The organism is Cellvibrio sp. GW822-FHT04B05 (assembly GCF_058800985.1).
In genome coordinates this window covers 230,686-461,371 of record NZ_JBXAMU010000001.1, presented here as the reverse complement: position 1 = coordinate 461,371, position 230,686 = coordinate 230,686, and the positions used below count along the sequence as shown (strand labels likewise).

General features: G+C 46.2%; 172 protein-coding genes, 1 tRNA gene, 1 other RNA gene and 1 pseudogene (2 of these 175 running past the window's edge). 67 read left to right on the top strand and 108 right to left on the bottom strand.

The window, feature by feature from the left end:
* Positions 1 to 1,775, top strand: partial view of an urea carboxylase gene (gene uca, locus AC1RJL_RS01815; RefSeq protein WP_492911036.1) — the final stretch only. It extends 1,831 nt beyond the left edge of the window; only the last 1,775 of its 3,606 coding nucleotides appear in the window; the start codon falls outside the window, past its left edge; its stop codon occupies positions 1,773 to 1,775.
* A 276-nt stretch (positions 1,776 to 2,051) separates the two neighbouring features.
* Positions 2,052 to 4,010 carry an acyltransferase family protein gene (locus tag AC1RJL_RS01810; protein WP_492911035.1) on the top strand — a complete coding sequence of 653 codons (1,959 nt, stop codon included), beginning with the start codon at positions 2,052 to 2,054 and terminating at the stop codon, positions 4,008 to 4,010.
* A gap of 111 nt (positions 4,011 to 4,121) precedes the next feature.
* Here AC1RJL_RS01810 and AC1RJL_RS01805 read toward each other — a convergent pair whose 3' ends face one another.
* Positions 4,122 to 6,668: a DUF1631 domain-containing protein gene (locus AC1RJL_RS01805; protein WP_492911034.1), complete on the bottom strand. Its 2,547-nt coding sequence runs from the start codon at positions 6,666 to 6,668 to the stop codon at positions 4,122 to 4,124.
* A gap of 217 nt (positions 6,669 to 6,885) precedes the next feature.
* On the opposite strand from AC1RJL_RS01805, the gene nadC reads away from it, so the two are divergent.
* Positions 6,886 to 7,740: a carboxylating nicotinate-nucleotide diphosphorylase gene (gene nadC, locus AC1RJL_RS01800; protein ID WP_492911033.1), complete on the top strand. Its 855-nt coding sequence runs from the start codon at positions 6,886 to 6,888 to the stop codon at positions 7,738 to 7,740.
* A 64-nt stretch (positions 7,741 to 7,804) separates the two neighbouring features.
* Here nadC and AC1RJL_RS01795 read toward each other — a convergent pair whose 3' ends face one another.
* The 3 genes from AC1RJL_RS01795 to AC1RJL_RS01785 form a co-directional block, all read right to left on the bottom strand.
* Positions 7,805 to 8,344 (bottom strand): pilin, encoded by a 540-nt coding sequence (locus AC1RJL_RS01795; protein ID WP_492911032.1) that lies wholly within the window; start codon positions 8,342 to 8,344, stop codon positions 7,805 to 7,807.
* Between the two features lie 150 nt (positions 8,345 to 8,494).
* On the bottom strand, positions 8,495 to 9,229 hold the full coding sequence (gene tfpZ / locus AC1RJL_RS01790) for a TfpX/TfpZ family type IV pilin accessory protein (protein ID WP_492911031.1): 735 nt from the start codon (positions 9,227 to 9,229) through the stop codon (positions 8,495 to 8,497).
* Positions 9,230 to 9,300: 71 nt separating this feature from the next.
* Complete coding sequence (locus AC1RJL_RS01785) at positions 9,301 to 9,837, bottom strand: pilin (protein WP_492911030.1); 537 nt, start codon at positions 9,835 to 9,837, stop codon at positions 9,301 to 9,303.
* 319 nt (positions 9,838 to 10,156) lie between these two features.
* Between AC1RJL_RS01785 and pilB the strand changes: the two genes are divergently transcribed.
* From pilB to yacG, 5 genes are read left to right on the top strand one after another with little or no spacing between them, the layout of a single operon-like run.
* The gene (gene pilB / locus AC1RJL_RS01780; RefSeq protein ID WP_492911029.1) at positions 10,157 to 11,884 is read left to right on the top strand and encodes a type IV-A pilus assembly ATPase PilB; all 1,728 of its coding nucleotides are present in this window, start codon (positions 10,157 to 10,159) and stop codon (positions 11,882 to 11,884) included.
* A gap of 4 nt (positions 11,885 to 11,888) precedes the next feature.
* Positions 11,889 to 13,169: a type II secretion system F family protein gene (locus tag AC1RJL_RS01775; RefSeq protein ID WP_492911028.1), complete on the top strand. Its 1,281-nt coding sequence runs from the start codon at positions 11,889 to 11,891 to the stop codon at positions 13,167 to 13,169.
* A 2-nt stretch (positions 13,170 to 13,171) separates the two neighbouring features.
* Positions 13,172 to 14,068 (top strand): prepilin peptidase, encoded by an 897-nt coding sequence (locus AC1RJL_RS01770; RefSeq protein ID WP_492911027.1) that lies wholly within the window; start codon positions 13,172 to 13,174, stop codon positions 14,066 to 14,068.
* Between the two features lie 3 nt (positions 14,069 to 14,071).
* A complete protein-coding gene (gene coaE / locus AC1RJL_RS01765; protein WP_492911026.1) occupies positions 14,072 to 14,695 on the top strand; it encodes a dephospho-CoA kinase in 624 nt (207 codons plus the stop codon).
* A gap of 10 nt (positions 14,696 to 14,705) precedes the next feature.
* Positions 14,706 to 14,918, top strand: a complete 213-nt coding sequence (yacG, locus tag AC1RJL_RS01760) for a DNA gyrase inhibitor YacG (protein WP_492911025.1) — start codon at positions 14,706 to 14,708, stop codon at positions 14,916 to 14,918.
* A gap of 22 nt (positions 14,919 to 14,940) precedes the next feature.
* On the opposite strand, the gene AC1RJL_RS01755 is transcribed toward yacG, so the two are convergent.
* The 21 genes from AC1RJL_RS01755 to rnpB form a co-directional block, all read right to left on the bottom strand.
* A complete protein-coding gene (locus AC1RJL_RS01755) occupies positions 14,941 to 15,894 on the bottom strand; it encodes a Nudix family hydrolase (RefSeq protein WP_492911024.1) in 954 nt (317 codons plus the stop codon).
* Between the two features lie 17 nt (positions 15,895 to 15,911).
* Positions 15,912 to 17,132, bottom strand: a complete 1,221-nt coding sequence (argJ, locus tag AC1RJL_RS01750; protein ID WP_492911023.1) for a bifunctional glutamate N-acetyltransferase/amino-acid acetyltransferase ArgJ — start codon at positions 17,130 to 17,132, stop codon at positions 15,912 to 15,914.
* A 71-nt stretch (positions 17,133 to 17,203) separates the two neighbouring features.
* A complete protein-coding gene (gene secA, locus AC1RJL_RS01745) occupies positions 17,204 to 19,942 on the bottom strand; it encodes a preprotein translocase subunit SecA (RefSeq protein ID WP_492911022.1) in 2,739 nt (912 codons plus the stop codon).
* A gap of 154 nt (positions 19,943 to 20,096) precedes the next feature.
* The gene (locus AC1RJL_RS01740; RefSeq protein WP_492911021.1) at positions 20,097 to 21,026 is read right to left on the bottom strand and encodes a M23 family metallopeptidase; all 930 of its coding nucleotides are present in this window, start codon (positions 21,024 to 21,026) and stop codon (positions 20,097 to 20,099) included.
* Positions 21,027 to 21,361: 335 nt separating this feature from the next.
* On the bottom strand, positions 21,362 to 22,273 hold the full coding sequence (lpxC, locus tag AC1RJL_RS01735) for a UDP-3-O-acyl-N-acetylglucosamine deacetylase (protein WP_492911020.1): 912 nt from the start codon (positions 22,271 to 22,273) through the stop codon (positions 21,362 to 21,364).
* Positions 22,274 to 22,484: 211 nt separating this feature from the next.
* Positions 22,485 to 23,666: a cell division protein FtsZ gene (gene ftsZ, locus AC1RJL_RS01730; protein WP_492911019.1), complete on the bottom strand. Its 1,182-nt coding sequence runs from the start codon at positions 23,664 to 23,666 to the stop codon at positions 22,485 to 22,487.
* 50 nt (positions 23,667 to 23,716) lie between these two features.
* Positions 23,717 to 24,955 carry a cell division protein FtsA gene (gene ftsA / locus AC1RJL_RS01725; RefSeq protein ID WP_492911018.1) on the bottom strand — a complete coding sequence of 413 codons (1,239 nt, stop codon included), beginning with the start codon at positions 24,953 to 24,955 and terminating at the stop codon, positions 23,717 to 23,719.
* Positions 24,956 to 25,014: 59 nt separating this feature from the next.
* Positions 25,015 to 26,124: a cell division protein FtsQ/DivIB gene (locus AC1RJL_RS01720; protein ID WP_492911017.1), complete on the bottom strand. Its 1,110-nt coding sequence runs from the start codon at positions 26,122 to 26,124 to the stop codon at positions 25,015 to 25,017.
* A 19-nt stretch (positions 26,125 to 26,143) separates the two neighbouring features.
* On the bottom strand, positions 26,144 to 27,115 hold the full coding sequence (locus AC1RJL_RS01715) for a D-alanine--D-alanine ligase (protein ID WP_492911758.1): 972 nt from the start codon (positions 27,113 to 27,115) through the stop codon (positions 26,144 to 26,146).
* Positions 27,116 to 27,129: 14 nt separating this feature from the next.
* On the bottom strand, positions 27,130 to 28,518 hold the full coding sequence (gene murC, locus AC1RJL_RS01710) for a UDP-N-acetylmuramate--L-alanine ligase (protein ID WP_492911757.1): 1,389 nt from the start codon (positions 28,516 to 28,518) through the stop codon (positions 27,130 to 27,132).
* Between the two features lie 67 nt (positions 28,519 to 28,585).
* Positions 28,586 to 29,692, bottom strand: a complete 1,107-nt coding sequence (murG, locus tag AC1RJL_RS01705) for an undecaprenyldiphospho-muramoylpentapeptide beta-N-acetylglucosaminyltransferase (RefSeq protein ID WP_492911016.1) — start codon at positions 29,690 to 29,692, stop codon at positions 28,586 to 28,588.
* A complete protein-coding gene (gene ftsW, locus AC1RJL_RS01700) occupies positions 29,689 to 30,888 on the bottom strand; it encodes a putative lipid II flippase FtsW (protein WP_492911015.1) in 1,200 nt (399 codons plus the stop codon). The genes murG and ftsW overlap by 4 nt, the downstream gene beginning before the upstream one ends.
* A complete protein-coding gene (gene murD / locus AC1RJL_RS01695; protein WP_492911756.1) occupies positions 30,885 to 32,225 on the bottom strand; it encodes a UDP-N-acetylmuramoyl-L-alanine--D-glutamate ligase in 1,341 nt (446 codons plus the stop codon). The genes ftsW and murD overlap by 4 nt, the downstream gene beginning before the upstream one ends.
* A 60-nt stretch (positions 32,226 to 32,285) precedes the next feature.
* Entirely contained in the window at positions 32,286 to 33,368 is a 1,083-nt protein-coding gene (gene mraY / locus AC1RJL_RS01690; RefSeq protein ID WP_492911014.1) for a phospho-N-acetylmuramoyl-pentapeptide-transferase, read from the bottom strand.
* Positions 33,368 to 34,774, bottom strand: a complete 1,407-nt coding sequence (locus tag AC1RJL_RS01685; protein WP_492911012.1) for a UDP-N-acetylmuramoyl-tripeptide--D-alanyl-D-alanine ligase — start codon at positions 34,772 to 34,774, stop codon at positions 33,368 to 33,370. Before AC1RJL_RS01685 ends, mraY begins: the two co-directional genes overlap by 1 nt.
* Entirely contained in the window at positions 34,771 to 36,348 is a 1,578-nt protein-coding gene (locus tag AC1RJL_RS01680; protein WP_492911011.1) for a UDP-N-acetylmuramoyl-L-alanyl-D-glutamate--2,6-diaminopimelate ligase, read from the bottom strand. Before AC1RJL_RS01680 ends, AC1RJL_RS01685 begins: the two co-directional genes overlap by 4 nt.
* Positions 36,348 to 38,186, bottom strand: a complete 1,839-nt coding sequence (locus tag AC1RJL_RS01675; protein WP_492911010.1) for a peptidoglycan D,D-transpeptidase FtsI family protein — start codon at positions 38,184 to 38,186, stop codon at positions 36,348 to 36,350. Before AC1RJL_RS01675 ends, AC1RJL_RS01680 begins: the two co-directional genes overlap by 1 nt.
* Positions 38,183 to 38,539 (bottom strand): cell division protein FtsL, encoded by a 357-nt coding sequence (gene ftsL / locus AC1RJL_RS01670; RefSeq protein WP_492911009.1) that lies wholly within the window; start codon positions 38,537 to 38,539, stop codon positions 38,183 to 38,185. Before ftsL ends, AC1RJL_RS01675 begins: the two co-directional genes overlap by 4 nt.
* Before the next feature lie 82 nt (positions 38,540 to 38,621).
* Positions 38,622 to 39,551, bottom strand: a complete 930-nt coding sequence (rsmH, locus tag AC1RJL_RS01665) for a 16S rRNA (cytosine(1402)-N(4))-methyltransferase RsmH (protein ID WP_492911008.1) — start codon at positions 39,549 to 39,551, stop codon at positions 38,622 to 38,624.
* Positions 39,552 to 39,559: 8 nt separating this feature from the next.
* A complete protein-coding gene (mraZ, locus tag AC1RJL_RS01660; protein ID WP_492911007.1) occupies positions 39,560 to 40,006 on the bottom strand; it encodes a division/cell wall cluster transcriptional repressor MraZ in 447 nt (148 codons plus the stop codon).
* A gap of 340 nt (positions 40,007 to 40,346) precedes the next feature.
* Positions 40,347 to 40,729, bottom strand: an RNA gene (rnpB, locus tag AC1RJL_RS01655) — RNase P RNA component class A.
* 243 nt (positions 40,730 to 40,972) lie between these two features.
* Here rnpB and AC1RJL_RS01650 point away from each other — a divergent pair.
* Both AC1RJL_RS01650 and AC1RJL_RS01645 read left to right on the top strand, forming a co-directional pair.
* Positions 40,973 to 43,330, top strand: a complete 2,358-nt coding sequence (locus tag AC1RJL_RS01650; RefSeq protein WP_492911006.1) for a TonB-dependent receptor — start codon at positions 40,973 to 40,975, stop codon at positions 43,328 to 43,330.
* Between the two features lie 83 nt (positions 43,331 to 43,413).
* Positions 43,414 to 43,563: pseudogene (locus AC1RJL_RS01645) on the top strand (integrase core domain-containing protein); the annotation flags it as partial.
* 73 nt (positions 43,564 to 43,636) lie between these two features.
* Here AC1RJL_RS01645 and acs read toward each other — a convergent pair.
* The 3 genes from acs to panC all read right to left on the bottom strand — a co-directional run bounded on the left by acs (position 43,637) and on the right by panC (position 47,122).
* Complete coding sequence (gene acs / locus AC1RJL_RS01640) at positions 43,637 to 45,574, bottom strand: acetate--CoA ligase (RefSeq protein WP_492911005.1); 1,938 nt, start codon at positions 45,572 to 45,574, stop codon at positions 43,637 to 43,639.
* 278 nt (positions 45,575 to 45,852) lie between these two features.
* Entirely contained in the window at positions 45,853 to 46,233 is a 381-nt protein-coding gene (gene panD / locus AC1RJL_RS01635) for an aspartate 1-decarboxylase (protein ID WP_492911004.1), read from the bottom strand.
* Between the two features lie 37 nt (positions 46,234 to 46,270).
* The gene (gene panC, locus AC1RJL_RS01630) at positions 46,271 to 47,122 is read right to left on the bottom strand and encodes a pantoate--beta-alanine ligase (protein ID WP_492911003.1); all 852 of its coding nucleotides are present in this window, start codon (positions 47,120 to 47,122) and stop codon (positions 46,271 to 46,273) included.
* 185 nt (positions 47,123 to 47,307) lie between these two features.
* Between panC and AC1RJL_RS01625 the strand changes: the two genes are divergently transcribed.
* Together AC1RJL_RS01625 and AC1RJL_RS01620 are read left to right on the top strand one after the other, a co-directional pair.
* The gene (locus tag AC1RJL_RS01625; RefSeq protein ID WP_492911002.1) at positions 47,308 to 47,562 is read left to right on the top strand and encodes a type II toxin-antitoxin system Phd/YefM family antitoxin; all 255 of its coding nucleotides are present in this window, start codon (positions 47,308 to 47,310) and stop codon (positions 47,560 to 47,562) included.
* Positions 47,555 to 47,821, top strand: coding sequence for a Txe/YoeB family addiction module toxin (locus tag AC1RJL_RS01620; protein WP_492911001.1), 267 nt, complete (start codon positions 47,555 to 47,557; stop codon positions 47,819 to 47,821). The genes AC1RJL_RS01625 and AC1RJL_RS01620 overlap by 8 nt, the downstream gene beginning before the upstream one ends.
* Before the next feature lie 4 nt (positions 47,822 to 47,825).
* On the opposite strand, the gene AC1RJL_RS01615 is transcribed toward AC1RJL_RS01620, so the two are convergent.
* From AC1RJL_RS01615 to AC1RJL_RS01540, 16 genes are all read right to left on the bottom strand, one after another.
* Positions 47,826 to 48,332, bottom strand: coding sequence for an MOSC domain-containing protein (locus AC1RJL_RS01615; protein ID WP_492911000.1), 507 nt, complete (start codon positions 48,330 to 48,332; stop codon positions 47,826 to 47,828).
* 15 nt (positions 48,333 to 48,347) lie between these two features.
* Positions 48,348 to 48,524 (bottom strand): PIN domain-containing protein, encoded by a 177-nt coding sequence (locus AC1RJL_RS01610; RefSeq protein ID WP_492910999.1) that lies wholly within the window; start codon positions 48,522 to 48,524, stop codon positions 48,348 to 48,350.
* Complete coding sequence (locus AC1RJL_RS01605) at positions 48,518 to 48,745, bottom strand: PIN domain-containing protein (RefSeq protein WP_492910998.1); 228 nt, start codon at positions 48,743 to 48,745, stop codon at positions 48,518 to 48,520. Before AC1RJL_RS01605 ends, AC1RJL_RS01610 begins: the two co-directional genes overlap by 7 nt.
* Positions 48,723 to 48,932 (bottom strand): AbrB/MazE/SpoVT family DNA-binding domain-containing protein, encoded by a 210-nt coding sequence (locus AC1RJL_RS01600; RefSeq protein WP_492910997.1) that lies wholly within the window; start codon positions 48,930 to 48,932, stop codon positions 48,723 to 48,725. The genes AC1RJL_RS01605 and AC1RJL_RS01600 overlap by 23 nt, the downstream gene beginning before the upstream one ends.
* A gap of 117 nt (positions 48,933 to 49,049) precedes the next feature.
* Positions 49,050 to 49,604, bottom strand: a complete 555-nt coding sequence (locus AC1RJL_RS01595; protein ID WP_492910996.1) for an FtsZ/tubulin family protein — start codon at positions 49,602 to 49,604, stop codon at positions 49,050 to 49,052.
* A 43-nt stretch (positions 49,605 to 49,647) separates the two neighbouring features.
* On the bottom strand, positions 49,648 to 50,553 hold the full coding sequence (locus tag AC1RJL_RS01590) for a hypothetical protein (protein ID WP_492910995.1): 906 nt from the start codon (positions 50,551 to 50,553) through the stop codon (positions 49,648 to 49,650).
* Between the two features lie 48 nt (positions 50,554 to 50,601).
* Positions 50,602 to 52,008: a replicative DNA helicase gene (gene dnaB / locus AC1RJL_RS01585; RefSeq protein ID WP_492910994.1), complete on the bottom strand. Its 1,407-nt coding sequence runs from the start codon at positions 52,006 to 52,008 to the stop codon at positions 50,602 to 50,604.
* A 196-nt stretch (positions 52,009 to 52,204) separates the two neighbouring features.
* Positions 52,205 to 52,651, bottom strand: coding sequence for a 50S ribosomal protein L9 (gene rplI / locus AC1RJL_RS01580; RefSeq protein ID WP_492910993.1), 447 nt, complete (start codon positions 52,649 to 52,651; stop codon positions 52,205 to 52,207).
* Between the two features lie 11 nt (positions 52,652 to 52,662).
* The gene (rpsR, locus tag AC1RJL_RS01575) at positions 52,663 to 52,890 is read right to left on the bottom strand and encodes a 30S ribosomal protein S18 (protein ID WP_007643439.1); all 228 of its coding nucleotides are present in this window, start codon (positions 52,888 to 52,890) and stop codon (positions 52,663 to 52,665) included.
* Between the two features lie 2 nt (positions 52,891 to 52,892).
* Entirely contained in the window at positions 52,893 to 53,330 is a 438-nt protein-coding gene (rpsF, locus tag AC1RJL_RS01570) for a 30S ribosomal protein S6 (RefSeq protein ID WP_492910992.1), read from the bottom strand.
* A gap of 282 nt (positions 53,331 to 53,612) precedes the next feature.
* Entirely contained in the window at positions 53,613 to 55,130 is a 1,518-nt protein-coding gene (locus AC1RJL_RS01565; RefSeq protein WP_492910991.1) for an ATP-binding response regulator, read from the bottom strand.
* A gap of 98 nt (positions 55,131 to 55,228) precedes the next feature.
* Entirely contained in the window at positions 55,229 to 57,016 is a 1,788-nt protein-coding gene (locus AC1RJL_RS01560; protein ID WP_492910990.1) for an ATP-binding protein, read from the bottom strand.
* 16 nt (positions 57,017 to 57,032) lie between these two features.
* Positions 57,033 to 58,073 carry an ATP-binding SpoIIE family protein phosphatase gene (locus AC1RJL_RS01555; protein WP_492910989.1) on the bottom strand — a complete coding sequence of 347 codons (1,041 nt, stop codon included), beginning with the start codon at positions 58,071 to 58,073 and terminating at the stop codon, positions 57,033 to 57,035.
* Entirely contained in the window at positions 58,070 to 58,507 is a 438-nt protein-coding gene (locus tag AC1RJL_RS01550) for an anti-sigma regulatory factor (protein ID WP_492910988.1), read from the bottom strand. The genes AC1RJL_RS01555 and AC1RJL_RS01550 overlap by 4 nt, the downstream gene beginning before the upstream one ends.
* A 36-nt stretch (positions 58,508 to 58,543) precedes the next feature.
* Complete coding sequence (locus AC1RJL_RS01545) at positions 58,544 to 58,900, bottom strand: STAS domain-containing protein (RefSeq protein ID WP_492910987.1); 357 nt, start codon at positions 58,898 to 58,900, stop codon at positions 58,544 to 58,546.
* Positions 58,901 to 58,905: 5 nt separating this feature from the next.
* On the bottom strand, positions 58,906 to 59,769 hold the full coding sequence (locus AC1RJL_RS01540) for an STAS domain-containing protein (RefSeq protein ID WP_492910986.1): 864 nt from the start codon (positions 59,767 to 59,769) through the stop codon (positions 58,906 to 58,908).
* 221 nt (positions 59,770 to 59,990) lie between these two features.
* Between AC1RJL_RS01540 and AC1RJL_RS01535 the strand changes: the two genes are divergently transcribed.
* The 5 genes from AC1RJL_RS01535 (at position 59,991) to AC1RJL_RS01515 (ending at position 69,036) form a co-directional block, all read left to right on the top strand.
* Entirely contained in the window at positions 59,991 to 60,218 is a 228-nt protein-coding gene (locus AC1RJL_RS01535) for a hypothetical protein (protein ID WP_492910985.1), read from the top strand.
* Between the two features lie 214 nt (positions 60,219 to 60,432).
* A complete protein-coding gene (locus AC1RJL_RS01530) occupies positions 60,433 to 63,708 on the top strand; it encodes a galactose-binding domain-containing protein (protein ID WP_492910984.1) in 3,276 nt (1,091 codons plus the stop codon).
* Positions 63,709 to 64,040: 332 nt separating this feature from the next.
* Positions 64,041 to 67,634 (top strand): discoidin domain-containing protein, encoded by a 3,594-nt coding sequence (locus tag AC1RJL_RS01525; protein WP_492910983.1) that lies wholly within the window; start codon positions 64,041 to 64,043, stop codon positions 67,632 to 67,634.
* A gap of 146 nt (positions 67,635 to 67,780) precedes the next feature.
* The gene (locus AC1RJL_RS01520) at positions 67,781 to 68,431 is read left to right on the top strand and encodes a PEP-CTERM sorting domain-containing protein (protein WP_492910982.1); all 651 of its coding nucleotides are present in this window, start codon (positions 67,781 to 67,783) and stop codon (positions 68,429 to 68,431) included.
* 446 nt (positions 68,432 to 68,877) lie between these two features.
* Complete coding sequence (locus AC1RJL_RS01515; protein WP_492910981.1) at positions 68,878 to 69,036, top strand: hypothetical protein; 159 nt, start codon at positions 68,878 to 68,880, stop codon at positions 69,034 to 69,036.
* A 138-nt stretch (positions 69,037 to 69,174) separates the two neighbouring features.
* Here AC1RJL_RS01515 and azu read toward each other — a convergent pair whose 3' ends face one another.
* Positions 69,175 to 69,627, bottom strand: coding sequence for an azurin (azu, locus tag AC1RJL_RS01510; RefSeq protein WP_492910980.1), 453 nt, complete (start codon positions 69,625 to 69,627; stop codon positions 69,175 to 69,177).
* Positions 69,628 to 69,863: 236 nt separating this feature from the next.
* Here azu and AC1RJL_RS01505 point away from each other — a divergent pair, with 236 nt between their 5' ends.
* Genes AC1RJL_RS01505 through AC1RJL_RS01495 form a run of 3 tightly spaced genes read left to right on the top strand, consistent with a single transcriptional unit; the run spans position 69,864 to position 75,941 of the window.
* Positions 69,864 to 74,858 carry a tetratricopeptide repeat protein gene (locus AC1RJL_RS01505; RefSeq protein WP_492910979.1) on the top strand — a complete coding sequence of 1,665 codons (4,995 nt, stop codon included), beginning with the start codon at positions 69,864 to 69,866 and terminating at the stop codon, positions 74,856 to 74,858.
* A gap of 14 nt (positions 74,859 to 74,872) precedes the next feature.
* Positions 74,873 to 75,358, top strand: coding sequence for an arsinothricin resistance N-acetyltransferase ArsN1 family B (locus AC1RJL_RS01500; RefSeq protein WP_492910978.1), 486 nt, complete (start codon positions 74,873 to 74,875; stop codon positions 75,356 to 75,358).
* Positions 75,359 to 75,404: 46 nt separating this feature from the next.
* Positions 75,405 to 75,941 (top strand): META domain-containing protein, encoded by a 537-nt coding sequence (locus tag AC1RJL_RS01495; protein ID WP_492910977.1) that lies wholly within the window; start codon positions 75,405 to 75,407, stop codon positions 75,939 to 75,941.
* Between the two features lie 92 nt (positions 75,942 to 76,033).
* On the opposite strand, the gene AC1RJL_RS01490 is transcribed toward AC1RJL_RS01495, so the two are convergent.
* From AC1RJL_RS01490 to rnr, 5 genes are all read right to left on the bottom strand, one after another.
* Positions 76,034 to 77,176 carry a helix-turn-helix domain-containing protein gene (locus tag AC1RJL_RS01490; RefSeq protein WP_492910976.1) on the bottom strand — a complete coding sequence of 381 codons (1,143 nt, stop codon included), beginning with the start codon at positions 77,174 to 77,176 and terminating at the stop codon, positions 76,034 to 76,036.
* A 92-nt stretch (positions 77,177 to 77,268) separates the two neighbouring features.
* The gene (locus AC1RJL_RS01485) at positions 77,269 to 77,448 is read right to left on the bottom strand and encodes a DUF3012 domain-containing protein (protein WP_492910975.1); all 180 of its coding nucleotides are present in this window, start codon (positions 77,446 to 77,448) and stop codon (positions 77,269 to 77,271) included.
* Positions 77,449 to 77,630: 182 nt separating this feature from the next.
* A complete protein-coding gene (locus AC1RJL_RS01480) occupies positions 77,631 to 79,265 on the bottom strand; it encodes a chitinase (RefSeq protein ID WP_492910974.1) in 1,635 nt (544 codons plus the stop codon).
* Between the two features lie 424 nt (positions 79,266 to 79,689).
* A complete protein-coding gene (rlmB, locus tag AC1RJL_RS01475; protein WP_492910973.1) occupies positions 79,690 to 80,448 on the bottom strand; it encodes a 23S rRNA (guanosine(2251)-2'-O)-methyltransferase RlmB in 759 nt (252 codons plus the stop codon).
* 152 nt (positions 80,449 to 80,600) lie between these two features.
* Positions 80,601 to 83,582 (bottom strand): ribonuclease R, encoded by a 2,982-nt coding sequence (gene rnr / locus AC1RJL_RS01470; protein ID WP_492910972.1) that lies wholly within the window; start codon positions 83,580 to 83,582, stop codon positions 80,601 to 80,603.
* A gap of 161 nt (positions 83,583 to 83,743) precedes the next feature.
* Here rnr and AC1RJL_RS01465 point away from each other — a divergent pair.
* Positions 83,744 to 83,830 (top strand) — tRNA-Leu (locus AC1RJL_RS01465).
* Positions 83,831 to 84,406: 576 nt separating this feature from the next.
* On the opposite strand, the gene AC1RJL_RS01460 is transcribed toward AC1RJL_RS01465, so the two are convergent.
* The 6 genes from AC1RJL_RS01460 to AC1RJL_RS01435 all read right to left on the bottom strand — a co-directional run bounded on the left by AC1RJL_RS01460 (position 84,407) and on the right by AC1RJL_RS01435 (position 92,327).
* On the bottom strand, positions 84,407 to 85,153 hold the full coding sequence (locus AC1RJL_RS01460; RefSeq protein WP_492910971.1) for a hypothetical protein: 747 nt from the start codon (positions 85,151 to 85,153) through the stop codon (positions 84,407 to 84,409).
* A 369-nt stretch (positions 85,154 to 85,522) separates the two neighbouring features.
* Entirely contained in the window at positions 85,523 to 86,200 is a 678-nt protein-coding gene (locus tag AC1RJL_RS01455) for a hypothetical protein (protein WP_492910970.1), read from the bottom strand.
* Positions 86,201 to 86,408: 208 nt separating this feature from the next.
* Positions 86,409 to 86,888: a hypothetical protein gene (locus tag AC1RJL_RS01450; protein ID WP_492910969.1), complete on the bottom strand. Its 480-nt coding sequence runs from the start codon at positions 86,886 to 86,888 to the stop codon at positions 86,409 to 86,411.
* Positions 86,889 to 87,030: 142 nt separating this feature from the next.
* Positions 87,031 to 90,300, bottom strand: a complete 3,270-nt coding sequence (locus AC1RJL_RS01445) for a P-loop NTPase (RefSeq protein ID WP_492910968.1) — start codon at positions 90,298 to 90,300, stop codon at positions 87,031 to 87,033.
* Positions 90,293 to 91,066: a DUF6602 domain-containing protein gene (locus AC1RJL_RS01440; RefSeq protein WP_492910967.1), complete on the bottom strand. Its 774-nt coding sequence runs from the start codon at positions 91,064 to 91,066 to the stop codon at positions 90,293 to 90,295. Before AC1RJL_RS01440 ends, AC1RJL_RS01445 begins: the two co-directional genes overlap by 8 nt.
* 184 nt (positions 91,067 to 91,250) lie before the next feature.
* Complete coding sequence (locus AC1RJL_RS01435) at positions 91,251 to 92,327, bottom strand: DUF4236 domain-containing protein (RefSeq protein ID WP_492910966.1); 1,077 nt, start codon at positions 92,325 to 92,327, stop codon at positions 91,251 to 91,253.
* A gap of 339 nt (positions 92,328 to 92,666) precedes the next feature.
* Between AC1RJL_RS01435 and AC1RJL_RS01430 the strand changes: the two genes are divergently transcribed.
* Positions 92,667 to 92,987, top strand: a complete 321-nt coding sequence (locus AC1RJL_RS01430; protein ID WP_492910965.1) for a hypothetical protein — start codon at positions 92,667 to 92,669, stop codon at positions 92,985 to 92,987.
* 365 nt (positions 92,988 to 93,352) lie between these two features.
* Here the strand turns inward: AC1RJL_RS01430 and AC1RJL_RS01425 are convergent, their stop codons facing one another.
* From AC1RJL_RS01425 to AC1RJL_RS01325, 21 genes are all read right to left on the bottom strand, one after another.
* On the bottom strand, positions 93,353 to 94,084 hold the full coding sequence (locus tag AC1RJL_RS01425; protein WP_492910964.1) for a hypothetical protein: 732 nt from the start codon (positions 94,082 to 94,084) through the stop codon (positions 93,353 to 93,355).
* A gap of 310 nt (positions 94,085 to 94,394) precedes the next feature.
* Positions 94,395 to 95,162 carry a glycosyltransferase family A protein gene (locus tag AC1RJL_RS01420; RefSeq protein WP_492910963.1) on the bottom strand — a complete coding sequence of 256 codons (768 nt, stop codon included), beginning with the start codon at positions 95,160 to 95,162 and terminating at the stop codon, positions 94,395 to 94,397.
* Between the two features lie 36 nt (positions 95,163 to 95,198).
* Positions 95,199 to 96,134, bottom strand: a complete 936-nt coding sequence (locus AC1RJL_RS01415; protein ID WP_492910962.1) for a putative sugar O-methyltransferase — start codon at positions 96,132 to 96,134, stop codon at positions 95,199 to 95,201.
* 121 nt (positions 96,135 to 96,255) lie between these two features.
* On the bottom strand, positions 96,256 to 97,995 hold the full coding sequence (locus AC1RJL_RS01410; protein ID WP_492910961.1) for a glycosyltransferase family A protein: 1,740 nt from the start codon (positions 97,993 to 97,995) through the stop codon (positions 96,256 to 96,258).
* A 689-nt stretch (positions 97,996 to 98,684) separates the two neighbouring features.
* Entirely contained in the window at positions 98,685 to 100,406 is a 1,722-nt protein-coding gene (locus AC1RJL_RS01405; RefSeq protein WP_492910960.1) for a glycosyltransferase, read from the bottom strand.
* Between the two features lie 31 nt (positions 100,407 to 100,437).
* The gene (locus tag AC1RJL_RS01400; RefSeq protein WP_492910959.1) at positions 100,438 to 101,637 is read right to left on the bottom strand and encodes an ABC transporter permease; all 1,200 of its coding nucleotides are present in this window, start codon (positions 101,635 to 101,637) and stop codon (positions 100,438 to 100,440) included.
* 132 nt (positions 101,638 to 101,769) lie between these two features.
* Positions 101,770 to 102,678: an ABC transporter ATP-binding protein gene (locus AC1RJL_RS01395; RefSeq protein ID WP_492910958.1), complete on the bottom strand. Its 909-nt coding sequence runs from the start codon at positions 102,676 to 102,678 to the stop codon at positions 101,770 to 101,772.
* On the bottom strand, positions 102,675 to 103,130 hold the full coding sequence (locus AC1RJL_RS01390; protein ID WP_492910957.1) for a hypothetical protein: 456 nt from the start codon (positions 103,128 to 103,130) through the stop codon (positions 102,675 to 102,677). The genes AC1RJL_RS01395 and AC1RJL_RS01390 overlap by 4 nt, the downstream gene beginning before the upstream one ends.
* The gene (locus AC1RJL_RS01385) at positions 103,117 to 104,019 is read right to left on the bottom strand and encodes a hypothetical protein (protein WP_492910956.1); all 903 of its coding nucleotides are present in this window, start codon (positions 104,017 to 104,019) and stop codon (positions 103,117 to 103,119) included. The genes AC1RJL_RS01390 and AC1RJL_RS01385 overlap by 14 nt, the downstream gene beginning before the upstream one ends.
* A 12-nt stretch (positions 104,020 to 104,031) precedes the next feature.
* A complete protein-coding gene (locus AC1RJL_RS01380) occupies positions 104,032 to 105,189 on the bottom strand; it encodes a DUF6365 family protein (RefSeq protein ID WP_492910955.1) in 1,158 nt (385 codons plus the stop codon).
* A 104-nt stretch (positions 105,190 to 105,293) separates the two neighbouring features.
* A complete protein-coding gene (locus AC1RJL_RS01375) occupies positions 105,294 to 106,496 on the bottom strand; it encodes a DUF6365 family protein (RefSeq protein ID WP_492910954.1) in 1,203 nt (400 codons plus the stop codon).
* Complete coding sequence (locus AC1RJL_RS01370; protein ID WP_492910953.1) at positions 106,474 to 107,397, bottom strand: radical SAM protein; 924 nt, start codon at positions 107,395 to 107,397, stop codon at positions 106,474 to 106,476. The genes AC1RJL_RS01375 and AC1RJL_RS01370 overlap by 23 nt, the downstream gene beginning before the upstream one ends.
* 31 nt (positions 107,398 to 107,428) lie before the next feature.
* Entirely contained in the window at positions 107,429 to 108,481 is a 1,053-nt protein-coding gene (locus AC1RJL_RS01365; protein WP_492910951.1) for a radical SAM/SPASM domain-containing protein, read from the bottom strand.
* 20 nt (positions 108,482 to 108,501) lie between these two features.
* Positions 108,502 to 108,831: a hypothetical protein gene (locus tag AC1RJL_RS01360; RefSeq protein ID WP_492910950.1), complete on the bottom strand. Its 330-nt coding sequence runs from the start codon at positions 108,829 to 108,831 to the stop codon at positions 108,502 to 108,504.
* Between the two features lie 102 nt (positions 108,832 to 108,933).
* Entirely contained in the window at positions 108,934 to 109,887 is a 954-nt protein-coding gene (locus AC1RJL_RS01355) for a sugar phosphate nucleotidyltransferase (RefSeq protein ID WP_492910949.1), read from the bottom strand.
* The gene (locus AC1RJL_RS01350; RefSeq protein WP_492910948.1) at positions 109,884 to 110,771 is read right to left on the bottom strand and encodes a hypothetical protein; all 888 of its coding nucleotides are present in this window, start codon (positions 110,769 to 110,771) and stop codon (positions 109,884 to 109,886) included. The genes AC1RJL_RS01355 and AC1RJL_RS01350 overlap by 4 nt, the downstream gene beginning before the upstream one ends.
* A gap of 24 nt (positions 110,772 to 110,795) precedes the next feature.
* Positions 110,796 to 111,992: an ABC transporter permease gene (locus AC1RJL_RS01345; RefSeq protein ID WP_492910947.1), complete on the bottom strand. Its 1,197-nt coding sequence runs from the start codon at positions 111,990 to 111,992 to the stop codon at positions 110,796 to 110,798.
* 2 nt (positions 111,993 to 111,994) lie between these two features.
* Positions 111,995 to 113,158: an ABC transporter permease gene (locus tag AC1RJL_RS01340; protein WP_492910946.1), complete on the bottom strand. Its 1,164-nt coding sequence runs from the start codon at positions 113,156 to 113,158 to the stop codon at positions 111,995 to 111,997.
* 23 nt (positions 113,159 to 113,181) lie between these two features.
* Positions 113,182 to 113,880 carry an ABC transporter ATP-binding protein gene (locus AC1RJL_RS01335; RefSeq protein ID WP_492910945.1) on the bottom strand — a complete coding sequence of 233 codons (699 nt, stop codon included), beginning with the start codon at positions 113,878 to 113,880 and terminating at the stop codon, positions 113,182 to 113,184.
* Positions 113,881 to 113,882: 2 nt separating this feature from the next.
* A complete protein-coding gene (locus tag AC1RJL_RS01330) occupies positions 113,883 to 114,944 on the bottom strand; it encodes an efflux RND transporter periplasmic adaptor subunit (RefSeq protein WP_492910944.1) in 1,062 nt (353 codons plus the stop codon).
* A 124-nt stretch (positions 114,945 to 115,068) separates the two neighbouring features.
* The gene (locus tag AC1RJL_RS01325) at positions 115,069 to 115,848 is read right to left on the bottom strand and encodes an S-methyl-5'-thioinosine phosphorylase (RefSeq protein ID WP_492910943.1); all 780 of its coding nucleotides are present in this window, start codon (positions 115,846 to 115,848) and stop codon (positions 115,069 to 115,071) included.
* A gap of 1,401 nt (positions 115,849 to 117,249) precedes the next feature.
* Here AC1RJL_RS01325 and AC1RJL_RS01320 point away from each other — a divergent pair.
* A complete protein-coding gene (locus tag AC1RJL_RS01320) occupies positions 117,250 to 117,471 on the top strand; it encodes a hypothetical protein (RefSeq protein WP_492910942.1) in 222 nt (73 codons plus the stop codon).
* Positions 117,472 to 118,261: 790 nt separating this feature from the next.
* On the opposite strand, the gene AC1RJL_RS01315 is transcribed toward AC1RJL_RS01320, so the two are convergent.
* A complete protein-coding gene (locus AC1RJL_RS01315; RefSeq protein WP_492910941.1) occupies positions 118,262 to 118,660 on the bottom strand; it encodes a hypothetical protein in 399 nt (132 codons plus the stop codon).
* A gap of 335 nt (positions 118,661 to 118,995) precedes the next feature.
* Positions 118,996 to 120,048 carry a hypothetical protein gene (locus AC1RJL_RS01310; RefSeq protein WP_492910940.1) on the bottom strand — a complete coding sequence of 351 codons (1,053 nt, stop codon included), beginning with the start codon at positions 120,046 to 120,048 and terminating at the stop codon, positions 118,996 to 118,998.
* A gap of 439 nt (positions 120,049 to 120,487) precedes the next feature.
* Between AC1RJL_RS01310 and AC1RJL_RS01305 the strand changes: the two genes are divergently transcribed.
* From AC1RJL_RS01305 to AC1RJL_RS01240, 14 genes are all read left to right on the top strand, one after another.
* Complete coding sequence (locus tag AC1RJL_RS01305; RefSeq protein WP_492910939.1) at positions 120,488 to 120,751, top strand: hypothetical protein; 264 nt, start codon at positions 120,488 to 120,490, stop codon at positions 120,749 to 120,751.
* 445 nt (positions 120,752 to 121,196) lie between these two features.
* Positions 121,197 to 121,628 (top strand): DUF2000 domain-containing protein, encoded by a 432-nt coding sequence (locus tag AC1RJL_RS01300; RefSeq protein WP_492910938.1) that lies wholly within the window; start codon positions 121,197 to 121,199, stop codon positions 121,626 to 121,628.
* 47 nt (positions 121,629 to 121,675) lie between these two features.
* Positions 121,676 to 122,476 (top strand): iron-containing redox enzyme family protein, encoded by an 801-nt coding sequence (locus AC1RJL_RS01295; protein ID WP_492910937.1) that lies wholly within the window; start codon positions 121,676 to 121,678, stop codon positions 122,474 to 122,476.
* Between the two features lie 20 nt (positions 122,477 to 122,496).
* Complete coding sequence (locus tag AC1RJL_RS01290) at positions 122,497 to 123,726, top strand: ATP-grasp domain-containing protein (protein ID WP_492910936.1); 1,230 nt, start codon at positions 122,497 to 122,499, stop codon at positions 123,724 to 123,726.
* A 5-nt stretch (positions 123,727 to 123,731) separates the two neighbouring features.
* On the top strand, positions 123,732 to 125,003 hold the full coding sequence (locus AC1RJL_RS01285) for an MFS transporter (protein WP_492910935.1): 1,272 nt from the start codon (positions 123,732 to 123,734) through the stop codon (positions 125,001 to 125,003).
* A 59-nt stretch (positions 125,004 to 125,062) separates the two neighbouring features.
* Positions 125,063 to 125,260 (top strand): hypothetical protein, encoded by a 198-nt coding sequence (locus AC1RJL_RS01280; protein ID WP_492910934.1) that lies wholly within the window; start codon positions 125,063 to 125,065, stop codon positions 125,258 to 125,260.
* A gap of 76 nt (positions 125,261 to 125,336) precedes the next feature.
* A complete protein-coding gene (locus tag AC1RJL_RS01275; RefSeq protein WP_492910933.1) occupies positions 125,337 to 126,119 on the top strand; it encodes a 2OG-Fe(II)-dependent halogenase WelO5 family protein in 783 nt (260 codons plus the stop codon).
* Between the two features lie 41 nt (positions 126,120 to 126,160).
* Complete coding sequence (locus tag AC1RJL_RS01270; protein WP_492910932.1) at positions 126,161 to 127,765, top strand: ABC transporter substrate-binding protein; 1,605 nt, start codon at positions 126,161 to 126,163, stop codon at positions 127,763 to 127,765.
* A 9-nt stretch (positions 127,766 to 127,774) separates the two neighbouring features.
* A complete protein-coding gene (locus AC1RJL_RS01265; protein ID WP_492910931.1) occupies positions 127,775 to 128,815 on the top strand; it encodes an ABC transporter permease in 1,041 nt (346 codons plus the stop codon).
* Complete coding sequence (locus AC1RJL_RS01260) at positions 128,809 to 129,681, top strand: ABC transporter permease (RefSeq protein ID WP_492910930.1); 873 nt, start codon at positions 128,809 to 128,811, stop codon at positions 129,679 to 129,681. The genes AC1RJL_RS01265 and AC1RJL_RS01260 overlap by 7 nt, the downstream gene beginning before the upstream one ends.
* Before the next feature lie 8 nt (positions 129,682 to 129,689).
* Positions 129,690 to 130,640, top strand: a complete 951-nt coding sequence (locus tag AC1RJL_RS01255) for an ABC transporter ATP-binding protein (RefSeq protein ID WP_492910929.1) — start codon at positions 129,690 to 129,692, stop codon at positions 130,638 to 130,640.
* Positions 130,628 to 131,458 (top strand): ABC transporter ATP-binding protein, encoded by an 831-nt coding sequence (locus AC1RJL_RS01250; protein WP_492910928.1) that lies wholly within the window; start codon positions 130,628 to 130,630, stop codon positions 131,456 to 131,458. Before AC1RJL_RS01255 ends, AC1RJL_RS01250 begins: the two co-directional genes overlap by 13 nt.
* A 101-nt stretch (positions 131,459 to 131,559) precedes the next feature.
* Positions 131,560 to 131,835 carry a 2Fe-2S iron-sulfur cluster binding domain-containing protein gene (locus AC1RJL_RS01245; RefSeq protein ID WP_492910927.1) on the top strand — a complete coding sequence of 92 codons (276 nt, stop codon included), beginning with the start codon at positions 131,560 to 131,562 and terminating at the stop codon, positions 131,833 to 131,835.
* A gap of 8 nt (positions 131,836 to 131,843) precedes the next feature.
* A complete protein-coding gene (locus AC1RJL_RS01240; RefSeq protein ID WP_492910926.1) occupies positions 131,844 to 132,446 on the top strand; it encodes a nitroreductase family protein in 603 nt (200 codons plus the stop codon).
* A 44-nt stretch (positions 132,447 to 132,490) separates the two neighbouring features.
* On the opposite strand, the gene AC1RJL_RS01235 is transcribed toward AC1RJL_RS01240, so the two are convergent.
* The 3 genes from AC1RJL_RS01235 to AC1RJL_RS01225 all read right to left on the bottom strand — a co-directional run bounded on the left by AC1RJL_RS01235 (position 132,491) and on the right by AC1RJL_RS01225 (position 136,613).
* Entirely contained in the window at positions 132,491 to 133,978 is a 1,488-nt protein-coding gene (locus tag AC1RJL_RS01235; RefSeq protein WP_492910925.1) for a DHA2 family efflux MFS transporter permease subunit, read from the bottom strand.
* A 298-nt stretch (positions 133,979 to 134,276) separates the two neighbouring features.
* Positions 134,277 to 135,404 carry an HlyD family secretion protein gene (locus tag AC1RJL_RS01230; protein ID WP_492910924.1) on the bottom strand — a complete coding sequence of 376 codons (1,128 nt, stop codon included), beginning with the start codon at positions 135,402 to 135,404 and terminating at the stop codon, positions 134,277 to 134,279.
* Positions 135,405 to 135,416: 12 nt separating this feature from the next.
* Entirely contained in the window at positions 135,417 to 136,613 is a 1,197-nt protein-coding gene (locus tag AC1RJL_RS01225) for an ATP-grasp domain-containing protein (protein WP_492910923.1), read from the bottom strand.
* Positions 136,614 to 136,916: 303 nt separating this feature from the next.
* Here AC1RJL_RS01225 and AC1RJL_RS01220 point away from each other — a divergent pair, with 303 nt between their 5' ends.
* The 12 genes from AC1RJL_RS01220 to AC1RJL_RS01165 all read left to right on the top strand — a co-directional run bounded on the left by AC1RJL_RS01220 (position 136,917) and on the right by AC1RJL_RS01165 (position 162,451).
* Positions 136,917 to 137,789: a LysR family transcriptional regulator gene (locus tag AC1RJL_RS01220; RefSeq protein ID WP_492910922.1), complete on the top strand. Its 873-nt coding sequence runs from the start codon at positions 136,917 to 136,919 to the stop codon at positions 137,787 to 137,789.
* Between the two features lie 66 nt (positions 137,790 to 137,855).
* A complete protein-coding gene (locus AC1RJL_RS01215; protein ID WP_492910921.1) occupies positions 137,856 to 138,458 on the top strand; it encodes a LysE family translocator in 603 nt (200 codons plus the stop codon).
* A gap of 487 nt (positions 138,459 to 138,945) precedes the next feature.
* On the top strand, positions 138,946 to 139,875 hold the full coding sequence (locus AC1RJL_RS01210; protein ID WP_492910920.1) for an ACP S-malonyltransferase: 930 nt from the start codon (positions 138,946 to 138,948) through the stop codon (positions 139,873 to 139,875).
* Positions 139,868 to 140,662 carry an outer membrane lipoprotein-sorting protein gene (locus AC1RJL_RS01205; RefSeq protein WP_492910919.1) on the top strand — a complete coding sequence of 265 codons (795 nt, stop codon included), beginning with the start codon at positions 139,868 to 139,870 and terminating at the stop codon, positions 140,660 to 140,662. Before AC1RJL_RS01210 ends, AC1RJL_RS01205 begins: the two co-directional genes overlap by 8 nt.
* Before the next feature lie 176 nt (positions 140,663 to 140,838).
* Entirely contained in the window at positions 140,839 to 142,017 is a 1,179-nt protein-coding gene (locus tag AC1RJL_RS01200) for a hypothetical protein (protein WP_492910918.1), read from the top strand.
* Between the two features lie 53 nt (positions 142,018 to 142,070).
* Positions 142,071 to 144,458 (top strand): efflux RND transporter permease subunit, encoded by a 2,388-nt coding sequence (locus AC1RJL_RS01195; protein WP_492910917.1) that lies wholly within the window; start codon positions 142,071 to 142,073, stop codon positions 144,456 to 144,458.
* A 48-nt stretch (positions 144,459 to 144,506) separates the two neighbouring features.
* Entirely contained in the window at positions 144,507 to 152,465 is a 7,959-nt protein-coding gene (locus tag AC1RJL_RS01190) for a beta-ketoacyl synthase N-terminal-like domain-containing protein (RefSeq protein ID WP_492910916.1), read from the top strand.
* A gap of 52 nt (positions 152,466 to 152,517) precedes the next feature.
* Positions 152,518 to 158,694 carry an amino acid adenylation domain-containing protein gene (locus tag AC1RJL_RS01185; RefSeq protein WP_492910915.1) on the top strand — a complete coding sequence of 2,059 codons (6,177 nt, stop codon included), beginning with the start codon at positions 152,518 to 152,520 and terminating at the stop codon, positions 158,692 to 158,694.
* Positions 158,691 to 159,848: an MFS transporter gene (locus tag AC1RJL_RS01180; RefSeq protein WP_492910914.1), complete on the top strand. Its 1,158-nt coding sequence runs from the start codon at positions 158,691 to 158,693 to the stop codon at positions 159,846 to 159,848. Before AC1RJL_RS01185 ends, AC1RJL_RS01180 begins: the two co-directional genes overlap by 4 nt.
* A 9-nt stretch (positions 159,849 to 159,857) precedes the next feature.
* Positions 159,858 to 160,526 carry a 4'-phosphopantetheinyl transferase family protein gene (locus AC1RJL_RS01175; protein WP_492910913.1) on the top strand — a complete coding sequence of 223 codons (669 nt, stop codon included), beginning with the start codon at positions 159,858 to 159,860 and terminating at the stop codon, positions 160,524 to 160,526.
* Positions 160,527 to 160,559: 33 nt separating this feature from the next.
* Positions 160,560 to 161,723 (top strand): nitroreductase family protein, encoded by a 1,164-nt coding sequence (locus tag AC1RJL_RS01170; RefSeq protein WP_492910912.1) that lies wholly within the window; start codon positions 160,560 to 160,562, stop codon positions 161,721 to 161,723.
* 62 nt (positions 161,724 to 161,785) lie between these two features.
* The gene (locus AC1RJL_RS01165; protein WP_492910911.1) at positions 161,786 to 162,451 is read left to right on the top strand and encodes a MaoC family dehydratase; all 666 of its coding nucleotides are present in this window, start codon (positions 161,786 to 161,788) and stop codon (positions 162,449 to 162,451) included.
* A 200-nt stretch (positions 162,452 to 162,651) separates the two neighbouring features.
* Here the strand turns inward: AC1RJL_RS01165 and AC1RJL_RS01160 are convergent, their stop codons facing one another.
* The 8 genes from AC1RJL_RS01160 to AC1RJL_RS01125 all read right to left on the bottom strand — a co-directional run bounded on the left by AC1RJL_RS01160 (position 162,652) and on the right by AC1RJL_RS01125 (position 169,060).
* A complete protein-coding gene (locus tag AC1RJL_RS01160) occupies positions 162,652 to 162,903 on the bottom strand; it encodes a hypothetical protein (RefSeq protein ID WP_492910910.1) in 252 nt (83 codons plus the stop codon).
* A 71-nt stretch (positions 162,904 to 162,974) separates the two neighbouring features.
* Entirely contained in the window at positions 162,975 to 163,565 is a 591-nt protein-coding gene (locus tag AC1RJL_RS01155) for a hypothetical protein (protein WP_492910908.1), read from the bottom strand.
* 63 nt (positions 163,566 to 163,628) lie between these two features.
* A complete protein-coding gene (locus AC1RJL_RS01150; RefSeq protein WP_492910907.1) occupies positions 163,629 to 164,489 on the bottom strand; it encodes a hypothetical protein in 861 nt (286 codons plus the stop codon).
* Between the two features lie 39 nt (positions 164,490 to 164,528).
* Positions 164,529 to 165,629, bottom strand: a complete 1,101-nt coding sequence (locus AC1RJL_RS01145; RefSeq protein ID WP_492910906.1) for a hypothetical protein — start codon at positions 165,627 to 165,629, stop codon at positions 164,529 to 164,531.
* Between the two features lie 269 nt (positions 165,630 to 165,898).
* Entirely contained in the window at positions 165,899 to 166,534 is a 636-nt protein-coding gene (locus AC1RJL_RS01140; protein WP_492910905.1) for a hypothetical protein, read from the bottom strand.
* A gap of 137 nt (positions 166,535 to 166,671) precedes the next feature.
* Complete coding sequence (locus AC1RJL_RS01135; RefSeq protein ID WP_492910904.1) at positions 166,672 to 167,622, bottom strand: nucleotidyl transferase AbiEii/AbiGii toxin family protein; 951 nt, start codon at positions 167,620 to 167,622, stop codon at positions 166,672 to 166,674.
* Complete coding sequence (locus AC1RJL_RS01130; protein ID WP_492910903.1) at positions 167,612 to 168,205, bottom strand: hypothetical protein; 594 nt, start codon at positions 168,203 to 168,205, stop codon at positions 167,612 to 167,614. The genes AC1RJL_RS01135 and AC1RJL_RS01130 overlap by 11 nt, the downstream gene beginning before the upstream one ends.
* A gap of 513 nt (positions 168,206 to 168,718) precedes the next feature.
* On the bottom strand, positions 168,719 to 169,060 hold the full coding sequence (locus tag AC1RJL_RS01125) for a toprim domain-containing protein (protein ID WP_492910902.1): 342 nt from the start codon (positions 169,058 to 169,060) through the stop codon (positions 168,719 to 168,721).
* A gap of 864 nt (positions 169,061 to 169,924) precedes the next feature.
* Here AC1RJL_RS01125 and AC1RJL_RS01120 point away from each other — a divergent pair.
* On the top strand, positions 169,925 to 172,909 hold the full coding sequence (locus AC1RJL_RS01120) for a hypothetical protein (RefSeq protein ID WP_492910901.1): 2,985 nt from the start codon (positions 169,925 to 169,927) through the stop codon (positions 172,907 to 172,909).
* 301 nt (positions 172,910 to 173,210) lie between these two features.
* On the opposite strand, the gene curA is transcribed toward AC1RJL_RS01120, so the two are convergent.
* Entirely contained in the window at positions 173,211 to 174,245 is a 1,035-nt protein-coding gene (curA, locus tag AC1RJL_RS01115) for an NADPH-dependent curcumin/dihydrocurcumin reductase (protein WP_492910900.1), read from the bottom strand.
* Between the two features lie 86 nt (positions 174,246 to 174,331).
* Positions 174,332 to 175,543, bottom strand: coding sequence for an MFS transporter (locus AC1RJL_RS01110; RefSeq protein ID WP_492910899.1), 1,212 nt, complete (start codon positions 175,541 to 175,543; stop codon positions 174,332 to 174,334).
* A 110-nt stretch (positions 175,544 to 175,653) separates the two neighbouring features.
* Here AC1RJL_RS01110 and AC1RJL_RS01105 point away from each other — a divergent pair, with 110 nt between their 5' ends.
* Complete coding sequence (locus AC1RJL_RS01105; RefSeq protein ID WP_492910898.1) at positions 175,654 to 176,586, top strand: AraC family transcriptional regulator; 933 nt, start codon at positions 175,654 to 175,656, stop codon at positions 176,584 to 176,586.
* 54 nt (positions 176,587 to 176,640) lie between these two features.
* Positions 176,641 to 177,879: a molybdopterin molybdotransferase MoeA gene (gene moeA / locus AC1RJL_RS01100; RefSeq protein ID WP_492910897.1), complete on the top strand. Its 1,239-nt coding sequence runs from the start codon at positions 176,641 to 176,643 to the stop codon at positions 177,877 to 177,879.
* A gap of 101 nt (positions 177,880 to 177,980) precedes the next feature.
* On the opposite strand, the gene AC1RJL_RS01095 is transcribed toward moeA, so the two are convergent.
* From AC1RJL_RS01095 to AC1RJL_RS01070, 6 genes are all read right to left on the bottom strand, one after another.
* Positions 177,981 to 178,340, bottom strand: a complete 360-nt coding sequence (locus AC1RJL_RS01095) for an ElaB/YgaM/YqjD family protein (RefSeq protein ID WP_492910896.1) — start codon at positions 178,338 to 178,340, stop codon at positions 177,981 to 177,983.
* A gap of 180 nt (positions 178,341 to 178,520) precedes the next feature.
* Entirely contained in the window at positions 178,521 to 180,272 is a 1,752-nt protein-coding gene (locus AC1RJL_RS01090; RefSeq protein WP_492910895.1) for a catalase, read from the bottom strand.
* Positions 180,273 to 181,101: 829 nt separating this feature from the next.
* A complete protein-coding gene (locus tag AC1RJL_RS01085) occupies positions 181,102 to 189,918 on the bottom strand; it encodes a glycoside hydrolase family 94 protein (RefSeq protein WP_492910894.1) in 8,817 nt (2,938 codons plus the stop codon).
* Between the two features lie 66 nt (positions 189,919 to 189,984).
* The gene (locus tag AC1RJL_RS01080) at positions 189,985 to 190,752 is read right to left on the bottom strand and encodes a Crp/Fnr family transcriptional regulator (protein ID WP_492910893.1); all 768 of its coding nucleotides are present in this window, start codon (positions 190,750 to 190,752) and stop codon (positions 189,985 to 189,987) included.
* On the bottom strand, positions 190,724 to 191,575 hold the full coding sequence (locus AC1RJL_RS01075; RefSeq protein ID WP_492910892.1) for a response regulator: 852 nt from the start codon (positions 191,573 to 191,575) through the stop codon (positions 190,724 to 190,726). Before AC1RJL_RS01075 ends, AC1RJL_RS01080 begins: the two co-directional genes overlap by 29 nt.
* Positions 191,576 to 191,718: 143 nt before the next feature.
* Positions 191,719 to 192,441, bottom strand: a complete 723-nt coding sequence (locus tag AC1RJL_RS01070; protein WP_492910891.1) for an alpha/beta fold hydrolase — start codon at positions 192,439 to 192,441, stop codon at positions 191,719 to 191,721.
* Between the two features lie 274 nt (positions 192,442 to 192,715).
* Here AC1RJL_RS01070 and AC1RJL_RS01065 point away from each other — a divergent pair, with 274 nt between their 5' ends.
* The 10 genes from AC1RJL_RS01065 (at position 192,716) to AC1RJL_RS01020 (ending at position 209,606) form a co-directional block, all read left to right on the top strand.
* The gene (locus AC1RJL_RS01065) at positions 192,716 to 193,606 is read left to right on the top strand and encodes a hypothetical protein (protein ID WP_492910890.1); all 891 of its coding nucleotides are present in this window, start codon (positions 192,716 to 192,718) and stop codon (positions 193,604 to 193,606) included.
* Positions 193,607 to 193,934: 328 nt separating this feature from the next.
* Positions 193,935 to 195,092 (top strand): MdtA/MuxA family multidrug efflux RND transporter periplasmic adaptor subunit, encoded by a 1,158-nt coding sequence (locus AC1RJL_RS01060; RefSeq protein WP_492910889.1) that lies wholly within the window; start codon positions 193,935 to 193,937, stop codon positions 195,090 to 195,092.
* 158 nt (positions 195,093 to 195,250) lie between these two features.
* On the top strand, positions 195,251 to 198,328 hold the full coding sequence (locus tag AC1RJL_RS01055) for a multidrug efflux RND transporter permease subunit (protein WP_492910888.1): 3,078 nt from the start codon (positions 195,251 to 195,253) through the stop codon (positions 198,326 to 198,328).
* A 181-nt stretch (positions 198,329 to 198,509) separates the two neighbouring features.
* A complete protein-coding gene (locus tag AC1RJL_RS01050; protein WP_492910887.1) occupies positions 198,510 to 201,602 on the top strand; it encodes an efflux RND transporter permease subunit in 3,093 nt (1,030 codons plus the stop codon).
* 195 nt (positions 201,603 to 201,797) lie between these two features.
* Entirely contained in the window at positions 201,798 to 202,253 is a 456-nt protein-coding gene (locus AC1RJL_RS01045) for a mobile mystery protein A (protein WP_492910886.1), read from the top strand.
* A gap of 71 nt (positions 202,254 to 202,324) precedes the next feature.
* Complete coding sequence (locus AC1RJL_RS01040; protein WP_492910885.1) at positions 202,325 to 202,927, top strand: mobile mystery protein B; 603 nt, start codon at positions 202,325 to 202,327, stop codon at positions 202,925 to 202,927.
* A 193-nt stretch (positions 202,928 to 203,120) separates the two neighbouring features.
* Entirely contained in the window at positions 203,121 to 204,986 is a 1,866-nt protein-coding gene (locus AC1RJL_RS01035; protein ID WP_492910884.1) for a glycoside hydrolase family 2 protein, read from the top strand.
* A 326-nt stretch (positions 204,987 to 205,312) separates the two neighbouring features.
* Positions 205,313 to 208,120, top strand: a complete 2,808-nt coding sequence (locus tag AC1RJL_RS01030) for an EAL domain-containing protein (RefSeq protein WP_492910883.1) — start codon at positions 205,313 to 205,315, stop codon at positions 208,118 to 208,120.
* A 105-nt stretch (positions 208,121 to 208,225) separates the two neighbouring features.
* Positions 208,226 to 208,936 (top strand): FadR/GntR family transcriptional regulator, encoded by a 711-nt coding sequence (locus AC1RJL_RS01025; protein WP_492910882.1) that lies wholly within the window; start codon positions 208,226 to 208,228, stop codon positions 208,934 to 208,936.
* 67 nt (positions 208,937 to 209,003) lie between these two features.
* Positions 209,004 to 209,606 carry a TetR/AcrR family transcriptional regulator gene (locus AC1RJL_RS01020; RefSeq protein WP_492910881.1) on the top strand — a complete coding sequence of 201 codons (603 nt, stop codon included), beginning with the start codon at positions 209,004 to 209,006 and terminating at the stop codon, positions 209,604 to 209,606.
* 199 nt (positions 209,607 to 209,805) lie between these two features.
* Here AC1RJL_RS01020 and AC1RJL_RS01015 read toward each other — a convergent pair whose 3' ends face one another.
* Positions 209,806 to 210,174 (bottom strand): hypothetical protein, encoded by a 369-nt coding sequence (locus AC1RJL_RS01015; protein WP_492910880.1) that lies wholly within the window; start codon positions 210,172 to 210,174, stop codon positions 209,806 to 209,808.
* 2 nt (positions 210,175 to 210,176) lie between these two features.
* Positions 210,177 to 211,118, bottom strand: a complete 942-nt coding sequence (locus AC1RJL_RS01010) for an SDR family oxidoreductase (protein WP_492910879.1) — start codon at positions 211,116 to 211,118, stop codon at positions 210,177 to 210,179.
* Between the two features lie 521 nt (positions 211,119 to 211,639).
* Here AC1RJL_RS01010 and AC1RJL_RS01005 point away from each other — a divergent pair.
* Together AC1RJL_RS01005 and AC1RJL_RS01000 are read left to right on the top strand one after the other, a co-directional pair.
* A complete protein-coding gene (locus tag AC1RJL_RS01005; RefSeq protein ID WP_492910878.1) occupies positions 211,640 to 212,623 on the top strand; it encodes a DUF1852 domain-containing protein in 984 nt (327 codons plus the stop codon).
* Positions 212,624 to 212,669: 46 nt separating this feature from the next.
* On the top strand, positions 212,670 to 213,698 hold the full coding sequence (locus AC1RJL_RS01000) for a methionine synthase (protein ID WP_492910877.1): 1,029 nt from the start codon (positions 212,670 to 212,672) through the stop codon (positions 213,696 to 213,698).
* A 129-nt stretch (positions 213,699 to 213,827) separates the two neighbouring features.
* Here AC1RJL_RS01000 and AC1RJL_RS00995 read toward each other — a convergent pair whose 3' ends face one another.
* The 4 genes from AC1RJL_RS00995 to AC1RJL_RS00980 all read right to left on the bottom strand — a co-directional run bounded on the left by AC1RJL_RS00995 (position 213,828) and on the right by AC1RJL_RS00980 (position 221,618).
* The gene (locus AC1RJL_RS00995; protein WP_492910876.1) at positions 213,828 to 216,020 is read right to left on the bottom strand and encodes a glucuronyl esterase domain-containing protein; all 2,193 of its coding nucleotides are present in this window, start codon (positions 216,018 to 216,020) and stop codon (positions 213,828 to 213,830) included.
* A 370-nt stretch (positions 216,021 to 216,390) separates the two neighbouring features.
* Positions 216,391 to 217,551 (bottom strand): helix-turn-helix domain-containing protein, encoded by a 1,161-nt coding sequence (locus AC1RJL_RS00990; RefSeq protein ID WP_492910875.1) that lies wholly within the window; start codon positions 217,549 to 217,551, stop codon positions 216,391 to 216,393.
* A gap of 293 nt (positions 217,552 to 217,844) precedes the next feature.
* Positions 217,845 to 219,779, bottom strand: coding sequence for a family 43 glycosylhydrolase (locus AC1RJL_RS00985; protein WP_492910874.1), 1,935 nt, complete (start codon positions 219,777 to 219,779; stop codon positions 217,845 to 217,847).
* 474 nt (positions 219,780 to 220,253) lie between these two features.
* Positions 220,254 to 221,618 carry a family 43 glycosylhydrolase gene (locus AC1RJL_RS00980; protein ID WP_492910873.1) on the bottom strand — a complete coding sequence of 455 codons (1,365 nt, stop codon included), beginning with the start codon at positions 221,616 to 221,618 and terminating at the stop codon, positions 220,254 to 220,256.
* Positions 221,619 to 221,876: 258 nt separating this feature from the next.
* Between AC1RJL_RS00980 and AC1RJL_RS00975 the strand changes: the two genes are divergently transcribed.
* Positions 221,877 to 222,068, top strand: coding sequence for a Thivi_2564 family membrane protein (locus AC1RJL_RS00975; protein ID WP_492910872.1), 192 nt, complete (start codon positions 221,877 to 221,879; stop codon positions 222,066 to 222,068).
* Positions 222,069 to 222,322: 254 nt separating this feature from the next.
* Here AC1RJL_RS00975 and AC1RJL_RS00970 read toward each other — a convergent pair whose 3' ends face one another.
* Positions 222,323 to 223,402: an aldose epimerase family protein gene (locus AC1RJL_RS00970; RefSeq protein WP_492910871.1), complete on the bottom strand. Its 1,080-nt coding sequence runs from the start codon at positions 223,400 to 223,402 to the stop codon at positions 222,323 to 222,325.
* A 46-nt stretch (positions 223,403 to 223,448) separates the two neighbouring features.
* Entirely contained in the window at positions 223,449 to 224,483 is a 1,035-nt protein-coding gene (locus AC1RJL_RS00965) for a glycoside hydrolase family 43 protein (protein ID WP_492910870.1), read from the bottom strand.
* A 131-nt stretch (positions 224,484 to 224,614) separates the two neighbouring features.
* Between AC1RJL_RS00965 and AC1RJL_RS00960 the strand changes: the two genes are divergently transcribed.
* A complete protein-coding gene (locus tag AC1RJL_RS00960; RefSeq protein WP_492910869.1) occupies positions 224,615 to 225,670 on the top strand; it encodes an arabinan endo-1,5-alpha-L-arabinosidase in 1,056 nt (351 codons plus the stop codon).
* Positions 225,671 to 225,871: 201 nt separating this feature from the next.
* Positions 225,872 to 226,117, top strand: a complete 246-nt coding sequence (locus AC1RJL_RS00955; protein WP_492910868.1) for a hypothetical protein — start codon at positions 225,872 to 225,874, stop codon at positions 226,115 to 226,117.
* Between the two features lie 5 nt (positions 226,118 to 226,122).
* Here AC1RJL_RS00955 and AC1RJL_RS00950 read toward each other — a convergent pair whose 3' ends face one another.
* On the bottom strand, positions 226,123 to 228,519 hold the full coding sequence (locus AC1RJL_RS00950) for a beta-L-arabinofuranosidase domain-containing protein (RefSeq protein ID WP_492910867.1): 2,397 nt from the start codon (positions 228,517 to 228,519) through the stop codon (positions 226,123 to 226,125).
* 107 nt (positions 228,520 to 228,626) lie between these two features.
* Positions 228,627 to 230,686: the 3' portion of a TonB-dependent receptor gene (locus AC1RJL_RS00945; RefSeq protein WP_492910866.1), read on the bottom strand. The gene runs 727 nt beyond the window's last position; 2,060 of the gene's 2,787 nt are visible here — the last part of the coding sequence; the start codon falls outside the window, past its right edge — the gene reads right to left on this strand; it ends in the stop codon at positions 228,627 to 228,629.

Genomic DNA, 230,686 nt, shown 5'->3' with positions numbered 1-230,686 from the left:
GTAATGCCGATATTGCGGCTGTAGAACTCACTGATGAATTGAAACCACAAATTAGTAACCAGTGGGAATTGAAGGTTATTTACGGCCCTCACGGTGCACCGGATTTTTTTACAGCAAACGATATCAACACCTTTTTTAACACTGATTGGGAAGTGCATTACAACTCCAGTCGTACCGGTGTACGTTTGATCGGCCCCAAGCCAGAATGGGCGCGCACCTCCGGTGGTGAAGCGGGAATGCATCCGTCAAATATTCACGATAATGCCTATGCATTCGGCACCGTTGATTTTACCGGCGATATGCCTGTTATTCTGGGGCCGGACGGCCCTTCACTGGGCGGATTCGTTTGCCCTGCAACTGTTATCAGTGCCGATTTATGGAAGCTCGGCCAAGTGCGCGCAGGCGATAAAATCCGTTTCTTACCCATCACCATCAGCGATGCTGTTGCGATTGAGCGCGCACAAAACCAATCACTGAAGTCGCTGGAAAAAACCTATCATAGTTACAACATTAGCGAATTAACGTCACCTATTGTGAAAACACTCTCTTCTACCGAATTTGGTGAAAATATTGTTTATCGCGCAGCAGGCGATCACTTTTTACTGGTTGAATACGGCGCACTCGCATTGGATATTAAATTGCGCTTTCGCGCCCATGCGCTTATGCAATGGTTGCAACAAAACACCTTGCCCGGCCTGTATGAATTGACGCCGGGAATTCGCTCGCTACAGGTTCACTACAATAGCCAGCAATTATCGCTCAATGATTTACTGATACATCTTGAATGCGGCGAGCGCGAATTAATTCTGCAGCTTGCGCAGCTGAGCGTGCCATCGCGCACAGTGCATATTCCACTAAGCTGGGATGACGAAGCCTGCCAGTTGGCAATTCAAAAATACGTGCAATCGGTGCGCGCTAATGCCCCTTGGTGCCCAAGCAATCTGGAATTTATTCGTCGCATCAATGGCTTGGATTCAATTGCCGATGTTAAAAATATACTTTTCAGTGCTTCTTATTTGGTAATGGGTTTGGGGGATGTGTATTTGGGAGCGCCTGTTGCAACCCCGATAGATCCACGTCATCGCCTGGTGACCACCAAATATAATCCGGCGCGCACCTGGACAGCCGAAAATTCCGTCGGTATCGGCGGTTCTTATTTATGCGTTTACGGCATGGAAGGGCCCGGCGGTTATCAGTTTGTCGGACGCACATTGCAGATGTGGAATCGCTATCGCCAAACCAAGGAATTTAAACAGCCGTGGCTATTAAACTTCTTTGACCAAATCCGTTTTTACGAAGTAAGTGCCATAGAATTGCAAAAAATCCGCCGCGATTTCCCGCAGGGACGCTATCCAATTAAAATTGAAGAAAGCCATTTTAGCCTGAGCGAGTATCAGGAATTTATTGCTGCCAATCAGGACTCAATCACCACATTCACCGCACAACGTGAACAGGCTTTTGAAGAAGAACTGGCTCGCTGGCATGCGAACGGGCAATTTAATTACGAACAGGAAGAAATAGCCGAGGAAAATGATGAGACCGAATTACCTGCTGATGCTATCCGCGTAGACAGCTCGGTGTCAGGCAGCGTTTGGCAAACCCAGGTTAACATCGGCCAGACAGTGAATGCCGGCGATGTGTTACTAATATTAGAGTCGATGAAAATGGAGATCAACATTTATGCATCTTGCGAGGGCACGGTTACTCATATCCTTAAACCTAATGGCGCACGTGTTCAAGCCGGACAAACATTGATGCTGATTGCCGAAAGTTAATTTTCAGAAACATATTGATCAAGCAAGGAAGCTTGCATGCACTTTCAGGTAACTAACCACAATAAAACCAGGTTTTAACTAAATTGTAATAATGTCCTCACCCCCTGTTACTAATCGCCGGTTGCTTTCAAAAGTGCGACCGCTGCTCAGGCACAGTTATTGCACATTTGTGGGTTGATACGTCAGAATTTTTTTATTAAAAAGGGCATTCTCGTAATCGGTAATGCCCTTTTTTGAAGCTGTCGTAAAATAAACTCATTTGGCAGGGAGGTAATTGTGACCTTTAGGCAAGATATTAATGGTTTACGGGCTATTGCAGTAATTGCCGTAGTCCTCTATCACTTTGGAATTACCGGTTTCGACGGCGGCTTTTCTGGAGTTGATATCTTTTTTGTCATCTCCGGCTATCTGATGACAGGCATCATATTTTCAAAAGTTGAAAAAAATCGTTTTAACCTTGTAGATTTTTACCTTGCCCGGGCCGCTCGCATTATCCCCGCGCTTGCGGTTCTCTGCATTGCCTTATTAATTTTTGCCTGGTTTTTCCTACCTCCATATGAAATGCAACGGTTCGGTAAGCATATCTTTGGGGCGTCCAGTTTTTCCTCCAATATCATTTTCACCAGGGACAGCGGCTACTTCGATGGGGCCGCCGATGAGAAATGGTTATTACATACCTGGTCGCTCTCGGTAGAGTGGCAGTTCTACATTCTTTACCCTCTGTTAGTGATGGGGCTGAGAAAGCACTTTTCATTCGATGCCAGCCGCTGGACATTGGTGTTTATTGCCGGGTGCTCTTATTTACTCTCGATATTTTTTCCTGCTGCGCTTAGCGACGCAGGATTCTATCTGTTGCCAACCAGAGCGTGGGAGATGATGGCAGGAGGACTAATCTATGCATTTAGCCTCCAGGCAACGCAAAGATCAAAAGTCACTATTGAATGGTTTGGCATGTTGTTGATTGCGGGTTCCATTTTATTTCTCAACTCCAGTTACACATGGCCTGGCAGTTTGGCCGGTCTACCGGTATTGGGGACAGCGCTAATTATTATCGCTGCAAATGAAAAATCGCTGCTTACCCACAATCCTATTTCCCAATACATCGGCACCATATCCTATTCGCTCTATTTGTGGCATTGGCCGGTGGTCGTCGCACTCAATCTCTTCGATTTCAAAGAAAGCCCCTGGGGAATTGGTTTGGGAATAGTTACATCATTTTTGCTGGCTGCGCTCTCTTATTATTTAATCGAAAAACCATGGCGCAATGCATTCCCGACACAACTGCCAAAAATTCTGCCAGTGATGGGTTATACAAGCATTGCAGGATTTATTTCAATAATTGGCTTGACTATTTTTTTCCTTAAAGGTGTTCCATCCCGGGTGGATGATGTAATTGCAATTGCAGATAATGAACAAAACAATCGCAATCCACGCGCAGAATGTGTTGTCATACCGAGTAAAGACCCTACATCACCAATGTGTGTATTTGGCGAGGGAAAAGAAAAAATTGGTTTAATCGTATTGGGGGATAGCCATTCAAATGCAACGATAAATGCAGTCGTGGCAGCAACACCAAAAGAAATGGGCGGGGTGCTTTTTTTAGGTGCTGATGGCTGTGCTGCAATGATGAACTTATCAACACCACATTTTTACAATTGCGGCGAATATAACAGGAAAACGCTTGATTTTTTACAATCATCCAATATGCGCGGAACGCCTATAGTGGTTATAAACCATATCACCCAGGAGTTACTAACCCCGATTAATAACCCGACAAAAAGGGCTGTTTATTTAAATAATATTCCCAATACATCAAGTGAATTTTCAGAGCACTTTAAGAAGGAATACCAAGCGCAATTATGCAAGCTAAGCGAAAATCACCCGGTATACGTAATGCAATCCATTCCCGGCATGAAAGTGAACGTACCGCAAGCAATAGTCCGATCAATGATGTATAAAGCACAAAAAATCGATGTCAGTATTAGCGTCAGCGAATATTACAAAAATGAACAATCAGTCCGCAGTTTTATGCGAAGTGCGATAGATGCATGCAAAGCGCACGAACTGGATCCCCTGGAATATCTTTGCAATGAAACAAGCTGTATTGGATCAATCAATTCCCGACCGCTTTACTACGATGACGATCATCTCAGCGAGTATGGCAACAGATTACTTATCCCTATGTTTAGCAATATATGGTCATCACGCTCATCAGCAGCGCTGGGAAAAAATTAACTGTTTATAGCCAGTTCACCTGGTGATATTATTTTTTGCATAGCATTATAACTTGGGCAATAAAAAACCCGGCACTTGGCCGGGTTAAGCATCAGAGGAGAAACAAACCACTTAATTAGTTACACGCTGCTCACGTAAGGTACCAATCACCGCTTCCAATGCACGATCAAACAACATTCCATCATCCAGAATAGTCAGGCGCTTGGTTTGCAATGCAATCGCCAAACTTTCACGGCTTTCTTCTGCGACCTTCATACCGGAGCGATTTACAAAAATATATTTTCCTACCGAGCGGATAATCGCCGCTAAACGACAGCGATATTTTTCACCGGCATCGCCTTGCATTTCAAACCAGGTACCTTGGGTAATATTATTCACTAACGCCAAATGCTGTGGATCAGCCTTCAAGCTTTCGCTAATAGGCTCTTCGATAATAATTTGATCTGCGTCCGCAGCCTCTATTACATCTACTGTTTCTTCAATGACTACAGCTGATGCCACCGCCACGCCTACAGGTTCGGTTGCTACCGTATTAGCTGGTGACGTCTCAGTAGTTTGCGCTATAGGTACAGCTGAAACATCGATCGCAGGCGTCAGGTTTTCAACGGCTATTTCAGCCAGTGGTGCACCCTCTTGCACTTTGGCTTGTGCCGCAGCCATTGCAGATTGCTGAGCGCGCGCTTGAGCCTCTGCCATTGCCGCTTTCATACTGGCATTTTTAGCCGCTAATGCCGTAGCCTTGGCTTCAAGGTCAGCAGCAGATACAGAGGAAACGTCTGCTTGCGGTTTTGTTTCACCACGCAAGCGCGCCAAATGCACTGTTTCCAATTGTTTAAATAAATTAGTCATTTCAAATGGGCTGAATGAAATGCTTTCCAAACCTGTACGCAGCTTTTGCAGCAATTCGGGCACTAATTTTAATAAACGCTGGCGATTATCCTTATCCATCACCGCCGTAACACTCCACACCAACTGTTGGGCAGTTATAGAACAATTACGCCATTCATCGCTCTCTATACCTTGTTTGAGCGAAGTAATAAACATCACATTTGCCCAAGCTTCACGCAGTAATTTGGTGACCGCCAGAGGCAATTCTTTACCCACACAGATACGATTTAATTCAGCATCTACTTGCGCGCGCGCGCGTTCGGATTTTGCTTTACCATCTTCCGCATCAATGGTGCGCTGCTCAAGGATTTGTGCACGACGCTTTTCTTTATCGAGGAAGGAACGGAAATCCACCAATAATCTTTCAAAGATGCTCATGTCCGTATCGAATTCAGTCAAAATCGAACGCACAGTTTCTTCCATTTTATTAAAGAGACTGTCTTTACGCTGATTCTCTTCACTGGACTCCTGCCAGCCCAAGCAGGCCATTGCCATTTCATTTAACAAACGACGCGCAGGATGCCCACCCTTGCTGAAAAAAGTTTTATCGGCAATCGCCACTTTAACCATGGGGATTTGCAAACGTCCGATCAAAGCTTTCATCGGTGCAGCGAGGTTGCGATCATCCAGAATGAACTCAAACATCATACTCACCAGATTGATAACATCATCATCAACCTGATTAATTGCTGCTGCGGTTTGGGTTTCGTTGTGTAGTAACTCACTTAACAAGCTACGCAAATTAGTGGGCGCGCCGCTGGTAATAGGAGCGCCGACGGTATTTTGTTGTTGCGCCAATGACAGAATTTTTATCAAATCCTGCGTAGTGATTTCCTCTCCCGGCAATTGCGCTCTCGGTGCACTACGATTTGCTCCCAGCAGATCGCGCAATTGATGCAAGACCTGATTGGTTTGGTCATCGTAACTTTGCACCAGACCGCCAGTTTCGACACCGGCTTTCTGCGCACCCACCCCGTATTGGGCACCGATACCTTGACCGTATTGATCGACCGTCGAGCTAGTGGCTGAAGGCCTTTTCACGCGTACGTCCTGCTTCAATGACGGCAGGATGTTGGCATCAATCAGGGTTTGATTAAGTACATCAAAAAGCTTGCCCAACTTGGTCATTACGATATTGTCGAACAACTTGAACAAAACCAACTTGGCTTTTACATCAACATTTAATGCCTTGGTCGCATCTGTAAAAGCATTGCAGATAACATCCACACCTAGCGGATTATTCTTCTGATAAACCTTGGTGGGCACCAAATGATCAATACGGAGAGTGAGGTGCTGGATCGGCTCGGCAAAAAGCTCATTGGCTTTATTTACCATGCCATCAACCGCAACCATTTCTTCTAACTCATCATTTTTGACGAGCGACAGATCATCCAAAGAAACCGATTTTTCTCCAGATTGTTTTTCATCACGATAGGCGCTTGGATCAAGCAATTGAGCGAAACTGATATCAATACTGCGGAAAAATGAGGTCTCCATGGCACGGCGACGGATACGCACTTCGCGCATGGAATCAAAAAAGATGTTTTGGTCGTGATTATTATTGGCTTTGTCCGCCAACTCAAACATGGCATCATCAACTTTATCGAACAATTCACGCAGGAAGAGCTGCAACTGTTGCCGCGCTTTGTCGCGCAGGGTGTGCATAGCAGCGGGCAAACGTGCCAAGGCTATTTGCGAATTGGCAACAGAATTGCGCTCTACATTCAATTGAACGACCTTTTTGGGGTCCGATTTCATATGCTCGGTCATGGTTGATTACCATTAGTAAAAACTTGCGTAATTGAAGTATAACCAAGGGAAAGGTGCCTTAAGTAGACAAATGATAGGATCGAGAGACATATCACAAAAGGCTATAACCAATGCGGCACCTTAGGGTTTTTTAAGTATGTTTTGGAATTAGACGAAGACTATCACGCCAAAATAATCCATTTTCACTCTCATAGTGTTTAATTATTCGACAGCTGACATGAATATTTTATATAGCAAGAACCTACCCACCCTCGCTAAAGATATAACTGAAATCGTATCGATAGCACTCGCCGAAGATATAGGTGCCGGGGACATCACCGCGCAGCTTATTCCTGACGCACAGATTGCTGAAGCCGATATCATCACCCGCGAAAACTGTATTTTCTGCGGCAAAGCCTGGGTCGAAGAGGTATTCCGCCAGTTCGATCCACAAGTACACATCATATGGCATATAGAGGATGGGCAGGAAGCTATAGCTAACAGCCTGCTCTTCACCCTGCAAGGCAGCGCACGCAGCTTGCTTAGCGGCGAGCGGGCTGCATTAAACTTTGTACAGACCTTGTCTGGCACCGCCACCATCAGCCACCACTACGCATCTTTGGTGGCGCACACAAATGTGAAGTTGCTCGACACACGTAAAACCATCCCCGGTCTGCGCACCGCACAAAAATACGCCGTCGCTTGTGGCGGCTGCCATAATCATCGTATCGGCTTATATGACGCATTCCTGATCAAAGAGAACCACATAGCCGCCAGCGGCGGAATTGCCAATGCAGTTGCAGCAGCGCGAGCCATCGCACCGGGAAAACCGGTTGAAGTAGAAGTGGAAAACTTTATTGAATTGAATCAGGCACTGGAAGCTGGAGCAGATATCGTCATGCTGGATAATTTCAATATTGAAGATATGAAGAAAGCAGTAGCGATTAATGCAGGGCGAGCGAAATTGGAAGCATCGGGAAATATTAACGAGCAAACGTTAATCCCGACGGCGGAAACCGGGGTGGATTTTATTTCTATTGGTGGATTGACGAAGCATTGTCGGGCGGTGGATTTGTCGATGCGGCTACAATAAATTACAGCTTAGGGAATAAACTTTGGCACCACCTGACGCATGAAAATAATCAATAAGTTAAGCTTCAATATCGGCAGTTAGCAGGCAGAAACTTGAATGCAGCCACATGCGCAGCTGTAGTTAAACAACCCCAAACAACAGATCCATTAGCACTCAATCCTGCTGTTGGAATACCTGCCGCACTTATTGTGCCGGCCCCCGGCACTAAACGAATAGGGTTTCCAGCCCCTAATGCAATACCAACTTGATTACGGTAGGTGATACTAATGGTAGCCTCACCTACTGTAACAGCACTCACATCAGCAATGCCATCAATAGCAAGGCTTTGGACGTTCTCAGTTCCATTAACTGGAAATTCATAAGCAAATGACCCAGGATCTGCAGGACCATTCCCGGCGTAGGAAGGAATTGCACCATTACTCCGACTTGCATAGGTTTCTACAACAGCAGTTTTGGCAGCCGATGCCAAACTCAAACCTTCAGAGACCTTACTTCTAATAATGTAATCCTGATAGGCAGGTAAAGCGACCGCACTCAAAATACCAATGATCGCGACCACCATCATTAGCTCAATTAATGTAAAACCTTTCACCTGCTTTTTCATAACTCACCTCTCATTCCCGTTGTAATGAAAGAGCACGACTTATACCAATATAAAAAAAACCAATAAAAACAAATACAAAGAGATAAAGATAAATAAAAAGCTTAAATAAATTTGACAGTAAATATACCCTTGTGACAAAAATTGTTAACACTACTCCCATGGAATCAAATCGACAATTGCAACAATATCTCCCTCCTCACGATTAATTAATACAGTCACTGGTTTTACCTTGCTCATCATCGGTAAAAAGGCATTAGCTTGTGGATACTTTTTTAAAGTTTGTGCAACAAGATCAACAGAATTGTACTTATTCAGGTCTGAAATTGGTCTAGATTTTCCCACCAATGTTTGCATCTCAGCATTTAACTCCACATATAAATCTGGTCGCTGTGGAATATCAATACCTGCAATCAACGCTTCAAATGTCAAATTATTATTTTCCTCTATTCCTGCCGGAGCACGCGCGGCTACCCATTGGGGACCAAACCAGTTCTTGCTTTGAAATTGAAGACTGGCTTTTTCGTAATAAGGATTATCCAATTCATACGACTGCACCAAATCAAACCTATCTACAGAAAATACCAACCATACAGGGCGCCCATTTTCTACTGTCCATAAACCATAAATCAAAGCGGAAAACTGGATCAAACCAATTACAGCCAAATCTATTTTTAAATGCTTTTTCAGTGGATTAGCAACAATTAAAGTCAATACCGGCCCCAAAATCATATCGCACACCAGTAAAATCAAAAAAACTTTGGTAACACCAGTAGCCCTATCTAATGGAGCCGGATACCAATAGTGAAAAACCAGCACCAAACTTAATAATGCAATTACTACGCAAATAAGCAGATGAATAACAAAAGCATGAATACGAAATGTCATTACATTCACCTCAAACTTCTTTCAAAAAAAAACCGCCCGAAGGCGGTTTTTATAACTAGCTAATGAGCCTATTAGAAACGGCAGTTAGCAGGCAAATATTTGAATGCAACCGCAGTCGCGCCAGTTGTCCTGCAACCCCATACAATTGGGGAGCCACTGAGAATTGCAGCAGCAGGAACACCGGCAGTAACAACACCACTACCAGGCTCGAGAAGAATAGGGTTAGCAGCACCCAACGCAGCCGCAACCTGGCCGGCATATGTAATTGAAATTGTTGCTTCAGAGGCAGCAGGAGTAGCGACGTTGGCTATAGCGCTAATAGCAATTCCGCCAACGTTTTCGGTTGCAGCAGGCAATGAGTAACCATAAGAGCCAGCTGCTGGGTCACCCAGAGCAGGCTGGGCAGCAATAGCACCAGTACTACGACTTGAAACAGTATCAACTACAGCTGTTTTTGCCGCAGCTGCCAAAGTTAAACCCTCAGATACTTTTGTACGAATAATATAGTCTTGGTAAGCAGGCAACGCTACTGCAGCCAAAATACCAATGATCGCGACAACGATCATCAATTCGATCAGGGTAAAACCTTGTTGAATAGTTTTTTTCATAATATGACTCCGAAAGATAGGATAGGATCAAACAAACACGAATAGAGTTCAGCAAGCCCCATGCCAAATCGAGACATGGGTGAAAACATGCCCTATCTAACGATTAACCACATACAAAATGCGCTCAACAGAGAAACATCAACGAAAACAGCTTACGCAAACAGACACATAGTGACACTTTTCGTCAATTTTCAATTTTCTAATTCAAAGCAATCCGATGAGCTCAAGCAAGTCCCAAACCAGCTGCTAAAGTTGATGTAATATGCGCACCGAACAGGTAATTTCGTTTAACTAATTTAATACTACTGAATATAAACAAATGAATAATCCAACCCCGGTATCACTTAGTGGTCTCGCACGCAGACTGGTTGCAGATAATATCCTTGATGCAGATTTGGCAACCAAATCAATAACACAAGCGAAAAAAGATAAAATCCCCTTTGTACAACACCTTGTCGCTAATGGTATTTTGGATGCGCGCACTCTTGCCCGGATAGCTTCGGAAGAGTTCGGATCGCCCGTATTTGATCTAGCCGCACTGAATACAGATAGTATTCCCCAAAAGCTGGTTGACGATAAACTCATTCGCAAGCATCACACCCTACCTATTGCCAAACGCGGCAATCGATTATTCCTTGCAGTTACTGACCCCACCGATTTACACGCCCTTGATGAGATTAAATTCAACACGGGTATCAATACAGAAGCCGTTTTAGTTGAGGCAGACAAACTCAAAGCAGCAATCGATAAATATTTAAATGCACAGGAAGAGTCGCTTGGGGATGCTCTTGGTGGCCTGGACGACGACCTGGACGATTTGGACGTTCAATCGGTTGCCGATGCGGCGACTAATGAAGACGCGGGGGCAGAAGCAGATGAAGCACCCATCGTCAAATACATCAATAAAGTATTGCTAGATGCAATCAAGGGAGGTGCATCCGATATTCACTTTGAGCCCTATGAAAAAAGTTATCGAATTAGATTTCGCACTGATGGAGTACTGCATGAAGTTTCTCGCCCGCCGGTAAATCTGGCATTTCGTATGGCGGCACGCTTGAAAGTAATGTCGCAAATGGATATATCTGAACGGCGCCTGCCACAAGATGGCCGGATTAAACTCAAGGTATCCAAAACACGCGCTATTGATTTTCGTGTTAATACCCTGCCGACTTTATTTGGTGAAAAAATTGTGCTGCGTATTCTCGATCCCAGCTCTGCGAAGCTTGGTATTGATGCATTAGGCTATGAGGATACTCAAAAACAGCTTTATATGGATGCCCTCGCACAATCGCAGGGAATGATACTGGTTACTGGTCCGACCGGCAGCGGTAAAACAGTATCACTATATACCGGCCTAAATATTCTCAACACATCCGAAGTCAATATTTCCACAGCGGAAGACCCGGTGGAGATTAATCTTGAAGGTATTAATCAGGTACAGATGAATACCCGCGTAGGCCTCACCTTTGCTGAAGCGTTACGTTCATTCTTACGGCAGGACCCGGATATCATCATGGTGGGTGAGATTCGCGACCTGGAAACAGCTGAGATCGCGATCAAAGCATCGCAAACTGGTCACTTAGTACTATCAACGCTCCATACCAACTCTGCACCAGAGACATTAACTCGCCTGCTTAACATGGGCGTTCCTGCATTTAACGTTGCAACCAGCGTAAGCCTCATTATTGCCCAGCGGCTTGCGCGCCGCTTATGCCCAGCCTGCAAAAAGCCAGCAACAGATATTCCAGCAGACATTCTCACCCAAGAGGGATTTGACGAAATAGGCATACCGCGCGCAGAATTCCAACTCTTCCACCCTGTTGGTTGTGAAAAATGCAATGGTGGTTATAAAGGACGCTTAGGTGTATATGAAGTAGTTCGCATCACCCCACTGATTGCCAACCTTATAATGGAAGGCGGCAATTCCCTCCAGATTGCACGCGCAGCAAAAGAAGCAGGCTTCAATAATCTACGGGTATCCGCATTGCGCAAAGTAGCAATAGGACTAACAAGCCTCGAAGAGGCCAACCGAGTCACCAAGGATTAATCCTATGGCATTAACATCAACAGCAAAGTCAGCTAATGTAGCTGCCAAATCAAAAACTGCGGTAAAGCCTAAGCAGATTACGACAATCAACACTTATGTATACAAGGGTGTTGATAAAAAGGGTAATAAGATTCAAGGAGAAGTTAATGGAGGTAGCCCAACTATCGTAAAAACTTTGCTGGCAAAGCAAGGAATTAGTGTCAAGTCAGTATCGAAAAAAGGTAAACCTTTATTTGGGTCAAGCGGCAAAGCAATCAAACCAGCAGATATTGCTGTTTTTTCTCGCCAAATGGCAACAATGATGAAAGCTGGTGTGCCTTTGGTTCAAGCATTTGACATTGTGGCAGATGGCCTAGAGAACCCCAACTTACGCAAGCTTGTCCTTAGTATTCGTGACAGTGTGGCTGCTGGCGGTGGTTTCGCTAATTCACTTCGAGAGCATCCAAAATATTTTGATGACCTCTTTTGCAATTTAGTCGATGCAGGTGAACAGTCTGGCGCACTTGAAACAATGCTTGACCGCATCGCCACGTATAAAGAAAAAACTGAAGCGTTAAAAGCAAAGATCAAGAAAGCAATGACCTATCCAATTGCCGTTATTGTAGTTGCGGTTGTAGTAACAGGTATTTTACTTGTCAAAGTAGTGCCTCAATTCGCTGAGACTTTCAGTAGCTTTGGTGCGGAGCTTCCTGCATTTACCTTGTTTGTACTACATCTATCAGAACTCGCTCAGCAGTATTGGTTCATGATTTTGATAGGGACTGTAGGAGCAGCGTTTTTATTCAAACAAGCAGTAAAGAAATCACCAGCACTCGCTTATAGAGTAGATAAGTACGTATTAAAAATACCAATTGTTGGGCAGATACTTTATCTATCTATCATGGCGCGCTTTGCTCGCACTCTTTCAACAACGTTTGCAGCAGGCGTTCCATTAATCGATGCCCTGACTTCAGTTGCAGGAGCAGCAGGGAACAGAGTTTATAGCGAAGCAATAATTAAAGTAAGAGATGACGTTTCAACAGGCCTGCAACTAAATACCGCACTGAAAACAAAAGCTATATTTCCTACACTATTAATTCAAATGTCAGCAATCGGCGAAGAATCAGGTGCACTTGATGCAATGCTTGATAAGGTTGCTACCTATTATGAAGAGGCCGTAGACAATATGGTTGACAGCCTCACCTCTCTCCTGGAGCCTATGATCATGTCAGTCCTAGGAGTATTAGTTGGGGGGCTGATGATTGCAATGTATTTACCGATCTTTCAAATTGGTCAGGCTGTATAACAGTGACATTTTTTTCAGCTTTGCAAGCCTATCCCTTTTTAGGATTGGCTTGCACATTATTTCTGGGTTTGCTCGTCGGCAGTTTTTTAAACGTTGTAATTTATCGCCTTCCCAAAATGATGGAGCGCGACTGGCAAGAGCAATGCCGTGACTTTTTAACGAACGATGGAAGCGTAGCAACACTACCCTCTAACGATTCAAAACAGGAACCATTTAACTTAATGGTTCCTGCCTCCCGCTGTCCTCATTGCGGCCACAAAATAAAACCTTGGGAAAACATTCCGGTTGTTAGTTATTTATTCCTCAGGGGTAAATGCTCTAGCTGTAAATCTGCAATATCCATTCGCTACCCCGCTGTCGAGCTGGTAACCGGTCTGCTGTCGGTTGCAGTTATTTATTATGTGGGAATCAACTGGAATGGTTTAGCGGCGCTGATTTTTACCTGGTCACTGATTGCGTTGACCATGATTGATTTTGATACCTATTTATTACCCGACGATATTACCTTGCCGCTTTTATGGTTGGGGTTGATAGTTAATAGCTTTGGCAGTTTTACCGATTTACCCAGTGCACTTTGGGGTGCAATAGCAGGCTATCTAGCGCTCTGGTCGGTCTATAAAATATTTAAGCTGCTAACCGGAAAAGAGGGCATGGGTTACGGCGATTTTAAATTGCTTGCTGCACTTGGAGCCTGGATGGGCTGGCAAATGTTGCCGCAAATCATTTTATTGTCTTCGCTCGTCGGTGCCGTGATAGGCATTTCACTGATTGTTATTCGCGGTCGCGATAAAAATATCCCTATCCCCTTTGGACCTTATCTTGCGATTGCGGGTTGGATTGCTTTTGTCTGGGGAGATGTGATCAATCAAAGCTATTTAAAGCTTTTCATTGGTAGTTAGTTCATGAATACACCCAAGCTAATCGTAGGGCTTACCGGTGGTATTGGCAGTGGCAAATCTGTGGTTTGCAATCGTTTTGCCCAACGGGGAATATTGATTGTCGACGCAGACATTGTTGCAAGAGAAGTCGTGGAACCCGGTTCAGTTGCGCTGCAACAAATTCAGAACCATTTTGGTGATGATATAGTTCAGTCAGATGGACATTTAAATCGTAGCAAATTGCGTGATGTTATCTTCACGATTCCCGAAGAAAAAGAATGGCTGGAATCTCTTTTACATCCGATAATAAATACTGAAATCCGCAGCAAGTTATCGAACGCAAACAGTGATTACGCAATTTTGGTTTCCCCACTTTTACTTGAAACAAAACAATTTGAGCTTGTAGATCGCATTCTGGTTGTAGATACCAGTGAGCAGTTGCAAATTGAACGCGCCAGTCATCGTGACAACAACAACGAGGCTCAAATTAAAGCTATTATCCAAACCCAGCTTTCGCGACAGGAGCGTTGCGCGCGTGCCAACGATATCATTCAAAATCATGGCGATATCAGTGAGTTGGATGCCCAAGTTGAAAAACTGCATCAACTTTACCTTGAGCTGGCCCAATCCATAGCACAAACAAAATAGTAATCCCGTTATGCAAAATCCTACATCAGGTTCTGATTCAAATATCCTTAAACTTGCCTGCCCGACATGTAAGAAAACAGTACTGTGGACCGACGAGTTTCCGCATCGACCTTTTTGTAGTGATCGTTGCAGGCTAATTGATTTAGGGGAGTGGGCAAGCGAAAGCCACCGCATTGCAGGTGACAATTTAGATATCAATTCGGAAGATGATGAAAATCGCTAAACTATTTTGAAAACAGATGTGATTACCACCAGGCACTGATACCAGCAACACCTTGAGCACCATTAGTTTGAGCTATTTGAATCTGCTCCTCACCCACTCCGCCCAATGCATAAACCGGTACATTTGCTAACTCAACCAGTTTGGAAAACGAGTCCCATCCAAGTGACACAGCATGAGGGTGGGAAGCAGTAGCTAATACCGGCGAAAGAAGCAGATAGTCAGCACCAATTTTCTGCGCATGAACAATCTCTTCAGCATTATGACAAGAGACCCCAAGCAAAACGCTGTAATCAACCGGCCGCTCATTTATCTTGGCGGCATTAGCACTGTTTAAATGCAGTCCAACTTTTAAGTTCGGGTAAGCTTCGTTGATTTGATTAAAGCTGGATGGGGAACAATTGATAACCATAGTTACCGATAATTCATTAACAGCAGCGGCAGCTATATCGAGAAGTGGCTGATGCAAATTCAAATCAAAATTTTCAACACGCAGCTGCACCAAGCGAATACCGGTGTTTAATGCACTGGCTAACCGTGCAGAAAAATCGGAATCGCTATGGAATTGACCAGTGATCAAATAGGTAGAAGGCAAATTGATTGCGGCAATAATAGGGCGATTAGCGGCAGGAAATTCGAAATTGTTGAGATTTTTTGCTTCAACCCATTGCACAGGCTGACCTTCATTACCGCAAGGCTCACCAGTGAACCGGGTAATCTTATGAACATCAAGCAATACTGATTTATCGGGATAATGATGACGAATCTGGATCAACGGCTGACTGGAGCGCACCTCAATCGCAAGCTCTTCGCGCAACTCACGAACCAATGCTTGTTGAACAGTTTCACCAGCATCAACTTTGCCGCCAGGAAACTCCCACAAACCACCTTGGTGCGCACTAAGCGAACGCTTGGCAATAAAAATTTTTCCGTCGCTATCCACAATGACACCGACGGCAACATGCACTAATTTAGTCACAATAAATAATAGAAAACTTAGGAACGATAATCGGCATTGATACGAACATATTCATACGACAAGTCTGTCGTCCATACAGTCTCAGCAAAATCTCCACGACCGAGATTAATATTAATCGCAATCTCGGCTTGGCTCATTGCTGCCTGCCCCTGCTCTTCTGTATAGGTTGTTGCACGACCGCCATGCTCAACAATTAACGTATCATTTAAATGCACACGAACTTTGGTAGCATCCAACTCAGGTACACCGGCATAACCAATTGCCGCAACGATTCTTCCCCAGTTCGGATCAGAGGCAAAAAGTGCAGTTTTGATTAACGGTGAATGGGCAACAGCGTAGGCAACATCAAGACACTCATCGCGATTAGCGCCACCACTGACAGCGACAGTGACGAATTTGGTTGCGCCCTCGCCATCGCTCACAATACTTTTGGCAAGATGCACATGCGCTGCAAAAATAACGTCGCGCAACTTTTCATAAAGTTCGCCGCTAGCAGTGCTAACTTCCGGCAAATCGACCTGACCTGTCGCTATCAAAATGCAGGAATCATTTGTCGATGTATCACCATCAATGGTGATGCGATTGAACGATTTATCCGCTGCTTCACGCGATAGACCTTGCAGTATCTGTTGGGAAATTTTTGCATCGGTAGCGATGTAGCCCAACATGGTTGCCATATTGGGTTTAATCATTCCGGCACCTTTAGAGATACCGTTAACCGTAATTGTCTTTCCCTGATGCTCAAATTGTTGGCTAAAACCTTTAGCACGAGTATCGGTGGTCATAATGCCAGCACCGGCATCATCCCAACCGTTTTCGCTCGCTTTTGCCAAGGCTTCCGGGACAACAGCAATAATCTTTTGCACAGGCAAAGGCTCACCGATAACACCGGTAGAAAATGGCAATACCTGCTCCGGCTTAACACCTTTTAACGCTGCAATTGCGGCACAAGTGGCTTTTGCATCCAATAATCCCTGATCGCCAGTACACGCGTTGGCATTGCCAGAATTAATCAGCAAGAAGCGAATAGGTGCTGCCACAAGATGCTCCTTACATACCGTTACCGGTGCAGCACAAAACGCATTCCTGGTGAACACACCGGCGACACTGCTACCCTCAGCAAGCTCAAAAAGAACTACATCGCGGCGGCCCACTTTTTTAATGCCGGCACTCACTGCAGTTAATTTCACACCCTTCACAGGGTGCATATGTGGAAAAGGGTAATCACCAACAGCCATAATTTGAATCTCAATATTTTCTTAAACCAAATTCATCATGCGCACAAAGCGGTACGCAATGAACGCTGGATTTATTCCAATGCACCATGACAACTTTTATATTTTTTGCCTGAGCCACAAGGACAAGGATCATTACGCCCTACCTTACGCCCCTCGCGTACAATAGGTGATTGAGCGCGCGGTGCCGCTTGAGGCTGCTGGTCCGGTTGTCCCAGCGCGGAAAGTTCATCGTGACGCAACTGCATTTTTTGACGCGCAAGCTCTTCACGACGCTGGTTTTCCATTTCCTCCATCTGTTCACGTGTAATTGGCTCAACGCGTGCAATAAGATGAATCGTCTCGCGTTTTACTGTGAGCAATAAACTTTGGAATAATTCGAAAGCTTCGCGCTTGTATTCCTGTTTCGGATTTTTCTGTGCGTATGAGCGCAGATTAATGCCCTGACGCAAATGATCCATAGTTGCAAGATGGTCTTTCCATGCGTTATCCAATACTTGCAACATAACTTGCTTTTCGATCTCAAGCATGATGTCGCCAACGCGCTCGCATTTGACATCATAAGCACCTTGAATTTCGGCCAGGATTTTTTCACGCAACGTTTCTTCGTGCAGACGAGTATCTTCTTGTAACCACTTCACAAGCGGCAAGCGCAAACCGAAATCTATTTCAATTTGTTTTTCCAAACCGGGTACATCCCACTGGTCTTCAATCGAATTAGGCGGGATGAATCCATTAATCAGGTCCTCGACAACTTCTACCCGAACAGCAGTGATGGTCTCTCTAATCGAGTCAGCATCAAGCAACTCATTGCGCTGATGATAAATAATCTGCCGCTGATCGTTGGAAACGTCATCAAACTCAAGCAATTGTTTACGAATATCGAAGTTACGCCCTTCAACTTTGCGCTGGGCTTTTTCGATAGCGTTATTCACCATGCGGTGCTCAATAGCTTCGCCTTTTTCCATCCCCAACGCCTGCATAAAATTACGCACACGTTCAGATGCAAAAATACGCATCAAATTATCTTCCAACGATAAATAGAAACGAGTTAAACCTGGGTCACCCTGGCGACCGGCACGACCACGTAGCTGGTTATCGATGCGGCGTGATTCATGGCGTTCAGTACCAATAATATGTAACCCACCTGCTGCTAAAACAGCTTCATGGCGAAGCTTCCACTCTTCTTTTACTGCGGCAATTTGTTCCGGTGTTGGATTATCAAGTTTTGCAACATCAGATTCCCAACGCCCACCCAATACGATGTCCGTACCGCGACCAGCCATATTGGTCGCGATGGTAACTGCAGCTGGGCGACCAGCCTGAGCGATAATTTCTGCTTCCTGTGCATGGAATTTAGCGTTGAGAACCTGGTGTTTAATACCTGCATTTGTCAGGCGACGCGACATTTCTTCCGAGGTTTCAATAGATGCAGTACCCACCAGGATAGGAGCATTTTTTGCCTGAAATAATTTAACATCCTCAACAATTGCCAGATATTTTTCTTCAAGCGATAAAAATACTTTATCGTTCATATCCAAGCGCTGGACTGTTTTATTCGTGGGGATTACCACTACATCCAAACCATAAATTTCACGGAATTCGTAGGCTTCAGTATCCGCAGTACCCGTCATACCGGCCAATGTTGGATACAAACGGAAATAGTTTTGAAAGGTAGTTGATGCAAGAGTCTGGCTCTCACTTTGAATAGAAACACCTTCTTTTGCTTCAATCGCCTGATGCAAGCCCTCAGACAAACGACGCCCTGGCATAGTACGGCCAGTGTGTTCATCAATTAATACGACCTGACCTTCCTGGACAATGTATTCAACATTGAGATGGAAAAGTGCATGGGCGCGCAATGCAGAATTAACATGATGCAGTAAAGAGAGATTATTCGCGGCATAAAGATTTTGGTCTGCCTGCAATAAACCAGCCTGTATTAACAAGTCTTCGACTTTTTGATGACCGTCTTCAGTTAATTCAACCTGACGTGATTTTTCATCGACAGTAAAATGCCCTGGCTCGGAAATTACACGGCGATCGCCATCTTCACCGTTATCAATTTGACGCTTTAGTTTCAGCACTAATTGATTAACACGCTTGTACATATCTGCGCTATTTTCCGCAGCGCCGGAAATAATAAGCGGGGTACGTGCTTCGTCGATGAGAATCGAATCCACTTCATCGATTACAGCAAAATTTAAATCGCGCTGAACTTTATCGCGCTTACTCAGCGCCATGTTATCGCGCAAATAATCAAAACCATATTCGTTGTTAGTACCGTAAGTTACGTCGGCAGCATAGGCAGCACGCTTCACGGCTTGCGGCTGCATTGATTGGATTACGCCAACATTCATTCCCAAAAATTCATACAGCGGCATCATCCAATTCGCATCGCGACTTGCAAGATAATCATTCACAGTAACAACGTGGACTCCCTTACCTGCCAATGCGTGAAGATAGCTTGGCAATGTAGATACGAGGGTTTTACCTTCGCCGGTGCGCATTTCCGCAATACGACCTTCGTGCAATGTCATACCACCAATCATTTGTACATCAAAATGACGCATGCCAAGTACACGACTGCCCGCTTCACGCACAGTCGCAAATGCTTCCGGTAATAATTGGTCGAGTGTTTCACCTTTTTGATAACGCTCACGAAACTCTGCTGTTTTTGCTTTGAGTTGCTCATCACTGAGCTTTTTAATCTCCGGCTCAAGTGCATTAATCCGTTGCACCACTTTATTCATACGCTTTAATTCGCGCTCATTTTTTGAACCAAAAACTGCCTTGATTAACTTACCGATCATTTTTTAATACCGTAAAATCCAATAGACTGAACAAATTTTGCGCAGCAAAATAAAGGCGAATAACCTGAATATGCCCAAGGGCAAGGCTGGCAAGTAAATAGGAAGGTGCCGACTAAAGCAAGTGTGAAATCTGCTGTCAGCTTAAGATGTGGACTTAGCGGTTGGTGCGGCGAATATAACTGGCAGGATCAACTACGCGGCCGTTTTTATATACTTCAAAGTGGACATGGGGTGCTGTTGATCGTCCTGTCGATCCCGACAAGGCAATCACTTGCCCCTTTTTTACAACGTCACCAGCTTTAACCAGGTTAGACGTATTGTGCGCATATCGGGTAACCAATCCATCGCCATGCTTGATCTCAACCATATTGCCATATTCAGGATGGCGGCCGGACCAATTAACAATGCCAGCAGCAACAGTGCTGACTTTACTTCCCTGGCGTGCGGTGAAATCAATACCTGAGTGAAATTCAGTTTTACCGCTAAAAGGATCCTTACGATAGCCATATTGGGACGATACCCAAGCATTCGTGACAGGAGCGCCGGAAACCAAGGTTTCCAGTTGCAAACTACGATTAGCGAGCAGCGCATCTATGGTATTAAGTTGTTGTTCGCGGCTATCGACTTGATGGGATAGTTGATCAACTGCGGCAAAGAAATCAGGGGTGGCGTATACAGTGTCCGGGCTTGCTTTGGAAGGGCCGCCGAGTGCGGGAACCTGACTGAAATCGAATTCGCCCTGCTCTAGGTTGGCTGCGGAAGTGAGCTTCTCACCAAGGGCATCAAGTCGCATCAAGCGGGCTTGCAGCTCGCCCATCTTACTGGTCAGCGCGGCAATTTGCGCCTCCGAAGCTTCACGCTCTTGCTCAATTTCAGACTCACGGGCAGAGAGAATATCCATCCAGGCTTTAGAGTCGGTATTAAAAAAACCATCGCGGCTATCCGATACCAGCCAACTATAACCCCAAGCGCCAACAAAAGTGGGAATTCCCAACAGACACACAGACAGGATCGCACGAGTCCACCCACCCAGGGTAAAACTACGGGCCTGCGCATGATCTTTGTTGACGATAATAATCTTCATTCAGAAATCTACTTTTTTATTGGTTAAAAAAAACCGTTCACTTCGGATTTACCCGATGGGATTTTCGATAAAAATTTCGACTTTCAGATCGCGACTTAACATCCTGTTACGACGCATGTAGACATCCATTGAAACGCTTCCTGGTTATTGAAACACTGTTTAAAAGCGTTACAAAACAATTAGTTATACATATTTCACAAGGGAAATTTGGCAGCGCGGAGACTCCTTGCATAACACCCAAACGAGTGCACGCCCGAAATATCGCACAGATAAGAAGGTTTTAACAAGTAGAAATTTAGGCAGCGTTCACAAAACGAACACTGCGCCAAATAAGATCAGGCTGCAGCTATTGGCTCAATATAAGCAATCGGTAATTGCTGATTTTCCTCAAAAGTGACAATTTCCCATGCATCAGGTTGATCCAGTAACTGACGCAATACACGGTTATTGAGCGAGTGGCCTGACTTATGCGCCCGATATTCACAGATCAAACTGTTACCGAGCATGTACAAATCACCGATGGCATCAAGCACTTTGTGTTTCACAAATTCATCTTCAAAACGCAGGCCATCTTCGTTAAGAATGCGGTATTGATCTACAACAATGGCATTGTCCATACTGCCGCCACGGGCCAAACCTTTGGAGCGCAAGTACTCAATCTCATGCATGAATCCAAAGGTGCGGGCGCGACTGATGTCTTTAACAAACGTTGAGCTGGAAAAATCCAATTCGGTTTGCGGACGACGATCCTTAAAAACCGGATGATCAAACTCGATCGAAAACGACACTTTAAAGCCATCAAAAGGGAGAAAACTGGCAAATTTGTCGCCATCCCTTAGGGTTACTTCTTTTTTAATGCGGACGAATTTTTTAGGCGCATTCTGTTCCTGGACACCGGCAGATTGAATCAAAAACACAAAGGGTCCGGCGCTGCCATCCATGATCGGAATTTCGGGCGCATTTAATTCGACAATCGCATTATCAATACCTAATCCGGCCATCGCCGACATCAGATGCTCAACAGTAGAGACCCGGACATCGTCTTTGATCAGGCAGGTAGAAAGCGTCGTTTCGCCTACATTTTTGGCGGTTGCTTTAATCTCGACTGGCGGACTCAGATCCACCCGACGAAACACTATACCGCTATCTACAGGGGCGGGCAAAAGGGTCAGGTGAATCTGATCGCCAGTATGCAGCCCCACCCCGGAAGTGCGTATTGCGTTCTTAAGCGTTCGCTGTTTGATCATTTAATACCCCTTACTATTCCAACCGCCTGGTTGTGTCCAGCAATCTACAAACAAAAATCTATAGGTCACAGTTGCTTATCACACATACCGCATATCTCCGCGGCCTGATTTTCATGGGCATGTTACCAATCGGGAAGAACACCAACCAGTTGAAACTGGCAATCTCCCCTATAGCCAGGAACTGTTAACAAAACCGATATAACGGAATCCATTAATCAGCCTGACGACGCAGGAATGCGGGAATATCGAGATATTCCAATTCCTTATCCCCCAAAGGCGCAGCAAGCGCCGCAGCATTGGAAGAATGCGAGTTAGCACGCAAATGTGCAGGGCGATCAAGCGCTGCATAATCTACCGGCGGTGCTGCACGACGGGTATTGTCGATAACTTTGGTTGGTGCCGGCTTGGACTCTTTTACCGGAGCAGCCGCTTTTGCCGCAACGCCCAAACCAGTAGCAACTACAGTTACGCGCAATTCGTTGGTCAATTCCGGATCGATTACCGTACCCACCACTACAGTCGCGTCACCTGAAGCAAACTCTTCGATAATGCTGCCCACTTCGGAGTATTCACCCAAGGACAAATCAATACCGGCAGTGATGTTAACCAGGATACCGCGTGCGCCTTGAAGGTTTACATCTTCCAACAAAGGACTGCGGATAGCCGCTTCAGCAGCTTCACGTGCACGGTTCTCACCGGTGGCACGACCAGTTCCCATCATTGCCATACCCATTTCTGACATGACAGTTCTTACGTCAGCAAAGTCCACGTTGATCATACCCGGGCGAATAATCAGGTCTGCGATACCCTGCACTGCACCGAGCAAGACATTGTTTGCTGCCTTGAAGGCATCAAGCAGGCTGGTTGATTTTCCCAAAACCGACAATAACTTTTCGTTAGGAATGGTAATCAGCGAGTCGACACGCTCACCCAATTCCTTGATGCCGGCATCAGCAATTACCATGCGCTTTTTACCTTCGAAAGGAAAAGGCTTGGTCACTACCGCAACAGTCAGGATGCCAAGATCGCGCGCGACTTCAGCAACTACCGGTGCTGCACCCGTACCGGTACCCCCGCCCATACCTGCTGCAATGAATACCATATCGGCGCCGCGCAATACCTCTGCGATACGCTCGCGATCTTCCATCGCCGCCTGACGACCGATTTCCGGATTAGCACCGGCACCCAGACCTTTGGTCATGGAGTTGCCGAGCTGCAACACGGTGCGCGCATCAATATCTTTCAATGCTTGCGAATCGGTATTGGCGCAAATAAATTCTACGCCCTCAATTTTACTCGCGATCATGTGCTTGACTGCGTTACCACCACCACCGCCTACACCGATCACTTTAATTACTGCGTTCTGATGAATGCTATCAACTAATTCAAACATGGCCACACCCCTTTTGTTTCCCTTGACTCAATCTGTGAAATTTAAATTGGTTAAAAATTGCTTTGGAATATTTTTTTGATCTTGCTAAAAATTGAACCTTGCGACTCTTTGGTAGTAGTCGATGCACGGCTACTACCTTGTTGTTGCTTCATGGCGTATATCAATAAACCTACACCAGTCGAATAAATCGGGTTATTCACTATGTCAGACAGACCGCGAATATTCTGTGGGGCACCGAGCCTTACCGGCATATGGAAAATCTCCTCCGCCAACTCGATAACGCCTTCCATTTTGGAAGTACCACCTGTCAGTACGATGCCTGCCGCAATTAAATCTTCATAACCACTGCGACGAAGCTCCGCTTGAATCAAGGTAAATAATTCGTCGTAACGTGGTTCGACAACTTCTGCCAGTGCCTGGCGAGATAAATCACGCGGTTGGCGATCGCCAACACTCGGCACTTTAATGGTTTCATCCGGGCTGGTTAATTTCGCCAACGCACAGGCGTATTTGATTTTAATTTCTTCCGCGTTTGGTGTCGGAGTACGCAACGCCATGGCGATATCATTGGTCACTTGGTCGCCCGCAATCGGAATAACACCGGTATGGCGAATTGCACCGTCTTTAAAAATCGCGATATCGGTTGTACCACCGCCGATGTCAACGACACATACACCCAGCTCTTTCTCGTCATCGGTTAATACTGAATAACTTGAGGCCAGCTGCTCCAGAATGATGTCTTCCACTTCCAGACCACAGCGGCGAATACATTTTTCAATGTTTTGCGCGGCATTGACTGCGCAAGTAACCAAGTGCACTTTGGCTTCCAGACGTACACCTGACATTCCCAACGGCTCTTTTACGCCGTCCTGGTCATCAATCAAAAATTCTTGCGGTAAAATGTGCAGGATTTTCTGATCCGCCGGAATCGCCACCGCTTGTGCAGCATCGATTACCCGCTCCAAATCCTGAGAAAAAACTTCGCGATCACGAATCGCTACAATGCCGTGGGAGTTCAAACTGCGAATATGGCTTCCCGCAATACCGGCATAGACAGAATGAATCTGGCAACCGGCCATTAATTCCGCCTCTTCTATCGCGCGTTGAATCGATAACACGGTCGATTCGATATTTACCACCACGCCTTTTTTCAAACCATTGGAGCGATGCGAACCAATCCCGACAATTTCCAATTGGCCTTCCGGGGTAATAGCACCAACGATAGCCACAACCTTGGATGTGCCTATATCCAGGCCTACAATCATTTTGTTGTCGCTAGCGTTTGCCATTCAATAAACCTCGTTTGCCAGTTGTGAGCCAATCATGCAGTAACTGGCGAAATTCCAAATCAATTTAACTGTGGAGCTGTTCGTGTAGCAGGAACCGGAACACTCGTTTGCGCTTGGCTTTTAATGTATTTTTTTGCCATTTCCGAGTCAGTTACCCAACGCACTGCCACTCCGTTGGTATACCTCACATCAATCGCTCTTACATCCATCCAAACATTGCTTAGGTGCGTATCGTATACAGTAACAAATCTACGTATTTTTTCCATCACTTGATCACGTCCAAGTGCAATTTCTACGTGATTTTTTATCGTTAATCGCCATGATTTTTTGTTATCGCACTTTAACGCGATAACTTCCAACCCACGCGAGCGCAAAATCTGGGATAAATCCTGATATTGCTGCAAAATTTCCGGCGCATCGGCTTCACTTCCTTGCAGCCAGGGCAAGCCGGAAAGTTTGCCCGCCTCTTCAACACGAACAATTTCTCCGCGTTGATTTAAAAAACCATCGCCCCATCGGGCAATCGGTTTTTGCTCGGTAATCTTGACCACTAACGTATCAGGCCAACGACGATTTAACGTTACTTTTTCTACCCAGGGATCACCGAGCAACGCATTTTTAAGTCGCATCAGATCCAACTGTAAAAAATCACCATCAATTTCATTGCCGATCAGTTCGGTAGCGCGCTGTTTGGTAATTAAATTGAACTCACCTTCCACCACAACGCTTTTAATTGGTCGCTCGAATACCTTGGCAACCGGACCGCTTACCCAATAAATACCATACACCAACCCAATCACAAAAATGCATGTGCCCAACTTGCGATTAATCCAGGAAAAATTCCATGATTGCCAAAAAAACTTTCCCGTTTGCACAGATTGTTTTCGCTCGCCACCATTCTTGCGTCCTTGAGGTGATACTTTTGCATAGCCTCGCTCGCGTTTTGCAGCTACATCTTGCCGGGCAACAGGCAAACCCGGTGCAACATAACGCGATGATGGGTTTTCCAATAACACATCGCGAATGACACGAGTTTCAGCTGCAGTCTCTTTGCGACTATCGCGCTCCGCCTCAACAGCGCGCGCGCGTCGCGCTGCTTTTGCAGCCTCGACATTTGCACGCTCAGTGCCAATCCTCGGCTCGATGCGCTCGCCCTTCGTATCACGCATGTTGAGTACACATCATGATTTACACTTTTACCGCGAGGCTTGCATGTAAAATCGTAAGCACTAATTCAGCAAACGAAAGCCCTACTGCTTCTGCAGCCATAGGCACCAGGCTATGGCTGGTCATCCCCGGAGCCGTATTTACCTCCAACAGATAAAAATTTTGCTGTGTATCCGCCATTACATCCACACGTCCCCAACCGCGACAGCCAACGGCATTGAATGCGTTAAGGGCAAGCGTTTTTAATTCCTGTTCTTTTTCGGGTGATAAGCCACAAGGACAAATGTAGCGAGTATCGTCAGCAAGGTATTTCGCATTGAAATCGTAAAAACTGTGGTTTGTTTCCAACTTGATTGGAGGTAATGCCTCACCATCAACAATCGCGATGGTATATTCACCGCCCACAATCAACCGCTCTACCAAAATACTGCCTTGATATTGCGCCGCAGTTTGAAATGCAGCCTCCAACGCAGCAGCGTTATTCACGCGCGACATGCCGATACTTGAACCTTCATTCGCCGGTTTTACCATTGCTTCGCCACCGAGCGATTCCAAAACCTTGGCGAAATCAGATCCTTGACCAAGCACGGCAAACTCCGGAGTGGGCAAACCTTGTTGGCCATTAATATCCACACCGCGCCATAATTGTTTGGTGCGCAATTTATCCATTGCCAATGCAGATGATGCGACATCGCTTCCGGTGTAAGGGATATTCAAAAATTCAAGCAATGCCTGCATGCGTCCATCTTCGCCGCCGGGGCCGTGCAAAATAAGAAATGCACGATCAATATTTGCTGCTTGTATATCCGCAATGATGTTGTCGCCTACATCAATGGCGACATGATCGACACCTGCTTCTATCAATGCCTCAATAACAGCGGCGCCACTTTGCAGGGAAATTTCACGCTCAGCCGATAGACCGCCGTAGAGCACGCCCACGCGGCCCAATTGTTTTTTCAATGTTTCACTGATCGGCAGTGTTACTGCTTGCATCACTTTATTAACCTCTAACGCAATTGTCGTTTTGCTAATTCGGGGGAGAGCACACCCACATTACCGGCGCCCTGGGTAATCACTATGTCACCCGCACGCACTATGTCTTTCACGATTGCCGGAACACCATCGACGGTTTCAACAAAAATAGGTTCAATCACACCGCGCGCACGAATACTCCGGCAGAGATGACGACTGTCTGCACCGGGAATGGAATCTTCACCTGCGCTGTAAACTTCCAACATGATTAATGCATCGGCGGTTGAGAGTACTTCAACAAAATCTTCATACAGATCACGCGTACGGGTGAATCTGTGTGGCTGATAAATCATGACCAAACGACGATCCGGCCAACCATCGCGTATCGCTTTAATAACAGCAGCCACTTCGCGCGGGTGATGACCGTAATCATCAACCAACATAGCTTCGCCTTCGCCAACCGGAAAATTACCGTATACCTGGAAGCGACGGCCAACACCCTGGAAATTTTCCAGACCGGATTGGATCGCGTCATCACTGATGCCTTCATCCGTTGCAACAGCAATTACCGCAGTTGCATTCAACACATTGTGAATACCGGGAATATTGATGCAGATATGCAATGGTTTATCGTGACCCGGACGAATTACATCAAACTCGGAATGCATTTTGTCTTGTTTGATATTGATCGCCCTGAAATCGCAATGCTCAGAAAATCCATAAGTCAAAATCGGGCGCGCCACCTCCGGAATGATGTCGCGAATCACCGGATCCTCACCGCAGAGCACAGCCAATCCATAGAACGGCAAGTTGTGCAAAAATTCGATAAACGTCTTTTTCAGTTTGGAAAAGTCGCCACCGTAAGTTTCCATATGGTCAGCATCGATATTGGTCACAATTGCAACCATCGGTTGTAAATGTAAAAACGATGCATCGCTTTCATCAGCTTCAGCGACTAAATAGCGACTTGCACCTAATTGTGCGTTAGTGCCGGTACTGTTTACCAAGCCGCCAATAATAAAGGTTGGATCTTGTTTTGCTGCCGCAAGAATAGAAGCGAGTAGACTGGTAGTCGTGGTTTTTCCGTGGGTACCCGCAACCGCAATGCCGTGGCGGTAGCGCATCAATTCGCCCAGCATTTCAGCGCGGCGAACAATGGGAATACGCAATTTGCGTGCACCGATTATTTCCGGATTGCTTGCATGCACCGCACTGGAGTTCACTACCACATCGGCAGCGCGCACATTTTCGGCAGAGTGTCCAATAAAAACAGTTGCGCCTTTTGATACTAACCGCTCAGTCACACTGGATTCTTTGATATCCGAACCGGAAATTTCGTAACCCTGATTCAGCAATACTTCAGCGATACCACTCATACCAGCACCGCCAATTCCAATAAAATGGATACGACGAATACGGCGCATCTCCGGAACACAATGACCTATGGCACTATCACTTATGACCCTATCACCTATGAATTGTTGCGTAGAATTATCCACGGGCTACCTCCTCACAAATATCAGCCACTTGTGCAGCAGCATAAGGCTTGGCCAACTGCTGTGCTTTTTCCGCCATCGACATTAAATTCTCACGGTCAGCTAATTTGGTTAACAACAAAGCAGCTAATTTTGCTGCCGTTAAATCTTTTTGTACCAGCGCGATACCTGCGCCAACGTCGGTTAAATTTTTTGCATTAAATGTCTGGTGATCATCAATCGCACTCGGAAGCGGAATTAATACCGACGCTACACCTGCCATCATCAATTCTGAAACAGTCAATGCACCTGCGCGGCAAATCACGACATCAGCCCAGGCATAAGCTGCGGCCATATCATCAATAAATTCCGTCACTTTGGCATTCACTTGATGCTGCACATATAAAGCAGTAGTTGCCTCAGCGTGACCTTTTCCGGTTTGATGCCAAATTGCAGGGCGTGAATCGACAGGCAATTCTGCCAAGGCTTGCGGAACCAACTCATTGATTGCCTTTGCGCCCAAACTGCCGCCGATAATCAAAAGCTGCAACGGCAATTTTTGTTGCGCGCGCGTTCCATAACGAACCGGCACTGCATTAAGGTTTTTAATTTGCTCGCGCACCGGATTGCCAACAACAAGTTCATCACTGACATCACCAAAAGCGCGGGGAAATGCAGTCAACACCTTAGTGCCAATCTTTGCCAATAAACGATTCGTCGTACCGGCCACTGCATTTTGCTCATGAATCACTAACGGCTTACCTGATAATTTTGCAGCTAATCCGCCGGGACCAGAGGCGAAACCGCCAAAGCCTAAAACCACATCCGGTTTAACCTGACGAATAATGCTCAAGGCTTGTAGCAATGCGTAAACAATTAAAAAGGGCGCTTTTACTAATCCCAAAATGCCCCGACCACGAACACCTTCAACTTTAATAAGATGTAATTGAATATTTGCTGACGGCACCAGGCGATTTTCAATACCACGCGCAGTACCTAACCAATTAATAGTTGCACCGCGCGCGCGTAACTCATCGGCAACAGCAAGCGCAGGAAACACATGCCCACCCGTACCACCGGCCATAATTAATACAGATAATGTTTTGGTAGCGGAAGCACTCATGCTGTCGCCTCCACTAAACTTCTGCGTTGTGGCTTGGCGATCTCTGGTATCGCAGGCGTGAAGCCCGCCAGCTCCCATTGCACTCGCATTACAAATGCCATAAGTACGCAGCACATCAACAAACTACTACCGCCGTAGCTAATGAAAGGCAAGGTCAAACCTTTGGTGGGCAGCAATCCGGAAGATACGCCCATATTGATAAAGACCTGGAATGAAAACAAAATGGCGATACCAAAGGTCGCCAACGCGGCAAACATTTTTCCTGCTGCGAGATTTTGTTTGGCAACATTAAAAATACGCAGAATCAAAGCCGCGAATAAACCTAACAATACAATTGCACCAATCAAGCCGAACTCTTCGGCAATGATTGCAAAAATAAAATCCGTATGGGCTTCCGGCAAAAAGAAGAGTTTTTGCAGACTGTTGCCCAATCCTAACCCAAACCATTCACCACGCCCGAAACCAATTAATGATTGGGTCAACTGATAACCGGTATTGAATTGATCGGCCCAGGGATCAAGGAAGGTAATCAATCGCTGCATACGATAAGGGGAGAGAATAGCTACCGATGCCAATCCACCGATACCGATAATAATCAATAACAAGAAGTGCAACATGCGCACACCAGCAATAAACATCATTGCAAACACAGTGGCGCTAAGCACAACCGAACTACCAAAGTCCGGCTCCAGCAATAACAAGCCGACGAATACACCCACAACCATCAATGGCTTAAGGAAACCCTGCCAACCAAAATGCAACTCCTGATAACGACGCGCAAAGAAACTGGCAAAAAATACCACCGCACAAAACTTCGCAATCTCTGAAACCTGAATCGAGATAACACCCAAACTAAACCAGCGCTGACTACCGTTTACTTTTTTACCGATTCCCGGGATCAAGACAATTACCAGCAGGAAAAAAGTAATTAACAATAAATGTCCGGAATATTTCTGCCACACGCTCATAGGTACACAAACCACAAACATTGCCAGGACAATACCGAGCAGCATGTAAACCGCGTGACGCTTGGCAAAAAACCAGGCGTCGTCATAAGTCAATGCAGCAAAAGAAACCGATGCTGAAGCCACCATAACCAAACCAACCGACATCAATGCCAGCCACAGACACAAGAGTGTCCAATCTACACGCAGGCTTAGTGGTAATTGATGTACGGGGGTGGCTGAGTTAATCATGATGCGATCAACTCCTGCACAGCCGAACAGAATTTTTCGCCGCGGTCTTCGTAATTTTTAAACATATCGAAGCTGGCGCAAGCAGGAGATAGCAACACTGCATCCCCATGGCTGGCAACAGCAAACGATTTATTCACGGCATCCTGCATACTGTCAGCATGAATAATGGTGGTTACATCGCCAAGCGCAGAGGTAATAACCAGTGCATCGCGACCAATTAATACAACTGTGCTATTGATTGCGCCCAATGCAGGCGTTAATTCGGTGAAGTCCTGACCTTTCCCTTCACCACCTAAAATGACAATTAATTTCTGTGGATCACGAGCCAAACCCTGGATGGCAGCAAGCGTCGCGCCTATATTGGTACCTTTGGAATCATTATAAAATTCCACGCCGTTTTTCTCGGCCACAAATTCACAGCGATGTCGCAAGCCAGCAAAACGTTTCAAAGTGGTCAACATAGCATCCATAGGGATACCTGCTGCATCACCTAATGCCAGTGCAGCAAGTGCATTATCCACATTGTGGCGCCCACGAATTTTCAATTCTTTTGTCGCCATTAATGGCGTGAGATTTTTTGCGAGATATTCACCGTTGTCATGCTCAATCAAACCAAAGCTGCCGAAGTCCGCATTGCCTCCAAAATAAACAGGTTTAACACCGGCAGCCAAAGGTGGGTGAGTGAGAATATCCTTGCGATTAACAACAATATGCTCCGCACCAAAATAAACCCGTAACTTGGCGAGAATATAAGCGCGCATATTTTCGTAGCGATCTAAATGGTCGGCACTGATATTTAAAATGGTCGCCACTTTTGCATTTAGCTTGGTGACAGTCTCTAACTGAAAGCTGGAAAGCTCCATAACGTAGAGTTCGACAGAATCATTTAATAACTCCAGCGCTGGTGTTCCAAGATTGCCGCCAACAGCAACCTTAATTCCAGCAGTCTTGGCCATTTCACCAACCAATGTGGTGACGGTGCTTTTTGCGTTAGAACCGGTAATTGCCACAATCGGTGCTTTGGCATAACGCACCAATAATTCGATATCGCCGACAACCGGAATTCCAGCAGCACTGGCCTGCTTAATAGCGGGTGTCGCGATAGCAATACCCGGACTGACAATAATTTCATCGCATGCAAGCAGTGTGTTCGCATCCAACTCACCGCAAACAATAGTGACGCCGGAGAATTCGTGCTGAATTTTTTCAAGGTTGGGAGGATTACTGCGGGTATCCAACAGGATAAAAGCGTGTCCTTGTGCCGCCAAAAATCGTGCGACCGACAAACCGGTAATTCCGGTGCCGATAATCGCCTTGACTTTACTGGTGGCTATCATTTGGGACACAGTGTTTTCTCTCTACAATAAATTTTTAACAATACAGATGGACAATTTTTATTAGCGAAGCTTTAAGGTAGCCAGGCCAATCAATACCAATACCAACGTGATAATCCAAAAGCGCACAATCACGCGCGGCTCCGGCCATCCTTTTAATTCAAAGTGATGATGGATGGGCGCCATGCGAAAAATACGGCGGCCGGTTAACTTGAACGAAGCGACCTGCAAAATTACCGATACAGTTTCCAGCACAAAAATGCCGCCCATAATAAACAGGACGATTTCATGGCGAATAATGACCGCAATCAAACCCAAGGCTGCACCGAGCGCCAAAGCGCCGACATCACCCATAAATACTTGCGCGGGATAAGTGTTGAACCACAGGAAGCCCAAACCGGCACCGACCAGCGCGCAACAAAAAATGGCCAACTCACCAGCGCCGGGAATATAAGCAATATTTAAATATTGGGAAAATTGCGAATGCCCGGAGAGATATGCAATTAACGCTAATGCACCGGCAACCATCACACTCGGCATGATGGCAAGGCCATCCAAACCATCAGTCAGGTTCACCGCGTTACTGGTTCCCACAATTACAAAGTAGGTGAAGACGATGTAGAACAAACCTAAATCGAGCGCGACACTTTTAAAGAAAGGAATAAATAATTGTGTTTCAGCAGGGCTCTGCGCGGTGTAATACAAAAAAATCGCCGCACCAAAGCCGGCGATGGATTGCCAAAAATACTTCCAGCGCGCAGGCAAACCGCGAGAATCTTTTTTCGCCACTTTACGATAATCATCAACCCAGCCTACCGCACCAAAAATGGCAGTGACAATTAACACTACCCACACATAACGATTGGATAAATCAGCCCACAATAAAGTGCTCGCGAATATTGCTGATAAAATTAACGCACCACCCATAGTCGGTGTGCCGGATTTACTTAAATGGCTTTGCGGGCCATCGTTGCGCACCGCTTGGCCGATGCGCAATTCAGTCAATCGACGAATAAACCAGGGACCGAGTAATAAAGAAATACCCAGCGCAGTAAGCACACCAAAAATTGCACGCACGGTTATATATTGAAACACTGCAAAGCTGCGCAGATATTCTTGTAAGTATTCTGATAGCCAGTACAGCATTAGTGTAAATCTCCCACCGAATCACAGAGCTGGCGCACGACTAAATCCATAGCGGCACTACGCGAGCCTTTTATTAATAGAGTGGCATCCTTATTGGCAATATTTTTCAAATGGGCAACCAGACTGGCTTGATCGGTAAAATGCAACGCGCCGACACCAAATGCGCGAGAAGCATTTTCACTGAGTTTTCCAACGGTAAATAAATGTGCGATTTTTTTTGCGCGGGCATATTCACCCAATTCCGTATGCAGTTGTGGAGCTTCTGGACCCAGCTCCCCTAAATCACCCAACACCAAAATTCCTTGCTTCTTTTGTGCAAGCACATCAATCGCTGCGCGCACTGAACCGGGATTGGCGTTGTAGCTATCATCAATGATCTGCGCATTATTGATGCCGATATGGCGACTCATGCGTCCGGCGACCGGAGAAAATCCGGCCAGCCCTTGTTTGATTTGTTGCAAGTTTGCACCCACCGCAGATGCGCAAGCTGCTGCCATCAATGCATTACGCACATTGTGTTCACCTTGGGCATTGACACTAATTTGTGTGGCAGCACCCTGCAAACTAATAGTGAATTCGATGCTGTTAGCGCTTGGCTCAATAGCTTGCGCAAAACAATCAGCATCGTTATTTTGAAATGAAACACGGATAACACGACGCTTACTCAAATTGGCCAACCAATCCGGTGCAAAACGATCATCGATATTGACAACCGCAGTTCCCGTTGTAGGTAACGATGCATAAATTTCACCTTTAGCGCGCGCTACACCTTGCAATGAACCGAAACCTTGAATATGCGCAGCCATGACATTGTTAACCATCGCAATTTGTGGCTTGGCGAGCGAGCAGAGATATTCAATTTCACCTGGGCCACTGGCGCCCATTTCGATTACGGCAAATTCGTGATGCGCCTCCAATTGCAATAAAGTGAGGGGAACACCGATGTGATTATTGAAATTGCCTTTGGTTGCATGGACAGAACCGCACTCGGCAAGAATTCCAGCGAGTAATGTTTTTACTGTCGTTTTACCACTGCTGCCGGTGATGGCAATAATCGGGCGCAAAAACAAACTGCGGTTAAGGGCTGCAATTTGGCCGAGCGCTAACAGTGAATCGCTCACGATCAATTGCGGCAATTTAATATCAGGAAAAAAACGTTCTACCACTAGCGCGCAAGGTTTTTTGGCAACAACATCCTGGATAAAATCGTGCGCATCAAACCGCTCGCCGCGCAAGGCAACAAATAATTCGCCTTCTACGAGGGTGCGTGAATCGGTATTCACGCGCGTAAATTCCACGTCACCCTGCTGGGCATCACTTTGCTTAAGCTGTGCAGTAACTGCACGCAAGGGTTTATTCGTGGCAATAAATTCTTCAACCCACTTTAATGTAAGAGGCTTGATCATGAGGGAGCCTCTGATGATTGGTTGTCAGTATCGTGTTTTGCGATGCGGCGTTGCAGCGATAACCGCGCATGCTTGCTATCGCTAAACGGTAATGTTTGGTTGGCAAAAATTTGGTAGTCCTCGTGACCTTTGCCAGCGATCAACACTATGTCGCCCGCTTTGGCTTGCTGCACGGCAAAATCAATTGCCTGCGCGCGGTCTGCAATTACCAGACAACCGCTTGGATGATTCATACCGCGCACAATTTCGGCGGCGATGCTGGCAGGATCCTCCGAGCGCGGATTGTCATTGGTGACGATAATGTAATCGCTCAAACGCTCGGCAATTTTTCCCATTTGTGGACGCTTGGTTTTATCGCGATCACCGCCGCAACCAAATACTGTCCATACACGGCCCGCTTTATGTTGGTGGATTGCATTCAGGGTATTTCTCAAAGCATCAGGCGTGTGGGCATAATCCACGATCACCTGGATTTCCTGTGCCACCTGATCAACAGTGACCAATTGCATGCGCCCGGGGGCAGGCTCAAGCTGGCTGATAAATGGCAGCATTTGTTGCAGGGTAAATCCTTGTTCACCTACCGCTGCAATTACCGCCAGCAAATTGCCAAGATTAAATTGTCCCAGTAGCGGTGAATCTATATCGGCCTCACCCCAAGGGGTGAACAAATGCGCGCGCGCACCTTGTGCATGCAACTCAATATTGGTTGCATGCACATCTGCGGTTTTTTCAGTGGAGTAGCTGATGATTTTTACATTAGCCGGTGCTTTTTGCGCGAGACCACTCGCCCAATCATCGTCGAGATTAATAATGGCAGTGCGCAATCCAGGCATCTGTAACAGTTGCGCTTTGGCATTGCCGTAACTGTGCAAATCGCCGTGATAATCCAAGTGATCTTGCGTGAGGTTAGTAAAAATCGCGCTGGAAAATTGCAATCCCGCCACACGCTTTTGCTGCAAGCTGTGCGACGACACTTCAATTGCAGCAGAGGCAGCACCACCATCAACCATCTCACGCAAAATACGCTGCAAGGTAATTGGATCAGGCGTTGTTAAACCGGTTGAGGTTAATAAATTGATTTGCTGTGCGAGCGGAGCAAGGGAAGATGAATCCAGCAGACCATAACCGATAGTACCGACTACCGCCGATTTTTGTTGTAACTGCGCCAGCAATTGCGCAGTCAATAAACTGCAGGTCGTTTTGCCATTGGTACCGGTGATACCGATGAGTTGGATTTTTTTACTTGGCTCACCAAAAAAATGCCCGGCAATTTCACTGACACGCGACGGTAAATCTTCAACAGCAATGACAGGTACTGCGCCTAGCCAATCCAGACCCTGCCAATTTTTATCTGCCTCAACCAAAATTGCAGCAGCACCCAATTCAATCGCCTTGGCAATAAAATTGCGCCCATCCACTTTTATACCGGCCAGCGCGATAAATGCATCGCCGGTTTTTAAATGACGGGTATCAAGGCACAAATTGCGCACGACGATGTTTGCCGCTTTATCTAAATCCAAATCCGGAAGCAGATCAGCGAGGGCAACATTGTGAGTTTGGTAGTGAGAAGTCATCAGGTTTCTGACCTCTCGTTTGCTGCGGTATTTTTGGGTGCCGGATTTTTAGGTACGGCCTTAATCGCAGGTTCAGCAATCAGGGCTTTATCGTCTTTACTACGGATGTTGTCCGGCGGAACTTGCAGCATACGTAACGCATCTTCCGCCACTTTTGAAAATGCCGGCGCAGCAACAATACCGCCGTTGCCCATAATGCCACCGCCTTTGGGTTCATCAATTACTACCATGGCAACAATGCGCGGATTATCGGTTGGCGCCATGCCAATAAAAGAACTCATTTGCAAACTGGTATATCGACCGTTTACCGCTTTAAACGCGGTACCGGTTTTACCGGCAACTGAATAGGAAATCGCGCGCGCTTTACTACCCGTTCCCTCTGCAGAAACCACACGTTTCAACATTTCTTTCACCTGGTCCGCGTATTTTTCTGCAACAACACGCTGCCCCTCTGGCGATCCGTCGACACGCAACAATGAGATAGGACGCTTGATACCGCCAGTAGCGATGACACCATAAGCCTGCACAGTTTGCAGCACGGTGCTATTCAATGCATAACCGTAAGAGACGTTCGCGCGTTCAATTTTTTGCGCTGGCTTGAACACTGGCAAGCGCCCCGCAGACTCACCAGGAAAGCCGGTGCCGATTGGTTGACCAACCCCCAAACGCTCGTACATATCACGCACGGTATTAGTGTCCAACGCAAAACTGATTTTGGTCATGGCGACATTACTGGATTTGGCAATTGCCATCGCCAAATCCATCGCGCCGTAATTGCGGTGATCCGGAATCCTTTTATTACCCACCATGATGTAACCGGGGTTGGTATCAATAATATCTTCCGGTTTAAATTTGCCGCTTTCTAACGCCGCGAGAATCACCCAAGGTTTTACGGTGGAGCCTGGCTCGTATAGATCGGTAATCGCACGGTTGCGCAAACCGGCACCGCGTGCGCGGCTGCGATCATTCGGGTTGTAGGTGGGCAAATTGGAAATCGCCAGCACTTCGCCGGTGAGCACATCCAGAATCACTATCGAACCGGCAACAGCGCCAGCATCCTCCACTGCTTTTTTTAATTCGCGATGTGCAAGGTATTGCAAACGCAGGTCGATACTAAGGGTAAGGTTTTGACCGGGGCGCGCCGCTTTTACCAGGCGCAACTCTTTCACAGTGCGACCGCGCAAATCCTTCAAAACTTCTTTTGCACCATTCTCACCGGTAAGCCATGCATCATAAGCCAGCTCCATGCCTTCCTGACCGCGATCATCCACATCTGTCATGCCCACCAAATGCGCGGCAACTTCCGCCGCCGGATAATAGCGGTGATATTCAATCTGTTCATAAACACCAGGAATATCTAACACCAAAACCGCTTGCGCGGCTTCGGGAGACAATTGACGCTGCAAATACATAAATTCTTTTGTTCCATATCGAGCCAGGCGCGCTTCCAATTCCGCTTTGTTAATCTTCAGCGCCTGCGCCAATTCTCCCCAGCGATGCGGCGCTTGCAACAACACTTTAGGATTCGCCCAGAGTGTTGATACCGGCGTGCTGACCGCTAATGGATCGCCGTTGCGATCGGTAATTACACCGCGATAGGCGGGAATAACTTCAGTGCGCAAGGTGCGCGATTCGCCTTGATCTTGCAGGAACTCGTAACCCTTATCGGCATTGGGAAGCACCTGCAGGCTGGCAACATGGCCGATCAGCACTATCACCAAGAACGCCAGCAACATACCGACACCATAAAAACGCCAGCGAGCTACTTTCAATGGCTTGCGCGGAGGTTGGACAGGAGGACGCGCGGTACGCGGCTCAAAGGCGGATTGACGGCTCATTGGCCACCTGCCGCTGGCTCGAAAGAAGCCTGACCTTCAATGATATGGTTACCGGAGATCATCACTATCTCTTCCGGTGTGGGCGCCATCATATTAAGTTCGGAGACGGCCGCATTTTCTACGCGACCATAGGCAGCCCAGGTACTTTGCTCAAGCAGGTATTGCCCCCACTGCACTTGCAGTTGGGATGCCTCACGGCGCAGGGTTTCAAGGCTGTTTACATCGCGACGTACGATTTGGGTTGTCGCCACCACCCCCATTGCCGACGCAATGGTCGCCACCCACAACACCGCCACAACCAGCATCACGGCTGGCGAGATCGGCTTTTGTTGTGATGGGTGACTTCTGTTCATGGAATCCCTGGAGCTTATTAATTTATCGAATTGATCTGGTAACGGGTCGATTCAGGTACAGCTGGTGACGCAAAACCGGGATTTACAATTTTTCCGCCACACGCATAACAGCGCTGCGCGAGCGCACATTGGCATTTACCTCTTCATCACTCGCCTTGATCGCCTTGCCGAGCGAGCGCATGCGTTTGTTTAATTGGTCATCGCGGATCGGCAAACCTTTAGGGACGGGATCACCCAACTCTTGCCGGCGAATAAAACGCTTTACCGCGCGATCTTCCAGCGAGTGGAAGCTAATCACTACCAGTCGCCCACCGGGAGCAAGTACGGTCAACGCTTGCTCCAACACCGAATCAAGGTCGGTCAGTTCGTTGTTGACCTGGATACGAATCGCTTGAAACGCGCGGGTCGCTGGATGCTTGCCCTTTTCCCACGCCGGATTCGCCTCTTTAATCACTTCAGCCAAATGTTTGGTGCGCGTAAATGGCGTTTTCTGGCGCTCAGCGATGATGGCGCGTGCCATACGCTTGGCGAAACGTTCCTCGCCGTACTCTCTAAACACCCGGATGATGTCGTCTTCGCCTGCGGTATTGACCCAATCCGCTGCACTTTGGCCGCGCGTCTGGTCCATACGCATATCGAGCGGACCATCCTGCATAAAACTGAAGCCGCGCTCGGCCTCATCCAACTGCGGCGACGAAACCCCCAGATCCAGCAATACTCCAGCAACCTTACCGGTCATATCGCGCTCCTCAACCAACTGTGCCAGCTCTGCAAAAGAGCCATGTGCGATAGCAAAGCGCGAGTCGTTGGCAAAGTGGGCATTGGCTGTAGCGATTGCCGCCAGATCTTTATCGATCCCAAGTAAACGGCCAGCTGCCGACAACTGTTGCATAACCAAAGCGCTATGACCGCCGCGCCCGAAGGTGCCATCCACATAGAAGCCAGAGGCATCTGTAACTAGTGCTGCTACCGCCTCGTTTAAGAGCACGGTTATATGTTGCGATTCAGACACGCCAGCACCTAGAAAGAGAGGTTTTGCAGATCGGCGGACATCTCGCCATCAACCGGTAGATCCATCAGGGCATTCCAGTTGTCTTCATTCCACAGCTCTAATTTATTGCCCAGACCAACCAATATGAGTTTTTTATCAAGGTGCGCGAATTCGCGCAGGGTGGGGGGTACGAGAACACGGCCGTTCGCATCCATTTCAAGATTCACCGCCTGACCAATAAAGCGGCGTTGAATTCGGCGAACCTGCTCGTTACCGGCGGGAAGTGCTTGGACTTTGGCAAGAACCGGCTGCCACTCTGCTTCGGAATAGACCAGCAAGCAGCGTTCATACATATGAGCAGTCACCCATAGACGCGCAGCACCATTGGCAGCCAGCGAATCGCGGATGCGCGCTGGTATCGCCATGCGACCCTTTGGGTCCATGCTGATGGAATGACTACCTGTTAGATCGGACACTTTTCACCACTTGCCGGGTTTACTTTCCACAAAAAACCACAAATACCCACATTTCCCCACGACGCTCACTATAAATCGGGGCGATGCAAAGTCAAGCAAGCAATTGCCAAAAGGCGTATAAAATCACGGGAAAAACTGCGAAACATCGGCAAACAGGAAGGGAAAATACACAGCAGCAAAACCACAAAAACCAACTTAAACAATAAAAACAAAGGAATAAAGGCCAAACCTAATGTAAAACATTAAGTTTGAAATTATTTTGCAGTGAGAATCGAGAATTTATAGAAGGATTAGGTCTATACAGACCAAAACACGCATAACAAATCATAAACTGCAGAAAAATCGGAGTCAGCCTGTAAGCCGGGTTCTGTCGTGGACAGTCATTCATCTGGGACTAACGTCACCGTTAGCCTCAAGCAACCTACCCGAATCCGATGCGGGCCGCACCAATGGATTCCTATTTGGTCTTGCTCCGAGTGGGGTTTACCATGCCGCAACCTGTTGCCAGTTGCGCGGTGCGCTCTTACCGCACCCTTTCACCCTTACCGGCATTCTTGCGAATGCTTAGGCGGTCTGCTCTCTGTTGCACTTTCCGTAGGCTCGCGCCCCCCAGGCGTTACCTGGCACTCTGCCCTATGGAGCCCGGACTTTCCTCCCCGATGCACCGAATAACACTCATGAGAATTGTCCAGTTAACACCGGAGCGACTGTCGGGCCGACTCCGAGGCGGCACATTAACCGCCAACCCGTCCCAACGCAAGCTCAACTTTTATACAAGCGCGGACTTTTTTGTCAACTTCGTCACCAAAAGTGGCACCCTTATTTCCGTTTTGGAGCAAATGTCGGCATTAACTGGTATTTTTGCCACTTTAAGCTATTAATTAACAATCATTTATTGCACTAATTTCGCTCAGACTGTTTATTTACACTCCCAATATACACAATAAAAGTTCAGGAGATGCCCTCGTGAAAGTTCACAAACACAACCTTCTGGCCATGGCTATCGCACTGCATCTGGCAATACCGGCAATTGCCCAGGAAGCAGTCAATGAAGGCCCGGTTCTCGATGAAATTCTGGTGACAGCGCAAAAACGCTCGCAAAACCTGCGCGATGTCCCACTCTCGGTAAATGCATTGTCGGGTGAAAAAATTGAAAGCTCGGGTATCACCAATATTGAAACCATGGCGGATTACATCCCCAGCTTCAATATGACCCAGACCGGCATTGGTACCAACATTGCAATCCGCGGGATTAGCTCCGGTGTGAACCAGGGCTTTGAGCAATCCGCCGCGCAATTTATTGATGGCATCCACTACGGCCGCGCCCAATTGTCGCGTGCACCTTTCCTCGATATCGAACGCGTTGAAGTATTGCGTGGCCCGCAAAGTATTTTGTTCGGCAAAAACTCCACTGCCGGTGCAATCAGCATCACTACCGCCAAACCTGGCGATAAATTGGAAGCAAAACTGAGCGCACTTTATGAACCCGATTTTGGTGAGCAAGATGTGCGCCTGGTGCTTTCCGGGCCAATCACCGACACCTTCGGCGGCCGCCTTGCGATATTGGAAAGCAGCAATGACGGCTACATGGAAAACACTACACTTAACCGCGATGAATCAGGTGATAAAAACCGTGTTATACGTGCGACCTTTCAATGGCAGCCCAGCGATTTGTGGGACATTATCCTGAAGGCAGAAGATGGTACATTTGATAGTAACGGTCGCAATATCGAAGTCGTGAAACCAATCGGCGGCTCTTACGCAAATGCATTGTCATTTTTCACCCAAGGCGCGTATCAATTAGATACAACCCATGATTGGAAGCGCCAATCCAATGGTGACTACAGTTACAACGATACGCAAAACATAACACTGAGTGTTGAACGCGAATTTAACGAGCACACATTCACGTCGATCACCGGCTACAACGCCTACACCTATGAAGAATTGTGTGATTGTGATTTCACCGGTGCGTCCGGTTTTAACATTCTTTCCAACGAAGATTACAGTCAGGTCAGCCAGGAATTTCGTATCACGTCAGATGAAGACAAACCGATCAGCTATATCGGCGGCCTTTTCTTCCAAAGCAGTTCGCTGACATTCCATGATTCAGTACGCGTACCAACAGATAGCTTTATCGCTACCGCGTTTTCCTCGCGCCTTGGCGCAGCTGCCGCAAACTTGCTACGCGGTGCATCAACACAACGCGACTTTGAACAAGATACGGATCTGGCTGCAATATTTGCGCAAGCAACCTGGAACTTTGCCGATTCAGCACGCGTTATTGTCGGAGCGCGTTACACCCAGGAAACCAAAGATGCAAGCCGCCGTCAGTATCATGTCAGTAACACCGGTATTGAGCTTCCACAAGGTACGACAGCCGACCCTTACAACCTGATTTGGAGCCAATTCAAAATCGATCCGCACAACGTAAAAGGGGATCGTGATGAATCAGGCTTTACACCGCTTGTGACATTTCAATACGATCTGAACGAAACAGACATGCTCTACGCCAGCTACACCACCGGATTTAAATCTGGTGGCTTCGATGTGCGCGCAAACGCAGCCCCTAATGATCTCGATGGTATATATCCGGCGATCGAAGGTACCTGGGAATTTGGAGAAGAGCGGGTAAAAAATTACGAGCTTGGCGGTAAATTTGTGTTCGGCAATGGCGCAGCAGAATTGAACATCGCCGCCTTCCGCTCCGAGTTTGAAGATATGCAGACTAGTCAGTTTGACGGCAGCCTCAGCTTTAACGTGACTAATGCTGGTGAAGCCGTTATTCAAGGCCTGGAAATCGATGGCCGGTGGGCGGTTACCGATAATATTCTGGTTCGCGGTGGTGCGGCCTATCTTGATTTTGAATACACCGACTTCCCCAATTCGCAATGCTATTTTGGCCAACCCGATTCAGAGCGCAATCCGGATAATCCAACCGTGTGCGATGCAACCGGTAAACGTCGCGAATTTACGCCGGAATATCAGGGTAACGTCGGTATCGACTACACCTTGAATTTCAGCAATGGGCTTAAGTTAGTGAACACCCTTGATGCGATCTACAGTGCAAGCTATCTGACCACCCCATCACTCGATCCTAAATTTGAGCAACCGTCCTACACCAAGATCAACGCACGTATCGCCCTGAGCGGTTCGGATGACAGGTGGGAACTCGCCTTGATCGGTAGAAATCTGACCGATGAATCTGTTGTCACCTATGCCAACGGTTTACCAGTAGCTACAACCGTTTCAAGTGGTAGCGGTTATTACGCGTTTTACGAACGACCACGAAGCGTTGCGGTTCAGGGCACGATTCGTTTCTAAATCTTCGTACCACCCAATAAAAAGGCGCTCAGACAAGCGCCTTTATTTTCAGACATTATCCCGTCCTGAAACAGGTTTACGCCAATGGCATTTTGAAGCAGGAATTTTTACTGTATAAATGCAAGAGCTTCGAGGATTTGAAGGGGCTCGTTGAGCAATCAGTAGATATCTACAATCGTTTAAGGCCGCGCCTTAGCCTCGGTATGAGAACACCGGCAGAGGCGCATGAAAAGCCAGCTCTTTGGGGGAGCTGGCTTAAACAAAAACCGTCAACTTATTTTAGGACAGGACACTTCAGCAATCACATTATTTATTCGGGCGATTGTCGATCAACTCATTCACCACTGCCGGATCAGCAAGCGTTGAGGTGTCGCCGAGTGAATCCAATTCATTGGCAGCAATCTTACGCAAAATACGACGCATGATTTTTCCCGAGCGGGTTTTTGGCAAGCCGGGTGCCCATTGGATGATATCCGGGCGCGCGATTGCCCCAATTTCTTTTACCACTAATGCCAGCAATTCTTTTTTCAATTCATCGCTTGGTTGCTCACCGGTCATCAAGGTCACATAAGCGTAAATGCCCTGCCCTTTGATATCGTGCGGATAACCAACTACCGCCGCTTCGGCAACTTTGTCGTGCAATACCAACGCACTTTCCACTTCAGCAGTGCCCATGCGGTGGCCGGATACGTTCAATACGTCATCCACACGACCGGTGATCCAGTAATAACCATCGGCGTCGCGGCGCGCGCCGTCACCAGTGAAGTAGTAACCAGGATAGGTGCTGTAATAGGTGTCGATGCAGCGCTGGTGATCGCCGTAAACGGTACGGATCTGGCTTGGCCAAGCTGCTTTAATGCAGAGGTTACCCTCGCCTGCACCAAGCACTTCTTTGCCTTCAGGATCGAGCAATACAGGTTGTACGCCAAAGAACGGCACGGTCGCCGAACCGGGCTTGAGATCGATTGCACCCGGCAATGGCGTGAGCATGTGAGCGCCGGTTTCGGTTTGCCACCAGGTATCCATAATCGGACAGCGGCTGTCGCCGATAACACGGTAGTACCATTCCCAGGCTTCGGGGTTGATCGGCTCACCTACACTACCGAGGATCTTCAAACTGGCGCGTGAGGTTTTGGTGACAAAGCCGTCGCCAGCCCCCATTAAGGCACGGATGGCCGTTGGGGCGGTGTAAAAACTGTTAACACCGTGCTTGTCGATCACTTGCCAGCAGCGGGAAGCATCCGGATAAGTAGGTACACCCTCAAACATCAGCGTAGTCGCCCCATTGGTTAGCGGGCCGTAAACGATATAGCTGTGGCCGGTCACCCAGCCCACGTCGGCAGTGCACCAGTAAATATCGCCTTCCTGATAGTCGAACACGTACTTGTGGGTCATTGCCGCCTGGAGCAGATAACCGCCAGTAGTGTGTAATACACCCTTGGGTTTACCAGTGGAACCGGAGGTGTAGAGAATAAACAGCGGGTCTTCGGAATCCATCACTTCCGGTTCGCACTCACTGGCTTGGCGCTCAACCAGATCTTCATACCAGAAATCGCGTTTTTCATTCCAGGCGATATCGCCACCGGTGCGTTTCACCACGATGCAAGTGTGCACACCCGGACATTGGGCAAGCGCAATATCGGCATTCTTTTTCAATGGAACACGCTTACCGCCGCGCAGGCCTTCATCCGAGGTAATCACCACCTGGCATTCAGCATCCTGAATACGGTCTTTCAATGCTTCAGGAGAGAAGCCACCAAACACAATTGAGTGGATTGCGCCAATACGGGTACAGGCCAGCATCGCATAAGCAGCTTCAGGAATCATCGGCATATAGATGCATACGCGGTCGCCCTTTTTCACGCCGCGTTCACGCAAGGCGTTGGCGAGACGGCATACCTGATCGTGCAATTCCTGATAAGTAATAAATTGGTCTTCGGAAGGATCATCACCTTCCCAGATAATGGCGGTTTGGTTAGCGCGGGCTGGCAAGTGACGGTCGATACAGTTAACGCTAACGTTCAATTTGCCGTCAATAAACCAGGACACTTCCCCTTTACGCAAATCACTCTTGGTCACTTGCGACCACGGCTGCTGCCAGGTCAGAAAGGTTTTTGCCTGCTCCGCCCAGAAGGTATCGGGCGAGTTGATCGATTGGTCGTACATTTCCTTATAGCGCGCCAGATTGATCGCCGCCTTGGATTTAAAGCTTTCAGGAACCGGATACAGGTGTACTTCTGACATGGTTTTATCTCACTGCCGTTACTTGTTATTAAACCGAGAGGGTGCGACGGATGAAATGAATGACGCGCAGCATCCGCGCTTTTGATTAGGCGAAGCTTAACAGGATTAACGCGCAAATCTCAATGACAACGTTGTCCAAAACGGCGCAAAAATGTAAATCCTGCACCGGCATGATGCGTTATCAATATAGGAGATTTATTCGCGACCATAAAAAAGGGCCGCAAAGCGACCCTTTTTAAAAACCTGATATCCAGCCATAACGCTGCAAATTGCAGGCCCTAGGCAACCTGCATTGGAATCGTGTTAGTAGTGCGATTCACGGTGTTGTCTTCATTCAAATACACCAGCTTCGGCTTATGATTGATCAATTCTGCTTCAGTGAAATGGCCGTAAGTCGCGATAATTACACGATCACCCACCGCAACCTTACGTGCAGCCGCCCCATTCATGGAGAAGGTGCCTGAACCGGGTTCGGCGAGAATAATATAGGTGTGAAAACGTTCGCCGTTGTTCACGTTGTAAATATCAATTTGCTCGAATTCGCGCATACCGGCGAGGGCAACCAAATTCGCATCGATTGCACAGGAACCGTCGTACCACAGCTCTGCCTGGGTGACTTTGGCCATGTGCAGCTTGGCTTTGAGCATATGTGAAAGCATGGAATCCTCCGGGGAATCACTTGTGTAATGCGGGAAATCAGTCCAGCACTACAGAAACGTTGTCAATTAGTCGCGCACCCTGGGTATACATGGCGCCGAGTATAGTGATCTCCCGATCATCGTGTGCCGCCATTTCCAGCGTGCGGCTATTGCAAATACTGATGTAGTCCACTCGAAACCCGGTCGCGTCTATCTGCACCCGCGCCTCGTCCACCAGCACAGTAAAATCGCGGCGACCCTGCTCTATTGCCTGTTTGATTCCGTTCAAACTGCGGTTGAGTACGGCTACTTTCGGGCGCTCGTTGGCGGTAATAAAACCATTGCGCGAACTCATCGCCAAGCCATCGGCTTCGCGGAAGATCTCGCCGGCGGTAATTTTAACCGGAATGCACAAGTCTTCCACCATCCGGCGAATGACTGCCAACTGTTGGAAATCCTTGATCCCGAATACGGCTTCATCCGGCTGCACAATATTAAACAACTTGGTGACTACCGTTGTCACGCCCTCAAAATGGCCGGGGCGGCTGGCACCGCAGAGCACATCGGTCATGGTTGGCACGATAACGCGGGTTTGCTCGGCCATACCGTTAGGGTAGATCTCTTTTTCATCGGGGCAGAACAGGTAATTGCAACCCACCGCTTCCAGCTTGGCCGAATCTGCCGCCAGGGTGCGTGGATACTTATCCCAATCTTCGTTCAAACCAAACTGCAGCGGATTGACGAAAATACTGGTTACCACCACATCGCAATTGCGCTGGGCAATTTTCACCAATTCGATATGGGCGCTGTGCAGGTTGCCCATGGTCGGCACAAAACCGATCCGCTTACACGCTTTGCGCTCGGCAGCCAAGGCTTCGCGAAGGGATTGGATATGGTGAAAAACCTGCATATTCATGCCTCAAACTGCCTCGAACATAGGCTTGGATTCGGGCGCGCGATGATACACGGTCAGGATTGAGAAGTACATTTTACGCACAAAAAACAACCAGGCATCAAAACAATATGTACAGCTTATTGCACAATTAAACACCACCACTTAAACTTGTACAACAAACCAGACAACGGGCAAGCACCATGAATGTCACCACTTTTAGCGAAGCCAGAAACAACCTGAAAAGTGTGCTGGATAAAGTCACCAATGATGCCGACTGCACTATCATCACCCGCCGCGACGCGAGCGATGCGGTAGTTATGTCACTTGATTATTACAACAGCCTGATGGAAACCGTATACCTGTTGCGTTCCCCTGAAAACGCGGTGCATTTGGCCAAATCAATCGAGCAATATCGCATAGGAAAGGCTGCGATTAGGGATTTAACCGATGACTAGACTGCTCGCATGGACGGACGCGGCATGGAGTGATTATCTTTACTGGCAGGGACAGGATCGCAAAACGCTGAAACGCATCAACCAACTGATCAAAGAAACCCAGCGCAATCCATTTGAAGGGATTGGTAAACCCGAAACGCTGAAAGAAAGCCTGTCAGGTTTTTGGTCGCGCCGGATTGATGATGCCAATCGCTTGGTTTACGCCGTGGATGATGACTATTTAACAGTGATTGCCTGCCGCTATCATTACAAAATCTAAAGTACTAGAAGTCCTGAAGTGCGAGCCGGATTACCCCATCCCCCACCCGCATCATCCCACCTTGAATCACCTTGGCACACAAGCCGCCATAACCAAACATGGCAGCAGTACCACCTGCGCCGAGGACTTCGTCCATACGTGAACAGGGATGACAGAGTGCGCTGGTTTCGAGGATAACTTCACCAATCTGCAACCGCTGGTAGCGCAGCAAATTCATATTCATGCCGGAAATCACCAGATTGCGGCGCAGCAGGCGGGGATCAATTGATGCATGCCCGGTATGCTGGCAAATCTGTTGGATATATTCTCGGCTGATCAGCGTAACTTGCCGCGCGGAACCCGGCGTTTTTTTCATGCGATGGTCGCCCACCAAGCCCAAATCCACGATTGCTTCAGCTTGGTCAACCACCACAACCTCACCGCGCCTTTCACTGCGCAAACCAATCCACTCCAGCTTGCCGGGAGCGATATTCGCGCAGAGTTTATCGAGTAGGCGGGCTTGGCTGTTCATAGACTTGGCGGTTAATCAAGGTTTGGCGAGATAATCTACACCCGCAAGGGATTTGAAATGGGCATCACAAGTAAGCAAGCGTGCGCCAACACGTTGGGCGCTCGCATAGACAATAGCATCGACCGTTGCCAGCTTGTACTGCCTATGCATTTCAGCCGCGAGCAGGGCTGTTTCGGTATCGAGATTCAGCACTTGGCATTTTGGGTATAGGCAATAACGATATCGGCTATATCCTCATCACACTCGCGCAACAACCATTTACTCAACTCAAGCTGGACTATGGTTGGCACCCAACAATCCTCTTGAGCCGGAAATAACCCAGTCAATGCCTGGCGCAAGTCACCTCCAATTACCACTCGATCCAAACCGGGGTATCCACGACCACCCGCATCAATAGCGATCCTCGCGGTCACGGTAATTTTCTGCTGTTACACCCTTGGCAATACCCGCCAACTCGGATAACTGGGGTACCGGCATAATTAACACCCCCTTACCTTTGGGGATAAACACAAACTCCTGACCACTCTGCCAATGTTGCTCTTCGCGCACACTTTGGGGAATGGATATCTGGTATTTGCTGGATAACGTTGCGGTTGCCACTTCTTACTCCTGAATGATCGATAAACCGCCTGCAGCTAAGATGCAAGCAGTTCTGCGCAGTATTGATCTTGCTGGAAATGCTCAGGCACGAGCTTATCAAAGCAGGTGTAAATGGTACTAGCCATTGCACACAACCAATCTGTCTCTGACTTCATTCACCATTGTTTCACCAGCCGCAATAAAATAATCCAGCAAAGATTGGGACTGATTTATTGTAGGTAAGCTAATGGCGTGATCATGAATAACCAGCTCATTAACACATACTCGCAGTTTTTCAAGGGCATTAAATGCGACCCGATGCCGAGCTGCTTCAAAAGCAAACGGTTTGTAGACAACACAGATTATTTTAATTCCCATACCGCGAGCAAGTTGGGCAAGCTCAACACCCAAAGTGGTTCCTATGTAACCACCGAGCCCAATTGCTAACACCAGTATTGAAGAATTTTTTAGATGTTTCTGCACATCTTGCAAAAGAGTATTTTTATATGGGACATTCAAAACATCACCATTATAATCTTGCGCTGAGATTTCTATCTTGTTAGCAAAACTGTAATCATTAAGGAGATGCGGAACTCGATCTATCACTAAAGAATTACATGAAATTTTAGATTGGATTTGATTTGCCAGATAGCTACCGGCTCCGCCTACCCCGAGAACAAGAATTTTGGTCATTTTCACCACCTTCTATAAGTTATAGTTCTGCTAAGGCTAACTTTTATAACCCCTCACTCAAGGTTTGGTATCGTTGCACTTTCCATTTAATCGAGCCAGGCAACAATGACAAAGATCTCTCCGCAAATTTATAAAGCTCTTTAGGCTCCAGAAATACAATATGATCCGTAGCACGTCCTAAATACTTTCCTTTTGACTGAAACAAGAAAACTTTCTCATCTTTCTCGGAATAATCTTTACTATTTAATTCGACATTTCCTGTTTTAACTTGAACCCTTGCCCACTGATTATTAGATGAATGCACCAAAAGAAACTCATAATCCATAGTGTCTTTTTTTCTAGTATTCGGTAGAACATACCATCCTTGACTTTGCAAATACATAAAAACTAAATCCTCTGTTTCTTCATCATCCAGCAATTCGAAAATATCTGCCCCTTGCGATAAATCAGCGTCATATTCTTTGTGCCCTACAAGCTCATTCCAAAGATACTTGGAATACTCCATAACCGATGCACCCTGAATTTCCTGAATTGTGCGTCGTGCACGAAAACTCGCAATAACCTTACCTGGGACATTTCTAATTTGGACGTTATTCAGGCAAACACCAAATACATTTGCAACATCTATATCTTTTCTAATTGCCTCTTCTGCAATCCAATATTTCCACCCAGAAATAACTTTACCTAAGTAATACTCTCCTTTTGTATCTCTTGTCCAAACAAGGCTATCTGGTAATACCCATCTTTCAATATATTTACAAACATTAAGCTCGCGCTCACTGAATCCTTTCTTAGCTTCTTGTAAATAATCCTCCCACGTATCCGGTTGCAAATTAGAATCCAGCCTCCAACCAACACCAAGAACATTATTTTTTAAACAATATTCAAATGTATCTTCTTTTGAGGCAAAGCCTCCTGTTGGTCTTATATGTATACGAAACAAATACATGACTCATCCTTTTCTCATTGACTTATTTTTATAATCTCAATTAACACATCAATACTGATCCTGCTGAAAATATTCAGGCGCAAGATTATCAAAGCGGGTGTATTTGCCGACAAACGCAGCGCGGCAGGTGCCGATTTCGCCGTTACGTTGCTTGCCGATAATCAACTCAGCCATGCCTTTGTCGGGGCTGTCTTCGTTGTAGTATTCATCGCGGTAGATGAAGAGGATTACGTCGGCGTCCTGTTCGATGGCGCCCGATTCACGCAGGTCCGAGTTCATGGGGCGCTTGTTGGGGCGCTGTTCTACACCGCGGTTTAACTGCGAGAGCGCGATCATCGGGCATTCAAACTCTTTGGCGATGCCTTTGAGCGAGCGCGAGATTTCGGAGATTTCTTGCGTACGACCTTCACCGCCGCCCGCCACTGTCATCAACTGCAGGTAGTCGACCATGATCATGCCGGGGTTGCCGTGCTCGCGCGCAATGCGACGGATACGGGCGCGCATTTCCTGCGGGTTGAGGCCGCCGGTATCGTCGATAAATAACAGTTTGTCTTTCATTTTGGCAACGGCAGATGACAACTTCGGCCAATCTTCTTCGGTGAGTTTACCGTTACGCATCTTGCCTTGGTCGATGCGGCCGATGGAAGACATCATCCGCATTATCAGCGCTGCCGAAGGCATTTCCATACTGAATACCAGCACCGGTTTGGGCTGGTTAAAGAGTGCACCTTCTACAAAGTTAAGTGCCAGCGCGGTTTTACCCATCGATGGACGCGCGGCGAGAACAATCAGTTCGCCAGGTTGCCAGCCAGAGGTACGTTGATCCAGATCGGTAATACCCGAAGGTACACCGGTGATATCGCTGCCGGAGCGAAATAATTCATCGATGCGCTGTACCGTTGCCTTGAGGAGTTCATTCACCCCTACCAAACCACCTTCTTTGGGACGATCTTCGGCGATTTCGGCCACGCGTTTTTCGGCAAGCTGCAACAGGTCATCTGAATCCAGACCAGCGGGATTCATACTCGATTTACTGATTTCCTGTGCGGCGGCGATCAGCTGGCGCAGGGTTGAGCGCTCGCGCACAATTTTGGCATAAGCGGCGATATTGGCCGCACTGGGAGTATTGTTGGCCATTTCGACCAGATACCCCAAGCCGCCGACACGCTCCAGCTCATCGTGCTTGTGCAGCTCTTCCGACAGGGTGATCACATCCAGCGGCTGACCAGCCTCTTGCAGAGCGATCATCATGCGGAATATGAGCTTGTGATCCTCGCGGAAAAAGTCTCCCTCAGAGACAACTTCAAGTACTGCATCGAGGCGGTTATTATCAAGCATCAAACCGCCGAGCACAGACTGTTCGGCTTCTACCGAATGCGGCAAGGCGGATTGGGAGGTCAACTCGCTCGCGAGGCGATCCTCAAAACTGGACGATTGAAAGCTTGATTCAGGCATAGTTTGTTAAAACACTGACGTTGTTATTTGATTCGGGTACAAAAAAAAATCGGGCACTACTTCAACCCTGTTAGTCAACCAAAGGGGTTGTCGATAGTGCCCGATTTCATATGGCTTGTCAGTAACTAAACCCCTCTAACCCCACCATAACCCTCCTCTTAAAAAGGGAGGCTGCGAGGGGGTTAAAGGTTAAACATTACTCAGCAATAACAGCCAATTTAACAGCCTGGATCACTTCAGCGTGCAACTGAACATCAATCTCGTATTGACCGATTTCACGCAGCACACCTTGCGGCAAGCGAACTTCTGACTTGGCAACAGTGACGCCGGCGGCAGTAATTGCATCAGCGATATCGCGAGTACCGATAGAACCGAACAGACGGCCTTCGTCACCAGCGTTGGCAGCAATAGTCACTTCCAGCGCAGCCAATTTTTCGGCACGTGCGGTAGCGTCAGCGATTTTGCCAGCAGCAGCAGCTTCCAACTCAGCGCGACGCGCTTCGAAGTCAGCAATGTTTTTCGCAGTAGCGGCAACAGCCTTACCTTGTGGCAACAGGTAGTTACGGCCGTAACCAGACTTAACGGTAACCTTGTCACCGATAGCGCCTAATTTACCTACTTTATCGAGCAGAATAACGTCCATCTCTATACCCCTTACTCGTGGCTGTCAGTGTATGGAATCAAAGCCAGGTAACGAGCACGCTTGATAGCAGTAGCCAACTGACGTTGGTATTTAGCTTTGGTGCCAGTGATACGGCTTGGAACGATCTTGCCAGTTTCGGTGATGTAAGCTTTCAGCGTTTCAACATCTTTATAATCGATGCGCTTGGTGCCTTCAGCGGTAAAACGGCAGAATTTGCGACGACGGAAAAAACGGGCCATGGTTATACCTCCTGCTCTTCTTCGAATTCATCTGCATCAGCACCATCTTCATCAGATAGGTCTTCTGCGTCATCACGACGTTCAGCGCGCGGTGGGCGAGCCTTGCGTTCACGGCCTTCTTTCTCAGCCTTCAGGATGAATGATTCTTCGGTAATAGCAGCATCTTCACGCAGAACCATGCTACGCAAAATGGCATCGTTGTAACGGAAGTTAGTAGTTAATTCTTCCAACACAGCGTCAGAGCATTCTACGTTCAACAGAACATAGTGAGCTTTGTGTACTTTGTTGATTGAGTAGGCCAATTGACGACGGCCCCAGTCTTCGAAACGGTGAACTTGACCACCGTCGTTTTTGATAGAAGAGGTGTAACGCTCTACCATTGCAGGTACTTGTTCGCTTTGGTCCGGATGAACCAGGAACACGATTTCGTAATGACGCATGTAAGCTCCTTACGGGTTAAAGTCTCCTGCTGGCTGCAGTGAGACAAGGAGTAGCCGGTTTTCTGATCTGCACAGAATGCAAATTCATTCCCCCCGGCCGGTTTGGGGTGCGGAATTGTACGGATTTGCAGCAGGCGATGCAAGGTGAAATATGGCCGCAGACAGGAATAGAACGCGGAGGAAGTTTGATATCCCAAATTTGATGCGATACAAGATTTGGAAGGCCATGGGCAGGATATGCAAACAGGCGGAGATGGTCTTTTAACTTGTGTTTTTTGCTGCCTATAGATGCAACCCGAGCTTGCGCAGCTTCTCAAAATCGACCGGTTTGGCGAAATGGTCATCAAACCCGGAGGCAAAAGCGTTTTTGCGATCCTGCTCCTGACCGTAGCCAGTCAAGGCGATCAACGTGAATTTTTTGCCGTCGGGCGAGGCGCGTAATTGTGCGGCAACCTCGTAACCACTGAGATCCGGCAACCCGATATCGAGGAAAATAATATCCGGCCGGAACCTGACAGCAACATCAAGCGCCTGCTGGCCGGTATAGGCAGCTTGCACCGTATGGCCGGTCATGGCCAGCAATTGGGCGAGGGTATCGGCAGCATCAGCATTGTCATCCACAATCAGGATTTTTTTAGCGCTTGGTGAAACCGTCGGTTGTTCCGCTATTTTGCCTTTGGCCTCGATCTGGTTTTGCGTCATTACGGGCAACATAATCTCGAAGGTGCTTCCACGCCCCGCCCCCTCGCTAATGGCGGTAACGGTACCACCATGGAGATTCACCAGATTTTTTACCAGCGACAAACCTATGCCTAAACCATCCTGCACCTGGCTGCTTAGATGTCCATGCTGGGAAAACAAATTAAAAATCGCGTTAATCGATCCAGCTTCAATACCTATGCCGTTATCGGTAATACGGATACGGACGCCCTGCTTTTGCAAATCGACATACAAACCGATTTTACCGCGCGGCTCGGTGAACTTGGCGGCGTTGAGCAACAGGTTCGCTACTATCTGTGACAGGCGGACCTGATCGCCGCGCACCAGGATGACCTCACCCGGAAAAACAACCTCCAGACTGTGCCCCTTGTTGTCGATGGCTTGGGTAGAGGTTTCCACTGCATTATCGATTGCCGTGCGCAAGTTAACCGCTTCGTGCCGCAGGGAGATTTTGCCTTGTGAAATACGCGCAACATCCAGCAAGTCATCCACCAAACGGACAAGATGATCAGTGTGGCGCTGAATCGTATTGCGCGCATTTTCCTGCGCGATTGAAGCATTCGGATCGAGCCTGCGCAGCAGCTCCACCGAAGTGCGAATCGGCCCGAGCGGGTTGCGCAATTCGTGGGCGAGCGTGGCGAGGAACTCATCTTTGCGGCGATCCATTTCGCGCAATTCGCGCTCGACGCGACCGAGGCGCAACAGCGCTTTCACATTGGCAATCAACTCATCCGGCTCAATAGGCTCGACCAGGTAATTGTCCGCACCGCCATCCAGCGCGCGGACTTTGTCGGCCGGATCGATAAAAGAAGCGGAGGTTTGCAGGATCAGAATCGCTTTGGTGGACGGATTTTCTTTCAGCCGACGGCAAACTTCGAGCCCGTTGATATCCGGCAGTTTTACGTCCAGCAGGATAAGATCCGGCATCTCGGCATGGGCACGCGCAATAGCATCTTCACCATTGGAGGCTTCAATTACCCGCAACCCGGCATGGGTGAGGATACGCGATTTCGCATATCGAGCGCCGTCGCTATCATCGACGTTCAATACAACCGCATCTTTAAACAACCGCAATGGCATATCTTGTTCCTCGGAGTATTTCCTTTATGACTGCTGTAATCGCGTCCCGCACTGGTGGTTATTCTTTTCAGGGACCATTGCGCGCAGTCAAACCAGACCTAACCAGCGGATTGCTGGTATTCATTTCCGGATAAAGGTTGCCCAATCAGAGTTCGCAACGTAGCGAGCAACTGCTGTTTGAACAGGGGTTTTACGTAGTAAGCATCTGCACCGAGCGACAGGCCTTTGCGCTTGTCCTCTACTTCGGTGACGATAATGACCGGTACATCACTACGCGCAGGATCATTTTTCAGCTCAGCCAGCCACAGCCAACTGTCTTCACCATGCAACAGAATATCAAGGATGATGGCGGCGGGCCGCTGTATCGACCAGCGCTCAATCGCTTCACGCAAATTGCGTGCAGGTACCGGGCGGAACTCGGTATTGAGCAGGAATTTTTCGTACTGCACCTGAATGGCGAGGTTGTCCTCTACAATCAGGATCGGGATACGTTTATCGTCGTTTTTAATCTGCACTGGTATAGATTCATTGGTGGCCACTTCCGGTGCAGCCATGGTCATTGGCAAGGTCACTGAAAAAGTCGAGCCCACACCGGGAATACTGGTTACCGCTACCTCACCGTGCAGCAGCCGCGCCAGATTCCGGCAGAGCGGCAAGCCCAATCCTGTACCTTTTACCTTGCGCTGCTGCGGGCTTTCTACCTGGCTGAACTCCTCAAAAATTAATTGCAGATCATCTGCGCGAATGCCAATACCCGTATCCGCCACCGTAAAGGTCACCTGATTTTTTTCCGGGATCAGCACTACACTAACAGTGATTTCCCCTTCCTCGGTAAATTTGAGTGCGTTGGAAATAAAATTGCGCAGGATTTGCGATACCTTGGCTTCATCAGTAAACATGGTCACCGGTGTTTCCGGCGGGACAAAAGTCAACGTGAGCGATTCTGTTAATAACAACGGGCGCAACATCCCACGCAAAGCGCCAAAGAGACTGCCGACATCAAATTGCGATGGCCGTATATCGACTTTCCCCGCTTCAATTTTGGCAATATCCAATAAATCGTTTACCAATTCGTTCAGGCCATTAGCGGCTTGCAGGATGTAAGTCACCTGCTTTTCCTGTTCGACGCTGAGTTCACCGTCCACCCGTTCCAGCAACAATTTGGATAAAGCGCGAATGGAGCTGAGCGGCGTGCGGAATTCATGGCTCATATTGGAGAGAAAGCGCGACTTCATTTGATCCGCGCGGCGTAAATGTCCAGCCTTTTCGTCCAATTCGGCATAGAGGGCAACCATGCCGCGATTGGTATCTTCCAGCTCGCGGGTGAGCAAGGTCAGATCATCCTGCCGCGCTTTTAATTCCGCGAGCGCAGAGAGCAATTCCTGATTTTGCTGGATCACTTCCGTCACAGTGATATCTGCCGGCATTGCGGTGAGTTTGGCAAATACACTGGTACTGGATTTCGCGGTAATCACTGGCGCCAGGCGTGGAAAAATTTTCTTGATAATGATACGGGTTCCGGCGGGGCCGGTTTTGATATCAAAGCGATCTGCCAGACGACGCGCACCAATAATCCCCATGCCCATTCCCGTAGGGGACTTGTAGTCGCCGGCGAGGATTTGGTCGAGATTGGCAATACCCGGACCTTTATCTTCAATAGTCACCGTCAGGATCTGTGGCGCGGTATCCCCCTCAACACTGAAATAAATTTTGCCGGTGCCTGCATAGTTATACACATTGCGTGCAAGCTCGGACACCGAGGTCGCAATGCGCACCTGATCCTGCACACCAAAACCACACAGTTGGGCAATTTGTTTGGCGCGCTGGCGCACTGCCACCACGTCGGTCTCGGTATTAACAAGTGCAGTAAGGATGCGAATGCTCATGCCCAGCTCCGTCTATTCATTGTTCACGTACGACGACAACAGTCGCATCATCCCGGCCACGGGTAAAATCGCGGTAGATAACCGCAGCGATTAAAGCCGCATGGCAGTGCACCAAGCCGGGATACAGATTCAGATCCCAGCGGGTATTGATACCGTCCGAGTGCGCGATTAACAGGGCATCGCGCTCCCACTTTTCGGAAAACTCCTGCAATTTGCGCAAGTTGCTGCCGACAATGCCATTGTGCGATACAAGATGGCGACTGCCCTCGCGATAAAGAATACACATCGCAATATTGCCCACACCGGCAAATGTAAGCGTACCCGGCTCACTGTTGATTTGCCCAATGGCGAGTGCTGCACCGCGCGAGCCCTGCAGGGCATGGTGCGCGCGCTGCAAAATGACCGATGGGTTATTGATAACAGGAGGGCCATTGTCATCCCCTCCCTGAGCAACAAGGTCATCCACCAGTGCGACAGCTGCATCGGCTGCTTTGGCAGCCTCAGGTCCATGGCCGAGGCCATCCGCCACAATTAACGTCAGTTTTTTCTCATGTGCCGCCACGGCCCAATTATCACCGCTTACCTCTTCGCCTTTAAGCGGGACGCAAATTGCACCAACTTGCCAGAACATGAGTGTGGGCTTTTGGTCGGCTGCCCAGAGCACCATCCAGAGTGCAGTACCTTTGTCCGGTTCTGAATAGATATCAAAATCCTGACTTAACCGACGCAAGGTTCCCAAGCCGATGCCATAAGTGCCCGTAGTAGAATTGCCGTCCGCAGTATGCCAATCGAGATTATCGATGCCCGGTCCCTTATCAAGCGCCAGCACTTCTATACCGACATGCTGGTTTTGGTACAGGGCGCGCAACAGGATTTGGCCATCCCCCGCGTGCTTCAGAATATTGGTTGCAGCCTCGGTAATCACCAACGCCAATTGTCCGGTGCGGGTTTCATCAAATTTCAATTCCCGCGCTAATATCGCGCCGGCACGCCGTACCACTGCCACACTACTAATGTCTTGCAGGTCGAACACCAACTGGGTTCCATAACTACTCAAAATTTTTTCCACTTGATAATGGTGACAGTAGTGCCTTCGCCTGGCGCAGTGTCAATTTCAAATTCGTCAGCGAGGCGCTTTGCGCCACTCAACCCCAATCCCAAACCGCCACCGCTGGTGTAGCCATCGGTCATTGCCAATGCAAGATCGTCAATACCGGGCCCCTCATCGACAAAACTTAATTCAATACCTTTGCGATCACCGTCATTGCGGCGCACCACATGTGCTTCGCCACCACCACCGTAGCGCAAGGTATTGCGCGCAAGCTCGCTCGCCGCGGTCACCATTTTGGTTTGCTCAATCAGGCTGAAACCCAGCGCGATCAAATCATCGCGCACCTGTTTACGCAGGCGAACTACATCTTCATCAGTGTGCAATGGCAGTACGACGGGTTCTACTGAATGATTCCGCGCCGAAAAAAAATCATTTCCCATGTGATTTACCCGCAGAATTGGTCAATGGCGGTTCCATTAGTAGTTGCGCTGTTCCAGCATTTTGATGCCGAGCTCAACATTGAGCGCAGTGCTCACCCCTTCCAGGGTCAAACCCAATTCCACGAGCGTAATGGCAACAGCAGGCTGCATGCCAACCAATACGGTTTTTGCATCAAGAATTTTTGCCATAGCTGCAGTATCGCTAATCATACGGCCGATAAAAGAGTCGACAATATCAAGCGCCGAAATATCGATAAGCACACCGTTCGCGCGCTCCTTCACAATCCGGTTTGTTAAATCGTCTTGCAGTGTCATCGCCAAACGGTCGTGCATATCGACTTGGATGGTCACCAGCAGCAGCCGACCCATCCGCAAAATAGGAATCCGCTCCATAGGTTTTAGCGCTCTCTGACAGTGTGGTTAATGCTTGAGCCGGTGCGCTGCAATGCAATAACAAAGGCATCTGCCAAAGTCGCTTTGGTGATAACATCTTCCAGGTTCACGCCGAGGTGCACGATGGTTTGTGCGATTTGCGGGCGTATGCCGCTGATAATGCAATCGGCCCCCATCAGGCGGGCGGCGGCGATGGTTTTTAACAAATGCTGTGCGACCAACGTGTCTACTGTTGGTACACCGGTGATATCAATAATTGCGATCAATGCACCTGTCTCTACGATTTTTTGCAGCAGGCTTTCCATTACCACTTGTGTGCGCGCGCTGTCCAAGGTACCAATCAACGGCAGTGCCAACACGTTTTGCCAGAGTTGCACTACCGGCGTTGAAAGCTCCATCAATTCCTGTTGTTGACGCAAAATCACTTGCTCGCGCGCCTTCTGGTACACCTCGATAATGTAGAGGCCGAGATCATCAAATAAGGTGCTGGTAGTCGCAATCTCTTCACCCGCTTGTTGCGGAGAATCGGCGAGTGCAATACGCAGGTATTCAAAAATCGGTTTCTTTAACGTAAAAATAAAGTTGGCAGTTTCAATCGGAGTAAAACCCTGACGCACGCGCGATTGGGAAATCTCTGCCAGCAATTGCCGAACATCTGCCCAACCCGCCTCGTCGATGTTAGTAGAATCTGTGCTTTCCAATGTCGTTGCCAATAATGGCAAAAACTGCTCTGCCTGAGCGCGGAGATCCGCAGATCCGGATTTGTCGCGACGCAAGCGAGATACAAGTCCCGCGAGCCAGATATCTAATAATTGCTCTTGATATTTGGACACAACGGTCGCCAGGTGCGTGGTCTTGGTATTACTCATACTCTTCCTCAAATGTAAGTAGTTAACCTAAAAGCATCACAACCCCTTAGCCAGTAACGAGCCAATGTTATAAATGCCACATTAAACAGGCATTTTTGTATGCCTCGCGTACATATGACTAGCACAGTCATTTTTCGAAAGTGATCTATTTGCAAAAACTCGCTCAATCAGCATGTAAGCTTTGCAAAATTGTTAAATTTACAATTTTGGCGTCAGTGCGAATGAAAAAATCCATTCTTCCGTTACCTCAAATGGAATCTCTCCGCCGCCGGGGGGTATACACCAAAGTCAAAAAGGTGATGATTAACGAACCCGCCTCACTGAAGCGTCTTGGTGGCTTATTGAAGCGTTTGATAAAAAAACACGCGTGCCTGAACTGTATTAATCATGTGCCAGCGCAAAGACCTTACCACGAAGTGGAACATCCTGCTGTCGAATTGCCAAAGTAACCAATCCTTTTTTACTACTTCCCGGATGGCTGCCAACCGTCCCACTTTGCATTTTCACTAAGTGGGGCTTCTCAGTTTTCTACAAACTGCAAAAAACAGGAGGAACACTCACTACCCTGGGTGAAATAGTAACCAGCATGCAGTGGACTGACGCTGCATCCCCTAGCTTCAGCTAAAGATAAAAACGCTAACAATAACGAAATGAGAGGCAATAATGAAAAAACTCGCCAGTATTGGCCTGCTTCCCCTCGGGTTGCTTTCGGCCGGATTACTCACCCTTGGACAAGCAGCACAAGCGCAAACCTGCGGTTGGAACCAAGTTTGGAAGGATGACTTTAACGGCACCAACCTTGACCGCAACAACTGGTCGCAAGAGGTGAACGGCGATGGTGGCGGTAATGGCGAACTCCAGTACTACACTGACCGGCCGCAAAATATGTGGGTCAGCGGTGGCCTGCTTAATATCAAAGCCATCCGTGAAAACTACGAGGGCAAAAGCTGGACTTCCGCCCGCCTGCGCACCAAAAACGCCCAGGATTGGACTTACGGCAAGATCGAAGCACGGATCAAATTACCCAAGGCTTCCGGTACCTGGCCAGCGTTTTGGATGATGTCTACCGAATCCCAACGCGACAGCCACGGCTGGCCAAATGACGGTGAGATCGACATCATGGAAGCCGCCGGCACCCATGAAGATATCAGCGGCACCCTGCACTACGGCGCCTATTGGCCCTACAACGGCAACACCGGCTGGCCAAATCCTGACAACCTGATCGTGCCTGAAGCCGGTCGTACCAAAACCGATTTCCACACCTATGCCGTGGAATGGTACGCAGACCGTATGGTCTGGTCGATTGACGGCGTGCCTAAAATCACCAGTTCGCGCAGCAAACTCGATGGGGTTAACCCCGTCCGTTCCAATTGGGACTCTTTCTATAACCGCCCCTTCCACGTCATCCTCAACCTGGCGATTGGCGGCTGGTTCCCCGGCTTCCCCGATGGCAGTGAAGGTCCCGAGCAGCTGATGCAAGTCGATTATGTCGCCGTCTACAAAAACGACGACAGTTGGTCGGTTGAAGGCGATACCTATGCGTATCGCGGCGAAACCTACAAAAAATACCGTATCGACGGCCCCGCTACCGCCAGTTATACATGGTCTGTTCCTGCGGGCGTGAGCATTGTGTCCGGCCAGGGTACCCGTGAGATTGTCGCCTCCATCGGCAACACTGCCCGCTCCGGCAATTTCAGCGCAACCTTCAATAGCGGCTGCAGCCTGAAAACCGTCACCAAACCGGTCACTATTGAGCAGGGCCGTATCCAAACACTCGCCGCCTATGAAAGCGGGTTAGGGCTTACTCACCTGCAAAACGGTATAGCACTTGGTACAGGTTCCATTGTTAACAACCCGGCACCGGGCGCCGTCAACACCTCCAGCAAAGTACTGCATTATGTACGCGATGCCAGCCAGCAGTGGGATAACCTCAAACTTACCGGCTTTGGCAAGCTTAACGCGGGCGAATTACGCTCCGGTCGCGCCAAGATTTTTGCCGATATCTACTACCCTGCATCCGCAGCCAACCTGCTCGGTAAAGAAATCGGTGGCGGCCTGGAAAACAATGCGGTAGTCAGTGTCACCCCAAGCTGGGATGGCAACACCGGCCGCCTGGCGCGCTTTAATGGCACCATCGGCAAAGCCGGTGAATGGCATACGGTTGAACTGGGTTATACCGGCACGCCGGATTCCAATATCGCTGCAAGCCAAGCCGACAATCTGGTCTTGATGGTCGAGGCCGGTTTTAACCGCCCCGCCAATTTCTATCTGGATAACATCCGCATTGTCTGGCCGGACAATGGCTACAACATCAAACAGACCATTGCCAACTTTGATGGCACCAGCAATGGCGCGATCAAAACTGCCCCCTACACCAGCGGTGTACGCACGATTGTCGCCAACCCTGCACCTAATGCGGTGAACTCATCGCCGAATGTGCTGCGTTATGTACGCGATGCCGGTGCGACTTACGACACCCTCGCCTTCAACGGCATCACCGGTATTCCCGATGCCATGGACGCACAGCACGGTATGGTGCGTGTAGCGGTGGATGTCTACACCACGGCGCCAGTGGGCACGATTATCTCCATGAACCTGGAAAACGAGCTGCAAGTCGCCGCTGTTACGCCAACTGATTGGCAAGTCGGCCGCCACAGTTTCTACCAAACCGAAACCACCAAAACCGGCCAATGGGAAACCCTGGAGTTCAACTACAACTTCCGCGCGGCCTTGGGCGATTGGGCAAATAACAAAGCCTCTGCACCTTTTACCGGTGTCGACCAATTGATATTCCTGATCACTCCCGGCGTAGCCACTACCGGCACCTTCTACTTTGATAACTTCCGCGTGATGGCTTACAACAAGGATGCACCGGCAACCTCGGGCAACTCGTCTTCTGCCACCAGCAGCAGTTCAGTAGCACTACCGCCATCCAGTGTAGCGAGCAGCAGTAGAAGTTCGATGGCACCGTCTAGCGTTGCACCATCAAGTGTGGCGCCCTCAAGCACACCACTGAGCAGCTCAAGAAGCTCAGTCGCTCCAAGCAGCGTACCATCCAGCATTGCCAGTTCAAGCTCTGCCGGTTGCACCAACTGCCCACCGGTATTGGTATCGCAAGGTCGTCCGGTCACCGCCAGCAGCCAGCTGACACCAGCGTCTAATGCGGTAGATGGTGATGGCGGTACCCGTTGGGAATCGGCGCATGCCGTTGATCCGAGCTGGATCATAGTTGACCTGGGCAGCTCACGTGCACTGTCACAAGTAGTGATCGATTGGGAAGCAGCAAACGCGGCTAACTACCAGATTCAAGGCAGCACCAACGGCACCAGCTGGACCACCCTCAAAACCGTTACCGGCGGCACCTTCGGCACCCGTACCGATACCCATGCGGTCAGCGGTAGCTATCGCTATGTGCGCATTTATGCCACCGCGCGCAGCACCGGCAACCAATGGGGTTATTCAATCTGGGAATTGAAAGTCTACGCCCAGGGCACTCCTGCCAGCAGTTCGGCAGCCAGCTCCAGCCTTGCTCCGGCTGCATCACTCAACATTGTGTCGGCGACTGCCAGTACCGCACTGACACCAGCAGCCAATGCCATTGATAAAAACAGCGGCACCCGCTGGGAATCTGCCCATGCGCTTGACCCAAGCTGGTTAGTGCTGGATCTCGGTAGCAGCAAAACGCTGGGCAGCATTGCGATTGATTGGGAAGCGGCTAACGCGGCGAACTACATAGTGCAGGGCTCCAATTCACCTAACTTCGCGGACAACGCCAACTGGACCAACCTTGCCAGCAGAACCGGCGGCACTTTTGGCAACCGCACCGACACACTCACTCTCGCGGGCAACTACCGCTATGTGCGCATCTATGCCACGGCACGCAGCACCACTAACCAGTGGGGCTATTCCATCTGGGAAGTGCGGGTGCTGGGCTGGTAAGAACGACCGATGACCGAGGGGTCAAACAGGCTCCCTCACTCCCCTCCCGCTCACCCGGCGGGAGGGGAGGTTTTCACCCGGTATCGGGTATTTCCAATAATCGATGCCAGGGTGATTTTTTAACCTTTTATTTTTTACCGGTTGTCCCTCCAACCGCTAATAAAAACCGATGGAAAAACAATAAGGCCAGGCAGTTTTAACCATAACCAAAGCGCCCGTAAGATCCGCCTTCGGTGCATCACCGAAAGCAACTGTGAGCAATAAATCTAACAACGCAGTGCAATTGTTTATCAACTACTTATCGAATAAAAAATAATTCCCTTGGAGGAACTATGAACATCAGACCACTAACAGCCGTAATGCTTGGTGTTGGGTTTGGCCTCGGGCTGGGTGCAAATATTGCCCAAGCCCAAACGGCTTACAACGACCCCTGGTGGGCCAGCCCCAACAACAACACCAACTTTGTCGACCACTTCAACGGCCCCAACATCAACCGCACTAAATGGTTGGTTGAAAAAGATATCTTTGTAAATGGCGAAGATATCGATTATCAGGATGTGGAATACCCTACGGCTGACTGGACCATCCGCACCGGGCAAGATGACGCCGGCGCACTCGACGGCAAAGTGCTCAACCTTAAAGCCCGCTACATGGATGGCCAGATCCAGGATTATTACGGCGGTGTCGCCGGCCAGGGCAAACCCCTGTTTATTCGCGCCGGCCGGATCGAATCGCAAATCGCCGATGCATCTACCTTTGTGTACGGTAAATTCGAAGCCCGTATCAAAATGCCGCCTGCGCGCAATGGCGAATTCCCGGCATGGTGGCTATTAGGTAACTTCCCGGATGTGGGCTGGACTGCCTGCCAGGAACTGGACATTATCGAGTTCACCGGCGCTAACGCCAGCAAAGCCCCGCAAACCCACTGGTCAGCACCCTACCCAGCCTATGGCGGCAACCCCGCTGGGACGACTTACGCACAACTGGGCGTTAACCCCAGCAACCAATACGTGACTTACGGCGTGATCAAAACCCCGGAATACGTGGAGTATTATGTCAACGGTGTTAAAACCTATACCTGGACCAAAGCCGAGCGCGGCGACCAACCCTGGCCGTACCTCACACCGATGCGCATGATCCTCAACCACGCCATCACCCATGTGGAGTGGCCGGATGTGGGCAACTACAACAAATTCAGCACCAACGCCAACGTCGCCAACAAAACCGGCTACACCCGCGTCACCAACGGTGTCACTGAATACGAATATCTCGATACCGCGAGCATGAACACCAATATCGGCCGCGCCGGTACTGATTTCCTCGTTGACTACGTCGCCCACTGGCCGCTGCCAACCACCGACAGTTGGCACAAGTACATCGATGAGAGCAAATACAGCTTCTTCCGCCCGACCAACAACACCAAGGGTTTCTATTCGTTGAAAGGCTGGCTGGCACCGACCTCGGTAACTGCCGACGCTTATTTGCAGGAAGGCGATAACGCCTACCGCGATAACAGCGCCAAGAATGCTGCCGATGGTTATGTAGGCTCCAAGTGGGCAACCCCGCGCGACGACAATATGCACTCGGTGACTATCGATTACGGTGTGGATAAACCGATCAAGTACTTCTGGATCGAGTGGGCCTGGAACCTGCCCAAGTCGTACGACATCTACGGCAAAACCTCATCCGGCAACTGGGAATACATCCTCACTTCAGATCAACAAGCCGTGGGCTGGGCGACCCATACCTTTGATGTGAACAAGACTTACCGTTACGTCAAACTTGTGACCAAGGGTCGTATCGACAAAGCCGAGCCTATCTGGCTGCTGGAATTCAAAGCCTTTGAAGATGTCGCCAATGTCTATCCGAAACCCGCCGGTACCACGCAGGTTGACCGCAGCATCAATGTGCTGGGCAACGGCACCTTCAGCGACGGCCTGGCAGGTTGGCAAGGTGAAAACTATGACGGCTCAGGCGCTGCCTACGCAGTGATCAACGGTGAAGCGCGCATCACCGCCGCCAATCAGGGCACAGGCGCCGGCTCTTACCAGTTGCACACCCAGGGCTTTGGCCTGAAACGCAATTACCGCTATCAGGTGTCCTTCCGCGCCCGTGCGGCATCGCCGCGCAATATTCAGGTGCGCCTGTCAGAAGACCAGTTGAACCCATCAGCGGCCGGTACCTATTTGTCACAAACGGTTGCCTTGGGAACTACCATGGCGAATTACAGCTTCAATCTGGATTTCACCGGTGGTGATAACGCTGGTCGTCTCGCCTTCCTGTTCGGCGCCATGGGCAATGCCACTACCTTTATCGATGATGTCGTGATCCGCGAAATCGCCTATATCGGCTCCGGCGATCCCCTGGTTCCCGCCATCAGCGCAACCAATTTCACCGGCGCCAGCAGCGGCTGGGAAACTGAATGGTGGGGTGCAGCTTCCCGCGCGGTAGACGGTTCTACCGGCAACAAAGCCAGCGGTATTCCCGGCGTAGCGGATAATCAGGATCTGTGGGTAAGTGTCAATATCGACCCCAACTATGAAGTGAAAGAGGTGCTGGTCGCCGGTGATAAATCCGCACCGCGCAGCCTCGCCCAGTTCAAAGTGGAATACGGCACCGCCAACAACACCATGATCAACTGGACCAACAGCAATAGCGACGGTGTCTACGAAAGCTTCAGCAATTTCAGCGCCTTCCCGCCAGCTAACGAGCGCAACTTCCGCTTCTGGTTCCGCCCACCGGCTGGCCAGGTTGTAGAAGTTGCCGATGTGCAATTGATGGCGGTAGACCTGAAACCGCACCGCATCTACACCATCAACCTGGATGGCGTGGGCAGCATCAGCCCGGCGGGTACACTTCGTTACAGCAAAAACAATACGGAGTCGGCTACCTATACCTTCACGCCACCGGCAGGTCGACAAGTTGCCAATGTAATTGTGGACGGTGTTTCGTTGGGCGCGCTGAACAGCTACACCTTCAACGCGATTTCCGCGAGCCACACGATTGCAGTGTCCTTCACCGGTTCTGGCAGCCAACCTTCATCAGCAGCCAGCTCCAGTGCACCATCGTCTACACCATCCAGTGTCAGCAGCTCCAGCGCACCGGCATCGGGACTGGTATCACAGGGTCGTCCGGTTACTGCCAGTACCAGCCTCCAACCTGCCACTAATGCTGTTGACGGCGTTGCCGGTACCCGTTGGGAATCCACCCACGGTGTAAGCCCAAGCTGGATCACAGTAGATCTGGGTAGCAACCGCAACCTCACTCAAGTGGTGATCGATTGGGAGGCAGCCAACGCTGCCAACTATGAAGTGCAAGGTTCCACCAACGGTACCAGCTGGACGACATTAAAAACCGTTACCGGCGCTACCTTTGGTAACCGCACCGACACCCACGCCGTGAGTGGCAGCTATCGCTATGTGCGTGTTTACGCTACCGCGCGCAGTGCAGGCAACACCTGGGGCTATTCACTGTTTGAGTTGAAAGTCTACGCACAAGGTGCTGTTGCAAGCAGCAGTGCATCCAGCACAGCTACTGCGGGTCCACTTACGCCCGTGAGTGCTACCGCAAGCACAGCATTAACCGCAGCATCCAATGCAATTGATAAAAACGCCGGTACTCGTTGGGAATCAGCGCATGCGGTTGACCCAAGCTGGCTGACGCTGGATCTGGGCAGCGCCAAAACGCTCACCGGTATTGCCATCGATTGGGAGGCAGCAAACGCAGCGACTTACACAGTGCAAGGCTCAAATGACAACGCCAACTGGACCAATATCGCCAGCAGGACCGGCGGCACTTTTGGCAACCGCACTGACACACTCACCCTCAGCGGCAACTATCGCTATGTCCGTATTCATGCAACCGCACGTAGCGCCGGCAACCAATGGGGTTATTCAATCTGGGAGGTGAGACTGACCGGATTCTAATAAAAACCACATTCTTAAAAAATAGTTTCGATTTACCCGGCACTACCAATAACCACCCGCGATTGTTTGCGGGTGGTTTTTTTGAAATTACTACTATGCAAGACAAAAAAGCATTAACAAAAAATTAACTAATGGACGACATAATCATGCACAAGACCAAATCACTCTTACTATCCAAGTCTCTTTTACTAGCATTGTTATTCTCTCTCGGCCTCGGCAATGCAATCAGCACGCAAGCGGCGGTTATCACATTTGACGATTTACTGGCGACAGACATAGGTTCCATCAGCGAAGGCTACAACGGTTTTAATTGGGGAGATTCCTTCCTGACCAATGTTGCCTACGCCCACAAAGATGCAATACCCAGTACTGGTTTTGAAACCGGTGTGGTTTCCGGTAATTACGCCGCATTTAATTTCCTCGCCACCACCAGCGCCATCAACACAACCGGCGGCGAAAAGTTTGATTTCAACGGCGCCTATTTAACAGCAGCCTGGCACGATGGTTTGAATATCGAAGTCACCGGCTTTTTAGATAACCTCGCCCTCTTCACCAAAATTGTTGTGGTCACCACCCACCAAGCGCAATGGTTCGATTTCAATTTCGCCGGCATCAACTCACTCAGCCTGCGCGCCTGGGGCGGAGTATCAATCGATCCATACAATGGCGGTGAGTTTTTCGTCCTCGACAACTTCACCTTCAACGAACCCACCTCAGTACCCGAGTCATCCTCACTCGCGTTGTTACTGCTTGGTGCAGCCGGAATATTGTTAGGCCGCAACACTAAAAAAGCCTGATTCCCCAGTAGTAATAGCGTCCCTGCTTTGCCGCTACCACGCGATTGGTAGCGGCGTTTTTGTTTTTGGAGTAGATTCACGCGCTCCTGGCGTAGGTTGGGGCAAGCTGCACAGGCTGAAGAACAAACCCCAACATGATCATCCCGCAGCAATATCCAACGTTAAAAAACATGCACTACCAGCCAAAGCGTGGGAACGGGAAAAGCGAGAGACAACAGAGAGAAAAAATGATCTACCAAGGTAGCTGCCATTGCGGCGCAATAAAATTTGAAGTTGTAGCACCCGATGATGTCGAATCTGACTCAACCATGGCGTAATTCCATTAAACCCATTGGCGCAATTATGGCGCAATTTAATTTTCTGATTGGTGGGGTTACAGAAAGGAAGGAGAACCAAGCAACCCATATCGAGCATGCGATAAGGGCTACCAGGCAAGATCAGGATCTATGTCCAAGAATCCGCGCAGGCAAAAACAACACGGCGCGCAAGAAAGCGAATACCGCATCAAAGGCGATGCCGATAAGGCGGAAGGGAAGGGAAATCAACCAAACAATTGGCCAGAGAACCAATACGAGCAATGCCAGCGGCCAACAGATAACCCATAGCAATAACCAGCAGATAAACGTCAGCATGCAAACCCCTCTTGTGTGTAAGCCGTTTTTATCTTGGACACAGTTTGAAATAAATTGGATTCAATCATCGCCCGACTATTTTACCCGGGCGATGATTGAGCAAGGCGGGACTTATTGCAGACTCAAAGTACCTTGCATGATGGCAACGTGACCTGGGAATGAGCAGAAGAAGGTGTAGGCTTCGCCCGCTTTCAGTTTGCTCACCGGGAAGGTTACCGATGCAGTTTCACCGCCGCCGATAATGTTGGTGAAGGCGATTACACGGGCATCGTCCGGCTTGAGGTATTCATTAGCTGCACCGGCCGTCATACCGTCGCTTGCTACTGCTTTGGAATCGGCAGTAGTACTCAGCACCCAGTTATGGCCCATAACGGTTTTCGGCAGCTTGCCGGTGTGGTGCAGGTTGAGGGTGAACTCTTTACAGCTTTTATTGACGGTAATCGCCTTTTGGTCAAACTGCATAGCGTCATTACTATTCAGGTCAAAGGTACATTCATCCGCTTGCGCAAACTGGGCGCCCGCCATCAATAATCCCGATAACACCAGAGCATATTTCTTCATCATTAAATCCCCGTAACCATTGCGGTCGTTAAATATAATAAAAAGCGCTACTTTACCTAAAAGCGTCCAATCCATTCATCGTTATTAATGATTAGATTGGTTAATTATTGCAGACGAATCTTTACCGAGCCTGAAAACGCTGCTTGTTGTTTATGTGATTTGTCGTTTATCTTAGCTTTACCTATAACGATCCAGGCGACATAAACGCCCCTCGACCACGAATAGCGAGTAAGCATTATATGGATATCCGCTCCAGCGACGACGAAGTCTACTCTACTCAATACGACCAGTTATTTGATCTCTATCTAAAAGATCGCTTTCGCGATGCCTGGGAACAAGGTTGCAGCTGGTTTGGCGAACACCAATGGCCTACGCCACGCCTGCAATTATTGGCTGCACGCATGCTCGGCCAACTGGGCAACCTGCGCAAAGCGGATGCCGCTATTTTTCGGCTCTGGCGCCGCCACCCACAACTGCCCGACCTCGCCCACTATGCCGTCGCCATCACCCATCGTCGCCAAGGGCCATTAGTAGCGTTGCGTATGCTGCCCGCGGCCGAGGCGAAAGCGAATCCCAATGCAAAAGACCTCGCCTATTTGTGCGGTGAAAAAGCTGAAATACTCATCCGCTTCCGCGATTTTTCCGCCGCCGAAGAATGCCTGCAAGCGATAGGGGCGCAAGGTGAAAATTGGCATTTGCTGGCGCAGGCCGAATTGAAATACGCGCAAGATGATTACGTTACGGCCATGGAGCTCACCAATATAATACTGGAGCGCGATAACCAATACCGCTCGGCGCTGCAATTCAAAGCGAACCTCCTGCAACTGCAAAATGACCTGACCGGTGCAATTCATTTGCTCACCGATTTCTGGCAACAATCGCAATCGTTTTGGGTCGGCAGACAATTATGCAATCTCTACATTGAAGACCAGCAATATGCACTCGCCCACGATTGCATTGCGCGATTGGAAAAACTGCCCGCAATCAACTGCAAAGAAGTGCAACAGACGCTGCGCACGATGCGTGCAGATGTGCTCTGCGCCGAACAGCGCTACGAAGAAGCACTTGAATACCTTGAGCAAAAAAACTTTTATAACAAATCAGTAATTGAATCGATCAAGCGCGCGTCCGACACCTCAAAGCGCAAAGTACTGAATGTGCCTTTTGTGCGGCAACATCACATGACCTGCGGCCCGGCGAGTTTAACCGCTGTATCAATTTACTGGGGTGTGCCAGTTACTCAGGAGCAGGTTGTTGAAGCGATTTGCTACGGCGGAACCCAATCGGTTGATGAACGCAAATGGGCACAAAACAATAATTGGTTTGTACAGGAATTCGAATTATCGTTTGCCGCGTTAAAACAATTAATCGATGCTGATATTCCTGTGCTACTCGCCACCGTTGAACCCGGCAGTGCGCATTTGCAAATTATTGTCGGCTACGATGAAGCAATGGGCACTTATTTATTGCGCGATCCATATTATCGCCGTCTGCAAGAAATGTTGATCGACGGTTGCCATAAACATTACGCCTCCAGCGGCCCACGCTGCATGGTAGTCGCTCCTATAGCACAGGCAGAAAAGATCAACGCAATGAACTTGCCCTGCCGCGAATTGTACGATCAGTTATATCAACTTAATCTCGCCCTGGATAACAACCAGCGCGATAACGCACTCACTGCACTTGCGCAAGCGCGCGCACTTGATCCCGATCATCGCATTACCCAGAGCTGTGAACGCCACCTTGCGTTTTACGATAGTGACGAACCGCGCATTTTGGCGGCAACAGAAAAATTGCTGGCGCAGTTTCCGCAAGATGTTAATTTCCAATTGAGCAAAGCAAGCTCACTGTCTTCCTTTGGCTCTGCCAAACAAACACGGGATTATCTGGAAACAATTGCAACCGGGGACAACATCCACTTTTTAATCAAGAGTCGCCTCGCCGACAATTTGCGTTGGGATCAGCGCGAGCAACCGCGCGTGGAAAAATTATTTCGCCACCTGCTCGGCCACAACCCGCTGCATACCGATTCTTTATATGCCTATGCCGGTGTACTTTGGGACAAAGGAAATTTTGTTGAAGGATACCAACTGTACCGCTTTGTCACCTGCCTTGATGATAAAAATGAACGCTATGCCGAAAGCTTTTTCAAAGCAGCGCGCTACCACAAACAAACAGAAGTAGGATTAGGTTTTTTACGGGATCGCTTTGCACGCTTCGGTAAAAAATCCTCCGGTCCGGCCATTTCGCTGTTTAACGCATTGGATGGATTGGATCGCGCCCATGAGGGCTTACTTATCCTTGATCAAGCCATGGCACTGCGCCCTGACGACGCTTGGCTAATGTTGTTTGCTGCGCGTAAATTCCTTTATTTGCAGCAGGAAAATAAAGCATCACAATTATTGGAAACGGCGCGGCCATTTGTGAATCCGGTACGCTATCACGAATTGGCGGCGGAATTTTTTGAATACAACCTTGATAGCAAGCAGGCGATTAACTGCCTCGAGCAAGTATTGCAATTGGAACCACTCAACTACAACGCCAATCACGCCATGATGCGTTTGTATGTAGAGGCCGGTCAACGTGAAAAAGCCGAACATTTTATTGCGCAACGATTAATGCAATTTCCCGACAATGCCATGTTGTTACGCTTACACATCAATTGGCTGGAAGATACTGAACACCAGGCGATTGCCGCCGCATTCCAAAACTTTATCCGTTATCACCCGGCCGACTCCTGGGGCTATCGCGGATTATCCAATGCACTACTTAAATTGGAACGCAGCGATGAAGCACTCGCCGCTGCATTGGAAGCCGTTGCCATCGAAAACAATAACAGCGGAAACCACGCACAACTCGGCGATATTTATCTCTCAACCCGGCAGCGCAGCCTTGCGCGCGCCAGCTTTCGCAAAGCACTTGAGATTGGTTGTGACTACACCTATGCCTATGAGCGCTTGATGCAATGTGGCTTAAGCCATGAAGCGCAACAACAGGATCTGCAATTTATTTACGAACAACTGATGGCGCAAGTCAGTTACGGCGATGGCATTCTGGAATACCAAAAAATTGCCTGGCAATTATTATCGGCGGCGGATATCTCGCGCTTTCTGCAACATGCTGTCGACGCACGTCCGGACTTATGGCAGTCATGGGTCGCACTTGCCCTCGCCTATCGTAACCAGGGACAAAATGAACAGGCGTTGGAATTGCTCACCACCGCAGCACAACGTTTTCCATTGCTGCCGCGTATTGCATTGGAGATCGCCGAAACCCAACGTGTGTTAAATCGTTTAAGCGATGCAGAATCCAGTTACAAACATGTGCTTGAACTTTCACCCGGCTGGACCACTGCGGCCAATAATTTATGCGAATTGCTTGAGCGCCAACATCGCTTTGATGAAGCGATTGATTTGCAAAACAATATGATTGCACGCAATCCACTGGCGCCGACGCCCTACGGTTTTCTCGCCGATTTATTATTGCGCAGCGGGCGCAAACTTGAAGCGATTGACGCACTGGAAAAAGGCCTTGCGCGTGACCCTCACTATCACTGGGCCTGGACCACACTCAATGAATTGTTAACGGGGATGGACAAGCACGACCAAGTATTGGAAAAAATTAGTACCGTTAGAAAACAGTTTCCCGATGCAGCCTCGCTTGCGTTGGTACACGCTGAAATACTGAAAGATGATCTGCGTGCGCTTGATGTATTGGCCAATTTTTTATTGCGCCAGCCACACAATATCGACGTCTGCGTAGCTTATGTCCACCGTCAGGCAGACCGGCATCATTTCGACCACGCACTGCAATACACCAGCGAAAACTATTGGAACGGCAATCGCCCCAATGCCATCCTCGGTGCAGAAGCCTGGGTGCTTGCACAACAGGGTAATTTGCCCGAAGCCATTAAACGCATGGAACAGCTTGCTGCGATCAACGAAAACCATTATGACGCATGGCGATTATTGGCCCGCTGGTACGTCGAGATTAAAGACAAAACCAATGCACTGCGTGCGATAGATCATTGCCAACGGCTTTACCCCAATGATGCATCGGTGCTGTGTTATGTCGCAGAAAAATTGCAAGCGATTGACGGTGATAAACAACGGATCGGCGATTTGCTGCGCCGCGCATTTGAATTAAATACCCTCAGCCAATATAACGGCCTGACCTTTATCGATTACGCAATTGAACAGGGTGATTACGAGCAAGCGGAACAAGCGTTAATACTGTTGCACAAACATAATCAGGATGTGTATACGCGCTATCGCGAATTACAAATTGCCGTTGCCGCACAGCGATTGGATGACAGCCTGCAAATTTATCAAGCAATACTGCAAGACAGTGCGACCAATGAGTGGTTTGTACTTAACGGCTGGAAAATTTTAGAGGACGCAAAGCAGGCTGAAAAGACAGCAGCATTAATTCGTCAATTGCGTTCATCAGAAGTGCCTATTGCCAGCGAAGCCGGTCGCTGTCTTGCACTTTACGAATTTGAACAAACAAAACCGGCAAAGTTTGAACAGCAATTACTGCAACGCACAATCAACGATAATTTTGACTATCGCTACCTTGAAGGTTATTTACAAGGTTTGGTGAATACCAAGCGTGATCTACCCTGGAACATTTGCGAGAAATTCAAAATAGAATTTGTTGCAGATGTTGAAAACTGGGGCTTGATTGGTTATCACAAAGTGGCACTGGGCCGCTGGGATGAAGCCGTGCGCTGGTTTGCCCGCGGCTACATTTATCCAAACAACCAACCACGCACCGATGCCAAAGGCTGGATGTTGTATTTTTACAGTTTGGCGTTACGCGAAACCGGCCGTTGGGATGAATCGGCCAATATCACCGCTGATGCATTCCAAAGAGTACCGGATCACTATCGCGCTGACATTGTTATCTGGTATTCACTGGATCAATTGTTAGAAAATAAACCGGCACCGCTCGCTGAATTGTATTATGTCGATCCGGCAGATCTCGCAGGAATGAGCCGTTATCCGCTCGCGGTGGTCAATACCCTCGCCGCGTTGGATGGCCGCTCGTTTGCGGAAGCGCACATTGAAATAGCGCCACAATTGCGCGAATGCAAAACACAGTGGCAACATTTAAACTATTCCGCTGCTTGCCGCCAAACCAAAAAACGCGCGCGCCGGTTTATTGCCAATACCATCCAGCAAACACCGCTGCAAAAATTGCTGTGGCTGTGGAAAATAGCTAATCGATTTTAATTAAGGGAGTAAACATGATTATTCGTCCCTGTAGCGCGAGCGATATTGCCGCTGTCTGTGCGATCTACAATCACTACATTGAACACACAGTAATCACTTTTGAAGAAATACCGGTCACCAGCGCACAAATGCAAGAGCGGATTGATATCTACACAAAACTCTACCCCTGGTTAGTATGCGAAGACGCCGGTGAGGTTGTTGGCTACGCCTATGCCAGCAAATGGAAAGAGCGCAGCGCCTATAAACACACCGCTGAAGTCACGGTGTATTTGAAGCATGATGCGACACAAAAAGGCTATGGCAGCGCACTCTATGCCGAATTAATTGAACAACTTAAAGCAAAGGGTTGTCACATATTGCTCGGATGCCTTGCAATTCCCAATGAGCCCAGCGCAAAACTGCATGAACGCTTTGGCTTTACACAAATTGCTCACTTTACTGAAGTGGGACGTAAATTTGATCGCTGGATTGACGTAGGTTATTGGCAAAAAGTGCTTTAGCCAAGCCGATATTTCACTGGCCATCCCATCCCCTAAAGGAGTCCTAATGATGAACATTAAAATTCTCAGCCTGTTATCGACAATGGTGTTAGTCACTACCGCTTGCAGCCCAAAAGAAGATGCAAACAGTGCGACGCAAAGTTCTACAGTAACACCTGCATCAGCAGCCGCTGCGCTTGCAGAAGATGCGAAAACGACAACGGATACACAAGCGACAACCGAAGAGTCCCACACCGTGGAGCTAGTAAATTCTTACTGGAAATTAATTGAATTAAACAATGCGCAAACCACTGTGAGTGATAACCAGCGTGAACCGCATATTGTTCTTAACGCAGACAATCGCGTGTCGGGTTCTGATGGCTGCAACCGCCTGATGGGAAGCTACACGCTGGATGGAAACAAACTGACACTAGGCCAATTAGCCGGCACCAAAATGGCGTGCATGGATGGAATGGAGCAATCAGCGGCGTTTAATGAAGCGCTGACAAAAGTAGCGACCTACAGCCTGCAAGGTGATCAGCTCGACCTGCAAGATAATTCCGGTCAGGTAATCGCTCGCTTCAAATCCGTTGCCCTGCCCTGATCACAAACCTGTTTCTCCATAACAGCAACCAATAAAAAACCCGCTTGCTTTATGATCGAGCGGGTTTTATTTTTTAAAATTACTATGCACGATTAACTTGATTGACTGGCATCACCTTGCTGACGGAATTCGGTCGGCGTTACGCCAACCATGCGCTTGAAAAAACGGTGGAAAGCTGAGGGACTATTAAATCCTGACTTGTAAATAATTTCCAAGATCGTTTCATCTTTTAATTCAGGCGATGCCAATAATCGCTTGGCTTCTTCCACGCGATAGCGATTAATGAATTCGAAAAAATTCGATTGGTAATGCATTTTCAAAATCGCGGAAATATCCCGCGGCTTCAGGCCAATCTGTTCAGCAAAGCGTTCGAGATTGATATTACTCTCCAGGAACAATTTATCTTCATGGATCGCTTTTTCAATAATCGCCACCTTGTGATCCATTTTGGTTGGCTGTACCGGCTTGGCAACCGGCACCACATGCACACTGAGCAGTTGGCGCGTGTTGATCAAACCGAATACAAACAAACCGTTAACCAGGATCACGGTAAGGTAATTGTCGATAATGCCGAGCGTATCACTCACCGATGCACTCACCATGCCTTCGAGAATATAGGCGAGCAGTGACCACAGCCAATGCAGGCAAAAACCGGCGAGCACCACATCGGCCAGTTTTAATTCCGAAGTAGAAATATCGGCGTACAGATGTTTCAAATTATCGCGCAATTTATATTCGGCGATCACGCAGGCGATGATGTAACCGAGCGGCGAGAGTTTTACCAGCGCCCACACAAATGCGACGACTGCATTTTCTGCGCCCGATAATACTGTAACGGGTTGCCACTCCTGGCTATCGATATCAAACACCACCAATAAGACGACAGCGATGCAGCTTGGCAACAAGTGAACGAGATTTCGCCAGCGCAACAGTTCGACCGATTGCGAGAGCGAACGCATGTAAAAATAGAGCACCGGCCCCTGCAATAACAAACAGGCCGATAAAATCGTGATCACAAACGGCGAGTGATTAATGGGTATATCTGTTAAATCACCGTTCCAGACAATCAAAGTCGTGGTCAGTACGAGTGCAATCAGCAGAAAAAATGCAGACAAAATCCGGCGTGGCTGTACCTGTTTGGCGGGTAATAAATTTAACAATACCGCCAGCACACAGCATTCCACTGCTGTGAGAACCAAAACCATATCGTGGATATTTAGAAAGTTGGTTTTCATTAGGCCTTTCTCATGTAAGCGCGGCTAACCCTCGTGGCAGGGGTAGTCTAACCGGCTGTGGATTCTAATTATAAATGCAAACCGGTGACGGCTTATTTAAACACACAGTGTTTGGCGTAGTCCTTGGCCTCATTCAAGGTGAGATCGCCCTTGGGTTTCTCGTCGATCAATTTACACCACTCCGGGCTGCCCACTTTCGGGGCGCATGCGGATACTACGTGAACCAGGGTGACAACCAGCAATAACTTAACCATTCTTAAAATAGTAGGCATAAAAAATCCGATTATTAATGTTATGGACGTGCCGCTTGCCATGCGGACATAGTGAATCCGTCAGGTGAATTCACAGGGACAAGGATAGCAGAGGCTATCACCAATAAAAAACGCCCGCGGGACGAACGCAGGCGTTTTCAGACTTGCGGTACACAGGCGCAAGGCCTGCGTACTTTAGGCGGTTATGGCAGAGTTTTAAGATAGTTACCGACCGGTACGGAAAAGATGCGGCCATCTTTCACATCCCAGTTGATCGACCAGGTCATCACTCCGCGGAAATCGGCATAGGCAGCCAGCGGCGTGTTGTTCGCGCAGTTGGTGCGTTTTGCCAGACATTCAACCGCACGGTTGATATCCGCAGTAGTCGCCTGACCTGAACTGGCAGCGCGTGGGCCGGATGGCAGCCCCAACGCAACCTGGTCAGGACGCAAACCTTTGAATTGACCGGCAGTACCATTCGCCAAGGGGAAACCTTCGATCAACATACGTACAGACGCCACCATCATATCCACAGTGCCCGCTTGGTACGCCTGAGGTGAATAAGGTGTCGCCAAGCCGCCGTTGTTGTACAACTGCACATGCAACAAATCCAGCTCGTTGCGCAGTTGGTCGATCATCGGCAAGTAAGCGCCCCAGATGCCGGTATAAGCCACATAACCACCTTGAACATAAGGATGCTCGGGTGCCATAGAGAGATAGAGATCAGGAAACATAGCATTCAGCTGTTTGATCGCCGAAACCATGTTGCCGATCACCGGTGCACCATGCATTACACCAGCACCGCTTTCCAGATCGATGTCCACACCATCAAAACCGTATTCGTTGATAATCGCAGCAGTGCTGTTAACGAAGTTGGCCAGGTTGGTGGAATTATTTAGCGTCACAGTGCCTTTTTCACCGCCGTACGACAGCACGATGTTTTTACCCTGTGCACGTTTGGCTGCAACATCAGCAATGAACTGCGCTTTGTTCAGTGCGGGATCAAGACGGAATTCCACGCTGCCATTGCCTGCATCATCAACGAAAGCGATAACAATTACATCCCAGGAAGCATCGACATCCGCCAAACGGATTACACCGCTGCCATTATCAAAATTATGCCAGTAACCCACCAACGCATGTTTTGGCAGGGTAGCTGCATCGCCTGGAACGCGGGCACCGACAGTAGGGCTTGACGAGCGACTGCTGCTCGACAGGATCGATGAGCGACTTGATGAGCTGGAAGTGATAGCAACACTGCTTGGTGCGGTGTTTGAAGTGCTACTTGATACGGCGCCACAAGAGCGAACCAACTCCCACGCCATTTGCCAATGCGCTCCACTGCCCGGTGCATATGCCCATGCTGCAGTAGAACCGCACCAGCCGGCGACAGCACAGCGATACTCACTGCCCGCGCTTTGTGCTAACTGTCCGGCAGTGTAATTGGTGCCCGCCGCATATTGTGGCGATGCACAATTGCCGCCAGAAACCACTGAGCTAGCAGTTGCAATCGAACTGGATGAGCGAGAGCTGGGCGCGATACTGGATGAAGGTTGGGTAGAGCTTCTCGATGAAGAAGCAACAGCACCATCACAAGCGCCAACTAATGACCACTCTTGCCATTGGCCAGAATTATTGACCGGATTGTGGCCCTGCGACCACCAATTGGCTTTATAGGCATTTCCCGCTTCTTTCACTTGGGTGCCACTGCCATAAGCAGCGCTACTATTCCACGCGGGTAAGTTTGAACAATCGACGGCAAGCGCACTGGTTGATATGCCGCTCACACATAACGCGGCAAGTGCTAACACATAATTTTTTTTCATCATATTTTTCATAGTCCCCTCACTCTCTTTGTATTTTTTAGGCAAAAGAATCCTGCAAAGAAATAGGAAAATTTCTTTGGATTTTTTGGCGTCTTTTGAGATTTTTTCGGGTGTCCCGTGGAGCAGTACTTACTTATTTAATCAGTCAAATAAATTGCCGTACTTTGGGAAACACACCAGTCCCGGTAACTCATTGCGAGTTCCTTCTGGTAACTATTCATCAGATTCATCCAACCTGATTTATTGCTGACTTATTATTTACACTAAAATAATTAATGACAACGTTGCCATATATATCACCCGATTCAGAGTCTGGCAATCAGGTTTGTGACCAAAAGATAACACTTATGTGAAATTTTCTTTTCATTAGAAGAAAATTTCACATAACAACAAAAAAAGAATGGGAGATAGAAGATTGGGTAATAACGGCGGAATTTTATGATCTCGGGACACCGCTTTTACGGCGTTGGCGCACCGCCTCAAACAAACAAATACCCGTTGCTACCGACACATTTAAACTGCTTACCGTGCCCGCCATGGGAATATTCATCAGATGGTCGCAGGTGTCTTGCGTCAGGCGACGCAGGCCGTCACCTTCGGCACCCATCAAAATACCAATTGGGCCGGTGAGGTTGGAATCGTAGACCGAATGCTCTGCCTCGCCCGCCGCACCAAACAACCAAATGCCTTTTTCTTGCAGATTCTTCAAAGTGCGCGCCAGATTAGTCACCGGAATAAATGGCAGCACTTCAGCGGCACCACAGGCAACTTTGCGCGCGACGGGTGTTAAACCCGCCGATTTATCTTTAGGTGCAACTACCGCATGTACACCGGCCGCTTCCGCTGAACGCATACAAGCACCAAGATTATGCGGATCGGTAACGCCATCGAGGATCAATAAAAATGCCGGCTCGTTAAGGTTTTCAACCAAATTAAACAACCAGGTTTCATCGTAAGTTTCGCCGGGCGTGCACACTGCAATAACGCCTTGATGATTCTCATCGCCAACCAGATCATCCAGTTTATTGCGGCTCACCACTTGGCAGTGAATGCCGTTGCCCTGCGCCGCGTTGACAATTTTTTGCAAGCGCTGGTCATTGCGTCCCTGCACCATGTAAATTTCAATTACACGTTGCGGCGCGCTTTTTAATAATGCCTGCACTGCATGCAAGCCAAAAATATGTTCACGTTTCAAAACACTTACCTTAACGATCGAGTGATCCCACTCATTTTATTTAACGCTCGGATATACGCGTCTCACGCTCGCGCAAAATCCGGTCTTTCACCACATAAATCTCACGATTTAAATTTTCATCGAGCACAAAATTTTCGCTCTGCAGCCAACGATCACTTCTTTGCCTTATCCTTAGCCACCGGTCTTTTAGTAACTGGCGCCGCAGACTTAGCGACAGCCGCTCCTTTTGTAGCCTTCGGCGCACGCGATTGAACTGTTGCTGACGTTGCATTGATTGCAGCTTTCGCATTTTTACGGCCATGATCAACCTCACTTTTGGGTTTAACATTTGCAGCCTTGGCTGCCGTTACTTTTGTGGGTAAAGGCGCTTTCGTCGCTGCCGCTTTTTTCGCAGGCATTTTACTTACTGATTTTTTCCTTACAGGCTCTTTATGTGCAGTCACTTTGTTTGCAGATGCTTTAACCACAGGCGTTTTCTTCGCTAATGACGCCTTATCTGCCGGAGCAGAAGATGCATCTGCTATATTTTTCACTACAACTTTTTTAGCGGTTTCTGTTTTTGCTATCACTGTTCCTGCTGTCGATTTTTTCCCGTTCGCTTTCGTTTTAGCTGCAGCTACTTTTTTAGTGGATACCTTTTTAGTAGATGATTTTGTAGTGGAAGGTGTTTTGGTAACCGATTTTTTAGCTACCGGTTTTTCACTCGTTGTGCTATTCACCACATTCCCTGATGGGAATAATTTTTTACCGCTACTTGTTGCGCCACCTGAAGGTTTAGCCACAGCTGTTGCAACCACTTTTTCACTAGCGGTTTGTTCACCAAAGTTTTTTTTGCCGACCGGTTTTGCACCGCGCTTGGCAACCTTGGGTTTAACTGCTGATGTAGGGCGACGAATTGCGTTTGCAGATTCGAGTTCAAAATCAATCTTGCGGTTATCCAAATCCACGCGTACTACGCGCACAACCAATTCATCACCCAAGCCAAACACTTTGCGCGTACGCTCACCTACCAAGCGCTGTTGCGCAGGTTCAAAGCGATAATAGTCATGCGGCAGTGAAGTAATGTGAATTAAACCTTCGATATACAACTCATTGAGCTCGACAAACAAACCAAAACTGGTTACTGCACTCACATGTCCATCGTAAACCGCGCCCACTTGATCGCGCAGGTATTCACATTTCAACCAACTCACTACATCGCGCGTTGCTTCATCAGCACGGCGCTCGGTACGCGAACACTGTTCACCAAATACCACCATATCGCTCGCGGTATAGGGATAAATAAATTTTTTCGGAATTGCTTTGGCAGTTCCAATACGACGCACATGCGTGCTGGGTTCAGTGCTGCGTACGATTGAACGAATTGCGCGATGTACCAGCAAATCAGGATAGCGTCGAATCGGCGAAGTAAAATGTGTATAAGCTTCATAACCCAGCCCAAAGTGACCGTGATTTTCTACTTGATACATCGCCTGGCGCAGACTGCGCAACATAACCGTCTGAATCAAATGTCCATCGCTGCGCCCCTGGATCATTTGCAACAATTGTTGGTAATCGCCCGGCGTTGGCTTATCGCCGCCCGCCAAGCCTAAACCCAACTCCGATAAATATGCGCGCAAATTCGCGAGCTTGGTTTCCGTTGGACCTTCATGCACGCGGAACAGTCCGAGCAAATTGTGCTTTTCAATAAATTTGGCAGCGCAAACGTTCGCACAGAGCATGCACTCTTCAATCAGTTTATGCGCATCATTGCGCTTAATCGGAACAATGCGTTCAATTTTGCGCTCTTCATTGAATTGGATACGCGTTTCAACAGTTTCAAAATCAATTGCACCGCGTTCATCGCGCGCAACGCGCAAGCATTGATAAAGCTTGTGCAACAAATCCAATTGCGGCAAAACTGATTTATATTCTTCCCGCAGCGATTTGCCAAGATCGCTATCACCCGTCAGGATTTCACCGACTTTGGTGTATGTCAGGCGCGCGTGCGAATGCATTACACCTTCGTAAAATTGATAACCGGTAATGCGGCCGGAATCGCTAATATTCATTTCACACACCATGCACAAACGATCAACATGGGGATTCAACGAGCACAAGCCGTTTGAAATTGCCTCGGGCAACATGGGCACAACATAATCGGGGAAATATACCGAGTTTCCGCGCGCGCGCGCTTCAATATCCAGCGCACTTTCCACCGGCACATAATGCGATACATCGGCAATCGCCACGTACAAACGCCAGCCACCTTTGCGACGCTCACACAACACCGCGTCATCAAAATCACGCGCATCTTCACCATCAATAGTAACAAACGGTAAATGACGAACATCAACGCGATGTAATTTATCTTTTTCCAGCACCTCATGGGATAACAATGCCGCCTCAGCAAGCGCATTGCTCGGCCATTCACTCGGAATACCGTGCGCCTGGATCGCCAGTTCGATCTCCATACCCGGCGCCATATGGTCACCCAACACCTGGATAACGCGGCCGGTCGGCAAACGGTTTTTATCCGGCTGCTGGGTGATTTCTGCAACCACGATTTGCCCGTGTTTCGCGCCGCCATAGGCGCCAAAGGGAATCATAATGTCATGGGTGATGCGCGGGTTTTCCGGTCGCACAAACTGCACGCCTTCTTCATTAAAAAAACGCCCGGCCAATTGCGTGGTATTGCGGATCAGTACATCGACAATCGCCCCCTCCTCTTTACCGCGATACTGCTCCCCCGAGAGCCGCACAATCACTTCATCACCATCAAATACTTTGCGCATCTGGCGATTGTGCAGATAGATGTCCTCACCACCGTCGGCGCGAATCACAAATCCGTAGCCATCGCGATGCCCCTGCACACGGCCGCGCACCACATCGATCTTATCGAGGCGAACATAGGCGTCACGGCGGTTACTGATCAACTGGCCATCGCGCGCCATGGCAATCAACCGGCGGCGCAGTGCTTCAATCTGGTCTTCACCCGTGAGCTTCAACATCACACACATTTGCTCATGGGTAACTGGTTGATCGGCGCTATCGAGAAGGTCGAGGATATACTCGCGGCTGGGAATGGGGTTTTCGTATTTTTCGGCTTCGCGCGCGGCGAAAGCATCGCGGGACGGGGCTTTACGTTTAGTCAATTGGGCATCCTGTGGTCAATATTGGCGGTTTTTGAAGGTTCCTGGCGGTCATGAAAGGATTATAGGGCAGCAATCATGACAAACCTACAAATAAAACCGAAAACCCTGTTGACAGCCCTATAGCCGCTATTTATAGTGCGCGGCCTCAGCTTGCTGAGCATGCCCAGGTGGTGAAATTGGTAGACACGCCAGCTTCAGGTGTTGGTGGCCTTACGGCCGTGAAGGTTCAAGTCCTTTCCTGGGCACCAAATAACAAAGCCCCGTTACGCAAGTTGACGGACTACCCATAAAATGTCCGAAAATGACACTTTATGCTAACAATTTGAAGCTGACATTTTATGCTTCAAATTGTTGGTTAGGTCAGCTACGTTATTGAATTTTATGGTTTTCATAAAATAAAATCCGTCAAACCCTCGTACTACCTCCCTCAAAATATCCAATTCAATTGACTAATTCACGGTATTTTGGTTTTCAATTTTTCTCAAAAAATGCAAATTCATCATTTTTATCAGTAGATAAGTAACAGAAATTCGTTTTCGCCCCATCACTCACCCTTATAGAAAATGCACTTCACAACTAAAACAACAAAAGCGACATCACAGACCTGTACTTTCATGCCCTGAACTTAGTAATGGTCACTACGATAGCTCAGCCAAGGCAATAAATAATTTAATATCTCGACTCCACTATCACTTTCGCCAAAAGCGGACATTCAAAGCCACCCATTGCAGCTGAAATGAAGAAATGTTGGAATAAAAGGGCGAAGGGATTTAATCTCAAACAATTTAATCATTTAAAATTGCTCCACTCCCCTTATGTAGGCATTACCTGACCCATACAGCCTCACCTTCTTCTCTATCACGATTGAAGTATTCATAACCGTCGACACTCACCGCCACACCAAGAGAGTCATTTGAATGAATTTCATGGTAATCAAAGCCAGGGAGAAAAAATCCCTCCCTAATTCTTACGGGATTAACATTCACTATAATTGAATCCTTTTCTTCCCATTCTATCCATGTTTTGTCTTCCGCTTGGTGCCATATTTTTATAGGATAGCTATATCGAGAATCTTCAAAAGTATTAAAATAGTGAACATATAAAGATTTTTTACTTGAAAAGACATCTACTATTACCTCCCTGTTTTGATGAGTTTCGATCTTCGCAATATTTTTTCCTAGACTTTCGTATGCCAACTTTAAAACTGGATCAAATAAAATTCTTTCTTGTATAGAAGAAATAATATGATATGACAGATTAATAATTGATTTGTGAAAATCTTCATCATCTTTTCCACTTGAATTAACAGAAATGCATATCGCAACAGCTATATCTCTTGGTGTCGGTGAGTATTTGTTAGATCTGACATATTCATTGATAATTCCTCTAAACGCTGAGCAATCCAACAAATCTAGTGGCGTTTGATATTTACTTATGACAAACCAACTATTAGCTTCTTTCAAGATTTCAACAATATGATACTCAAGGAAATATCGGGATGCTTTCTTTGCAATATATCCACGATACGGATAGACAACTCGATCAAAAAAAATCTTCACTACTTCTATCATGCGATTTCCTTAACAGATTATTAAATAGTGCCAACTATATATTGGTTTTATTTTCCCAGAATTTTTTGAGTAAATCAGAGTTTTTATTGATTTCTATAAGTTACAAGAATATTTTCTGGAGACATGTACTCCCAGTGCCTGGTTTGGGCATAAATGAGCCATTATACTTTTCAAGTCGGAAATCGGCCATTTGCAGACATTGCGCAAAATATAAAATCCTAAGTCTTAAAATCTAACTATACGGGTGTATGCGATTGGTGGGTCAATCGGATGCATGGCGCTGAGAACAGTTGAAAAATACTTGGCACTACATTTAGCGTAGCAAAATCCGTGACATGTATTTTGTCAACTACTTCGACTTGCTAGCTATTATGGATGAAAGGAAGTTCCCGGCTTATATTTCTTTGTTTGCTTAGGCTTATTATAATCAAGCCATACTTTTAAGTCGTAAACGGAATTAAAATCAATCATCTTCATCGTTTTGCTATTTGGATCCCGAGAAATAAGTTCAATACTATCAACGCCCCCATCCTCTAAACTCAACAACCATGCAGTATAGGCTTCAAATACCTTGTAAGTGACACCAACATTTCCACTAAGAAAGTCGTTAATCAACCTGTCAGCTTTTTTGCGTTCTGTGTAATTTGGTACTTTTTGTCGAAGCGCTGTAGATTGAGTAAACACTGAGGTGTTACATACCTCATAATAGTATTTATTAAACTCAACCGTTCGCTCATGATGGCGAGTAGAAGACCAACCAATATAATGGCATTTAAGGCTTTGTTGTAATCTACGATTATCCTCATCAAGGTTCATACATAGGTTAAGCCTTCTCTTCTTTTTACTTTCGGACTTTATGTCTTCTTCTTCATACTTAAATTCAGTCAAAACAAACTTTGTATTGTTTGTGAAGATATAATCACCACCCAAAAGACTATCCTGTCCATCAGAGGAACATCTTGTTAGTCTTTCTCCTCTTACTTCTGCAACTTCTTTGAAATGATCAAAAAAACCATCAATTATTGATTGCTCGTGTTTTTTATCCAACCTGAAGCTCCATAATTCCTATTTAATGATATATAGCTAACGCCGCGTACAACGGTAGTTTGTAAGTTGTGGGTTTGTGGGAAAGGTCACAAGCAATCCTAGTTAAATTAGGATGCTGCGCATCAGATCCTACACATTTCGGCCAATAGCGGACATTAATCCGATCAAACCACTATCTTTACCACAGAGGCTTGTCAGAAAATGCCACCTAGCTTGGGAAAGACAACGAGCCATCGTTGTTAACTTGCATCGCCCCAATTGTTATATGTTCTGATACTTCGTTTGCATGCAGCGCCAGCTGTCCCCAAGTACCATTTTGAGTTTTAAAATCAGCATCCCACTCAGCACTCGATTTTTCAAATACTATTATTCCCCTTTTAGCTGAAGTCAAATCTAATAATTTTCTGCCTGCTAAAAATTGAAATGTAGCAGCCTTAATTGAAGTCCAATTTAATGTTTCTTTAATTTCAAGCAACACAATCTCTTCATTTTCCAGAATGAGATAACCATCCATTCTTGCAGATGCACATTTAAATATTGCTTTAATTCCAAAATCGCTTGCATTAGCGTATAGAGAAGAAAAGGCACGAGACTCGAACCCTTTTCCTGAAGGAGCTAAAGTTAATTCTTTAGCTCTGGGTTGAGTTTTTGGGGTATTTGCATTGCCCATAAAGCATTTATTAATCATACGATTTTCTCGACGCCAATTCGGCAAGAGTTTCAGTAAAGGCTTTTAGAGTGCTTTTGCTCAAAACAACCATTCCCTTTATCGACCAAGGTGGATATTAGTGAAATGTTTCCTGCCCACAAGCCTTTAGATATTTAATGTTTTATCCTAGCAAGATACGTGCAGAGTCAACACGAGAAAATTGTACAATAGGGCCGTAGAGAGAAAAACCGACGTAAACATGATTGGCTGCTACATCTTCTGTTTTATTTAACCTAATATCTTGTTTTAACTCAGGTATCGAAACATAAGACGTTCCGTATGATTTGTTAATCGTACATTGAAACCTCTTAGCATTCCCCTCATTTCCCATATAAAAACATCTCACTTCATGCGGCTTTAACCCACCTAGAGGCAATCGTCTGAGGTGCGAAAAAAGTGCATTTGCACTGTCAAAATAGCCCAAGTGATATTGAGCCACTGCCATATAAAAGCTCAACAAAGGATCATCTCTAAATCTATCATCAGAAATACATTTGGAAATGCGTTGCTTGAGATGACCCCAATCAAGTGATCCATTCAAACTTTGTAATCTCCATCGAACCATTAGATCAATATATACGAGACTAATTTGTACAGACGGCTGTTCGCCTTTAGCCTCGATAAGATCTTCAAATTCTGAAATTTCCATTTTCACTTGATTATAATCTGTCCCTTTATTAGTTTTTTGGGCGTGAAGCAAAATGCTTCTTAGAAAAAATTCAATTCCTATTTGTGAGCGATTAGAATTGAACATTTTAATTGCCTGGCCTTTCAAATCAACTTCATCAATATGAATATCAACTAACTTTTGCTGAAGTGCATTCAACAAAATTATACTTTTTTCACACTTAGCATTTTTTCTAAAGATTGGCCCTAAAGACTGCAAATGCTTTTCAATTTCATGCATAGCCATTGTATATGATGCCATTGATATGTCGGCATTCCCATTTTCCTTTTTATTAAAAACAGCCATTTCATACAAAATATTGGCTCTAACATGCCCCGCGTGCGGGTCGAGATAGTTTGAACTAGCGGCTTGATTGAGGTGATCCATTACTAAATCGAATCCGGTTGACACATCCTGCTTATTCTCTTTAACAAGCCCAACCACCGCTGCAGCCATGGTAGTATGAATATGATCTTCTGGTGATTCCCGATCAGAATCAGCTGATGGATGATGAGATTTAAGGAGCGCCTTTTGAAGTTGAATGTAACTCTCCTCAAAATGTCCCTTGCTCTTATGCCAAATTCCAAAATGATGCTCCAACAACCGGTCATCACTACCCACAGCTCTAATCGCAGCAGTAAATAGTTCCACACCTTGTTGATAGGAATAATGTTTTTCTACATCGCGGCGCTTTCTTACGAGAATCTCGATTATAAAATTTCGGTAAATTTCTGACCCGTTGGCGCAAGCATCGATAAGTCGCCGTAGAATTTTAAATTCACCCGCCAAACCCACGCCACCATTTACCAACTTTAGCAAAACTTTTGTAACAACTTCGTTCCGAGTTTTGAATAGTACTGTTTCTGCATCTTCATCTGACACATTGTATAACAATCCCCATAATGGCCTATCTGGCTCTGACATTCTTATAAAATTTTCATAAGATGTACCAATTGCTCGAACAAGAATTTCAATTGGTAAGCCGACTTGGAACTTGCTAGCCACAGCCACATATTCATATGCTAACTTTGCTTCTGCTGAGTATTCCAGAACAGATTGCGCAATAGATGAAACAAATTCCTGAGCAGACCCAAGCCTGTGATATTCGTCTCTGATTGATTCAGATAGCGCATTTTGGGTAGAAGGTAATAGGTACCATAAACTACACAAGATATCATCAGCTGATTGTTTGAGTACATTTTCATGTATTTTTCTTGCTTCCTCTAGACTTCCAAATGCTTCAATCTTTACAAGCATTTCAAATAAACCATTTAACTCATCCGCAATCAGGCGGTTAGGAATTTCAAATTTTTTACCAATAAATGATGGAAGAGTACCAAAATTGTTAGTTGGGTTAAAAAAATCAGTATTTCTGTATGAAAAAAATAAAAATAAGTTTGCTTTGCAATTATCAAAGCAATTTACAAATTCGTTAGGATCAATATGAAGAGACCATGGATCATCAACAAAAATGGCAAAATTTGAATCTTGGTTATCAAGGTGAACGTGATTTAACTCATCGGAAATAGCTCTAACGGTCTTATAGTTGGTTGAATTTCCATATCTCTTTAACCAAAAGGTTTGTACTCCCATCTTAGATAGATCAGTAGAGAGCCTTTTCATCACAATTGTCTTTCCTACTCCCGAATCACCGTGCAGGATGAATGTATGCTTGCCAGATATTTGCCTATCTCGTGAGTTCAAATTGGCTAAAACATCAATCTCGATTTCAGAGGATATTTTTCGAGGAAAATCAATATTGCACTGGAATGGTGCCCACTGAATAGCATTTGGCTGAAACAGCAAATCTACAATGGCTCGCTTATTTAGTTGAAAGTCTGCATCACTGATCGCAGTGTTTGGCACTGGAGAGAGAATATTTTTATATTTTTCCAAAGAATTTATACTAGATTTTTCATCCGAAAATCTTAAGCGATACTGACCTGGGTTTATTCTTGATAGCTCCCTACAAAATTCTCTTATATCGCCATCAATAACATACACATTTAAAAAATTAGATAACTGATTAGCAATAATGGGATCTTCAAGTATTGGGTCATCTTTTAAAAACATCAATGAGTCTGGATGTGTAGTACCCATATTTTGAAAAATACTTAGCAATTCCCTCACTAGGTGTGTATCAGTTTCTGTACCTAGAAATAAAAGAGGGGATCCTCTCAAATGATCAGTACAGCTTTTTAATATTCTCATCCAGTTATGTTTTCTAGACATCAAATCAGAGGCGGAAATTGCTAAGCGATAACCTGCTCGCTCATCTTGATAATTCCCTAACAACTTATAGATCGGCAGGGTCTTTCCATATAAATTAATGCTTGGATGATCCACTATTGTCACAGTTCTTGATGTAGGCCTTGAGTCATATAAATCTTTTATTGCTGACTCCAACAACATATCGTATGTAAGTGATATTCCCAATTTCCAGTCAACTTTAGTCAACGCGTGTAAATCGGGGTTAGATTCAAGCCTTTTCAGTTCATCTATGAATCGCACCTCAACTGAACGCGCTGTTGGTTGGTCTTGTCTTCGCAAGGAATCCAGCCGAATAGAAAATGACTCAATATCATCCACATCAGAAATTTTCAATTCAGTGCAACAATGATTAATTAGCAGGCTCAATGAATTTTTATTCAGGATAGCCGTATTACCAAAAACAATACCTGGCCTATCAATTAATTTATCAATAGCTTCTTCGATACTAATCATTTGTTGCCACCCCTATGGTGAGCTTGGTTATTTTTGAGTCGATTATACATTGCATGTCCGCCTCTAAGATTCTAGTTAATTCACTTGGATTCGAATACCCATAACTCAACCTTAGTGAGTCAAATAGATCGTTTAATCCGGCAGCAAGGCTTAGCTCACCTAAGTTGAAACAACGAAGTTCTACGCACTTCGCTCTGACATCAACAGTGATAAAGCAAATATAATTAGTAAAGCAAATTATGCACTTTGGAAGAGAAGATGCGGCTTGCTCGGACTGCTCCACAACCGATCTTATGGATGATTCACAATGTTTTTGGAATTGGTCAAAGCTTAATGTACAGCTAGCAAAAATACATCCACTCCACATCGATCCTCCATTTCTGATTACAGATTTTATTTTAGTTATTGAATCTATCGCGGCAACAATGGTTTGACTTGAAAATGTCGATTTAACCTCTATAACAGCTAGTGCACTTTCACATCCAACAATATGCAGACCGCCCTCATTAAATAAGGGCGGATGCCGCCCCCAATCACTAATTAATATATCTATTTCTGTAGATAATTCCGCACCTCTTATAAAACCGGTGCCGATAACAGCTTGCGTGGGCAAATAACGTGATAAAAAGTCTCGAATTATTATCTCTTTATGCCGGCCATCACTAGGCCAATGTTTATCTCCTATAAGATCCCTTACTCTATTCGCCTTTGACGTTAGCTCTCTCGCCCAGCTTATTAAATATGATGTTTCATTGGGATAAATCATAAATAGTTCCATTGCTTATTGTTAAAATTCACTAATCCTGGCGGTTCCCAATAATGTAGTGCCTCCCATTAAGATCGAGCCTTAAGTCTTCATTCGTGACCAGCAGACTACCGAGCGTATAACTAAGTTTATCTTCAATTGAATGTCCGCTTTGGGCACAAACCGGCTATTAATTAATATATGTTCAATTTATAGATTTAGCTAACAAAGCAATCACAATAGAAAACCTTTCGCCAAAGCCACATTTAGAAACCTGCAAAGTTTCATTTAACCCTGTCGAACTTGATAAACTGATTTGTTCATAACGACAGATAGGAATTTGCCTATTATCTTTAAATCTTTTATCAGGCCCACCAGACTTATTTACATATCGCCAAGTTCTATCAACAACTTCAGAATCCCTTGGCACACCATCTTCCTCAATAAATCTGGTGGAATTAACTGCAATTTGTAGAGAACTATAATCAACCGCACCAACGCCGTTTACGTCATAAACAAGAACTCGATCTGGAAAGAAATAAAGTGTCTGACGCCCAACACCAATAGCGATAGTTTCCACATTCGTTTTTACGAACGGGGGTTCAGCTTTTGTTATCGATGTGGGTTTACGTTGAAGGAGATTGCTTGCACCAGCATGATATTTTTTATCGTAGACTTTGCCTGATGCTTCGATATGCCATGCTTTAGCACAACCGGCTAATTGACTGGCAGCTTCATGAAATTGAGTGTATGTTTTTTCAAGTTCCGTGTCGAACTCGTAGAGGAGAACAGTGGTTTTAGCTAGCGTATCGCGAGTGTGAGCGGCATATATTGCAGCCAAGCAGGCCAAGGCCAATAAGGTTAGCCCCCAAGATGGCCAGTTTGACGAAGCAGCCAGCCAAAACAACCATACGGATACGACCGACACCCAAGGCCATAACCGCATTTTCTTACACTTGGAATTCAGCTCTTCCAGAAGCTCACGCGACGATGAGTCAACAATCCGAGAAACGTCTGCCGATTCAATCTCCTCCAAAGGAGCGTGAGTCCCGTCCGGGATTGGCAAATCTGATTGAGGTACGGGTGATAGTTTGAGTTTAGCTGGAGCAGCAGGAGATAGAGCTGCCCTGTAGGATAAGACTCCGCTTCCCATACGAATCCAGTTTCCGCGAGGCCCAACGCCGAATCGCAAACCGGTAATTCCCGTGGAAACACTTACCCCAGACTTGGACAGATTAAACCGCAGAGGCCCAACTTTAACGCTCTTTCTTAGAAAACCCATTATTTATCCTTGTAATTCCCTTGGGGCCACAGCCAGGAATGCCCCCACTTACATGCCAGATCTAATAGCTGATATTAGCTGTTTTGTGAACTGGCGCAAATATCATGGTATTACAACAATGATGGAACCCCTCCTATGGATGCGTTGCGCGACAGAGCCAATGCGTAGCCTTTAGGCTCGATTGAATGGCCTGGCCCTACGATCCCACATATGCCGAATCGCTTATGAATATGCCAGGCGAGTAAAGGAGGGCCGCTCAACAACCTCTTGCTGATTGCTCTTCCATGAGCGATATTAATACCTGCGGTATCACTTACAGTTGCACCAATGGATATAGCCATGATTACCGACTCAACGAACACATCTCTCAGCGCCCCCACCCAACAAGTTGGTCTGTTGCCAACCGAAAACACTAATGGCATTCGTATTGCTGAATGGCTATTACCAGTTCAAGAGCTAGAGGCAGTAAGCAGTAAATTTTTTGGCCGTAACCTACATGCCAATATCCAACGCATCAAAAACAAACATCGCCCCCTGGGGTTGAAGCTTCGCAACAAGCTCGCCGTAATCATCGTTGACAATGAATCGCATGAAGAGCTGCTGTCTTTAAAGGCTATGTATATAGAGCTAGCTGAGCAAATAAAACAAAATATCAATTAAAAATTTATTGCCAATTAAAATATTACATCTCAAAAATTTCGCGAAAAACCAAAAAAACCACATAAAACGACAAAAAAATATAGGAAAAACTGTGCGGTAGTATTATAGGCCCCAGTCAAACGCGACATTTTTGTTAAATTTGAAGCCAAATTTACGCGTCGACAAACCGAAAAGCGATGCATTCTTTACCCAGAAGATCTACGATACAATTCTGTGAATAGTTAACCTAGGCGCTACGCATTGATAGAAAAGCAGGTTGCAAGTACGGAGAAAAGATTTCAAAACCACTCTGGTATACATACTGTTCTGAAATCATCAATATCGAATTAAGGTAATTTTAATCTCACACGCATCTATAAAACCTATTAGAGCATATTTATGGCATTTTTGGCCCATTGGTAGTCAGGTGCAATAGTGGTCGCCGCATTTATGTCCGCTTTGGCTTGAGCTTGGTTGCCCAGCTTTGCATGCGTTACGCCCCGCCACACCAATGCGTCAACATAACCCCAAGTACGCTTAAGATTATTGGCTTGGTAGGCGATTACGGCACGGTCAAAAAAAACCAGCGCTCTGGTTTTCCCGCCACCCCATTCTTCAGGGGTATAAAACCTGTTAATCCCTGTAAGGAGCATTACCATAGGATTGTTAGCTCCAGTGGCCAAGGCGCGAGCTTCGGTGAAGCCAGCTTCTAGACCGTATTCCATTGTTTTTTCTCGCTCCATGGTGGTTAGCATACCGTATGTACTTGCCAGCAGTGCCCAAGCTTCAGCGTTATCCGGGGCAGTCCTAGTTTCTGCTTTCAGGTCATTTTTTAGTTCGTCCAGCAGAGACTTTGCTTTGTCCATCAGGTCACCGCTCATAATCAAACTGATCAACCGGTATTGAGCGACAAATTGATTATTGCCCTGAGTGGTTTCTGCCAGAGAGGTGAGCTTGGCGATATCTGCGGTTTGATAAGCGTTTTCGATATTGCTTAGATGCTCATCTGCACCCGCACAAGTCCATGCTGTAGCTGCCAACAGTAGGCTAGCGACAAATTGTCTAAAGCACTTGTCAAACATATGTTTATCCTTGCCGATTGCGGCTGTATTGAGCATGAAAGTGTGTGAGCTGAGGAAGCCAGAAAGTATTTAGGTTTGTCACTAGTTTAATTGTCATTTGAGTAGACTGGAGGAATCTGTCACCACCAAAGTATAAAAAATAATGCAGTGCAAAAACTTGAAGATTTTTAATACATGTTGAGGTGATTGTTTCAGCCTCGCACTACTTGCCTTCACAAGTTGCCTCAAAGTTTCGCAGAAGATAATTATCACAAAATCTGATAGCGACGAATTTTAAATTTACTTATGATTGGATATGAAGTTTTGTCTAAACTAATCAGAATTATCAAATACATGAGGATAGATATCATAAAAAAATCCTTAAGAGTTTTTGATATGAAAGATCACTAGTGAAAGCTTCGGCATCCAGCATATTTGAGCCAGCATCAATGGACTCCTCGGCTAGAGCTCGAGATAAGATTTGGGTTCCTCGACCGGATAAAACACTTGCGTACATAAATAGCTCCTCAAAATGATGTTCTCCCCAGGTATTTCTACCTGTGTAGTTGTACACGTACAGCTGAGGATGCACCACAGGACACAATGCATCAAGATCAACCAATTGTCTAATAAAAGCCCTGTCCTCTTCGACATCTTGTGAGCTATACAAAATTTGATGGTCCAATGCATAACTTTTTTTACATAAAACGGTCGCTTCCCATGGTCTTGGTAACGAAACATACGCCCTACCATTAATTTGGTCATACAAAAGAAGATAAAGCAGTACAGATGCGTTTTTACCCGACTCCCTTAAATATTGCATTTGCAGCGAAAGCCGGTTCTTATGATACCAATCGTCATCGTCCCAAATGCAGAAATATTCGCCGTTCGCTTGTCGAATTGCAATATTTCGTAAATCACCCAAGGTTAATTGATCATCTTTGTGCTTATACTGGTAACCAATTATGTTTGGAGCCATCATTCCTTGCATAAAAAGGTTAGTAGCAATATCGTCACGGTCATAAACAACTAATATTTCTTTATTTATATATGTCTGAGCTTTAAAACACTCGATAGATTTTTTCAAAACATCAACCCGATTTTTAGTGACGCATATGCAGGTAATTTTTGCCATTCCTTTTCCTCAAGCGACGTATTTTTTTAGCAAAAATCAGTCAACAAACCTATATAAATAATAATAAGTGGGCGAGACCCCAAATTGTTGGACGTGTGGATCCACATATTTAGGCTGTCGGGAAATTAGCTGATAATTATTTTCGGCAAGAAGATTATCGTAAGGGAGATTTGTTCCATCTAACTCGAATGAAATAAGTTGTTTTCCTTCATTTCTACCAGCATTGGGGACGATCATAAGATATTGAACCTTCTGCTCCCTCAGAAGACGGATCCACCACTTAATAGAATCTGTGCGACATTCCGAAAAGCTGTGAATATTTACCGCCAAATCAATTTTCTCATTCTTTATTCGGTGCTCCACTTCGTCTAACAGAATCACCTCTGTTTTATTCGCAACCTGACGAAAGTTAAGATAATACTCTGACAAGAAGGTCGACTCGGCAATGGCATCCACACAGAAGTATTTTCCAATATGTGGCATCGCTTCTGCTACACGATATGCCAATCTTCCATAACCAGCCCCAATATCAAGGATATTGAAATTCGTTCGCTTACTTATACTCAAATGTTCATCAAGAAAATAAATTTCAAGTATCGAATCTAACAAATCCCGACTGACTGTTAACCCGTCACCAATAATATAACGATAAGCGCCGAAGGCTCCATCTTCCGTCAATTTTTTTAATAAGCAGAGATAATCCCGACTAAGCACATACTGCGTAGTTATTTGATAGTTATCTATATGGTTATTGTCTCTCACCTGCCAGATATATGCATTATCGCCGCGAAAATACGGCCACTCCATCTGAGATTTGGTATACACCTCTGTCCATGTGGAATGAGAAACCAGCGCATTATCGAAACTAGAATATTTTTCCCTCAATTCTAGAATTCGAGGATGATCCATCCGCAATATTTTATCAGCCCCGTGAGGAAGATGACCCGCGACATGTGAAGGTGGTGGTAGCATCTGGATTATCGCTCTTAGTCTCAATATATTATTCTTGCTTCAAAATACAAAAATCAACACTACAACAAGCGCATAGTCAATGCCTGCTCAGCAGCATTATGATTTATTTAAAATCGTGCGTTTAAGACAAAATATTCCGGTTAATATTTTCACATATGTAAGCACGATATAACGCACAATTCTTCATATCAATATCTGATCCGCTGAGGAGCGCCAAATCGCCCTCCCCCCTAACAGGGTCATAGATATAAAGCGGCTCATTTATAAATTTTATCTTGCCATCCGAAAGCTCAATAGCCCGAGAATTTATTATCGCTTCATAACCTGATTGTAACCAGGTCTTATCGTCCCTATCTAGATAATAATCAATTTCGACTTGCTTCAATAAACCTCTTTTGGCGGTGCGCAGCTGCATCCACGTTTGCGCGTGAAAAAGATTCCAAGGATCGCTGAAATCATTTAACAAGCGATAATTTTGAGGGCTTTTTAAATAGTTTTTCCCTTCAGGCGTCGCTAGTCCGATATCACCTAGTTGTTCTAGAGTTGTTTTAAATGAACCTATCGTTTTCAGTGTGGAACCATCTGAGTACGCTTCGTCAAGGACACCAAAAGTATCCAGGCTATCATTCAAATAGTCACACGCATCTATATCTATTATTATTGAATGATCATTGATAACAATATTGTGTATGACATTGAAATAATTACGAGCCGAAAATTTCCTTACCCGATTCTTAATTATCACAATATCAAAACCAGATTTCTTTAAAAAAAGCAGCATTTTTTCCAATGCATTATCATCCGAGCCATCATCGATTAAAACAAACCCAATATTCCTATTTTTGGCGCACAATATAAGTTTATCAACACAACGCTGTAACCGATCTCCTACATTTCTAAACAAAATGCTTACAACGTATTGATTAGACAGTCTAGAGCCATGAAGAATATGAAGGTCATCATAATGATCAATTTTCGGATGCTCTATTCTGACCACATCTAATATCTCGGCTTTAAGGCTTAAAAGCTCGAATTCGTCACTCAGGACTCCATTGCTCGTTTCATATTGAGTAACCACGCCACAATGAGCCATCAAGTTACCAGCGACATTTGAAGACAAGTTATACTCAAGCGAGAGAAATTCACCATTTGAAGGAATTAAGCTTGTGGAGCTGAATGGGTCATTTATCGGATCCTCCTCAAAAATTTCCCCATATCGACTAGAAAGAAAGGCTGTGGACAGTTGTTCAACTACCGAGAATGTGTCATATACACAAACCTCCCGAGGTGAAATTAATTCCTTAACTGAGTTAACAATTTTGTCGCTTCTTGCAAGAGGGAACTGGAACACAATATTAATTGTGTCGATATTTTTATATTTTTCTAATTGTTTTTTCACTTTCTCAATCAGTTTAAAATAAGAGAACGGCTTGTAATGCCATGAAAAAAAAATCAGTAAGTCATTTTTCTTTTCCGCGTTACTTACAGCCGGAGCGGTCAAACTTATAATAGTATGTGGCTTCGTGATTTTATACGCTTCCCGATATAACCTAACTTGTTGGGCATTAAAGAAAAATATTAAGTCCGCGTACTTTAAAAGAGTAATTGTAGCTTTTGTGAGATTTAATATGAAGAAAACCTTAATAGAATCTGAATGACATGCACGAGCATCCATCTCTCTAGAAAAACCAAAAGACTCAACAAAATATATTTCAATCTTGCGAGTCTCACTGACAAAAAAACAGTTCAACAATGAAGCTATTTGCTCTTTATAGAAGGAATGATATAACGCCCCCAAGGTGGATTTAAACCTACCATCATCACTTATTATTTCAAAATTCAATTTATGTATATCTCGCATAATCGGTTTCTAAAGGATCCACATTATCAATCCAAAACTGTACAACTTTGAACTTAGCAACTAAATGAACAATTATAGCGAATCGGATGTAGGTATCCGATTTAGCTCGTCATAGATGCCCGCGGCTCAATAGTTCAAGCCCGAACACTTCCAGCAAGAATATCAAAACCATTGTTGGTTTGTACAAGTTGGGGCATAGAAAATTTTTATCTAAGATACTCAGATGAAAGGCTCCTTCGATATATTATCGACCTCCAATTGGGAGACGCAGCTCATTTCAAACCACACATTCTTTAGCTGTACATACTGGAAATTTCCAATTATTGGTATGGTAGCCCTAATTATTTTACTTAAAAAAAATTTTAGGATAAATTTTTAGTAATTTACTTTAATTTTTTTATAGTTTCTCATAGATTAAAGCTTCGTTTAATTAAACTAAAAATTGGATGGCCGCGTTAACCACTTGCTAAAAACATGCTTACTTTCACTACAATTGCAACAAACCCAACATGGGTTTTAACCTTGTTTGTAAAACTGGGTCCACTAATATGTTTATAAATTTGATCGCGCCTAATTGTCCATTTATTGAGAGGAATCTTACAAATACAAATTTTCGATAACTGGTCCTCTGACCTTAAAGAGAACTTAAAAATAGATAAACTGCGATCACTTCAATCCTCAACAGCATATCAATCCAAAATTTTACGGTCCACATTATCAAATCGAAATGCCCGGTATACATCTAACAATACGTCGTGGACATCCTCACCTCTTTTTTCCATGAAGTCATGGTTCGGCCCCGTAATATCATAAATATACAAAGGCTTATTAATGAATTTGACATTGGCACCTCCTGCGAGTTCGATCGCACGTGAGTTGATTGATGTGTCATGATCGGTTCTAAGCCATGCCCCAGTACTGCGGCTTTTAAAATAAGCTAAATCCACTCGCTTCAATAAGCTTCGTTTTGCGGAACGTAAATGAAGCCAGGGTTGACAGCGAAATTGATTGAAGGGCTCCGTCGTTTCGTTAAGCAACTGATAACTTTGAAATATTTTTTTAAATAACGCCTTAGATGCCCCATCGACTTGCTCACCAGCATCATCGGCGACGGTGGTAAACGAACCAAATGTTTTCAACACACCACTACCACTATATGCCGCATCCAACTCACCGAAAACATCAACCGCTTCGTTTAATTGATCATCGCCATCCAAATCGACGATAATAGATTCATCGTTGATCACCAGACGATTTATAACTAAATAATAATTGTGCGCAGCATACCGACGCTCAGTATTTTGAACTACACACACTGAAACACCATTAGCTTGTAACAATGCAGCTGCTATATTCACCACTCCGTCCGATGAGCAATCATCGACCAATACAACACCAATATCATAATTTTCACGAGTATTTAAAATGCTGTTGACGCAACGTATCAACTTTTCGCCCACATTGCGAAACAAAACACTCAACACATAACGGTTGTGTAATGGCGCCCCGTGGGTGATATTGATGAGTTCACTATTCACATCATAGTTTGATGAAGAGATGTAACATAATTCATTTTTTTCGAAATAAGCTTTTGGTACATAATCACAATAAAAGCGGGAACGTGAGTCACACCCAAAAGAAGCCGCAATCTTTGGCCACATTTTTGCTGAAATATCATAATCTATTGAGCGAATCTCAAAGCGCATTGCGGGATTACTAAGAATGTTGAATGGATCCTCAAAATCACCTTGATCCACGACTTCAACATATTGAGCTCTCAATAATTGGTTTTCAGTTTGAGAAAAGCTTTGTACATCTAGTATGCGCACTGAAAGCTTAGTATTTTTTTCCAAATGTTCGACTAGCTTACGGCTTTTGAGCAATGGAAACTGGCACACTATTACCACAGCGTCCAGCATCAAATCTTGATAATATCGAGATACAATCTCAGATAACCTTTTGCTTAGTTTAGGATATTCATAAGGCCTGTAATGCCAACCTAGCAAAATGGTCAAGCCTTGCCGCTCCGCACTCGACCTCGAAATTTTAACTGGATTGTTGGCCGATAATTGTAAAATCACGCTGGGCTTGGTGTATTGAAACAAAAGATCATAGAATCGACTTTGGTCTGGGCTCAAAAAAATAATTAAATCCGCATATTTCAAATAGGGAGCGCTGCTTTTAGTTAGATTAATCACAAAAAAAACTTTAACCGATGTTTCATTGAGAATAATATTTTCAAAATCTTCAGAAAAGCCAAAAGCATCCAGTGCATAGATATTTGTGGTCGGATTTATGTCACGTACAACGTATTCCTGCTGAATAGCCCGAATGATATCAGACTGATATAAATCCCAAATCAAGTTGCCCATTAGCGATTCAAAGCGCCCAAAATCCTTAATATATTTCACTGCATCTACACCTTTCTGTTATTGAGGAAAATTACCGCCATTTCCATTTAAATTTGATCACTATTAGCATTAAGATAAGTATTAAAGACAAAACACCCAAGTTATATGCAACATCATTAATCGATGGATAATTCATCATGGATTGTCTCAACAAATCACCGATATATGTCATAGGGTTTGCATAAGAAAAATATCGTACAACATCGGGTGCATTATCCAGAGGTACCATTAATCCAGACGTAAACATCAATAAGAGATTAGATATTTGGGTCAACACATTTGCAGTTTGCACTGATTGAGAAATGGAAACCAGAAGCACGCCGAAAACGGTCATAAACAAATTACCTAAGATAATGGAAGTGAAGAAGGCCGGAACATTATGGATTCCGTCCACTCCTAGTAAAAGCATCCCCGATGCGACAAACAAAAGGCTTAACACAATTCCAATTAAAATCCGCCAAACAATATATGTGAAAATCAGAGTTTCCATTCGCAGGTTGGCAATCGCTAATTGGACAAACACACCATCCGCACGATCAGAAGCCAAGGGCAAAGCTGAACTAAATAATCCCAACCACAATATAGAAAGTGCAAGAAAGTTAGGCAGATAGAACGCGATTTGAGATGGATTATGCGCTTCCGGGTCTTTGACATTTTCATGAGTGTTAGCGGACTCTATGAAGGAAAAGTTGCTTGCGGAGTAATGTTCAAAACGATACTTAGGTTTAACACCTGCTACAAGCAAATTAAATTGAGATATCAGCTCTCGGGCTAGTAACTCAGCAACGCTTCCCACTACTGGATTCATTGATGCGAATTTATATTGAACTAGATCAACACCATTATTTTCAGTGACGACTAATAACATATTAACTTTGCCTGATTCAAGGTTCTTTTGACTTTGCCCTAAATCCTGGCTGAATGAAACAGAAGCATGACGCGAAAATTCTGCACTTGACATAAGTTGCGTCACAAACGTTTTTGTACTGGAAACATCAGCTAGTGCAACAAATTCGATGAAAAACGCCTTTCCCGTTTGGCGATCATTATCAATAGTTGCTTCCCTTCCGGGGTTTTCTTGAACAGAAGCAGGGGTTTGCTTGGCAGGCAACAGAGAATATGAGGTAGTTACCCCCATAATCAAAGGCAGGAAGATGGTTAGTAACACAGCCACCTTATCGCGAAAGAAAATTTTAGCCTGGCAAAAAAGCAAGTAAGAAATTAATCCCATCAAATAAACCTACAGCAAATATATAACGTCCATTGACAAAACAGGGTAGGAGCTCTCAAATTCATACTTAACCCTGTCCACCTAAATCTGTCTATTGAGAATAACTTCATTTAAGGTGATGTTCGTCACCGATTAACCGGTGATGCGTACTACGACATCTTGCAAATTTGATGATCGTATCCCAACATCATAAATGGCAGAAGAAATTCGCGAATCTTGATAAATCGCACTTACTACTGAGTCAGCATGATCTGTCGTTAAATACAGTGCTCCATCAGAGAACCAATGAAAATACTCCAAGTGCTCAATTGCCTGTAGAACAGCATCAACACTTGATAAATCAAGAGAAAATCTGACAGTTTTACTCTTTAAGTATTTTTTACGTAGCTCTTCAGGGCTTGTAAATTCAATTATTCCACCGTCATGCAAAATTAAAATTTTTGTACAAATAGACTCAATTTCTGCAAGGTAATGAGTGATAATTAGAGTAGTTCGATTAGGAGCCCGTATTTGCCTCAGATAATCAACAAATCGATCTCGAGTGGAAACGTCCAGCCCGACTGTCGGCTCGTCATAAAAAGTAAACTCAGTGTCCTTTAAAACAGCTAAAGCGATATTCAATTTCTGTAGCTGCCCACCAGATAACATCCGAATCTCTTTGCCCTCTATATCGGACAAATCAACGCATCGATAAATATTTTCCTTGGCCAGTGGTCTGTTTACTATTTTTGCATATAGCATCAGCACTTCTTTTACTTTCAATTGCTTAAAGTGCGAGGACCTTTGAAGTTGTATAGCTATGTGCCTTCTAAATGCATCGCTAGTCAGTTTTTCACCGTTTAAATAATAACGCGAAGTTCCAGCTTGCGGCTCAAGTAGACCTTGCAAAATACTAAACAAAGTCGTTTTTCCCGAGCCGTTTCTGCCTACCACAGCGATAATCTCTCCCATACCTATACGCAAGGAAATTTCGCGTAGCACACGACATTGATCATATGCGAAGGAAATGTTCGCGCATTCAATAAATGTATTCTGATTCATATAGGTTTTTCTTCATGTCTGAGTTCATAGCACCACTCATACAGATCTTCCACGAGGGCGCTGACTAACTTACCGTAAACTCGACGAAACTCCAGCTTAGTAACGATAGACTCATTCAAAGATTCCGCTTCCGCAAGCAAGACATCTACGAAATACTGAACGCGCAAGACATAAATCGTAATTTCATGCGCTATCTTCTTCAATTCAGACCAGGCTGATTCGGTCTCAGAATCTAAGTACTCATCAATTTCCTCTCGCAGGCACTTAATCATGTAAATAAATTCTTTGGTGGAAACGCCCACTGTTTTGTTGAACATCGTAGATGTGGTCTTAGCAGTCTCCTTATCCAAAAGTCCAATTTGGTAGTGCCGAATAAGCTCATGTATCAATCCATTGATGCGATGAAAAATATCACCACGCCGCTCCAATAATTTAGTCCTATATGCGTTCATGTAGATTCCCCTGTGATCTGTAATAATCAATTTTTCTTCTTCGGTTAATTGGTAAAGGCTTAGCGCATTCGGTAATGCGGCTCATAGTCAGCGATTCATTCATAGTTGCCCTTTCGAGATCACCATCTATCAAACTGATATAAATATCTCCATAAAAATATGACTCGCCCATATTAGATTCTGCTTTGTTACCAACGCGCTTCGACACATTTAAAGCTCCACTGCTTTCGTAATGGAAAACTAAAACCGGAATGTTTTTGAACATCGAGATACTCGTAAACTGTATGTTCAAATCAAACATGTGAAATCTTGAAACCTCACCAATAACACCATTAAATCGGAGTTCAATGGCTTTCGATTTGTCAATCGAAACTCTAATTGAATCGCCAATTCGAGCAAGCTTCCTCTGATGTTTTAGGATCTGACTGTGCAACTCTTCCAACCCTATCAAATCGTAACATTGTAGCTGAAGCAAGTTGACGATAGGTGTTGCGGGAAACCCCAAAAATGGCACATTCTCTGCCATATGCGCCTCTATATGAGCATGCCTTTCTCTCAGCAATTCGAAATCTTCTGAGGGCATTAATTTGTAGTGACTAATTATTTGTCCAACAGGGAATTTGATTGAGCGCAGAAGATCACTCTGCATGGTCGCGCCCTCATAAAATCTCGCATGGTCATAAGTAGCTTCAAGATACAAACGGTCCTCAGAGGAAAAACCTAGACATCTGCGAGTCAAATTAGAATTTAAGACCTGATACTTTTTAATCTTCCCCAGCCCTGTCAAGAAAGTGTTTTTCATTGAAATTACAAAGTCACATTCATCTTTCAACTTGGGATCTAAATGCCAAGACTTAGAAAGGACTTGAGTTAACTGTTCGATGGGCATATAGCAAGACTCCTAAAGTAACGCGAGCAATTTATCAGTAAGGCGTTCCATCTTCGATACTTCACGAAAATAATTAGCTCTACGTTCACGAAAGTCTTTTACGGTATTAGCATCGCTAAGAACGTTTTTGATAATACCAACACTTTTGTTCGGCTCAAAAATCGGCGCCTGAAAAATAAGATTAATGTAATCATTATCGTTAACAATGTTTTCTAGAAATCGATTCCAACCCCAAGGAAACATTCGGAATGCACCTACGCTCTTCACGTCTCGGGCCATATTGCTATACCACTCTGGAAGCTTAGAGAAGACAGGCTCCAGTTTTTTAAAATTAATTGGTTTTGGATTACAAAGCAAAATACAAGGTGTCCCATAACTTATCGCAGAGGACATGGTGATGGACGTGACATTCGTTGTAATCATTCCATCAGCATTTTTTATAAAATTTTGATAAGCATCGGAATCAAGAGAACTATAATGTTTGTAAGTAACATTTGGAGAAAATTCGGATCGTTCCCATCTTTTTGGGCCGACATGAATTATCTCGACCGGAAGGCCGGTAGAAACTATGTATTGATAGATTATTTCCGGCATCCAGTTACGTAGTGCGATTACTTGTTCGGTTAAGCGTGGAGAGTACTCGTTGTATTCCCAGTAGGAATTGGCAATAAAAATACGCATCACTTCAGCCCGAACCTTATTTTCATTACTAGAATCTGGAAAGCTGGAGTCACGAATTTGAGGGAACAATGGACAATGCAAAATATTTAAGAAATCAGGCTGATACTGATTTAGGGGCACAGGACGTATCAACAGGTCGCAGTTTGCTGGATTATTTTTTTCAACGTAAGAAGGCTGGATGTCAAGCCAATCCCAAATCGGAACTTGGTCGCTACGAGAATATTGGTCCATCCCAGCTATTTTTACTTTGTAATATTTCAGTTGATCAATGTCAATTCCACTCCAATTAGAAGAGTAATTCATAGTCGAAAGATCGGCGCACACAAAAAGATCCGGTGCAGTATCTAACACGAAATGATTGAACGAAAGTAAGTTTACAAGCCTGTCAGATTTCTCATCAAGGCGCAAAACACTGCTGCATATTTCAGAAAAATAGGAAGCGCATAACCCGCTCACCACAGCATGCAACTGTATTCGGTCGTCTTTCATACGAAAACATGATGAAACTATAGACGCTTCGCCGCTCGATAACGTACCCAAGCAAACAATAATAATTTTTATTTTTTTCACATTATTACCATCTTTGATCTTGGTTAGCTGAATAAAAATTGTGCATCATAATGGCTATCAAGTGCTTGTACTCGATCAATAAATGCTGCGACCTTTTGGCGATGCCGATCTGTATTCGAAATCGATTGTATAACAATTGAATCAAGCTCATGCATTGCAAAAAGTTGTACGTCCTCTATTAGTTCGTAATATTCATTTTCGTTAAGATGCGAAAGAAAACTATACCAACCAACAGGAAATAATTTGAATGGATAAAAATCTTGTTTGGGAAATACCTTATCAACAACCTCCTTCTTTCTACTTACGTCGAATACTCGTTCATTTTTGCATAAGTAACGATTGCTGATATTAATCACTGGAACTCCGCTCAAAACAATCTTCGCTAGCGAAGTAGAAATGCCGTTAAAACCAACAACGCAGTCAACATCCCTAATGAGGTTTTCAAATTCAGCGTTTGGTATTGACCCAATATATATGTAGTTCTGTGGCGCAACTTTACCTTGAATAACGTCATAACCAAGACAAAGAAATTCAGCCTGATCACTCATTCGCATCATGAAATCTCGCAACCCTGTTGTTAGCCACTGATTGAGGCAGCCACTAGAATCGGGGTGGCCGCCTGCAAATTGCCAACTCGCTCCAATTACCAAGATTCGCTTCTTGTGCCTTTTGGATTTGCAACGTTTAATAACTCGCGGGTACGAAATCAACCCATAACGAAATATATTTGGGGAACTCGCAATTACTGGACAGCAAACGGGAACCGGTTGAATCAGTAAAGAATACCGTTCAAGACTGAGTTGGCTCATATGCTGGGCCAGATAACCGTAAGCATCCACTTTTCTGGTCGAATTATTGTAGTCGTATATATCGAAAGCGCAGACCTTGCCTGAGTAAATATCTAGATCAGATTCTGTCAAACCGTAATGACGATGGCAAAAACGATAATTCAAAAAATCAGCCAGGATTATTATATCTGGAGTAATATCACGCTCTATGGCTTGAAATAGCAAAAGGTTTATGGTCCGCGAATTCACAATTAGATTAAAATACCGATATGAAGTTTCCTTTAGCATATTGGTATGAAGCTTCGGGATGAGAAAAATGGATTCCATTTCTCTTTCAAAGCGCTTTGCAAACTCCAGTGCAATTTGCAGCTCCCCATGTGCCCAAAAACTCGTGACGATAAAAATCGCCTTCCGTTTATACTTCGACTGCAATAACATTCTGCAACTTCTCAAATTCAGACCATCCGCGATACTGGATATACTCTTTGTAAACGCCGCCACAAATATTACTATGTTCGCAAGTCCGACAAACCTCTCCATGCACTCTTGCAGTTTTATCCATGAAGGTTCCATAATCCTGGATTACGATATCACGGTATAGCATTTTGAATTTTTCTTCCTGCCAGTTAATCAGGTAGTTTTCATACCCCTTGATGACACATAGCGGAAACCCTTCAAGTGTGATTCTCACATTTGCTCGACTCGCTTGCGCGATGATTTTCGGTATCATGCTCAATAGATCCGAGTAATGTGGAGTCACATCATCAAAATTCCGGAATGCTGTGCCACCGGTATGTAATGCGGAAATGTTAATGTGGTCTACTTTTAATCCAATGATTACATCTACTAGTTTCTCGAAGTAAGGTAAATTGTCTTTCGAAACCACGCTATTCGTACGAACCTTTTTGCCAAGGTGTTTAATATTTCTAATACCATTGACGGCCTGAGTGAAACTGCCTTTTGATTGGGTAATTTGAGTATTAGTTTCCTCGTCCATACCGTGCAAGGAAATAACATATTCCACAACGTTCAAGTCGGATGTTTGCTGGGCAAAGGCTTTTTTACCAAGACGACGGCCATTGGTCTGGAGTATTACTTCCGGATAACCATACTCTTTGATTTTTTCCAAAATCTCAATGAAGTCTGTACGAATCGTTGGCTCGCCACCGTGTATGTTCACGCCTTCGAAACCCTTTCCACTATTTATCTCCAAATATTTGAAGATTACTTCCTTTTTTACACTATTGACTTCTATATACGGGGCATCGACGATACAAAAGTTGCATCGGCTATTACATACGTCCGTTAAATGGATGCTTAACATATTTCGGCGGGCCATAAACTCTCCTATTTTATCGGCAATAAAAGCATTAAAGATTACGCAGGGATCCTAACTCAACAATTTTATTCTGACGAAAGCCAGAGGCTCTTAAATAATTAACAAACGGCTCGTGTTCCAAGTTTTCTGAGAAGTGGACTGCTCTCGCTTTAAACTCTTCGTCGGTAAAAGTTCCCCAATTATTGATAGGCAGGAAAAGAATAGCATCGGCGTTCCAAGAGCAACCAAGATCGACAAACGCACCCATTTCACGCCAGTTATTTTTTTGAACTACGTAGTCCAATTTCAAGTAGGGAATAATATTTTGCTTACGCAAATCTGAAATCATCTTCATATTTTCCAACAAAACATCCCATCTACCCGGATAACGATTGATTTCATATGTTGCATCAGAGGCGCCGTCGATCGAAACCTCTAACCGCGAAATCCGCGACGCCAGATGTTGTATTTTTTCCCAACGTTTCAGATTTAACATTTGTGCGTTAGTATGAATGCGCAATTTTATATTGGAATATTTACGTAGGAGATCACCAGTCAAAAAATCCCAGAAATGGCGACTACCAAATGGATCACCGGATCCCGTAATGTAAACCTCGTCAATCTGCCCATTAAATTGTTCAATCAGCGAAGTTATGTATTGCATATCAGCGGTTCGACGTGAGCCATCACTCATAATCAGTTCTGTACGACATGTCGGACAAGCTAAATTACAGGAGCGGTCATATGCACAGTTTAGGGTCTGGGGATAAAAGTCGCGATCTGATTTGATAAGGTCAACGTATTTTTGCCACTCTAATTCCGACACGTATTTAACAGGGCCGTTTTTACTTGTCAGATGGGGACATAAGGTCTTGTTACAGTATGAAAATGTTCCATCGATTACCGACCTCCTGATCGCTCTTGCAAGCTTTCCTTTCCATACCGTTTCAACAATTTTTTTGTTCGGTATGCCATCGAAGTTTTGAGTTGAGCCGGCTGATACATTGAGCCAAGAGGAGCAACACAGGTACGCAGACCTATTTTTGTCATTCGATATTTCCATCCACTCGAACGGCTTAGTACAGATTAATCTTTTGTTTTCCATACAAAAAAAGCTCCAGAAAATTAATTAGGCTTATCAGAACTCTCGTCATCGAAGTCTTTGAAATCGTATTCGTCGCCCAGATAGTCAAAAACCTGATTACCTTGATCATCGACTGAAGGAGTGTAAACAGCTGAATTTGCGAGATAGAACTCCTCTATATCTTTATCTTTTAGAAATTCTATGTCCTGCTCGGTTAGGGCCTCAAGCATTTCTCGCTGCATATCTGTAAGATCCAGCTCCTGCAAAGTGCCAGTGCGATCCTGAAGAAATCTTTCTTTGAAATCGTCGTCTTTCACAATTTTTTCGATAGCTTCTATTATCAGAAGTTTTTTATTTTCAGACTCACTCATACTATGTTCATCTCCAAATGAATATATAAAAACATCACATCATGCATAGCTAAGAAACAGAGATCACAACTTACCCTTAAAAATAGAACGACCCATTTGACACTATTTTAATTCAGGAACCACTGTTGAATTGATATCGTAACAAACCGCATTAAAAAGTCTGTTCCCTTCCATGACACTACTATTAGGTAAAACAACACAATTTTTTAAGTTTGCACCTCTTTCAATTATTGATTTTTTTCCTACGATAACGTTGCATAGAGTAACCTCCTCACCTAGCTCGTATTCTGTACTGAATAGCACTTGTTCGCCTTGCTCTTTAATCATTTCCATATTGACCTGTAAAAGCTCTGCTGGTGTGGAAATATTCACATCACCCTCGACACAAACAACACAACGAACGCAGGCCCCCTGATTTATATAAACCTGAATAGCATCAGTTAGTTCCACTTCATTACGTACTCCAGAAACATGAGTTTCTTTTAAGGCTTTAAAAATACCTCTATCAAATATGTATGCTCCGGCACCTTTAACGTTATTTACCTTTTGCGTTGGTTTTTCTACCACGTAACTAACAAAACCCTCCGAATCAAAAGAGACAGAAAAATTCTTTTTCAATATATCGAAAGATTCCTCTATAGACGCAGCAAGAACAACATTTGCATTATGTTGCTGGAATTCTAGATACATCTTTTCAATGTCTAGCTTTCGAAAGTAAATATCACCTAACAATAATACGAATGCGCTATTAAGATAGTTGCTCAACAGAGATAGCGCATTTGCAATACCTAGCCTTTCAGGCTGGTAATAGTAGATAATTTTTATTCCGTATGCGCTACCGTCGCCCACCAATAGTTTAATCTGATCTTCACGATGCCCTACCACAATATGCACAGTATGAATGTCGATGTCCCTCAGATATTGAAGCTGATGCTCAATAACCATTTTTGATCCGACAGGGAGACAAGCTTTTGGAATATGTTCCGAAATAGGCCTCATTCGTATAGCATTACCAGCAGCAAGGATCACTGCCTCAAGGTTACGTTGCTGATTCATTTGATTAATCTATTCTTGATTATTATCTGGAATAAGAGAGCCAATACTGTGCCATAAAAAATCATGGAGCTAATTGTTTCGACCATATGGATCAAGCGAACCTCACCGCTAGTTATCACTGGATTTTGTGCAATATGCGCAATGTTCTGAGGTATCGCAACGAGAAAGACTAACGAAACGATCATAAACCAGAGCGGTCGATTATATATTTCTCGCAAAAACGTAAGAGCCAAGACACTCCACAAAAAACCGCGCGCTAATTGTAAAAAAAGCAACGCAGGATGTTGTTGGAATAAATTTAATGCATGGGCTGAGAATGATCGTAATTCTTCTTTCGAACCGTAAAACAACCTCACCTCTTCATGCGTCCATGCCAAGTAGTAACCGGCAATCACGTAGACAAAAATATAAATAACTGAACCGACTACAACAAACTTTGCTTTTTCAGGCAAGTTAATTGCTATGTGATTCGAGAAAACTGAAGAGGATGCACGATATAAATTCAGATACGTGGCTATGACAATTGCCAAAGGCGCCCCGAAAAAAAATAACCGAATTGCAAAATCTGTTGTAATTCCTATTTGATCCTTAAAATAAAACGTTTCCACTTGCATAACAAAGATCACTAACATGTAATACAGTGTTGCCGTATAAAGAATTTTGCGGATCCGGCCACCATTTATTGAATAATTTATAGTTGCCAATGCGACGTATTGAATCAAAACAATAATTATCAAGTTAATTGAATCGGAAAAGACTCCAGGATCGGATGTTTTTCCAGTATCCATCTGCTCGTCAATTAGAGAACCTGATGCCGCAAACACCGCTAATGCAATTACGAACCCTAAAATGTGTTTTATCAATATCACAAAAGTGCTTTTCATAAATTTAAACACCTACGTTTAAAATTAAAGACTGCTAAATGCATCTCGCACAGATCCTCTGGTGGCCTTTAACGCAGGCACCAAGCCCCCAAAAAAACCCAACACTAAAGCAAGCATAATTGCCTGCACACAGGAACTTATGTCCACTTGATAAGTGTAAAAAATTTGAGCATGACCACTGCTCAGCATACTAGCCTTAGATCCATGAAAGAATGTGTACCCTAAAAGACAGCCTATCACTGCGGATGCCAGCGCAATCAACACGGATTCTGAAACTAACGCCATCACTATAGAGACTTTTTTAAATCCGACGGCACGTAGGATTGCAATTTCTTTTGCCCTGCTCTGAACGGCGGTGTGCATGAGATTTAGTGCCCCAGCCAATGCCCCTATTGCCATCACAATTGAGAGAGGCCATGCTAGATAGAAAATGAGATTTACGGTATTTTCTGAAAGCTCTTTATAAAATTGTTTTTCTGATTTGATTTGCACAGCGAGACGCTTATCTAATTGGCTCCACGCTTTTAAATCATTCACTGTATGACTCTCTTGCAACCCAATTCGCAGCGATTGCAGAGTCTCGCCGCGATTAAACTGACTCTGCACTATAGCGCGATCTGTCCACATCTCACCTTCAAATGCTGATAACTCGCCACCGAAATCAAATACCCCTGTAATTACCCAATCGGTTTTCCCAAAGGTAATTGTGTTCCCGACGGCCAATGCGGGGATCTTCCTTGCGAGACTCTGTCCCACCAAAATTTCATTTTTTCCTCCTTCGTTTAACCTCCCGCTCTGAAGACGAAACCCTTTGCGTAAAACTATCCCCGACGGATCAAGACCACGCAATGGGACGCTGACACTTTCATGCTCGGTGGCATCCTCAATATCCACCATGACAAATAATTCTGCTGATACCAGCTTTGCGCCATTACTCTGACGAATTCCGGGATATCCGATTAATATATCCATCTCATTTTTTGTTAGGACACTGCTGATTTCGGCCTGCGCTCCCTCTCGAAGCACCAAAGCAACTCTTTCGTCACCTGTGACAGCCAAAGTTGATTCGAAGCCAGTCTTTACTGCTAGAAATGATAGAAGCATGGTCACTGTCACAACTGTCCCCACCGCGTTAAATAGCACAATCCATCGCCGCAGAAAAATTGACTTGACGCCGAGAAAAAATAGAAAAAGGTATTGTATGAAAATTGGCGAATTCATTATTAATCCCGAGAAATTGCTTGGAGAGTTTTTACTCTGTACGAAATAACTGATGGAATAAGAGCTGAAATCAATATCAAGCCGACTGCATAAGCGCATCCCGTGGCGATGGTGGAGACGGGCAAACCCAGATTTGGCAAAAGTGTTCTTAACTCTGGGCTCTCAGCTGCTCCTTCAATCATGAAATATGCGATAAGGAGACCGAGGAAAAATCCGTTCAGGATTACCAAGGAAGCTTCAATAATGTCAATTTTTACGGTTTGGACACTACTAAAGCCAAACGTCTTTAGAATCGCTGTTTCCTTAACTTTCTCGACAGCATGCTGGTACATGGAGGTACATACAACTAACATAATGGCAAAAAATGCGACGGATATTACGTTTGTAATTACGTAAGAAATATCACCCAATCGCTTAAAATATTCCTGCTGAAATGCAGATTCGCTAACGGATTTAGTTTCATGAAAAGAATTTGCGGTATCTGCATCTATTGAGTGGGCCAACCGGAAAAACTCTTCTGGATTTTCAAAAGAAACCAAGAAAAGACCGGTCCAATCTTCTCCAAATGTATGCGAATAGTTAAAATATTCGTATTGCATAAACATTTTATTCGTATCGGTGTTTTTCTCAGCTGATCTAAAAATACCCACTACAACCATGTCCCATGTGTTACCTCCATTTCTATTGGTAAAAATATTGGATTGGATAGGAATAAGGTCACCGATCTTCCAGCCGGTTCTGGCAACCATTTCCTCCCCGATAATTACTCCGTTTCTCGTTTCGCCCCATGCTTTCCACTCCTCGGCATTCAGTTCTATTTCCGGGTATATTTTAGGGTAGGAAATAGGATCAACTGCGTATGTTGTGATTAGGTTATCCGCCTCCATGTAATATCCACCAAACCAATTCATAGGGCTAACGTCTTTCACGCCAGGGTATTCTTTTAGTCGTTGGTACAGAGAAATTGGCAATGTCTCCGTGATTCCTATTTTATTTTGCACAACCATGCGTGTTGCTGACAGCTCGACAGCTGAAGGATCCAATGAGTTAACAATTGAACTGAGAACATTAAACAAAAAGAAAGCGATGGCAACTGCAAATGTGTTGGTCACCGATCTGAAACGATTTCTAGTTAAACTGCGACGAGCCAGATATACCAAATTCATTTTTTATTTCCACTCTGGTCTACTTACGACTCTAATGAAGAAGGGTTGCGGAGCAAACCTTTATCCATATCTAAACGGGTCGATGCATATCCGGCAGCTAATGCATCATGCGTAACCATCACAATAGTTTTATTGTGCTCTTTGTTCAGATAACTCAATAAATCAAGGATTTCATCAGCAGTTTTCCTGTCCAAATCTCCCGTTGGTTCATCACATAAGATCACATCAGGATTCGTTACAATAGCCCTAGCGATTGCAACCCGCTGCTGCTGTCCTCCAGATAGCTCTTTAGGGTAATGTTTCTGACGGTCCTCTAACCGAACCAGGGCAAGTGCAGCCCGAACTCTTATGTCACGCTCGTTTCTACTAATTTTTTTGGCGTATAACGGCAACTCGACATTTTTGTAAGCATTCAAAAGTGGCATCAGATGATAAAATTGGAAAATAAAACCAATATTATTCGCCCTCCAATCATTGAGCTCACCTGAATCCAGCGCATTCAATTTTCTACCGCGAAAAAATAAGTCGCCGCTATTAGGGATATCGACTCCGCCTAACATGTTTAAAAGTGTGCTCTTACCTGATCCTGATGGCCCCATAATGGCAACGAAGTCACCATCTTTAATTGATAAACTTAAATCCTTAAAGATGGTGGTCGTTTCCGAGCCACGTGTAAATGTTTTCTCAATGTTCTGAAGCTCGTATATTGCATTCACAGACATAATCAATTGACCTCTTTTCCAAATGAAACACGCAGACTCATGTCTGGGATGATTCTATCGTCTTGCTCAAGTAGTTTGATGCGTAACCTCACAGTACCCTTGCTACGATTCGCAACTGGAATAACTGCAATAACGCTGCCTGGAATACTCCATTCAGGATAGGCATCCAAATTCGCTGTGACCCGTTGATTAGTTATTATTTTTTGCAAATAACGCTCGTTAATATCCACCTCAATTTCTAAGGACGACATATCTACGATAGTGCATATACCGGTACGTGTGAAACCTCCACCGGCGGAACTGGGAGAAACGATTTCACCAGCCTGCGCGTTTTTGCCGATCACAACACCGCTAAAAGGAGCTCGGATCGTGTATTTTTCTAGCTCTTCACTCAGTCGATTCAAACGAGTTGAAGCCAAAGCCACGTGTACCTCAGCCTCTTGTACACGCAACTGTAAAACTCTCTGCTTTAATGCTTCAGATTCATACTCTTGAATAGATATCAAATTATTTTTTCGTAGCACTCCTGAGCGTTTATATTGTTTTTCGGATTCAAAAAGCTCTGCTTTGAGCCTTTGCAGCTGCAACTGGATTAATTTTTTTTCATCCTTTGCAAGCTTTATATCCTGATCCAATACACTACTATTGACGGTGGCCAATACATCGCCCTTTTTTACATACATTCCTTCATCGACATCTACCGTTTTCAATACTCCCATGACTTCTGACGAGGCGGTTGCTAAGCGGCGTGCGACAATAAATCCAGCTGCATTTAGGGTCGCATTGCCGTTTGCAACATCAGGCTTGCGAGATTGCAAAGGATTCTCAGATGTGGTTTCTACCGTATGATTATTAATGGACGGTTTTTTACCTACATCCACATCTCCTGCATATATTTTTTCGGCAACCATCCATAAGGTAACTACTACCAGTAAAAAAATAATCAAGATAGATAAAATGAAAAATTTTTTATTCCCTGCTTTCTCATTAGGGAAATTACTGTTTTGGTTGCCAGAAACAAGTAGAGAAACCAAATGATCACGTTCATTTTTTTGACTAGACAAGCAGACTCCTTTGATTAGCTGGCTCTCTATACTTTCAAACTACGAGAGCAAAAGAAATTAAACGAATGATTGAACAGGAAAAATCAAAACCATAAGCGAAGCCTGATTAAATCCTTGTAATCAGTCAATTTGCGCACAACTTTATGAATTTTGCGATCAGATTTTCTGCAGAATCAGTAAGCGCTACTGCCCTCTGTTTGATTTCCTGAATATTGCCAATTCCCTCCTGCACTCCGGCAGCCCAATTAACTACGAGGCATATAGCACAATATTCAATTCCCTTTTGCCGAGCCAGCAGAGCTTCAGGCATCATTGTCATACCTACGATATCGCATTGATCACGCTCCATGCGGCGAATTTCAGCAGCAGTTTCCAAACGAGGCCCCTGGGTACAACCGTAAACAGCAGCAGATTGCACTTCAATCCCTAGATGCTCGGCTGCACACAACATAGTCGCTCGCATACCGGGAGAAAAGGGATGGGTAAAATCGATATGGGAAGAGAATTCGAAATCGCCGTCGAAAGATAAATCTCGCCCCCAAGTGTAGTCGATAATTTGATGAGGAATTACTACTGCACCGGGCGGGCAGGAAATTGCAATGCCGCCGACACTGCAGACAGCAATAATTTTTTTAACTGCGCACTTAACGAGCGCATCAATATTTGCAACATAATTGATAAGATGGGGAGGAACATTATGCGTCTTGCCGTGGCGCGGGAGGAACAACACCTGCTGATTCTCAAACACACCACTTAGCAGCTCAACCGGAACGTTTGAATAAGGACTGGTTACATGTTCAATAGTTTTGTTGTCGAGACCATGAAGGTCATATAACCCGCTCCCGCCTATTATTGCTAGCATCTCGCTACTTCCTTTAAATATTCCATCAAATGTTCCATTCACTGCAGATTAGAGCAGCCTATCTAAATAAACCTGGGGGGAAATAGGTATCGGTAATTGGGAGTTTCGATCGATTTATTGACTACCAATGTGTTTTTAATCAATTGCTTAAGTTAAAAACCCAACATCTATGTATTTATTTAATATTATTCTTAAAATAAAAGTGGTTCCAGTTTTGAGCAGGCGCATCCAATTTCGCTGTGATTATTTGGCATAAATTACTATCCCTTTAAATGTCACGTCAAGCATTATTTTATCAGCTCGGTCTTTCCAGGCTCTCGTGGATAAATCTAAGCTAATCAGCGAGCACATGAGAAAGCCACATGAGTGCATTCCGAAATTTAAATTCTAAGTCGTGAAGCAGGTTACCTAGCGAGGATACTCTATTGTCCAGTTGGCTAAACGCCTTGGTATTTCTAAACATAGCCGCTACAACTGGTTAATGTTGCCGCCCCCGATGGATCTGATGTTCAGGAACGGAAATTATTTGAAGCAAAACGTGAAATTCTGAAACTCAAATCCAAATTACAGTGCGCCAAAGAAAAGTGCATATAGTAGTTAGTGGTAGTTTTCCAGTCAGCTTGAGCAAAGTATCAATAATTAGGAGAATTTATAACGCAACTGAAATGGCCTAGGCAGACACAATTGATTAAATCGAGATACACCTCAATCGAACCCGACGTCACAACCATCACAGTTCCGCAAGTCTAACAGCGTTTGAACATGCCTCAAAATTAGCTTTGGATTTTTCTATGCAAGCCCAAGAAGTCCAAATCTGGATTTTGCATTCCACAAAATCAGCCCAACGCCATACGGCGCAGCTAACTTCAATTACGGCATATTACAAAGCATGAAGGGCTTTATTGATAGCAAAATTTGAGATGGGATGCGAGGATTGATGTGGCACGTTCGCTACGAAGAACGTCGAAAACAATGTATTTGCAGCCACTCCCAAATAACATCGAAGTGAGCGGAAGGTTATTTCCGATATCGGATAATTAATCTCGCTCATATGTTAGACACCTTTTAATCACCAACCTTCGCACTTCTTCAGCCGAAGGCGGGGGCATGCACGGCCATTGTTTTTCTAGGCCACACATGATTTTTTTCGCACATATCGATTAGATCGCCTGATGGCCATGTTTATTTGAAGTGGTCACATAAACTGTGCCCCCTATACCACAGGAATAATTGAACTAAAGCCGGATGCCAAAATTACACTTAAGCCATTTGAGTTAGATACAGGGTCATTTTCAGATGAAGTTAATCTCACGTAAGTCGACGCAGTGTCGTGATAAGGGTTCACATTCAATCCCGAATCTCCGAAAACCTTTCAAACCGAGAGTCGCATGATAAATATTTTGCAAAAGTGAATTGCGCATAGTCATTAACGGAGTTTGAATTATGAATATCTTAAACGTAATTGACATTTCACTCAAAACGTCACAAGCACTGAAATCCGGTATCTTAACACCCCTTAAAATTGACCAAGCAAAGCCATCTGACAAACATGGACAAATGAAATTGCCAAATACGAAGGGAGATTTAGATGCCAAAACTAAAGTAGATTTGGCTATGCCACCGCTCTACCTGATTACAGAGAACAACACAACAAGCAATCGATAGAAGTTTCTAGGTGTCTATTTATGAGAGAAAAGCTAACTGCGGATGGCGAGATTTAACAAAAGATCAGCGAACAATTCAGAGCTATATGAATACAATGATGCCCGAAAATAAACAACGGATCGCACGAGAAGTCCATTTCATGCAAAATAAAGATTCCTACAGTTAATACAGCTTCATAAAGAATTGATATTGAATTGTTAGAGTTTTGCGAATGCTACCTTGCCATAAGTGTCTACGAAGGTTTGCTAATCGATACGGCCCACGCCTTTTAGGTTGCCAACATTGAATCCTGTCCTAAAGACTACGCCAAAATTTGGTGACCTCAGAAACCTTTACTCTATACCTATTATTTTTGTGTTTTGATATAAAGGAGCAATCTAAATTAATAAAAACCGCATTATAGATCGAATATAGGATTCAAATTAGTGCCCCCCAAGAAAATGGGGCTCACAACCAATAAATTTCAAAACTTTAAATTAGAAAATCATTAGAAAAATCAACAATTTATTGATGACATTAATTGAGTAAAATATTATTGGGTAGCGCCAATTTATGAGTTATTAAAATAAGAAGAACATTAAAGCTATATTATGACACACGTAAAAAGTAATGAAATTGACAATTTATGATTCAAATTTGGTGTCAATTTATGAGCAAACTGACACAAGTGACGGGGCTTTTTTTTACTGTTTCCGGCACGTTACTGTAGGCTGGGCAGCTATGCCCCACATGAAGTTCATTAAGAAACATAATTCAAATTCCTTTATTAAAGAATTGTCCAATCTATTTACTATCGAAATATTTGCAGAAGGAATTTAGCCGATTTTGTATCCAATTTAGCATCTGGACCTGCAAACATGCCTGCAACAACATTGAATTTCCATTCAAGTGATGAAACCTGCTCACCAATAGTTCTAGTCCCACTACCATAGCTATGTAATAACAGTTCCACCTGAACATATTTTTTAAATTTTATATTTATGATCACTTGCGGAGTACCATAGTCACTTCTTGGTTCAACAGTAATTGAATCTAACCAATCATCAAACGTACCGTTTGGATCATGAATAACTGTTCCCCTTCCATCAAAAAGTAAATAGCGGTTTACTTCCTTTAAAACTTCCTCCTTAACTTGGCTACTTTTAAGTCGCGCATCAATACGAAAATCAATTAGCTGTATTACAGTCACTATCGTAGCAACAAAAATCTTAAGCCTGTTGCAATCATAGATGCATACTTAAAAAATGATGCAGAAGAAATCATATCAATCCTCAATTTTAAACTAAAGAAAATTCGATACACTTCTAAAAAAATAATCAAAGATGGATCATTTAAACAAAAGCCATTTTGATCAAAACCCGCTCGCACAGCACCTTTTATAGCAGGAACCCTATTTAAGTAATCGACTAATTTTTAGAAAGCTCCATACATTTATTAAATTTTTCGATGATTTGACAGCTTGGGCAGCAATATTCGACATAAATTTATTCCTAATACAATAAAAATCATTCAGTTATACGATAATTATGAATGCGGCTGTTTAAACACCGCTTCCTCAGGATTTCTTATTGCAGAAATGACATTCTCAGCAACTTTATCGAGCAACTTACTCCCCCAAAAAGGATCAGTTGTATCATAGTAAATCACTCGAATATGTTGTAAATCAAATGGGACATCTTCTTCATTGGAGGAAATAAGAACTACAGGTTTCTGTAAAGCATGGGCTAATCCAAGCTCGTAGAATACATTTGGGTTTCTATTAGTTAATTCTGCAACAAGCACTTTTGCCTCAACAATTCCCCGCCACACCTGATCAATAATCTTTCCAGTCCCAAAAATATCGTTATCTGCTCTTACTGGCTTTAACCCTGCCTTCTCAATTGCTGGTTTATATATTTTTTCATAATAAGTTCCAAGTGGAGCAGCGAACGGTTGCATTACAAAGCATGTATCAGATGATTCAATTTTTAATCCTTTTTCAAGTTTTTTTTGCGTTTCAGTTTTTTCCAAAGAGCCAGAATCTTCTTCTGTTACATCCAAAACTCTAGTTTTTCCACCATGTGATTGTAATAATTTTGCATCATTTAATGACTCTATAAAAATTTTGGTAAACTCTTCTACTTTGTCCCTAGGCACTTTATATGTATCGCATATTGTGTTGTTTAGAAACTTTTCGTCAGGAAGATTTTCACCTCGATAATGTTTATAGACATCAGATATCTGAGGGGCTTTTAATAATGCTTCCCGCAGTCCTGCCAGCTCATCAGCGGAAGATTGAGGCCTGAGGATTCTGCGAGCCAAATCAGTTATCGCTATTCGACCAACTGATGTACTTTCTAGCAGCCCAAATTTGGTTGCCGAGCTAACCTCCAACTTGTAAGGCCCATGATTGCCCACACCGACAAACTCAGCACTTTCAGCGATTGAACACTCATTTCCAGCGTTCTGCTCAATTATGGCCTTTGGAATTCTAAGTACTTTGCTAAGTGAATGTCTTGGGAATTTGGCGTTACCAATGTTGGATGCAATTTTCTGAGATGTTTTATTTTTAGATGTAACTTTTTTATTTGCTGCCATGATGATTTTCCTTTTCCAAAGGTTTACTTAATGTTTAGCTGAAAAGCACGAGTTTCTTTTGCATATAAAATAAAAGCACTCAGTAATCAGAGCACCTAACAGCTGTAGTAGAGCATTAAAGACTATCGCCTTATTAAGCGCCAGTTTGAATTACAACCCATTACTGCCTTCGCGTTGACAACCCCACCCTCATCCCCCAACCTGCCCCCGCTGCGGTAAATCCCGCAGTCGGGATTCTGACCCCCGTGTCCAAACCGGCATTAGGCGTAAGTCTAGTGTCCTCGTACAGCTTTGCCTGTTGTTATGGCGGCTGGGCGGGGCCACCCTCGGGTGGGCCGGCGTGGTTTGGTCCGGTGGTCAGAACCCTGTTCAGTCGCCTCCATGATTTCTGATCTCATGGAGCGCGAATGCCACACAACCAAACTACGAGATTTTTATTATGGATAATGTGATCCCTTCCCTCGCGTTCCCCAATTCCTGCGTTATCAAACTCGATCAATCCCAATACGTGTTTTTTCAACAATCCCACCTTGAAATTCATTCGGACGATGCGATTTATCAGTTGTGGTGCCAGGCGTGTTTGCTGGAAGTGTTGTTTGACGAGATTCAGGAAAAAGTAAAATTACCGCACAAAGCAATCAACTGTATCGCGCATGCTATTGACAGGATTGATTTGCATCTTAAGAAGCGGTTGCGGATGTAGAAAAACTAAAGGCGGATTTTTTAGTCACCTTTATTCGTTGTTCTCAGACCAGCACCGCTTGCGATCCAATCTTTAATGCCCGGCCATTATTTCCCATGCATAGATAATGTCTTGCATATCCTGAGCTCTTCTGCATGGCGCTGCAATTTTTTCATTGCTTAAAAAATATCGAAAATATCCGCATTAAATATTCAACCTTTCTACATTTTTTGCCTAACGTTTCACATTCTCTGTCGCATAAAGCTAATTATTTCCATCTATTTGAAAACAATTATACGGATATTTATAAAAAATACTTTTACAGATATAGCGCCTATTAAACATATGTTCTATCCAGTAAATTTAACCCGGTTTCGACCTCATCGAATATGCAACGAAGTTTGTAATATTCGTTTACTTCGACGCCATAAGAGTTAATTTATTGTCACTTATAAATAGGTCGTTTATGTCGAACAATGAAATTCCGCAAGATAATAAAAGCGTTCTCGTGATTGATGAAAATCTTTCAATAGGTGTTATTGCAAATACTTCAGCCATATTAGCCCTGAGCTTGGGGAAATTGGTGCCTGAAATGGTAGGTGCAGATTTTCAAGATAGTGAGGGGAACATTCGGCGAGGTATTACAACCTACCCGATTCCTGCACTGAAGGGCAACGCAGAATTGTTACGTTCAATACGAGAAAAATTGAAGAGCTATGAATCAGATCTGATTGTGGTTGAGTTGTTCGGCGCGACAAGAACGACACGTTCTTATGAAGAATACATTCAAGTTGTTCAAGACACACCAGAAAATCAACAGGAATATCTGGGCATTGCAATTAGTGGTAGCAAGAAGCTGGTTAATAAGTTCACTGGAAATTTGGGTTTGCTCAAATAGAGCAACTTAATGTTTTTAGACTATCGATCTTTTAAGAGGAATGAATAATGGAAGTATTAGATGTCGTAACAGCAGATAAACCAAAAATGGAAAATCAAAAGCCCAAGGAGGTTAGGTATTTGATTCCGGAAAATGAATACGATTACGATCATCCGGAAGTTATACATTGGACGAATTATTTCCAGCGAGAAGCAGATAAACATAATGTGTTCGTCAATATTAAAGCGACAATCGAAGCAAAACGATCAATTGTAGCAGCAGAAAGTATGGCTACTGCCTGGTACGATTTTACACGTTATGTTCCTTCTTTCATCTGTAAAGCAGTCGCCCAAACAGATGATGCAGAACGTCAACATCACCTTATCCAAATTGCCTACGATGAATTGGGCGGTAGAGATAAAGATTTCATCCATTCCCATTTATATTTGGATGCACTTGACAAAGCCGGCATTCAAATGATGAGTGAATCTCTCGCCTCAATTAAAGGGGTTCTGCACAGTCTTGATCACACACTGACATCCATGAAAAGCCAATTTGGAATTGTTGGATTGCTGCTCAGTTTTGAAATTATTGCCGAAGAAAACATCGAAATGCTTTTCAACTGCCTGTGCTACGAAGAGCGCGTTGAAGGAATTTTATCGGCAACAAAATTCTTCAAAATACACCGCGCAGATGAAACAGAACACATTCGCCACTCTATTGCGAATTATTTACGCTTTTGTAAAACCGAACAACAGCGCCACGAATTCAAACTAGCCTTTGATGCGGGCATAGATTATTGGCAACGTTTCTGGGATCAAAACGCCAGAATCATTAATATGGAAACTGACCTAAGTAAATCAGCATAACTACTGAAAGGGTTCTTATCGTGGCAACGGTCGTATTTATAGAAACAAATTTTAGCGGTCTGGAAGCAATTCTCTATTGTAAAGCAAAGGGTTATCGCACAGTTTTAATAAGCGATAGCGTTGAGCGTTTCAGAAAATGGTTTCCAGAATCAACAATGCATATTCTTGACGAAATTGATCAGCTTATTTCTGTTCCAAACTCGAACGACTTTCAAGGAGTAGCTGAAATTTTGCAAAGAGATGTAGGCAAGTTCGATGCGCTATTGACCTTTGCTGAGATAAGAACTCTTGTCACTGCGAAACTTGCAAAACATTTTGGTCTTCATGGTGCAAATCCTGAAGCAATCAAACTGGCACAGGACAAGTTTACTTTCCGTAAAGTATTAATGGCAAAAGGTGTTGATGATGTTCAATGTCGCCTTATTAATAATGCAAAAGAATTACTCGATATCAAAAATGATATTCGTTACCCCTGCTTTTTAAAACCAGTACAAGGGCATTCAAGTATTGGCGCGATGGTGTGCAAAACAATTGACGATGTTGAACGTATTTCAGCGGAATTAAGCACCATTAAAGAAGATTGGATTTCCTCTGCTTTCGTTGTAGAAGATTATTTGCAAGGAAATCTCTATAGCGTTGAAGTGCTTACCACTGCACAAGGTAAACATCACGTGGTAGGTATTTCCGACCGTGATGTAGTGAATGACTGTGTGGAAGTAGGTGCCTCCTTCCCTTTTTCAAGTCCACTCAGCGAAAGCATTGAGCGAAAAGCCTGTGCAGCCCTGGATGCAATCGACTATACGTTTGGCCCGAGCCATATCGAAATTATTGTACAAAATGGTGAACCGCATCTTGTAGAAGTTAATGTGCGCGTAGGTGGTAGCGGACATTCCTTTATGTTGGCGCTAGCGACATCGCGCTCGATTGTAGGTGACTGTATAGAACTGTGTCTCGGCAATCTAAATACCGAAAGTAAAATCTATGAGCATACTCAAGGCGCAGCCTGGAAATGTTATGTAAGCGAACAAATTGGATTTATAAAAAGCTTGCCAAGTGAGGATGAAATAAAAAACAAGTTTAATGTGGAACATGTTTGGTTACATCATCAGGTTGGTGATGAAGTCAGTACACTGAACTCCAATTATAACTGGATCATTCAGGTGATGTGCCGGGGGAAAGACCGGGAAGAAGCAAAACAGAATGCAGGCAGCATTATCAATTATATCGAACAACAAACAATTATTGCATAGGCGGTATGACAGTGATTAATCGCGGACGTATCAACCTTATCCTGGCAACCTTGGCGTTTACTATTTCATCAGCCGGGTCAGTACTATTGCATATTGTGTTTGCGATTGCTATTTACTCGCAAACACAATCCGGCCTACTCACGTCCCTATTTATTTCTTTACAGTGGCTGCCAGCATTATTGGTGGTACTTTACCGTAGCGATTGGGATCATGGGCTTAATCCAAGAAAACGCTGGTACATTTTGGACTGCATAGCCGCCATCATGACCGTGCCTGTTTTATTTTTTATTGGCGATTCCATTTCTTATCTTCCGATTGTACTCATATTATTGGCTCGCGGCATTGTAGATCAAATTAACCGCATCAATAAAACAGTTATCAGCCGCTTTATTTTTTCAAAGGATAAATCAACACATTATGCGTCGTTCATGCAAACGGGATATCACCTCGGCATAGGGCTTGCGGCAATCACAGGCATATTTATCGCGAATAAAACAAACTTGACCACTATTGTGTTGATAGATATTGCGACCTTTCTTGTCTCAGCAATGTTAATTGCCTTAACAAAATGCACCGAAGATGTTGATTTTCCAAAATCCGTACCACGCAAATCTTTGGCACACAGGTTCATTGAATACAGTACGTCCCTGAAAGATGATGCGCGACTGTTTTATCTTGCTGTATTGCCTCCGCTAACAGCCACTTTTTTTCAAGGTAGCTACAGCATTCTACAACCTATATTCCCTTTGATTAAATTGAAGTTAGATGCGGCAGCCGTGTCAGCTTCTTATGTGATGGCGAGCGTAGCGATATTCGCGGGCTCTTCAACTTTTTCTTTCATTGCTAAAAAGTATCAAATATTCAGCAAACCTTTTTCTTTCATAATTACCGTCGTAACGAGCTTATCTTTTGTAGCAGCTGGCATTTATATGTTGACAGTAGTTACATCAAATATTTGGTTGAGCGGTGTAAGCTTTGTATTGATGGTTTTTATCTTCGAATTTATATGGATGACTGGATATGCTGGAATAGTACAATTTTCACCAAAAGGTAAACTCGGCTCAACGTTCGGAATTTCATTTGCCATCGGATGTTTCACTGGCAGCCTTTCTGCAGTTATAGCTGGATACTTATTAGATCTATTTGAAAATAATTTTGCAGTAACTATAGGCATTTTTATGATCACATACTTGTCATCCATAGTACTTATATATGTAATTTATAAAAAAATTAACCAGCCCCCTATTGATGAAAAACTTTTGGAAGCTTCGATTTAAGTCACTACTTATCGAATCAGGTGAAAATTAATGTATATTTCCTATTTCAAGAGAAAAAAATGAACAATACAAAAGCAAAACAATCAGGACAATTAATAGATGCAAATTCATCTTTAATAAAAGACCAGGAGTGCCCGGCAATCTTTGAAGAAAGCCATAGTTCGCGACAAGTTTCTCGTGGCGCGACAGAAAGTTATGGATCCGTAGACTTTTCTACAGACGATAATTCTAACAACGTACATGGATATGTTGACTAGATCCATATTAACGGCATGGAATTAATTAGTGCCCTGGGAATCAACATTAATCACGCTAGTATCAATGGTGGAATACATGAGCAACTGGATTACTAAAGAGTTACGTCCCTTAACAGAGGAAAACCTGGATTTATTAATAGACCACAAAATTCCAGCCATTCTCGAGGAAAATTTTATTCCTCTGGACATTTGTGAAGCCGTAGCAACACGCTTGAAGTCAATGGAATTTTCTAATTACGATCATCTGAATGAAATACCTGTATTTCAAGTTGGCCTATGCCACAATCAATGGGCGCATGATGACAAATCGATTTATTTTAATAAACGAGATGAAGCGAATAAAATTATTGCTGATATTTATCGCGACCTCGATATTAATCCCGTACAAGTAGTACTTGATGCAATAGAACGGAAAGCTAAGAGGCAAGCCAATATATTTCATGAAAAAGGATATGGAACTTACTTTGCTGGCGCGTTTAGAAGCTTTAAAGGTCACGGTCGCCTTCATGCAGATCATGCTCCCAGTCACATCCATAAAGAGTGGGCAGTGACGCATATCCGCAATCAATTAACCTGGAATATTTATTATTGCACACAAGAAGATGGTGGTGACCTGCTCATCTACGACACCATACATACCGCCCAAAATGACAAAATGAAAGTAACAGGAGAATATTACTTCCCTTATGAGGTTTTGGAGCGTGAAGACCATGTACGCATAAAACCTAAAGTGGGTGATTTCATTATGTTCAATACGCAAAATTTTCACGAAGTACTCGGCTCAAAAGAAGGGCACCGAATTTCACAAACTTCTTTCGTGGGTTTACGTAATGACGGCAGCATAGGAATTTGGTCATAACGCAAGACCAACCGTAATACATAACCTTTTTGGAATTCATCATGCTTAATTTTACAGTAGGTGCCGGAATTATTGTCGGCATATTAGGGCTAATATCGTTACCAGTATCCGCCGGAACAAATTTGGTGTATTGCTCGGAAGGAAGCCCTGAATCTTTTAACCCTCAGCGAACACTGTCAGGAACTGCGCGCAATGCAACTGCGGCAACTATTTATGATCGGCTGTTAGATTTTGAACAAGGCGGCACCAAGCTGATAAGCAGTTTAGCAGAAAGCTGGGTTATTTCTGATGATAAAACCACCTATACATTAAATTTGCGTAAAGGAGTGAAATTTCAAACAACCGCTTACTTCACTCCAACACGCGATTTTAACGCAGATGATATTTTGTTCTCATTCAATCGCCAACTGCGTGAAGATCATCCCTATCATTTTGTCGGTGGTGGTAATTATCAGTATTTTCAGGGCATGGGAATGCAAAAACTGATTAAAGACATCGTCAAAGTTAATGATTACCAAATAAAAATTATCCTGAATCAGCCTGAGGCACCTTTTCTTTCCGATTTAGCAATGCCCTTTATGTCGATACTCTCAGCGGAATATGGCGACCAATTAATTAAAAAAAATAAACCAGGTGAAATTGATGTATTACCCGTTGGTACAGGTCCATTTTTATTCAAGCGTTATTTAAAGGACAGCTCCATTCGCTACCAGGCACACGTGAATCATTGGCGTGGAAAATCAGCGATCGATAACCTCAATTTTGCTATCACCCCGGATGCCAGTGTCCGTTACATGAAGCTCAAAAAAGGCGAATGTGACATTATTATTTATCCGTCACCGGCTGATCTGGCAGATATTAAAATACAAAAAGGCATTACCCTGGCTGAGGAAAAGGGGCTGAATATTGGCTATCTCGCTATGAATACAGAAAAAGCCCCTTTCAATAATCCATTAGTCAGGCAGGCCATTGCATATGCGCTCAATAAGGAGGCTTATGTAAAAGCTATTTATTTAGGCAATGCTGATACAGCTATTAATCCTTATCCATCCTCCATGTGGTCATACAACAAGGATGTTTCTGTTTATGGTTACGATCCGGAAAAAGCAAAAGCGCTACTGAAGCAGGCCGGGTTGGAACAGGGTTTTAGCACCACAGTCTGGACCCTCCCCGTCAGTCGCCCTTACAACCCGAATGGGCGAAAAATGGGTGAAATGATGCAGCAAGATCTCGCCAAAATCGGCATTAAAGTTGAACTGCTCAGTTTTGATTGGGGAACCTATCTTGATAAAGTCAAGAATGGTGAGCATGACATGGTGCAGTTGGGATGGGCAGGTGATAACGGCGACCCGGATAATTTCTTATACACGTTATTTAGTTGCGACTCCGTAAAACGCGGTTCCAATAATTCTCGCTACTGCAAAGAGAGTTTTGATCAACGCATTCAACAAGCGCGAGTAGAAAGTGACTTTCAAGTACGTGACTCTCTCTATCAAGAAGCGCTGGACATTTTAAGCAAAGATTCCCCTATAGTGCCTATAGCTCATGCGAAAGTGTTCAGGGCTCTTAAAAACAGTGTCAACGGTTATGTCATGTCGCCTTTTGACGTCGACAATTTCTATCAGTTATCGATCACTCAAAAATAGAGCACTATCATGAATTGGCTAATAAGGATAGGAATACCCAAACTGGCTGAATTCAGTTTGACGTTGTTCGGATTGTCTCTAATTGCTTTTTTTATGATTCGGTTAACACCGGGAGACCCAGTATTGTTGATGCTCGGAGAACGCGGCGCCGATCAAGCTCAATATCAAAAAATGATCGAACAATTACATTTGGATAAATCTATTTTTTCGCAGTATCTGGAATTTGCCCGCTCGTCGTTGAACGCAGACTTTGGTATTTCAACAGTTACGCATCAGCCGGTGATCAAGGAGCTTATGGCACGCTGGCCAGCAACCATTGAATTGGGTGTAATGGCGTTACTGATAGCAGTAGTGATAGGGATTCCTGCGGGTATTATTGCAGCCGTGAAAAAAAATTCATTGGTAGATTATGCAGTAATGACCAGCTCCGTCATTGGCTATTCAATGCCGATATTTTGGTGGGGCCTGATTCTTATTATTTTTTTCTCGATCGATTTGAACATTACACCCGTATCGGGACGTCTCGATATTATTTACGACATTGAGCCTCAGACTGGATTTATGTTGATTGATACCTTAACGCCAAGTGTTCGCACCGAATACGGAATAAGTGCATTTTATAGTGCACTTTCTCATATGATATTACCCGCAGTAGCCATGGCCACAATTCCACTTGCCATATTTGCAAGAATGACACGCTCAAGCATGTTAGAAGTGTTGTCGGAAGATTATATTCGTACAGCAAAAGCCAAAGGCCTTTCGTTTATGCGCATTATTTGGGTTCATGCATTTCGCAATGTACTGACTACCATAATCACCCTTGGCGGAATACTGTTTATCAGCACGGTAATTACTGGAGCAATCCTGACCGAAACAATATTTGGCTGGCCGGGTATTGGCAGCTACATCGTCAGCAGTGTTTATGCGCGTGATTATCCAGTAATTCAGGCAAGCATTGTGTTGATAGGATTGTTCGTAGTGATTATTAATATTCTCATCGACATATTGTATCGCTTTGCCAATCCGCGTCTGAGAATACAAACATGTTAATGACAAACCTGTTTACATCCCCTGCCCTCGTTGGCCGAAAGATAAAACGCAATATATCAGGTGTTATTGGCGCCTGTGGAATTGTTTTCTTGCTACTGATGGGTTTTCTGTTACCACTATGTATTGAATTGCATCCTTACCAGTTAAGCGATGCCTTATCACATAAACCCGAACTGAAATTCGGTGAAAATTATTTGTTAGGCACTGATGATCTTGGCAGGGATTTATTTTCACGACTGGTTGAAGGTACGAAATATTCCCTGGGTATTGGCTTCGCTGTTGTACTAGGCTCGGCTTCTATAGGGGCATTTTTTGGCTTAATGGCAGGTGTCTATGGCGGGTGGATCGATGCGGTTGTGATGCGCTGTGTCGACATTCTTATGTGTTTGCCGAGTATTTTGTTAGCCATTGTTATGGTTGCAATTATGGGCCCCGGTCTTGTAAATGCCATGATCGCTGTGTCTATAGTTGCGATTCCACGGTTTGTTAGAATCATGCGTTCGACAGCTGCTAACGAAATGAAAAAACAATATGTTTTTGCGGCGCAGTCCTGTGGCACCAGTAAATTTAAAATTTTATGGTCAGAAGTCCTACCCAATTGTTGGGCACCGTTAATTGTGCAAGCAACACTCGGATTTAGTGACGCCATTTTAGATATAGCGGCATTAGGATTTCTTGGTCTCGGTGCTAAAGCACCAACTCCGGAATGGGGTGTGATGTTATCAGATGCAAAACCTTTTATTGAATCATCGCCTTTTATGGTGATACTTCCAGGCATGTGCATTCTGATCACAGTATTAAGTTTTAATCTCTTGGGCGATTGGCTGCGCGACTGGTTTGATCCTAAGACAAGGGGCCAGTTGTAATGATTAAAGTGCATAAATTGGAAATCTGTTTTGAACAGAATGGAATATATAAAAAATTTATCCGCAACCTGACCTTTAACGTAAACGAAGGTCAAATACTGGGTATAGTTGGCGAATCCGGATGCGGAAAAAGCATCACCAACTTTGCGCTGATGGGATTATTACCTGCTAATGCAAAAGTAACGGCCGACAATATCAATGTTTTTGGCACAGATTTGCAAGCACTTGGCAATAAGGAATGGAACCAGTTTCGCGGCAATACTGCCGCCATGATATTTCAAGATCCAATGACAGCATTAAATCCCTGCTTAACCATCGAACAACAATTACTTGAAGTACTGCGAAAAAAAAATCCATCCATTAAAAAGTCGGAAGCACGAACCCAAGCCGCAGGGTTATTGGAAAAAGTTGGCATTTCGATGCCACTGTTACGCTTAAAAGCTTATCCACACGAACTTTCTGGTGGTATGGCTCAGCGCACGATGATAGCAATGGCGTTAGCCTGCGATCCCAAACTATTGATTGCTGATGAGCCCACAACAGCATTGGACGTTGTTGTACAAAAACAAATTCTGGATCTGCTGCTTGAACTACGTGATCGTCACGGGATGACAATTATTCTGGTATCCCATGATATCGGCGTGATAAAAAAATATTCCGATATTATGCTCGTTATGTATTCCGGGGAAATAGTGGAATCAGGCCGCACGCAAGATGTAATGCAACATCCTCGGCATCCTTATACACAAGGCCTGCTGCGATCCTTGCCGGGCGGCGCAGGAAATTCAGCGAAAATACATTTGCAAACCATTTCCGGGAATGTGATTCCTATTAATAAGGAAACTGACGGTTGTCGTTTCCGCACACGTTGCAGCGAAGCATCAATGCAATGTAATAATGTGCCGCCCTTGAAAACATTGCCCTCAGATTCAACCTGGATGTTGCGATGTCATCTCTAAATATTGGCTTGAACACTAAAATAGAGAAGGTTGCTCTCGCGTTAAATGGAGTCACCAAGACCTATCGTGTAAAAAAATCTTTTTACCAATTTACTGATATTCATGCAGTGCGCAATGTCAGCTTTAATGTGCGAGAAGGTGAAACACTTGCGATCGTGGGTGAATCCGGCAGCGGCAAAAGTACTTTGGCGAAAATGATCATGCGTTTGGAGCAACCGACAACAGGTGTTATTACAATCGCTCACAACCAGGTGTTGACTGCTGTAACACAAGTAGAGACCCATCAATATTATCAAAAAATTCAAATGGTATTTCAGGATCCTTACGGATCATTAAACCCGCGTAAACGTATTTGGGAAATTGTGTCGACAGCAAGAAACAATTACCAAAAGTTATCGCGACAGAAGAATATAGAGCTCGCTGAGCAGTATTTACTTCGTGTAGGTTTGGGCAACGAATATTTGTTTGCATTTCCTCATATGCTCAGCGGTGGTCAACGGCAGCGAGTGGGTATTGCAAGAGCGCTGATTAATGATCCAAAAATTCTCGTGTTGGATGAACCCTTGTCAGCACTTGATATATCGATACAAGCACAAATTGTGAACCTGTTAATGACACTACAAAAGAAATTGGGTTTAACCTATATTTTTATCTCGCACAATATGGCTCTGGTACGACATATCTCAGACAGTGTCTGTGTAATGAATGCAGGCGAACTTGTTGAATATGGTGATGTTGATAGAGTTATTCGTCAACCCAGGCACGAATACACACAAAAACTTCTCGCAAGCTCACTGGATTTGGATTTAAGCTATTAATGGGCTATTGCAGAAACCTGGAAAATATATAAATACTATTTCACCTCCGAAGGCACGAATGCATTCAATATTTTCTATTTAATTTAAAGAGATCAAGGATCATGAGTGATATAAAAGAAAACACTAAAACGGTGAAGCTTCGTGTGCAATACAACGGAGAAATTTATGAAGGTGTAGCACCAACACATTTGTCCCTTTTAGACAATATTGAAAATATGAATATTGATATTCGAAGCTCTTGCCGATATGGTCGCTGCGGTTCATGCAGGATTCGTTTCGTCAATGGCAAATTAAATACCTGCATTTTTGAAGAAGGCTACGTCCTTTCATGTGCAACTTATCTCCAATCTGACTCAGAAGTCATCATCGAGTACTGATAAAGACTATGAACATATTACATTCAATTTTAAATCGTAAATCGCAACCCATCATTGATGGTAATATTGACCAGCAAGATCTGCGGCTTATTTTGCAGTGTGCATTGACGGCGCCTGACCATAAATCCCTGCGCCCCTGGAAATATATTATTTGCCGACCACAGGACAAAAACGCTTTGGTTGAACTCATATACACAGCGACATTGAAGTTGAAAGCTCAGGAAATGAACGTTGAAACGACTGATATTCCGGCAAGCGAAACAGAACCAATGAAGCGGAAAATTCAACAAAAAATAGATTCAGCACCTTATATCATCATCGCCACGCTAGACGTGAATGTCGATGTCCCTATTCACGAAATTGAACTGGTCTTATCGGCAGGCGCAGCAATACAAAATATTATTATTGCCGCAGAGTCTATCGGCTACAGCTGTTTTTGGCGCACAGGGGATTGGGCCTATAATCCTGTGCTTATCGAATTATTAGGGCTATCAAAAACAACAAAAATTACCGGCTTTATTGGCCTTGGAAAAATGGCGAATCAGAAAGTAGCTGTTGCATACAAACGTCCCTCCTTTGAGGAACATTTTTTTACTTTCAAGACAGTGTAGTTAATAATACTCACAGAAAATTTTGTTAAGTAAATAAACTTCCGTTACTCAATAACGGCAACTTTGTTTTCCATTGCTGTCTTTCCCTTAAGATTAAAATGCGCAAGCATAGTAATAATAAATAACACAAAGAAAGTAATTCCTGAAATAAAAAACACATTTTGCATAGCCAATGTTGTCACGTGATTGGCGACGAAGGAATAATCAGTAAACGTTTTATCAACATATTCAACAACAAATTGTCGATCAATTGTGGAGACATAGCTTTCGTATTGTTCGTGTTGCTGTCGTTGCAACATTATAAACCCCAGGGCAACACACACATTCGAAGATATCACTCGTAAACACATGGATACTGAATTCGCGTTCATAACTTTATCTGCAGCTATAGTCATTAGTGACATAGCAGCCAAAGGAGTAGCAAATAAAGCGAGTCCAATTCCGGCAAAAATACGAGCTTCAGCCAGATGGCTGAAAGTAGAACCCAGATTATATTGACTCATCATTAGGAAGGAAATACCAGTGAACAACAAGCTAGCAACTGCCGCAAAAAAGTAGTGTTGCTTCTTTAAGTATTTTCCGACAAAGGGGCTCATAATTCCTGTGACGAAACTGCCTACTGCGACCACTAGCCCGGCATGAATTGCCGGCATACCATAGCTCACCTGCAGCCATACCGGAAGCACAACAAGTGACGCAAAAATTAATCCGTTGGCGACAATAAGCACCGACATTGCCGTTCGATAATTAGCATCTCGAAATACTGAAAAATCAAAAACCTTGCGCTCTTGCTGGTGATTTAACAGTAAAAAAACGAATAGCCCAAGCACGGCACCTACACAAGCATAAATAATGCTCGAACTTTCAAACCAGCTATTGCGCTCACCAAAATCGAGCACGTATTGCCCAAGTGCAACTGCGATGGCAAAAGCTGTCAAGGTAGGACCATGGATTTTTACATCGGTAACTGCGCCCCATTTGGGTTTTAAAACATCAAGCAAAATATATAAACAAAACAACATGAGCGGAAGATTAATAAAAAATATCCAACGCCAGCTGACGAACTCAATAATAATTCCACCGGCAAGGGGACCAACAATTGGGGCGATAGAAACGGCACTGCTCCATAATCCCAAAGCGGTAGAACGCTTATCGTCACCCAGAATGCGGAACAGAAGCGACTGACAAAATACAATTAAGGAACCGGATGCAAGCCCTTGAATAAAGCGAAAAAGAACAAAATCCAAATCACTCACAGCCATAGCGCACGCAAAAGACGCCGCAATAAAAGTAATGCAAATGCATAAAAAAAGTGTATCGAAGTTGTATCGCCGGGAAAGTGCGTTGCCTAAAGGAAAGGAGACGACCATTCCCGTTCCGAACGCCGTTAGTATCCAGGTAGAATTATAGACATTGATACCAAGGTCGGGGGCGATCTTCACTAAGGCTAAATTTACAATAGATGTGTCCAGCATTTGAGTGAAGATAACTATGTAGACAGCAATAATTTGCAAATACTGACGTATGATCATCTAAAATTTACGGCCTTTATGATTAGCACTGGAAAAGTAGATTTTCTTTTAATAAACACTGAACCACTTTGAATTTTGGATATAGAAAAATTCAGGAATTTCTCGTTAATCACATTTCCATAACATCTGACGATCAAATGTCGAAACCGCTTCAGCCAGCGTTGATTTTACTTACAATTCCGTTTTCCCAATGACTACTTTGAGCCTGCAAAATCAACACTGGAAAAAGCTGAGGACATAAACAAGTTAATATTTTTAGAGAGTGCTTAAAGTGTAAATTCAGCTATGAATCATATATCTAGAGCTTGCAACGGTGCTGCTTGTTACTTATTTCCGCAAGCTTTCTCTCATCGGCAATAATACGTTGAACAGCGCTGACACTTTCCAATGGTTCAGTATTGAACTCAGAATTGGAGATTGCTCCAGGTATTGTTGCATCTACATACTCATCAAGATAAATGTGCAATTTTGATGAAGAGCCTATGGGCAAACGCGACTTGTCTTTTTCGTCAATCTCAATAAGTACGGGCACTCGCTGACTGACTTTGATCCAATTCGAATCCATATTATTCCTCGGTATAGGGGAGAAAGACGCCGCTGTGGAAGGTACAATCGAATGAATGTGGCCTTTTAAGGTAATATCTTTACGAACATCAGAAATAATATCCACTTTCATATTTGGCTGCAGTTTACCGACTTCGGATTCCAATACATTCGCTTCAATACGCACATGATCGCTAGATACCAACACTGCAATAACATCCCCCTTTTCAACATACTGATTGGGATAGACAAATAATTCGTAGACATATCCATCAGTGGGTGCCTCGACAGTTGTCAGCTGTTGGTTGTGTATTGCTTCTTGATATCCCAATTGCGAAAGTTGTACCTGGGGACGCTGCAAAATTGGTTCTTGGTTAGCGTATTCAAGCATCGTAGATTCAAGGTGAGAAATATCTTTGCTTATGGAGGATGAATCGTATTGAAATACGATGTCATCATAAGTTGATTCAGATAAAACGTTCATCCTTTTAAGCTTTTCGCCGCGAGCTAATTCTTTTTGTTTTCGCTCATACTCCAATTTTTTTAATTGCGTCGCTCCCATCCGTGTACTTTCTTCAAGACACTGTTGAAAATGGTTGCGAATCGTTTGTTGAAATTGCTCGCGCGATTTCTGCAATTGATATTGGGCTGCCAGCTGGTCATAGACTAATACAACATCTTGACGCTGTAACTTATCTCCAATATGAATATTGACCTTTTCAATGATGCCCGATAACGGCGCTTTAATTTTTATAATTTGCCCACTGACATATGAGTTATCAATGGTGACAACTCTCATCTGGCTGCGAGTGCTATAAACTGCTGTCGTTGAAAATACTATAACGGCGAGTATGATTAGCTTTTTAAATATTTTTATAGACATGATATTATGATGTCATTCATCTTCCCATGTCATCAGACGATCAAATATTGAAACAACCTCAGCCAATTTTGCTTTTACTTCGAGTTCAGTTTTTCCAGTTACTATAACAGAGCCTGCAAAATCAACGCTCGAATTTGCACCATAGCGTTGCCCTGGTTTCACATTAATCAATAATTCATCCACCCAACTTAATTGGTCAAAGGTCGTTGGGCCACTATAAACACCGCCCTTGGGTAGATATAACAAGTGTCCAGCCATTTGTTGTGGTTCGGTTTGCGCTTTGATATCAAGCGGAATATCAACCTGTGCCTTGACCCAATACTCATAGAGATCGACACCAAAAGCGGCATTTAACACAGGGACTATTCGTCCACCTCCGAGACGACATGCTATTTCACACAACACAAGTTCATCATGGATACTATGAAAAACCTCACAATGAAAAGTAGCTAAGGGCGGTACCTCTAAAGCAGTTAAAACATCCTTGGTATATTGTATAAGCCGACTTGTAATGGGACTGCCTTTATCAAGCATATAACTGCCCATATGATGACCACTGGCAAATCCTAAAGTAGAGTCAGAGTTGTAGGCATGAGGCCAAATAAACTTTACTTCTCCGTTATAAATAAACCCATCAATATGATAGAGCTTACCGTCTATGTAGGTTTCAACATCTAAATTTACCACTGAATTTTTATCGAAAAATTCATTTAACTGCTCATCGTTGCGAATTAAGTTAACGTTTACAGTGCCGGCGCCATCGACTGGCTTAGTGATAATGGGATAACCATGGTGCTCAACAAATTGCAATATATCCAGAGCATTTTTCGCGTGTACAAATTCCGGAACTTTTAAGCCTGCCTGCGCAACCTTTTTTTTCATTTCGATTTTATCGCGAAACAAGATGGCACTTGCCACAGACTGTCCAGGTATATTAAAGACTTCACGCAATTGTGCCATTCTTACTACATCAAATTCGGATGTAGTGACTATTGCCGATGGCTGATGCTTTTTGCAGAGTTCATAAACATCTTTAACAATTTTATCATTGGCATAATTGTCATAAAATGTAGCATTAGACTGTCCCTCATAAGATTCAGCAATACCTTGCCAACCAAGCATTGTCCAATCAATGTCATGCCCCTTAAACCATTCTGCATAAGGTGCCATATTTTTAGGCAATCGGTTAAGAACAATAACGTGTCGCATAGATAAGCATCCGTCGTGAGCAATTTATTGACATTAGAAATACCAAGCAGAAAGAAATATCAAATCAGTGTATTTTTGCACCTATTGTCGCCTTAATCGTTTTTTATCTTTGTACTAAAAAAATCAGGCAAAAAATATACTAAAGACATCTATTAGAAATGAACCGCAGCCACAATAGCTTCTTAATATAGTTTCAACAGAGCTCTACCCTCAGCTGTAACTCTATCGAATTATAGGGAAATGGATTATCCTTAAAAAAATAGAATATATTATTTAACAATTTGCTTTAACAAGGGGAGGAATATGATTGGCGATGTTAAGTACCTCATAGTATTTGCCAAAGTGGTAGAAAAAGGATCTTTTACGGCTGCAGCTAAAGACCTAAAAATGTCCACAGCCTCCACTAGCTTATCTGTATCAAGACTGGAGGAAAGTTTGGGCTCCGCCCTGCTGTACAGAAATACTCGAAAACTTTCCCTAACATTTGATGGTGAAAAAGTTTATGCAGCGGCAAATGCAATTCTTGATCTTTATGAGCATGAAGTTGTGCAAGTGGGGCGTGGCCCAAAGAAGAACAATGGCCGTAAATTTAAAATCGCCATTCCCGCCATTTTGATAAAAAGTAATTTACTGAAGGAAATAAGCAGTTTCTTTGTAAATTTTCCCGAAATACGCGTAGCACTGACCTGCAGTGACTCTTATCACGATATAGTGGGAGAAGCTATCGACCTTGCAATTCGTCTTGGTGAAATGCCAGATAGCTCACTAAAATCAAAAAAACTATTCACACTGGAGCGGAAGGTTATCGCATCACGGTGTTTCTTAAAAAATAATAATCCTATTGAACACCCAAAAGATCTGGAGGATATGAACTGGATAGGTCTATCCATGCGCCCAAGCTCACGACGGTTTAAACATGCTTCGGGAGAACTTTGCGAAATAAATTACACCTCAAAAATTGTGGTTGATAATGTAGAAGCTTCTTATCAATTGGCATGCCATGGTATAGGTCTCGCAGCACCACCCTCATTTTTAATTAATGAGCTAGACGCAGTTGAGCTAGTACTTCCGGAATGGAAATTAGAACATTTACCTGCATATGCAGTTTGGCCAGCAAATGTAGTACCGGGAGGTATTACATATGGACTAATCGAACACCTCTCTTTACTTTCATAATTTGCCCTTACTCCTTTTGATATTCATCAGTAGAATACGTTTTAAACGTTGTCTCTGAGGAGGAATATGTCTCTTTTAATAGCAATGTTTTCATTTTCCTTTGCCATGTCCATATCTCCCGGCCCTATAAATATGGTGATTATTTCTGCGGGTGCAACGTATGGTGTGCGCAAAACATTTTCATTTGTCTCTGGTGCAACTATTGGATTTACTGTGCTCCTATTGTTTATTGGCCTGGGCTTCTACGAGGTAATTAACTTATATCCATTCTTTTTTAAGTATCTAGCTATTGCGGGATCAATATTCATTTTGTATGTGGGTTATTTAATTGCATGCTCAACACCTGAGTTAAACGTCAAAGAGCAACGACAACCAACTTTCTTGCAGGGATTATTTTTACAATGGCTAAATCCAAAAGCATGGATGGCGAGCGCATCTGGCGTGTCTTTATTTTCATCACCACATTCCAGCCTACCTTTTTTGACGTTTTCGCTAATTTATTTTCTCGTCTGTTACCTATCTTTATTTATCTGGTCCGTGCTTGGTGATAAAGCTACTATTTTCCTGAATAGTGAATTTAGAATGAAGTTATTTAACCGATTTATGGGAGGAATTTTAATTGGCACAGCCTTTTTTTTACTATATTCGCAAGTTATAGAAAACGTATAGCATTTCATATGAGATACCGCACCATAGGATGGGCAAGAACTACACTAGTTTGCCTTTTCCAATTCCCTATTGAAACTTAAAGAAAATGAAACGCGCCGATATTGAGAGGATATGGGCCTTTTTGTACTTGTGCTGATTTCGTTACTTTATACTCTGGCAGTTATCAAGTGTAAAAGCCTTGTCAATTTTGGCGCGTTTTTCCGCAAACCAATGACAAAAATCCCAATAATAATTGAATTCCGTTTTAAGAAACTTGTAATGAATTAATTTACAGACAATTGAAAAATTCATTTTCGTATCCTTTATCCCTACCTGTAAACGGGTTTTACGATACTCTGGACCTGACCCTGTTTTCAATTCAGGAGACTGAGTTTTAATAAAAAGAATTAGACGACAATAGTTTTTATCGCTTTGTTCATGTAAAAAAAACGTCATGTAGGACACGTAGGATCCAATCAGAATTAATCGATCCACAATAAGGAAATATATGAAACCTACCGCATGGCTATTTCCGGGGCACGGGAGCCAATATGCAGGGATGGGGCGTGGCTTTGCTTTTGAACATGAAAAAATTTCGCAAATTTTTCTGATTGCAGAAGCATTAAGTGAACAGCCTTTGCGACAGCTATCAAAAAATGGAAGTGCAGAGCAATTACGACAGCCCGTTGTATTAGAGCCGCTGCTGACTGCGTTTGCCATTAGCTATGCCTATCTCCTCCAGGAAAATAATTGTCGCCCTACAGCGGTTGCAGGATATAGCGCCGGTATTCTTCCTGCTCTGTACTGTGCTGATTGTATCGGGCCTGAAGACGCTATTAAAATCTCAGTATCACGTGGAAAATTGCTAACGGATTTAAGCGTGGAGTGCCAGGGACAAATCATTACGTTATCGGGTGCAGATAAAAAATCACTGATTTCTTATCTCGCAACATCACAATATTTTTCCGAAATAGAAATTGCAGGCTGGAATGCGGATAACTGTATTAGCATTGTTGGCCCGGCGGGTGCGATTTCACAGGTTGCCCTGCTTGCTAACCGACAAAACATTAAAGCCACGCATGTTGCAACTTCAGGCGGCTGGCACAGCCATTCCGCTGCCAAAAAATATCATCAATTTTTAGAATCATTTTCATCCATAAAATTTTCAACTCCCAAGATACCGTTTTATAGCAGCGTTACCGGCTGTAAAGAGTCTTGTACTAAAAAAATTGCCATGCAGTTGGCGTCACAAGTGCACATGCCTGTGATGTGGCAGGCAGCGTTGGCCAATATGGAAGCAAATGAATCCATTCAGGAATGCCTCGAAGTCGGTTGCGGCATGAGCCTTAAAGGCATGCATAAACCTACAGACAATCAATCCATTAAATCCCCTACCTTTAAAAATATCTACGCTTACATTGGAGCAACTTATGCGTAAAGAAAGATGGCTGATATCACTTCTGCTAGGCCTTGCTATGAGTAATACATATGCAGATTTAAGGCCTATCGATCCTTTACTAAATGGCTACGACATCGAGGTAAAGCAAGATCAAATGCAAAGCCATTATATCGGTGAAGTGCGCCAAATGACGTTGACCTTGATTAATGCCCAAGGCAAGGAATCGATACGTAAACTCGTGTTTGAAGGATTTGAAGGCAAAGCTCGCCGGGATAAAACAAAAGTGACGTTTACTTATCCTGCCGATATGAAAGGTGCTGCGTTGTTAACCCACGAAAACGGTGAAGGTGATGATGATCAATGGTTATATCTTCCTGCAGTAAAACGCACTAAACGAATTGCCTCCTCAAATCAAAGCGGATCATTTATGGGTTCCGAATTTTCTTATGAAGATTTGGTCGTCCGTCAATTAGATAAATATAACTTTCGCTACATAGGTGACGAAACCATTGAGGGTAAAGACTGTTTTGTAGTAGAGCGAATCCCCAAGAATAAGAAGTCAGGCTATTCGCGTGTGGTTCGCTGGCGCATGAAAGATAACCTGCAAGAATTGCGCACGGATTATTATGACCGCAAAGGTGACTTGCTAAAAACCCGCATGATGTACGGACACCATTTAATAGATGGTTATTGGCGTGTTCAAAAAATTGAAGTAGCCAATGCGCAAACGAATAAAAAATCCACATTAACATTTGATGACGTAAAACTAAAAGTAGCAATACCTGAAGATCGCTTCAGCACACAATCATTGGATAGCGCGATTTAAAATTGTGCGCAAGGCGGGACTTTCTTCTCGCGCATGCAATGCCAATTCGCTTGGTAGCGCATAGGCGTTACTGAAGTATTAACAAAACAATTGTCTGACACCAGGCATTGTTAACTGATTTGTAAAAAAACAAGGTTATCGTGCACAACTATAAAGTCTTATATCCAGTAATTGTTTTGGCTTTCAGCTTTCCATTAGCAACGTTGGCAACTGAACAACTGAATTGGCGTGGATTTGCAGAATTAAATTACGACAAGTTTCCCCAATTTATGGGAAATAATAATGGCGATGAATATACCAATCCCAGGCAAGTACAGGATTCCGGTACCGGCAAACTTCAACTGGAGACAGGTTATTCGCCTGCAAATTCCAGATTCAGTTTTAACAGCCGTGTGTACATCCGTTATGACACAGAAAATTCCGACAAGAATGACGAGCGCTTCGATGAACTCTGGTTGCACTATTCATTTCCCGAGTGGGATATAAGGGTAGGAAACCAGCTTGTAACCTGGGGCAGTGTGGAAAGTGTGAGCCCGCTTGATGTGATAAATCCACGCGATTACGAAGAGGATATTGTTGAACCCATAAAAATGGGTACACCGGCGCTTCGTGGCCGCCGACGTTTTTCCAGTAGCGAGCTCACTTTTTACTGGCTTCCTTATTACCAGCCGTCCATTTACGTAGGGCCGCAATCTTTCTATGCCATAGGGGGCGGGTTACCAAATGATTATCCCGAATCGGAATGGCAAAGCAACCAATATGCTGCACGGTATTTTTTTAACGGCGACGGTTATGACATAGGTATTAGTTATCTGGATGCCTATGAACGAAATGCCGGATTTGATTTGGATGAATTTACGCAGCGCATGATTGGTACTACCTACCAATCCAAACGTTTTGGCTTTGAGGCAACTTACACACTGGATGAAATGATACTAAAAAGCGAGATTGTTTACCGTACCAGCAACGAACCGGACAACGAGCATACATGGCTTTACGCGCTGGGCGCTGAGTACACCGCCAGTTCATTGATAGCCCATTCAGACCTCACTCTTTTTGCTGAATATTTAGCGGCATCATCCAATGCGAAAGATTTTGAATTAATGCAGGACGATATTTTTGTGGCAGCACGCTGGACATTTAACGACTTGTATCAACAGCGTCTCCAGTTGGGTTACTTCATGGACCTGGATAATACGTCTGCGTATGCCTTGCGTGCGGAATACAAAATCAGCCCCATAGAAAGTTGGGATGTTGGATTGCGTTACACAGCAACACGACGTTATTACCCAAGCCCCGAACACACGGAAAGTGATACCAGTGTTTACAGATTGTTTTTACGTGTGTCGTTTTAGATTGGCCGGCTAATGAATAACCGGAACACATCAAATTATTAAATAGGTCCATTATGAATAGAAATAAATTCATTGATAATTATGCGGAATGGATAATTAAAAATCGCATAGTCGTCATTATTGTTACCTTGTTAATCACTTTCGGTATTTCAAATCATGCCGGAAAAATCAGCTTTGATACTAACTATAAAATCTGGTTTGAAAAAGATGATCCCTATCTGGCCCAACATGAAGAATTCCTGAAAGAGTTCGGCAATGATGACAATTTTGTTGTCGGCTTTGAAGATCCTGCAGGTATTCTTCGCCCTGAAGCGATTGAGTCCATACAGCGATTAACAGAAAAACTCTGGCTGGTTCGTGGAGTCATCAGGGTTGATTCTATTTCTAATTACCAGGCCGTGCGTGCAACTGAGGATGGATTGTCTATTACCGACCTGTTTCCAGCTGATGAGGAGATTACCCCTGAGGTAATGGAGAAAGCTAATCGCTATATAGATTCTGACCCGTTGATTGTGGGATCACTTATCAGCACCAATAAAAAGGTCGGTGTGATTCGCGGTAAATTTGCACCTAACGCCATTAATCCCGAGTTACCTGCTGCAGTTTATGCACAAATGCAGGAGATACTTGCAGAAGAAAAAGCACTTACCGGCTATGAATACCATATTGCCGGAGGTCCGATTACCGATGTTGCATTTGATCAGGTTGCCCAGGGCGATATGGGCACATTAATGCCAATTTTGTTATTGGTGATGATCGGCATACTGACGCTGATGTTTTTCTCTTTTTGGGCGGTCGCTATTCCATTATTTGTTGCGATCCTCACCATTGCTTCAACCATGGGTGTTAGCGGCTTCCTCGGCTTCAAACTGGATGCAGTAACTGCATCATCTCCACAATTGTTGTTAGGTATTACCGTAGCAACTGTCATGCATCTGCTCTCGACATTTTTCGATTGCCGTCGAGCAGGCTTAACCTCAAAAGAAGCAGCCGAAGAAGCCATCAAAGACAACATGGTTCCCATACTGTTAACCAATTTTGCAACAGCATTGGGCTTCAGCAGTTTTATGGTCGGCAATATTGTTCCTGTTACCCTGCTCGGTTTTATGGCATGTGTAGGATCAATTTTCCTTACTTTCCTGGCGCTCACACTCGTACCGGCCATCCTGAGTTATTACCCGTCCAAATTGCGCGCCTCCCCCATTGCGATGATCGGATTGTCTGCCAAATTGCGCAATATCGGTGCCTGGTCTATTGAGCGTCCCAAAGCAACCATTATGACCTGGTCGGTCATTATTATTACAGCAGCGACCTTGATACCCAGCGTCAAAGTAGACTCCAACCCGACACTCTATTTTAAAGAAGGCTATTGGTTTCGCGATGCCATTAATTTTATGGAACAAAAAGGATCCGGTGGTGCTGTGTATGAAATCGTTGTGCGTGGTAATGGTGAGGATGCCATCAAGACAGCGGAATACATGCAAGACCTGGGAAAATTAACCCACTATTTGGAAAAAGAATCGCCAGGCGATTTTAGAAGTGTCTATTCGCTTTCCACCATTGTAAAAAACATCAACAGGTCCATGCATGGTGATGATCCGCAACAACATATCTTACCAACAGATGCAGCAACTATTGCGCAATATTTATTGTTGTATTCCTTGTCGGTACCTGTGGGACAGGACTTGAATGACCGCATGAATGTCGATAGTTCCGCATCGCGAATTACGGTGGTAAGGCCATTGGTTTCTACCAAGCAAAGCCGTGAAATCATTGATTCCATTTCGACATGGGCCGCTGCAAATTTAACGCACGCAAAAATTGAGTTTACGGGCCGCGATGTGCTCTATACCAACATGGGCAACAACCTGACTGACAGTATGCTCAGTTCAATTATTTACGACATTCTCATTGTCATTCCGCTACTGCTGTTGATGTTCCGTTCAAAAACTGCCGGGGTAGTCAGTGTATTTGCCAACGTAGGTCCATTAATTATTGTGGTGGGATTCATGGGGCTGTCCGGCATTATGCTGGATGTAGGAACCTTGATGGTCGCCTGTCTGGGCTTGGGAATTGCCGTGGATGATACCGTTCATTTGCTATCGCACTATTACAAATACCGCGCGCAAAACCAGCCTGCTAAAACTGCAACGCTCAACACTATTCAACATATAGGTGCACCAGCAACTATGACCACCATCACGCTGATGTGCTCCTTCATGGTGTTCATGATGGCGGATTTCAATCCCAATTTTTATTTCGGTCTCTTAATCAGCATGATCATATTTATTGCTTTGGTAGCAGACCTGACTCTTACCCCTTCAATGCTCACCTGGCTTGATGGAAAGAAGGAAACAGACAGTAATGAAGCGACAAATGGAGAGATACAGCAGCCAGTAGTGCAGCAAATAAGTAACGACAAGGTCCCCGAGCCCATTTAGCGTTACTGCCCGGAGCTACTCCCGATTAATTGCAAAGGTTATTTAAAAATGGGAAAGAAACCTGTTAACGGAAATAAAGCAACAAATGTTCGCAAGCGTAAAAATGAAATGACTTCTACAGCGATGGCGCACATTATTGGTGAGCCACTTAAGGGAATATTGAACCCGCAAGGTTCACTCGCGGATATATTGTTGAAAGCGATCACCACTGACGAAAAAATTATTTTCGTGTATTCAGACGGTACAGAAAATCCGGTTTCCTATCGGGATCTGTTTCACGTCGCCAAAGCAAGATTGGGCGGCCTACGTGAAAAAAATATTCCGATAAATCAGGCGGTCATTCTCGTATTTAACGAAAGTTCCGATTTTGTGGTGACTTTCTGGGCATGCATCCTGGGTGGTTATATCCCGGTTCCCATGGCTTATCCGATGTCATTTACCAGCGACAATGCCACCTTGACCAAATTGATGGGGGCATGGAATCAACTGGGGCGTCCGGCCATCATTACCGACAGCACTTTTTGCGAAAAACTGGAGGATCTCAAGGCATTAACGCAAGAACCACTGCTGGACGTATGGCTGGAAAAGTCTCTGGATATACAACAGGAAAATGTCCAACTTTCTCCCACCAATTGTGATGACATAGCGTTGATTCAGTACAGCTCGGGCAGTACCGGAGCCCCCAAAGGCGTTGCGCTTTCCCATAAAAATTTAATTACCAATATAGAAGCCATGATGGTCAGTTGTGGCTGGATAAGCGGTGAAAAATTTATTTCATGGATGCCCTATAGCCATGACATGGGATTAATCGGACTCCACCTGTTTCCGATGGCATGTGTGACCACACAAATTAATTTAACACCGCAAACGTTTGTAAGGCGCCCCTTGCTGTGGCTGGAGAAAATTGCTGAACACAAGGCAGCACATACAGGCGCACCGAATTTTGGTTATCGCCTGGTGTTGGACCGTATTACTAGCAAGCATTTGGAAAAACTGGATTTATCCTGCTTGCGCAAACTCTATAACGGCGCAGAACCTATTTCTGTACCCTTGATGCGCGAATTTATCGAGACCTTGAAGCCCTGCGGATTCAAGGCCTCCACCATGTACCCTGTCTACGGTATGGCTGAAGCGAGCCTTGCGGTTAGTTTTCCGCCGGCAGATTCAGAGCCCCTGGTTCATTCCATTTTACGTTCCAGAATTGCAGCGGAGTCATATATAGAAGATGTCGCTGAATCTGCTGATGACAGCATGTTGGTGGTCGACGAAGGATTCCCGGTCAACGCCATTGAAATCCGCATTGTGGATGAAAAAGGCAACCTGTTGCCTGAAGGCCAGGTGGGCCATATACAAATTGCGGGCGATAATGTCACGCGCGGCTATTTCAATAATGAGGAAGCCAACCGGGAATGTTTCGATGGCAAATGGTTAAAAACCGGTGACTTGGGTTTCATCCGTAACAAGCGTTTAAGCGTAACCGGCAGGGCCAAGGATATTGTTATTGTTAATGGGCAAAAATATTTTGCTTACGATATAGAATTTTATGCGGGGCAATACCAAGGGTTAACACCGACCAAAATTGCAGTGTGCGGTTGGCATGACCCTGCATCAAACCGTGAAAAAATTGTCCTGTTTGCTATTACCAAAGGAAGTGCGGGCGATCGTAAAAAACTGCGCGATCTGTTTGCTGAGGTTTGGAAAGGCATTAATGATGTCTTTTCCATTTCACTGGATTGCATAGTTACCGTAAAAAATATTCCGCGGACGACCAGCGGAAAGCTGCAGCGCTATCAATTGCGTGAAGCATTTATCGCCGGTGAATTTGCCACAGAACATTGTTTTTTTGTTGATGAGTTTCTTTCGGTTTCTCCAGCTTCCGCAGCACGGTTACAAGATACCGTTAGCAGCACCAAAACCGCAGATGAAATTAGCGAGTTGGTGCATGCCTGTTGGGCATCTGTGCTTGGCTATCCCGGCACTTCTTTTACACAGGATGATCATTTCAGGAGCCTGGGTGGCACATCTATTAAAGCGGTCCAGTTGTTAGGATTGCTGGAAGAAACATTTGCCACACGCTTGAACCACGAATTTTTGTTGCAGTGCCGAAATATTCGTGAAATGGCAACATACCTTCTCAATCATCTGGCCAGGGATAATCATGCCGATGTTGGAGAAACGCCTATTTCCACCAATGTCACTGATCAAGACGAAGATATAGCCATCATCAGCATGGCGTGCCGGTTCCCGGATGCCAATTCCCCGGAGGATTTTTGGGAGAACCTGCTACAGGGTCGCGATTCGATTAAAGATATTCCTGCAGATCGCTGGAACACAGAATTATTTTTTGAAAAGGGTGCAAAGGTTTCGCCAGGAAAAACCAATTCCCGCTGGGGTGGATTTGTTGCACAGGCATTCGATTTTGATCCGGGGTTTTTCAATATCCCGGAAGAGGAAGCACGGATCATTGATCCACAGCAACGCCTGTTCCTGCAGGCCTCCTGGGAAGCGATGGAAAATGCGGGCTACACCGGAGCGCGGATTGATGGCCGCAATGTCGGTGTGTTTGTCGGCGCAAGCCACAACAATTATATGGAACACCAGGTCCATCGCGTTGATTATGAAAGGCTCAAGCATTTTGCAAGCCTGGAGCAATTATCGGAAGCGCAAAAAGCGGCGCTGTTAGGGGAATGGAAAAACTGCTTTGGCGATGTCGAGATAGAAACCAATTCCGCAGTTAATAATATTTTAAATATGATTGCGGCGCGGGTTTCCCATTTCCTGAATTTAAAAGGCCCAAGCCTGACCATAGACACAGCCTGTTCTTCTTCGTTGGTTGCAATACATCTTGCGTGTGAAAGCTTGCGGCGCGGCGAATGCGAAATGGCGATCGCAGGCGGCATCAACCTTAACATAACGCCAACGCCCTATATTTTATTTTCCAAGGCAGGTGCCCTTTCCCCGACTGGCCACTGCAAAGTATTTGATGAATCCGCCGATGGATTTGTACCCGGTGAAGGGCTGGGAATAGTCGTGCTAAAACCCTTGTCCCGTGCGATTAAAGATGGCGACCTCGTGCATGCTGTTATCAAACGCTCGTTCGTAAACAATGATGGGCGATCCCTGGGAGTGATGGCTCCCAATCCGGATGGACAGCGTGTTGCCATTGCCAGTGTCTATCACGACGATAAATTACCGGCGAAAAGCATTCAATATCTGGAAGCCCACGGTACCGGGACGGTTATAGGCGACCCAAGTGAAATCAGGTCGCTTTCACAAGTATTTGCGGAAAAAAATGTTCCCGCTGCAAATTGCGTGGTTGGATCGGTGAAAGCCAATATCGGACATTTATTAAGTGCAGCCGGTGTCGCGAGTTTAATTAAATTGATCATGGCATTGAAACATAAAAAAATGCCGCCCAGCTTGCACATTAAAACGCCCAACCCGCAATTGAATTTACCGGGTACTGCATTCCGCTTGCTCACCGAACCCAAAGTATGGGAAGCGCCGGCGACTGGAGCGCGCCGTGGTGCGATCAATTCATTCGGGTTTGGTGGTACCAATTGCCATATGGTTGTTGAGGAAGCGATTAATACAACTCCATCCAATGAGCGGCTGCAAAGGCCACTACATCTGCTGTGTGTTTCCGCACGCACACAGGAAGAATTGATTAAACGCGCAGGTAACCTTGCTGATTATTTATTAAGGCACGCGGAAAATGTTTCCCTTACCGATATTTGTTTTTCGCAATACAACCGCAGCAATCCTTTCGCACACCGGACTGCATTTGTTGTAGAAGATATTGAAGACGCGATCGGACAATTAAAGGGAACGACCGGTTCCTCATTGGTACAATCTGCACCCAAATATACCCTTATGTTCACCGGACAAGGTGCGCAATACATCAATATGGCAAGGCAACTTTATGAAACCTTGCCGCAATACAAAAAAATATTGGATGAATGTGCCGCTGCGTTTAACGAACATTTGGATACCTCTATCATTTCTTACATTTATGAAAGCAAGGATGCCGATTTACTGGCCCAAACCTGGCTAACACAACCGCTGATTTTTGCTATCGATTATTCGTTAGGAAAATTGTTACTGGAATGGGGTTTGAAGCCTACCGCTATGCTCGGCCACAGCGTGGGTGAATATGCTGCCGCTTGCCTGGCAGGTGTAATGAGTTTGCGTGATGCAGCACGCATAGTCGCCGCGCGCGGGAAATTGATGTACGAACTGCCCGAAGGCGGCGGCATGCTGGCCGTGTTTGATTCGATGGAGTCCCTTGCATCCAAGCTCACACCATTTGAAAACCAGTTGTGGTTCGCTGCGCACAACGGCAAATATCAAGTTATTGCAGGCAAGTCCGATGCGCTGAAGATTTTGCAAGAGCAGCTGCAATTGACCGGCAAGGTCTGCAAGCCCCTACCGGTTTCTCATGCGTTCCACACTCCCTTGCTTGATCCAATGCTGGATGAATTTGTAAAGGTTTTAAACAGCGTTCAATTTAATGCACCAACAATTCCATTGATTTCCAACCTGGGTGGTAAATGGATAGACCAGCAAATACCCGATGCGCGTTATTGGAAAGAGCATGTATCAGCGCCGGTTTGTTTTGAACAAAGCATCAACCTGGCCGTCGACATGGGTATCACCGCATTTATTGAATGCGGGCCGGATAAAGTCCTGGCAAACCTGACCAAAAGCTTTTTGGATCGACCGGAAATAAAAATATTTTCGTGCCTTGATCGCAAACGTGGCGATTGGGAATCTTTACTTGCCACTATGGCAGGTTTATTCACCCAAGGGATTGAGTGGGATTGGCAGGCATTTGACGCTGACTTTTTACCGAAAAGAATCAGCTTGCCGACCTATCCGTTTACCAATAACACTTATCGTATTGCAACGAATGATCGCCACGGTGCGGCTCAAGCGGAGCCAGCGGTATCCCCTGCCCCGGTAAATATTGTTAATGAGAATATCACTGTAAAAACAGCAACCCGTACACAACCACAGAATTCATTTGCTAAAGTGAATCCGGTTCCATTTAACTGGAACCGGATTGTCAGTGAAATGATCGCCCGCCATTTGTCGATCCCGGTTGACCAGCTTGATCTATTTAAGAACTTTAATGACCTTGGGATGGATTCAGCCACTGCAGTGCGCTTGTCAGAAGAGCTGGCTGAACTGGTGCAGGAACAACTTTCGCCCACGTTATTGTTTGAATACCAATCGCCTTCTGCATTGGCCGATTATTTGAAAACCTGTTACGGACAATCAATTACAGCCAAACCGGCGCTGGACATACCTTTGCACACCGGCAACACAACAAAAGATGTTGATGCTGGTTCCCATTATCGCGATCAGGATATTGCCATTATAGGTGTTGGTTTGCGTTTACCCGGGGCAAATAATATTGATGAGTTTTGGAAAGTTCTTATCGAAGGCAAGACACAAATACGCGAGGTGAATCCCGAACAATGGTCACTGGATGATTATTTCGGCAAGGGGCAACTAAACCACACTTCCTATTCAAAATGGGGCGCGTTTATTGACCGCGCTTATGACTTCGATCCAATGTTTTTTGGTATCTCGCCACGCGAAGCGGAAGTCATGGATCCGCAACAACGTTTATTCCTCGAGGTCGCATTTGAAGCATTACAACAATCGGGTTACGGTGGTGAGTTCCGTACGCGCGACATAGGCATTTACGTCGGTTGCGAACAAAACCATTACGGTGAACATTTTATTCTTCACCAGCGTTACCACGCGCTTTGCAATCGCTTTAAGGAAGCACCCTGGTTTAACGCACTCAGCCAGAGCGATCAATTTAATTTGTTGGAAACACTCAGGGATGTCATAAATCCGGCGGAATTAATTTCTGATGCAGTAGCGGGTAACGGTTTAAATGAAATTCCTGCACGCGTTAGCCATTGGCTGGATCTGCGCGGCCCCAACATGACTATTAATACCGCGTGTTCCTCTTCATTGGTTGCCGTACATTTAGCATGTGACAGTTTGCGGCGCGGCGAATCTAAAATGGCCATTGCCGGTGGTGCATATTTAACAGGCAATGACAGTCCTTTTGTTTTCCTGAGCCGTGTTGGAGCACTCTCCCCCACCGGCACCTGCTCCCCATTTGACGAAAAAGCAAATGGGATGGTGTTGGGTGAAGGCATTTCCGCTGTTGTGTTAAAACCATTAAAAGAGGCAGTTGCAGATGGTGATTGCATAATGGCAGTCATTAAAGGCTCTGCTGTCAACAATGATGGCCATTCCAATGGCATAACCGCACCAAATCCGCGTGGTCAAGCCGATGCCTTATGCAAGGCGTACATCAATGCGGGTATTTCACCGGAGCAAATCAGTTACGTGGAATGCCATGGAACGGGCACACCATTAGGTGATCCGGTTGAACTGGAAGGGATGACACAAGCCTATCGCAAGTTCACAGCAAAAAATCAATTCTGTGCAATAGGTTCGCTCAAATCCACCTTCGGACATATGCTGTCTGGTTCCAGCGTCCCCAGCTTGATTAAAGTTGTACTGGCGTTGCGCAATCGCACCATTCCGCACACGGTAAATTTTGAACAGGCCAATGCCCATATTAATTTTGCAGCGACGCCTTTCCATGTGATCAGTGGCCGTCCACAATCCTGGCAACCTCAGGGTGAGCAACCGTTACGCGCAGGCGTTAATTCCTTCGGCTTTGGCGGCACCAACTGTCACATGATCCTGGAGGAAGCGCCCGTTATCGAGCCAGGCAATGCAGTCCACGGAAAGCAATTATTATTGTTGAGTGGACGCACACAAAATGTATTGCAACAAATTGCTGCACGCTTACGCCAATGCCTGGTTGATAATGCGCACTATAGCCACACGCAAGTGTGCATCAGCATGAACGGCAGCCAGCGCGAGCTCGCTTTTAAATCGGTACTGATTGTTGATAGCCGTGATGATTTGCTCCACAAACTGGAAGCATTAGCGTCCGGCCAACCGCAAAACAATATTCAAACGCGCAAAACCAATCCAAAACTTTCTCCCGACGTCTATTGGGTACTGGATGGAAAAAATCCATTCAATGCCCTGGAGATTGATGAACTGATTGAACGTTTCCCACAGTTCCAGCAAATTTGTAACGAGTGTAAGGAATATCACTCTCAAGTTATGCAAAGGAGCAATCTGCTGAATCAGTCTCATCTGGATGAATTGATTTATGCATTTGCTGTGCAATACGCACTGGGACGGATTATTGCGAGTGCCAATATTATTCCCGCTGGAATTTTTGCAGAAGGAATTGGTGTGCTGGCGGGCGCGTGCCTCACCGGTATTCTGTCATTAAAACAAGCCATCGAAGTGCTCCTGAGCCTAACTCTTGGTAAACATGACCTGCATGATTTAATTGCCGGTGAAGATCATCATTCCGACGGCATTCCCTGCCCCTTGATTTTGTCCGGAACAACCATTCAGGGCGCACCCGAACAAGTCGCCTTACAACTGATCGGTTATTTACAATCACCGCGATCGTTAACTCCGCAGGACATCCAGCCTTTTATAAAAACCGACGCCATGCTGCTGCATCTTGGCAGGTCGGCGGATTTGGCTGTGCAATTGTCCGTTACCGATAATCCCAACTGGCTTGCCCTTAGCTCAACCTCTTCTGCGGTAGAAAGCTTATTGCAATTGTTTGGCTCACTGTATTTGGGTGGTGGGACTTTTGATTCAAAACCGCTGATTCCCAACGGTGTGCGTAAAGTGATATTGCCAACCTATCCGTTTGAAAATAAACCGTACCGTTTTAAACCCTTAGCCATCAAGCAAGGGGCTGCGAAAGCACCTGCCATTGCTACCGTAGCTGAGACCAGTGCACTCAAAACCTTAATTCCTGTGGCTCCAGCATTCGATGGGCAACAACTGATTCCGCTGGCGAGTGCTTTTATGACCGCAGAAGAACGCAGCAGGGCATCCTACTTGTTGCAGCAGGAACTGAAAGATTTAATCGATTAACTGCCGGCAAATTATCCCGCCCGGAACGCGCCATTTGCGAAGGAAACAGAATATGAATAGTGTAGCCATGATCCAGAAAAATATTCGTCACGCCGTAGCTAATATTACTGGTCACCATCCAGATGACATCGAATCGGATATGTTCCTGGAAAGCGATTTAGGTGTAGATTCCATCAAAATGGTGGAGTTGGTGCAAAGCCTGATTGCTATTGTTCCCAACGAATATAAAAACCAATTTACCGATAATGTTCCACTTGACCAACTTATGCATCTGCAAAGTATTGCAGAGATAGAAGATCTGTTTTCACGGTATCTGCTCGCAGAAAACACCAGTCATTCGTTATCAGCAACAGAAGCTGCATCGCCGGCAGTGATACCTGAAATTACACTGGTACCAGCAGCTCCTTTCCATGCAGCTGCGCCTGTCACCACACAGCTTTCCTCAACAGCGCTGGAGGAAAGACTCTTCAACCTGATCAGTAACATTACCGGCCATGAAGCTGCAGATCTGGAGCTGGATTTATTTTTGGAAAGTGATTTGGGTATTGATTCCATAAAAATGGTGGAGTTGAGTCAATCCCTGTTAGGTTTGGTGCCCGCAACACAACAGGAAAAATTTTTAAACCAAACACCTGCCGATCAAATGATGCACTTGCAAAGTTTGCGCGAAATAGTTGACTTGCTAACTCCATTCCAGGATGAAGGCACTGTGGCAAACAATAGCGCTCCTGCTGCCGTGAAGTTTGAACATTTACTTCACTCGCCACCGTCCAAGGATATCACTACAGAACCGGTGGAAATACTTCCATCCCAATATGTGTTTCTGGTATCTCACTGGGTAGTATCAACCTGTAGTTTATGCAGCCATGTTCGGGTAAAAGGTGCATTGGATATGGCGGTTGTGCGCCGATGCTGGAGCAGCTTGCTGGAACGCCATCCGGCGCTTCGCAGTCATTTTATTATTCCCGCGCACGCTACCAGTTTTAAAGATTATCGTTACGAGATTCCGTCGTCGGTAAACACACCTGAGCTAGCGGTAAAGGATTTATCAACTCTTTCCGTCGCGCAGCAAGCCCAGGAAATCACCGATGAAGTAGAACGCCGGATTAATCACCAATGGGATTTGAACTCATCGCTATTACACGCATTCTTTGTTTGCAGGTTAGCTAATGAAGTGCATGAAATATTTTTTACCAATCATCATTTAATTTCAGATGGGTTGGGCAATCAACAAGTCATTCGCGAATTCCTCGAACTTTATGCTGCCTATGCAACGGGAACTGTACCAGCACTTGCGCCGGCGACCAGCATTCACGACTACCGGCATTTAGCGCGCACCATCAATCAATGGCATAACCTGGAAGAGGATGAGGCCCTCAATACGATGTTGCGCCGCCAGGGCAAACAATCGTTCGTATGGAACCCTTCAGGTTCGGCACGCGCTACTGCCAGGGCAAAATGCCGCAATTACCGCTTCCAGCTCGATGCACAAACGACGGAAAAATTATTGCGCTTAACCGGCGAACTGCGTGCGTCCATGAATGCGTTTTTGGTGAGTGCTTATTTGCGCACCGTCTCGGCATTCGTGGACACCAACCAGCCCATTTTTTTGAATATTCCAACCAGCGGACGTTTATACGGTGATGTGGATGCAACTGGCATCGTGGGATGTTTTGCGCAAAACCTTGCGCTGGATTTTGCCATGCCAACCGCAGAAGAAACCTGGGCTGACCTTGTTGGGCGTGTGAATACTACTATCGAGGATGGCATCGCATCCGGTTGCGACCGGGCCCAAACCCGCCAAGCAGCCATAGCCATTAAGGAGCGGATGCAATTAAAAGATGGCGCCATTCCTGAATCCCACGGTAATTTAATTCGCATGGGAATGAAGTCCAATTTATTCCTGCCCTACATAGGCCACACACATTTGAAAGAGGTTTATGGCCCACTGCAATTAATGGATTACCAGGCCGCTACCGTTACCAACGCCGGTACGCTTGATACCGTGATTGAGGTATTCCACGGTCGATTGGAAATGACTACCAATTACGATGCAAACCATTACTCGCAAGATTTTGTGACTGCAGTTGCAGATGAATTATTACGGCAACTGAAATCCCTAGCGAATGCCCAAGCCAATACTATTACCAAAATAACTTCCGCAAAATATTATTCAATGGATGATGCCGCGGCGCTGTTATCGCTCGCAAGCCAGGTTATGGGCCGTCAGTTGGGCCACCAGGATTTAACCCGCGACCTTGAAGCAGAGTTAGGGCTGGATTCACTGGAAAGGATCCGGATTATTTCGCGACTGATTGCACAGTCCGATGGGAGTTATGATCGGCGCGCGTTGCTGGCGTCACGAACGCTTGACAATATGTTATCCCTTACCGGGTCGGCCCATGCCGGTAACCCTATCACACCGGATGAAGCGATACCTTATGTACAAATAATCAACCAATGCAAAAAAACACCGGATGCGATTGCGATTTACACACCGGAAAACAGCATAACTTATGGTGAATTGCACAAAGCATCAAACCAAATCGCTCACTGGTTGCGTTTGCAAGGCATAGGCCGGGGTGATTTTGTGGGAGTCATGCTTCAACGTGGCCCAGCGATGATCACATCGCTGTTGGGTATCCTTAAAGCGGGTGCAGCCTATATTCCTTTGGATCCTGACTACCCTGCGGCGCGGTTGAGCTACATGTTGGTTCACTCTCGCGTCACAACATTAATTACAGATGCTTCACATAAATTGTTAATTGAAGAATGCACCGCACCCAGCACGCATCTAAAAAATATTTTATTAACCGACAACAATCCAACCACACTCAATACCCGCTGCAGAGTGATGGGTAGCCAGGCGTTACACGCTTGTTCAACACAAGATGTTCCCGTTGTAAGTGAGCAGGAAGATCCGATGGTGGTGCTGTACACCTCAGGTTCGACTGGCACGCCCAAGGGCGTTGTGTTGGCACACCGTGGTTACATAAATCGCCATCAGTGGCACCAGGCATTGTTTGCGCTACAACCGGGTGAGCGGGTCGCGCAAAAGACATCGGTATGCTTTGACATTTCGGTATGGGAAATTTTCTGGACATTGCAATTCGGTGGAACTATTTGCCCGGTATCTACCGCGCTATTGCGCGATCCATGGGCTTTATCCCAGTGGCTGCGCGAAACGCGAATTAATATTATGCATTTCGTGCCGTCACTTTTTGGCGAATTCCTGGAAGCTGTTGAATCCATTACCACTGCTTATCCCGACCTGCGCCATATTATTTTTAGCGGTGAAGCCTTACCAGTCATCCTGGTGCAACGCTGGTACTCACGCTTCGGTATGGGCACCAAATTAACCAACCTCTACGGCCCTACAGAAGCATCCATTGATGTGACTGCGTGGCAAATTGATTCAATTCCAGCATTAAACCAAAAACGCATCCCCATAGGTTTTGCAATGCCAAATGTTTATTTGTTGGTGTTGGATGACGATATGAAACCGGTGCCGCAAGGTGAAGTGGGACATCTTTGGATAGGCGGCATGCAATTGGCAATCGGTTATTTGCACGATGTTGAAAAAACCAATGAGGCATTTTGCATTAATCCCTTCAGCCATGTGGCCAGTACCAGAATTTATAAAACCGGTGATTTGGTTGCGCAATTACCGGATGGCAGTTATGACTATCGCGGTCGCGCCGATAGCCAGGTAAAAATTCGCGGCTATCGGGTTGAACTGGGCGAAATTGAAGCGGTGTTATTGCAGCATCCCATGATCAGGGAAACAGCGGTCCTTGCCCAGGACCAGGGTGATGGCCATTTGCGACTGGAGTGCTGGCTCGCCGGAAAAAATATCACCGATACGGAAATAAAAACTTTCCTCGCCGAAAAGTTACCGCACTACATGATTCCGCGCAGTTTTTCATGGCTTGATAGTTTACCCAAAAATCAAAACGGAAAATTGGATCGCAAAGCGCTGGCGGCATATGGCAAGACAACTCACCCAGTCACATCGGACAGTCGCGAAAATGTGATTCCAACAGAAGAAGCCGCTGTTACCAGTGCCCTCACCTATCCACTTAGTCCGGCACAACATTGGCTAGTCAGCTATTTTGATGAACCTTATTTATGGGCAGGCTTTACACGCTTCCGTTATTTAAACACGCTGGATATGAGCACGTTCAACAAAGCGTTAAACCTTCTTACCCAAAAACATATTGCGTTGCGCTCGGTTTTTTCACACAAAGGTGACCAGTGGCATCAACACTTCCCTGCACCGGCCATTCTTCCTCAGGCAGAATATTACGATGGCAGCCATCTTTCTGCACCAGCACGGGATGAACAAATCAAATCGCTTATCGTACAGCGTGTAAAAGAGTTGAATTTAAATTCACAAAAATTATTGTGGAATGTCATTGTCGTTAAGGAAGCAGAATCGCGCTACGATATTTGTGTCGTTGGCCATCATATTATTAGTGACATGCTTGGCAACGGCATATTGTTTAAGTCCTTATGGCAACTGTATAGCGATTGCCTGTCAGGCGATGCGAGCCAGGTGCAGGAAGAAAAAAACTCGTTTATTTCCTACCTTAATTCGCTGGAGCAATTGCAAACACGCGAGGCCAAAGCGAATTACATTGATTATTGGACCACGCAATTTCCTGCCAGCATGCCAGCGTTCCGCGTGCCGGTAGATATGCAGCAAGGTAATAATAGCGAAGCGTCATCCGCCAGCGAGGGCTTCCAACTCGATACCGCTGATATACACGCATTACAAAGCCTTCGCCAGCAGCACAATTGTTCGCTCTATACCTTGTTGCTGGCGCCGCTTTATTACGAGTTGGCAAAGTGGTCGGGCAACACCAACGTTGTGATTAGCCACCGGACCCACGGGCGTGATTTGGGCAATGGCAATACTTACTTTGATTGTGTAGGCAATTTTGCGATTAATTATCCGCTGGCGATTACTGTAAATCCCGCATCGGAATGGAACTCCATTATTGCCAGCATTCGCAACGGATTTGAAACGGTACCACTGAACGGCGTTAGTTATGATTTGGTTGCGAAAAACCTTCCATCCAGTTCATACCCGGACGACCGTTTAACCCCCATTCGCGCTAATTACCTGGGCGATCGCCGTTTACCACAAAGCCGTGTGTTTGAATTTGATGAAAGTAATTGGGATCAGCGTTTCTCGCTACCCGAACAAAAACGCAGTGCACAAATTGAAGTATTTTTTATTGCGAACGATGGGAAATTCAAAATTGAATTTTCGTATTCACGCAATATCCATCATGCACACACTATCCGACAATTGGGTGAGCGATACCTGGGAGCGTTGCGCCAAATGATATCAATGGCAACAATCCCTGCTGCCGCTACACCACCCGTACTCCTTGCCAAAGCTCCAGCGGTAATACAGGAAAATCCTGCATTACGCAGCCCAATAACGGGAAAACTGTCTGGCAAGGTTGCCATAGTAACCGGCGCCGGGCGCGGGATAGGTCGCATGATTTCTGCCATCCTTGCCGGTGAAGGGGCAAAAGTGGTGCTGGTCTCCCGCTCACCGCAGCAATTAGGCGAAGCACTGCAGGAAGTCAGGAATATAAGTGCTGATGCAATATCCATTTGTGCAGATGTGACCCAGGCGGAAGAGGTTGAGCGCATGGTCGATAAGGTTTTGGCGCAGTTTGGGAAAATTGACATTCTTATTAATAACGCCGGCGCAAATCGCTCAGCAATGCTGTCAGAATCAGACCCTAAAGAGTGGCGGGACGTTGTTGATATAAATTTGATGTCTACCTTTTATTGCTGCCGTTATGTGGTGCCGCATATGCAAAAAAACGGCAGCGGAAAAATCGTCAATATTGGTTCTGTGGCGAGTGTGATTGGCTACCCGTTGTTCAGCGCTTACTCCGCCAGTAAACATGCCGTGCTTGGCCTTACCAAAGCACTGGCAGAAGAAGTAAAACAGAACAACATCCAGGTCAATATTATCTGCCCCGCATTTGTGGATACACGCATGACCCCGCAAGCGTTCCGCTCCATATCCATGCCAACGGAACACGTTGCCAATGTTGTTTTGTTTTTGTCATCGACAGATTCCGATGGAATTACCGGCGAATCAATTAATGTATTTGGCAAACAAGATATGTATGCCTACGGCTCCGATAAATTGAAAATTGTCAAAGCCATGACCAGTGATTTTCGTCCGGGTGTGCCAGTATGAACTCCGTGAATAAACCAATGCGACATTCGCACTCGTTGATAGCGCTCTATGGCTTATCAGCGATTGCGGGTATTGCGATTGGTTTATTCAATCCGATGATTTCGGTGTTATTGGTGGATGCACAGTGGAGCGAGCTTGATATCGGCATTAATTCAAGCCTGTTCTTTCTGTGCATCACACTGGCAGCGCCCATAGCGCGATGGTTGATCAAATTTAAAAGCCCCCTGTTTCTTGCATTCATGGGGCTTTGCCTGACAGCAATAACCGCAATGTGTTTTCCTTATGCAACATCGGACACTGCCTGGAATTCATTGCGTGCCTTAATGGGAATGGGCGTTGGTTTTTATATGGTATCCGGGCAAATCCTTTTGCTCGCAAACGCACCGGATACGCAACGCACAGTGACCGCCTCATTACATGCGCTGGCTTTTGGTATTGGGTTGGGCGTTGGCCCATTAATAGGTTCCTTTTTATATAGCTTTTCTCCTGAAGTGACTTTTATTGTGGGCGGGTTGATTGTCTTATCAGGCATTCCGCTAACGTATTTCATTGAGGATGTAAAAGGAATAACCATCGGCCGGATGAAATGGCAACTGGCCAAACAAATTTCTATCCCCTTGCATGCAATATTCGCCTATGCAATTGCAGAGGCAACACTGATGACCTTGTTCCCGATTTACATGCTGGAAAAGGGCTATTCGGTGCAAGTCATGAGTTTTGTTTTCAGCGCATTTGTTATTGGCGGTATTCTTGGAACCTTACCGGTTGCTTATATTGCTGATCGATTCAGTAATTACTTAATGCTCGGGATTTGCTCACTCATTGGTGTTTTATCGGCAATGGGATTGGTTGTAGTAGCCAACACTCACTTACTTATTGCGCTCGCGCTATTGGCCGGAGCAAGCCTGGGTCCCATTTATGCATTAGCTATGGCGAGCATTGGCAATAAATTGCCCGCTGCAGATTTGGCGGCTGGCAGTATGCTATTTACATTTTGCTTTGGCGTAGGCACTACCCTCGCTCCCTGGCTTTCTTCCCTGGTGATGAAATTTGTTGGCAGTGAACATTTATTTAATTTGACGGCCGTTTTATTTATTAGCCTTTTGTTGCATTTACTATCAAAGCAATTGCGATTTGCACCCAGGTTGGAGTAACAGCATCCGATGCGGTCATTAACCAATCAGCCTGAGCAGCTTTTTAGAAATTCTCCTTTTGCGGTGCAATCCACGTGCGTGTTGGAAGACATTTATGGGCTGTATCCGGCCGAGCGGCAATTAGTGGCTACAGCAACTCCAAAACGACGGGCAGAATTTTGCGCAGGCAGGAATTGCGCGAGACAAGCGTTGGAAAATATTAGTAAAGGTTTTGTTCCGATATTGGCGGATATCCACGGCTGCCCGGTTTGGCCAGCAGGATTTGTGGGCAGTATCAGCCACACCGACCGTTACGCAATAGCCGTTGTTGCAAATTCAACGGATATCAATGCAGTTGGTGTGGATGTTGAATCATGGCGAGCAAGTTCAACCAGTTGGAAATCCATTGCAAGAATTTGCTCGCCCGCGGAACAAGCTTGGGTAAATTCTTTTTCTGTAAACGATCAACACCTCGCTGCACATATTGCATTTTCCATTCGGGAAGCCGTGTATAAATGTGTTTATTCGGCCGCCGGGATCAAGTTGGGTTTTGACCAGCTTGCGGTGAATATAGCGCAACCTGAAAATTCATTCCGTGCGCAAATTAATTCGACACAATTGATAACCCGTTTAAACGGTGTTTTCGGATTTAATGGAGATTATGTTTTTTCGGCAGTGTGGATACCTGCCTCCCGCTAAATAATTAATGATTGCATTAAAGGAAATATCATCATGAGCGCCAATGAAATTCATTTGAACCGTCGCAAGTTAATGCGCTACGCAGCAACCGGCACTGCGCTTGCCTCTGTCGGCGGACTGTCCGCATGGGCCACTACAGAACCGGCAATAAGCCCGGACTCGCCAGCCTATGCTTATTGGAACCACAGGGAAAAAAATGAACTTAGCGATATGGAGTTCCTGGTTATGTGCGCGACCCTCGCACCCAGCCCACACAACACCCAGCCCTGGCTTTTTAAAATATCGGGTGCCCGAATAGATATTTTTGCCGATAAGGCCCGTCACTTGAAAAACGCTGATCCCGGCTACCGCATGATGATCCTGGCGGTTGGCGCTGCGATTGAAAATTTGAATGTGGCGGCGCACCACATTGGTTACCAGGCAGCGGTTTCTTTGAATGATAGTTACACAGAGTTTCTATCGAACGGTTATTGCGCCAGTGTTGCGCTTAGCCAATGCTGCCCTTCCCCCACGCCTTATTTTGAGGCTATATTTAACCGGCAAACAACTCGCACCGCATTCGACTTGAGTAAACCGGTAAGCCATCTATTCCTGGAAAAGCTCCAGCAGCAAGCCATTGAATTTCCGGGAATTGGCCTCGAGTGGATTAAAAAGCAAGCCGGTCGCGATCCTATAGCCTACATTGTCCGGGATTCTGCCAGAAGCTACCTGACTGATGCTTGCCATCGCGACGGTATGGACTGGTTCCGCATCACCCGCAACCAGTGGGAAACTAAAGGGGATGGTATTGCAATTTTTAATGGCGATGCACCGGCAGCCATTAAACGCTACGTGGAGCTGCTGGTTTCCCCGGATGATTTATTACAAACTGCCTTTAAGCAAGGCGAGATCGACAGTGTTGACCGCTTATCCGCTGCAACGCCTATGTGGGGAGTTATTACTACCAAAGCGGATAGTTTTCAGCAAAAATTGCTGGCCGGACAAATGGTAGAGCGAGTTTACCTGGAGGCAAGCATGAGTGGCCTGGCAGTTCAACCCCAATGCTATCCCACAGAAACGGCAGACGGCATAGCCAGATTAAAGTCCCAACTCAACCTCGCCGACGGCACAGAACCTTTGTTTGTATTTCGCCTGGGCCATTCAAACCATATTGCCAAGTCGGTGCGCCGAAACGTAAAGGATGTTATGTTGACCTGACACCCTGAACTGATTTGTAACACACGTGATTTAGCAAGGTCATTTGATCCAAGGGAGTTTTTATGAGCGTCGTTGAATACCTTAAAGGCAGGGAACGCCTGTTGCGCAAACAATTGGGCAGTGTGGAACTAAAAAGCCGCATTGAACCATCGTTACGAGTACTGTCTGAACGCTTGAGCCAAACTATCAACCACACGTTGAACACACCCTGGCTGGGAAAATTTGCGCTGCTGCTTGAACGCGAGCAACAAGCAGAAACGGTTGTTACTCCTGAAGCCAGGGCGTTTTACAACAAATGGCGCGAACGTATTGACCAGGAAACCCATCTCGGTGATTGGTTATTGATCGACCAGGATCGAATTAACCAGTTTGCATTTGTCACGGAAGATGACCAATGGATTCACACCGACGTCGCCCGGGCCGCCAAAGAGTCTCCCTTTGGTACAACCATCGCTCACGGCTTTCTCACCCTGGCGATGCTCCCCAAGCTTACCCAATCCGCCACTAATCCCTATCCTGAAGCACGCATGCTGGTTAACTATGGGATGAATACAGTCCGCTTTCCCTACCCCGTCAAAGCCGGATCAAAAGTGCGTGCCCGCATCCGGTTAAAACAGGTCGAAGTCTCCAAGCGCTATGTGGACCTGATCAGCGAAGTCAATATCGAAATTGAAAACAGCAAGCGATTGGCTTGTGTTGCGGAAACGCTGTTGCGCGTTTACCTGTAACCCCGACCAACCTCTTTTCAGAAGGTTTCACCACGTGGATTAACTTTATTTCATCCATATAAATAACTCTCTGTATCATCAGGCATATCGATACCATCAAAATTTCCAATCTTTCGTACAATTTTTCCGCTCTGCTTGTTGAATATAGAGCGGATACACCTTTGCAAATGCTGTTGTGAAAATATTATGTTTAGGTATCGTTATTCTTTAAGCAACCCACCGACAAATTGAATCCGGATATTCTTATCTACCAGTTGCACTAGTCTCCTATTGAGCCGATCCGCCAAATGACCAGCCCGCAATAGCATGTTGACTTTTTCAATGCGCTGCCAAAAGAGTTTGACAAATCGATATACGTCATCGCTATCGAACTGACTGGTGCGCACTTGAAACGAGTCTACAATCGTCCAAAGGCGGAAGTTGAAGGATGGAAATGTTGGAGGAGTGTTCATACCTAATTTTGGCCGACCAAACTTAATGCTTGCCCAAGATTAAGCAAACATTAAGTTGAAGCTTCAAAAAATTAATCATCACAAAACACGCGCACTTTCTTTAACGCGATATCTACTTCTTTCTCAGTTTTTGCATGCATCGCTATTTCTTTTGCGGTATGACACTCAGCGGCATCTTCATAGGCAGCAGCGCGTACATGAGGGTGATACAATGCCTCGTGCTCAGGTTCCTCACAATAAACAGATGATACGCGACGAATATTGGCCGATTCTCCCTGCTCAATTGAAACACAATCACCCTCGGTGATTTCCTTGCTTTCAGAAACCAATTTCACGACTGAACCAGAGGTCAACTTCACTTGATACGAATGAGCCTTACGCTTGCCTTCAGCGATAGCGGTCAATATTGCTAACGCTGCCGCACCTTCAGCCGCATGTTTTGCCTTATCATGATTACTACTATGCTTACCGCTAGTACCCGCACCTATCAAGCCACCCGTGATGACTCCCTTACCCATATTGGAATCTACTTTTACATTTTCTACTTTTTCTACCACGCCATAATCGATCTGGGTGATATCGCCTTTTTTTGCAGCAAAGCTGGCAGTCGAAAGACCCGCAACAACGATTCCAAGAATCAATTTGGATTGAAGCAATTGCATATGCATCTCCTTAAATTAATAAAAATGTCTTAATAAACGCACTCACGAACATCACTAAAAAAACTATTTATTATCTTCCGCTGTCACTTTATAAGTATGTAATTGGTTTTTATGGAAATAATGGACGCCGAATAACATTCCGCCTGATTGTCCATCGCTTTTTATATCGCCAGCGATGCGTGCAATGACGTGATCACCGACATCGTCAATAATATTAATACCGGGATAGGCCATAACAGTGGGTGAGACCAAACCGCCGACTCTGCTACCAACAAGAAATAAACTGCCCAGGGTGGCCTTTTTTCCATGGGGAGTTAAATTTTCTGCTTCATCTCGCTTAAGCAAGTCAGCCAGTTGATCAGCTCCTGCTGCCAGTTCCTGTTGCAGGGATTTAATTTCCGCAGGCGGTGTATTCATAAACTCCGCTTTGGGATAGGTAGTGGGAAGATGGTAAAAATAACGCCCCACCCAGTCAGGCCCCTCAATGTGGTATACCAGCGATACACGATACACATCATCGAATCCCTGCTGGATAATTACGTAGGGATATAATTTATACGCGGCGTTTTCTGCTTTGTAAAATGAAGTCCGCTGCAAACTCTTAAGTGCATAATCATACGGGTCCGCAGCAGTGAATTTATTTTTATAGGAATTGGATGTGGCTTGATGCAATTGCCCAACAACAGCATCGCCTATGAACGGGATTGGTACCAGCAACGTAGCTGCCGAGTCGGGCAAAATAAATACGTAGGGAACTCCGGGAATCGGAGAAGACTTGCCGGGTATAGTTTTAGGCAGGCCATGAATGACACTGATACCTTGCTCAAAACCATTTTGCTTTACGGAAGTGCTTTGCTTCATGGCAATGCAGCCGCTTAGTGATAAGCCGAAAAATAACACACTGATCAGGCTAATTAATCTCATAAGTTCTCCTACTGCAATATTTTCTATACCGTTATCTCATTAAAGTTGGCCTTCAAGATGCTCAGGCGCACTCATGCCACGCAACCATTTAAGTGATTTCACTTCCCATGCCGGATTAGCCTCTTTCAACAATTGGATCAAGCCGGGTAAATGACCGGCCCCATAGGTGATGTAGATTTTTTTACTGGTATCGGCTTGTATTTGTCGGGCGAGATGATGATTACGAAAATCCAGAAGGAGCGGATCAAGTGCCTGGGGCTTTTTTTCACCACCCACCTTCAGGGCATAGACGAAAAATCCCCGGCATATATTACCGACCATACTTTTTTGGTTCTCGTTAGCATGCTGGACGAAGGTAAAGATTTTATTGGCGGTCTCGTCTGATAGGTCACCGCCGTTGGCTTTATTCTTTTTTTCTTTTTCAATGATGGCTGCAAACCCGGCGTTTTCTTTAATCAGGCGCTCATATTCTTTTTTTAGATCTGCTGTGGTTACATCCACAGTGGCGTGACGTTCGGGATGGGCCTGAATATCGTGAATCAGTAATTTAAAATAATCGAGCTGGAATTTAACACCGCAGACTGCGGAAAGTTGGCGATAATTATCCGATAACGAGGTACCACCGGCAACAGTCTCGGAAAACCATTTGTTGGCGTCTTCTGTTGAAGGCATTACACCTTCATAATAGAGTTTGTAACCCTCATCAAGCGCCTCTTCAAGATCGTATACAACAGACTTATAAAAATTTTCTGATCCCACATGCACCATGCCCTGGAATATTACCGTTTTATCACCATCACTAAGCACAGCCTGGGGTAAGACCAACGGATCAGTTTCGCTTTTTACGCTGAAATAAAAATAAGGAAATGTAAGGAGAGTGGTAAGCAGCAACACCAGGAAAAACCAGCTATTGCCAAGGCGGGACTTAGAATCAGAACCAAATCGTTTGAAAAATCTATTGGCTAACCATGCCAGAGGTAGCGCAATAATACCAAGCGCGACCAAAACACCTGCCAACAACCAAAAAGACCATGCGGCCAGAAACAATGCTCCCAGCAGAAACCCAATTCCCAGCAAAAATAAAAGAATCGCTCCTACGCCGATTTTTAGCTTTTGCCTAAATGCTATCGCTCCCGCCATAACAACTCCTACGTATTACAAGTTCAACCCATCGGCTCGCGGTAAATTGTCATCGAATAACTATAGCAACAGATGTATTGAAAAATGTAAAGAAAGGAAAATTCAAACGATTGATTGTATTTATGTGACTGAAATCTAAAAGTGCGCCAGGCGAAACACTGCCCGGCAGGATTGGCGATCATGGAGCTGCGTTTACATCGTGATGTGTGAGTCTGATGATAGAAATATGGCGATCTTCATCCACGCAACTGCAAAACAGTCATCAAATATTATTGGGCGGTATTCGAACGGGAACTGCATTGAACTTCCTTAGTGTCATAGCCCCAGCTGACTCTTACGTCTTTCTGATGAATTGAAATGCTCTCGTTAGGGCCTTTATAAACCATACCACTATCAGTTGCCTCTCTTAAGGTTTTTCTATGCGGATTAAGTATTCGGCTTTTTTTAAAGAGTTGCTCTATCGAGATGGCACACCCACGAAGGGTATGAATAGAAAGTAATTGCTGATCGAACTGAGTTTCCGCCCAATTTCCAGGGGTATTAATGATAGGAGCTAACACTTCAATTATTGGATTGGTTACTTTCATCATTACATAAGGCGGCTCAAACCAATCAACACTCTCCCAAACAGCGGCTCTTTTGCGAACAGAATTTTTCTTATTTTCAATCTGTGTGATTTGATCTGGCAAGACTCTCGGATAACATGCTTTTCCTTCGTTAGAGTTTAACAATATAGCTGGTATTTTTATGAAAACCCCTATTGTTCCTTCGGTTACATTGACACCAGTTAGCCCCATACCTAGAGCCATCATCTCAATATCATTTAAACTTATAGTTTTATATTTTTCATCACGCAAAATACGAAGCCAAATACCTCTATATACCCTCTCTGAATTAACTACCATATTCCGATGTATTCTCCGGATCCTTTAAAATTACGATAATGATATGTCCGTCCACCTTGGGGACAAAACAGAAAATAAGTTAATCAATAACATCGCTCTACCAATGATTCAATTACAATACATAACCGCTTAGATACTTATAACGTACTAATTATCGAACTCATTCGCTCCAGCAACACATCAAAACTTGGCTGCTCTCGGTAATACAAAGCAGACGTAGCCAGGTAGTTTTCCCGGTACAACCTTCGCGTAGCTACATCAGACAGAATGAATGCTTCATTCTCGGAAATAGGTATTTGATAATCTTTCTCTGGGAAGCGGACAAGCTTATGAGCGTGATATGCATCCGTACCAATAAAAGATTTAACGCTTTCATCTTCAAGCAGACAATACACATCGTAGTAATGCCGCATAAAGTTTTTGGGCATACCGCCGCGCTCTTGCTGATTTCTATATTTGGTCGCTATCGTTTGCAGCTTTTCTACGAAGGTGTAACCCGGCTCATAACAGGGGATCGCTGTGGCCAGATTATCAATGACAGGTACATTATGTTCCTTGGCAAAATCCAAGGCCCAGGAGCTGATATCGATTCGCCTGTTCGGTGTTACGGTATCGAACCCCACCTCCAGCAAAACACCATCTTTCACACCGGCAGAAATTGGATTAGCACTGGAATATTTCAAACGAATACCAGCGCTTCGAAATTTCTCATCGTCGAAGGCGTGATCTCTTACAACTTCATCAATGCCGTTAATAACAATTTCTTGGGCCAGCTGATCATAAAAAGCCTTTCGGCTTTCACAGTGCTGATCTTTGTTTTGATTTTTTCCCGTAGCTACTGTAGTTCCAGCAGGCGGCTCAATTCGAATATCAATATCTTCGGAGAAGCGATGAATAATCCGGAAGCCTTTCGACAGACTCGTCCCGCCTTTTAACTCAAATGAATACCCCTGCTGAGTCAGACCATAAAGGCAATGCATAATCCAGTAGTCTTTTTCTACCAAATCAGGGGCAATGCCTTTTTCTTCAGCAACGGTTCGAATGAGATCTTTGTAATCTTCATGGTGATGCAAATAATCAAGCGGCATGTGTCACGGTCTTATTATCAATAGATGCAAATAATTTCCTGGCTCTAACACCACCATAAAGCTGGGCATCATTTTTTAAAGAAGATGAATCCATGTTGGCAGCTACCTGGCTAACACGCTTCAACACAACATCCTGCTCTTCTGCTAATTTTTTTACATTGTTTACCAAATCGACCAATAGGAATTCTTTTGAAACCTCTTTAGGGAAGTAAGGCTTCATTTGAAAATTGAAGGTACGGTTACCCAGCTTGAACTTACCGTGGCGTTTCCGATTGTAGACAACCTGCTCGTTGTAAAGCTGGGTTGTACCAACTCCTAATGCGTTGTAGGTATTCGAGGAAAACAACAAGAAGTCGTCCGTTTTTAAGAAAGCTTCGACCAATTTGTAATCCTCTGGCGCCGCCTTACCAAAAGACGTTTTCTTGAGGCAGGCATAAACGCCTTGGGAAACCTTTTGTAAGGTCCCGTCCTTTACCAACAGCTTCAGGTGGCGATCAACAGCATTACTCCACTGTGCCAGGTCACCTCTGCGATATACCTGGCCTGGCTCCAAATGCTGCTTCAACTCATCTATTGCGGACATGCTCATACCTAATATTCAGCGTTTCTGTATACAAAATACACAATACAGCTAGAATTGCCAATATTTTTATTAAAAATTCATGCACAATTTAGATGTGCAGTCAGATAAATACACATCCATCATAGTTACTAACCCCTGGCAGCGGGGTGGGTGTCGTTGTACACCCCCATTGGGTAACCAATCGAATATCTTTGCTCAGACACCTTTTGGTAAATGCAGTAAGCAGTCTTCGTTTGGTGTATACCGTCGAATTACTTTGACCTCTGGCCAAACAGTCCTCTGCATAGAATTCGGTGCAGATAACTAATTTAGTGCTCCGCGTGCTCATGGTTATCACCTCGGCTAATGCAAAGTTGTCATACTGGTTGCCGAACTCAGATATTGCATAAAGGTACCTTTGGGATTCGATATTTCCATGCTAAATCGATTTACATCCATTTCTTTAGGCAAACTGACTTTGTAGCTCTGAATACCCAATGGGTTGAGTTGATCAGCAATGCTTACAGCAATTTTCTAATGCGCAATATCGTGATCAAAAGCAATACCGATACACTCTGTATTAAACAAACCTAAAACACGAAGATGTGAATCAGAAAAACTCTTTGCTCCCATAATGCTAACCACATTCTCAATACCCAGCTGAAGTAATGACATTGCTTCCAGTGGCGATTTACAAAGCAAGATATGCTTGTATTTCTTGAGGGCATCGATATTGAAAAACTCATCCCATCGGAAATTCAATGCACGTGATAAACCGAATAGGCTTTTAGCTTTGGGGTTATACGGCGACCATAAGCTCCGACAATATGACCTCGTACAGCCTTGCCTGTTGCTATGGCGGCTGGACGGGGCCACCTTCGGGTGGGCCGGTGTGGTTAAGTCCGGTGGTCGTAACCCTGTTCAGTCCGCCTCCATGAATTACGACTTCATGGGGGCGGGTAGCAACAAACTTAACCTGAGATTTTTATTAGGGATAATGTGACCCCTTCCCCCGCTTTTCCCAATTCCTGCATTATCAAACTCGATCAATCCCAATACGCGTTTTTTCAACAGTCCCGCCTTGAAATTCATTCGCCCAAGGGCAATGGCTTACTGTAATTAGTAAGCCATTGCCGAATAAAACAGAGGACGATGCGAGAAAACGGTTGCATTAAATTTTAATGCATCATGAAATCAGTTACATGACAATTACAACAACATGTAATCGTAAAGATTTGTCTGTATGCGCAAATATGATTGCCCCAAAAAGTTGATTGGGGTGAAAATCATCGCAACGCTCTATACAAATGATAATTATTAGACGTAGCTCAACTGGTTGTAGTCAAAATTTACTACCAATAGCCCCTCAGGAATTTTCCAAGGCTACTTAGTGCCTTTCAGGAACAAGAAACGTTGATGGTATTAGTGATGCGGCATCTTATGAGATGTTGCATTGACACAGTCTTACCAAATTTTTTTCTGTGTAAAACCTGACTACTTTCTGCAAAAAAATCCCACAATGCTCGCGCTTTGGTAGCTCAATTTAATGTTTACGTTAGTGTGAAATTAAGAATAAAAAGCTTGCGCCTGATCGGTTGGTTAAACTGTGACAAGCAATAACATCGGCAATTAGTACTCCATTGTTTTTTTGAATCGTTTTATTCAGTGCATTAACCATTATAAGTAGCTGAAATAAAAAACGATGGATATCGATTGTTAACAATTGAGAGAGATAAATAAATGAAAACTCAATTACTATCAGCAGTCATGCTGAGTATGTTATTGGTCGCTTGTGGCGGCTCCAACAAATCATCTTCAAATTCCAGTTCAAGTGCAGTAGGTAATTCCTTACAAAGTTCTTTAATTTCCAGTGTAGCGTCAAGTAGTCATGAAGCATCTTCAAGCTCTTCAACTGGAACTATTGATGCACCTTATACATCTCTTGATGATGGAGAAGAGATAATTAGTTTTGACGGAACTAAAGTCGTATGGAAGGGCAAGGAATGGACACTTGATGAACACACAATATTCATCGACTACCGCCTTGATCAATTTAAAATCCCGGATAGCCCTTACGCTTTCACATCCCTGCAGGACGCTAAGGCAGCCGGGGCAATTATTTCGGGGACGATAGACAAACGGATGACGGTGCTTGTTGCACCAGGCGTATATTGGATAGATGACCCGGACGATGGTTTTATCCGCCCCAGCCGCCCTGAGGATAATCCCGAGGAAGGTCTGTACGGTATGACCATCACCAGCGATTGGTTATATATATTAGGTTTAAACAGTAACAAGTTTAACGTGACATTTGCAGCAGCACGCGGCCAACAGCAAGGAGCCGACGGTAACTTTAACCTGTTCAGAATAAATTCAACCGGCTTCATGACAGAGAACGTCACCTTTGGCAATTATGTCAATGTGAACTTAAATTTCCCACTTGATGCCAAGTTGCCAGAAGATAAACGACTCAGCCGTGCAAAACGGTTTGATGCAATTTCCCAAGCGCAGCTCTTCGGTGGCAGCACCGTTTCAAACGCTATAGCGATTAACACAGCGTTTATCAGCCGATTGAACCTTTCGCCATTTAACGCGCTTTATATAAATTGCCATATTGAGTCCAGCGGACACGCGGGCGGCGGCAGTGCGTACATTAACAGCACGCTGTATTTCTACAACACCAACTTCAGCGGCGGAACACAATTCTATAATTCAGATATTTATCTTGAACCGCTTTCTGTTAACACTTCCGGTGTCAGCGTTTACGAACAAGGTTTTGGCGATAGCACAAACACTTCGGGCAGAGCAATTGACACTCGCTTCCATCGCGGAGCGACACTGATAAATCACCCTGTAACGCCGAACATGCCTGCGGGAATTTCATGGTCTACCCGAACGCCGAAGAGTCCCACAACACGCAGCTATCAATACAATGTGACACTGGATGGCGAACCCTACGTTATTCAAGATCATTTCACGCCAGGCGCGTCGGTTGTAATTCCTGCCGACAGCGAATTACTTAAGGCATATCGGGTAGAGAATGACGGTCAAATTTATTACAACATCCAAAACATTTTGGGTCTCAACGACTTTGACGGCAACAACGCGGTATATCTTCCTTATGCCAATGTGCCGGCGATTTCAGCGGCGGAAGTGAAGCAAGGTGTGGCAGACGGCTATTACAGAACAATTCCGAGGACCGCGAGCCTTAGCCGTGTCGGTGGCAACACGCCTATCCGCACTGGCGGGGCATCAGCAAAATTCAACGCAAGTGCAGAGACGGGTAGAACAGCCGGGCTTGGAGCATGGACATTTGAAGCATACGATTACCATTCTGATCACACGCTTGCTATTGATCCTGTGACGAAGAAATATAAACCAGCGTCCTACGTTGATTTGCACGTGACAGGCAACAGTGTAGACGTTACTTCCACACTTACCGGCTACGAGGAAAAAACCATTCTTATTGTTGCGAAGAATGCTCTCGGCATAGAAGCGGCGATATTGGCGACGGTTCAACCTGTATATATCGATCCGCCCGTGTTCACATCTGGAGGCGAACCGAAAATTGTTATAGGAGCAGACGGAAAAGCACGGATTGAGTACATATTCCAGGTAAACGGCATTGGCCTGCTTGATACATCTGTTATCAATTGGTATCGCGTGGACGCAGAAGGTAATGCGACTCCGCTCATTGTCAGCCGCCTCAACAAGCCTGAGCAAGAGTACACCTTGGGTGAAGGCGACATTGGTTATTACCTGATGGCCGAAATTACTCCCAAGTACAATGTAAGCGAGCTTTCAACCGCGAAAACAACCTTTAAATCCAGCCACTTGATAACCACGAATGATGTGGCAACAAGAACAGATGCCAACGGTAAAAAAGTGTCTTGGGTCGAGACAGATTTCAACAATATGCCTATCGATCCACAGCCCCGGATCATTCCCGGCACATGGACGCGAACCAATGGTCAAGGTGGCAGCGGTTGGACTTGGGTAGACGGATCTACCACACAAGGCGCTGCGGGCTTTCCTGGCCTACAGACTGGCTCACCTGATAGACAGTCCCGCCTGCATTATCAACCAGTGGGAAGTAAATTTGGCGACGTTACCCTGACTGTGAAATTAGCCCCGAATAAATCAGCGGGACAAGGGTTTGGATCTGCACCGGACTTTTTAGATATTTACATTAAGTCTGACGGGGTAAGGAATGACACTATTGTCCGCGGTGAGCCGGGTGCTACAAATGGCTATGCCCTGCGCTTCCAGCGACTTGCTGCCCCTGAAATCGGGGAGTTAGGTTTTGATGGGGGCGGTGCAGTGGCGGGTCTTGCAGTCTATTTGGTTGACATTAAAGACGGCAAGGCTTCTGCTGTCAGATACGACAGCAGCAACCGACCCTTCGGCTCGACCTTGCCACAGGAGATGTGGGATCCGGAAAATCCATCCGTGAAATACAATAATGGCGTTATGGTCAGCGCCTACTTGTCAGAGCTTACCGTAGAACTCAGTTTAGTTAACGGCAAGCTTGTAGCGGATATTTCCTCCACTAAGGAAGCGCGCTCTGGCGATGCATTCAACTATCTGAGACAGGTTCATTTGGAAGCTGACGTTAGCATGTCCGACCTCGGCGGAGTAGGCCTGTACTACAGTAGTTCGACCGGTAGCGATAACTCCACCGTACTGACTTACTGGAAGGCCAATATTTCAGTCACTCAAGATTAAACAAAACCAATATCCGGCATATTTAAAAAGTCCCGATTTAATCGGGGCTCAGACTGATAAAACCTCCAGCCACGCTGGAGGTTTTTTATTTAATAGCAAAAATATTGATCGAATTACTACTGCTTGCAATCCAATCTTTAACGCACGGCCATTATTTTCCCAGGCATAGTCCTGCGCTTCCTCGAAGGTCGAAGACATTAACGGCGCGGTGAAGATTGCGGGCGATGTGCAGAACAAAGTGCAGAACAATGTCTGCTGCAGATTCGGTTTTTTGCGGTTGTTGCGGTGCTTGTAAAAAGTGTTACTGCGCAGCGACTTCAATCAATAATTTACCGAAGTTCTCACCCTGCAATAATCCAATAAAAGCAGTGGGAGCATTTTCCAGATTGTGGATTTTATTTTCGCGCAGTTTTATTTTCCCGGCGGTAATCCATTCGCCCATATCGTGACGAAAACTTGCGAAGCGATTTGTGTAGTGGTCGAGGATAATAAAACCCTGCATACGAATGCGCTTTTGCAACAAGGTCGCTATCAGCTGCGGCAATTTGTTGGAGCCAGCGGCCGGGATTTGTTGATTATAATGCGCGATAAAACCGCACACCGGAATACGCGCATTTAGATTAAGCAGCGGCAGCACCGCTTCAAATATTGCACCGCCAACATTCTCAAAATAAATATCGATTCCGTTTGGACACGCCAGCGCAAGCTGTTCCTTCAGGTTTGGATGATGACGATCAAGGCAGATATCAAACCCGAGTTCATCGGTTGCGTAGCGGCATTTATCTGCACTGCCAGCAATGCCGACCACGCGCAGACCTTTTAGTTTGGCGATTTGCCCAACTATAGCGCCCACTGCACCTGTCGCGGCGGCGACTACCAATGTTTCACCCGCTTGCGGTTGGCCGATATCCATCAAGCCAATGTAGGCGGTAAAACCGGGCATGCCCAAACCACCTAGCGCTTGCGAGGGTTGCGCCAGATCACCCAGCGCTTGCAGGTCACTGCCATCTGAAACTGCATAATCTTGCCAGCCCGCATTTCCCAATACCAAATCACCAACGCGAAATTGCGAGTGATTGGATACAACAACTTCGCTCACTGTACCGCCGACCATCGGCTCACCTATGTTGATCGAAGGTGCATAGCCGGGGCCAACTTCATCCATCAAATTGCGCATGTAAGGATCGAGCGATAAATACAATGTGCGCAATAAAACCTGCCCTTCTGTTGGCACGGGAACCGGCGCATGCTGCAGCTGAAAATTATTCGGCTGCGGCAAACCTTGCGGGCGCGATGCGAGCAGAATGCGGCGATTGGTAGAATTAGTTTGTTGCATACGATTGCTCCTGTTGCAGCGGCAAAAACTATTTTTAAACTATTGGTAATTTTTAAACAGATGATTATTTTTCACAGAAAAATAAATTAATTTTTTGCACGCGGCCCGAACAACAGTACTAGCAACGTTCCGAGGCTAATTGTAACCAGGGCGAACACCGGGCCGCCCAATGCGCCGATATAATCCACCAGCAATCCGCCACCTATGGCGCCGCTGGCAATCGCAATTTGGAACGCCGCAACCAATAAACCGCCCGCCCCTTCCGCCTGGTCTGGCGCAGCGCGAATAATCCAGGTTTGGAAACCAACCGGAAAAGCGCCGAACGCGAAGCCCCACAGCGCGATTGCAACGGCGGCAATACCGGCAATGCTTCCCGCAATCACCAAGGTAATCGCCATCGCGATAATGAGCAGGCCGCCAAAGGCAATTGCGTGTCGCTCACTGCGCTCGGCGATAAAGGCACCGGCGAAATTGCCAAAGAATCCACCGATACCGTAACCCAGCAAAATCGCAGAGAGAGCGCTTACCGACACTTGAGTTACATCCTCCAATAGCGGACGAATGTAGGTGAATCCGGCGAAATGCCCGGAAATAACCAATATCACCGCCACCAATGCAACGCGCACATGGGTGCGGCCCAATAATTGGAACAGGATACGCAGGCTCGGATTGTCTTTTGGCGGCAGTGCAGGAATAGCAAAAAACTGGGTCGCAATGGTTACCAGACTAAGGCAGCCGGCAGCGATAAACGCGCTTCGCCAACCCCACAGATCACCGATATATGCTCCCAGGGGCGCGGCACAGACAGTGGCAACGGACACGCCGGTAAGAATCACCGACATAGCGCGCGCAAATAAATGGTCGGGCACTAACCGCATCGCCAGGGCCGCCGACATCGACCAAAATCCGCCCAGAGCAACACCCAATAACACGCGGGCGATCAGCAGCACGACAAAGTTATTAGCGATCACGGCCAATACATTGGAGAACAGCAACAACAGCGAAAGGGAAAGCAGCACGACCTTGCGATCCAGATTGCGGGTAAGTACCGGAATAGTGGGCGCGGCTATGGCACCGACCAAAGCTGTCGCGGTGACTGCCTGACCGGCTGCGCCGACAGAAATACCGAGATCGCTCGCCATCGCCGTAAGCAAACTGGCCGGTAAAAATTCGGCGGTCACCAAGCCGAAAACGCCCAACGCCAGGCTGGTAATGCCAGCCCAATTAGCCCGGTTGGATTCAGGGAGATCAATAGCCAAAGGTATGGGAGCGCAATTGGGGCAAGTGGTGTTGTTCATGGAAAGCCTGTGAGCAGTTAATCGTTGCCGCAGTTTAGGGTTATGGTTTTGGCTTTTCTATGATATAAAATCCGAAAGACATGACTATTTATCCAAAAAGGTTTAGCAATATGCGCGATACCCTGACCGAAATTTTGCTTGGACTGCGCCTCGATGGCGTGGAATATGGCCGCTGCTTGTTGCAAACACCTTGGGCAGTGGCGTTTCCGGCGCAGCGTGAGGCGCGCTTCCACTTTGTCGCCCAAGGCGGTTGCTGGCTGCGCACCCGCACCACTGATTGGGTAAGACTGAACCCTGGCGATGCAGTCCTTTTCCCGCGCGGTGATTTCCACATTCTGGCGAGTTCACCGGACGTGCCGGTGGTGGATATCGATAGCCTTGCGCGCAAACCGGTGTCGGATAATATCTATTTGGTGAACGGCGAGCTGCGCGAGAGCGTTGCCGAACCGGATGTGCTTTTCTGCGGCGCCATGCGCTTTAACCTCGACCCGCTGCACCCGCTTATCGCAATGATGCCGGACCTGATGCGCACCAGCGACCTCGCTACCCGCGACCCGTCGGTGCCGGTTTTGTTGGAGGCGATGGAACGCGAGATCAGTCTGGATCGCATTGGCGCTTGCGGCATATTGGCGCGCCTCGCCGATGTATTGGCAGCCAGTATTATTCGCGCCTGGGTGGAGTGCGCGTGCGGTGATTCGAGCGGTTGGATTGCGGCCGTGCGCTGCCCACAAATCGGTAAGGTATTGGCGGCTATCCATATGCAACCGGAACTCGATTGGTCAGTGGCAACCCTCGCTAACCTGATGGGTGCCTCCCGCTCCAGTTTTACCGACAAATTTACCCGTACGCTCGGAGAGTCGCCGGCCAAATACGTTGCGCGGGTAAAAATGTTTCAGGCACGTCACTGGATCGCCCGCGATGGCATGCGTATCGCGGTGGCTGCCAATCGCCTTGGGTACGATTCGGAAGCTTCATTCAGCCGCGCGTTCAAACGCATCATCGGTCATCCGCCCAGCGAAGTGCGTGAAATGTTATCGCTGTAGCAATTGGCAATTCATCGAAAAAATTACCTATCACTACTCATGCAGGGGAAAACTGTGGATCACTGCGCTCAACCCGGCCTGCTGCCAATCGAAGAAGCACTCGTCCGTATTTGCAATCAATTACATCCCGTTCAGGAAAGCGAAATGGTTGCGTTGCATGCAGCGCTGGATCGCGTGCTTGCATCTCCCATCGCGGCACCGATTAATGTACCCGGCGGCGATAACTCGGCAATGGATGGTTACGCAGTGCGCGTGCAGGATTGCGAAGAGAAACTGACGGTCATTGGCCAAACCCTCGCCGGCCATCCGTTTGCGGGTTCTGTTGGTATCGGGCAAGCGGTACGCATCATGACCGGTGCATTAATTCCTCCAGGTGCAGACGCAGTTGTCATGCAGGAAAATGTGCAGCGTGATGGCGATATACTGACAATTATCCATACACCAAAAATAAGCGAAAATATTCGTCGTACCGGTGAAGATATTGCATTGGGCAACCAGGTATTTTCTGCGGGTCGTCGCTTATCTGCCCTGGATATTGGTTTGCTTGCATCACTTGGGCTGGCGCAAATTAATGTGGTGCGTCGATTACGCATCGCCCTGCTCACCACCGGCGATGAATTATTGCCGCCCGGCGCTGAACCTGAAGCGGGAAAAATCTACGACAGCAATCGTCCGCTATTAACGGCGCTGTTAACAAGGCTTGCCGTTGATGTGTTGGATTTAGGTGTGATCACCGATGTCCCTGCAGCATTGCGCGATGCATTTAACAAAGCGATGCAATGGGCAGACGTAATAATTTCTACCGGCGGTGTTTCGGTAGGTGATGCGGATTACACCAAAGAGGTTCTCGCTGAATTGGGCGAAATTGATTTTTGGAAAATTGCGATGAAACCGGGCAAACCTTTTGCGTTTGGCCGCTTGGGACAAGGGTGGTTTTTTGGATTACCGGGCAATCCTGTATCTGCAGCAGTGACTTATCACCAACTGGTTGTACCGGGCTTGCGTTGCCTTGCGGGAGAAGCATTTAGCGGCTCAGCGACAGGTTCACAAAACACCTTAAGTGCTATTGCTACTCACGCGATAAAAAAACAACCGGGACGCACGGATTTCCAACGTGGAATTCTTACGAATGCAAATGGAGTTAATACAGTTATCAGTGCAGGATTACAAAGCTCGGGGGTGCTAAGCGCGATGGCTAAAGCGAACTGTTATATTCGTTTGGAGGCGGAGCGTGGTGCAGTAGACAAAGGGGAAACAGTTACAGTAATTCCTTTCGATCATTTCATTCGCTAAAACTGATTTTTACCCAATACACTGTTGAACCGATTACCCATTTTTTACCAGCCGCCACTCGGCGACCGGTAAAAATAATGGTTCTACAAGAACAATTGTGCTTAGCGACGTGACAGCAAGTAACCTATCAGGAAGCCAACACCAGCACTTGCGCCGATTGCGGGCCATGGTTGCTCATGTACGTAATTGTTTGCGCTCTCGGCAGTTTTACGTGCGCGATTCGCAATATTGCCCCCAATTTCTTCGGCAGAGGCTTTTGCCGCGGAAATACGCTGTTCCAACTTGGCTTTTGCTTTGACCAACTCTTCACCGGACAAACTGCTGGTAGCTTTTAGAAGGCTTTCAATATCGGCTACGAAGCTACGAAACTCGTGTGAAATATTTGACAAGGCTGCATCTGCTTGAAGCTCGGCGCCCTTGGCTTTGGCGTTGGAAATCGGGGTGCTTGATAAAATAGACATAGTTAAATTCCTTATTGCGAGTAGTTAAAAGTAAATATCGTACGCTGCGAAAGGATTTCCTGACTCCAGCGATCTCGAATGGAGTGCGGATTATTCAAAACACAGTGCTGATACTAGGCTTATAAAACACTGATCTCTGTTCGCCAGCGCACGAAAAATCCATTTCATTTACTGGCGCCTTTAGGCAACAATCGCATCTAAATCCGGACGATCAATAAAACGATGCTGCGCCAATGCGTCAACAAATCGCTGCACAAAAATCGCCGACTCCGAGCCCAACGGGGCGATAATTACACCCGGCCCCTTGAAACTATCAGACATAATGGATGAACGCGCGGCGCGTGTAACCAACATTCCCCCCTCATCACTCGCGCCTATTGCTTTTCCATGCTTGTAAGCCTCTTTTACAAACAACACTGCGTTTGCATTTTTGCACAAGGATTCCACACTCACTTGACCGCCCGGAACATATACCGCATCAAACATGACCGAGCCGACCGTCAGCAAACTGTAGTCAATATGGAAACGATGCCCATGCTTACAAGTCACTTCGCCGAGTCGCGTTGAAATAATTTTTACAGTAGCGCCACCGGCTGCGAGAGTATGGCGCAGCGCGAAGAAGCGATCACTTTCAAAACCATCGGCAACCAACACCGCAACATAACGCCCGACAATAAAATCTTTACGCGAACTCATCATACTCAGTGAAGGATCAATCACCGGAATATTTGTGTAAGGAAGGGTTCCGGCATTTTCCGGTGGTGCCGGTAACTCCATACCGAGTCCGCGCGCAACACATTGTGCAAAGGTGGCATCAACCTGGGTTAAATTGGAAAGCATGCGTACCCGTATTGCCGGGATGCTGACTTTTGCCAGCGCAAAACAAAATGCCGCAACAATATGGTTTTGTTCCCATGCACATTGGCTACGCCAGAAAAGCGCAGCTTGCGAATAATGGTCATTAAACAATTTTCCGCAGGGCGATATTTTTTCGGCGCGATTAGCACAGGTAATACCTAACTCAATACCCGGCACCAGATGACCAGAGTGGAATGCAACCGGATCTGATTCTGCAGAGTAATTTTCCGGATTGCGGTTCAACACCAACTTGCCGATAATGCGCACGGGCACCAGCGATTCCGGAATCAACTTGGTTGGATCAAGTAAATCAAAATGGAATTTATATTGATCTTCTTCTGCAACAATCTGCACCCCCAATTCCCATTCGGGAAATTGCCCTTGATCAATTAATTCCCATAAATGCTGGCGATAAAAATCGGCATCTTTACCGGCCAGCTTGATTGCTTCATCCCACACTAACGAATGTACACCGAGCACCGGTTTCCAATGGAACCTGGCAAAACAGGTTTTACCCTGCTCATTGGTGAGACGAAAACTGTTGCCGCCAAAACCTTCCATCATCGTAACGCTACGCGGTAATGCGCGATCTGACATAGCCCACATAAGTGCATGCATTGATTCCGGCGCGCGCGCCATACTGTTCCAAAAAATATCTTGTGGGGAGGCGGTTTGCGGTAAATCATGAGGGATTTCATGGCTCGACACTTCCGTCAGTACCGGGCGTTTTCCCTGGATAAACGAGACAGGGATATTATTCCCAACCAAATCGAAGTTGCCATCGCGCGTATAAAAACGCACGGCAAAACCACGCACGCTGTCGATCACTCCGCGCGCATTTGCCACGCTGGAAAAATGTACGAACACGGAGGTGAATACTTCAGGATTCTGCAAAAAATCCGCTTTGGTAAATTCATGTTGCGGTTCGTAAACCTGAAAGAGTCCGTATGCTCCAATACCACGCGTATTAACAATTTGGGCGGGAACATCACTGTGATAAGGGAGATGGTTGTCAGCGACTCCCTGTACAACCCTGCTCTTACCAGCCGGGGTATAACTTGTGAAGTTAGTCATGGAATTGTCCACTTAAAAAAATGAATTGGAATGCCGATTCAACTTCCGCTTACGTGCGAAAAGTGAGCAATACTAAAAAGAGAAATAACCCCCCTGAGGGATCCTTCCCGGGGGTTTTAGGGGGAGAGGCAGGCTACTACCGCCGTCAGTAGAGTCGCCGTGCGCTAACGCACAAATCAAGAATTTCGATTTTAGTAGCGCGGGACAGGTGATTGCTGTAAAACTGGTATAGCTTGTCAAGAGTGGCGCATCTATACACCACTTTATTTCACTACTTGATTCACTACCGGAGAGCACCATCATGAGCAAAGCCCAGGATAGTAAAAAAGAATCTAAAAAACCGGCAGCAAAAACAGCAAAGGAAAAACACGCGGCCAAAAAAGCAAAAAAAACTGAAAATGCCCGTAAAGACTTTTAATTTATTTGCAGCAGCTGTCACACAAAATGTCAGGCTAATGATTTTTTCCATTAGCCTGATTATCAACTTTTTAATCAATTGTTTAAAAAAGACACATTCTACTTTTAAACGCCATAACTTTTGCAGTTGGTAATTACCGCCTGTTTATTGAATCTGAAAGGATGTAAAAATTAATCCCGCAAATCCTGGCGCTCCGATGCACTGCAAAAGAAATAACCTGCTGTATTGGGACAATCAGTGACCAGGCCGTAGACAACAAAGCCCAGGAAAAGGATGCCTATTATTGCGAACACCATCTTTATTCCTTTAGGTATATTATTCATCGCGTTCTCCGGAAATAGTGGGAATTATTTTAAGTTGAATAGTGCCTTTCCTTAGCGTTAAGAAAATAGAAAGCTAACCGCGCTTACTTCATCCAGAAGTATGAACAAACACCTCCACTTTTCGCTCACGGCCATCATCCACTAACGGAATTTTTTCGCCTTCTGACTCAACGCCATCAAGCACGACCTTGCCGGTTTTTTCAATCGTTTGAATGACGTCAATCCGGTAGAGCGTTTGGCCGAAACGGTAATCGACGGAGTAACGCGTCCACTCTTTGGGCAAGCAAGGTTTGATGTGCAGATGCACCCCCTGACGCACGATTCCAAGCAGCGATTCAGTCATTAACCGATACAACCAACCCGCTGAACCTGTGTACCAACTCCAGCCGCCACGGCCGGTATGCGGGGCGATGGCATAGACATCGGCTGCGACTACATAAGGTTCGGCCTTATACAGTGCAACAGCGTCAGCGCTATTACCGTGATTCACCGGGTTGATGATATTGAGCAGTTGCCAGGCACGCTGGCTATCGCCCAGTTGTGCAAAGGCCATGGTTGCCCAGATAGCGGCGTGGGTGTATTGGCCGCCGTTTTCGCGCACGCCGGGCACATAACCTTTGATGTAACCAGGGTTCATGGCGGATTTATCAAACGGCGGATCAAGTAATTGGATAATGCCCTGGTCGCGGCGTACCAGATGCTTGTACATGGAGGCCATAGCCAAGTGCGAGCGCGCGGGATCGCCCGCACCGGACAGCACTGACCAGCTTTGGGCGATGGAATCGATGCGGCATTCATCATTGACCACTGAACCCAGGGCGACACCATCGTCGAACCAGGCGCGGCGATACCAATCGCCATCCCACGCATGCTGTTCGATGTTCGCGCGCAGCTCTAACGCTTGCTCCTGGCAGCGTACAGCGAAAGCATGATCCTGTTTGATGGTGGCGATGTCGGCAAACGCGAGTAGCACTTTGTAGAGCATAAAGCCGAGCCAGACGCTCTCGCCTTTGCCGTGAATTCCGACCAGATTCATACCGTCGTTCCAGTCGCCTGAACCCATCAGCGGAATACCGCGCTCACCAAAACGTAACCCGTGTTCAATGGCGAGCTGGCAATGGTGGTAGAGGCTGGCGGTATCGCTGCTCTGCCCCGGCAGATCGTAATAGGATTCCTCATCGTCGTTGAGCAAACGGCCGGTGAGGAAATGCAGGGGTTCGTCGAGTACACCGGTATCGCCGGTGCTATTCACATAATGGCAAGTGACTAACGGCAACCAGAGATAATCGTCGGAACAGCGGGTGCGCACGCCGCGCCCTTGCGGTGGATGCCACCAATGTTGCACATCGCCCTCGTGATATTGGCGCTGGGCGGCGCGCAACAATTGTGCGCGGATCATGGCCGGTTGGCTATGCACAAGTGCCATGGTGTCTTGCAATTGGTCGCGATAACCGTAGGCACCGCCGGATTGGTAAAAACCGCTGCGCGCCCAGAGGCGACAGGCCAGGGTTTGGTAAAGCAGCCAACCATTGGCCAGTACATTGAATGCGGGATCAGGGGTTTTAACCTGCACTGCGCCAAGGGTTTGCGTCCAGTATTCATGCACTTTGGCAAGTGCAGCGCGCGCCGAACCGAGGTTGCGCATCCGCTGCGCCAGATTGCGCGCCTGCTCCAGATCCTGACCGGCGCCGAGGCGAAAGATAATCTCGCGCTCTTGCCCTTCGCCCAATTCAAACGGCACTTGAATCGCACCGCAGGGATCAAGCCCCGCACCCAATCGACCTGATAGCCGCACGCGCGTCAATGCATCCGGATTAGCGAGCGATCCGTTGCGACCGAGGAATTCAGTGCGGTCACCACTCAAGGTGCGTGCATTGTCATCCACATCGAAGAAGCAGACACGCCCGCCAAATTCACTGTTGTAAGCATTGCGCGCAAAAAGTGCGCCGCTGCGGGCATCAATTTCGGTGACCAGATGCAGCGCGGATTTAGTGCGCAGATCACCCAATACCCATTCAACGTAACCAGTTGCCGACAAGCGCCGCCTGCGCCCCGATTCATTGCGTACTTTCAGCACCGAGAACTTGACCGCCGCTTCCAGATCGACATATACCCACAACTCGGAAGCGATGCCGTCTTCTGTGTGCTCAAACACGCTGTAACCGAAGCCGTGGCGGGTCGCGTAGGGGGAAACTCCGCGCGTCGGCAATGGGGTCGGCGACCAGAAATGGCCGGTCTCTTCATCGCGCAGATAAATGGCTTCGCCACCGGAGGTGCCGACCGGATCATCGCACCAGGGCGTAAGGCGGAATTCGTGGGCATTTTCGGCCCAGGTATAAGCCAGGCCACTTTCTGAAATAACACTACCGAAACCCGGATTTGCCAGCACATTGACCCACGGCAGCGGCGTTACTTGCGCGGCCGTGGTGGTAATAATGTATTCGCGCCCGTCAGCGGTAAACCCACCCAAGGGATTGGTAAGGATCAGGTCCGCACGCGGGGCAATCTGCTGGGGTTGCTGGCTCACCGGTGTACGGGTGCGGGTGGGCGTGAGGCGGGCAACTTTCTTGTCCGCCAGACCGCGCCGGTTGACCTGTTCCGCCAAACTGCCACGGCTGCCATCGACAATGACGCGCGCTACCGTTTGCAGCAGGATCCGGTCTTCATGGGAAATCTGCTCGCTTGAGCGCACAAAAATGCCGCCCGGCCGATCAATCGCGTGGCTCTCACTGCCGGTGGCGATCAAGCCCATGATTTGGTCTTGCAGGTGCTGGCGATAGCCGACATGGTCTTCGTTCCAGATCACCAGATCCACGGTCAACCCCTTCAAGCGCCAATAGGCATGGCACTGGATCATCTGCCGCGCCAACTCGATATGGGCACTGGTGGCAATCTTGAGCAGCACAATGGGCAGGTCGCCGGAGATGGCATAACCCCATAGTCCCGATTGTCCGCGACGATTCTGGATCAGCAGGCTCGCATCGGCGCGCAACGCCGATTGGGCATAGAGCACCGGGCCAGCCAGACGGCGATAGAGCTGGGCATCGGCCTCGCTCGCGTTAATCTGGCGAAGGGTGACACCGCTGTGCGTCGCGGCAAGGTCAAATACCCGGTCGGCAAAATGCCGTTCCTGATATTTATTCACCAGCGCCATACACGCATCACGATTTTCAGCAGCACCAGAGACGAGATCAAGCGTCGCCATCTGTCCCGCTTCCAAAGTAATGCGGCAACGAATGGCGACCACCGGGTCTAAAACCGAACCCTGGCTGTCGCTCAGTTGACCGCCGTTGGTGACTGCTTGTGGTGCCGCCAGAGTGCAGCCACGGCCGGTAAATTTCAGGCGATCTGTCTCGTAAGATACCTGGTCGACATGCCTGGCGTTACTGGCAAGGAGATGGAACATCCAGGGCGTTTGTTCACCCACCGAGCGCGGACGCCGGGTGCAGAGCAATGCATGGCGGTCAGCGACAATTTCGGTTTGCACGAACAAATTGCCAAACGCAGTTTGGGTGGCATCAGCAGCGGGAACTGCCAGTACTACCTCTGCATAGCTGGTGATTTCAATGGTTCTGGACCTGGGTGAACGATTGGTGACACGTAACCGCCGCAACTCGATATCGTCCTCGGGCGATACCACCAACTCGGTATAGGTTTCTATGTCGTGGTCGCGGCGGCGATATTCCGCACGACCTTCCGAGAACATCGCTTCGTAGCTGTCGGCACGTTTAACCGTGGGCTGATGATTGGCCGACCAGAAGTCGCCGGTATCGGCATCGCGCAGATATACAAACATACCCCAGTGATCGCGGGTAGCATCCTCGCGCCAGCGGGTGACCGCCAAGTCTTTCCAGCGACTATAGCCGCCGCCGGCGTTAGTCACCATCACCTGATAGCGGCCATTGGATAACAATTGTACCTCCGGCGTAGGGGTGTCCGCAGCCAGAGGCACATAGGTTGCGCTTTCCACTTGATCAAATATCGCCGCCCCTTCTGCATGTTCTGCCACATGCGTGTGCAGTACCGAGGCTTTGGGAATGCGCTCTTGCAATAACAATAGGGTCGCTTGAAATAAAGGGTCGCTTTCAAAGCGACGCTGCATCGGCTGATCCAGTAATAATTGGGTTAACGCCAGCAAACTCATACCCTGGTGGTGGACCATAAACGAGCGGACTATGGCGCTGGATTGACCGCGGGCGAGGCGCGAGCTGGTGTAATCTACCGCCTCATAAAACCCGAACCGACCTTCCATACCCATCGCCGCCAACCGTTGTAAGTTGGAGCACGCGGCCTCCGGTGCCACCATTAAGGCAAGTACGGAAGCGTAGGGCGATACCACCAAATCCTCCGCCAAACCGCGCTTAAAGCCAAGGCCGGGAACACCGAAAGCGTGATATTGGTAATTAAGGTTGGCATCGAAGGTGTGATAACCGGACTCTGAAATCCCCCAGGGCACACCGCGCTGTTTGCCGTAGGCAATCTGGTGGGCGACCGAGGCGCGGCAGGTTTGATCGAGTAATGATCCCTCATAACTGGGCATCACCAGCATGGGCATGAGGTACTCAAACATTGAGCCACTCCAGGACACCAGTACCGGCTCTCCACTGGCAATTGTGCGGATACGCCCCAGTGCAAACCAGCTTTCCTGCGGCAATTGCCCCTGGGCAATGGCGACGAAATGCGCCAGGCGCACTTCCGAGGCGAGCTGGTCGTAAAAGCTGTTATCGCGGCGATAATCGTCGAGGTTGTAACCCACAGCGAGCAGATGACGGCTGGAATCGTAGAGAAAACCGTACTCCATGGCCGCAAAGTCAGTCGCTTGGGCGATCAATGAATCGCAACTGGCGATACGTTCACTGGCGCGGCTACTGGTGGTAGCAACCAGCCCGCGCAACTCCATCAACCAATCCCGCTCAAGTTGGGTACCCGGTTGCTGCATCTGGACATCTAACAGTGGTAACAATCTGACACTGTGTTCCGCCAGCGAGCGCAAACTCGGAATCGCGTTCATATTGCTGCTGAAGGCAAGGCTGGCCATAAAACTGTTGAGTGTCGGCGGCGGTGGACGCAAGCCCAACCAGGGAACACAGAACAGTAATTCATCCAACGCATCGCGACTTTGCCGTAACAAGGCTTCAGCCCAGATTTTGGCTTCATTCCCTGCCGTATCCAACACATCGCCCGGCAAACTGCCACTTGGCACAAATTTGCTGGCTGGCTGGGCAGCAAGGTAGGTGTTGATACTCTCCGCTGCATTTACCACAGCTTCGAGGCTATGGAATAACAGCGGAATCTGAACACCCTCACGCGCATGAGTGCAACCAACGGTGAGCAGGGTGCGCAAGCGGGCAATGTAGGTTTCCAGGATATTGGGCAGATTGTGATCGTCGGCCGGTTTGGTAAGGCTCAGGCTGTCGGTAAGGATCTCCAGCGTGTCGGACAAGCCTTCAAACACACGTGCACAAGGGATGCTCTGGTCGGGTAAGGCGAGCAAGCCGGCGCGCAACGTCAGCAAATGCCCGGCGAGGTTGCCGCTGTCCACTGCAGAAATATAACGGGGCGCCAGGGGCAGCAGCGTCTGGGTATCGTACCAGTTGAAAAAATGACCCCGGTGACGCTCCAACCGCGCCAGGGTATTGAAGGTATTGGCGGTGCGCTTGAGCAGGGTATGGGCCGAGATAAAACCAAAATCGTAAGCCGATAAATTCCCCAGCAGCGCCAGCCCGATATTGGTCGGAGAGGTGCGATGGGCAATGACAGGACCGGGATTTTCCTGGTAATTATCCGGTGGCAGCCAGTTATCACCCACGACCACAAAGCGCTCAAAGAAAGCCCAGGTTTTACGCGCGATTTTGCGCAAAAACAGCGTTTGCTCCGCCGATAAACTCGTCTCATTGCGCTCCAATGGACGACTCAGCCACCAGACCAGCACCGGTGCAACTAGCCATAAACTCAATACCGGTACCGCCAATAAGAGTGCATTGGGATTTAATAGAACAATTCCGGCAGCGGCGAGCAGTGCAAAAACCGGTGCTGACCAAACCAGCCGCAACGACGCCAAAAAACCGCTTTCCGCGCGGATTTCCTGTTCCGCCGAAGAACTCCACTCCAGCAACAGGCGCGGGTCGAAACACAACCGCCAGCAACTGCGCAAAATCGCCGCCAAACTGTACACCGCCTCATGGGGTAAACAGCTGATGCGGAACAATACCTGGGCAAGATTTCGGCACGCCGCGACGGCAACGGTTGCCACATGCTGCCGAAAGAAGACTTCGCGCGGTTTACGCAGGGAGTCGATCAAAGTGGCTAGTAGCGGGGGCAGCACAATGATGCCGAGCAATGCGAGCGTCCAATACAAGGGCGTGGGCAATAGCCAACCGATCAATAGCAATAACAGCAGGGCGACGGGCGCCAGACTGCGCAACAGGTTATCGGCAATTTTCCAACGCGATAAGGCCGACAACGGATTAGGTAATGTCTCTCCATCAGGGCCGGGAACACGCGGCAACAGCCAACTGGCGATCTGCCAGTCGCCGCGAATCCAGCGCTCGCGGCGGCTCACATCCGTCGCGTAACGGGCGGGATAATCCTCATAGAGGTGCACATCGCTCAGCAAACCGGCGCGGGCATAACAGCCCTCAAGCAGGTCGTGGCTGAGAATCCGGTTATTCGGAAAACTGCCGTGCAGCACAGTTTCAAACGCATCGAGATCGTAGATCCCCTTGCCGATAAACGACCCTTCCCTGAACACGTCCTGATACACATCGGAGACCGAGCGGGTGTAAGGATCTATACCCGGCTCGTTGCCGTAAAGTTGCACATAACGCGAACGGTTTGCGGCCGACAGGCTCGCCGCCATACGGGGCTGCAAAATGCCGTAGCCTTGGGTAATGCGACGCCGCCGGGCATCGTAGACAGGGCGATTGAGCGGATGCGCCATAGTGCCGACAAATTCCCGCGCGGCATCACGCGGCAATTGGGTATCGGTATCGAGGGTGATGATGTAGCGAATCACCGGCAGGCGATCGATTGCCCCGACAATAAGGGAAAATGCCTCCCGCCCTTTACCGCGCAACATTCCGTTCAAATCAGCGAGCTTGCCGCGCTTGCGCTCAACGCCCATCCAACACGCCGCCACATCATTCCACCGACGCGGGCGATGGAACAGGAAAAACCGGTCGCCGTCCCTTTCGCCCGCCGCTGCATATTTTTCATTGAGCTGTTCAATCCCCTGTTGCGCACGTTGCAACAATTGCTCATCGCCGGGAAGGGTCTCCGTCAACGCATCGCCAAAGTCGGTGAGCAAACCGAAAAAGAGATTGTCATCGCGGTTGCCGAGAAAGCGCACTTCAAGCGCTTCCAGCAGATCATCCACTCCCTGAGGCGTGTTAAGCAGGGTGGGAACCACTACCAGGGTTGCTACATCCATCGGCAAACCCCGCGCAAAATCCATGCGCGGCAACCGCTTTGGACGTACCAGTAACGTGATAAGCCAATTTACCAACGCCGTGGCGAGTGGTGTGGCGGCAACCAGAGATAAGAGCGCTATCAATCCCAGGTGTCGATCGCTAAACCCGGCATTTTCCACCAGCACCAGCAAACCTGTCGTCGCTGCCAATACCAGTCCGATGATCCCCAAAAGATAGAGTGACAGAGGCGCGTGCCCACACCATCGCCCCAGCTGCACCCCGAACGGAACACGTGCGACTATGCGCTTTTCCAGCTCGGTCAAACCCCGGTCAACGAGGTAATACCCCACATGTTCCCTGGACGCAGAAGCGGGTCCCGGCCCTGCATTCTCGCGCGCCAGCGTAATAGCCAGCCGCGCCACTTCAGCTTCCGAGGCAGCACTTTGCTTGGCAAGGCGGTCAATCACGCGGCGGTATTCGTCGCGTGAGGCGAAATCCATATTGCGATAAATATCGAGCGGATCCTCGCGCAGGATATGCTCGACGATACTCATGTTTTCGACAAATATCCGCCAATCATACGCGCCCAGGAAGCGCAGGCTGCCGATGGTATTACTCACTGAAACCTGGTCGACTGCCTGCTGTTGGTTTTCCGCCGACACCAATTGCTCGATAGTGAGGCTCTCCTCCGCCAATCGCTGTTCAATCCAGGTGAGCGGCATTGCCAACGCCGGACCGTGGCCCTGCAAGCGACGTACTAATTCGGCGATAAACGCGCTGACCATCGGCGGGCGCGAGCGCGCCATGTCGGCGATCACTAAAATCAAACTTTTAGGGTCTGTGCCGGCCATTTCAATCATTTGGCTCGCCCAGTGTTGCGCCTGGTTCACATAGGCACGGGCCGATGTAATACGCAAGCTGACGCGGCGCAGATTTTCAATCAACGCCAGACGCAACATAATCGGAATCGCCCAGAGTTCGCCGAGCGTAAGGGGAGTTACCGTTTGATAAGCGGCGACAAATCGACTGAGGACTTCACCATCAATCCGGCCATCGCCGTGGGCGATTGAGGCGAGTGCAAGATCATAGACACGCGGTAAGCCCGCTGAAGGACCGGAGGCCAAGCGCGGCAATTCACGCGCAAATCCTTTGGGCAAATGGCGCCGTGCGGTGCGGATTTGCTCTTCAATCATGTAGAAATTATCGAGCAGCCACTCGCCCGCCGGTGCGATACGCGAATGCGATTTGACCGCAGCCGTCAGCATGTCACAGCCGCTGATCAACACCTGTTCGTTTTCATCCAGCCGCGCGAGTAAATCATCGCGCGTGCGGGATTTACTGACGCTGTGCATCCCGGCCAACGCTTTGCCGAATTGTTCCATTTGATCAGCGCCAAATAATTCAGCACGCAATGGCGATTGATCGTCATGTTGATGCGGGCGGTTGCCCAAATACATCGGGAATAATATCCGCTTGACCCAGTTGGGTTTATTCATATTAGCGATCCTGGAGATGCGGTTTTTGGATGTGTTTTAAATTCGACCTGACGCTGTGCTCCCCACCTAATGCTGTGCACCCAGGAGACGAAGCAATTCATTCTTGACCTGGCCATAGCATTCACAGGCACGGCTTTCCAACAAGTTACGATCAAGCACCGAGATGTGTCCGCGCCGATAACTGATGCAGCCCAATGCCTGCAAATTTAATGCAGCGGCGGTAACGCCCTCACGCTTTACACCGAGCATATTGGCCACTAAATCCTGGGTCATTACAAACTGCCCGGAGGAGATGCGATCCAATGTCAGCAATAGCCAGCGACTGAGTTGTTGTTCAATAGAATGATGGCGATTGCAGGCGGCGTTTTGGCAGATTTGACTGACCAATGTTTGGGTATAGCGCAGTAGCAATTGCTGCAACCTGCTCGCGCGACTAAATTCTTTTTTCAGCAGCGAGCGCTCGATGCGATAAGCGTAACCCGCCGTGCGAACCACCGCAGAACCGGGTGTAGTATTGCCCCCCATAAATAATGGGATTCCCACCATACCTTCGTTGCCCACGCCCGCTGTTTCCATTGACGAGCCAGCAGCAGTCACATAATGCAAAGACACTATGGCGGTGGTAGGAAAGTAAGCGTGTTCTAATTGCTTATCAGGCTCATAAAGCACATCACCCAGCGGTAAATGCACCAATTCCAAATGCTCGGCCAGATTCGCCAAATCAAGTTCCGGTAAGGATTTCAACAAATGATTTAACGTGGGGCGCTGGCCCGGATCATAAGCTGGCACAGACAGGCGCTTAACCTTAACGAGTGATAGCTTTGATACTTTCATCGCGGTGTACCATTGGTGCGCATTCCACGCCTATACCGCGATAACCGATGAAATGGCTACCTTGGTCAAACATAGGCTCCCCGCTAACGCGATAGTGTCGCTGTGATCCGTCGGGTGCGGTGCGGCTAAAAGGGAAATCGATAAACGGTTGGCGCGCAGCAATTCGCGCATGGAGCTGGGCGTGCTCAGTTGCATCCCAACCGGCAATGCGGCTCGCGTCTACATTACCCGCCTCGACGTCAACACCCAGCATATCCAATACCGGACCGGATATTTTGGTGAAACGACCGGTATCGTCCTGTTCCCAATACCAGTCTGATGCCAATTCGGTAAGGCTGCGAAAACGTGCTTCGCTCTCGCGCAATGCGGCGGTGCGCTCGGCAACCGTGGCTTCGAGTGAGCGACTATAGTCTTCCAATTTTTTATACAACAACCGCACTTCAAGCATATTGTTGATGCGCGTTTTAATCTCCACCAAATCAAACGGTTTACTCAAAAAATCTTTAGCGCCCGCCTGCAACGCACGCAATTTATATTCAGGCTGCGCCGTGAGTACGATCACCGGTAAATAGCTGTCGGTGATATTGGTTTTGAGTTCCTCCATCACCTCGAATCCATCCATGTCGGGCATTTGCAAATCGAGCAGAATTAAATCGTAACGATGTTTGTAATGCAGCGCGTAAACCTGGCGAGGATTGGTGGTAGAAGTAACATCGGTATAACCAACGGCGGTAAGCAATTGCTCCAGCGACTGCACATTAATGAGCTGGTCATCGACAATCAGAATTCGGGCGTTGAGGAGATCTGCCTCGTCGAGAATCATAAAATTCCTTCCTGATCAACGTTGATCGCCATGAGTTGCTGGCAACCCCTTTGTAAGCGAAACTGCTCCAATCCAGGTGCTTTATCGAACATTTTCATAAATTCATTCACATCAATGTAAAACAACATTTAGCTATTTATGTTTTAGCTACTCAAACCAATTTTTCCCAACCATTGAGCCAAGGCTTCATTGACACGTGTCGGCTGTTCAATCGGTGAAAGGTGACCGCACTCATCAATAATCACCAAACCGGCATCGGGTATTGCCGACACCATTTCCTGATGCACCCCCAAAGGTGTGATAGCGTCATCGCGACCACACATCACCAAAGTCGGACATTTGATCAGCGGTAAAAATGGCAAGCTGTCGATGCGGTTGGAAATGGCTTTTTGCTGGCGAATAAAGATGTCCTTGCCGAGGTTTAATGCCATATCGCTGACAAGGCCGACCAGAAACTGATTTTCAAGATGAGAGGGATGCAATTGCTTGGACATCAGCTCGGTGATCACCGCCTGATAATCCACCCCGGCACGTTCGATTGCGGCACGGCGATTTTCCAATGCGGTGGGAGTATCCGGGCGAGCGCTGGTATCCAACAGCGCCAAGCCTAAAATTCGCTCTGGCGCCTGGCGCATAATTTCCAACGCAACGTAACCGCCCATCGACATTCCCGCCAATACGAATTCTTGCACCGGCGCATTTTCCAATACCGATGTCGCCATCGCTGTAATGGTTTCCTCCTTGGTTAAGTCACCAGTCCACACATGGGCGACATCCGTTAAGCCGGCAACCTGGTGCTGCCACAGGCGCGAATCATTTACCAAACCGGGCAGCGCAACAATATGAGGAAACTGCATCGTTAACATTAAAATCTCCCAAGAACGGCCATGGCTAATAACGAATAACAACTGGCAGCTAAAAATTCAATTTTTCACACTCTGTATAGTGCTTGCACTGCAACGACAATTCTGTTCGCCAAGGCACAGAGAACCGCTTGGCAAATTTCATCCGGCAAATGCACCGCCTGACTGGCTGAGCGGAATTTTTCGCCTACACTCAGGTCAGCTATCATCTTGTTTAATAACAAGATTAATATTCACTTTCCCTATATCTATTCAATTCCATATCCGGATTTGTCGAATGCGTTGTTTTTTTTGGTTACTGATATCGACAGCGATTGTGGCATTTGCCCAAGCGGAAACATCAACCGATGCGTCCCCGGAAATATTGGTTGTCACTCACAAGCGCCCTGACTATGGCGACCTGAACCGAAAAACATTTGATCAGCGCGTCATTCAGCTTGCGCTGGAAAAAACGCAGGGTAAAACCGGCACCTTTGAAATGGTACCCATCAATGTAATTTCACGCACCCATGCCATAGCGGCACTGAATCAAAACCAATACCAAAATTTTCTCATGGTATTAAGTTATGAAGATGAGTTAATGGAATCGGGCAATCTCATCTACATTCCTTTTCCGCTCCAACTGGGCGCACCCAGTTATCGCATTTGCTACGCCAATAAAAAGCTGATCGGTAAAGTGCAACAGATAACTGACTTGCAGCAACTGCAACAATATAAAATCGGTGTGGGTGCAGACTGGGTAGATGCAAAAATTTTGAAATATCATGGAATGCGAATTGTAGAGGGCACCAATATCACCAGTTTGTTTCGCATGACCCAAGCTGGCCGCGTTGATCTTTTCTGCCCCAGCCCGACGGAATATTTCCATGAACTCAGCACTGAAAAAGTAGCTGATTTGCAGCTGGACAATAAACTCGCGCTTTATTATCCGCTGCCCAAATTTATTTTCAGCCACAAAAGTAATCAGGCGCTATTGGATCGCATTAAAAAAGGCATTGATATCGCCTACAAAGATGGCTCTTATCAACAACTATGGCGCGAAGCCCACGAGCAGGATTTAGCGCGCGCGAAATTAAATGAGCGGCATTTTATAAAAATGCACAACCCGTTTATCTCCACGCTGGACGACGATTACAAACAATATCTTTTTGATCCGCTTACGCATTGACCTTTATCGACCACCAAGCGGTATTCATCATCACGGATTTATTCAACCCTATCTTATCCCCACAAAAAATAGTGGTTTAGCCTCATTTCCGAGCCGTATATTTCACTACAGTTAAAGAGCTGTTTGCTGCAAACAAGCCATTTACTGAACCGAATTCAACTGATTGTGGTGATCTACCTGTAACCAAACGTCGAGAAATGTAAAATCAGTTGCGGGCTTATTTCCCGACCTCTAGTCTCGCGCTTCCATATGCCCAACATTTGCCTTTTGCGGGGATCAACCGCGACTGGCTACCTACCGACTCTTTTTTGATTTTGCGGATTCTTTCATGCGCCTACCCTTGGATCGTTTATCGCGCGGCCAGCGCTGGTTAGCGGGCATCGCCCTTGTTATTGTGTTGTTACTGGTTTGGTTTTTTGGTTTACGCGCACCCGAAAGAAAATTACCGCCACCACCGAATCCCTGGATGGGGCCAACGCCGGTGCATGTGGTGAAAGTGACCCGCGAAGATTTAAAGGTGCATATCAAAGCCATCGGCAGCGTAGTGCCGCTCAATACCGTGACGGTGCGCAGCCGGGTAGATGGCCAATTGCTGCGTATTTTGTTTGAGGAAGGGCAAAGCGTAAAAGCCGGGGATTTATTGGCCGAGATAGATCCGGCGACCTATAAAGTGCGCCTCGCACAAGCGGAAGGTACGCTGCAGGAAACTCGTGCACAACTCAAAAATGCCGAAGAAGATTTGCGTTTATATGAGCGACTGATTGAGCAAAAATCCATTGCCAAACAGCAATTCGATAAACAGCAAGCGCTGGTCGACCAATTGAACGGCACCATCAAAAACCACAGCGCGCAAGTTGATGATGCGCGCTTGCAACTTTCCTACACCCGCATTACCGCACCTATCAGCGGCCGCCTCGGTTTGCGTCGCGTGGATGTGGGCAACCTCGTTAGTACAGGCGATACCGACGGTTTGGTGACGATTACGCAAACGCAACCCATTTCTGTTTCCTTCACTATTCCCGAAAATCAATTGGTCGCGGTGCGCAGCGCTCACTCGGCAGCGGCCAAAACCACTTCGGCGCTGGCAGTAGAAGCCTGGGACCGCAGTGAACAAAATTTATTGGCGACCGGCAAACTCACCACCCTCGATAACCAGATTGATACCGCCACCGGTACCTTGCGTTTGAAAGCGCAATTCGAAAATATCGATGACAGCCTGTTTCCCAACCAGTTTGTTAATGCACGCCTGCATTTGAATACGCTCGACGGTGCAGTGACTATTCCGGTCGATGCTGTGCAATACGGTTCCAAAGGTACCTATGTGTATGTGGTTGAAGATAACAAAGCCAGGATTCGCCCGATTAAATTAGGTTCACTGGAAGGTGCACGCACATCGGTATCGGAAGGATTGAAAGCAGGTGAGAGCGTGGTCCTAGAGGGGATTGACCGCCTCTGGGATGGCAAAGATGTGAAGGTGATGGAGTAATGTAGGTTGGCGGTGAGGAATGAACCCCAACACAACCTTGTCACCGCCAAAAACAAAAATCGGTTCAATGCGCACAGCTTGTGGAAGTGGGTGCGAAATGGACATGTTGGGGTTCGTTCCTCACCCCAACCTACGCAATACATTGATTGAGATTGATAATGAGTATATCCACCCCGTTTATTCTCCGCCCCGTTGCCACCTCGCTGGTGATGCTGGCGCTGCTGCTGTCCGGCATTCTGGCGTTTCGCTTGTTGCCCGTTGCTGCCCTGCCGCAAGTCGATTATCCGATCATCCAGGTATTCACCTTTAACCCCGGCGCCAGTCCCGATGTAATGGCACGCACCGTTACCGCGCCGCTTGAGCGCAGCCTCGGCCAGATCCCCGGTTTGAAGCAAATGTCATCCACCAGCTCGACCGGCGCATCCATTATCACCCTGCAGTTTTCGTTGGAAGTTAACCTTGGAGTCGCTGAACAAGAAGTACAATCGGCACTTAATACCGCCGCCAACCTGCTCCCGTCCGATCTGCCAACCCCACCGATTTACCGCAAGGTGAATCCCGCCGATGCACCTATCATGACCCTTGCGGTAACGTCGGCGAGCCTGCCACTGCCGGAAGTCTATGATCTGGTGAACTCGCGTATGGCGCAAAAATTGGCGCAATTACCCGGTGTCGGCATGGTGACCCTGGCGGGCGGCCAGCGCCCGGCTATCCGTATCAAGGTCAACCCCAATGCACTGGCCAATACCCGGATAAGCCTTGAACAAGTGCGCAACGCAATAGTCTCGGCCAACACCAACCAACCCAAGGGCAGTTTTGACGGCCAGTACCGCTCCACCATGCTTGATGCTAATGACCAGATGCGCTCGACGCAGGAATACCGCGATTTATTAATCAGTTGGAACGAAGGCTCGCCATTGCGGCTAGGGGATTTGGCCACCGTCGAAAACGGAGCGGAAGATCGCTTCCTTGCTGCCTGGGCCAATAGCCAACCCGCCGTGTTGATCAATATCCAACGCCAGCCCGGCGCCAATGTGATTGATGTAGCTGACAGCATACAAGCCCTGCTGCCGCAACTTACCGCCTCGCTACCCGCCGCCGTCAATGTGGCGACCCTCAGCGACCGTACCCACAGCATCCGCGCGTCCATCCGCGATGTGCAGAAAGAACTGGTATTTGCGATCTGCCTCGTGGTCGCCGTAACCCTGGTGTTCCTGCGCTCGGTGCCCGCCACCATTATCCCCAGCCTTGCGGTGCCGCTGTCGCTGGTGGGTACTTTTGCGGCTATGTATTTCCTTGATTTTTCAATCAACAACCTGACCCTGATGGCGCTTACCATTGCCACCGGCTTTGTGGTGGACGATGCCATAGTGATGCTGGAAAACGTCGCCCGCCACCGAGAGCAAGGCGAAACGCCGCTGAATGCTGCACTTAAAGGCGCGAGTGAAATTGGTTTTACGCTGGTATCGCTGACGATTTCGTTGATCGCTGTATTAATCCCGCTGCTGTTTATGGGCGACCTGGTCGGGCGATTATTTCAGGAATTTGCGATTACGCTGGCAGTGGCAATTGGCATCTCGCTGCTGGTATCGCTCACCCTTACCCCCATGATGTGCGCGCGCATGCTCAAACACGCGCCGATGCATCACGACAATAAACCCGATTTTATGGAGCGGTTGATCGCCAGTTACGGACGCGGTCTGGACAAAGTACTGCAACACCAACCCGCCGCCATGGCGGTGATGGTCGGTACAGTAGTACTCACCGCCGGCCTTTACCTCGCTGTACCCAAAGGCTTTTTCCCGATCCAGGACAGCGGCGTGATCCAGGCGGTGACCGAAGCGCCGCAGGATATCTCCTTCAGTTCCATGGCCGAGAAGCAGCAAATGCTCGCTGAGCTGATCCTGCAAGACCCTGAAGTAGAAGGCCTGTCATCTTTTATTGGTGTAGACGGCAGTAATATCACCCTCAACTCCGGTCGTTTGCTGATCAACCTCAAGGCGCACCATGAACGCGATGCCAGTGCAACTGACATTATTGGACGCTTGCAGCAGCGTATCGGCAGCGTGACCGGCATTACTGCCTGGTTCCAGCCGGTGCAGGAATTGAGTATCGAAGACCGCGTCAGCCGCACCCAATACCAGTTCAGCCTGACCACCCCGGATGGAGCCTTGCTCGATGAGTGGGTACCGCGCGTACTGGAACGCTTACGGCAGGAAACGGCGCTCGCCGATGTCGCCTCCGACCTGCAAAGCCGTGGCTTGCAAGCTTATGTGGAGATCGACCGCGATGCGGCGGCACGCCTCGGTGTGCGCGTCAGTGATATTTCCGCCGCATTGCAAAGTGCCTACGGCCAACGGCAAATCGCCACCCTGTTTACCCAAGCCAACCAATATCGCGTGGTGCTGGAAGTCGATCCCGAATACGCTCAAGGCCTGAAAGCGCTGGAAAATACCTACGTCGCCAGCAGCTCGGGCAAACCGGTATTGCTCAGCACCCTCGCCAATATCAGCCAGCGCCCGGCGCCACTGCTGATCAATCACCAAAGCCAATTTCCATCGACCACCATTTCATTCAATCTCGCGGGCAATAGCTCGCTCGGCGCAGCAATCGATGCGATTGAAGCGGCCCAAACCGATTTGGATTTACCAGCGGCATTGGAGTTGCGTTTCCAGGGCGCTGCTGAAGCTTTCCGCGCCTCCCTCACCAACACTCTCTGGCTGGTGCTCGCGGCGGTGGTGACTATGTATATCGTGCTGGGGATTTTGTACGAGAGTTTTATCCACCCGGTAACCATCCTCTCCACCCTGCCTTCAGCTACGGTCGGTGCGTTACTCGCATTGTTATTGACTGGCCAGCCGCTGGATTTGATTGCGGTCATCGGCGTGGTGCTGCTGATCGGCCTGGTGAAAAAGAACGGCATTATGATGGTGGACTTCGCGCTCGAAGCCCAACGCAGCCTAGGCCTCAGCCCGCGCGAAGCAATCCATCGCGCCGCGTTGATGCGCTTCCGTCCCATTTTAATGACCACCCTCGCCGCCTTGTTTGGCGCTATCCCGCTAATGCTCGCCAGCGGTTCCGGCGCGGAGTTGCGCCAGCCATTAGGATTGGTGATGGTCGGTGGATTATTGGTTAGCCAGGTACTCACCTTGTTTACCACACCGGTGGTGTATTTGTTTTTTGATCGCTGGGTTAACAAAAATCCCACCAACGAATTGATCCCGGAGGAGGCGTAGGTTGCTGGTGAGGAACGAACCGCAACATGTCCATATATCCGCCTGCACCCTAACCTGATTCAAAGCTCCATTTGGCTTTTGGTTGGCGCGGCGAGATGGTCATGTTGGGCGAGATCGTCATGTTGGGCGAGATGGTCATGTTGCGGTTCGTTCCTCACCAGCAACCTACGATAGATTTCATATGAATATTGCAGAACCCTTTATCAAACGCCCCGTTGCCTCCAGTCTATTAGCAATCGGTATCGTCCTGCTCGGGCTGCTGGCTTGGCGCATGCTGCCGGTTGCGCCATTGCCGCAGGTGGATTTCCCGTCAGTGCAAATATTTGCCGGTTTGCCCGGCGCCAGTCCGGAAAGTATGGCGGCGACAGTCGCGACGCCACTGGAGCGCGCACTCGGCAGTATTCCCGGTGTAACCGCGATCAACTCCAACTCCACCCAAGGTTCAACCTTTATCTGGGTGGAATTCACTCTTGACCGCGATCTGGACTCTGCCGCGCGCGATGTGCAGGCTGCGCTCAATGCCGCACGCGGCCAATTACCCGCCGGTATGCCGGGCAACCCAGGCTATCGCAAAATCAGCCCATCGCAGGCACCGATTATGGCGCTTGCACTTAGCTCGCCCAACCTGTCACCAAGTGCGCTTTACGATGCTGCATCCACCATACTCGCGCAAAAACTGGCGCAGATTAAAGGCGTCGGCCAAATTGGTATTGACGGAGCATCACTGCCCGCTGTGCGTATCCAACTTAACCCCAATGCACTCGCCAATTACGGCATAGCGCTTGATGAAGTGCGCAACGCCATCAGCAATGCCAACGTGTTGCGTCCACTCGGCATGTTGGAAGAAGACGATATCCGCTGGCAGGTGCGCACCAGCGAAACCCTGCGCAGTGCCAAGGATTACCAGACCCTGGTAATCCGCTACGGTGAAGGCGGCGGCGTCGTGCGCCTGCAAGATATTGCGACCGTCAGCGATTCAGTCGAGAACCGCTACACTGATGGTTTCCACAACCAAAGCTCGGCCGTTACGCTAACGGTAAGTCGCCAGACGGGCGCCAATATCGTTGAAACCATTGATGCGATCAACGCCCAGCTTCCCGCCCTGCGCGCATTGATGCCCGCCGACACCCAGCTCAAAGTAGTGATGGATCGCTCTCCCGGCATTCGCGCCACTCTCAATGAGGCACAAATCACTTTGATGTTATCGGTATTATTGGTCGTCGGTGTCGTCTGGGTATTCCTCGGCAGCGCGCGTACCGCACTTATCCCGAGCCTCGCCATTCCGGTGGCAATCATCGGTGCCTTTGCGGTGATGTATCTCTACGGATTCTCGCTCAATAACCTGTCGCTCATGGCCTTGATCGTCGCGGCAGGATTGGTGGTGGATGATGCGATAGTTGTGCTGGAAAATATCAAACGCCATATCGAGCGAGGCGTTCCCCCCTTCAAAGCGGCGATAGAAGGTACGCGCGAGGTAGGCTTTACGCTGTTGGCGATGAATATCACCCTGGTGGTGGTGTTCGTATCCATTTTGCTGATGGGTGGTGTGGTGGAAAAACTGTTCCGTGAATTCTCCATCACCCTCGCTGCCGCCATGATCATTTCCCTCGCGGTATCGCTCAGCCTCACTCCCGCGCTCTGCGCCCAATTGCTGAAATCCGAACCGAAAAAGGAACGCAAACCCGGTATTTTTGATGACATCAAACAAGCCTATTCTATCGCCCTCGGCTGGGCGCTGAACCACAGCCGAATTGTGCTACTGATACTCGCCGCAGTAATCGGCTTGAATATCTACCTCTACATCGCCATCCCCAAAACCATGTTGCCCCAACAGGATACCGGCCAGATGACCGGTTTTATCCGCGGCGATGACAGTTTCTCGTTCCAGGTTATGCAACCCAAAATCCAGCAATTCCGCCAACTATTGCTGGCCGATCCGGCGATTGAAGATGTATTCGGCGCAAGCGGCGGCGGCAACGGCGTGAGCAATGCGTGGATGCGCATCAGCCTCAAACCAATGGCCGAGCGCGGTATATCGGTCGACCAGGTAGTCGACCGCTTGCGCCGCAATATGCCCAGCATTCCCGGCGCTATTTTGATGATCAACTCCGACCAGGATATCCGCCTCAGTTCGCCCTTTAGCCGCAGCGAACAGGAATTAATGTTGCTCGCCGACGATCTGAAATTGCTGCACAACTGGGCCGCCAGGATCACCACCGCAATGGAAAAAATGCCCGAACTGACTGAAGTCGACGGAGTGAAAGAAGAAGGCACCCAACAAGTTGTGCTCACCATCGATCGCGAAGCCGCGCAGCGCCTGGGTGTGAATATGAGCATCGTCGCGAGCATGCTCAACAATTCATTCTCGCAGCGCCAGGTCTCCACCCTGTACGACGAGATGAACCAATATCGCGTAGTAATGGAACTGGAACCAGGCTACACGGCTACGCCTGCCGTACTGGATCAACTGCAAGTGATTACCGGTGATGGCAACCGCGTCCCGCTCTCGACCTTTTCAAGCGTTGACTACGGCCTCGCCGAAGACCGGGTGCGCCACAGCAACCAGTTTGCCTCGGAAAGTATCGGTTATGGCGTTGCTGAACATTACACCGATGAACAAGCGCGCACTGCAATCGAAAACAAAATCGCCGAACTGATGGTACCGAAGGAGGTTTACCTTGCCCCTGCCGGTAGCAGTCGTCCCGGCTGGGGCCCAAGCACACCAGGCATGGCGCAAGACCCCGCAGTATTAATCGCCTGCGTATTGCTTGCGGTCTATCTCATTCTTGGCATTTTGTACGAGAGCAGCATCCATCCATTGACGATCTTATCCACCCTGCCCTCCGCCGGCATCGGCGCATTGCTCGCACTGCGCTTAAGCGATACCCCCTTCAGTTTGATTGCCATGCTCGGTTTATTTTTATTGATTGGCATCGTCATGAAGAATGCGATTCTGATGATCGACTTCGCACTGGACCTTGAACGCAAAGAAGGCTTGTCATCGCGTGATTCCATCTTCCAGGCTGCCCTCCTGCGCCTACGCCCGATCATGATGACCAACCTCGCCGGCTTGCTCGGCGCACTGCCGTTAATCCTCAGCTTTAATGAAGGCTCGGAATTGCGCACCCCGCTCGGGATCACCATTATCGGCGGCCTTGCAGTAAGCCAATTGCTCACGCTGTTCACTACGCCAGTAGTGTATTTGTATATGGAGAAATTGAGGAATTGGGGGTTGGGCAAAAAGGCAGGACACGCCAAACCGGCCATGGATTAATAGTTGAAGACTGGGCAAGCTGATCACTTTTTATTAGCTGGGCAGGGAAAATAGACAGAAATGCTCCCAAAACCCTGTTACTTCGACCCAATACGTCAATTTATAACTTAACATAAATTAAAATATGATTAGCCATAAGTTGACATCTTAAATCATTATGAGTAGCTTTGACTAAACATCAATTATATTCATACCATGAAACCGCTAATCATCCACCAATATCAGCAAATTGTTGATTCAACCGCCCAACAGATAACAATTACGCCGCCACCTGAGGGTTGGTTGCGTACGGTGAGGCGGGCGCTGGGCATGTCCGGTGCGCAATTAGCACGGAGGATGGGCCTAACTCGCTCTCAAATTTCCCAGTCTGAAAAAAACGAACTCTCGGGCGCTATCAGCCTGAAAACCCTGCAAACCATGGCCGAGGCAATGAATTGCCGCGTTGTCTATGCATTGGTGCCCAATGGCACAACTAAAGAACTCGTCGCGAATCAAGCGCAAAAAAAAGCCGAACAACTTGTACGTCATACCCATATCCATATGGCACTTGAAAACCAGTCACTAAGCCCGGAACAATTGCGTATTGAAGAACAGCGAATCAAATATGAATTGATTCGAGAAATGCCCAACGATTTATGGAACGATAACTAACAGCATCAATTAACAATAAATACAGGTGCTAATAAGCACATCTGTTAACGAAAAATCAGGGAGATTATTTTATGGAAAGCATGCACTATCCCACTGGCGCAACACTACTCGATCCCGACGAAATTCGCGGCCTGAAATTCAAACATATCATTACCCGCAACCAACTCGATCAACTTGAACAAGCCAATATCCAAAACGGTTTGCGCTGGTTGGCGCGCCGTAAACACAGTGATATTTTGCATGAGGGTTTTGTGCGGGAATTGCATAAAAAATTATTTGGTGACGTCTGGTCATGGGCGGGCAGTTTTCGTACCATCGAGAAAAATATCGGAGTAGACCCTCGGCACATTTCCATACAACTGCGTCTGTTATTGGATGACACTCGCTACTGGGTTGAACATCAAACTTACGGTTCTTACGAAATTGCTGCGCGCTTGCATCACCGACTGGTATATATCCATCTTTTTCCCAACGGCAATGGACGACATGCCCGGATTATGGCAGACACCTTATTAACCAATATATTGAACGAATTGCCCATCGACTGGACTGGCGGCGAAGATCTGCAATCCATGAATGAACGGCGACGCACCTATGTTCACGCCTTACGCACTGCCGATATGGGCAACTATAAAAATCTATTGGCATTTATTGGCGAAACTCCAAAAGATTAAACAGAGTTAACAAATTTTTACCACCAACCACAAACTGATATAACGATAAGATCGGCAAAAATATACTAAAATCCCAAACATTGTCCGCCTCACAATATTAACAAGCGGAGCATGCATATCCTGACATCAGCTCGCAACAGACGGGCGAAAACTTCGACACTACAATAATCTCCGACGACAAGAGAACATCACCATGAAATTATTAATTACATGCAGGTTTTTCGCCTCCATCTTGTTTGTATTTTGTCTGGCAATTTCGCAATTCTCACTCGCAGCCGAATTACCTTTACAAGCCTACACTCGCGATGCCACTTCCCTAAACGGCGAATGGAAAATTATCGTCGACCCGTACGAAAACGGTTACTACAACTATCGCTACGAACCGTTCGACCAGCAGGAAACACCCTCGGTCAATGCGTTTTTTACTGATTCAAAACCCAAGACACCTTCCGATTTAATCGAATACGATTTTGATAAAGCCGACACCTTACAAGTTCCCGGCGATTGGAATACGCAGAAAGAAAAGCTTTACTATTACGAAGGCAGTGTCTGGTATCGCAAAAAATTTGATGCCCCTGCGGCAAAAAAATCAGATCGCCAATTTATTTACTTCGGCGCAGTTAACTATCGCGCTGATGTTTATCTGAATGGCAAAAAACTCGGCGTACATGTCGGCGGCTTTACCCCGTTCCATTACGAAGTGACCGGCAAATTAACAGCCAAAAACAACTCACTCATTATTAAAGTGGATAACAAACGCCATGCCGATGCTGTCCCGACACTGAACACCGACTGGTGGAATTACGGTGGTATTACCCGCGACGTAAAATTGTTTAGTGTACCGCATACGTTTATTCGCGATTATAAAATTGCGCTCAGTTCAGTGGAACAAAAAACGGTCAGCGGCTCGGTATTATTAGATGGCGCTAAAGGCGGTGAAAAAATCCAGCTGCGCCTGCCCGAATTAAAAATCCGGCAAACACTGACCGCCGATAAAAATGGTCACGCAAATTTCTCCTTTAATGTTCCCGACGCACAACTCTGGTCACCGGAAACACCAAAACTGTACGCCGTACACATCAGCAGCGGCAGCGACAAATTCACCGACACTATCGGTTTACGTAGTATCACTACCAAAGGCAAACAATTGTTGCTCAATGGCAAACCTCTCTTCCTGCGCGGTATTTCAGTGCATGAGGAATATTCTGCTGATGGTGGCGGCCGTGTGAGCAATGCAAGAGAAGCGCAAACACTGCTGGGTTGGGCAAAAGACTTGAACGCAAACTTTGTTCGCCTCGCCCACTATCCGCACAACGAAGACATGGTGCGCCTCGCCGATCAAATGGGCTTGCTGGTCTGGTCAGAAATTCCAGTGTACTGGACAATCAATTGGAAAAATGAAACGACTTATCAAAATGCAGAAGCACAATTGGCAGCAATGATTGAACGCGATAAAAATCGTGCAGCGGTAATTATCTGGTCTCTCGCCAATGAAACACCGGTATCGGCTGTGCGCAACCAATTCCTTGCGCGCCTCGCAAAAAAAGCGCGCGCGTTAGATAACACTCGCCTGCTCAGTGCCGCGATGGAAAAACATTACCGCAGCGACAATGAAAACATTGCCGTGGTGGAAGATCCGCTTGCCGATATAGTCGACATGGTAAGCTTTAACCAATACATCGGTTGGTATGATGGCCTGCCAGAAAAAGCAGACCGCGTAACCTGGGAGATCAAGTACAACAAACCGGTATTTGTCAGCGAATTTGGTGGCAGCGCAAAACAAGGATTCCACGGTGACGTGAACCAGATTTTCACCGAAGAATTCCAGGAAAACCTCTACCGCAAAACATTGGGAATGGTTGATAAAATTGACGGCTTTGTCGGCACATCACCCTGGATTCTCGCTGACTTCCGCTCACCACGCCGCCTGCTTGATGGCATCCAGGATGATTTCAACCGCAAGGGAATTTATTCCAATAAAGGTGTAAAAAAGAAATCATTTTTTGTGCTGCAAGAATATTACAACAAGAAAGAACAGGAATCGAAAAAAAGCGAATAGTTTTCCATCGTTTGCTCCCGCCGGTCGCGGGAGCAAATTAACCATAATCCTCCACCTTTGCTTCCACCGTTTTATTACGCGCAATTACCGTCATTTACATCAGTACAAATAAACGCTATTAGCTTTCATCAAAATCAGCTTGGAGCGATTAAAAAGCCCACGCTTATCCACAAAAACCAGTATTAATCTCATTGCTGGATCATTTTGATCTATTGAGGAGCTGGAGCCGTTTACAGCTTCGACAGGTGCTATCCTCACTGCTATATTTTGCAAGCGCCCAAGTGCAGTCGCACGGGAGTTTTTTGCGGAAGGATTGAACACATATTATGTCGCCTGAATTTTCATTTGATGACTCGGAGCTCTATCGTCGTGCGCTGGAGCAATTGCAGAAGCAATCGTTACGCACCGGACCACTACCGGCACTGACGCCTGTGCAAGCTGCCGAGCGCGAACTCCAGGTGTATCGCCTTGCACTGGAATTGCAGCGCGCAGAATTGCAAGCATTGAAACAACAATCGGCGGAACTTGAAGCACTTGAGCGCGCTCAGTTGGACGAGTTGCGCAAAAGCAAACGCATTCTGGATGCATCACAATCCATCGCCAAAATCGGTGGAGTGGAAATGGATGTGCCAACACGTACCATCTATTGGACCGATGAAACCTATCGCATCCACGACACCACACCAGAAGAATATACTCCCACGCTCGACGAAGGCTTCTCAGCTTATCCAAGCGATTCACGCGAGCGAATTTCCCAAGCGTTAAAGCGCGCAATGGAAACCGGGGAAGTGTTCGATATTGAAGTAGAAAAATTTACCTTCAAAGGTCGCAAAATCGATATACGCACTACCTGTACAGCGCATATGGAAAACGGCAAGGTGGTGCGCCTCACCGGAATCTATCAGGATATTAGCGAACGCAAGCAAGCCGAGCGACGCCACCATCACCACAATCGCATATTGGAAATGTTGCTCGCCAAAGTGGCGCTCGATGAAATTTTGGCGGTTATCGCGCTGGATATTGAAACTCTGTTACCTGGAAGTTTTTGTAGCATCATGTTACTTGATAGTGATGAAAAACATTTGCATGCAGGTGCATCGCATGGCCTGCCCGATTTTTTTATGGATGCAATAGACGGGCTACCTATTGGCGAGGGCATGGGCGCTTGCGGCAGCGCGGCTTTTTTTGCACACCGCGTCATTATTAACAATGTCCACAAGCACCCCTGGACAAGTACGTTCAGCGAAATAGCCATGCGCGCCAATATTTATTCCTGCTGGTCGCAACCGGTTTTTTCGGCACAGGGAAAAGTATTGGGTACCTTTGCGCTTTATCACGCACACATTCGCAACCCCACCGATGCGGAAATCCGTTTGATTGAAAGTGAAGCGCGCCTGACATCCCTTGCGATTGAACAATCGCGCGCTGAAGTGCGCTTGCATTTGGCGGCAAGTGTTTTTACCCACGCGCGCGAGGGAATTTTAATTACCGACTCACAGGGAAATATTATCGAAACCAACGATGTCTTCAGCGAGATTACCGGCTACAGCCGCGAAGAAGTTATCGGAAAAAATCCTCGTGTATTGCAATCCGGTCGCCATACACCGGAATTCTATAATGCGCTCTGGCGCGATTTGATCAACCGAGGCGAATGGCATGGCGAGATCTGGAACAAACGCAAAAATGGTGAGCATTTTGCATCGATGATGACTATCAGCGCAGTGCAGGATATTCACGGTGTTGCACAAAATTATGTCAATTTATTTACCGACATAACACCGATCAAAGAGCACCAACGCCAGCTCGAATATATTGCACATTACGATGCATTAACCGGTTTACCCAACCGTGTATTGCTCGCCGACCGCTTGAAACAAGCCGTAGCGCACAGTCATCGCAAAGGTGATTCGGTGGCGGTGGTCTACCTCGACCTCGATGGATTTAAAGCAGTCAACGACCAACACGGCCACGATACCGGAGACCAATTGCTAGTGAACATTGCGCATCGCCTGAAAGAAGTATTGCGCGAGGGCGATACCATCGCGCGCATTGGTGGCGATGAATTTATTGTCGTGATGATAGGGTTGGAAAAACCTGCGGATTACGAAACTGTGTTGATTCGACTGCTCTCTGTTGCCGCTGAACCGGTATTACTTAACCACCAATTTTTGCAGGTATCCGCGAGCATCGGGGTAACGGTTTACCCACGGGACAATGGCGATGCCGACCAGCTCTTACGCCATGCTGATCAAGCGATGTATATCGCCAAGCAAGCGGGTAAAAATTGTTTTCACTTGTTTGATGTCGCAAAAGATATTGCCACCAAGAACCAACGCGAATCAATTGAACACATTCGCATCGCGCTCGATCGAAAAGAATTCGTGCTCTTCTATCAACCCAAAGTCAACATGCGCACCGGGCAGATTATTGGTGCCGAGGCATTGGTGCGCTGGCAACATCCGGAGCGCGGCTTGTTATCGCCCGCTGCATTCTTACCGGTTATTGAAGATCATCCACTCAGTATTGAACTGGGCGATTGGGTCATCGATGACGCATTGCGGCAAATTGCACACTGGCGCGCGCAGGGAATTAATATTCCCGTCAGCGTCAATGTCGGTGCACTGCAATTACAGCAAAGTGATTTTGCTACGCGCCTGGCAGCGCAATTAGCGCAGCACCCGGATGTACCACCTGATTTTTTAGAGCTGGAAATTGTCGAGACCAGTGCGCTGAAAGATATCGCCGAAGTAGCAGAATTAATGCGCTCCTGTCGTGCATTGGGCGTGCAATTTGCGGTCGATGATTTCGGCACCGGCTACTCATCACTTACCTACCTCAAACGACTGCCCGCTGAATTGCTAAAAATTGACCAGACATTTATCCGCGATATGCTTGATGATCCGGATGATCTTGAAATTGTGAAAGGGGTAATCGGGCTGGCCAATGCGTTCCATCGCAAGGTTATCGCTGAAGGCGTAGAGACCGTCGCCCACGGTGAATTACTTATCCCGCTCGGCTGCGAACTCGCCCAAGGCTACGGCATCGCCCGCCCCATGCCTGCAACGGATTTACCTCAATGGGCCGCTACCTGGAAGCCAGACAAAGCCTGGACAAGATTGCACCGGATTATGTAAATCCGCTCGCAGCCATTCCCTGTCCCCGACAATTCTCAGATTGTATTATTAACGATAAATCGTTAATCTTCGTTCATCTTTTGTATTTCCTGGACGATAACAACAATGGCGCTTCTCGACCGTAACTTCAATCTTTCACAACGCATGGTGCAAGAACTGGGACGCACGATTATTTGTGGTGAATTTCCGAATGACAGCCTACCTACCGAAGCAGAACTTTGTGACAAATTTGGAGTGAGCCGTAGTGCGGTACGTGAAGCCGTAAAAATGCTCTCCGCCAAAGGATTAATTTCCAGTAAACCACGGCAGGGCATCCGTATTCTGCCGGAAGACCAGTGGAATATTTTTGATCCGGATTTACTGCGCTGGATGTTGGAAAGCAAACCGTCGCTGCATGTACTGAAAGAATTTCTGCAAGTCCGCATTGCTATCGAACCCGAAGCTGCTGCACTTGCCGCGCGTTACGCCGACCAGACCAAACTGGACAGTATCGAAAAAGCGCTTGAAGGCATGCGCAAAGCGGAAGGCAACAGTAAAGAAGATCTGGAGGCGGATATCGCATTCCACGTCAGCATTCTCTATGCAAGTAACAACCGCTTTTATATTCGCCTGCGCGATTTTATTTCCACTGCGCTGCGTGTGAGTATCAGCCACACCAATCCCATTAAGGGCAACCATGAAGGTGTAGTGGAAGATCACTCAAAAGTATTCAACGCGATTAAAAATCGCAATCCCGAACGCGCCAAACAATCCATGCTCGCACTGATTGATGAAGCGTTAAATTTTATTGAAGACGAAATTGCCGCAGAAAAATAACATTTTTATTATTTTAAAAATTCAAAATAAATGGCATGCCCAGCCAGCCATGCAATAGGCCATTGAAATGTCTGAAACTATTCCTTCCACGCGCCCGGAGGGTTTGCGGGAGCGAAAACGACGCGAAACACGTCAGCGCATCGCAGAGACCGCATTACGTTTATTCCTTACCGATGGCTACGAACGCACCACACTGGATGCCATCGCCATAAAAGCCTGCATCTCACGCCGCACCTTCTTCTCATATTTCAAATCGAAAGACGACATCATCTTATTCGGATTAGCTGCCGACTGGGCTCACTTGATGGCGGAGTTGCTTAAAACATCTCCCGATGTACCACCGCTCGATGCTGTTCGGGATGTGATGGTGAAGCGCATAGCGCGCTATACAACCGAGCAGATGACCGCCATCGATAATCTCATGATGTCAAGCGAATCACTCCTTGCACGCAAGCAAATATTTTACGTGGAACAGGAGAAGGCGCTCTTCAATACCTTATGCGAAATTTGGCAGCAACCCGAGCGCCGTACGGCGCTACAGATGGTCGCCGTGGTATCAATCGGGGCACAGAGAGTTGCGCTTCAGGCATGGAGGGAACAGGCAGGCTCAACAAAGCCGGTGGCCGATTTTTTTCAGGATGCTTTCGGCAGTTTGAGATCCGAGTTTTAAAATCGTTTTCCGGCCATATTTAGATAAACTTTTAGAAAAAAGAACCAGGATTCCTTTTTCAGGACGTCCGCGTATGTCGCCAGGTCTCCATTCTCCAGGATTATTCCACAGCAGTTCTGCTTCCTTATCGGGAAGTTGAAAATGCCGCTGCTCACGTATTTGTTTTAGAGTTTGGCTCCGATAGTCGCTTAATTTGAGTTTAAATGCGAACTCTAACTATCCAGGTAGCGAGTATTAACAAAATAAAAAGGCTGACCGCTAATTTAGGTTCCCAATACTCCATGAAATAAAAGGTAACTGCGAGCCATCCAATTCCAGAAAATAAACAAAGAAGAATGATGGGCGTTTCCATAAGGAGATGTAGGTTCCGCTTCGCCAAATACAGGCCCAGAATGCCAAACGTCACCTGGCCAAGAGAGAAAGCACTATGCAATCCGTAATATAACGTTGTCTCTGTACCGGGAACGTGTTTGCCTCGTAAATGCTGTGAAACAACATCAATAATGAAATGCATAGTTCCACTAAAAGCGAGCCAACCAAAGGCCGAATAAATGAAATATTGATGCATGATCAATTACCTTTGAGTGTTGAAGCGTATTTCAGTGCAGACATACTTATGAGTTCTTCCGAGACGCTCCACAAACGCTCGCTCGCACGAATATCCATCGCCTGAGGGGGTATCATGGCTTCTGTTGGAAAGCCCCTCGTCTCACCTAATTTATCCGGACCATAGTAGCCTCCGGGTCTAGCCGATTGAGAAGTTGCTGCGAAGAGTGTTGGAAGCGCGCCTTGCGATGCAGGTTGGAACATGAACCATAATGCAGATCGTGTTATGCCGATAAAACTCCTGCGCCCGGGAGCGTTGTGCAATAGATTTGTTCGTGAAATACCAGGATGCACTGCAATGCTGGAAATTCCCCAATGGTTAATTTCACTTTTCCGTTGTAGCTCAAAAGCGAACATCAGGCAGGCAAGTTTCGATTGGCTATAGACACGCATGGGGTCGTAGTTTGCCTGGGCATTAATATCATCAAAGTTAATTTGACCATTCCGTGCCGCAATGCTTGACAGCGTTACTACTTTAGAAGCTTTTCCTTTACGGAGAAGTGGCAATACCTGCTGGGTCAATAAAAAATGCCCCAAATAATTTGTACCAAACTGCAATTCAACACCGTCCACCGTCGATTGACGCTTAGGTGGCACCATAACACCAGCATTATTGATCAGCAGGTTAAGGCTATCTCTACGCGCGTTCATCCGCTCGCCAAAATTCTTAATTGACGCAAAATTCGCGAGGTCGAGTAATTCGAAATGGAGATTGGCATCAGGGACTTTACTACGTATTGTCGCAAGTGCAGCAGCTCCCTTATCCGGGTTACGACCCGCAAGAATTACCTCACAACCCGACTTCGCCAGTGCCAATGCAGTTTCGAATCCAAGACCTCCAGTTCCGGTAACAATCGCTGAACGACCAATTTGAGAGGGTATGTCTGATGCGGTCCAGGGTGTCATAGTTAGATCCAATAAATTTACACTGAGTGCAAATATAATATTGCACTCAGTGTAAATTTACAACGAATTGGAATATGACAAAAATCACCAATAACAACTTGCCAATCTAAAGCCTCTGATTGCAGAGCATTGCGCTATTGGATCAGTCAGCGATAGGTTTCAATGTGGTTTTGTTAGGCAAGGACCTGCATCTAACGATTCGAGATGCTCTTTGACCGCCCGATTTTGTATTTCAGCTGCACATGAGTCGGACTGGGTAAGATGAAACGCATTCGCAGCTTCAAAGTTGTTGCGTCCGATATCGCGGGCAAATTCCATATGAGGGCGTTAGATTACGCTAAATCATGAATTTTTCTCATGTTTTTGTGAAATAAGATCATTTTTATTCATAAATTGATTCGGGTATAAAACACACCTGCTCTTAATTAGGCCAATCAGGCACAAAGCCAACCAGAAAATTGGCAAGTCCAGAGCACGAAATCAATTCAGGTTTTATCTCAGAATCAGGTTGCAAGATCGCAATGTATAAAGACTTTACCTTTACCATCAAAAGCATTTGTTTCGATGAAAATTATCATCCCTCAGACAATACACGCATCACTACCAACTTTGCTAATTTGGCTAGAGGAGCGAGCCGCCAAGAGAACTTGCGCAACACTTTAAGGATGATTGACAATCGTTTCAACGCATTGGCGCATTGGGATAATCCCAAAGGCGATCGCTATACTGTCGAACTTGAAATCATTTCCGTTGAGATGAACATTGATGTTGAAAACAGTAGTAATGCCCTCCCCTTGATTGAAATATTGAAACCGAATATTTTTGATCGAAAAACCAACGAGCGCATTGAGGGGATTGTAGGGAATAACTTTTCCTCTTACGTGCGGGATTATGACTTTAGTGTGCTGTTGCTGGGGCACAATAAGAATCAATCTGAATTTAGCACTCCGGATAATTTTGGGGATCTGCATGGAAAGCTATTTAAGTGTTTCGTGAATTCAAGCGCTTACCAAGATCATTTTAATAAACCGCCTGTTATATGTCTGAGTGTTTCAAGTAGCAAGCACTATCATCGGACTGAAAATCAGCACCCTGTATTGGGTGCTGAATACCAGCAAGATGAATATTCTTTAACTGATGAATATTTCAAAAAAATGGGGTTAAAGGTTCGCTATTTCATGCCACCAAATAGCGTTGCGCCTTTGGCTTTTTATTTTTCCGGCGATTTGCTTAGCGATTACACTAATCTTGAGCTTATCAGCACCATCAGTACGATGGATACCTTTCAAAAGATTTACCGACCTGAGATTTATAATGCGAATTCTGCAGCAGGAAAATCCTATCAGCCAAGCTTGAAGCATCAGGATTATTCATTAACTCGAATTGTTTATGATCGAGAAGAACGCAGCCGACTGGCTATTGAGCAGGGGAAGTTTGTTGAGGAGCACTTTATCAAACCATACCAAGCTATTCTTGAGCAATGGTCTGCTAATTACGCTCTTTAATTATCCAACTTACATAAGATCATTTACTTAGACAAGATCACTTATTATGAAAAAATTATTACCCACTTCAACTGCTGGTAGCTTGCCCAAACCCTCCTGGCTTGCACAACCTGAGACGCTTTGGTCACCCTGGAAATTGCAAGGTGAGGAATTAATTGATGGCAAACAAGATGCGTTACGCTTGTCATTGCAAGAACAACAACAAGCCGGTATTGATATTGTCAGTGACGGCGAGCAATCGCGCCAACACTTTGTCACTACGTTTATTGAACACCTCAGCGGCGTTGATTTTGAGCAGCGTGAAACCGTTAGAATTCGTGATCGCTATGATGCCAGTGTGCCGACAGTCGTTGGCGATGTGTCTCGCCAAAAGCCGGTTTTTGTTGAAGACGCCAAATTTTTACGTCAACAAACAAAGCAACCCATTAAATGGGCTTTGCCTGGGCCCATGACTATGATTGATACGCTCTATGATAGCCACTATAAAAGTCGCGAAAAACTGGCTTGGGAATTCGCCAAAATTCTCAACCAGGAAGCCAAAGAATTAGAGGCTGCCGGTGTTGATATTATCCAATTTGATGAGCCCGCATTTAATGTGTTTTTTGATGAGGTAAATGATTGGGGGATTGCTACTTTAGAAAAAGCAATTGAAGGGCTTAAATGTGAAACTGCTGTACATATTTGTTATGGTTATGGCATCAAAGCCAATACAGATTGGAAAAAAACCCTGGGTTCTGAGTGGAGACAATATGAAGAAATTTTTCCCAAGCTGCAAAAATCCACTATCGATATAATCTCACTGGAATGTCACAACTCTCATGTTCCAATGGATCTTCTTGAACTCATTCGCGGTAAAAAAGTAATGGTAGGGGCCATTGACGTGGCAACCAATACCATTGAGACGCCAGAGGAAGTTGCCAATACTTTACGAAAAGCACTTCAGTTTGTAGATGCCGATAAACTTTATCCTTGTACCAACTGTGGCATGACGCCCCTATCTCGTCGAGTAGCAAGAGGCAAGCTAAATGCTTTAAGTGCGGGGGCGGAAATTGTCCGAAGAGAACTATCGGCCTAGTACTAACCGATATAATGATGCGCCGTAGGCTTACCTTCTTCGGTTCACTGTCTTTGCCCATGCAAAAAAACAAAAAGCCAACATTGCGTAAACAATGTTGGCTTTTTTCGCTTTAATCACCACACCTATTTAGTTCAACAGCGGCGTAGTCCAATCCACCCATTCGTTCAAACTGCTCGTCGCTTTTGAATACGCATTTAAACCACCCGTTGTAGCCGATTCCTTTTTCAGGAAACGTCTAATGTTGGCTTGCAACTGCGCTTTATGTTCCGGACGAACCTCACAGTGGGAGCCACTGGCCACATTGGAATGGTAAGTGATCGAACTGGTTGCACCCAGCGCTTTATAAACTTCGGCGCCCGCTAATGCAGCAGCGTGCGCTGATTTTGGCCCGAGGTTGGCGATGTGCGGGTTGTCCATAATGTACAGTCCGCGCGGAGCAACCAGCGCAACGATTTGATGCGTGTCTACCGGCAATCTTTTCGTATCAGCCGTGTAATTGTTGAATGCATCACCCAACCAATAGGTTTCACCATAAGCACTGCCTGGGCTTTGTGCACCTTCGCCTGGAATACCGCGCCAGATAGGTACGCCACCGCTACCGGATTCGAACGGGATTGTTAAGGCGATGCGTTGATCCAGCGCGCCGATTGCGAAAGCGCCTTTACCGAAGCGTGAGCAACCTGTTACACCGATTGCATCGGGCTTCAATATTGTTGCGCCGGATTGTTCCAGTACGTCGATGATACGGCTCACGCCCCAACCCCATGCGGCCAATAATCCTGTTGTACTTCTGTTGCCGTAAATCGTGTAGAAGGCGCCGGTTTTATTGGTGCGACTTCCTGACTCGGCACCGACAGCATAGGGATCGTAGGTAATGATGGCTGCACCTTCCGCTTTGATAGTTGCTGTGTCGCCACCAAAACCACCCAGCACTACCACCGCCGGTACTGCGCCGCTTGTATTCGCTGGCATTTCTACCCTGGCAGTAAAGCTGGCCGTTTTACCTTGATGCTCAACGTTTACGGTAATTTGGGTGCGGCTTACAGTCCCTGTTACCTTTTCAGGTTTTGGTGGTTTTGTACCATAGATAGATGCTTCAACTTGCTTCAAAATTTCCTGCCGTTGGCAACGCCATTCTGATTTGGAAGTGATGCGCGCACCGTTATATTTTTTAAACGGATCAGGAAGTTTCGCATTGCTGGTTGCAGCAGGCGCTGTACCCAATACGCAATCAGCACCTTCATTTTCCTTGCTGGCAGAACCGGGATCTACTGGTGGAGGCTCAACAAATTTTCCACCAGTTGAAGAGTAAATTGCAAAACCGGCCAGAGTCGCATTATCCACCAGTGTTTCCAGATTAATGTTCAATTTGCCATCGGTAACCTGCACATTATTCACGGTATAAGTGTAAGCGGCATCGGCGCCGATCAACGAATACAGATCGACCTGAGACATTTCACGCTTACCTTCAACCGATACATTGAACGAACGTTTGCCAACAGTTGTATGGTAAATCTCAGCAAAATGTAACTCGATGGTGTAAGTCGAATTAGTTACAGGGATTTCATAACCGAAAGTGCCGTAGAGTTCGCTTTGGAACAACGCATCTTCTGCAACATTGCTGATATTGTCGGTGGTGCTATTCGCTGTGCCGCCGGTATTAAAGCGGTCAGCCTGGTACTCAACACCGTTGTAATTCACTTTACCGCCGCCAGAATTAATCGCTAATACCAACTCAGACGTATTTGAAACACTGGAACTTGAGCTGGATGAACGCAATGAACTTGAAGATAAGCGCGAACTGCTGCTGGAAATAATAGCAATCGAGCTGGGAGCGACTGAACTGGGTGCAACCGAACTCCTTGGTATTGAGCTGGGAGCAACGCTGGAGGAGATCGCCGACGACACAGTGCCGCCACTACATACCGTACCATTTATCGTTGGACGTTCAGCGGTAGCACCATTTTTATTACCCTGAAAGCCAAATGACACCGATTGACCCGCAGCGATGCTGCCATTCCATCCCAAATTAGTTGCGGTGTAAGGATTGGAACCGGAGAGGTTTGCATTCCAGGAGCTGGTTATCCGATTGGCGGAATAACTCCAATTGATGCTCCAATTATTGACCGCTGCTCCCGTATCATTTTTGATGGTGATGCTGGCAACAAAACCCGTGTTCCACTCGTTATCAATGGTATAGGTACAAGCGGCAGATGCCCCTTGCGCTGCCATTGCCAACAAAGCCGCCGCAGTAACCAAACGACGAGTTCGTTTAAATACCTGGGTAATGTGATCAGGAAAAATTTTTAATTTATGCATTATCTTAATCTCCGATAAGAGTAACGATGGAGTAGTAGAAAGTTTTTCAGCCAATTAGGTGTTGGTATAACGCTGAACATCAGATGTGAGGATTTGAGCAAAACCAACATTATTGTTATGCAGCTAGCGTACCCGCAATTAAGGGGTGGAGAGGCGAGGAAGATATACAGGTTTAACCTGAAATATTTTCATTTTTCGCACAACCTCTTATCAAGATGCGAAAAATGAAAGTTATGGTGCGAAAAGTTACAGAGAATTTAGTAACCGAGGCCACGGAAAGAAAGATATTCCTATAAAATATTTTTTGCCAATAAAATTACAGCAAATCTCTTTATTACGGCAGGTCGCCTTATTAAAACGGATTTCTTTATTAAAGCGGATCTTTTGACTGATATAAGGTTTTGAAGGTTTTTGGCGCGCACCCGTACTCTTGTTTGAACAATTTATTAAAGTAAGGCACGTTGTTATACCCCACAGCGTAAGCGATTTCAGAGACGTTAACATGGGTGCTCTCTGTTAACAGCCTTGCGGCTTCCGTCAGGCGCAACTTGTTTAAATAAGCAGTGAACGTCAGGCCAAGCTCTTCTTTTAAAATGTCATTAATTTTATTGCGATTAATATTGAGTGACGAAATTGCTGCATCAAGACTTAAATCATGATTGGTATATTCCGTCGCCATATAACGCAAAAGCGCATCTTTTTCCTTATCCTTTTGCGGCTCAATAAATAGCTTTTTGTAGGCCATCAGCGGTTGGTCGTCCTTAATCCGCGCTCTGATTTCCAGTGTCAATACCCGCGCATAACGGCGCAATTGCCATACAAAAAATAGCATCCATAAACCCACACTAATAACACTGGCCCCATAAATATAGCGAGGCTCAGAACCCGATAACTGGATGTCGGTTAGTTTTACATTGGAAGGGGTGTTAACAGGGCTTTGCAAGGAATTAACCCAGGCAAACCCCATGGTTTTATGTAGCGGATAACCTTTCTCACTGTAATCAAAGCCGTATTTACCTAACCACCACTGCGGAGTCTCCAGACCATCGAGCGCTATAGTGACCTTAGTCCAGCTCTGGGTGCAGGTGAAAGCGGTTGAAGATACCCGGCGGGTGACCAGATTTTTTAGATCAGTAACCTTGTCATCAAAGCTGAACACCGTAAATAACAGCACATTTTTAGGATCGCAGATAATGTTGAAAGACACTGCTTTATAGGGTGTCAGATCGACCTGGAGCGAGGAGTGGATGGCATCGACAAAATAGAGGGAATAATGGGTATAAGGAAATTGTTGTTCAGAATCAAGAACAAAATCATACTCTATATTGCCGACCTCATTTCTTAGCAGTAATTGTGTTTTCCCTTTTGGTTGTTCAGGCTCTATCGCCGTTTTCCACACTAAAGCCTGATCGCGGCCCGGAAATAATGACACCGTCAGATGGGATTTTTTATATCCGATATAAAAAAAGAACGTCGTCAAGACCATCATCACTAATGATCCAATGGCAACATTCCGGTAAAACTTTATCATTGATTAAAAACCAGATTGGAATACATATGTCCGGCAGAAGTAGCCAATTTCATAGATGCCAGCAAAGGACATCGCAGGTTATTTATTATAATTCGATATTTTGTACACTTGTATACATTCACTGGCATATATTGTCAAATAAAACTAAAAACCAGGGAGATGCTAAAAATCAGGGTTCGGGGACATGGCGAAAAATGTATTTTTCAGTGCTTTCCTCATTCATATTCCGCAAGACTGAACATTCGCACTCCCAGCCGAGTGCCGGAAGTGCGCATATATTCATACGCTAATCATTATTTAATCGGTTTTAACTGAAATTTCTGACAGGGTGTATTAAACCAATGACCCTGTGCAAAACCGGTGTGATCTGCCACGCCACAGTTAGCAAGATCCAGCGGCAAGGTACTTTTGCGATTGGCAATTTTTACGGTGCCATCATTCAAATAATCCACTTGCCATTGCGCATGGACATCACCGCATTCTGCCAACTCTACACCTGCACCGGGAACAATGGATTTACTGATTACGGATAGGCACAGTTGCGGATTCGCTTTTGACTGCACCTTGTAATAACCATTATCAACATGCACAAAATTCCACTGTTGGGCATCCTGGTTTTTCCATTCTACTTGCTCGATCACACTGCCTGCTGTTGCGCCATTAGCGGGAGTTACTGCCTTACCGCTCTGAACACTGGTAAGGGCAATATCGGCAACGGGTTGAATACGCCACTGCACGCAGGCGGATTTTTTCTCGATCAACAGAGGAATATCATCAACTGATTTTTTTCCTGCATCCAACTCCGGCTCGCTGCAATCAGCAAAACCGAGTTCTTTTTTCGATTGCGCATTTACAATCGTCAACCAACCTTGATGGTAAGGCGTCAACTGCCACTGCTGACAGTGTTGGTTGTGCCAGGGTGATGCATTTAATTCGCCAGCTGTGCTGTTAACGCACTGCTGATTACCTTCGCCAAAGAACAGGCCGGAGTCACTCACCAAACGATAATTGCCTTGGGTGGTGTAATCCAGGGTCCATTGCGATTGTGCGGCGTCACAGGCGGCTTCAATAATTTTTCCGCCCGTATCTAACACAACACATTTTTCATTTGCCTTGCTCACCAGCTGTACTTTGGTGCCCTGCACTTTTGTTACTAGCGGGCCATTTTCACCCGCAGGCGATTCAACCGGAACCCCAGCTGAAACCGGCTCACCGAAATTTGGGGTATCATCCGCATTCCAGGTAAATTTTTGTGCGCGCACTGAGCGCGTGCTGCTGCAACCTTCCAACTCACTCGCATTACCGTGATAGATCAACCAATCTTCAGTAGCATCCGGTGATTTAAAAAAGCCATTGTGACCGGGACCGAAAACGCCGTTGCCTCTGCTGAATACCGGTTTATCAAATTTATGCCATGAATCCACTTTTAATGGATCATCACCGACCAATTCAATTAACCCCAATTTGTAATCCGGTGTGTTGCAATAGCTGGCGGAATACACCATAAACGTTTTGCCATTGCGCTTTAAAATTTCTGGACCTTCGTTTACTTTTCTGCCGGAAAATTCCCATTCATATTGCGGGCGAACAATTAATACCCGCTCACCTTCAACCGTCCAGGGATTGCTCATTTTAGAAATCCAGATGGTTTGTTCATCGCCTACCCACTGTGACCAGAGCAGATAAAGCTGGTCATTGTGCTCAAGATAATTGCCGTCGATATTCCAGATCTCCGGCATCGGCGAACCTTTGTAAGTATATGGCCCCATCGGATCATCACCCTGGCTTTCCACCACACTCAAATGTTGGCGATCAAGATTTTCCGCAATGCCCGAGGTATACATCACGTACCAGCGATGCCCCTTTTCTGTTTTCAGGCGATGGAACTCAAACGCCCAAAAATTACAGCAGCGCCCTAAATCACTTTCAGACCAAATATTGATAGGAGTAGCAGTTGCCAGCCCACCCAGGGTGGGGGATTTGCGCATCACCAATTGCGATGTCCAGGTAGTGGTTGTTAAATAATAATTCCCATCAAAATATTCCAACCAGGGGTCAGCACTGTTGGGAAAAATCGGATTGGTAAAAGTATTCACCAACTGCTCGGCGGTGGCGACAGACACACTTTGTGTTACAGGTGCGGCATCCTTTTTTGTCGGCGATCCGGTCTCTTTGCCGCAGCCGATTAACATGACGGGCAATAAGATCAGGGATAATAATTTTTTCATAATTTCGCTCTCACATTTACATTTTTAATTCTTTACACCCTATATCAATTTTCAGCCGTGTGTTGCTCATGGATTAACAGTTGGCTTTTAGCACTCCAGGGCGATGTATTCCAATCGCCCGATGAGTTGTATCACACGTGTGCCAGGTGATTGCAATTCAATTTTAATTCGCTGATACATCAGCAGTAGATAGTTGCAAGCCCAACGCAGATGCATGAATTACCGGCTGATGCGCGCGCATGACGTTATAGGCCAATGTAGTTGGCTCGGTGAAAATACCCTTACGGTGAATTATTTATCTGGACCCGCCAACGCTTCCGGCGCTTTTGTGCTGTATGCCGAAAAGCTTGATATCAATCTGATAACGATCAAAATATTGCCTATTTTTCATTATTACTTCATCGTACTTTATTAAAATTCCAGATAAAAAGCAGCGGTGCTGCTTAATGCACCACTGTTTTTGCATTCCAACTATTACTTTAAACGAGTCAAACTAAATTGCTGGTTAGTTGCACCCGTTGCATTCCATTGAATAATTTGCGCACCATTCGCGGTGCTCAAATTCAATACATCCAACGGCAAATTACTCAATTGTGATTTAAGGGTGTAATAACCACTGCTGCTGGCCAGGCTCCACTTCTGCCCGGCTCCGCCCCAGTAATCCCACTGCGCAATGTTGGCTCCCGCCGCGGTGGCATTGTTATACACATCCAAACTTTTCAAACTTGCCGCATTAATCAGGCTGTAATAACCGGTGCCCTGGTTAATTACATACCACTGTTGTGCGCGGTACGAATTCCAGGTTTCTTGCTGGATCATTGCGCCGTTCGCGCTGGATTTTGCTGCGGGTAATAAATCCTTACCGCTATGACGCGCAGTAATACGATACAAACCATCACTTACACCACCGCAACTCGCCACCGAAAAACTGCGCGTTAATGTCGGCCAGCCATTGCTGTAAGTCATTTTTAAAATATCGAGTTTCGCTGCACCGTTATCATTTAAGTCGTAATAGTGAGTCGATACGTAATTGCAGCCGTCTTGTTTCAACACGCCAATATGGCCGGGACCTTTGTATTTGCCGTCGGTGTTGGGCAGCAATGTGCGCACATCAGTATAAGGGCCGTAGACAGAAGTCGAGCGCGCCACTTGCACATAGTAAGTGCTGCTCGCACCGTTACAACATGCGCCGCGATTAATGAACAAATAATAATAATCACCATTGCGTGTAATGTAAGGCGCTTCAATATCGGCGTGATTGCCGCCGTAAATTTTGGTCACACTGCCATTTAATTTGCCAGTGGCTTGATTGATCTCCGCCAAACCAATGCCCCCAAAGAATGAGCCGTAGCTCATATACACTTTGCCGTCGTGATCGCGATACAACGCCGGATCAATTGCATTGATTTCCGAACTGCCGCCGTAAGACTCCACCACAATCCCCAGATCCTGCCAGCCCGGTGAAGTCAGCGATTCAGAACGCACTACACCGATTGCCGAATTCGACGAACCAAAAGTGGACACCGAATAGTAGAGGTAGTAGTAGCCATTCATATGGATGATGTCCGGCGCCCAGAATGAGCCACCGAAATTGGGGATCTTGTTATAAATCCAGGAGGGATATGAACTGAACACCGGGCTTGGCCCGCCAGTCCAGGTGGTCAGGTTGGTCGATGTGGAATACCAGATCCCGGTGCCGGTAGTGAAATGGAAATAGGTATTGCCATCTTTGGTGATAGCGCCCGGATCGTGGGAGTTGATTAATCCGGAAAGGGTAATGGCCGAAGCCGCCAAACTGCAGAGCCATAGGCCGATACCGGCCAATAAACGCTTGTACATAGTGATCACCTGTTCGTTATTGTTAGCAGGAGGGTGGTGACTGATAATGTATTAATATTATCATACAATTAATTTTACCCGGAAATAAACAATCAGGCCAAGGCTTTTTGGGAATCTTTACAGTTGGCGGCCATATAAACCTTCTGTGTGCTAACGCACCGCCTCCGGAATTCCTACCCTTTATGCTGCAACTGACATAACGGCCTAGCTGTAATTGCCAATAATTAGCATGCCACGCAATATATAAAGGAGAAAAATATGGATCTTATTATTAACCTGATCGTCTATCTCGTTGTATTCGGCCTTATCTGGTGGCTCGTTTCCCTGCTCCCCTTACCTGCGCCGGTCGCACAAATCGTGCGGGTGCTATTCATCATTTTACTTATTATCATTGTTCTATCAGTATTCGGGATTCTTCCCGGCGGCTACTTACCGCGACTTAGTCTCTAGCCGGATTAACGCGTAAAAAAGCCCCGCTTTCGTTGGAAAGCGGGGCTTTTTTTATTACTTAACCTTGGTTACATAACTCGCCAGCAATGGACTAACATTAGTCCACCTATTCAAAAGACGAGGTTCCTATGCAAACGATTATTAACGGCGGATGGGCAAGTCTCGCGATATTCTATCTTATGTAACTTTTATCGATTACTGAGACGCACGCTCCCATCTTTAAAGCCGCAGAACATTCTATTTAGTCGTACGACTCACTGCACCGACAACTTAAACACCGTGCGAGTCTTATATTCCTTACCGGGACGCAACACAATGGATGGGAACTGCGGTTGGTTGATTGAATCCGGAGCGTGTTGTGGCTCTAAACAAAACCCAGTGCGCTGTTTGTAGTTAATGCCTTTGCCGGTTAATGAACCATCCAGAAAATTGCCGGAATAGAATTGTACACCGGGTTCTTCAGTGAACACTTCCAATACGCGACCACTGCTCTCTTCCTCTACGCGCGCAGCCAGAAATAATTCTTTGTAGATTTTTTGATTGAGCAAAAAATTGTGGTCGTAGCCAACACCGTTTTTGATTTGCTCATGATCAGCGTTAATTAATTCACCGATCAAACGCGGACTGCGAAAATCAAATGGGGTATTGGCTACCGGCATAGGCTCGCCCATCGGGATTTGTGCATCATCCACTGCATTGATGTAATCAGCATTAATTTGTATTTTATGGCTGAGAATATCGCCACTGCTCTCTCGACTACAGGCTGCTAAATTGAAATAGCAGTGTTGGGTAAGGTTAACCGGTGTGGCTTTGTCTGTGGTCGCAAGATAATCAACAATTAACTCGTCGTTATGCGTGAATTGATAAGTGACGGTTACATCCAAATTGCCGGGGAAACCCTGATCACCATCTTCGCTCAATAAATGCAATCTTAAGATGGGGCCCTTCGCATTTTCTGCCGTCGTCGCACCCCAGACTTTTTTATCAAAACCGATTGGCCCACCATGCAAATTATTGGCACCATTATTGGCGGTCAATTGATAGGTTTTGCCATCTAACGTGAATTGGGCATTAGCGATGCGGTTGCCAACACGACCAATTAGCGCACCGAAATAAGGACCGGCATCAAGATAAGGTGCGAGGGTATCAAATCCCAATACCACATCAGCAAGCGTGCCGTTTTTATCGCGCATGTACCACTCGGTGATAATGCCGCCGAGGGTAATAATTTTTATGCTGCTGCCTTGTTTGTTGGTCAAGGTAAATTCCGTGACTGCCTCGCCCGCCGGGGTGGTGCCGAATAATGTTTGGGTAATTGCCGCTGTAGTTGTCATTACTGGTTAGTTCTCGCGCGTTAATGTCTGAAAATAAAAAGTGAGTTTAATCAGGCCTGTCCTGGCCAAAATCCGGAAAGCCATCACTCGTCCAGTTGAGGCGGCGAATATAGGTATGGCGATTGGGGTCAGTGAGCGGAGAGCCCTGCAACGCTAAATAATCGCGTGCATGATATAGCATAATGTCAATTTGACCATCATCACCCAGAGTGAAACTATTGTGGCCTGGGCCATAGCGTTTCAATTCCGGATTGCTCGCAAAAACCGGCCCTGGCAATTTGCGCCATGAGGCAGCCTCAAGCAAATTGCTATCGGCCTCTGCCCAGAGCAAACCCATCGCATAGCGATGATCCGTAGCGCTGCCAGAGTAGCTGATAAAAATTTTATCGTTACGTGCGATCACCGCTGCACCTTCATTCACTTTGTAGCCCTGAATTTCCCAATCCAGTTCCGGCCGTGAAATTTCAGTTTCGATTTCACCAACCTGGGTCGGCGAAATTAAGGTAGCGATATAGAGTGCGGAATTGAATTTTTCTTCCGGATCTTTTTGTGCCCATACCAGATAGCGCTGGCCTTTGTGCTCAAAACTGGTCGCATCGAGCGAAAAGGAATCGCGCGCGGTTTTCACCCGGCCCAATTCTTTCCATTCGCCAATCATTGGATCAGGTGATTCATTGGCCAGTACATACATACGGATCAGCCAGGGCTGTTCTGCATCGGCAGCCGCAAAATAGATGTACCAGGTGTTATCAAAATAATGCAGTTCCGGTGCCCAAATATTTGCGCCCATCGTGCCGGTTGCATGTTTACGCCAGACCACTTTCACCTGTGCCGTTTTTAATCCTGCGAGTGAATCGGCACTGCGCAATTCAATGCGGTCAAATTCCGGCGCGGTGGCAATAAAATAATAATGTCCCGCAGGTGTGCGATGGATAAATGGATCAGCGCGCTGTGCGATTAGCGGTTCAGGCGCAGTTGCGGCAGCTTTCCGGTTATTGTGCGACGGCGTATCTGCATTATTGCCACAGGCGACTAATGCTCCGGTCAGGATCAGGGTTACTACACTGGGTACTAACTTCATGGTCTTACCTCAGATTGGTGCTGTTAATCCAGAATGACATCGGGTCAGCTTTACATCGGTTAACTGTTATTCCCTATAGATTAATATTATATTACATATTCTTAAGAGTTAGACTAATATGAGAGATAGTCATGCAATTCACCCCGAATAACACTCCATTCCTGGCCACGCGCCAGCGATTAGCAAAATTGATATTTGCCTTGGTTTCGGTGCTGATCGCGCCTTTTATCAGCGCCAAACAAGTCGATGTGCACGACCCGGTTATAACCCGCGAAGGAGATACCTGGTATCTATTCAGCACTGGCCCCGGCATCACCATTTACAGTTCCAAAGACCGCGTAAATTGGCGCTACTCTGATCGCGCCTTTGCAACTGAACCGACCTGGGCAAAATCTATCGCGCCCAGTTTTGACGGCCACCTCTGGGCGCCGGACATCTACTTTCACAACAACCAATTTTATTTGTATTACTCCGTATCTGCCTTTGGTAAAAACACTTCAGCGATTGGTGTGACGGTAAATAAAACCTTGAATCCAAAATCACCGGATTATCGCTGGGAAGATAAAGGCATAGTGATCCAGTCAGTTCCCAATCGCGATTTATGGAATGCAATTGACCCCGCTATTGTTGTCGATGAACAGGGCGTGGGCTGGATGAGTTTTGGCTCCTTCTGGGGCGGACTGAAAATGTTCAAACTCAATGCTGACTGGACTCGTCCAGCTGAACCGCAGGTGTGGCACAGCATCGCAAAACGCGAGCGGTCGATTTTAGTTCCCGATACTGATGCGCGCCCCGCACAAATTGAAGCTCCGTTTATTTTACGCAAAGGCGACTACTACTATTTATTTGCGTCCTGGGGACTCTGCTGCAAAGGCGCTGACTCAACCTACCATTTGGTGGTGGGCAGATCCAAAAGTGCAACTGGCCCCTATCTAGATAAAAATGGAAAAGATATGAATGAAGGTGGCGGCAGCTTGTTGATTCAAGGCAATAAAAATTGGGTCGGCCTCGGCCATAACAGCGCATACACCTGGGATGGGAAAGATTATCTCGTGTTGCATGCCTATGAAACGGCAGACAAGTATCTGCAAAAACTCAAGATACTGAATATCAATTGGGACAAAGACAGCTGGCCTGGCGTTGATCCAAAAGAATTGGATACCTATAAAAGTAAACACTTGAAATAATTATGAGTAAAAATATTAACCACACTTAAAGGAATAAGTGTGAAAAACCACAGACAAAACTCCCCGGTTTTCATAACTTATTGATTATAAGTAGCCCGGTTTATTAGAAATAACTCTTTGTTTAAAAAATCCAGGACGACTAGGCTGTAATAATCCCTATTAAACCGGTAAGGGAATATTATTTTTTAACGGAGATGTAATATGTCCAGAGAAGAGCTTTTACGCGAAGAACAAGGCGAAACCGCACGTGAACTGGCTGAGCTGTTACGGCTGGCGCAGGAAATGGGGCGCCGCTTAAGCAATGAAACTCATGGCGAAATGTACGACGATGTACGTTTACTCATTTCACTCCTGCATCAAGTCCGCGCGCAAGCCGATTTAATTGATGCAAAATTAAATTCTGCTGACCCGGTCGTTGAACTTATGGCGCGAAGGCAACAGCATTAGATTGCTTAACGCAACAGCCTGACTCCGTAAATCCCTCCCGCAACTGAACCAGGTGCGGCGACAAACTTCAATGTGTATTTACCTTTTGCTTTTTTCACTAACTCTGCCGGTATTGGATAATCCACAGTGAAAAACTCTTTGGCGCTTCCGGTAGACTCAACCCCGGCAATAACAACATCGTTAAGGCGAATTTCAAAGCGACGCCCGGCATCAATTCCTGCATAGGTAATCTGCAACACTTTTGCTTCGCTCTTCCTATCATTTAACTCGTAGCTGAACCAGGCGCGGGTATGGCGCCAATGCCGACCGTTGTATAAGCCCGCTTCACTTTGTTCCCCTTTATAGAAATGATCTGATTCCGGCTGTTGTTCGCCCGGTGCAACCTGATCAATTGTTTTAGACAGTAATGCAATGCGCTCTTTTTCATCAACAGCCGCTTTTGCACGGGCCTTTTCAACATCGGCAGCTGTCGTGTATGGCCAATAAATAGCATAGCGTGATTCATGCAAACGGAAGAATGGAATCAGTTCGATGTTTTGCAACTGCTGTCCATTAATTAAGCCTGAAGCATTAAATGTGAGTGGCTTTCCCGCGACCGGCTTTAATTGCTGAATAAATTCCTTACTATTGCCCAATAAAAAGGGGGCAGCTTCCAGCGGACACATCTGGCCACTGGCGATATGTCCCATACGCGAATCATCGCCAAAATAATTTATTTTCTCATCGGCAAAGGGTTGGGTTTTAGCCGCAAGCACGATCGGACCATGCAAAATTGCGTAGTAGTTGGAACCATCAGGCATTTTTTCCAACTCGCTGTGCATGGGCAAGGTCAGTTCCACTTTATCGCCTTTTTTCCAGCGGCGCTCAAGTGCGATAAAGTCGCCCGGTTGTTGCTGCACATCAACTTTTTTACCATTCACACGCAGCTCCAGTTTCCCTGCGGTTACCCACGCCGGATAACGCAGTTGCAAGCGAAAGCGCGCTGCTTTTTCAATCACAATTACCGTTGTTTCAGCATCGGGAAACAGCGTGGATTGAGTCAGGCTAATGCCCTGCTCTTTCCACTCCATCCGCGAGGGAATAAATAAATTCATAAATACTTCCGGTGACTGCCTTGCTTTTTTATCGCGGGCATAAATAAATTCCGCGTATTTGGAATGGCTTTCCAAACCTGAGCCAACACAACACCACATCCCGTCATGCACTTGCGAATAAACACGGTAGTGGTTTGGGCGCATCGGCGTGAAATACACAAAGCCGCCATTACCCGGATTTTGCGATGACAATATATGGTTATAGAGCGCGCGCTCGTAGTAATCCACGTATTTTGTTTGAGGTGCAGTCATTTGCGGTGAATGCTTGCTGCCCGATGACAAATACAACAACTCGGTCAGCTTCAGCATATTGTAGGTATTACAGGTTTCCGGGCCTTCCACTTCATTAATCATCGGTGCAAAGTCAGCGGCATCATGGAAGTGTTCTTTCACACTGTTACCACCAATAGCAACCGTGCGTTTATCAATCACCGTTTGCCAGAAGAATTCTGCCGCTTTATTCCAATCATGATTATTTGTTGCATCGGCATAGCGTTTAAAGCCGATCACTTTGGGAATCTGGGTATTCGCATGCAAGCCGGTGAGCCGGTCTTGTTTTTTCTCCAGTGGCTGGAGAATCGCTTGATGGGAAAATGCTTCGGCAAGAATGAGGTATTTTTTATCACCGGTTATTTGTGCCACATCGACAAACACCTCGTTCATACCGCCGTGCTCCGTGCGCAACATAACTTGCATCTGTTCGGACGATAAATTTCTGGTCAACTCGATTGTCCAGTCAGATAATTTAACCAGCATTTTTTTCGCATCATCATTGTGCGCGTAAATATAGGCATCGCGCAGACCCGCGTAGATTTTATGCAAGTTGTACCAGGGAACCCAACGTTCATTGGTAGAGAAATTATCCGCGCGGATGTCTCCCCTGGCTATTTCGTCCCACATTTTTTTGCTGCCAGGAATGCCACCGATATAACCATTGCCTAATTTTTCCTGACATTTTTTAAGCTCGGCAATAACATAATCCAAACGCGCCAATACTTCTCTATTACCGGTAGAGGCATACATCAGTGCGAGCGCAGAAACATAATGCCCACCCATGTGCCCATCCAAACCAGTGGATTCCCAGTTGCCGTAAGTTTCTTTAAATGGCAATCCGGCTTCACGGCGAAACGGCGCCAATAATTTCTCGACATCCAAGGCCATCAAGTAATCTTTGTTGGTGTTTTGCGCTTGCAAAAAAGGGCTGGGCAGCAAAGTCACATTATTCAATGGAACCAGTTCAAGTGCAGTTGCGTTAAACCCAAGTCCCACTCCAATAACAAATAACAGGCGTTTGGTTAATCGATTCATTATTTACACCTTTAAACAGAAACCCTAAGAATTTTCATAATAAAAAAGGCAGCTCTTTCAAGCTGCCTTTCTTGCATACATTAACCTTCGGAAAAACCCAGGTTAACCTAGAAAGAATAACGTGCACCGATTGCAAAAGTACGGCTGTAAAGTGATGATCCAAAGTTATTGGTAGTTGTACCATTTTCACCGTAGTAACTTTGGTAAATTTCTTCTGTCAGGTTAGTACCGTCCAGAGTTAATTCCAACTCATCAGTTACTTTATAGCTGATTTGTAAATCCATACTCTTCTCCGGTTTTCTCCAGACTTCCAATGGGTTTGCAAACAATGCAGCTTCGTAGTTATTCAAGAACTCACTACGCCATGCGTAAGATAAACGCATACCGATTTTATCCTTTTCATACGCCAGCACTACACTGTAAGACTCATCAGACACACCGAATAAATCAGTTTCTTTTGTACCAGTGATTTCACCCTTATCGTTGGTCATTGGAGTTGTTTGAGATGAATGCAACGCGGTATAGCTCGCCTGCACACCAAAACCATCAAGTATTCCCGGCAAGTTTTCCGGGAACCACACAGCACCCAGTTCGAGACCTGTCAATTCACCATTAGAAGCATTAAACGGTTGACTAAGAACATAGGTTCCCATTTCACCGGTCGGTGTCTCGTGCTGGACCTGACGGCGGAAGTCGATCACAAACCCATCAATATCACGTTTAAACAAAGTACCGAATAATGAGCTTCCTTCAGCGAAATACCACTCCAGAGAGAAATCATAATTTTTTGATTCCGTCGGCTTCAAATCCGGATTACCACCGCCGGCAGTACCGTAACCAATACCGGTAACGTCCTCGTTATAAACAATACGTGAATTAAGTGATGCAAAGTTCGGACGACGCAAGGTTTCGGTGTAAGCAAAACGCGCATATAAATCATCAGTTAATGCATAGCGTACCGACAAGCTTGGCAATACTTTAGAAGTATCGGCTGAGTCCTCATACACTTCTCTGCCCGGTGACGCAGTATCAGTAAATTCCATGTCAGTGTCAGAACCGGTGTAACGCACACCGATCTCACCATCGAGGGTTCTACCTGCAATTTCAGTCTCATATTGCGCGGTAATATACGCTGAGGTGGTCAGCTCATCGATATTGAAACTTTCATCAAGCGCCAATTTTTGCAAATTGTACGCAGCGCGCATTGCAGCTGCATTGGAGCGCAGGTAATAACCATTTGCCACGGCCCAACTCGTGGGAACGTCGGCATTGCCATCAAAGAAACCTTTATTGATATAAGTCATTTCAGCAGTGATAGGCACATTTGCATTAAAGCCCTCTTGACGACTAAAAGCTTCTGATGCACTGCGCTGGTCAACACGCACACCGAAATTGAATTTGTTGAAAATCCCCACATTAGCATCGTAGGTTGCATCGGTAGTAAATGTAACCGCATCACCTTCATTCTTGTTGGCGTTGTCGTATAGCTGTGCAGTTTTCCAATTTGCAACATCAGATACATCAGCTTCGTTCAGTGTCGTGGCCGGATTGTCGATAAAGCCAAACGCCGGGATACCGCCACCCGCATTGAAATCCACATTCAGACCGTAGCGTGCGCCTTCATAGCGGGCAGCAATAAAATCAGTTTCAAATGTACTTTCCTGATAAACCACTTCTGATTTCACATTGAAATTATCAGAAATATCCCAGTTACCACCTAACGCATATACAAAACTGTCGGTCTTGCCTGTTGTCAAATCGCCACTGGTGAATGACCAGTTGTCTCTTACATTTCTGGACTTAACAATATTAGTCCCTTCAAATAAAACTACATTCGCATCAGCAGCAGCCGTCGGGCTATTTGCATAGGAGCCCCACCAGTCTGCAAACGAGAACAACAACGAGTTAAAGGAATCATTGCGATAACCGTTGTAGAAAGCTTCGAAGGTATATTCTGATGTATCGTTCGGTGCAAATTGCAACGACACGTTGGCGGCAGAACGCTCACGCTTACCAGTAAAGTCACTGGAGAAAATCGCATCACGGCCAAGAATATATTCCATTTGCTGGCCATTAACTGCCAAGGTAGAACCCGGTGCGCTAGACAAGCCATTTAACAAGCCCGGTGTCCAGATTGGATTTTGGCTCACACCACCCTTATCCAAAA

Excerpts from the sequence above, each read along its gene's own strand:
- AC1RJL_RS00980 (WP_492910873.1), bottom strand. The coding sequence starts at position 221,618 with ATGTACAAGCGTTTATTGGCCGGTATCGGCCTATGGCTCTGCAGTTTG.
- panC (WP_492911003.1), bottom strand. The coding sequence starts at position 47,122 with ATGCAGGTTTTTCACCATATCCAATCCCTTCGCGAAGCCTTGGCTGCC.
- AC1RJL_RS01435 (WP_492910966.1), bottom strand. The coding sequence starts at position 92,327 with ATGGGTTTTCTAAGAAAGAGCGTTAAAGTTGGGCCTCTGCGGTTTAAT.
- AC1RJL_RS00970 (WP_492910871.1), bottom strand. The coding sequence starts at position 223,402 with ATGACAACTACAGCGGCAATTACCCAAACATTATTCGGCACCACCCCG.
- AC1RJL_RS01035 (WP_492910884.1), top strand. The coding sequence starts at position 203,121 with ATGAAATTATTAATTACATGCAGGTTTTTCGCCTCCATCTTGTTTGTA.
- AC1RJL_RS01045 (WP_492910886.1), top strand. The coding sequence starts at position 201,798 with ATGAAACCGCTAATCATCCACCAATATCAGCAAATTGTTGATTCAACC.
- AC1RJL_RS01020 (WP_492910881.1), top strand. The coding sequence starts at position 209,004 with ATGTCTGAAACTATTCCTTCCACGCGCCCGGAGGGTTTGCGGGAGCGA.
- AC1RJL_RS01520 (WP_492910982.1), top strand. The coding sequence starts at position 67,781 with ATGCACAAGACCAAATCACTCTTACTATCCAAGTCTCTTTTACTAGCA.
- AC1RJL_RS01370 (WP_492910953.1), bottom strand. The coding sequence starts at position 107,397 with ATGGCCCGCCGAAATATGTTAAGCATCCATTTAACGGACGTATGTAAT.
- AC1RJL_RS01525 (WP_492910983.1), top strand. The coding sequence starts at position 64,041 with ATGAACATCAGACCACTAACAGCCGTAATGCTTGGTGTTGGGTTTGGC.
- AC1RJL_RS01030 (WP_492910883.1), top strand. The coding sequence starts at position 205,313 with ATGTCGCCTGAATTTTCATTTGATGACTCGGAGCTCTATCGTCGTGCG.
- AC1RJL_RS01560 (WP_492910990.1), bottom strand. The coding sequence starts at position 57,016 with ATGAGCATTCGCATCCTTACTGCACTTGTTAATACCGAGACCGACGTG.
- AC1RJL_RS01400 (WP_492910959.1), bottom strand. The coding sequence starts at position 101,637 with ATGGGATTAATTTCTTACTTGCTTTTTTGCCAGGCTAAAATTTTCTTT.
- AC1RJL_RS01355 (WP_492910949.1), bottom strand. The coding sequence starts at position 109,887 with ATGAATCAGCAACGTAACCTTGAGGCAGTGATCCTTGCTGCTGGTAAT.
- AC1RJL_RS01795 (WP_492911032.1), bottom strand. The coding sequence starts at position 8,344 with ATGAAAAAGCAGGTGAAAGGTTTTACATTAATTGAGCTAATGATGGTG.
- AC1RJL_RS01250 (WP_492910928.1), top strand. The coding sequence starts at position 130,628 with ATGTCATCTCTAAATATTGGCTTGAACACTAAAATAGAGAAGGTTGCT.
- AC1RJL_RS01500 (WP_492910978.1), top strand. The coding sequence starts at position 74,873 with ATGATTATTCGTCCCTGTAGCGCGAGCGATATTGCCGCTGTCTGTGCG.
- secA (WP_492911022.1), bottom strand. The coding sequence starts at position 19,942 with ATGATCGGTAAGTTAATCAAGGCAGTTTTTGGTTCAAAAAATGAGCGC.
- AC1RJL_RS01095 (WP_492910896.1), bottom strand. The coding sequence starts at position 178,340 with ATGTCTATTTTATCAAGCACCCCGATTTCCAACGCCAAAGCCAAGGGC.
- AC1RJL_RS01220 (WP_492910922.1), top strand. The coding sequence starts at position 136,917 with ATGATTGGCGATGTTAAGTACCTCATAGTATTTGCCAAAGTGGTAGAA.
- rpsR (WP_007643439.1), bottom strand. The coding sequence starts at position 52,890 with ATGGCCCGTTTTTTCCGTCGTCGCAAATTCTGCCGTTTTACCGCTGAA.
- AC1RJL_RS01340 (WP_492910946.1), bottom strand. The coding sequence starts at position 113,158 with ATGAATTTGGTATATCTGGCTCGTCGCAGTTTAACTAGAAATCGTTTC.
- AC1RJL_RS01360 (WP_492910950.1), bottom strand. The coding sequence starts at position 108,831 with ATGAGTGAGTCTGAAAATAAAAAACTTCTGATAATAGAAGCTATCGAA.
- AC1RJL_RS00965 (WP_492910870.1), bottom strand. The coding sequence starts at position 224,483 with ATGAAGTTAGTACCCAGTGTAGTAACCCTGATCCTGACCGGAGCATTA.
- AC1RJL_RS01345 (WP_492910947.1), bottom strand. The coding sequence starts at position 111,992 with ATGAATTCGCCAATTTTCATACAATACCTTTTTCTATTTTTTCTCGGC.
- AC1RJL_RS01180 (WP_492910914.1), top strand. The coding sequence starts at position 158,691 with ATGAACTCCGTGAATAAACCAATGCGACATTCGCACTCGTTGATAGCG.
- ftsZ (WP_492911019.1), bottom strand. The coding sequence starts at position 23,666 with ATGTTTGAATTAGTTGATAGCATTCATCAGAACGCAGTAATTAAAGTG.
- AC1RJL_RS01240 (WP_492910926.1), top strand. The coding sequence starts at position 131,844 with ATGAACATATTACATTCAATTTTAAATCGTAAATCGCAACCCATCATT.
- AC1RJL_RS01680 (WP_492911011.1), bottom strand. The coding sequence starts at position 36,348 with ATGACTTCTCACTACCAAACTCACAATGTTGCCCTCGCTGATCTGCTT.
- AC1RJL_RS01805 (WP_492911034.1), bottom strand. The coding sequence starts at position 6,668 with ATGACCGAGCATATGAAATCGGACCCCAAAAAGGTCGTTCAATTGAAT.
- AC1RJL_RS01070 (WP_492910891.1), bottom strand. The coding sequence starts at position 192,441 with ATGTTAACGATGCAGTTTCCTCATATTGTTGCGCTGCCCGGTTTGGTA.
- AC1RJL_RS01270 (WP_492910932.1), top strand. The coding sequence starts at position 126,161 with ATGCTTAATTTTACAGTAGGTGCCGGAATTATTGTCGGCATATTAGGG.
- AC1RJL_RS01245 (WP_492910927.1), top strand. The coding sequence starts at position 131,560 with ATGAGTGATATAAAAGAAAACACTAAAACGGTGAAGCTTCGTGTGCAA.
- AC1RJL_RS01300 (WP_492910938.1), top strand. The coding sequence starts at position 121,197 with ATGTCGAACAATGAAATTCCGCAAGATAATAAAAGCGTTCTCGTGATT.
- AC1RJL_RS01420 (WP_492910963.1), bottom strand. The coding sequence starts at position 95,162 with ATGGCAAAAATTACCTGCATATGCGTCACTAAAAATCGGGTTGATGTT.
- AC1RJL_RS01505 (WP_492910979.1), top strand. The coding sequence starts at position 69,864 with ATGGATATCCGCTCCAGCGACGACGAAGTCTACTCTACTCAATACGAC.
- AC1RJL_RS01060 (WP_492910889.1), top strand. The coding sequence starts at position 193,935 with ATGCGCCTACCCTTGGATCGTTTATCGCGCGGCCAGCGCTGGTTAGCG.
- AC1RJL_RS01720 (WP_492911017.1), bottom strand. The coding sequence starts at position 26,124 with ATGCGTGATACGAAGGGCGAGCGCATCGAGCCGAGGATTGGCACTGAG.
- AC1RJL_RS01185 (WP_492910915.1), top strand. The coding sequence starts at position 152,518 with ATGAATAGTGTAGCCATGATCCAGAAAAATATTCGTCACGCCGTAGCT.
- AC1RJL_RS01230 (WP_492910924.1), bottom strand. The coding sequence starts at position 135,404 with ATGTCTATAAAAATATTTAAAAAGCTAATCATACTCGCCGTTATAGTA.
- AC1RJL_RS01015 (WP_492910880.1), bottom strand. The coding sequence starts at position 210,174 with ATGCATCAATATTTCATTTATTCGGCCTTTGGTTGGCTCGCTTTTAGT.
- AC1RJL_RS01235 (WP_492910925.1), bottom strand. The coding sequence starts at position 133,978 with ATGATCATACGTCAGTATTTGCAAATTATTGCTGTCTACATAGTTATC.
- AC1RJL_RS00960 (WP_492910869.1), top strand. The coding sequence starts at position 224,615 with ATGCAATTCACCCCGAATAACACTCCATTCCTGGCCACGCGCCAGCGA.
- coaE (WP_492911026.1), top strand. The coding sequence starts at position 14,072 with ATGAATACACCCAAGCTAATCGTAGGGCTTACCGGTGGTATTGGCAGT.
- AC1RJL_RS01025 (WP_492910882.1), top strand. The coding sequence starts at position 208,226 with ATGGCGCTTCTCGACCGTAACTTCAATCTTTCACAACGCATGGTGCAA.
- AC1RJL_RS01375 (WP_492910954.1), bottom strand. The coding sequence starts at position 106,496 with ATGTTATTGCAGTCGAAGTATAAACGGAAGGCGATTTTTATCGTCACG.
- AC1RJL_RS01055 (WP_492910888.1), top strand. The coding sequence starts at position 195,251 with ATGAGTATATCCACCCCGTTTATTCTCCGCCCCGTTGCCACCTCGCTG.
- murC (WP_492911757.1), bottom strand. The coding sequence starts at position 28,518 with ATGCGCCGTATTCGTCGTATCCATTTTATTGGAATTGGCGGTGCTGGT.
- AC1RJL_RS01440 (WP_492910967.1), bottom strand. The coding sequence starts at position 91,066 with ATGATTTATCCCAATGAAACATCATATTTAATAAGCTGGGCGAGAGAG.
- AC1RJL_RS01105 (WP_492910898.1), top strand. The coding sequence starts at position 175,654 with ATGCGCGATACCCTGACCGAAATTTTGCTTGGACTGCGCCTCGATGGC.
- AC1RJL_RS00955 (WP_492910868.1), top strand. The coding sequence starts at position 225,872 with ATGTCCAGAGAAGAGCTTTTACGCGAAGAACAAGGCGAAACCGCACGT.
- AC1RJL_RS01545 (WP_492910987.1), bottom strand. The coding sequence starts at position 58,900 with ATGGAGCGGATTCCTATTTTGCGGATGGGTCGGCTGCTGCTGGTGACC.
- AC1RJL_RS00995 (WP_492910876.1), bottom strand. The coding sequence starts at position 216,020 with ATGCATAAATTAAAAATTTTTCCTGATCACATTACCCAGGTATTTAAA.
- AC1RJL_RS01205 (WP_492910919.1), top strand. The coding sequence starts at position 139,868 with ATGCGTAAAGAAAGATGGCTGATATCACTTCTGCTAGGCCTTGCTATG.
- AC1RJL_RS01530 (WP_492910984.1), top strand. The coding sequence starts at position 60,433 with ATGAAAAAACTCGCCAGTATTGGCCTGCTTCCCCTCGGGTTGCTTTCG.
- AC1RJL_RS01195 (WP_492910917.1), top strand. The coding sequence starts at position 142,071 with ATGAATAGAAATAAATTCATTGATAATTATGCGGAATGGATAATTAAA.
- AC1RJL_RS01715 (WP_492911758.1), bottom strand. The coding sequence starts at position 27,115 with ATGCAAGCAGTAACACTGCCGATCAGTGAAACATTGAAAAAACAATTG.
- AC1RJL_RS01260 (WP_492910930.1), top strand. The coding sequence starts at position 128,809 with ATGTTAATGACAAACCTGTTTACATCCCCTGCCCTCGTTGGCCGAAAG.
- AC1RJL_RS01425 (WP_492910964.1), bottom strand. The coding sequence starts at position 94,084 with ATGCTCAATACAGCCGCAATCGGCAAGGATAAACATATGTTTGACAAG.
- AC1RJL_RS01350 (WP_492910948.1), bottom strand. The coding sequence starts at position 110,771 with ATGAAAAGCACTTTTGTGATATTGATAAAACACATTTTAGGGTTCGTA.
- AC1RJL_RS01740 (WP_492911021.1), bottom strand. The coding sequence starts at position 21,026 with ATGAAGATTATTATCGTCAACAAAGATCATGCGCAGGCCCGTAGTTTT.
- AC1RJL_RS01310 (WP_492910940.1), bottom strand. The coding sequence starts at position 120,048 with ATGGCAGCAAATAAAAAAGTTACATCTAAAAATAAAACATCTCAGAAA.
- nadC (WP_492911033.1), top strand. The coding sequence starts at position 6,886 with ATGAATATTTTATATAGCAAGAACCTACCCACCCTCGCTAAAGATATA.
- AC1RJL_RS01430 (WP_492910965.1), top strand. The coding sequence starts at position 92,667 with ATGATTACCGACTCAACGAACACATCTCTCAGCGCCCCCACCCAACAA.
- AC1RJL_RS01265 (WP_492910931.1), top strand. The coding sequence starts at position 127,775 with ATGAATTGGCTAATAAGGATAGGAATACCCAAACTGGCTGAATTCAGT.
- AC1RJL_RS01280 (WP_492910934.1), top strand. The coding sequence starts at position 125,063 with ATGAACAATACAAAAGCAAAACAATCAGGACAATTAATAGATGCAAAT.
- rpsF (WP_492910992.1), bottom strand. The coding sequence starts at position 53,330 with ATGCGTCATTACGAAATCGTGTTCCTGGTTCATCCGGACCAAAGCGAA.
- AC1RJL_RS01085 (WP_492910894.1), bottom strand. The coding sequence starts at position 189,918 with ATGAATAAACCCAACTGGGTCAAGCGGATATTATTCCCGATGTATTTG.
- AC1RJL_RS01785 (WP_492911030.1), bottom strand. The coding sequence starts at position 9,837 with ATGAAAAAAACTATTCAACAAGGTTTTACCCTGATCGAATTGATGATC.
- AC1RJL_RS01040 (WP_492910885.1), top strand. The coding sequence starts at position 202,325 with ATGGAAAGCATGCACTATCCCACTGGCGCAACACTACTCGATCCCGAC.
- argJ (WP_492911023.1), bottom strand. The coding sequence starts at position 17,132 with ATGGCTGTTGGTGATTACCCTTTTCCACATATGCACCCTGTGAAGGGT.
- AC1RJL_RS01625 (WP_492911002.1), top strand. The coding sequence starts at position 47,308 with ATGAATGTCACCACTTTTAGCGAAGCCAGAAACAACCTGAAAAGTGTG.
- AC1RJL_RS01515 (WP_492910981.1), top strand. The coding sequence starts at position 68,878 with ATGTCCAAGAATCCGCGCAGGCAAAAACAACACGGCGCGCAAGAAAGC.
- AC1RJL_RS01215 (WP_492910921.1), top strand. The coding sequence starts at position 137,856 with ATGTCTCTTTTAATAGCAATGTTTTCATTTTCCTTTGCCATGTCCATA.
- AC1RJL_RS01495 (WP_492910977.1), top strand. The coding sequence starts at position 75,405 with ATGATGAACATTAAAATTCTCAGCCTGTTATCGACAATGGTGTTAGTC.
- AC1RJL_RS01615 (WP_492911000.1), bottom strand. The coding sequence starts at position 48,332 with ATGAACAGCCAAGCCCGCCTACTCGATAAACTCTGCGCGAATATCGCT.
- AC1RJL_RS01110 (WP_492910899.1), bottom strand. The coding sequence starts at position 175,543 with ATGAACAACACCACTTGCCCCAATTGCGCTCCCATACCTTTGGCTATT.
- AC1RJL_RS01065 (WP_492910890.1), top strand. The coding sequence starts at position 192,716 with ATGCGTTGTTTTTTTTGGTTACTGATATCGACAGCGATTGTGGCATTT.
- AC1RJL_RS01450 (WP_492910969.1), bottom strand. The coding sequence starts at position 86,888 with ATGATTAATAAATGCTTTATGGGCAATGCAAATACCCCAAAAACTCAA.
- AC1RJL_RS01485 (WP_492910975.1), bottom strand. The coding sequence starts at position 77,448 with ATGCCTACTATTTTAAGAATGGTTAAGTTATTGCTGGTTGTCACCCTG.
- AC1RJL_RS01620 (WP_492911001.1), top strand. The coding sequence starts at position 47,555 with ATGACTAGACTGCTCGCATGGACGGACGCGGCATGGAGTGATTATCTT.
- pilB (WP_492911029.1), top strand. The coding sequence starts at position 10,157 with ATGAATAATCCAACCCCGGTATCACTTAGTGGTCTCGCACGCAGACTG.
- mraY (WP_492911014.1), bottom strand. The coding sequence starts at position 33,368 with ATGCTGTACTGGCTATCAGAATACTTACAAGAATATCTGCGCAGCTTT.
- AC1RJL_RS01685 (WP_492911012.1), bottom strand. The coding sequence starts at position 34,774 with ATGATCAAGCCTCTTACATTAAAGTGGGTTGAAGAATTTATTGCCACG.
- AC1RJL_RS01175 (WP_492910913.1), top strand. The coding sequence starts at position 159,858 with ATGCGGTCATTAACCAATCAGCCTGAGCAGCTTTTTAGAAATTCTCCT.
- AC1RJL_RS01365 (WP_492910951.1), bottom strand. The coding sequence starts at position 108,481 with ATGGAAAACAAAAGATTAATCTGTACTAAGCCGTTCGAGTGGATGGAA.
- AC1RJL_RS01490 (WP_492910976.1), bottom strand. The coding sequence starts at position 77,176 with ATGAAAACCAACTTTCTAAATATCCACGATATGGTTTTGGTTCTCACA.
- panD (WP_492911004.1), bottom strand. The coding sequence starts at position 46,233 with ATGCTTTCACATATGCTCAAAGCCAAGCTGCACATGGCCAAAGTCACC.
- AC1RJL_RS01415 (WP_492910962.1), bottom strand. The coding sequence starts at position 96,134 with ATGCTACCACCACCTTCACATGTCGCGGGTCATCTTCCTCACGGGGCT.
- lpxC (WP_492911020.1), bottom strand. The coding sequence starts at position 22,273 with ATGATCAAACAGCGAACGCTTAAGAACGCAATACGCACTTCCGGGGTG.
- AC1RJL_RS01565 (WP_492910991.1), bottom strand. The coding sequence starts at position 55,130 with ATGCCATTGCGGTTGTTTAAAGATGCGGTTGTATTGAACGTCGATGAT.
- AC1RJL_RS01380 (WP_492910955.1), bottom strand. The coding sequence starts at position 105,189 with ATGAAAGACGACCGAATACAGTTGCATGCTGTGGTGAGCGGGTTATGC.
- AC1RJL_RS01005 (WP_492910878.1), top strand. The coding sequence starts at position 211,640 with ATGTATAAAGACTTTACCTTTACCATCAAAAGCATTTGTTTCGATGAA.
- azu (WP_492910980.1), bottom strand. The coding sequence starts at position 69,627 with ATGATGAAGAAATATGCTCTGGTGTTATCGGGATTATTGATGGCGGGC.
- AC1RJL_RS01595 (WP_492910996.1), bottom strand. The coding sequence starts at position 49,604 with ATGACCAAAATTCTTGTTCTCGGGGTAGGCGGAGCCGGTAGCTATCTG.
- AC1RJL_RS01390 (WP_492910957.1), bottom strand. The coding sequence starts at position 103,130 with ATGAACGCATATAGGACTAAATTATTGGAGCGGCGTGGTGATATTTTT.
- AC1RJL_RS01540 (WP_492910986.1), bottom strand. The coding sequence starts at position 59,769 with ATGAGTAATACCAAGACCACGCACCTGGCGACCGTTGTGTCCAAATAT.
- AC1RJL_RS01305 (WP_492910939.1), top strand. The coding sequence starts at position 120,488 with ATGGATAATGTGATCCCTTCCCTCGCGTTCCCCAATTCCTGCGTTATC.
- AC1RJL_RS01075 (WP_492910892.1), bottom strand. The coding sequence starts at position 191,575 with ATGATTCTCGACGAGGCAGATCTCCTCAACGCCCGAATTCTGATTGTC.
- murG (WP_492911016.1), bottom strand. The coding sequence starts at position 29,692 with ATGAGTGCTTCCGCTACCAAAACATTATCTGTATTAATTATGGCCGGT.
- AC1RJL_RS01285 (WP_492910935.1), top strand. The coding sequence starts at position 123,732 with ATGACAGTGATTAATCGCGGACGTATCAACCTTATCCTGGCAACCTTG.
- AC1RJL_RS01590 (WP_492910995.1), bottom strand. The coding sequence starts at position 50,553 with ATGTATTTGTTTCGTATACATATAAGACCAACAGGAGGCTTTGCCTCA.
- AC1RJL_RS01050 (WP_492910887.1), top strand. The coding sequence starts at position 198,510 with ATGAATATTGCAGAACCCTTTATCAAACGCCCCGTTGCCTCCAGTCTA.
- AC1RJL_RS01295 (WP_492910937.1), top strand. The coding sequence starts at position 121,676 with ATGGAAGTATTAGATGTCGTAACAGCAGATAAACCAAAAATGGAAAAT.
- yacG (WP_492911025.1), top strand. The coding sequence starts at position 14,706 with ATGCAAAATCCTACATCAGGTTCTGATTCAAATATCCTTAAACTTGCC.
- AC1RJL_RS01320 (WP_492910942.1), top strand. The coding sequence starts at position 117,250 with ATGAATATCTTAAACGTAATTGACATTTCACTCAAAACGTCACAAGCA.
- rplI (WP_492910993.1), bottom strand. The coding sequence starts at position 52,651 with ATGGACGTTATTCTGCTCGATAAAGTAGGTAAATTAGGCGCTATCGGT.
- AC1RJL_RS01395 (WP_492910958.1), bottom strand. The coding sequence starts at position 102,678 with ATGAATCAGAATACATTTATTGAATGCGCGAACATTTCCTTCGCATAT.
- AC1RJL_RS01135 (WP_492910904.1), bottom strand. The coding sequence starts at position 167,622 with ATGCCGCTTGATTATTTGCATCACCATGAAGATTACAAAGATCTCATT.
- AC1RJL_RS01165 (WP_492910911.1), top strand. The coding sequence starts at position 161,786 with ATGAGCGTCGTTGAATACCTTAAAGGCAGGGAACGCCTGTTGCGCAAA.
- ftsA (WP_492911018.1), bottom strand. The coding sequence starts at position 24,955 with ATGGCAAACGCTAGCGACAACAAAATGATTGTAGGCCTGGATATAGGC.
- AC1RJL_RS01275 (WP_492910933.1), top strand. The coding sequence starts at position 125,337 with ATGAGCAACTGGATTACTAAAGAGTTACGTCCCTTAACAGAGGAAAAC.
- AC1RJL_RS01170 (WP_492910912.1), top strand. The coding sequence starts at position 160,560 with ATGAGCGCCAATGAAATTCATTTGAACCGTCGCAAGTTAATGCGCTAC.
- AC1RJL_RS01335 (WP_492910945.1), bottom strand. The coding sequence starts at position 113,880 with ATGTCTGTGAATGCAATATACGAGCTTCAGAACATTGAGAAAACATTT.
- AC1RJL_RS01160 (WP_492910910.1), bottom strand. The coding sequence starts at position 162,903 with ATGAACACTCCTCCAACATTTCCATCCTTCAACTTCCGCCTTTGGACG.
- AC1RJL_RS00975 (WP_492910872.1), top strand. The coding sequence starts at position 221,877 with ATGGATCTTATTATTAACCTGATCGTCTATCTCGTTGTATTCGGCCTT.
- AC1RJL_RS01080 (WP_492910893.1), bottom strand. The coding sequence starts at position 190,752 with ATGAAAGTATCAAAGCTATCACTCGTTAAGGTTAAGCGCCTGTCTGTG.
- AC1RJL_RS00990 (WP_492910875.1), bottom strand. The coding sequence starts at position 217,551 with ATGATAAAGTTTTACCGGAATGTTGCCATTGGATCATTAGTGATGATG.
- AC1RJL_RS01550 (WP_492910988.1), bottom strand. The coding sequence starts at position 58,507 with ATGGGAAATGATTTTTTTTCGGCGCGGAATCATTCAGTAGAACCCGTC.
- AC1RJL_RS01410 (WP_492910961.1), bottom strand. The coding sequence starts at position 97,995 with ATGCGAGATATACATAAATTGAATTTTGAAATAATAAGTGATGATGGT.
- AC1RJL_RS01140 (WP_492910905.1), bottom strand. The coding sequence starts at position 166,534 with ATGGTAGTTAATTCAGAGAGGGTATATAGAGGTATTTGGCTTCGTATT.
- AC1RJL_RS01210 (WP_492910920.1), top strand. The coding sequence starts at position 138,946 with ATGAAACCTACCGCATGGCTATTTCCGGGGCACGGGAGCCAATATGCA.
- AC1RJL_RS01130 (WP_492910903.1), bottom strand. The coding sequence starts at position 168,205 with ATGTCCGCAATAGATGAGTTGAAGCAGCATTTGGAGCCAGGCCAGGTA.
- tfpZ (WP_492911031.1), bottom strand. The coding sequence starts at position 9,229 with ATGACATTTCGTATTCATGCTTTTGTTATTCATCTGCTTATTTGCGTA.
- AC1RJL_RS01190 (WP_492910916.1), top strand. The coding sequence starts at position 144,507 with ATGGGAAAGAAACCTGTTAACGGAAATAAAGCAACAAATGTTCGCAAG.
- AC1RJL_RS01145 (WP_492910906.1), bottom strand. The coding sequence starts at position 165,629 with ATGGCGGGAGCGATAGCATTTAGGCAAAAGCTAAAAATCGGCGTAGGA.
- ftsL (WP_492911009.1), bottom strand. The coding sequence starts at position 38,539 with ATGAACAGAAGTCACCCATCACAACAAAAGCCGATCTCGCCAGCCGTG.
- AC1RJL_RS01155 (WP_492910908.1), bottom strand. The coding sequence starts at position 163,565 with ATGCAATTGCTTCAATCCAAATTGATTCTTGGAATCGTTGTTGCGGGT.
- acs (WP_492911005.1), bottom strand. The coding sequence starts at position 45,574 with ATGTCAGAAGTACACCTGTATCCGGTTCCTGAAAGCTTTAAATCCAAG.
- AC1RJL_RS01010 (WP_492910879.1), bottom strand. The coding sequence starts at position 211,118 with ATGACACCCTGGACCGCATCAGACATACCCTCTCAAATTGGTCGTTCA.
- ftsW (WP_492911015.1), bottom strand. The coding sequence starts at position 30,888 with ATGATTAACTCAGCCACCCCCGTACATCAATTACCACTAAGCCTGCGT.
- AC1RJL_RS01535 (WP_492910985.1), top strand. The coding sequence starts at position 59,991 with ATGAAAAAATCCATTCTTCCGTTACCTCAAATGGAATCTCTCCGCCGC.
- AC1RJL_RS01150 (WP_492910907.1), bottom strand. The coding sequence starts at position 164,489 with ATGAGATTAATTAGCCTGATCAGTGTGTTATTTTTCGGCTTATCACTA.
- murD (WP_492911756.1), bottom strand. The coding sequence starts at position 32,225 with ATGATAGCCACCAGTAAAGTCAAGGCGATTATCGGCACCGGAATTACC.
- AC1RJL_RS01090 (WP_492910895.1), bottom strand. The coding sequence starts at position 180,272 with ATGACTAACTTCACAAGTTATACCCCGGCTGGTAAGAGCAGGGTTGTA.
- dnaB (WP_492910994.1), bottom strand. The coding sequence starts at position 52,008 with ATGCCTGAATCAAGCTTTCAATCGTCCAGTTTTGAGGATCGCCTCGCG.
- AC1RJL_RS01445 (WP_492910968.1), bottom strand. The coding sequence starts at position 90,300 with ATGATTAGTATCGAAGAAGCTATTGATAAATTAATTGATAGGCCAGGT.
- AC1RJL_RS00985 (WP_492910874.1), bottom strand. The coding sequence starts at position 219,779 with ATGAAAAAATTATTATCCCTGATCTTATTGCCCGTCATGTTAATCGGC.
- AC1RJL_RS01120 (WP_492910901.1), top strand. The coding sequence starts at position 169,925 with ATGAAAACTCAATTACTATCAGCAGTCATGCTGAGTATGTTATTGGTC.
- AC1RJL_RS01000 (WP_492910877.1), top strand. The coding sequence starts at position 212,670 with ATGAAAAAATTATTACCCACTTCAACTGCTGGTAGCTTGCCCAAACCC.
- AC1RJL_RS01460 (WP_492910971.1), bottom strand. The coding sequence starts at position 85,153 with ATGATAGAAGTAGTGAAGATTTTTTTTGATCGAGTTGTCTATCCGTAT.
- AC1RJL_RS00950 (WP_492910867.1), bottom strand. The coding sequence starts at position 228,519 with ATGAATCGATTAACCAAACGCCTGTTATTTGTTATTGGAGTGGGACTT.
- AC1RJL_RS01480 (WP_492910974.1), bottom strand. The coding sequence starts at position 79,265 with ATGAAAAATATGATGAAAAAAAATTATGTGTTAGCACTTGCCGCGTTA.
- AC1RJL_RS01225 (WP_492910923.1), bottom strand. The coding sequence starts at position 136,613 with ATGCGACACGTTATTGTTCTTAACCGATTGCCTAAAAATATGGCACCT.
- AC1RJL_RS01775 (WP_492911028.1), top strand. The coding sequence starts at position 11,889 with ATGGCATTAACATCAACAGCAAAGTCAGCTAATGTAGCTGCCAAATCA.
- curA (WP_492910900.1), bottom strand. The coding sequence starts at position 174,245 with ATGCAACAAACTAATTCTACCAATCGCCGCATTCTGCTCGCATCGCGC.
- AC1RJL_RS01385 (WP_492910956.1), bottom strand. The coding sequence starts at position 104,019 with ATGCCCATCGAACAGTTAACTCAAGTCCTTTCTAAGTCTTGGCATTTA.
- AC1RJL_RS01675 (WP_492911010.1), bottom strand. The coding sequence starts at position 38,186 with ATGAGCCGTCAATCCGCCTTTGAGCCGCGTACCGCGCGTCCTCCTGTC.